This is a genomic window from Arthrobacter ruber, from assembly GCF_002954225.1.
GTDB classification, from domain to species: Bacteria; Actinomycetota; Actinomycetes; order Actinomycetales; family Micrococcaceae; genus Arthrobacter_D; species Arthrobacter_D ruber.
Genome location: NZ_PPTH01000011.1, coordinates 1 through 215445 on the forward strand (window position 1 = coordinate 1; position 215445 = coordinate 215445).

General features: G+C 70.2%; 189 protein-coding genes, 2 tRNA genes, 1 pseudogene and 1 riboswitch. Of the genes and pseudogenes, 65 read left to right on the forward strand and 127 right to left on the reverse strand.

Features of this window, described 5'->3' with window-relative positions; all coding sequences use genetic code 11:
* Together CI785_RS01915 and hisI are read right to left on the reverse strand one after the other, a co-directional pair.
* Positions 1–1592: anthranilate synthase component I (locus CI785_RS01915; RefSeq protein WP_105030418.1), on the reverse strand; the 1592-nt coding region annotated here is incomplete at its 3' end.
* 4 nt (positions 1593–1596) lie between these two features.
* Positions 1597–2034, reverse strand: coding sequence for a phosphoribosyl-AMP cyclohydrolase (hisI, locus tag CI785_RS01920; protein ID WP_105030419.1), 438 nt, complete (start codon positions 2032–2034; stop codon positions 1597–1599).
* Between the two features lie 80 nt (positions 2035–2114).
* On the opposite strand from hisI, the gene CI785_RS01925 reads away from it, so the two are divergent.
* Entirely contained in the window at positions 2115–2759 is a 645-nt protein-coding gene (locus CI785_RS01925) for a TIGR03085 family metal-binding protein (protein ID WP_105030420.1), read from the forward strand.
* An 89-nt stretch (positions 2760–2848) separates the two neighbouring features.
* On the opposite strand, the gene hisF is transcribed toward CI785_RS01925, so the two are convergent.
* From hisF to aspS, 5 genes are all read right to left on the reverse strand, one after another.
* Positions 2849–3619 (reverse strand): imidazole glycerol phosphate synthase subunit HisF, encoded by a 771-nt coding sequence (gene hisF, locus CI785_RS01930; RefSeq protein ID WP_105030421.1) that lies wholly within the window; start codon positions 3617–3619, stop codon positions 2849–2851.
* Positions 3620–3627: 8 nt separating this feature from the next.
* A complete protein-coding gene (hisG, locus tag CI785_RS01935) occupies positions 3628–4473 on the reverse strand; it encodes an ATP phosphoribosyltransferase (RefSeq protein WP_105030422.1) in 846 nt (281 codons plus the stop codon).
* Positions 4474–4536: 63 nt separating this feature from the next.
* Entirely contained in the window at positions 4537–4800 is a 264-nt protein-coding gene (locus CI785_RS01940) for a phosphoribosyl-ATP diphosphatase (RefSeq protein ID WP_105030423.1), read from the reverse strand.
* 163 nt (positions 4801–4963) lie between these two features.
* Positions 4964–5647, reverse strand: a complete 684-nt coding sequence (gene pnuC, locus CI785_RS01945) for a nicotinamide riboside transporter PnuC (protein ID WP_105030424.1) — start codon at positions 5645–5647, stop codon at positions 4964–4966.
* A 115-nt stretch (positions 5648–5762) separates the two neighbouring features.
* Positions 5763–5904: riboswitch (FMN riboswitch) on the reverse strand.
* 206 nt (positions 5905–6110) lie between these two features.
* On the reverse strand, positions 6111–7895 hold the full coding sequence (aspS, locus tag CI785_RS01950; RefSeq protein WP_105030425.1) for an aspartate--tRNA ligase: 1785 nt from the start codon (positions 7893–7895) through the stop codon (positions 6111–6113).
* Positions 7896–8088: 193 nt separating this feature from the next.
* Between aspS and CI785_RS01955 the strand changes: the two genes are divergently transcribed.
* Entirely contained in the window at positions 8089–9348 is a 1260-nt protein-coding gene (locus tag CI785_RS01955; protein WP_105030426.1) for an APC family permease, read from the forward strand.
* 14 nt (positions 9349–9362) lie between these two features.
* Here the strand turns inward: CI785_RS01955 and hisS are convergent, their stop codons facing one another.
* A complete protein-coding gene (hisS, locus tag CI785_RS01960; protein WP_105030575.1) occupies positions 9363–10691 on the reverse strand; it encodes a histidine--tRNA ligase in 1329 nt (442 codons plus the stop codon).
* Positions 10692–11265: 574 nt separating this feature from the next.
* Here hisS and CI785_RS01965 point away from each other — a divergent pair.
* Entirely contained in the window at positions 11266–12855 is a 1590-nt protein-coding gene (locus tag CI785_RS01965; RefSeq protein ID WP_105030576.1) for a DUF349 domain-containing protein, read from the forward strand.
* 273 nt (positions 12856–13128) lie between these two features.
* Here the strand turns inward: CI785_RS01965 and CI785_RS01970 are convergent, their stop codons facing one another.
* The gene (locus tag CI785_RS01970) at positions 13129–14634 is read right to left on the reverse strand and encodes a GntP family permease (RefSeq protein ID WP_240614949.1); all 1506 of its coding nucleotides are present in this window, start codon (positions 14632–14634) and stop codon (positions 13129–13131) included.
* Between the two features lie 143 nt (positions 14635–14777).
* Between CI785_RS01970 and CI785_RS01975 the strand changes: the two genes are divergently transcribed.
* The 5 genes from CI785_RS01975 to CI785_RS01995 all read left to right on the forward strand — a co-directional run bounded on the left by CI785_RS01975 (position 14778) and on the right by CI785_RS01995 (position 19454).
* Complete coding sequence (locus CI785_RS01975) at positions 14778–16256, forward strand: four-carbon acid sugar kinase family protein (protein ID WP_105030427.1); 1479 nt, start codon at positions 14778–14780, stop codon at positions 16254–16256.
* Entirely contained in the window at positions 16246–17214 is a 969-nt protein-coding gene (locus CI785_RS01980) for an NAD(P)-dependent oxidoreductase (RefSeq protein WP_276307997.1), read from the forward strand. Before CI785_RS01975 ends, CI785_RS01980 begins: the two co-directional genes overlap by 11 nt.
* A gap of 4 nt (positions 17215–17218) precedes the next feature.
* On the forward strand, positions 17219–17914 hold the full coding sequence (locus CI785_RS01985) for a FadR/GntR family transcriptional regulator (RefSeq protein ID WP_240614951.1): 696 nt from the start codon (positions 17219–17221) through the stop codon (positions 17912–17914).
* A complete protein-coding gene (locus CI785_RS01990) occupies positions 17911–18675 on the forward strand; it encodes an SDR family NAD(P)-dependent oxidoreductase (protein WP_105030430.1) in 765 nt (254 codons plus the stop codon). The genes CI785_RS01985 and CI785_RS01990 overlap by 4 nt, the downstream gene beginning before the upstream one ends.
* Positions 18676–18803: 128 nt before the next feature.
* Positions 18804–19454 (forward strand): hypothetical protein, encoded by a 651-nt coding sequence (locus CI785_RS01995; RefSeq protein WP_105030431.1) that lies wholly within the window; start codon positions 18804–18806, stop codon positions 19452–19454.
* Between the two features lie 10 nt (positions 19455–19464).
* Here the strand turns inward: CI785_RS01995 and CI785_RS02000 are convergent, their stop codons facing one another.
* The 9 genes from CI785_RS02000 to pdxT all read right to left on the reverse strand — a co-directional run bounded on the left by CI785_RS02000 (position 19465) and on the right by pdxT (position 29754).
* Entirely contained in the window at positions 19465–21870 is a 2406-nt protein-coding gene (locus tag CI785_RS02000) for a RelA/SpoT family protein (RefSeq protein ID WP_240614952.1), read from the reverse strand.
* Between the two features lie 155 nt (positions 21871–22025).
* The gene (gene secF / locus CI785_RS02005) at positions 22026–23024 is read right to left on the reverse strand and encodes a protein translocase subunit SecF (RefSeq protein WP_105030432.1); all 999 of its coding nucleotides are present in this window, start codon (positions 23022–23024) and stop codon (positions 22026–22028) included.
* The gene (secD, locus tag CI785_RS02010) at positions 23021–24886 is read right to left on the reverse strand and encodes a protein translocase subunit SecD (RefSeq protein ID WP_105030433.1); all 1866 of its coding nucleotides are present in this window, start codon (positions 24884–24886) and stop codon (positions 23021–23023) included. Before secD ends, secF begins: the two co-directional genes overlap by 4 nt.
* An 83-nt stretch (positions 24887–24969) precedes the next feature.
* A complete protein-coding gene (gene yajC / locus CI785_RS02015; RefSeq protein WP_205753543.1) occupies positions 24970–25527 on the reverse strand; it encodes a preprotein translocase subunit YajC in 558 nt (185 codons plus the stop codon).
* Positions 25528–25629: 102 nt separating this feature from the next.
* On the reverse strand, positions 25630–26745 hold the full coding sequence (gene ruvB / locus CI785_RS02020) for a Holliday junction branch migration DNA helicase RuvB (protein WP_105030434.1): 1116 nt from the start codon (positions 26743–26745) through the stop codon (positions 25630–25632).
* On the reverse strand, positions 26742–27371 hold the full coding sequence (gene ruvA, locus CI785_RS02025; RefSeq protein WP_105030435.1) for a Holliday junction branch migration protein RuvA: 630 nt from the start codon (positions 27369–27371) through the stop codon (positions 26742–26744). Before ruvA ends, ruvB begins: the two co-directional genes overlap by 4 nt.
* Before the next feature lie 197 nt (positions 27372–27568).
* Positions 27569–28138: a crossover junction endodeoxyribonuclease RuvC gene (ruvC, locus tag CI785_RS02030; protein WP_105030436.1), complete on the reverse strand. Its 570-nt coding sequence runs from the start codon at positions 28136–28138 to the stop codon at positions 27569–27571.
* A gap of 45 nt (positions 28139–28183) precedes the next feature.
* Positions 28184–28942, reverse strand: coding sequence for a YebC/PmpR family DNA-binding transcriptional regulator (locus CI785_RS02035; RefSeq protein ID WP_105030437.1), 759 nt, complete (start codon positions 28940–28942; stop codon positions 28184–28186).
* Positions 28943–28944: 2 nt separating this feature from the next.
* Complete coding sequence (pdxT, locus tag CI785_RS02040; protein ID WP_105030438.1) at positions 28945–29754, reverse strand: pyridoxal 5'-phosphate synthase glutaminase subunit PdxT; 810 nt, start codon at positions 29752–29754, stop codon at positions 28945–28947.
* Positions 29755–29866: 112 nt separating this feature from the next.
* On the opposite strand from pdxT, the gene CI785_RS02045 reads away from it, so the two are divergent.
* From CI785_RS02045 to CI785_RS02060, 4 genes are all read left to right on the forward strand, one after another.
* Entirely contained in the window at positions 29867–31138 is a 1272-nt protein-coding gene (locus CI785_RS02045) for a Mur ligase family protein (protein WP_105030439.1), read from the forward strand.
* Positions 31138–31908 carry a type 1 glutamine amidotransferase gene (locus tag CI785_RS02050; RefSeq protein ID WP_105030440.1) on the forward strand — a complete coding sequence of 257 codons (771 nt, stop codon included), beginning with the start codon at positions 31138–31140 and terminating at the stop codon, positions 31906–31908. The genes CI785_RS02045 and CI785_RS02050 overlap by 1 nt, the downstream gene beginning before the upstream one ends.
* Before the next feature lie 179 nt (positions 31909–32087).
* Entirely contained in the window at positions 32088–32450 is a 363-nt protein-coding gene (locus CI785_RS02055) for a VOC family protein (protein WP_105030441.1), read from the forward strand.
* A 104-nt stretch (positions 32451–32554) separates the two neighbouring features.
* Positions 32555–32794: a hypothetical protein gene (locus CI785_RS02060; protein WP_170068207.1), complete on the forward strand. Its 240-nt coding sequence runs from the start codon at positions 32555–32557 to the stop codon at positions 32792–32794.
* Positions 32795–32867: 73 nt separating this feature from the next.
* On the opposite strand, the gene CI785_RS02065 is transcribed toward CI785_RS02060, so the two are convergent.
* Both CI785_RS02065 and CI785_RS02070 read right to left on the reverse strand, forming a co-directional pair.
* Complete coding sequence (locus tag CI785_RS02065; protein ID WP_105030443.1) at positions 32868–33422, reverse strand: hypothetical protein; 555 nt, start codon at positions 33420–33422, stop codon at positions 32868–32870.
* Positions 33419–33646, reverse strand: coding sequence for a helix-turn-helix transcriptional regulator (locus CI785_RS02070; RefSeq protein ID WP_105030444.1), 228 nt, complete (start codon positions 33644–33646; stop codon positions 33419–33421). Before CI785_RS02070 ends, CI785_RS02065 begins: the two co-directional genes overlap by 4 nt.
* Positions 33647–33867: 221 nt before the next feature.
* Between CI785_RS02070 and CI785_RS02075 the strand changes: the two genes are divergently transcribed.
* Positions 33868–34347 (forward strand): hypothetical protein, encoded by a 480-nt coding sequence (locus CI785_RS02075; RefSeq protein ID WP_105030445.1) that lies wholly within the window; start codon positions 33868–33870, stop codon positions 34345–34347.
* A 151-nt stretch (positions 34348–34498) separates the two neighbouring features.
* Here the strand turns inward: CI785_RS02075 and CI785_RS02080 are convergent, their stop codons facing one another.
* Positions 34499–36061 carry an alpha/beta hydrolase domain-containing protein gene (locus CI785_RS02080; RefSeq protein ID WP_105030446.1) on the reverse strand — a complete coding sequence of 521 codons (1563 nt, stop codon included), beginning with the start codon at positions 36059–36061 and terminating at the stop codon, positions 34499–34501.
* Between the two features lie 205 nt (positions 36062–36266).
* Here CI785_RS02080 and CI785_RS02085 point away from each other — a divergent pair, with 205 nt between their 5' ends.
* The 4 genes from CI785_RS02085 (at position 36267) to CI785_RS02100 (ending at position 40452) form a co-directional block, all read left to right on the forward strand.
* Positions 36267–38276: a M3 family metallopeptidase gene (locus CI785_RS02085; RefSeq protein WP_105030447.1), complete on the forward strand. Its 2010-nt coding sequence runs from the start codon at positions 36267–36269 to the stop codon at positions 38274–38276.
* A gap of 25 nt (positions 38277–38301) precedes the next feature.
* Complete coding sequence (locus tag CI785_RS02090) at positions 38302–39018, forward strand: GNAT family N-acetyltransferase (protein WP_157940126.1); 717 nt, start codon at positions 38302–38304, stop codon at positions 39016–39018.
* Positions 39019–39045: 27 nt separating this feature from the next.
* A complete protein-coding gene (locus tag CI785_RS02095) occupies positions 39046–39546 on the forward strand; it encodes a DinB family protein (RefSeq protein WP_105030449.1) in 501 nt (166 codons plus the stop codon).
* Between the two features lie 96 nt (positions 39547–39642).
* Entirely contained in the window at positions 39643–40452 is an 810-nt protein-coding gene (locus CI785_RS02100) for a MerR family transcriptional regulator (RefSeq protein WP_157940127.1), read from the forward strand.
* Positions 40453–40564: 112 nt separating this feature from the next.
* On the opposite strand, the gene pdxS is transcribed toward CI785_RS02100, so the two are convergent.
* Positions 40565–41479 (reverse strand): pyridoxal 5'-phosphate synthase lyase subunit PdxS, encoded by a 915-nt coding sequence (gene pdxS / locus CI785_RS02105; RefSeq protein WP_105030451.1) that lies wholly within the window; start codon positions 41477–41479, stop codon positions 40565–40567.
* A gap of 160 nt (positions 41480–41639) precedes the next feature.
* Positions 41640–41873: a hypothetical protein gene (locus tag CI785_RS02110; RefSeq protein WP_105030452.1), complete on the reverse strand. Its 234-nt coding sequence runs from the start codon at positions 41871–41873 to the stop codon at positions 41640–41642.
* A 367-nt stretch (positions 41874–42240) separates the two neighbouring features.
* Between CI785_RS02110 and CI785_RS02115 the strand changes: the two genes are divergently transcribed.
* Entirely contained in the window at positions 42241–43068 is an 828-nt protein-coding gene (locus CI785_RS02115) for a sigma-70 family RNA polymerase sigma factor (RefSeq protein ID WP_105030453.1), read from the forward strand.
* Between the two features lie 130 nt (positions 43069–43198).
* Here the strand turns inward: CI785_RS02115 and pgsA are convergent, their stop codons facing one another.
* The 3 genes from pgsA to thrS are packed head-to-tail and all read right to left on the reverse strand — an operon-like array spanning position 43199 to position 46511.
* On the reverse strand, positions 43199–43882 hold the full coding sequence (gene pgsA / locus CI785_RS02120) for a phosphatidylinositol phosphate synthase (RefSeq protein WP_105030454.1): 684 nt from the start codon (positions 43880–43882) through the stop codon (positions 43199–43201).
* A complete protein-coding gene (locus CI785_RS02125; RefSeq protein WP_420808204.1) occupies positions 43882–44499 on the reverse strand; it encodes an HIT family protein in 618 nt (205 codons plus the stop codon). The genes pgsA and CI785_RS02125 overlap by 1 nt, the downstream gene beginning before the upstream one ends.
* Positions 44499–46511, reverse strand: coding sequence for a threonine--tRNA ligase (gene thrS, locus CI785_RS02130; RefSeq protein WP_105030455.1), 2013 nt, complete (start codon positions 46509–46511; stop codon positions 44499–44501). Before thrS ends, CI785_RS02125 begins: the two co-directional genes overlap by 1 nt.
* Positions 46512–46802: 291 nt before the next feature.
* Here thrS and CI785_RS02135 point away from each other — a divergent pair, with 291 nt between their 5' ends.
* The 3 genes from CI785_RS02135 (at position 46803) to CI785_RS02145 (ending at position 48899) form a co-directional block, all read left to right on the forward strand.
* A complete protein-coding gene (locus tag CI785_RS02135; RefSeq protein ID WP_105030456.1) occupies positions 46803–47060 on the forward strand; it encodes a mycoredoxin in 258 nt (85 codons plus the stop codon).
* Positions 47061–47184: 124 nt separating this feature from the next.
* Positions 47185–48270: an S-(hydroxymethyl)mycothiol dehydrogenase gene (locus CI785_RS02140; RefSeq protein WP_105030581.1), complete on the forward strand. Its 1086-nt coding sequence runs from the start codon at positions 47185–47187 to the stop codon at positions 48268–48270.
* Positions 48270–48899 (forward strand): MBL fold metallo-hydrolase, encoded by a 630-nt coding sequence (locus CI785_RS02145; RefSeq protein ID WP_105030457.1) that lies wholly within the window; start codon positions 48270–48272, stop codon positions 48897–48899. The genes CI785_RS02140 and CI785_RS02145 overlap by 1 nt, the downstream gene beginning before the upstream one ends.
* A 108-nt stretch (positions 48900–49007) precedes the next feature.
* Here the strand turns inward: CI785_RS02145 and CI785_RS02150 are convergent, their stop codons facing one another.
* The 4 genes from CI785_RS02150 to CI785_RS02165 form a co-directional block, all read right to left on the reverse strand.
* Complete coding sequence (locus CI785_RS02150) at positions 49008–49748, reverse strand: lipoate--protein ligase family protein (RefSeq protein WP_240614953.1); 741 nt, start codon at positions 49746–49748, stop codon at positions 49008–49010.
* A gap of 162 nt (positions 49749–49910) precedes the next feature.
* Complete coding sequence (locus CI785_RS02155) at positions 49911–50942, reverse strand: aldo/keto reductase (RefSeq protein ID WP_105030458.1); 1032 nt, start codon at positions 50940–50942, stop codon at positions 49911–49913.
* 110 nt (positions 50943–51052) lie between these two features.
* Complete coding sequence (locus CI785_RS02160; RefSeq protein WP_105030459.1) at positions 51053–51337, reverse strand: DUF427 domain-containing protein; 285 nt, start codon at positions 51335–51337, stop codon at positions 51053–51055.
* A 102-nt stretch (positions 51338–51439) separates the two neighbouring features.
* Positions 51440–52216, reverse strand: coding sequence for a thioesterase family protein (locus CI785_RS02165; protein ID WP_105030460.1), 777 nt, complete (start codon positions 52214–52216; stop codon positions 51440–51442).
* 403 nt (positions 52217–52619) lie between these two features.
* Between CI785_RS02165 and CI785_RS02170 the strand changes: the two genes are divergently transcribed.
* Entirely contained in the window at positions 52620–54113 is a 1494-nt protein-coding gene (locus CI785_RS02170; protein ID WP_105030583.1) for an MDR family MFS transporter, read from the forward strand.
* A gap of 42 nt (positions 54114–54155) precedes the next feature.
* Here CI785_RS02170 and CI785_RS02175 read toward each other — a convergent pair whose 3' ends face one another.
* Positions 54156–55013, reverse strand: a complete 858-nt coding sequence (locus CI785_RS02175) for a Rieske (2Fe-2S) protein (protein ID WP_105030461.1) — start codon at positions 55011–55013, stop codon at positions 54156–54158.
* Between the two features lie 263 nt (positions 55014–55276).
* On the opposite strand from CI785_RS02175, the gene CI785_RS02180 reads away from it, so the two are divergent.
* From CI785_RS02180 to CI785_RS02195, 4 genes are all read left to right on the forward strand, one after another.
* A complete protein-coding gene (locus CI785_RS02180) occupies positions 55277–56134 on the forward strand; it encodes a pentapeptide repeat-containing protein (protein WP_105030462.1) in 858 nt (285 codons plus the stop codon).
* A 190-nt stretch (positions 56135–56324) separates the two neighbouring features.
* The gene (locus CI785_RS02185; protein ID WP_240614955.1) at positions 56325–57212 is read left to right on the forward strand and encodes an SGNH/GDSL hydrolase family protein; all 888 of its coding nucleotides are present in this window, start codon (positions 56325–56327) and stop codon (positions 57210–57212) included.
* 57 nt (positions 57213–57269) lie between these two features.
* On the forward strand, positions 57270–58175 hold the full coding sequence (ypfJ, locus tag CI785_RS02190) for a KPN_02809 family neutral zinc metallopeptidase (RefSeq protein ID WP_105030463.1): 906 nt from the start codon (positions 57270–57272) through the stop codon (positions 58173–58175).
* Positions 58176–58186: 11 nt separating this feature from the next.
* The gene (locus CI785_RS02195) at positions 58187–58948 is read left to right on the forward strand and encodes a glycosyltransferase family 2 protein (RefSeq protein ID WP_157940128.1); all 762 of its coding nucleotides are present in this window, start codon (positions 58187–58189) and stop codon (positions 58946–58948) included.
* Positions 58949–59005: 57 nt separating this feature from the next.
* Here the strand turns inward: CI785_RS02195 and CI785_RS02200 are convergent, their stop codons facing one another.
* From CI785_RS02200 to CI785_RS02220, 5 genes are all read right to left on the reverse strand, one after another.
* Positions 59006–59626 carry a DNA alkylation repair protein gene (locus CI785_RS02200; RefSeq protein ID WP_105030465.1) on the reverse strand — a complete coding sequence of 207 codons (621 nt, stop codon included), beginning with the start codon at positions 59624–59626 and terminating at the stop codon, positions 59006–59008.
* Complete coding sequence (locus CI785_RS02205; protein ID WP_105030466.1) at positions 59626–60366, reverse strand: hypothetical protein; 741 nt, start codon at positions 60364–60366, stop codon at positions 59626–59628. The genes CI785_RS02200 and CI785_RS02205 overlap by 1 nt, the downstream gene beginning before the upstream one ends.
* Positions 60363–61283, reverse strand: a complete 921-nt coding sequence (locus CI785_RS02210; protein ID WP_105030467.1) for an ABC transporter ATP-binding protein — start codon at positions 61281–61283, stop codon at positions 60363–60365. Before CI785_RS02210 ends, CI785_RS02205 begins: the two co-directional genes overlap by 4 nt.
* A gap of 23 nt (positions 61284–61306) precedes the next feature.
* A complete protein-coding gene (locus tag CI785_RS02215; RefSeq protein ID WP_105030468.1) occupies positions 61307–61675 on the reverse strand; it encodes a GntR family transcriptional regulator in 369 nt (122 codons plus the stop codon).
* Positions 61676–61742: 67 nt separating this feature from the next.
* Positions 61743–62513 (reverse strand): CPBP family glutamic-type intramembrane protease, encoded by a 771-nt coding sequence (locus CI785_RS02220; protein ID WP_105030585.1) that lies wholly within the window; start codon positions 62511–62513, stop codon positions 61743–61745.
* A 218-nt stretch (positions 62514–62731) separates the two neighbouring features.
* Between CI785_RS02220 and CI785_RS02225 the strand changes: the two genes are divergently transcribed.
* Both CI785_RS02225 and CI785_RS02230 read left to right on the forward strand, forming a co-directional pair.
* Positions 62732–63661 (forward strand): ribonuclease Z, encoded by a 930-nt coding sequence (locus CI785_RS02225; protein ID WP_105030469.1) that lies wholly within the window; start codon positions 62732–62734, stop codon positions 63659–63661.
* Between the two features lie 128 nt (positions 63662–63789).
* On the forward strand, positions 63790–65304 hold the full coding sequence (locus CI785_RS02230; protein ID WP_105030586.1) for an MFS transporter: 1515 nt from the start codon (positions 63790–63792) through the stop codon (positions 65302–65304).
* A gap of 47 nt (positions 65305–65351) precedes the next feature.
* Here CI785_RS02230 and CI785_RS02235 read toward each other — a convergent pair whose 3' ends face one another.
* The gene (locus CI785_RS02235; RefSeq protein WP_105030470.1) at positions 65352–65558 is read right to left on the reverse strand and encodes a hypothetical protein; all 207 of its coding nucleotides are present in this window, start codon (positions 65556–65558) and stop codon (positions 65352–65354) included.
* A gap of 140 nt (positions 65559–65698) precedes the next feature.
* On the opposite strand from CI785_RS02235, the gene CI785_RS02240 reads away from it, so the two are divergent.
* Both CI785_RS02240 and CI785_RS02245 read left to right on the forward strand, forming a co-directional pair.
* Positions 65699–66166, forward strand: a complete 468-nt coding sequence (locus tag CI785_RS02240) for a GNAT family N-acetyltransferase (RefSeq protein WP_105030587.1) — start codon at positions 65699–65701, stop codon at positions 66164–66166.
* A gap of 170 nt (positions 66167–66336) precedes the next feature.
* The gene (locus CI785_RS02245; RefSeq protein ID WP_105030471.1) at positions 66337–67383 is read left to right on the forward strand and encodes an AAA family ATPase; all 1047 of its coding nucleotides are present in this window, start codon (positions 66337–66339) and stop codon (positions 67381–67383) included.
* Between the two features lie 149 nt (positions 67384–67532).
* Here the strand turns inward: CI785_RS02245 and CI785_RS02250 are convergent, their stop codons facing one another.
* A complete protein-coding gene (locus CI785_RS02250; protein WP_240614956.1) occupies positions 67533–68351 on the reverse strand; it encodes an alpha/beta fold hydrolase in 819 nt (272 codons plus the stop codon).
* A 126-nt stretch (positions 68352–68477) separates the two neighbouring features.
* Here CI785_RS02250 and CI785_RS02255 point away from each other — a divergent pair, with 126 nt between their 5' ends.
* A complete protein-coding gene (locus CI785_RS02255; protein ID WP_105030588.1) occupies positions 68478–69032 on the forward strand; it encodes a TetR/AcrR family transcriptional regulator in 555 nt (184 codons plus the stop codon).
* Positions 69033–69484: 452 nt separating this feature from the next.
* The gene (locus CI785_RS16935; protein WP_157940129.1) at positions 69485–69865 is read left to right on the forward strand and encodes a hypothetical protein; all 381 of its coding nucleotides are present in this window, start codon (positions 69485–69487) and stop codon (positions 69863–69865) included.
* A gap of 123 nt (positions 69866–69988) precedes the next feature.
* Here CI785_RS16935 and nrdF read toward each other — a convergent pair whose 3' ends face one another.
* The 4 genes from nrdF to nrdH form a co-directional block, all read right to left on the reverse strand.
* The gene (nrdF, locus tag CI785_RS02265) at positions 69989–70963 is read right to left on the reverse strand and encodes a class 1b ribonucleoside-diphosphate reductase subunit beta (protein ID WP_105030474.1); all 975 of its coding nucleotides are present in this window, start codon (positions 70961–70963) and stop codon (positions 69989–69991) included.
* A gap of 61 nt (positions 70964–71024) precedes the next feature.
* Positions 71025–73184 carry a class 1b ribonucleoside-diphosphate reductase subunit alpha gene (nrdE, locus tag CI785_RS02270; RefSeq protein WP_105030475.1) on the reverse strand — a complete coding sequence of 720 codons (2160 nt, stop codon included), beginning with the start codon at positions 73182–73184 and terminating at the stop codon, positions 71025–71027.
* The gene (gene nrdI / locus CI785_RS02275) at positions 73181–73648 is read right to left on the reverse strand and encodes a class Ib ribonucleoside-diphosphate reductase assembly flavoprotein NrdI (RefSeq protein WP_105030476.1); all 468 of its coding nucleotides are present in this window, start codon (positions 73646–73648) and stop codon (positions 73181–73183) included. The genes nrdE and nrdI overlap by 4 nt, the downstream gene beginning before the upstream one ends.
* Positions 73649–73685: 37 nt before the next feature.
* Positions 73686–73931, reverse strand: a complete 246-nt coding sequence (gene nrdH, locus CI785_RS02280) for a glutaredoxin-like protein NrdH (RefSeq protein ID WP_105030477.1) — start codon at positions 73929–73931, stop codon at positions 73686–73688.
* A gap of 458 nt (positions 73932–74389) precedes the next feature.
* On the opposite strand from nrdH, the gene CI785_RS02285 reads away from it, so the two are divergent.
* Positions 74390–75343: a LysR family transcriptional regulator gene (locus CI785_RS02285; RefSeq protein ID WP_105030478.1), complete on the forward strand. Its 954-nt coding sequence runs from the start codon at positions 74390–74392 to the stop codon at positions 75341–75343.
* A 94-nt stretch (positions 75344–75437) separates the two neighbouring features.
* A complete protein-coding gene (locus CI785_RS02290; protein ID WP_105030479.1) occupies positions 75438–76475 on the forward strand; it encodes an SDR family oxidoreductase in 1038 nt (345 codons plus the stop codon).
* A gap of 93 nt (positions 76476–76568) precedes the next feature.
* On the opposite strand, the gene CI785_RS02295 is transcribed toward CI785_RS02290, so the two are convergent.
* Positions 76569–77468, reverse strand: a complete 900-nt coding sequence (locus tag CI785_RS02295) for a methylenetetrahydrofolate reductase (RefSeq protein WP_105030480.1) — start codon at positions 77466–77468, stop codon at positions 76569–76571.
* Between the two features lie 239 nt (positions 77469–77707).
* Positions 77708–78754 (reverse strand): App1 family protein, encoded by a 1047-nt coding sequence (locus CI785_RS02300; RefSeq protein ID WP_240614968.1) that lies wholly within the window; start codon positions 78752–78754, stop codon positions 77708–77710.
* A 261-nt stretch (positions 78755–79015) separates the two neighbouring features.
* Here CI785_RS02300 and CI785_RS02305 point away from each other — a divergent pair, with 261 nt between their 5' ends.
* The 3 genes from CI785_RS02305 (at position 79016) to CI785_RS02315 (ending at position 80312) form a co-directional block, all read left to right on the forward strand.
* Positions 79016–79369 carry a hypothetical protein gene (locus tag CI785_RS02305; RefSeq protein WP_105030482.1) on the forward strand — a complete coding sequence of 118 codons (354 nt, stop codon included), beginning with the start codon at positions 79016–79018 and terminating at the stop codon, positions 79367–79369.
* A gap of 156 nt (positions 79370–79525) precedes the next feature.
* Positions 79526–79909, forward strand: a complete 384-nt coding sequence (locus CI785_RS02310) for a hypothetical protein (RefSeq protein ID WP_105030483.1) — start codon at positions 79526–79528, stop codon at positions 79907–79909.
* 127 nt (positions 79910–80036) lie between these two features.
* Entirely contained in the window at positions 80037–80312 is a 276-nt protein-coding gene (locus tag CI785_RS02315) for a hypothetical protein (protein ID WP_105030484.1), read from the forward strand.
* A gap of 273 nt (positions 80313–80585) precedes the next feature.
* Here CI785_RS02315 and CI785_RS02320 read toward each other — a convergent pair.
* From CI785_RS02320 to CI785_RS02390, 15 genes are all read right to left on the reverse strand, one after another.
* Positions 80586–80658: transfer RNA gene (locus tag CI785_RS02320), tRNA-Ala, on the reverse strand.
* Positions 80659–80754: 96 nt separating this feature from the next.
* Positions 80755–81435: a histidine phosphatase family protein gene (locus CI785_RS02325; protein ID WP_205753545.1), complete on the reverse strand. Its 681-nt coding sequence runs from the start codon at positions 81433–81435 to the stop codon at positions 80755–80757.
* Entirely contained in the window at positions 81432–81839 is a 408-nt protein-coding gene (rsfS, locus tag CI785_RS02330) for a ribosome silencing factor (RefSeq protein WP_105030485.1), read from the reverse strand. Before rsfS ends, CI785_RS02325 begins: the two co-directional genes overlap by 4 nt.
* A gap of 27 nt (positions 81840–81866) precedes the next feature.
* The gene (locus tag CI785_RS02335; protein ID WP_157940130.1) at positions 81867–82994 is read right to left on the reverse strand and encodes a hypothetical protein; all 1128 of its coding nucleotides are present in this window, start codon (positions 82992–82994) and stop codon (positions 81867–81869) included.
* A gap of 79 nt (positions 82995–83073) precedes the next feature.
* Positions 83074–83790, reverse strand: coding sequence for a nicotinate-nucleotide adenylyltransferase (gene nadD / locus CI785_RS02340; RefSeq protein ID WP_105030590.1), 717 nt, complete (start codon positions 83788–83790; stop codon positions 83074–83076).
* 38 nt (positions 83791–83828) lie between these two features.
* Positions 83829–84065, reverse strand: coding sequence for a hypothetical protein (locus CI785_RS02345; RefSeq protein ID WP_105030487.1), 237 nt, complete (start codon positions 84063–84065; stop codon positions 83829–83831).
* Positions 84066–84173: 108 nt separating this feature from the next.
* Entirely contained in the window at positions 84174–85493 is a 1320-nt protein-coding gene (locus CI785_RS02350; protein ID WP_105030488.1) for a glutamate-5-semialdehyde dehydrogenase, read from the reverse strand.
* A 47-nt stretch (positions 85494–85540) separates the two neighbouring features.
* The gene (gene proB / locus CI785_RS02355) at positions 85541–86698 is read right to left on the reverse strand and encodes a glutamate 5-kinase (RefSeq protein ID WP_105030489.1); all 1158 of its coding nucleotides are present in this window, start codon (positions 86696–86698) and stop codon (positions 85541–85543) included.
* Positions 86699–86702: 4 nt separating this feature from the next.
* Entirely contained in the window at positions 86703–88283 is a 1581-nt protein-coding gene (obgE, locus tag CI785_RS02360) for a GTPase ObgE (RefSeq protein WP_105030490.1), read from the reverse strand.
* A 117-nt stretch (positions 88284–88400) separates the two neighbouring features.
* Entirely contained in the window at positions 88401–88661 is a 261-nt protein-coding gene (gene rpmA / locus CI785_RS02365) for a 50S ribosomal protein L27 (protein ID WP_087073579.1), read from the reverse strand.
* Between the two features lie 56 nt (positions 88662–88717).
* Positions 88718–89026 (reverse strand): 50S ribosomal protein L21, encoded by a 309-nt coding sequence (rplU, locus tag CI785_RS02370; RefSeq protein ID WP_104179459.1) that lies wholly within the window; start codon positions 89024–89026, stop codon positions 88718–88720.
* A gap of 357 nt (positions 89027–89383) precedes the next feature.
* On the reverse strand, positions 89384–92683 hold the full coding sequence (locus tag CI785_RS02375; protein WP_105030491.1) for an Rne/Rng family ribonuclease: 3300 nt from the start codon (positions 92681–92683) through the stop codon (positions 89384–89386).
* 471 nt (positions 92684–93154) lie between these two features.
* Positions 93155–95128: a 1-deoxy-D-xylulose-5-phosphate synthase gene (dxs, locus tag CI785_RS02380; protein WP_105030492.1), complete on the reverse strand. Its 1974-nt coding sequence runs from the start codon at positions 95126–95128 to the stop codon at positions 93155–93157.
* Between the two features lie 108 nt (positions 95129–95236).
* Positions 95237–96586 (reverse strand): class I SAM-dependent RNA methyltransferase, encoded by a 1350-nt coding sequence (locus CI785_RS02385; protein ID WP_105030493.1) that lies wholly within the window; start codon positions 96584–96586, stop codon positions 95237–95239.
* 9 nt (positions 96587–96595) lie between these two features.
* A complete protein-coding gene (locus CI785_RS02390; protein ID WP_105030494.1) occupies positions 96596–98572 on the reverse strand; it encodes an APC family permease in 1977 nt (658 codons plus the stop codon).
* A gap of 112 nt (positions 98573–98684) precedes the next feature.
* Here CI785_RS02390 and CI785_RS02395 point away from each other — a divergent pair, with 112 nt between their 5' ends.
* Positions 98685–99356 carry a potassium channel family protein gene (locus tag CI785_RS02395; RefSeq protein WP_105030591.1) on the forward strand — a complete coding sequence of 224 codons (672 nt, stop codon included), beginning with the start codon at positions 98685–98687 and terminating at the stop codon, positions 99354–99356.
* The gene (locus tag CI785_RS02400) at positions 99356–100033 is read left to right on the forward strand and encodes a potassium channel family protein (RefSeq protein ID WP_105030495.1); all 678 of its coding nucleotides are present in this window, start codon (positions 99356–99358) and stop codon (positions 100031–100033) included. The genes CI785_RS02395 and CI785_RS02400 overlap by 1 nt, the downstream gene beginning before the upstream one ends.
* Before the next feature lie 55 nt (positions 100034–100088).
* On the opposite strand, the gene CI785_RS02405 is transcribed toward CI785_RS02400, so the two are convergent.
* The 4 genes from CI785_RS02405 to dut all read right to left on the reverse strand — a co-directional run bounded on the left by CI785_RS02405 (position 100089) and on the right by dut (position 102725).
* The gene (locus CI785_RS02405) at positions 100089–100880 is read right to left on the reverse strand and encodes a DUF3159 domain-containing protein (protein ID WP_105030496.1); all 792 of its coding nucleotides are present in this window, start codon (positions 100878–100880) and stop codon (positions 100089–100091) included.
* 14 nt (positions 100881–100894) lie between these two features.
* The gene (locus CI785_RS02410; RefSeq protein ID WP_240614957.1) at positions 100895–101314 is read right to left on the reverse strand and encodes a hypothetical protein; all 420 of its coding nucleotides are present in this window, start codon (positions 101312–101314) and stop codon (positions 100895–100897) included.
* A 5-nt stretch (positions 101315–101319) separates the two neighbouring features.
* Positions 101320–102150 (reverse strand): DUF3710 domain-containing protein, encoded by an 831-nt coding sequence (locus CI785_RS02415; RefSeq protein ID WP_105030497.1) that lies wholly within the window; start codon positions 102148–102150, stop codon positions 101320–101322.
* A gap of 74 nt (positions 102151–102224) precedes the next feature.
* Positions 102225–102725 (reverse strand): dUTP diphosphatase, encoded by a 501-nt coding sequence (gene dut / locus CI785_RS02420; protein WP_240614958.1) that lies wholly within the window; start codon positions 102723–102725, stop codon positions 102225–102227.
* A gap of 116 nt (positions 102726–102841) precedes the next feature.
* On the opposite strand from dut, the gene CI785_RS02425 reads away from it, so the two are divergent.
* Positions 102842–103318, forward strand: coding sequence for a DUF3093 domain-containing protein (locus CI785_RS02425; protein ID WP_105030499.1), 477 nt, complete (start codon positions 102842–102844; stop codon positions 103316–103318).
* 12 nt (positions 103319–103330) lie between these two features.
* On the opposite strand, the gene CI785_RS02430 is transcribed toward CI785_RS02425, so the two are convergent.
* Positions 103331–103675: a DUF4193 family protein gene (locus CI785_RS02430; protein ID WP_240614959.1), complete on the reverse strand. Its 345-nt coding sequence runs from the start codon at positions 103673–103675 to the stop codon at positions 103331–103333.
* Between the two features lie 188 nt (positions 103676–103863).
* Here CI785_RS02430 and sepH point away from each other — a divergent pair, with 188 nt between their 5' ends.
* Positions 103864–105177 (forward strand): septation protein SepH, encoded by a 1314-nt coding sequence (gene sepH, locus CI785_RS02435; RefSeq protein ID WP_105030500.1) that lies wholly within the window; start codon positions 103864–103866, stop codon positions 105175–105177.
* Here sepH and CI785_RS16940 read toward each other — a convergent pair.
* From CI785_RS16940 to CI785_RS02455, 5 genes are read right to left on the reverse strand one after another with little or no spacing between them, the layout of a single operon-like run.
* Entirely contained in the window at positions 105174–105368 is a 195-nt protein-coding gene (locus CI785_RS16940; protein ID WP_157940131.1) for a hypothetical protein, read from the reverse strand. The genes sepH and CI785_RS16940 overlap by 4 nt on opposite strands.
* Positions 105365–106192, reverse strand: a complete 828-nt coding sequence (locus CI785_RS02440; RefSeq protein WP_105030501.1) for a thymidine kinase — start codon at positions 106190–106192, stop codon at positions 105365–105367. Before CI785_RS02440 ends, CI785_RS16940 begins: the two co-directional genes overlap by 4 nt.
* A complete protein-coding gene (locus tag CI785_RS02445; protein ID WP_420808205.1) occupies positions 106185–107384 on the reverse strand; it encodes an alkaline phosphatase family protein in 1200 nt (399 codons plus the stop codon). The genes CI785_RS02440 and CI785_RS02445 overlap by 8 nt, the downstream gene beginning before the upstream one ends.
* Before the next feature lie 2 nt (positions 107385–107386).
* The gene (locus tag CI785_RS02450) at positions 107387–108064 is read right to left on the reverse strand and encodes a DUF5998 family protein (protein WP_105030502.1); all 678 of its coding nucleotides are present in this window, start codon (positions 108062–108064) and stop codon (positions 107387–107389) included.
* Between the two features lie 48 nt (positions 108065–108112).
* The gene (locus tag CI785_RS02455) at positions 108113–110938 is read right to left on the reverse strand and encodes a bifunctional acetate--CoA ligase family protein/GNAT family N-acetyltransferase (protein ID WP_105030503.1); all 2826 of its coding nucleotides are present in this window, start codon (positions 110936–110938) and stop codon (positions 108113–108115) included.
* Positions 110939–111051: 113 nt separating this feature from the next.
* Here CI785_RS02455 and CI785_RS02460 point away from each other — a divergent pair, with 113 nt between their 5' ends.
* Positions 111052–113682, forward strand: coding sequence for a DNA gyrase/topoisomerase IV subunit A (locus CI785_RS02460; protein WP_105030504.1), 2631 nt, complete (start codon positions 111052–111054; stop codon positions 113680–113682).
* A 44-nt stretch (positions 113683–113726) separates the two neighbouring features.
* Here CI785_RS02460 and CI785_RS02465 read toward each other — a convergent pair whose 3' ends face one another.
* From CI785_RS02465 to CI785_RS02480, 4 genes are all read right to left on the reverse strand, one after another.
* On the reverse strand, positions 113727–114779 hold the full coding sequence (locus CI785_RS02465) for a GNAT family N-acetyltransferase (RefSeq protein ID WP_240614960.1): 1053 nt from the start codon (positions 114777–114779) through the stop codon (positions 113727–113729).
* Between the two features lie 41 nt (positions 114780–114820).
* Positions 114821–118453 (reverse strand): thiol reductant ABC exporter subunit CydC, encoded by a 3633-nt coding sequence (gene cydC / locus CI785_RS02470; protein ID WP_105030505.1) that lies wholly within the window; start codon positions 118451–118453, stop codon positions 114821–114823.
* Positions 118450–119472 (reverse strand): cytochrome d ubiquinol oxidase subunit II, encoded by a 1023-nt coding sequence (gene cydB / locus CI785_RS02475; RefSeq protein WP_105030506.1) that lies wholly within the window; start codon positions 119470–119472, stop codon positions 118450–118452. The genes cydC and cydB overlap by 4 nt, the downstream gene beginning before the upstream one ends.
* A gap of 147 nt (positions 119473–119619) precedes the next feature.
* Positions 119620–121194, reverse strand: a complete 1575-nt coding sequence (locus CI785_RS02480) for a cytochrome ubiquinol oxidase subunit I (protein ID WP_105030507.1) — start codon at positions 121192–121194, stop codon at positions 119620–119622.
* Positions 121195–121416: 222 nt separating this feature from the next.
* Here CI785_RS02480 and CI785_RS02485 point away from each other — a divergent pair, with 222 nt between their 5' ends.
* Entirely contained in the window at positions 121417–121785 is a 369-nt protein-coding gene (locus tag CI785_RS02485; protein ID WP_105030508.1) for a BlaI/MecI/CopY family transcriptional regulator, read from the forward strand.
* Between the two features lie 7 nt (positions 121786–121792).
* Positions 121793–122788: a M56 family metallopeptidase gene (locus CI785_RS02490; protein WP_105030509.1), complete on the forward strand. Its 996-nt coding sequence runs from the start codon at positions 121793–121795 to the stop codon at positions 122786–122788.
* A gap of 107 nt (positions 122789–122895) precedes the next feature.
* On the opposite strand, the gene CI785_RS02495 is transcribed toward CI785_RS02490, so the two are convergent.
* Entirely contained in the window at positions 122896–125004 is a 2109-nt protein-coding gene (locus CI785_RS02495) for a DNA gyrase/topoisomerase IV subunit B (RefSeq protein WP_105030510.1), read from the reverse strand.
* 255 nt (positions 125005–125259) lie between these two features.
* Between CI785_RS02495 and CI785_RS02500 the strand changes: the two genes are divergently transcribed.
* A complete protein-coding gene (locus CI785_RS02500; protein ID WP_105030511.1) occupies positions 125260–125481 on the forward strand; it encodes a DUF7455 domain-containing protein in 222 nt (73 codons plus the stop codon).
* A 241-nt stretch (positions 125482–125722) separates the two neighbouring features.
* Here the strand turns inward: CI785_RS02500 and CI785_RS02505 are convergent, their stop codons facing one another.
* From CI785_RS02505 to CI785_RS02520, 4 genes and pseudogenes are all read right to left on the reverse strand, one after another.
* Positions 125723–126928 carry an RNA polymerase sigma factor gene (locus CI785_RS02505; RefSeq protein ID WP_105030512.1) on the reverse strand — a complete coding sequence of 402 codons (1206 nt, stop codon included), beginning with the start codon at positions 126926–126928 and terminating at the stop codon, positions 125723–125725.
* 309 nt (positions 126929–127237) lie between these two features.
* Positions 127238–128749 carry a DUF4192 family protein gene (locus CI785_RS02510; protein ID WP_105030513.1) on the reverse strand — a complete coding sequence of 504 codons (1512 nt, stop codon included), beginning with the start codon at positions 128747–128749 and terminating at the stop codon, positions 127238–127240.
* Positions 128750–128837: 88 nt separating this feature from the next.
* The gene (locus CI785_RS02515) at positions 128838–130181 is read right to left on the reverse strand and encodes an MFS transporter (RefSeq protein ID WP_105030514.1); all 1344 of its coding nucleotides are present in this window, start codon (positions 130179–130181) and stop codon (positions 128838–128840) included.
* A gap of 318 nt (positions 130182–130499) precedes the next feature.
* Positions 130500–131450, reverse strand: a pseudogene (locus CI785_RS02520) (proteasome assembly chaperone family protein); the annotation flags it as partial.
* Between the two features lie 173 nt (positions 131451–131623).
* On the opposite strand from CI785_RS02520, the gene CI785_RS02525 reads away from it, so the two are divergent.
* The 4 genes from CI785_RS02525 (at position 131624) to CI785_RS02540 (ending at position 137386) form a co-directional block, all read left to right on the forward strand.
* Positions 131624–133171 (forward strand): leucyl aminopeptidase, encoded by a 1548-nt coding sequence (locus CI785_RS02525; protein WP_105030516.1) that lies wholly within the window; start codon positions 131624–131626, stop codon positions 133169–133171.
* Between the two features lie 251 nt (positions 133172–133422).
* A complete protein-coding gene (gene lpdA / locus CI785_RS02530; RefSeq protein ID WP_105030517.1) occupies positions 133423–134805 on the forward strand; it encodes a dihydrolipoyl dehydrogenase in 1383 nt (460 codons plus the stop codon).
* A 151-nt stretch (positions 134806–134956) separates the two neighbouring features.
* A complete protein-coding gene (sucB, locus tag CI785_RS02535) occupies positions 134957–136789 on the forward strand; it encodes a 2-oxoglutarate dehydrogenase, E2 component, dihydrolipoamide succinyltransferase (RefSeq protein WP_105030518.1) in 1833 nt (610 codons plus the stop codon).
* A gap of 165 nt (positions 136790–136954) precedes the next feature.
* Positions 136955–137386, forward strand: a complete 432-nt coding sequence (locus tag CI785_RS02540) for an OsmC family protein (RefSeq protein WP_105030519.1) — start codon at positions 136955–136957, stop codon at positions 137384–137386.
* Between the two features lie 154 nt (positions 137387–137540).
* Here CI785_RS02540 and CI785_RS02545 read toward each other — a convergent pair whose 3' ends face one another.
* Entirely contained in the window at positions 137541–140987 is a 3447-nt protein-coding gene (locus CI785_RS02545; protein ID WP_105030520.1) for a S41 family peptidase, read from the reverse strand.
* A gap of 137 nt (positions 140988–141124) precedes the next feature.
* Here CI785_RS02545 and CI785_RS02550 point away from each other — a divergent pair, with 137 nt between their 5' ends.
* Positions 141125–142021, forward strand: coding sequence for a TIGR01777 family oxidoreductase (locus tag CI785_RS02550; RefSeq protein ID WP_105030596.1), 897 nt, complete (start codon positions 141125–141127; stop codon positions 142019–142021).
* Positions 142022–142094: 73 nt separating this feature from the next.
* On the opposite strand, the gene CI785_RS02555 is transcribed toward CI785_RS02550, so the two are convergent.
* Entirely contained in the window at positions 142095–144257 is a 2163-nt protein-coding gene (locus tag CI785_RS02555; protein ID WP_105030521.1) for a protein kinase domain-containing protein, read from the reverse strand.
* Between the two features lie 135 nt (positions 144258–144392).
* On the opposite strand from CI785_RS02555, the gene CI785_RS02560 reads away from it, so the two are divergent.
* The 4 genes from CI785_RS02560 to CI785_RS02575 all read left to right on the forward strand — a co-directional run bounded on the left by CI785_RS02560 (position 144393) and on the right by CI785_RS02575 (position 147372).
* The gene (locus CI785_RS02560; protein WP_105030522.1) at positions 144393–144740 is read left to right on the forward strand and encodes a hypothetical protein; all 348 of its coding nucleotides are present in this window, start codon (positions 144393–144395) and stop codon (positions 144738–144740) included.
* 75 nt (positions 144741–144815) lie between these two features.
* On the forward strand, positions 144816–145556 hold the full coding sequence (lipB, locus tag CI785_RS02565) for a lipoyl(octanoyl) transferase LipB (protein WP_105030523.1): 741 nt from the start codon (positions 144816–144818) through the stop codon (positions 145554–145556).
* Entirely contained in the window at positions 145553–146554 is a 1002-nt protein-coding gene (gene lipA, locus CI785_RS02570) for a lipoyl synthase (protein ID WP_105030524.1), read from the forward strand. Before lipB ends, lipA begins: the two co-directional genes overlap by 4 nt.
* A gap of 68 nt (positions 146555–146622) precedes the next feature.
* Positions 146623–147372, forward strand: coding sequence for a DUF4191 domain-containing protein (locus CI785_RS02575; RefSeq protein WP_105030525.1), 750 nt, complete (start codon positions 146623–146625; stop codon positions 147370–147372).
* Between the two features lie 93 nt (positions 147373–147465).
* On the opposite strand, the gene CI785_RS02580 is transcribed toward CI785_RS02575, so the two are convergent.
* Positions 147466–147903, reverse strand: coding sequence for an RDD family protein (locus CI785_RS02580; RefSeq protein ID WP_105030526.1), 438 nt, complete (start codon positions 147901–147903; stop codon positions 147466–147468).
* 255 nt (positions 147904–148158) lie between these two features.
* Here CI785_RS02580 and glnA point away from each other — a divergent pair, with 255 nt between their 5' ends.
* Entirely contained in the window at positions 148159–149583 is a 1425-nt protein-coding gene (gene glnA, locus CI785_RS02585) for a type I glutamate--ammonia ligase (protein ID WP_105030527.1), read from the forward strand.
* Between the two features lie 87 nt (positions 149584–149670).
* On the opposite strand, the gene CI785_RS02590 is transcribed toward glnA, so the two are convergent.
* Together CI785_RS02590 and CI785_RS02595 are read right to left on the reverse strand one after the other, a co-directional pair.
* Positions 149671–152679 (reverse strand): bifunctional [glutamine synthetase] adenylyltransferase/[glutamine synthetase]-adenylyl-L-tyrosine phosphorylase, encoded by a 3009-nt coding sequence (locus CI785_RS02590; protein WP_105030528.1) that lies wholly within the window; start codon positions 152677–152679, stop codon positions 149671–149673.
* 40 nt (positions 152680–152719) lie between these two features.
* A complete protein-coding gene (locus CI785_RS02595; protein WP_105030529.1) occupies positions 152720–154060 on the reverse strand; it encodes a glutamine synthetase family protein in 1341 nt (446 codons plus the stop codon).
* 210 nt (positions 154061–154270) lie between these two features.
* Here CI785_RS02595 and panB point away from each other — a divergent pair, with 210 nt between their 5' ends.
* Complete coding sequence (gene panB, locus CI785_RS02600; protein WP_105030530.1) at positions 154271–155155, forward strand: 3-methyl-2-oxobutanoate hydroxymethyltransferase; 885 nt, start codon at positions 154271–154273, stop codon at positions 155153–155155.
* A gap of 11 nt (positions 155156–155166) precedes the next feature.
* Here the strand turns inward: panB and CI785_RS16945 are convergent, their stop codons facing one another.
* The gene (locus CI785_RS16945) at positions 155167–155328 is read right to left on the reverse strand and encodes an SPOR domain-containing protein (RefSeq protein WP_126130568.1); all 162 of its coding nucleotides are present in this window, start codon (positions 155326–155328) and stop codon (positions 155167–155169) included.
* A gap of 99 nt (positions 155329–155427) precedes the next feature.
* Between CI785_RS16945 and map the strand changes: the two genes are divergently transcribed.
* Both map and ppgK read left to right on the forward strand, forming a co-directional pair.
* Entirely contained in the window at positions 155428–156306 is an 879-nt protein-coding gene (gene map, locus CI785_RS02605) for a type I methionyl aminopeptidase (protein ID WP_105030531.1), read from the forward strand.
* Positions 156307–156438: 132 nt separating this feature from the next.
* Positions 156439–157251: a polyphosphate--glucose phosphotransferase gene (gene ppgK / locus CI785_RS02610; protein WP_105030532.1), complete on the forward strand. Its 813-nt coding sequence runs from the start codon at positions 156439–156441 to the stop codon at positions 157249–157251.
* 150 nt (positions 157252–157401) lie between these two features.
* Here ppgK and nrdR read toward each other — a convergent pair whose 3' ends face one another.
* The 3 genes from nrdR to CI785_RS02625 form a co-directional block, all read right to left on the reverse strand.
* Positions 157402–157899 (reverse strand): transcriptional regulator NrdR, encoded by a 498-nt coding sequence (gene nrdR, locus CI785_RS02615; protein WP_105030533.1) that lies wholly within the window; start codon positions 157897–157899, stop codon positions 157402–157404.
* A 93-nt stretch (positions 157900–157992) separates the two neighbouring features.
* Positions 157993–159366: a histidinol dehydrogenase gene (hisD, locus tag CI785_RS02620; RefSeq protein WP_105030534.1), complete on the reverse strand. Its 1374-nt coding sequence runs from the start codon at positions 159364–159366 to the stop codon at positions 157993–157995.
* Between the two features lie 91 nt (positions 159367–159457).
* Positions 159458–159985: a hypothetical protein gene (locus CI785_RS02625; RefSeq protein WP_105030535.1), complete on the reverse strand. Its 528-nt coding sequence runs from the start codon at positions 159983–159985 to the stop codon at positions 159458–159460.
* Positions 159986–160114: 129 nt separating this feature from the next.
* On the opposite strand from CI785_RS02625, the gene CI785_RS02630 reads away from it, so the two are divergent.
* Entirely contained in the window at positions 160115–160645 is a 531-nt protein-coding gene (locus CI785_RS02630) for a flavin reductase family protein (RefSeq protein ID WP_240614961.1), read from the forward strand.
* Positions 160646–160672: 27 nt separating this feature from the next.
* On the opposite strand, the gene dnaE is transcribed toward CI785_RS02630, so the two are convergent.
* The 23 genes from dnaE to dinB all read right to left on the reverse strand — a co-directional run bounded on the left by dnaE (position 160673) and on the right by dinB (position 188015).
* Entirely contained in the window at positions 160673–164215 is a 3543-nt protein-coding gene (dnaE, locus tag CI785_RS02635; protein WP_276307998.1) for a DNA polymerase III subunit alpha, read from the reverse strand.
* Between the two features lie 115 nt (positions 164216–164330).
* Positions 164331–165266 carry an RluA family pseudouridine synthase gene (locus CI785_RS02640; RefSeq protein WP_240614962.1) on the reverse strand — a complete coding sequence of 312 codons (936 nt, stop codon included), beginning with the start codon at positions 165264–165266 and terminating at the stop codon, positions 164331–164333.
* Positions 165256–165813, reverse strand: coding sequence for a signal peptidase II (lspA, locus tag CI785_RS02645; RefSeq protein WP_240614970.1), 558 nt, complete (start codon positions 165811–165813; stop codon positions 165256–165258). Before lspA ends, CI785_RS02640 begins: the two co-directional genes overlap by 11 nt.
* Before the next feature lie 201 nt (positions 165814–166014).
* Complete coding sequence (locus tag CI785_RS02650; RefSeq protein ID WP_105030538.1) at positions 166015–166656, reverse strand: DivIVA domain-containing protein; 642 nt, start codon at positions 166654–166656, stop codon at positions 166015–166017.
* Positions 166657–166802: 146 nt separating this feature from the next.
* Positions 166803–167093, reverse strand: coding sequence for a YggT family protein (locus CI785_RS02655; protein WP_105030539.1), 291 nt, complete (start codon positions 167091–167093; stop codon positions 166803–166805).
* Positions 167094–167151: 58 nt separating this feature from the next.
* A complete protein-coding gene (locus CI785_RS02660; protein ID WP_105030540.1) occupies positions 167152–167673 on the reverse strand; it encodes a cell division protein SepF in 522 nt (173 codons plus the stop codon).
* 109 nt (positions 167674–167782) lie between these two features.
* Positions 167783–168541 (reverse strand): YggS family pyridoxal phosphate-dependent enzyme, encoded by a 759-nt coding sequence (locus tag CI785_RS02665; protein ID WP_420808207.1) that lies wholly within the window; start codon positions 168539–168541, stop codon positions 167783–167785.
* On the reverse strand, positions 168538–169314 hold the full coding sequence (locus CI785_RS02670; RefSeq protein ID WP_105030541.1) for a purine nucleoside phosphorylase YfiH/LACC1 family protein: 777 nt from the start codon (positions 169312–169314) through the stop codon (positions 168538–168540). Before CI785_RS02670 ends, CI785_RS02665 begins: the two co-directional genes overlap by 4 nt.
* 3 nt (positions 169315–169317) lie before the next feature.
* Positions 169318–170511: a cell division protein FtsZ gene (gene ftsZ, locus CI785_RS02675; RefSeq protein WP_105030542.1), complete on the reverse strand. Its 1194-nt coding sequence runs from the start codon at positions 170509–170511 to the stop codon at positions 169318–169320.
* A gap of 286 nt (positions 170512–170797) precedes the next feature.
* Entirely contained in the window at positions 170798–171622 is an 825-nt protein-coding gene (locus CI785_RS02680; RefSeq protein ID WP_105030543.1) for a cell division protein FtsQ/DivIB, read from the reverse strand.
* A complete protein-coding gene (gene murC / locus CI785_RS02685) occupies positions 171619–173115 on the reverse strand; it encodes a UDP-N-acetylmuramate--L-alanine ligase (protein ID WP_105030544.1) in 1497 nt (498 codons plus the stop codon). The genes CI785_RS02680 and murC overlap by 4 nt, the downstream gene beginning before the upstream one ends.
* On the reverse strand, positions 173112–174233 hold the full coding sequence (gene murG / locus CI785_RS02690; RefSeq protein WP_105030545.1) for an undecaprenyldiphospho-muramoylpentapeptide beta-N-acetylglucosaminyltransferase: 1122 nt from the start codon (positions 174231–174233) through the stop codon (positions 173112–173114). Before murG ends, murC begins: the two co-directional genes overlap by 4 nt.
* Complete coding sequence (ftsW, locus tag CI785_RS02695) at positions 174230–175642, reverse strand: putative lipid II flippase FtsW (RefSeq protein WP_105030546.1); 1413 nt, start codon at positions 175640–175642, stop codon at positions 174230–174232. Before ftsW ends, murG begins: the two co-directional genes overlap by 4 nt.
* Positions 175642–177207 (reverse strand): UDP-N-acetylmuramoyl-L-alanine--D-glutamate ligase, encoded by a 1566-nt coding sequence (gene murD, locus CI785_RS02700; protein WP_105030547.1) that lies wholly within the window; start codon positions 177205–177207, stop codon positions 175642–175644. Before murD ends, ftsW begins: the two co-directional genes overlap by 1 nt.
* Positions 177204–178304: a phospho-N-acetylmuramoyl-pentapeptide-transferase gene (gene mraY / locus CI785_RS02705; RefSeq protein WP_105030548.1), complete on the reverse strand. Its 1101-nt coding sequence runs from the start codon at positions 178302–178304 to the stop codon at positions 177204–177206. The genes murD and mraY overlap by 4 nt, the downstream gene beginning before the upstream one ends.
* A complete protein-coding gene (locus tag CI785_RS02710; RefSeq protein ID WP_105030549.1) occupies positions 178301–179815 on the reverse strand; it encodes a UDP-N-acetylmuramoyl-tripeptide--D-alanyl-D-alanine ligase in 1515 nt (504 codons plus the stop codon). Before CI785_RS02710 ends, mraY begins: the two co-directional genes overlap by 4 nt.
* A gap of 6 nt (positions 179816–179821) precedes the next feature.
* The gene (locus CI785_RS02715; RefSeq protein ID WP_105030550.1) at positions 179822–181432 is read right to left on the reverse strand and encodes a UDP-N-acetylmuramoyl-L-alanyl-D-glutamate--2,6-diaminopimelate ligase; all 1611 of its coding nucleotides are present in this window, start codon (positions 181430–181432) and stop codon (positions 179822–179824) included.
* Positions 181433–181489: 57 nt separating this feature from the next.
* A complete protein-coding gene (locus CI785_RS02720; protein ID WP_240614964.1) occupies positions 181490–183295 on the reverse strand; it encodes a peptidoglycan D,D-transpeptidase FtsI family protein in 1806 nt (601 codons plus the stop codon).
* Between the two features lie 64 nt (positions 183296–183359).
* Positions 183360–184046 carry a cell division protein FtsL gene (gene ftsL / locus CI785_RS02725; protein WP_105030551.1) on the reverse strand — a complete coding sequence of 229 codons (687 nt, stop codon included), beginning with the start codon at positions 184044–184046 and terminating at the stop codon, positions 183360–183362.
* Entirely contained in the window at positions 184043–185044 is a 1002-nt protein-coding gene (gene rsmH, locus CI785_RS02730) for a 16S rRNA (cytosine(1402)-N(4))-methyltransferase RsmH (protein WP_105030552.1), read from the reverse strand. Before rsmH ends, ftsL begins: the two co-directional genes overlap by 4 nt.
* Before the next feature lie 250 nt (positions 185045–185294).
* The gene (mraZ, locus tag CI785_RS02735) at positions 185295–185726 is read right to left on the reverse strand and encodes a division/cell wall cluster transcriptional repressor MraZ (protein ID WP_105030553.1); all 432 of its coding nucleotides are present in this window, start codon (positions 185724–185726) and stop codon (positions 185295–185297) included.
* 321 nt (positions 185727–186047) lie between these two features.
* The gene (locus CI785_RS02740) at positions 186048–186425 is read right to left on the reverse strand and encodes a DUF3040 domain-containing protein (protein WP_105030554.1); all 378 of its coding nucleotides are present in this window, start codon (positions 186423–186425) and stop codon (positions 186048–186050) included.
* 231 nt (positions 186426–186656) lie between these two features.
* On the reverse strand, positions 186657–188015 hold the full coding sequence (gene dinB / locus CI785_RS02745) for a DNA polymerase IV (RefSeq protein WP_276307999.1): 1359 nt from the start codon (positions 188013–188015) through the stop codon (positions 186657–186659).
* Between the two features lie 177 nt (positions 188016–188192).
* On the opposite strand from dinB, the gene CI785_RS02750 reads away from it, so the two are divergent.
* Positions 188193–189317, forward strand: coding sequence for a polyprenyl synthetase family protein (locus CI785_RS02750; RefSeq protein ID WP_105030555.1), 1125 nt, complete (start codon positions 188193–188195; stop codon positions 189315–189317).
* Positions 189318–189386: 69 nt separating this feature from the next.
* Here CI785_RS02750 and CI785_RS02755 read toward each other — a convergent pair whose 3' ends face one another.
* Positions 189387–189740 (reverse strand): Rv2175c family DNA-binding protein, encoded by a 354-nt coding sequence (locus tag CI785_RS02755; protein WP_205753546.1) that lies wholly within the window; start codon positions 189738–189740, stop codon positions 189387–189389.
* 369 nt (positions 189741–190109) lie between these two features.
* Here CI785_RS02755 and CI785_RS02760 point away from each other — a divergent pair, with 369 nt between their 5' ends.
* Positions 190110–191522 carry a lytic transglycosylase domain-containing protein gene (locus tag CI785_RS02760; RefSeq protein ID WP_105030557.1) on the forward strand — a complete coding sequence of 471 codons (1413 nt, stop codon included), beginning with the start codon at positions 190110–190112 and terminating at the stop codon, positions 191520–191522.
* 91 nt (positions 191523–191613) lie between these two features.
* Positions 191614–193677, forward strand: coding sequence for a protein kinase domain-containing protein (locus CI785_RS02765; protein WP_157940132.1), 2064 nt, complete (start codon positions 191614–191616; stop codon positions 193675–193677).
* Between the two features lie 85 nt (positions 193678–193762).
* Here CI785_RS02765 and CI785_RS02770 read toward each other — a convergent pair whose 3' ends face one another.
* Positions 193763–195145 carry a class II 3-deoxy-7-phosphoheptulonate synthase gene (locus CI785_RS02770; RefSeq protein WP_105030559.1) on the reverse strand — a complete coding sequence of 461 codons (1383 nt, stop codon included), beginning with the start codon at positions 195143–195145 and terminating at the stop codon, positions 193763–193765.
* 166 nt (positions 195146–195311) lie between these two features.
* Positions 195312–196184 carry a lysophospholipid acyltransferase family protein gene (locus CI785_RS02775; protein WP_105030560.1) on the reverse strand — a complete coding sequence of 291 codons (873 nt, stop codon included), beginning with the start codon at positions 196182–196184 and terminating at the stop codon, positions 195312–195314.
* A gap of 290 nt (positions 196185–196474) precedes the next feature.
* On the opposite strand from CI785_RS02775, the gene CI785_RS02780 reads away from it, so the two are divergent.
* A complete protein-coding gene (locus CI785_RS02780; RefSeq protein WP_105030561.1) occupies positions 196475–197026 on the forward strand; it encodes a hypothetical protein in 552 nt (183 codons plus the stop codon).
* A gap of 21 nt (positions 197027–197047) precedes the next feature.
* Here the strand turns inward: CI785_RS02780 and CI785_RS02785 are convergent, their stop codons facing one another.
* Positions 197048–198133 (reverse strand): ROK family protein, encoded by a 1086-nt coding sequence (locus tag CI785_RS02785; RefSeq protein WP_105030562.1) that lies wholly within the window; start codon positions 198131–198133, stop codon positions 197048–197050.
* Between the two features lie 139 nt (positions 198134–198272).
* On the opposite strand from CI785_RS02785, the gene CI785_RS02790 reads away from it, so the two are divergent.
* Positions 198273–200081, forward strand: coding sequence for an AMP-dependent synthetase/ligase (locus tag CI785_RS02790; RefSeq protein WP_105030563.1), 1809 nt, complete (start codon positions 198273–198275; stop codon positions 200079–200081).
* A 42-nt stretch (positions 200082–200123) separates the two neighbouring features.
* Here CI785_RS02790 and CI785_RS02795 read toward each other — a convergent pair whose 3' ends face one another.
* From CI785_RS02795 to CI785_RS02805, 3 genes are all read right to left on the reverse strand, one after another.
* Positions 200124–201527: a mycothione reductase gene (locus CI785_RS02795; protein ID WP_105030564.1), complete on the reverse strand. Its 1404-nt coding sequence runs from the start codon at positions 201525–201527 to the stop codon at positions 200124–200126.
* Between the two features lie 19 nt (positions 201528–201546).
* Entirely contained in the window at positions 201547–203007 is a 1461-nt protein-coding gene (locus CI785_RS02800; RefSeq protein ID WP_240614965.1) for a MinD/ParA family ATP-binding protein, read from the reverse strand.
* 109 nt (positions 203008–203116) lie between these two features.
* On the reverse strand, positions 203117–206530 hold the full coding sequence (locus CI785_RS02805) for a pyruvate carboxylase (RefSeq protein ID WP_105030565.1): 3414 nt from the start codon (positions 206528–206530) through the stop codon (positions 203117–203119).
* A gap of 222 nt (positions 206531–206752) precedes the next feature.
* Here CI785_RS02805 and CI785_RS02810 point away from each other — a divergent pair, with 222 nt between their 5' ends.
* Positions 206753–207577: a ParA family protein gene (locus CI785_RS02810; protein WP_105030566.1), complete on the forward strand. Its 825-nt coding sequence runs from the start codon at positions 206753–206755 to the stop codon at positions 207575–207577.
* A 56-nt stretch (positions 207578–207633) separates the two neighbouring features.
* On the opposite strand, the gene CI785_RS02815 is transcribed toward CI785_RS02810, so the two are convergent.
* From CI785_RS02815 to CI785_RS02860, 10 genes are all read right to left on the reverse strand, one after another.
* Positions 207634–208221: a MerR family transcriptional regulator gene (locus CI785_RS02815; RefSeq protein ID WP_105030567.1), complete on the reverse strand. Its 588-nt coding sequence runs from the start codon at positions 208219–208221 to the stop codon at positions 207634–207636.
* Positions 208222–208393: 172 nt separating this feature from the next.
* Positions 208394–208891, reverse strand: coding sequence for a bifunctional nuclease family protein (locus CI785_RS02820; RefSeq protein WP_105030568.1), 498 nt, complete (start codon positions 208889–208891; stop codon positions 208394–208396).
* Between the two features lie 11 nt (positions 208892–208902).
* The gene (gene ftsR, locus CI785_RS02825) at positions 208903–209652 is read right to left on the reverse strand and encodes a transcriptional regulator FtsR (RefSeq protein WP_105030569.1); all 750 of its coding nucleotides are present in this window, start codon (positions 209650–209652) and stop codon (positions 208903–208905) included.
* Between the two features lie 8 nt (positions 209653–209660).
* Positions 209661–210152 carry an FHA domain-containing protein gene (locus CI785_RS02830; protein ID WP_105030570.1) on the reverse strand — a complete coding sequence of 164 codons (492 nt, stop codon included), beginning with the start codon at positions 210150–210152 and terminating at the stop codon, positions 209661–209663.
* Positions 210153–210222: 70 nt separating this feature from the next.
* Entirely contained in the window at positions 210223–210609 is a 387-nt protein-coding gene (gene gcvH, locus CI785_RS02835; RefSeq protein ID WP_105030571.1) for a glycine cleavage system protein GcvH, read from the reverse strand.
* Positions 210610–210804: 195 nt separating this feature from the next.
* A tRNA-Pro gene (locus CI785_RS02840) sits at positions 210805–210878 on the reverse strand.
* 79 nt (positions 210879–210957) lie between these two features.
* Positions 210958–212514, reverse strand: a complete 1557-nt coding sequence (der, locus tag CI785_RS02845; protein ID WP_105030572.1) for a ribosome biogenesis GTPase Der — start codon at positions 212512–212514, stop codon at positions 210958–210960.
* Positions 212515–212604: 90 nt separating this feature from the next.
* A complete protein-coding gene (cmk, locus tag CI785_RS02850; RefSeq protein WP_240614971.1) occupies positions 212605–213258 on the reverse strand; it encodes a (d)CMP kinase in 654 nt (217 codons plus the stop codon).
* Positions 213259–213359: 101 nt separating this feature from the next.
* The gene (locus tag CI785_RS02855; protein ID WP_105030573.1) at positions 213360–214487 is read right to left on the reverse strand and encodes a prephenate dehydrogenase; all 1128 of its coding nucleotides are present in this window, start codon (positions 214485–214487) and stop codon (positions 213360–213362) included.
* Positions 214488–214490: 3 nt separating this feature from the next.
* Positions 214491–215445 (reverse strand): pseudouridine synthase (locus CI785_RS02860; protein WP_105030574.1); only part of this gene is annotated, 955 nt, incomplete at its 5' end.

Genomic DNA, 215445 nt, shown 5'->3' on the forward strand with positions numbered 1-215445 from the left:
GGTGCGGCTCCGTCCAGCGGGGCGTCCGCCGCCGTGACGCCGACGCCGTCCGCCGTCGCCGGCCGCAGCCCGGCCGCCGTCAGCGCGGCGCGCAGGGGCGCTGCGGCCTTGTTGACCGTCTCGATGGCCTCCGCTTCCAGCACGGAGTCGGCGACGATACCACCGCCGGACTGCACGTAGGCCTTGCCGTCCCGCAGCAGGGCCGAGCGGATGGCGATGGCCATGTCCATGTCGCCGGCGAAGTCGAGGTAGCCGACCACGCCGCCGTAGATCCCGCGCCGGTGCGGTTCCACCTCGTCGATGAGGCGCAGGGCCCGGGGCTTGGGGGCACCGGAGAGGGTCCCCGCGGGGAAGGTCGCGGCGAGGACGTCGTACGCGCTCTTCACCGGCGAGAGCCGCCCGACCACGGTCGACACCAGGTGCATGATGTGGCTGAACTTCTCCACCTCCATGAACTGGGTGACGTCCACGCTGCCGGGCAGGCAGACCTTGGAGAGGTCGTTGCGGGCCAGGTCGACGAGCATCAGGTGCTCCGCCTTCTCCTTCGTGTCCGCGCGGAGCTCGACGGCGAGGTCGCGGTCCTCCTCGGTGGTCCTCCCCCGGGGCCGCGAACCGGCGATGGGATGCGTGATGACCTCGTCGCCCGTGACCGTCACAAGGGCTTCCGGCGAGCTGCCCACGATCGAGTAGCCCTGACCGTCGGCGTCCTCGAGGCTGAAGAGATACATGTAGGGGCTCGGGTTGGTGGTGCGCAGGATCCGGTACACGTCCAGGGCGGAGGCATCGCACTCGATCTCGAAGCGTCGGCTGATCACCACCTGGAAGACGTCGCCGTCGACGATCGCCCGCTTGCCGCGCTCGATGGCCCTCAGGTAGTCGGGCTCGAACCAGGACTCGCGGACGCGGTCCGTCGACTGGTCGGCCGTCGGGGCGTCCCCGGCCATCACCGACACGGCGAGCTCGGCGGGCGCCACGAGCTTGGCGAGCATCGCACGGACACGCGCGACGGCGTCGTGCCACGCCTCGTCGACGCGCTCGTCGGTGCCGTCGAAGTTGATGGCGTTGGCGACCAGCGTGAGCGAACCCTCCGAATTGTCGTGGATGGCGAGGTCCGAGACGAGGCACATCGCGAGCTCGGGCAGCAGGAGGTCGTCCTCGGGCGGGCTCGTGAGCCGCTCCCAGTGCCGGACGGCCTCCCAGCCGACGAAACCGACCATGCCGGAGGTGAAGGGGGGAAGGTCCCGGAACCGTTCGGTGCGCAGCGCCTCCACCGTGAGGCGCAGGGCCTCCACCGGGTCGCCGCCCACGGGCACGCCGGCGGGCGGTTCGCCCAGCCAGTGGGCCTGGCCGTCGCGCGTGGTGAGGGTGGCGCGGGACTGCGACCCGATGAAGGAGTAACGCGACCAGACGCCGCCGACCGCCGCCGATTCCATGAGGAACGTGCCCGGCTGCCCGGCCGCGAGCTTGCGATAGATGCCGATCGGCGTGTGCGCGTCCGCCAGGACCTTCAGGTGCACGGGCACCACGCGGCGCGCCTCGGCCAGCGCGCGGAACTCCTCGAGGGTGGGGCTGATGGTACCCAGCTGCTGCATCGGGTCAGGATCCTTCCGGGGCGGGACGGTCGGCGGTCACGGCGGGCAGGTCGCGCCCGTCGAAGCAGGTCCTGGTGCCGGTGTGGCACGCCGCGCCTTCCTGGTCGACGGTGACCAGCAGGGCGTCGCCGTCGCAGTCCAGGGCCACGCTCCGGACCCACTGCCGGTGACCGGAGGTGTCTCCCTTGCGCCAGTACTCCGCGCGGGACCGTGAATAGAAGGTGACACGGCCGCTGGTGAGGGTGCGCCGGAGGGCCTCCTCGTCCATCCAGCCGAGCATGAGCACCTCCAGCGTGTCGTACTGCTGGACGACGGCGGCGACGAGGCCGGCGTCGTCCTTCTTGAGGGCTTCGGCGATCGCCGGATCGAGAGCGGCACGCTCCTCGCCGGGCAGCCGGGCAGCGGTTTCGGACTCGTGCGGGGACGTTGTGGAGGAAGGCATCACCTCGATTCTAGTGCGGTCGCGCCGACTCGCGTCCGGACCTGCCGCCGCCTGCGCGCAGCATGCTATTTTCAGCAGTGATGCACTACGTGACCCCGTCCCGCGAAGTCCTGGCCGAGACGCTCCTGGCGGCCGGCCCAGACGCCCCTACGCTGTGCGAGGGGTGGCAGACCCGCGATCTCGCCGCGCACCTCTACCTGCGGGAGCACAAGCCGACGCTCGGCGTGGGGATGGTCGTGCGGAGGTTCGCGTCCGTGACCGAGCGTGCCATCCGGGAGACCGCCGAGCGTGCGGCATCTCCCGCCGGGTTCGAGGCGCTGGTGAACCGCTTCCTGGCCGGACCGCCCGCGCTCTCGCCGATGCGCATCAACTCGATCGACAGGAGCGCCAACCTCATCGAGTACTTCGTGCACACCGAGGACGTCCGCCGCGCCACCACCCGATGGGCGCCCCGGGCACTCGACGAGGACTACGCCGACGCCCTGTGGGAGGAACTCGTCAAGCGCGCAGCCATCCTCTACCGCGGGGTGGATCTCGGCGTCGTGCTGGTGCGGCCGGAGGGGCCGCGGCACGTCGCCAAGCGCGCACCGGTCTCCGTGGCGATCGTCGGCGATCCCGGCGAGCTGCTGATGCACGCCCACGGTCGGCGTCGGCAGGCCCTGGTCACCTTCGAGGGCCAGCCCGACGCCGTCGCCCTGCTCGAGAGCGCCGACATCGGCCTCTGAGGTCCTTCTCGATCCGCACGGAATGACCGGTGGGAATGCCGCAGCGGCTCTGAGCTGCTGCGCCGGGCGCCCCAGCCGGCCGGAGGGCCCTACCGGACGGGGAACCCTGCGTCGCGGATGGCGGCTTTGACCTGGGCGATGGCGTCCGTAGGACCGAAGTGGAACACCGACGCGGCGAGCACGGCATCGGCGCCGGCCTGCACCGCGGGAGGGAAGTGCTCCGGCTTGCCCGCTCCCCCGGAGGCGATCAGCGGCACGCCCACGGCAGCACGGACGGCCCGGATGAGCTCGAGGTCGAAGCCCTCCTTGGTGCCGTCTGCGTCGATCGAGTTGAGCAGGATCTCCCCCACGCCCCGGTCCGCGGCCTCCTTCGCCCAGGCCACCGCGTCGATCCCCGTCCCCTTGCGTCCCCCGTACGTGGTGACCTCGAACCCCGACGGCGTGCTGTCATCCCGCGTACGGCGCGCGTCGAGGGAGAGCACGAGCACCTGGGCCCCGAAGTGCCCGGTGATCTCGTCGATGACGGACGGCCGCGCCACGGCGGCGGTGTTGATGGACGCCTTGTCCGCGCCGTAGCGCAGAAGACGGTCGACGTCGGAGATCTCGCGCACTCCCCCGCCCACCGTCAGCGGGATGAAGACCTCCTCAGCGGTGCGAGCGACGACGTCGAAGGTGGTCTCGCGGTTGCCGGAGGACGCGGTGACGTCGAGGAAGGTCAGTTCGTCGGCGCCGGCACGGTCGTAGCGGTGCGCGAGCTCCACCGGATCGCCGGCGTCGCGCAGGTCGGCGAAGTTGACGCCCTTGACGACGCGCCCGGCGTCGACGTCCAGGCACGGGATGACGCGGATCGCGACGGTCATGGCCGGTCCTAGATCCTGCAGGCGTGGATGGTGCTGACGAGGATGGCGCGCGCGCCGAGCTCGTACAGCTCGTCCATGATGCGATTGGTCTTGGTGCGCTTGACCATCACGCGGACCGCGACCCACTCGGAGTCGCGCAGCGGGGAGATCGTCGGCGACTCGAGCCCCGGCGTCAGGGCCGCGGCCTCGTCGACGAGGTTCGTGCGGATGTCGTAGTCCATCATCACGTACTGGCGTGCCACGAGGACGCCCTGCAGGCGGCGCAGCAGCACGTCGAGGCCGGCGGGAGCCGCGACGCCGGCCCGGCCGATCAGCACGGCCTCGCTCTGGAGGATCGGCTCACCGAAGATCTCCATGCCCGCGGCGCGCAGGGTGCTGCCGGTCTCGACGACGTCGGCGATCGCGTCGGCGACGCCGAGTCGCACCGAGGACTCGACGGCGCCGTCGAGCCGGACGACGTCGGCGCTGATGCCACGCTCGGCGAGGTAGTCCCTGAGGAGTCCCTCGTAGCTGGTCGCGAGGCGCCTGCCCTCGAGCTGCTCGACGGCGGTGAAGTCGCCCACGGGTCCGGCGAAGCGGAACGTGGAGGCGCCGAACCCGAGCTGCAGGAGCTCCTCGGCCTTCACCTGCGCATCGAGGAAGAGGTCACGGCCGGTGATGCCGACGTCGAGCGTGCCCGATCCGACGTACACCGCGATGTCGCGGGGACGGAGGAAGAAGAACTCGATCTCGTTCTCGGGATCGACGAGCACGAGTTCGCGGGAGTCGCGGCGCTGGCGGTAGCCGGCTTCGGCGAGCATGGACGAGGCGGCCTCGGAGAGGGCGCCCTTATTGGGGACTGCTACACGGAGCATGGGAGTCTTTCGGTGGAGGAGGAGGTGGCGGGCTGGAGCCGCGGGCGGGATGCGCCGGCGCGGCTACAGATGCTTGTAGACGTCCTCCAGCGTGAGACCCTTCGCGAGCATGAGCACCTGCAGGTGGTAGAGCAGCTGGGAGATCTCCTCCGCGGCGTCCTCGGTGGATTCGTACTCGGCGGCCATCCAGACCTCGGCGGCCTCCTCGACGACCTTCTTGCCGATGCCGTGCACGCCGGAGTCGAGCTCGGCGACGGTCCGCGAGCCGGCAGGGCGTTCGGCGGCCTTCGCGCTGAGTTCCTCGAACAGGGATTCAAAGGTTTTCACGCTCCCTAGGCTATCGGCTCGGCGGAGCCGTACGGTCACGCGGATCCGACGGTGTGACGGACGCCTCCGGCTGCCGCCGTCCTCGGGCGCTGAGGGGTGCTGCGTCCGCGGCCGCGGGGTCCGGGCGCCGGGCAGTGGACGACGGCGGCTGCCGATCGGACGGTCAGCGCAGCGTCGGATCCGGCAGCAGCGTCTCGATGCTGGGCTTCGCGGTGCGCTGGGCGCGCGCCCAGACGAAGAAGCCGACGAGCGTGAACCCCCCGTAGAACACGTACATGAAGGCGCTGGCGTAGTAACCGGCGCTGAAGAGCAGCGGCACGCCCACGACGTCGACGGCGACCCAGACGAGCCAGAACTCCACCCAGCCCTTCGCCATGCCGTAGGTTGCGAGCAGCGACCCGACGAAGGTCCAGGCATCGGCCCACACCGGCTCGTAGGAGCCGAGTACGCGGAACAGCGGGGTCAGTGCCAGGGTGCCGATGACCATGAACCCGACCATGCCGATCCGCGCCCGCACGCCGGCCCACTGCGGCGTCACGGCCTGTCCGCCCTGCCGGCGGCTCGCCCGCCACTGCTGCCACCCGTAGACGGAGACGGCGATGAACATGACCTGGCGCCCGGCCTGCCCCAGCAGGTTGGCGGCGCTCGCGGCGCCGAACAGGGACCCGAGGAACACGGTCAGGAGCAGGAGGTTGCCGATGATGCCGACCGGCCAGGCCCAGACGCGGCGGCGCATGCCGCCCAGGGCGCTGAGCAGGCCGAAGACGTTGCCCACCACTTCGCGGAGCAGGAGGGAGCCGTTGCCAACGGGGATGCGGGCCTCGAAGAGCCACTGCAGAAAGTCCATGCCGTTCCTTTGCCGATACGACGGCTCCGGGAAATGGCAGGAGGAGGGATGCCCTGCCGCTGTGGTACCACGACGGGACCGCAGCCCGACGGAGGGCAGCGGCGGACCCCTGCTGTTCGTGCTTCTCCCATCCAGACTTTGACTGTCGGTCCCGGAATTCCACCGGCTCAACCGCCCCTGCTCCGCGGGTGCGGAACATCAGGCGGGTCGCGGACTATCACCGCCGGTTCGGACTTACACCGACCCCGGAGCACGTACTGGGCCGATTATTTCACAGGGCACAGGNGGCCGATTATTTCACAGGGCACAGGCACACGCCGCCCGGAGGTCACAATTCGTCCGAGAGCGATACGCGCCGGACGACGCCCGAAGGGCGGGACACCCTGGGGTGTCCCGCCCTTCGTGGGCGGGCGCGGTTGCTCCACGCCCGCCGTCCCTGCGTACTGCCGGGTGGAAGGGCCGGTCAGCCCTCGGTCCTCGGGGCGCCGTCGGCCTTCGGCTTCGCGTCGACGCCGGCCTCCTTGCGCTGCTGGGGTGTGATGGGCGCGGGCGCGGCCGTCAGCGGGTCGTAGCCGCCGCCGGACTTCGGGAAGGCGATGACGTCGCGGATCGAGTCCGTCCCCGCGAGCAGGGAGACCACGCGGTCCCAGCCGAGCGCGATCCCGCCGTGGGGAGGCGCCCCGTACTTGAAGCCCTCGAGCAGGAAGCCGAACTTCTCCTGGGCCTCCTCGGCGCCGAGGCCCATGACGGCGAAGACGCGCTCCTGGACGTCCCGCTGATGGATGCGGATGGATCCACCACCGAGCTCGTTGCCGTTGCAGACGATGTCGTAGGCGTAGGCCAGGGCGTTCTCGGGGTCGGTGTCGAAGCTGTCGAGGAACTCGGGCTTCGGGGACGTGAAGGCGTGGTGCACGGCCGTCCACGCGCCACCGCCGACCGCGACGTCGCCGGCCGCCACCGCGGCGGACGCCGGCTCGAACATGGGAGCATCGACCACCCATACGAAGGCCCAGTCGCCCTCCTTGACGAGGCCCGTGCGCCGTCCGATCTCCACGCGGGCCGCGCCGAGGATGGCGCGTGAGGACGCGTGGTCACCCGCCGCGAAGAAGATGCAGTCGCCCGGGTTCGCACCGGTCGCGGCGGCCAGGCCCTCCCGCTCGGTGTCCGTCAGGTTCTTGGCCACGGGTCCGCGCAGGCTGCCGTCGTCGTCGATCAGGACGTAGGCGAGGCCCTTGGCTCCGCGCTGCTTGGCCCATTCCTGCCAGGCGTCGAGCTGGCGGCGCGGCTGCGAGGCGCCGCCCGGCATGACGACGGCGCCGACGTAGGGCGCCTTGAAGACGCCGAACCCGGTGTCCTTGAAGAACTCGGTGAGCTCGGTGAGCTCGAGCCCGAAGCGGAGGTCGGGCTTGTCCGAGCCGTACTTCGCCATGGCGTCCGCGTAGGTCATGCGGCGGATGGGCAGGGGGATCTCGACGTCGATGAGCTTCCACAGCGCGGAGACCAGCTGCTCGCCGAGGGCGATGATGTCGTCCTCCTCCACGAAGCTCGCCTCGATGTCGAGCTGCGTGAACTCGGGCTGCCGGTCGGCGCGGAAGTCCTCGTCGCGGTAGCAGCGGGCGAGCTGGTAGTACTTCTCGAAGCCGCCCACCTGCAGGAGCTGCTTGAAGAGCTGCGGCGACTGCGGCAGGGCGTACCAGGAGCCCGGGGCGAGCCGCGCCGGGACCAGGAAGTCGCGGGCACCCTCGGGTGTGGAGCGCGTCAGGGTGGGCGTCTCGATCTCCACGAAGCCGTCCTTGTGGAGCAGCTCGCGTGCCACCCGGCTCGCTTCGGAGCGCAGGCGCAGGTTGGCCTGAGGGCCGGGACGGCGGAGGTCGAGGTACCGGTGGCGCAGGCGCGCCTCCTCGCCGACCTCGACGTGCTCGTCGATCTGGAACGGCAGCGGGTCCGCGGTGTTGAGGATCGTGACGGTATCGGCGATGACCTCGATGGCACCCGTGGCGAGGGCGGGGTTCTCGTTGCCCTCGGGGCGCTGGTGCACGGCGCCCACGATCTGCAGGACGTACTCGTTGCGCAGGCTGGAGAACACGTCCTCCTCCCGCACCACCACCTGGGCGACGCCGGACGCGTCACGGAGGTCGAGGAACGCCACCCCGCCGTGGTCGCGGCGGCGGGCCACCCACCCTGCCAGCGTGACCGTTTGTCCTACGTGCTCGGGCCGAAGGGAGCCGAGTTCATGCGTGCGGAGCACAGCATTCCTTCCCACAGATGTGTCAGATGAGTCGCAGGCTCCGGAAGCACCTGCCTAGAGTTGGCTTGAACGCCATCAACATTACCGGTCCCGGTTCGACCGCCCGGACAGGCGACCAGCCGCCTGCCGCGCTCGCCCGGTCCTGTCCCGATTCCGACCTCAGCCCCATCCGGGCCCTACCTCGAGGAGCGCCATGGCGCAGCAACCGGCACTGCGGCGAGCGATGGGCGGCTTCGACGCCACGACCGTCGGGGTCGGCGCCATGATCGGCGCGGGCGCGTTCGTGGTCTTCGCCCCGGCCGCCGCCGCCGCCGGTGGGCTGCTGCCCCTCGCCGTCGTGATCGCCGGTTTCGTCGCCTACTGCAACGCGGCGGCGACGGCGTCCCTCGCCGTCCGGTATCCCTCCAGCGGCGGCACCTACGTGTACGGACGCGAGCAGCTCGGTCACTGGCCCGGGTTCCTCGCCGGCTGGGGGTTCGTCACCGGCAAGCTGGCGTCCTGCGCGGCCATGGCCCTCACGTTCGGGGTCTACGCCGCGCCCGGTGCCGCGAAGGCCGCCGCGGTGGCCGCCGTCGTCGGGTTGACGGTCGTCAACCTCTTCGGGGTGACCCGCACCGCTCTCGGGACGCGCGTGATCGTCTCGATCGTGGTGCCCGTCCTCGCGTTCGTGATCGTCGTGGCGTTCGACTCCCCCACGGTCGCGGACCAGGGTGCGTCCGGGCCCGAGGGCGTCGGGGGCGTCCTGCAGGCCGCAGCCCTGCTGTTCTTCGCGTTCGCCGGGTACGCGCGCATCGCCACCATGGGCGAGGAGGTCCGGAACCCGGGCCGGAACATCCCTGCGGCGATCTTCGGCGCCCTCGGGTTCACGCTCGTGCTCTACGTGCTGCTGGCGCTGTCCCTCCTGCATGCGTTGGGGCCCGCCGGTCTGGCCGGGACCACGGCACCGCTACGCGAGGTCATCGATGCTGCCGTGCCGGGAGAGGGCTCGACCGGTCGCGCCGGTGCCGTCGTCACCATCACCGCGGCGCTGGCCAGCCTCGGTGCGCTGCTCGCCCTCATCGCGGGCGTGGGCCGCACGAGCCTGGCCATGGCCCGCGGCGGCGACCTGCCCCGGGTGCTGGCGAGGGTCTCCTCACGCCATGCCGTCCCCTGGGTCGCGGACATCGCGACGGCCGGTGTCGTGGTGGTCCTGCTGCTCGCGACCGACGTGCTCACCGTCGTCGGGTTCTCCAGTTTCGGCGTGCTGGTGTACTACGCTGTCGCGAACATCGCGGCCTTCACGCTGACCGACCGGCAGTGGTACGCACCGCGCTGGCTCAACCTGGTGGGCGCGGCCGCGTGCCTCCTGCTCGCCTTCACCCTCCCTGGGATGTCGGTCCTCACGATGCTGGCCGTGCTGGCGGTCGGACTCGTCGCCCGCGCCGTCGTGCTGAGGCGTCGCCGACGGGCCTGACGGTCGCTGCCGGATCAGGCCGTGGCGACCACTGGGCGGAGGTCTGTCTCGGGCGGCGCCCAGGAGGCCGGATCGGCGGCGGTCTGCTCACCGGACCGGATGTCCTTGACCTCGTGCGCGCCCTCCGACGACGTGAACCACACGAAGGGGATGCCGCGGCGGTCGGCGAACTTGATCTGCTTGCCGAACTTCTCGGCGCTCGCCGCCACTTCCGCGGGGATGCCGCGGCTCCGCAGCGCCGCGGCGACGTCCTGCGCCTCGGACCAGGCGTCGTCGTCGGCGAGCGTCACGAGCACGGCGGTGGGGACGGACCGGGAGACCGTCGCGAACCCCTGGCTGAGGATGCGCGAGACGATCCTCGTGACCCCGATGGACAGCCCGACGCCGGGGAAGGTGCGGCTTCCCTTGCGGGCGAGGGCGTCGTAGCGGCCGCCGGAGCAGATGGACCCGAGTGCCTCGTGGCCGTTGAGGACCGTCTCGTAGACGGTCCCGGTGTAGTAGTCGAGCCCGCGGGCGATGCTGAGGTCCGCGACCACGCGGCCCGGTGCCCGCCGTGACGCCTCTCCGACCACCTGGCGCAGCTCCTCCAGTCCCTCCTCGAGGAGCTCGTTCGTCACTCCCAGCGCGCGGACCTGCTCCACGAAGGACGTGTCGGCGGTGCGGATGCCGGCGAGGTCGAGGGCGAGGCGCACCTGCTCCTCGTCCGCTCCCACCTCGTCACGGAGCAGCGCTCCCACCTTCCCGGGACCGATCTTCTCGAGCTTGTCGATGCTCCGCAGGACCGCCGCGGTGTCCTCGAGACCGATCGCCCGGTAGAAGCCCTCCGCGAGCTTCCGGTTGTTGACGCGCAGGGTGAAGTCCGGGATCGGCAGGGCGCCGAGGGCTTCCACGACGGCGAGGGCCAGTTCGACGTCGTACCGGAACGGCAGGACGCCGTCGCCCACGACGTCGATGTCCGCCTGCGTGAACTCGCGGGCGCGGCCCTCCTGCGGGCGCTCCCCGCGCCAACACTTCTGGATCTGGAACCTGCGGAACGGGAAGGCGAGGTGCCCGGCGTTCTCCACGACGTAGCGCGCGAACGGGACGGTGAGGTCGTAGTGGAGTGCGAGCCCGCTCTCGGAGGCAGTGGCCTCATCGGCCTGCAGGCGGGAGACCGCGTAGACCTCCTTGTCGATCTCGCCCTTGCGCAGCAGGTGCTCCACGGTCTCGACCGCGCGGGTCTCGATGCTGGAGAAACCGTGCAGTTCGAACGTCCGCTGCAGCACGCCGAGCACGTGGAGCTCGATCAGGCGCTCCTCCGGGAGCCATTCGGGAAAGCCGGACAGTGAAGCCTTGCGGGCCATGGGATGGGTCTCCTCCTGCTGGGGGCCGGTCTCCGCCGTCACGGGCGGCGCGGCGGACCGGTTCTGCGGCCTCAATCCTAGGTCCCGCCGGGGGTCCGCGGAAAAAGCGGGTCCATGGGGTGCGGGTACGGCCGCTCGACGGAATGCGGCGTTCCGCGCCATGACGCGGATCGGGACCCAGTGGGTAAAGTAACCTCAGGGCAGGTTCCGCGTTGCTCCGGCGATCGGTGGATGCAGAGGAAACTCGTTGGACGGGCTTCCCCGTCCCCCGACCGGCCGGGCCGATGGGCTCCCCCCTGAATGAAATGGCCCCGGCGTTGCTCACGGCCATCCGACGAGCGAAAGACTTCTAGCGGTGACAGACAGTCAGCAATCCGACGAAACGACCATCGGCCAGGACACGCAGCAGGACGCCGAGGCCGGCGATGGCACCTTCACGCCCGCAGCCGGTGCCCCGGGTGTGACCGGAGCCCAGCACACGGAACTGCCCCCTGCGGAGGTCGATGCAGCCCAGGCGGACGCCGCCGGAACCGCGGAGGCGGAGGCATCGGCTGTGCCGGACACGTCGGAACCCATGGGCGGAGCATCGGAGGCACCGGCAGACGCCGACTCCCCCGACCAGGACGAACCCGACGAGCGGTCGGACGGTACCACCCCGACGACATCCCCGGCCTCCTCACCGGCCGACGCGCCGGCTGCCGCCGCCGCACCAGCAGGCACTGACGCCGACGAGCGCTCGACGGACACCCCCGCAGCCGAGCCGTCGGTTCCGCTCGCGCCCGAGCCAGCTCCGCTGAGCACGCCCTCGCCCCGCCTTGCCGCATCCCGTGCGCCGCTGCCCACGGCCATGGCGCCCCGACCGTTGAAGAAGGCCGCCCAGCCCCTGGCGGCACCCCCCGCCCACAGCACCTCCCTCGAGGAGGCCGGGAAGTTCGCGCGTGTCGAGGAGGACGGCCACGTCTTCCTCGTGGTCGACGGCGTCGAGCACCCCGTGGGCCAGTACCCCGATGCGACCCGCGAGGAAGCACTGTCCTACTTCGTGCGCAAGTACGACGACGTCGTGAGCCAGGTGGCGCTGCTGGAGCAGCGCGTCCAGGTCAAGGCGCCGTCGTCGGACATGGCGAAGACCGCCAAGCACCTGCGCGCGCAGGTCGGTGAACGGAAGATGGTCGGCGACGTGGTCGCGCTGGAGGCGCGGATCGACGCCCTGCTCGAAGCCGTCGGCGGCCTGGAGAAGGCGGAGCGGGCAGCGCAGGACGCCCTGAAGGCGAAGGAGCTCGCCGCCCGCGAGTCGATCGTCGCCGAGGCGGAGGAGCTCGCCGGCCGCGACCCCTCCACGGTGCAGTGGAAAGCCAGCAGCACGCGCATGAACGAGCTCTTCGAGCTGTGGAAGGCCGCGCAGAAGAACGGACCCCGGCTCGGACGCGGCACGGAGGACGCGCTCTGGAAGCGGTTCCGATCCGCACGGACGGTCTTCGACCGCCACCGCCGCGCCTACTTCTCCCAGCTCGACAGCGACAACGCGGAGGCGAAGCAGGCGAAGGAAGCGCTCATCACCCGCGCCGAGCAGCTCTCGACCTCCACGGAGTGGGGCCAGACCGCCGCCGAGTACCGCCACCTGATGGACGAGTGGAAGGCGTCGAAGCGCGCCAGCCGCAAGGACGACGACGCCCTGTGGGCCCGGTTCCGTGCAGCCCAGGACCGCTTCTTCGAGGCCCGTAAGTCCGCGAACGAAGCCGTGGACGAGGAGTACGCCGGCAACCTCACGATCAAGGAGGCCCTGCTCAAGGAGGCCCAGCAGATCCTGCCGATCAGGGATGTCGCCGCGGCCAAGAAGGCGCTGCAGTCCGTCCGTGACCGCTGGGACGAGGCCGGCAAGGTGCCGCGTGCCGACATGGGCCGGATGGATGCCGGACTCCGGCAGGTCGAGGATGCCGTGAAGGCGGCCGATGATGAGCACTGGACGAGGACGAATCCCGAGACGAAGGCACGCACCAACAGTGCGCTCAGCCAGCTCGAGGCGACCATCGCACAGCTCAGGGACGACCTCGCGGACGCGGAACGGGCGGGGAACGCGAAGAAGATCGCCTCCGCCCGGGAGGCGCTGGCCGCACGGGAACAGTGGCTCGAGATGCTGCAGAGGTCTGCGCGCGACTTCTCCTAGCCTTCGGCGTAGCGGAGCGGACCCCTCAGGGGGTCCGCTCTTGCGTTCGCAGGGGCTCCTTACCCTCGGGGACGAAACCGAGGTGGGCGCGGGGACGACGCGCCACAGGACAGAAGTGCGCTCGACCGTGCCGCACTCCTGAGACCACCTGCGGGTGCACCGGCGACGCACGACGGACCGGTTCGCGCCGAGCCTCTTCGCCGAACGACGGTAGCCGGGGGCTCGGATACAACACACCCGAGCCGCCCGGCAATCGTGGAAGGATCCCGCGAATCAGCCGAGGACCGCGTTGGCGATGAACAGCAGCGGGATCGAACCGGCCCATACCGCCGTCGTGATGCCCGACCAGCCCTTGAGAGCTGCGACGCCGTCAAGACCGGCGAAGCGGGTCACGACCCAGAAGTAGGAGTCGTTGAAGTAGCTGAAGACCATCGAACCGGCTGTGCAGGCGAGTGCCGCGACGATGGGGTCGATACCCAGGGAGCCCACCAGCGGCGCCGTCACGGATGCGGCGGTGATCATCGCGACTGTGCCCGAGCCCTGGGCGATACGAACCAGTGTGGCGATGAGGAACGGCACCAGGAACGCCGGCAACGGAGTGCCGGCAATAGCCTCGGCGAGGGCATCGCCAACACCCGAGCTTCGCAGCACCTGTCCCAGTGCTCCACCGGCACCGGTGATGAGAAGGATCAAGCCGGCCGAGGCCGCGGCCTCACCGAACCAGCCCTGAACCTTGGAACGCGGGGTCCAGCGGGGCAGTAGCACGTAGACCGCGAGGATGACGCCGATGACCAGTGCAACAACGGGATTGCCGATGAACGCCAACGGCACGGCCCACGACGACGGCGTGTACTCCCCGGTGCCGACGACGCCCTGGTTGTTCTGGTCGATCGCGCCACTGACGGTGTTGAGGATGATCAGGAGCAGCGGCACCAGCAGTGGCAGCGACGCAACGAAGGCGCCGACCCGGTGAGGCTTGGCGCCTGCAGGAGGTGTGCCGAGACCAGTGTCGTCGATCTCCATCGACGGGGTATCGTCACCTTCTCCGGCGCCGCCGTCGTGATCCGCGACAGCAGTACTGCCGCGACGTCCGCTCACGGCGTGTGCCGTGCCGTAGACGGCCTCCCGGACGGATGCGTTCATGGAAGGCTCGATCTTCGGGCCCATCCACTGGGCGTAGAGGACGACGATCGGCAGCAGCAGGATGGTGAACACGAGACCCGCAAGGATCAGCGCCCCGAGATCGGCGCCGAGGATGCCGGCAACAGCCAGCGGACCGGGCGTCGGAGGCACCAGATGGTGCGTCAGCGTCATACCGCAACCGAGGGCCAGTGCAAGGGTGATGTACCCGGCGCGCTTGACCCGGGCAATCGAACGGGCCAACGGGTTCATGATGACGTAACCGGAGTCGCAGAACACCGGAATGGAGACCAGTGCGCCCACACTGCCCAGGGCCCACGGCTCACGGCCCTTGCCGAAGAGCTTGAGGAAGGCCATGGCCAAGGAATTGGCGGCGCCCGAGACCTCGAGGATCTTGCCGATCCCGACGCCCAGACCGATCACGATGCCGATCGACGCCAGGGTGTTGCCGAAGCCCGTCGTGATCGACGAGACGATATCGAGCGGCGCCTGGCCGGCGACGATCCCGGTCACCAGCGCAGCGATCAGGAGTGCTACGAACGCATCGAGCCGTGTCCTCAGCACCAGGACGATGATGGTGGCGATACCCAGGACGAGCGCTAGAAGAAGTTGTATATCCACGTACTGCTCCTCGGTCACTGAGCAGGCCTCGTTGCCGTCTCAGGTGGTCACACCGGCCGGGTCGATTCTTTTGACGGGCACTGTGCTGCCTGTCACACTAACACCGGACATAAGACATCTGACAAGTGCCGGTAGACACCGAGTTACGAAAGCGCGGATCAGTGATACTCGAAGAAGAGTTGCTCAGAGGTTACCCACCCGTCCGGGCCATCGACCCGGAAGTCATCGCTGCCGCCGTCAAGGCCTCCGGACGGATTTTGGTAGTCCTCGATGACGATCCCACCGGCACCCAGTCAGTTGCCGACCTTCCGGTCCTCACCTCCTGGGAGTCGGACGATTTCGCATGGGCGTTCGCCCAGCGCATCGACGGTACACCGGCACCGGCGGTCTACGTCCTGACCAACACTCGCAGCCTCGACCCGGGGACCACAGCGTCGCGCAACCGGGAGATTGTCACCAATTCGCTTCATGCCGCCGAGACTGCGGGGATCACCGTCGGCTTCGTCAGCCGCAGCGACTCGACCCTCCGCGGTCACTTCCCGCTCGAGACCGACGTCATCGGCGCAACCCTGCTGTCACGCACGGGCATCGGGACCGACGGCGTCGTCCTGGTGCCGGCCTTTCCCGACGCCGGCCGCATCACAATCGGTGGCACTCACTACTTGCGTGGCGATGACGGTGCGGTCACTCCGGTCGCCGACACCGAATTCGCCCTGGACGCCACCTTTGGATTCACGTCATCGGACCTCGGTGACTATGTGGCTGAGAAGACTGGCGGGTCGGCCGGTGCCGTCATCCGGCTCGACCTCTCGACCATCCGCTCCGGCGCGGAGGGCATCGCCGACGCTCTGGAGGCGGCGGCCGATGCCATCCCTGTCGTGGTCGACGCCGTCACCGAGGACGATCTCCGGGCACTCGCCCTGGGCCTTGAGGAATCCGAACGACGCGGCAAGAAGCTGCTGTACCGGGTGGGTCCACCGTTCGTCCGTGCCCGGATAGGCCAGGGCGAGCGCACGCCGCTGACGGCAGAAGACGTGTTCATGGGCCTGGACGCTCCCGCCTCGGGTGGGCTGGTCGTGGTGGGCTCGCATGTGGGGCTGACCACCCGGCAGCTGGACGCCCTGGTCGCACGGCGGCCCGAGGCCCGGCTCGTCGAGCTCGACGTCCAAGCCGTCCTCGATCCCGAACGGCGGCATACCGGTGTGGCGGAAGCCGTCCGGGCCGTCGTCGACGGCCTCCCATCCGGCGAGGTCATCCTGCATACCAGCCGCCGCCTGATCCGGTCCGACGATCCGGAGCAGAGCCTGGAGTTCGCCCGTACCGTCTCGCGGGCAGTGGTCGACGTCGTCCGGTCCACGATCGCCGAGACTCCGGTGCGCTTCGTCATTGCCAAGGGTGGCATCACGTCCTCCGACGTCGCCGCACACGGGCTCTCGATCCGCCGTGCGCTGGTGCGCGGACCGATGCTGCCGGGCATTGTGTCCCTCTGGCAGCCGGCCGACGGCCCGGCCGGTTCCATCCCGTTCGTGGTGTTCGCCGGCAACGTCGGAACCGACACATCCCTTGCTGACGTGGTCGATGTCCTCCGCGTCCCCGCGACGGGTTCCGCCGCTACCACGGGCGCCACTCTTGAAGTATGACCCTGAGCGCGCGACGGTCGCCGTCCTCGGCCTCGGTGCCATGGGCCTGCCGATGGCAACCCGGCTGGCCGGCAGGTTCGCGGTGACCGGGTACGACTCCATGGGGGCCTCACGGGAGAGGGCCGAGAAGGCAGGACTCCCGTGTGCAGCGACGGCCACCGACGCGGTGACCGATGCCGGGATCGTGCTGCTCGCAGTCCGAGACGCCGCTCAGGTGGAGGATGTCCTCTTCGGCGACGACGGGGTTGCGGCTGCTCTCATGACAGGCGCCACCGTCGTGATGACCAGCACCGTGGGGATGGACGCAGTCGCTTCCTGGGCCGAGCGGCTCGGCGACCTGGGTGTGGCGCTGGTCGACGCACCGTTGTCCGGCGGGCCGGTGCGAGCCGGCGAGGGTGATCTGCTGATCGTGGTGGGCGCTGATCCATCGGCCCTGGACACCGCTCGGCCCGTCCTGGAGCGGCTCGCGTCGACGCTGACCGTCGTCGGGAACAAGGCCGGTGACGGCCAGGCGATGAAGACGGTGAACCAGCTGCTCTGCGGCGTACACATCGCTGCGGCTGCGGAGGCTCTCGCGCTCGCCGATGCGCTCGGGCTGGACCAGCCGCTGGTTCTTGCTGCGCTCGAGACCGGGGCGGCGTCGTCGTTCATGCTGTCCAACCGGGGGCCCCGCATGGTGCAGGGGTACGACGACCCTGCCGACGTGCTCAGCAGGCTGGACATCTTCGTCAAGGACCTCGGCATTGTGGGAAAGGCAGCGCGGACGGCAGGACTTGCGGCGCCGGTCGCTGCGGCCGCCGAGCAGCTGTTCCTGCTGGGCCAGACCCAAGGCCTGGGCACTGCCGACGATTCGTCGGTGATCAAGGTGGTCGCACCGCAGCGGCGCGCCGCTGCGATGGACGCCACCGCTATGAACACCGCGGGAGGGGAGGCCGATGGCACGGAGACCGCTTGTTGAATCGGTGTTCGACGACATCCTCGAACGGATCATCGACGGCACGTACCAGCCCGGCGCGGCACTTCCCTCGGAGAACGACCTGGCGGCTTCCCTGGACGTCAGCCGGTTGACGGTCCGTGAGGCGCTCAAGCAGCTCCAGGCGCAGCACGTGGTGCAGATCAAGCGTGGCTTGGGGACCTACGTCAATCCGGCCGCCCAGTGGACCGATCTGCAGGCCATCCTCAGGCACGCATCGACCACCGCCGACTCTCCCGACGTGTCGTTGCGGCTGCTGGAGGTCCGGCGGATGGTGGAAACCGGTGCCGCTGAGCTGGCCGCGCTTCATGCCACCGACGAGGACCTGGCCAGGATGGCGACGGCGAATGCCGCGCTGCAGACGGCCCACGAGGCGCGCGACCTCGACGCTGTCACTGCGGCGGACATCGCGTTCCATGACGCGATCTTCAGGGCCTCGGCCAACCCGTTCCTGCCGGTCGTTCTCGGACCGCTTAGCAGGTTGCTGTACACGATGCGGCGGGAGACGTCGTCTTTCCACGAGGTACAGCAGCACGCCATCGCCCACCACACGTCGGTGCTGGAGGCCATCCGTACCCGGAACCCGGAGATGGCCCGCCAGGCGATGCAAGCCCACATCAACCAGACGTACGACGACTACGAACGTTTCATCCGCCCGCAAAGACAACACCAGGAGATCACGTGACTTTTCCGATCGAACGCACCGCAGTTCTCACCGGAGCAGCGTCGGCCCGCGGCATCGGCCGCGCGACCGCCGACAGGCTGGCCCGCGACGGCTGGTCGGTGGCGATCCTCGACATCGACGGCAGCGCAGCGGAAGAGGCCGCAGCGGACATTGCGCAGCGGCACGGTGTGCAGACAGTCGGCGTCGCCGCCGATGTCTCCGACGAGGCGTCCGTCGATGCCGCCCTGACCACCGTCGAAGCATCGGTGCCGCCGATCGTCGCACTGGTGAATCTCGCCGGAATCAGTTCCCCCACCGAGTTCATGCAGGAGACCAAGGAAGCCTGGGAGCGGGTGTTCGCGGTCAACATGACCGGCACGTTCCTGGTCACGCAGCGCGCCCTGCACGGGATGATCGAGCGCGGACTCGGCCGCGTGGTCAGCATCTCCTCCATCTCGGCACAGCGCGGCGGCGGCACCTACTCGAAGGTGGCCTATAGTGCATCCAAGGCCGGCATCATCGGCTTCACCCGCGCCCTGGCACGTGAGATGGGCGAGCACGGCATCACCGTCAACGCCGTCGCTCCCGGACCGGTGGACACCGACATCATGGGCGGCACCCTCACCGAGGAACGCAAGCAGGACATGTCCAGGGACATACTGATGGGGCGGGTCGGAACCGTCGACGATATCGCCGCCCTGATCTGCTTCCTGGTGGGACCTGACGCCGGTTACATCACCGCCGCCACCTACGACATCAATGGTGGTCTGCAGATCTCCTAGCCACCGGGAACGGGGCGGGTCCCTGTCGGGATCCGCCCTATCAGCTCTCCGATGGTCTTCCGGTACGGGTTGTCCACATCGGCTTCGGAGGGCTTCTCCGTGCCCTCGGCGGTGGGGATGCTGGAGCAATGCCACCCCTGGACAGTTCCGACGCCGCAGCACCGCCCGAGAGGATCCTCGGTGCGGACGGGCGGCCCCTGACCTCCACCGGGGGCGCACTGCTCCATGCCGGGGAGGTCTTCACGTCGCCGGAGCTGCAGGCCATGCGGCTCGACGGACTCGTGCGCCTCGTCATCGGGGACACCTATCTCCGCAGCGACTTCAGGGAGGATCCCGCGTTGAGGGCGCAGGCCGCGGTCCGCTGCGTCCCCGCGCCGCTCCGGGCACGCGTGGCCCTGGGCCGTACCTGTGCCGCCTGGATCTACGGGTGCGCTCCCCTGCCCGCACTGATCAGCCTCGTCACGGACCATCGGCGTCGCACCACGGCTCTGCCGCCGTTCTCGCCCGCCGTGATGCATCAGGTGGCGCTCGGGCCCTTCGACGTCAACCTGGTGGGCGGGGTGTCCGTGACCACGCCCCTGCGGACCGCGCTGGACATCGCGGTGCACGGGGAGGACACCGACGCGGTGCCCATCCTCCGGGCCATCGGTAGCGCCGGGAACCTGGGCTGTCCCCTCCGGCTCGTCGAGGCGGCACTCGTCACCACTCCGCGCGTGCCGGGCAAGACCAAGGCGCTCACGCGGCTGCGCCTCGCGCGCCAGCATCGGTGCCGGGTGTGACCGCGAACCGTCAGGGGCGGCGCTGGGAGCCCGTGGTCCGGTACACGTCGAACACGCCGTCGATCCGGCGTACGGCGCTGAGGATGTGGCTCAGGTACTTCGGATCGCCCATCTCGAACGCGAAGCGCGACATCGCCACCCGGTCCGACGACGTGTTGACGTTCGCGGCAAGGATGTTGACGTGGTTCTCGGCGAGTACGCTCGTCACGTCGGACAGCAGGCTCTTGCGGTCCAGCGCCTCCACCTGGATCTCCACGAGGAACACGCTCGACTGCGTGGGCGCCCACTCCACGGGCACGATCCGGTCCGGCTGGTCGCGCAACTCCTGCACGTTGCGGCAGTCGCTGCGGTGCACGGAGACACCCGAACCGCGGGTGACGAACCCGATGATCGGATCCGGCGGCACAGGCGTGCAGCAGCGCGCGAGCTTGACCCACACATCGCCCACACCCCGGACCGTGACGCCCGAGTCGGAAAACTTGGGACGCCGCGGCTGCGTGGCGACCGCCGTCTCCGCGATCTTGTCCTCGGCGCCCTCGTGACCGCCCATGAGCGCCACGAGATGCTCGATGACGTTCTGCGCGGAGGTGTGGCCGTCCCCGACCGCGGCATAGAGGGCCGAGATGTCCTGGTGCTTGAGTTCCCCCGCGACCGTCATCAGGGCGCTGTGCGTCATCATGCGCTGCAGCGGGAGGTTCTGCTTGCGCATCGCGCGCGTCAGCAGCTCCTTGCCCTTGTCGATGGCCTCCTCGCGGCGCTCCTTGGTGAACCACTGCCGGATCTTGTTCCGGGCGCGCGGGCTCTTGACGAAACCCTGCCAGTCCTGGCTGGGACCCGCCCCCTCGGCCTTGGAGGTGAAGATCTCCACCCAGTCACCGTGGTTCAGCTCGCTGTTGAGGGGCACGAGCTTGCCGTTGACCCGGGCGCCGATGGTCCGGTGCCCCACCTCGGTGTGCACGGCGTACGCGAAGTCGACCGGCGTCGACCCCGCCGGCAGCGCCATGACCTCGCCCTTGGGCGTGAAGACGAAGACCTCGCGGGCGTTGATCTCGAACCGCAGTGAGTCGAGGAACTCGTCCGGGTCCGAGGTCTCCTGCTGCCAGTCCACAAGACTCCGCAGCCAGCCCATGTCGCCGTTGTCCGACGCCTCGAGCTGCCGGCCGCCGCTCTTGTACTTCCAGTGCGCGGCCACGCCGTACTCGGCGCGCCGGTGCATGTCGTGGGTACGGATCTGGATCTCCACGGGCTTCCCGCCCGGTCCGATCACCGTGGTGTGCAGCGACTGGTACATGTTGAACTTGGGCATCGCGATGTAGTCCTTGAACCGCCCGGGCAGGGGGTTCCAGCGGGAGTGCAGCGAGCCGAGGGTCGCATAGCAGTCGCGCACGCTGTCCACCAGCACGCGCACGCCCATGAGGTCATGGATGTCGTCGAAGTCCTTGCCCCGGACGATCATCTTCTGGTAGATCGAGTAGTAGTGCTTGGGGCGGCCCGTGATCGTCGCCTTGATCTTCACCGCTCGGAGATCCTCATCGATCTGGTTGCGGACGAGGCTGAGGTGCTTCTCCCGCTCGGGCGTCCGGTCCCCTACCATCCGGACGATCTCCTCGTACACCTTCGGGTGCAGGGCGGCGAACGAGAGATCCTCGAGCTCCCACTTGATGGTGTTCATGCCGAGGCGGTGCGCGAGCGGCGCGAAGATCTCGAGGGTCTCCCTCGCCTTCTTCGCCGACGACGCCGGCGAGACGAAACGCCAGGTACGGGCGTTGTGCAGCCGGTCGGCGAGCTTGATGACGAGGACCCGGATGTCCTTCGCCATGGCCACGACCATCTTGCGGACGGTCTCGGCCTGCGCGGCGTCGCCGAAGGACACCTTGTCGAGCTTGGTGACGCCGTCCACGAGCATCGCGACCTCGGGCCCGAAGTCGCGTTTGAGCTCCTCGAGGGTGTACGAGGTGTCCTCCACGGTGTCGTGCAGGAGCGCCGCCGCGAGGGTGGTGCCGGTCATGCCGAGTTCGGCAAGGATCGTGGCGACGGCCACGGGATGCGTGATGTAGGGATCGCCGCTCTTGCGCGTCTGGCCTTCGTGGCTCCGCTCGGCCACGAGGTAGGCCCGCTGGATGAGGTCCAGGTCCTCGCGCGGGTTGTTCGCCCGGACGGTGCGCAGCAGCGGCTCGAGCACCGGTGAGTAGCCGGAGGACCCGCGCCCGGTCAGCCGGGCGATGCGCGCCCGGGTCCGGCCGCGACGGCCCGGAGCCGCCTGGTCGGCGCTCGTCGCCGACGGCGCCGAGGTGGGCGAGGCCGGCTGCACGAGCCCCCGGCCGAGACCGGGGCGCGTGGCATCGGTGGCGACCGGTCCGGGGATGCCGGGTGCCACAGCACCCTGATCGCCTCCGGGGTTCACCGCTTCAGCCATGTCCAGTCCCTCGATCTCGATCCGGGATCCCGTGAGGATCGCCTGCGCCGCACGTCAGGCGGCATCTCCAAGTCTAGCCGGGCCGGAAGCGCCTCAGCCGCAGGGGCCCGTACGGGCCCCTGCGGCTGAGGACGGCTGGTTCGGGTCGGGCGCCGTCAGACGGCCGCCGCCTCGAGCGTGCGCCGCGCGAGGACCTTCTTCTCCTGCTTCTTCAGCTCCGGCTCGTTCAGCCGCAGCGCCGCGTACAGGGGGGCGGCGATGAAGATGGTGCCCAGCGTGCCCAGGATGATCCCGATGAACAGGGCCAGCGAGAGATCCTGGAGGGTGCCGGCACCCAGCAGGAACGCGCCGATGAACAGGATCGACGCGACGGGCAGGATGGCCACCACCGAGGTGTTGATCGACCGCACGAGCGTCTGGTTCACCGCGAGGTTCACCTGCTCGGCGAAGGTCCGCTTCGTCGAGATCGTGATGTCCGCGGTGTTCTCGCGGATCTTGTCGAACACCACCACTGTGTCGTACAGCGCGTAACTGAGGATGGTCAGGAAGCCGATGATCGCCGACGGCGTGACCTCGAAGTCGCTGAGCGAGTACAGGCCGGCGGTGACCACCATGACGACGACGAGCGCGGCCATCGCGGCCAGGGCCATCTTCCACGTACGGAAGTAGATGGCCATCAGGACCGCGGCCAGGAAGACGAAGACCCCGAAGCCGATCAGGGCCTGACGGCTGACGTCCTCGCCCCAGGTCGGGCCGACGAAGCTCGAGGTCACCTGGTCCTCGTCGACGCCGTACCCGCTGACGAGGTTGTCCCGGACGCTGAGCGTCTCGTCGTCGGACAGGCGCTCGGTCTGGATGCGCATGGTGTCCGCGGCGATGTTGGTCACGCGTGGGACGGCGTCGGTGACGACGTCGGTGACGGCGCGCTCACCGATGGCGACGTCCGTGTTCTCCGTCGCGGAGACGGTGAACTCCGAGCCGCCGCGGAAGTCGATGCCGAGGTTGAAGCCGCCCTTGACCACCGGGATGAGGATCGAGATCAGGAGCGCGATGCCTGCGATGAGGAACCAGAGGTTCCGCTTGGCGACGAAGGGGTAGGAGCGCTTTCCCGAGTACAGCTCGTTGCCGAACGTGGCGAAGCTTGTGCGGCTCATTCGTTGGTCTCTTTCTGGGAGGAACCGGTGCGCCCGGCGACGGAGGAGCCGGTACGAGCGGCACGGGAGCCGGTGCGCCCGGCGACGGCGGGTTCCGCGCGATCGATGGCGGGTTCCGCGTCCTGGGCGACGGAGGATCCGACGGCCGAGGACCCGGTACGCCCGGCGAGGGCTTTCTGCTGCTCCGCGCGACGGCGCTCGGCGATGGTCATGCGCCGCTCGGCCTCGGCCGTGGCTCCCTTGTTCTTGGCGCGGGCGACGACGACGGGCTTCTCGCCCGGCTCGCGCAGTCGGCCGGCGCCGCGGTAGAGCGGGATGCCACCGAGGCGGCTGGGGTCCAGCCCGGACCACGGGTGGCCCTCGCCGAAGAACTTCGTCCTGGCCAGCAGGCGCAGGACCGGGTGCGTGAACAGGAAGACGACCACGAGGTCGGCGATCGCCGTGAGGCCGAGCGTGAAGGCGAACCCGCGCACGTTGCCGACGGCCACGAAGTACAGCACGAGGGCTGCGAGGAGGTTCACGGCCTTGGACGCGAGCACGGTCCGCTTCGCGCGGCGCCAGCCGTTCTCCACGGCGGAGACGAGGCCGCGGCCGTCGCGCAGTTCGTCACGGATGCGCTCGAAGTAGACGATGAACGAGTCCGCGGTCTGCCCGATGGCGACGATGAGCCCGGCGACGCCCGCAAGGGACAGCCGGTAGTTCTCGGTCCAGCCGAGGATGCAGATGGCCAGGTAGGTGAGGATGCCCGCGACCACCAGCGAGGCGATGGTCACCAGGCCCAGCAGCCGGTACTGGAACATCGAGTAGACGGCGACGAGCAGGAGGCCGATGAGGCCGGCGATCAGGCCGAGGCGCAGCTGGTCGGCGCCGAGGGTCGCGGAGATCTGCTGTTCGCTCTGGATCTCGAAGCTGATGGGGAGCGCGCCGTACTTGAGCTGCTCCGCCAGGGCCGCGGCGGACTCCTCGGTGAAGTTGCCCGAGATCTGGGGATTGCCGTCGGGGATGACGGCGTTGGTGGTGGGCGCGGAGACGATCCGACCGTCGAGCACGATGGCGAACTGGTTGCGGGGGTCGCCCTGGCCGATCGCGTACAGGCGCTCGGTGACGGTCCGGAAGGTGTCGGTTCCCTCGTCGTTGAAGTCGATGGTGACGGCCCAGGTGTTCAGGGACTGGCCCTGCGCGCCGCGCTGCAGGCCGTAGCTCGCGGTGGAGATGTCCGTGCCGGGGACCTCGACGGGTCCGAGGATGTACTTGCCCTGCGAGTCGGGCTCGCACGCGACCATGGGCTGGTCGGCGGGCGCGGGCTCCTCGGCGGGTTCCAGGGCTGCCGGGTCGAGGCAGTCGAGCGCCTCGAACTCCTTGTACAGCTCCGGTGTGATCCAGTTCGGATCGCTCGCGTTCTGCGGTTCGGCGGCCGGCTTGGGCAGCTGATCGTCCGGCGTCGGCGTCTCTGCAGCCGCGGCCTGACCCGGCCCTCCGGCGAGGACGGGGCGGAACTCCATCTGCGCCGAGGCCTGGATGAGGTCGCGCGTCTGCGCGTCCGGCGTGCCGGGAAGGGACACGATGACGTTCTGGCCCGACTGCGTGTTGATCTCGGCCTCCGCGACACCGGAGCCGTCCACACGCTGGCGGATGATCTCCACGGCCTGGTCGAGCTGTTCGGGCGTGATCTCACTGCCGTCCTGGACCCGGGGCGCGAGGATCATCTGCGTTCCACCCTCGAGGTCGAGGGCGAGGCGGGGGCTCCAGCTCGCGGTGCTCCAGTAGGAACCCGCTCCCAGCAGGATCGCGAGCAGTGCTGTCAATGCGCCCAGCCAGACAAGTGTCCGCTTGGCTGCCGTCCCGGGACCGGTACGAGGCATGATGGATGTCCTTATTCAGTGGCGCGGCTGCTGCGCCGGATTGGTTCTGACGGGCGCGGCGTGAGGACCGGCCCTACGGAATGCTAGTTGTCGGGGGTCGCTTTGGGGTCGCGGGGGTCCCGCGCGTCGCGGTTCTCCTGAACGGCCTCACGGTCGAGGCGCCGGAGGGCCTCCTCCGGGGTCTCCGTGCCGCCCGCCGTGGGTGCCGACGCCGCGGTGGACCCGGTCGACGGCGTGCGGTCGGTGCGGTCGTCGCTGATCGAGGACGCGTCGTCGGGCACGGAGACACCGTCGACGGCGGGCTCGACGGCCGGGTCGACGACGGCCGCGGTGTCCTGCTGGACCACCTTGGACAGGGCCTGCGTGTGGACCGTCGCCAGGTTGCCCGGAGAGAGCTCGAGGACGGCCTTGTTGTTCTCCTGGTCGATCGAGACGATCGTGCCGTAGAGCCCGAACTGCGTCATGACCTCCGTGCCGGGTTCCATCTGCGTGCGCATCTCCTTCACCTGCTGCTGCGTCTTGCGCTGCCTGCGGAACATGGTGAAGATCAGGAACGCCAGTGCCAGCGGCAGCAGGAGGGAGAAGATGTCGAAGGGAGGGGCATCTCCGGTGGCTGTCTGGGCGACTACGTGTGCAAGCACTGGGAATCCGTTCCTGGGACTGGGTGTGGTGGGGGGCACGCCTGTGCCCTGGCCCACTTCTGTCCACACCAGTGTAGGGGGGAATGCTGGACGTTCCGCGCGTCAGGAGTCGGTCTGCGCCCAGCTGTCAAGGCCTGATTCGGCGTCGAGCAGCGGTTCCGGCGCCACCGAGAACAGGTCCTCCGGCATCGCCGCGGCGACGTTCTGGGGCATCTCGAGGCCGAGGTGCTTCCAGGCGGCAGCCGTCGCGATCCTGCCGCGCGGCGTCCGTCCGAGCAGTCCCTCGCGGACCAGATAGGGCTCGGCGACGGTCTCGACGGTCTCCGGCTCCTCGCCGACGGCGATCGCCAGCGTCGAGAGTCCCACCGGCCCGCCGTTGAACTTCGTGATGAGCGCGGTGAGCACGGAACGGTCCAGGCGGTCGAGTCCGCGGGCGTCCACCTCGTACATGTCAAGCGCAGCACTCGCCGAGCGGGCATCGATGAGGTCCACTCCGTGCACGAGCGCCCAGTCCCGGACGCGGCGCAGCAGGCGGTTGGCGATACGCGGCGTTCCCCGGGACCGGCTCGCGATCTCGGCGAACGCCGCGGAGTTCACCTTCATGTCCATGAGCATCGCCGAGCGGCGGAGCACCAGTTCGAGTTCCTCCGTGGAGTAGAACTCGAGGTGCCCGGTGAAGCCGAAGCGGTCACGGAGGGGACCGGGCAGCAGCCCGGCGCGGGTGGTCGCGCCCACGAGGGTGAAAGGCGGCAGCTCGAGCGGGATCGCCGTGGCGCCGGGACCCTTGCCGACGATGATGTCGACACGGAAGTCCTCCATGGCCATGTAGAGCATCTCCTCGGCCGGCCGGGACATGCGGTGGATCTCGTCGAGGAAGAGCACCTCGCCGTCGGTCAGGGAGGAGAGGATGGCGGCGAGGTCGCCCGCGTGCTGGATCGCTGGTCCCGAGGAGATGCGCAGCGGAGCGTTCATCTCGGCTGCGATGATCATGGCGAGGGTGGTCTTGCCGAGGCCGGGAGGCCCGGAGAGCAGGACGTGGTCGGCGCTGCGGCCGCGGAGGCGCGAGGCCTCCAGGACGAGCGAGAGCTGCCTCCGGACCCTCTTCTGTCCCACGAAGTCGTCGAGGTTCTTCGGCCGGAGGGCGGCCTCGATGGCGCGGTCCTCGGGGTCGGCGGCCGGCGCGACGAGCGGTGCCTCCTGGGGTTGCTTGTCCGTCATGAGCCGACCCTCGTGCGTGCCGAGCTGCGGGCGCCGTCCTGACCGAGCCGGCGCAGCGTCAGCTTCAGGATCTGCCCGACGTCACCCGTCGCGGCCACGTCGGGCGCGTCGGCGACGGCGGCGTCGATCGCGGCGCCGGCATCCTTCTCGGACCAGCCGAGGCCCATCATGGCGGTGAGGACCTGCCCCTGCCAGGTCTGCGCGGGAACGCCGGGCTTCGACTCGAGCGGGACGAGCTTCCCGGCGAGCTCGAGCACGATCCGGCGGGCACCCTTCGGGCCGATGCCGGGCACCTTGCTGAAGGCCTTGTCATCGCCGGACGACGCCGCGATGCGGATGGCCTCCGGCGTGTGGACGGCGAGGACGGCGAGGGCCAGGCGGGGGCCGACGCCGCTGACGGCCAGGAGCGTCTCGAAGACCTCCCGCTGGTCCGCGTCCTCGAAGCCGAAGAGCGTCATGGAGTCCTCGCGGACGATCATCGCGGTGGCGATCGAGGCCTGCTCGCCGACGCGCAGCGCCGCGAGGGTCTGCGGTGTCGCCTGGACCTGCATACCGAAGCCGTTGACGTCGAGGACGGCGGAGTGCAGGCCCACGTGGGTCACTGTTCCGCGCAGGGAACTGATCATGAAGGGCTCCAGTGCAGGTGCTGACGGGGACGTCCGGGCGGTCACCGGCGTCGAACATACGTTCTAATCGTCAAAGATACCGGTGATCCGCCGATGGATCGAGTCGCCACACCGCCAGGTGCGCAGCGCGAGGCGGCAGCCGGGTGTCCGACGGAGCGGCACCGCCGGGCGTCAGGACGTCGGCCGACGGGCCCCGCTCAGCGGCGTCGCGCCCGCGCCTCGGCCTCGGCCCAGATGCGCTGCGCCGGGGTGACGGATCCCCCCGATGCCGCCGCGCCCTGCACTGCCACTCCCCTGCGCCACGCGTGCGTGATCGCGAGGGCCAGGGCGTCGGCGGCGTCGGCCGGCCGCGGGGCCGTCTCGAGCCGGAGGATCTTCGTGACCATCTTCGTGACGGCGACCTTGTCCGCCTGTCCGTTGCCGGTGACGGCGGCCTTCACCTCGGTGGGGGTGTGGAGGGCCACCGGGATGCCACGCCGCGCGGCGGAGACGATCACGACGCCGGAGGCCTGGGCGGTTCCCATGACGGTGCTGACGTTGAGCTGGCTGAAGACGCGTTCCACGGCGAGGACCTGCGGCTGGTGCAGGTCCAGCCACGAGTCCACGGCCTCGGAGATCACCAGGAGCCGTTCGTCGAGGCTCCGGCCCGCCTCCGTACCGACCACCCCCACCGCGACGAGCGTGGAGCGCCGGTTGGGTTCGATGTCGACGACGGCGAGCCCGCAGCGGGTCAGGCCGGGGTCCACCCCCATCACGCGGTAGGTCACGGCGTCACCGGGCGGGCGGGGTGGAGGGTAGGGAGGTGGGCGATGTCAGTCGTCGTTCTCGAGCTCGGCCAGGACCTCGTCCGGCAGGTGCGCGTTCGAGTAGACGTTCTGGACGTCATCGAGCTCCTCGAGGGCGTCCACGAGCTTGAGGAACTTCCGGGCGCCCTCGGCGTCCAGGTCCACCTGCATGGACGGCACGAACTCGACGTCGTCGGTCTCGTACTCGATGCTGCTCTCGTCGAGCGCGGCGACCACGGCCCGGAGGTCCTGCGGCTCGGAGACGATCTCGAACGTGTCCGACGATTCCTTGACCTCGTCCGCGCCGGCGTCGAGGACGGACATGAGCAGTTCGTCCTCGGTGAGGCCGTTCTTCGGGAGCGTCACGACGCCCTTGCGGGCGAACAGGTACGACACCGAGCCGGGATCGGCGATCGTGCCGCCGTTGCGGGAGATCCCGAGGCGCACCTCCGAGGCGGCACGGTTCTTGTTGTCCGTCAGGCACTCGATCAGCAGGGCCGAACCCTGGGGGCCCCGCGCCTCGTACATGATGGTCTGGTAGTCCACGGCCTCGCCGAGCAGGCCGGCGCCGCGCTTGACGGCGCGGTTGATGTTGTCGATGGGCACGGAGGTCTTCTTGGCCTTGGAGACGGCCAGCTCGAGTCCCGGGTTACCCGCGACGTCGGCGCCGCCGGCCCGTGCCGCGACCTCGATGTTCTTGATCAGCTTCGCGAAGGACTTCGCGCGCTTGGCGTCGATCGCAGCCTTCTTGTGCTTGGTTGTTGCCCACTTGGAGTGCCCCGACATGCTTACGCTTCTCCTCTGATCATCCGGATAAAGAGTTCGTGGACCCGCCGCTCCCCCGTCACTTCCGGGTGGAAACTCGTGGCCAGCAGGTTCCCTGAACGCACTGCGACAATTCTAGCGACCGGCTCCAAGTCGGCTCCCGGTGCGGCATCGGACGGGCCTGCCTGCGGCGTCTCGGCGGCGGGCACCTGCGCGAGCACCTCGACGTCGGCCCCCACCTTCTCCACCCATGGCGCGCGGATGAAGACGGCCCGCACGGGATCATCTCCTGCAGCGGGGCCGGTTGCTGCGAGGCCGGCGAACGCGAGATCCGCCTCGAAGGACTCGCGCTGGCGGCCGAAGGCGTTGCGCCGCACCACGATGTCGAGGCCGCCGAGCGTCTGCTGCGGATTGCCGTGCCGGTCGGTCGAGGGATCGGCGATCACGTCGGAGAGCAGGATCATGCCCGCGCAGGATCCGTAGACCGGCAGCCCCCCGTCGATCAAGCCGCGCAGCGGCCCCGCCAGCCCGAAGGTCCGCGTCAGCTTGTCCATCGTGGTCGATTCTCCGCCCGGGAGGATCAGACCGTCGATCGCTGCGAGCTCCGAGGCGCGCCGGACGGGCACGGCGCGCGCGCCGAGGGACTCGACGGTCGCGATGTGCTCCCGCACGTCGCCCTGCACCGCGAGTACGCCGACGACGACGTCGCGGCCTGTGCGGGGCGTGCGACCGGCGGATCCGGCGGCCTCCGGGGCGACGGTCGGAGCGGCGTCGGACAGGGCGACGGACAGGGCGCCGGGCACGGGGAACGGCGCCGAGGACGGGGAGGTCATGCCTCGATTCTAGGCCGTGGCAGCGCCGGAGCCGGCGTCGAACGGTCTCGCGTGAGCAGCGCCTCGCCGCCGCGTCCCGGGAACCCCGACGCGCCTGCGATAATTTGTTGGCATGAATTCCCTTCCAGTTCTCGTGGGCAAGGCCGTGCGCGTCGCCTCCCGCCTGCGCGGCGGCGGCTCCGCATTCCCGGGCCTCGTGGTCGAGCGCCTCGACCCCGGCTTCATGGGCCGCGCGCTGTCCACTCTCCCCCGCGGCGTCGTCGTCGTCAGCGGGACGAACGGCAAGACCACCACCACCAAGATGGTGGTGGAACTGCTCGAGGGCCAGGGCCTGACGGTGTTCACGAACCGCACCGGCAGCAACTTCACGCGCGGTGTCGCGGCAGCCCTCCTGGGCGAGGTCGACTGGCGCGGGCGGCTCGAAGCCGACGTCGCCGTCCTCGAGCTCGACGAGGCGCACGCCGTGCACTTCGTGAAGCTCGTGCCGCCGCGGTACTCCCTGCTCCTCAATGTCCTCCGCGACCAGCTCGACCGCTTCGGCGAGATCGACGCCACCACGCGCCTGCTCGAGCGCATCGCACTCGCCACCACGGGGACGGTCGTCCTGAACCGGGAGGACCCCCGCGTCGCGGGCCTGGCCGCGTCCATCACGACCGCAGACGTCGTCTACTTCGGCCTCGACGCCTCGCTGCGGAGCACGTTCCCGAACGACGACGAGCTGCGCGGCGCCGAGGGGATCGCCCCCGCGTCGGCGCTGCCAGCCGACGTCGTCCTCCGTTCCGTCGACGGCAACGCGGCCTCCTTCGCGGCGGACGGCACGACGACGCACACCGAGCTGCGCCTGCGCGGGGTCTACAACATCTTCAACGCCGCCGCCGCCCTCGCGGCCGCCCGCGCCGTCCTCGGCGGTACTGCCGACGACGCCCGGCTCTTCTCCTCTCTCGCCGCGGTGGAGCCCGCGTTCGGGCGCGGGGAGAGCCTCGTGGTCGACGGCCAGGCCCTCGAACTGGTGCTCGTCAAGAACCCCAGTGGATTCCGCCTCGGCCTGAAGTCCTTCGACCCCGCAGGCTGCGCGACCATGATCGCGATCAACGACAACTACGCGGACGGGCGCGACATGTCCTGGCTGTGGGACGTGGACTTCGATTCGCTCGGCCTCGGCGGCGTCGAGATGGTCAGCGGCGTACGCGCCTACGACATGGCGCTGCGGCTCAAGTACGACGACGTGCGGGTCGGCGCCGTCGACCCCGACATCACGGAGGCGCTGAAGCAGTTCGTCCGGGGGTCGGAGGGCCGCCCGAAGCGGATCTTCTGTACGTACACGGCCATGCTCGCGGTCCGCCGCGAGCTCTCCAAGATCACGAAGGTCGAGGTTGTCTCCTGATGAGCGACGCACCATCCGCCAGCGCCCTCACGGAGGCACCCGCCGATCCCTCGAAGGGCAGCCTGCGGATCCTGCAGCTGTACCCGCGCGAGATGAACATCTACGGCGACTACGGGAACGTCCTGGTCCTCAAGCAACGCCTCGCGTGGCGCGGCTACGGGGCGGAGATCCTCGAGCACAATGCCGGCGACGCGTTCCCCGACGACGTCGACATCATCATCGGCGGCGGCGGCCAGGACAGCGGGCAGGTGGTGATCCAGGACGACCTGCAGGCCATCGCCCCGACGCTCCGCGCCCTGGCGGAGGACGGCACGCCCATGCTGCTGATCTGCGGGCTGTACCAGCTCTTCGGCAAGGTCTTCCGTACGCACGACGGCACGGTGATCCCCGGCATCGGTGTGCTGGACCTCGAGACGCGGGGCGGGACGGAACGCCTGATCGGCAACGTCGTGGCCACCAGCGAGGAATTCGGCGAGATCCACGGCTACGAGAACCACAGCGGCCAGACCTTTCTGGGTGCAGGGCTGAAGCCCCTCGCGACCGTGGTCAAGGGCGCGGGCAACAACGCCGAGGACAAACACGAGGGGGCGCGCTACCGCAACATCGTGGCGAGCTACCTGCACGGTTCACTGCTGCCGAAGAACCCCGCGATCGCCGACTTCCTGCTGCGCACCGCGGCCGAACGGAAGTTCGGTGCGTTCGACGACGGCGGCGTGGACGACTCGCTCGCAGACCTCGCCCGGCAGCACGCGGGAGCAAGGCCGCGGTAGGTCCGCCCGGGGCGCCGTGTCCTTGCGGGCGCCCTGCGAGGGACAGCACCCCGGCTTCCGCGTCAAGGGGCGTGGACGCCGCGCCCTGCGGGCGAGCCCTGCCGGTAGCGTTCGTGGGGACGGGCCCGACTGGGCCTGCACCCCACTGGACCCCGATGCGGGTCCGCGGAAGGAGCGTCATGGCCAAGGGAGTAGCAACCGTCTGGGTACCCGTCGAGGACATGGATAGGGCCCTCGCGTTCTACCGGGACACCCTCGGACTGGACGTCACGATGGAGCAGGAGGACTGGTCCACGGTCGACGCCGGCGGGCTGACCATCGGACTGAACGCCCGCGAGAATACCCACGGTGGGCGGGGCGGCGGCGCCGTCATCAGTCTCCAGCCCGAAGGATCCATCGAGGACGAACTGGAGCGCATCTCGTCCCGCGGAGGTGCAGACGTCCGGGGCGAGATCAGCGAGTACCCCTGGGGCCGGATCCTGCCGTTCAAGGACAGCGAGGGCAACGACCTCCAGCTCTACTCTCCCCCGACCGAGGGCTGAGCGCCGCTCGATCGTGACTCCCGCCGGCGACAGGACGATTGGGGACGCGTAACAGTCGGCCGGCTTCCCTGTGGCCCGGCGCCGCGGAGTGGGAGAGTCGGCGCATGCCCGGTTCCGCTGCAGGTACCCGATCCCGCCCAGTGACTGCCGTCACTGCAGCGCTCGCGGCGATCCTGAGGGGATGTTCGCCGTTCGTCGCGCAGGCCTGCCCCGCCATCGGCTGGATCAACAGGATCGACATCAGGCTGGACGGCTCGGCGGAGGATGTGGAGCGGGTCGGCGGATCCGAGGCGTGTGGCGGACCGATGGCCACCGGGCCGGTGACCCTCACCGTAGGCGGCTAGCCGGACTGCTCGTCCGCATCCGTCCCGGTGGCCGGTGCCGCGCCGGTGCGGAGATCCCGGGGACGTGATCCGGTCACGGGTGGCGGAGACCGACGTCGTCCCGATGACGGCGTGCACGCCGGAAGCTGAGCATGCCTCCGACGATCGCCGCGAGTCCGCCGATGATGCCGCCCACGACGGCGCCCTGCGCCATCCCGCCGAGGAACCCCTCGCCCGGAGTGACGTCGAGTCGGGGTGCGGGAACCAGCGGAGCACCGGTGAGGACGGTGTACGTCATGGCCGCGAAGGTCAGCGCCATCACGGCGCCGAAGACCACGATGCCCACCATGGTGGACCGGGCACCGGCGTTCTCGGCGAGTTTCCGGGGATGGACGTCCCGTCGCTTGGCGTACCAGGTGGCAGCCGCGGACGGCAGGATCGTCACCGCCAGCAGGACCACGGGCAGCAGCACCGCCCCGAAGATGGACGCGACCAGGGCGCCGACGAGACCTGCATAGAGTCCCGTCGTCAACCCGAAGGAACTCGACTCCATGAAGACGGCCCGCTCACGTTCATCCCCGTAGGCCGGACTGTCCAGGTCCATGATGCGTTCCGCGACCCGATCCAGCAGGGTGGGCTTGTGCGTCATCGTTTTTCTCCCGGATCGTTGGTGAACAGTTCCTCGACGGTCCCGCCCAGGGCGCGGGCGATGCGGAGGGCGAGATAGACCGAGGGGGCATAGTCGCCCTGCTCGACGGCGATGATCGTCTGGCGGCTCACACTCACGAGGTCCGCCAGCTCCGCCTGCGTCATTCGCTGCTCCTTACGGCGATCCCGGATCGGATTCACCGTGCCAGTCTCCCTGGGAACCATGGAGAGATGTTAAGGATCATTGACATCAAAAGTCAAGGATCATAGACATCGTGGAGTCATCGACGGGACCAGGCAGCTCATGTCGGGGCTGGAAGAACCCAGGATGTCTCCTGAGTGCGACGTGGGAGCCTCGTTGCGGTCACGCATCGGAGGTTCCCCTGCCGCTCCCGCCCTGCCTACGGTCGAAGGACGGAAAACCACGACCAGCAGGAGGAACCGCGATGACCGGATACGCAGGAACCAGGCACGACGCCCGGACGCCCAAGGGATATCGAGTCGCCCGGAAGGGTGCGCTTCTCCTCCTGGGACTGGGCATGATCACCGGATGTGCGACCAGTGAGGAGGACTGGAATTCGACCGCGGTAGGAGACGACAAGAGCGTGGGCGATGTGGACCTGCGCAGTGTCCTGCTGGTCACGCATGAGGAGAATGAACCGGCCCGCCTCCTGGGTACGCTCGAGAACAACGGGGACGAGGCAGTGGATGTGAGCATCAGTGATGCCGACGAGACCACGACCCTCACGATCCCGGCGGAGGGAAGCATCCCGCTGGACACCGTCGCAACCCTGCTGCGCACAGCAGGGGACGCACCCGGCGCCCGCACGACGCTCACCGCTACGACCGAAGCCGGCCAGGTGGAGCTTCTCGTCCCCGTCGTCGATGGGACCCTCGATCCGTACAAGCCCTACCTGCCCGACTGAAGCGGCACCGTTGCCATCATGCGGGTGCAAGCTCGGACGGCGGGGCAGGGATCGGCCGTGCAGGGAAGCCCGAGCAGCAGAATGCCCGCACTTCCCTGCACGCCGGGTCATCGGCCAGGGCGACGGCGGAGTCCGACGGCCGACACCCTTGTCAGGGGATATCGCTCCTCAGCGCGTCCTTCCGCAGTTCGCGGGAGTCGTAGTCGGTGAGGAAGCCCTGGCGCTCCAGCGTCCGCGCGCTCTCCCGGACCGCTTGGACATAGGCCCCGTGGTTGCGATAGAGGCCGTTGATCACGTCCTGAGGCAGCGGCCGCTCGTATCCGGCGATGAAGCAGAACGACGCCCCGGTCGCCGCGCCGTACCAGGTGCTCGTCGGCACATCGAGGAACGGCGAGCGCAGGCCCCCCTGCACATTGCCGAACTCGTCCAGCACGGGAACGCCGTCGCGCACGAGGATCGGCTCCGCGCGCGGCGGTGCGACACCCTCGCGGACCCAGAGGTCCATATTGCGGAGCGCCGCGTTGAAGAAGATGGAGCTCGGGAACCTGCTGCGTGGACCCTCGTTGCACGATGCCGGCGGGACGCTGCGCCCGGCCGCGATGATGTCGGCGGAGGACGCCGAGAACGTCAGTTCGTCGGGCGTCGCGTGCCCGGCCCCGGCCATCTCGTAGTGGCGGTACTGGTCGCCGGGGGCGTCGCTGTCGGCCCGGCGGGAGCCGATGCCGAGCAGGTAGTCGGACTGCGACATGATCCGCATGATCGGTACGCCCACGTCCGTGAACTGGCGTCGCACGTCCGTGGCCGGGGGCGCAGGCTCGCACTGGTTCATGGGGTACGCCCCGGCGAACCCACCGCCGGCGACGGCGACGATGTACGCGTCGTAGATCGGTGCGCCGTCGGACTCGACCACGAGCGGATGCACGCCGTTGATGTAGTTGACCAGGTAACCGCCCGTCTGGGAGTAGCCGAACCCGTACGCGTATTCCACCTGCGTGCTCCGGGATCCGTAACGCAGCGGGTTCGCCGCGTCGTCGCTCTTCAGCCACGCCCCGACCTGGGAGTAGATGTCCCAGATGAGCCCGTTCTCGGTGGACCTCGAGGAGTCGGTCGCCACCGTGGCGCAGTTGGCCGGATCGCTCAGCGGGAGCGGATTGGCGAAGGAGAGGGACGCATAGCGCTCGGGGTCGAAGTTCTTGAGCGCCTCGACGGCGATGGGCTTGGCGGTGATGCCCACCCAGGCGTCACCGTTGGCCACGATCTGCTCCTGGGCGACGGCCCAGCCGATGTTGAGGTCGAACAGGTTGCTCGGGTTCAGCATCTCCACCACCACGTTGCCGCTGAAGTCCCTGCCCTTGGCCGGCTTCCGGACGAGGACGCGGGTCGTGTAGGGCGCATCGGGGGTGCGGATCTGCGCGGGTCCGGTGGTGGGCCAGGTGTAGACATTGGAGGCACCGCTGACCAGGTACTCCTCCTCCACGTAGCCGAGACTCCCGAGATCCTGCGGGACCTCCTGGTGGTTGGCCGCTCCGAACGGATAGGACTCGGCCGTCGTCGCGAGGGGACCCTGGACGGCGGGGATGGGGGTCGCGCGCTCGTCCGCGGCACCCGGCGTCGTGCGGGGCGGAGACGCCGTGGCCGGGACGGCCGAGAGGCCGACTCCGGTGAGGGCGAGGGACAGGGACAGCAGGATCGATAATCGGGAACGCGTTGACATGGGTGCTCCTTCTCGGGACCGGGCAGCGCTGCCCGGCATGCTCCGCGGCACACCGGCGTCGGTGCCGGGTACCCCTGCCACGCGTCGATGCCCCTGTCGGGCCCCCGGATCATCAGGTAGCGAAGCATTCCGACAGTAGGGAGCCCGTGCCCGCAGGGTCAAGGGTGATGCGGAGAAGTGCAACAACGTGCAAAAGTTGGTTCCCATGAGCAACCCTTTTCTCGAACACAGCACCCTCGACTACCAGCTGCCGCCGTTCGCCGCCATCCGGGACGAGCACTACCTGCCCGCCTTCGACGCCGGTTTCGCCGAGCACCTCGCCGAGATCGGGAGGATCACGGGCTCCGATGAGGCGCCTACCTTCGAGAACACGGTCGTCGCCCTCGAACGTGCGGGCAGCACGCTGGACCGCGTGGCACGCGTCTTCTTCAGCAACTCGGTCAGCCACGCCACCGCAGCCATCCAGGAGCTCGAGCAGCAGGTCGCTCCGCGCCTCGCCGAGCACGAGGACAACATCAGGCTCGACCGGGCCCTGTTCGAACGGATCCGCCAGGTACCCGTCGACGGGCTCGACGACGAGTCCGCGCGGCTCATCGAGGAACACCTCCGCAGCTTCGTCCGGGCCGGCGCCGAGCTCGACGACGACGCGCAGGCCACGCTCCGCCGCCTCAACGCGGAGCTCTCCGCGCTCAGCACCGAGTTCTCCCAGAAACTCATGAAGGACACGAACGAGTCCGCGCTCCTGCTCCAGACCGCCGAGGAACTCGACGGGCTCTCCGCCGATGCGATCTCGGCCGCAGCGACAGCGGCCACGGACGCCGGCCACGAGGGCAAGTACCTCCTGACGCTCATCCTCCCCACCGCGCAGCCCGCCCTGGAGTCGCTCACGAACCGGGACGTCCGCCGTCGCCTGCACGAGGCATCGGTGAGCCGCGGTGCACGCGGCAACGACGCCGACACGCTCTCGATCACCACCCGCATGGTGACCCTCCGTGCCGAGCGCGCTGCGCTGCTCGGCTTCGACTCGCATGCCGCCGCCGCGACCGACAGCCAGACAGCGCCCTCACTCGAGGCGATCCTGGACCGGATGCGGGAGCTCGCCGCTCCGGCCGTCCGCAACGCCCGCAGGGAGGCGGAGGAGCTAGAGGCCGAGGCGGGGCACGCCATCGAGCCCTGGGACTGGGCCTTCTACGCGTCGAAGGTCCGGAAGGCGAAGTTCGACGTCGACCTGGACGCCCTGCGCCCCTACTTCGAGCTCGAACGCGTCCTCCACGACGGCGTCTTCTACGCCGCCAACCGCCTCTACGGCCTGACCTTCACGGAACGTCCGGACCTCGTGGGCTACCACCCCGACGTCCGCGTGTGGGAGGTCTTCAACGAGGACGGCTCCGGACTCGGCCTGTTCCTCGGCGACTTCTACACCCGCGACACGAAGAGCGGCGGCGCGTGGATGAACTCCTTCGTGGACCAGTCCTCGCTCGAGGGCACGCACGCCGTCGTCATCAACAACCTGAACATCTCCAGGCCGGGAGCAGGTGAACCGACGCTGCTGTCCTACGACCAGGTGGTCACCACCTTCCACGAGTTCGGCCACGCCCTGCACGGACTCTTCTCGGACGTCACCTATCCGCTGTTCGCCGGCACGTCCGTGCCGCGCGACTTCGTCGAGTACCCGTCGCAGGTCAACGAGATGTGGATCCTCTGGCCCGAGATCGTCGCCAACTACGCCCGCCACCACGAGACCGGCGAGGCGCTCCCCCAGGACGTCATCGACCGCATCCATGCGGCAGGCGCGTGGGGCGAGGGCTTCGAGACGACGGCATACCTCGGCGCCACGCTGCTCGATCTCGCCTGGCACTCCATCCCCTCCGGCACCGTGATCGAGGACCCGCTGGCCTTCGAGGCCGCGGCGCTCGCCGACGCAGGGGTCGATTTCGCCCCCGTCCCGCCGCGGTACCGCACCTCCTACTTCAAGCACATCTTCGCGGGCGGCTACGCGGCCTCCTACTACGCCTACATCTGGAGCGAGATGCTGGACGCCGATACCGTCGAGTGGTTCAAGTCCTCGGGCGGACTCACGCGCGAGAACGGCGACCACTTCCGGCGAGAGCTGCTCTCCCGGGGTAACAGCATCGACCCGCTGGAGGCCTTCCGCCGATTCCGTGGACGCGACGCCGACCTCCATCCGCTGCTGGTACGCCGCGGCCTGGCGTGACGGGGATCCCTGGCGGGGTCGACGCATGGTGACGATCGCCCAGTGCCAGCGCCTCCAGGCCTCCTGGTTCGCCGCACTCGCCTCGGCCACCGGCGGGAAGACCTTCTCCACGCATGGCTGCACCTGGGTGTGGCTGCCCGCGCGTCGGGAGCTGATGATGATGTTCCCCGAGAGCGTCACGGCCTACGCGGTGCGGCCGGCACTGGCCGAGGGCAGCCGGCTCGGTGCCACATCCGCCCGGGTCTGGCTCAACGGCGCAGTGGACCCCGCCGAGCTCGGAGCGCTCGGATTCGCGCCGGGCTGGCAGCCGTGGTGGATGGCGGCTCCGGTGTCCGCCGTCGTGCGGTCGGGCGACGACGACGCCGTCCTCACCACCGAGGTGCCCGACTACTCGGGCCCCCTGGCGGAGGAGTTGCGGGTGGTCCGGACGCAGCCGCGGCAGGCATGGCACGCGGTGACACGGGACACCGACGGCGGCAACATCTCGGGTGCTGCGTACTCCTTCCGGCCGTCCGGCGTCGCAGGCCTTACCGGACTCGGCGGCATCCACCACCTCGAGGTCCTGCCCGCCTACCAGCGCCGGGGCCTGGCGACGGCCCTGCTGAGCACCACGGCACGGGCGGCGGGCGCGGCCGGGGCGGTGGATCTCGCGGTGAACGCCACACCCGAGGGCTACCGGTTCCTCTCACGGCGCGGGTTCACCCTGCTCGGCCGCGGCCGGACCTACGCCCTCGATCTCTGAGGGCGGACGCGTCGCTACTGTGGTGGCATGACGACCGACCCACGCACATCCCCTCCTCCGGCCGCCGACGAGGAGGGCACGCTCACCGGCTTCCTCGACCACCTGCGGGCAACGGTCGTCCTCAAGGCCAGGGGGCTGAGCGACATCGACGGCGCCCGCCACCTGGTTCCCTCCCCCACCTCGGTCTCCGGGATCGTCCGCCACCTCGCCCGGGTGGAACGCACCTGGTTCCACGATGACATCGACGGCGACGTGGACGGACCGTGGGCGCGGTCCCGACGGGACCGGGCGTGGGAGTTCGGAGTCACCGCCGAGGACGGCCTGGAGGACCTCCTGCGCGACTACGAGGCCGCTTGTGCTCAGTCGCGGGAGGTGCTGTCAAGGCATGGACTCGACGACCAGTGCCGCGGGACGTCCAAAGAGCACAACGTCCGCTGGGTCGTCGTCCACATGATCGAGGAGACAGCGCGGCACTGCGGCCACCTCGACATCCTCCGGGAACTGCTCGACGGCACGACGGGCCAGTGACCCGGCGTCTCTTGACCCTGCCCCCGGGGCCGGGTTGACGCTCGGGGTGTGGCTGGACAGCCACGACGACATCACAGGGAGGTACCGGTGCCGCTCATGAGCAGTGGGGCCTTCAGCCGCCGGACGCGACTGAGCAGCAAGGCGCTGCGCCTGTACGCCGAGAGCGGCCTGCTCCCACCCGCACGGGTCGATCCGCGCAACGGCTACAGGTACTACGGAGACCACCAGGTAGCCGACGCGCGCCTGATCATCCTGCTACGCGGGCTCGACATGCCGCTGGGCACGATCGCCGCCGTCCTGGCGCAGGACCCGAGCCGGCGCGCCGACCTGCTCGCCGCGTACTGGACCAGCGTCGAGGCGACCCGACTCGCGCAGCGGCATCTGGCCGCGTACGTGATGTCGCAATTCATCGAGGGGAAGGAGAAGCAGATGGATGTGAGGACGAGGGAATGCGATTCCATGACCTACGTGACGGAGAGGAGGCGGGTGCGGCCGGACGAGATCCCGGACTTCATCCGCCTGTCGTGCAACCGGCTCGCACCGGTGGCCGAGGGACTCGGTGGCTGGGCAGGACCGCTGACGACCATCTACCGGAGCCCCGTCAACGACGACACGGACGGTGTCGTGGAGAACGCGATCCCGGTACGCGGCGGGGTGCTGCCGACCGACGTCTCCGGCGAGACGAACGTGCTCGTCGAGCCGGCCGGAGAACTGGCCTACGTCCGTATCACGCAGGCCGAAGTGGTGTATCCGCAGATCCTCACGGCCTATGACGAGGTGTACGCATGGCTGTCCCGCGAGGGCCTCACGCCCTCGCTCCCCCCGCGTGAGATCTATTTCGCCCCGTTCGACGACGCCCACCCCGAGGCCGAGGTGTGCGACGTCGCTGTCCCCTTCCGCAGGTAGCGCGGGAGGGCCCCGATGCGGAGAGGACCGCAGCCGATACGGCTACGGTCCTCGCCGCTCCCGATGGGAGATCCTGCTCCGGTACTACCCGCCGAGCTCGTGCCGGGCTCTGCTACCAGCCGCGCTCTGCCAGGCGGTGGGGCTGGGGGATCTCCTCGACGTTGATACCGACCATGGCCTCGCCCAGACCGCGCGACACCTTGGCGATCGTGTCCGGGTCGTCGTGGAACGTGGTCGCCTGGACGATCGCGTTCGCACGCTCCGCGGGGTTGCCGGACTTGAAGATGCCCGAGCCCACGAACACGCCGTCCGCGCCGAGCTGCATCATCATGGCGGCGTCCGCCGGAGTGGCGATGCCGCCCGCGGTGAAGAGGACCACGGGCAGGCGGCCCGCGGAGGCCACCTCCTTGACGAGCTCGTACGGCGCCTGGAGTTCCTTGGCGGCCACGTAGAGTTCGTCCTCGGCCATCGAGGACAGCCGGTTGATCTCCGAGCGGATCTTGCGCATGTGCATCGTGGCGTTCGACACGTCGCCGGTGCCCGCTTCACCCTTCGAGCGGATCATCGCGGCGCCCTCGTTGATGCGGCGCAGGGCCTCTCCGAGGTTGGTGGCGCCGCAGACGAAGGGGATGGTGAACTTCCACTTGTCGATGTGGTTGGTGAAGTCCGCGGGCGTGAGCACCTCGGACTCGTCGATGTAGTCGACGCCGAGGGACTGCAGGACCTGCGCCTCCACGAAGTGGCCGATGCGCGCCTTCGCCATGACCGGGATGGACACGGCCTCGATGATGCTGTCGATCATGTCGGGGTCGCTCATGCGCGAGACGCCGCCCTGGGCGCGGATGTCGGCAGGAACCCGTTCGAGCGCCATCACGGCTACCGCACCGGCGTCCTCGGCGATGCGTGCCTGCTCGGCGGTGACGACATCCATGATGACGCCGCCCTTGAGCATCTCGGCCATCCCGCGCTTGACCCGGTTGCCGCCGGTCTGAGCTGTGGTTGCCGAACGGTCTTCAACGGTGGACACGATTTGCCCCTAAAGGTAGATAAAAGCTGACCCTTCATGATACGGCCCTGGGCATCACTCCCCCGATCGCCGGCCGGGTACCGTCACCGGCCGTCACGCTTCGCGGTCGCTCACCCCCGATCCGACCGTGCGCAGCGCCCCTGCGACGGCGACTGGGCTCTCACCGGCGCGTGGTCACGTCCCGGGGCGGGACCACGTCCCGTCGGTCGAGCTCGTCCAGCACCCTGTCCAGGCCCCCCGACCAGGGTGAAGGCCGCACCCGTCCCACAGATCCGGCAGGTCCGGCACGTCCGGCCGGCATGCAGGGCGGCACCGCAGCACGCTGCAGCAGACTCAGGTCCCACTCGGAGACGATGTGCAGATCGGCGGGCAGCCATTCATTCCCGTGTGTCATCAGTGTCCTTCCCGCAGTCGTCGTTCGCTGCTGGTTAGACGGACCGGGCCGGTCCGGTTCATCGGTCCGCCGTGCGGGACGGGGTTCGGGCTGCAGGCGAGCGCCGTCGGCCCCGGAACCGTCCGGGCCGACCTCCTCCCATGGCTCGGTCCCGGACGGGAGATCATCGTCCCGCGGCTTCCCTCACCCCGGACCCGTGACGTCCACCCGTAAGCTCCTCAACCTCAGCCTTTGAGCAGGATTGACTCAGCGCCGTCAACCGGCCGATGGCCGCTGATAGCTTCACGAATGACATCAGCCTCTCGTGCGGACCTACTCGGGGTCTGCGCGAGGGCGTATTGGCATCAAGCAGCTGGGGAGCTTGCTCATGCACTCACGCAACCGCGAAGAACTCATCGTCGACAACCTGCCACTCGTCGGGTATCTCGTCTCGAGCCTCTGCGCCCGCGCCACGCATCTCTCACGGGACGATCTCGCATCGGTGGGAGCCATCGCCCTCATCACCTCGGCGGACTCGTTCGATCCCACGCTCGGGGTGCCCTTCGGCGCCTACGCGCGCCGTCGGATCACGGGAGCGTTCGCCGACGAGATGCGGTCCAACGACTGGGCCCCGCGGTCCGTCCGACGGCGGATCGGCGACACCGTCGCGGCGCAGGACGCCCTGGCGGCCTCGCTAGGCCGGACGCCGACCGTCGAGGAGCTGGCCATGACCCTCGGCGTGAGCCGGCAGGAGGTCCACGCGGCGCTCGACGACGCCGCGCGCTCCGTGCAGACCCTCGACGAGACCGTGCTCGACATCGTTCCCGCGCTCGATCAGCTTCCCGAAGCATCCCTGCTCGCCGGCGAGCAGGTACGACACCTGCGCGCTGCTGTGACGCACCTGCCGGAGCGGATGCGCCACATCATCGAGCAGGTCTTCTTCGAGGGCAGGTCCGTCACCGAGGTCGCCGCAGAACTCGGCACCACCCACTCCGCGGTTTCGCAGCAGAAGTCCGAGGCACTGCGCCTGCTGCACGACGGACTCGCGACCCACTACTCCGATGCCTCCGCAACCCCGTCGGCGCCCGTTTCCCGGATCTCACCCAAGCGACGGGCCGAGTACCTCTCGGCCCTCGGCACCGCACTGTCTCCCCTGCGTGATGGTGCGACAGCGCTCGCAGGCGCCCGCTCCCCGGCTTTCGCCTCCGCCTCCTGACCTGAGCCCTCGAGGGCCGGTGTGGCCTGCCGGCATCCCCTCCGGCGTGAGCGCCTTCCGCACCGGACGCGGCAACCCGGATGTCGGCACGCCCGATCGGCGGAAGACCTTCCCGGCGGCTCTTCGGCAGCTATTCGGCGGATGCGTCGGTGGACGCGCCGCGCGCCCCCGGCCCCGACGCTCCCAGGGGGTTCGACGACGTCGGCCCGGTGTCCAGCGACTGACGCCGGACGGCCCTCACCCTCTGGAACACCGTGACCAGGCTCGCTGCGGCGAGGATGACAAGGACCGCCAGCAGGACACCCTCGGGCAGGCCCAGGCCCGTCAGTCCCGTGACCACGAGGACGGAGACGAGACGCTCGGCCCGCTCGGCGAGGCCGACGTTCGCCGTGAAGCCCAGCGATTCGGCCTTGGCACGCACGTAGGAAACGATCATTCCGAGCACGAGGCAGGCCAGGGCGGCGATCGCGATGGCCGGATTCCGTCCGCCGGTGAAGAACCAGATCGCGACGCCGGCGAAGAGCGCACCGTCGGCGAAGCGGTCCAGCGTCGAGTCCAGGAAGTTGCCCCAGGGGCCGCTGTGACCCCTCGTGCGCGCCATGATGCCGTCGAGCACGTCGGAGAACACGAAGAGCGTGATGAAGACCGTGCCCCAGAACAGCTGGCCGAGCGGGTAGAAGACGAGCGCGCCGCCGGCCACGCCGACGGTGCCCACGATCGTGACGGCGTCGGGTGTCACGCCCCATCGCAGCAGCAAGCGGGCCAGTGGCGTGAACAGTCTGGTGAAGAAGCCCCGTGCGTACCTGTTGAGCATCAGGCCACCGATTCCGGGACGTCCCCGGCCGAGGGCCAGGCCGCCGCTACCTGCTCACGGACCTCACCGAGCGTCTGCGTGATGGCTTTGGTCTGGGCGATGATCGGCAGGAAGTTGCCGTCCCCGCCCCAGCGGGGCACCACGTGCTGGTGGAGGTGGGCGGCGATGCCGGCACCGCCCGTGACGCCCTGGTTCATGCCGAGGTTGAAGCCCGACGGATTGGACACGCGCCGCAGCACGCGCATCGCGGTCTGGGTGAGGGCCGCGACCTCGGCCGTCTCCGCCTCGTCGATATCCGTGTAGTCGGGGACGTGCCGGTAGGGGCAGACGAGGAGGTGACCGGCGTTGTACGGGAACAGGTTGAGCAGCACGAAGGCGTACGTGCCGCGGTGGACGATCAGGGACTCCTCGTCGCTCAGCTGCGGCGCGTGGCAGAACGGGCAGGACGCCTCGGACGTCACCTGCTCCTGCCCTCCCTTGATGTACGCGAGGCGGTGGGGGGTCCACAGGCGCTGGAAGGCGTCGGGCACGCCCGCGAGCTCGAATCCGTCCGTCACCGTCGCGTCTCCCGGATATGCCGCCGTCGTGCCCTCCTCCAGGCTCCCCCCGCCTTCCATCAGAGTGTGGCCTCCCTGGTCCGGACCGCCTCCACGATCCGGCGGACGGCCTCGTCCACGGGGACCTGGTTGTCCTGACTGCCGTCACGGAAGCGGAAGGAGACGGCACCGGCCTCCTGGTCCTCGCCACCGGCGATGAGGACGAACGGGACCTTCTCCTTGCTCGCCGTCCGGATCTTCTTGGGGAAGCGGTCGGACCCGGCGTCGACCTGCGCGCGGATGCCCTCGGCCTTCAGCCTGTCGACGACGTCGAACATGTAGTCGTTGAACGCCTCCGCGACGGGGATCGCGAGCACCTGCACCGGCGCGAGCCAGGCCGGGAACGCCCCGGCGTAGTGCTCGGTCAGCACGCCCATGAAACGCTCGATCGACCCGAAGAGCGCACGGTGGATCATCACAGGACGCTGGCGCGACCCGTCGGCCGCCTGGTATTCGAGCTCGAAACGCTCGGGCAGGTTGAAGTCCAGCTGGATGGTGGACATCTGCCAGGTGCGCCCGATGGCGTCACGGGCCTGCACGGAGATCTTCGGTCCGTAGAACGCGGCTCCCCCGGGATCCGGGACGAGCTCCAGGCCGGAGGCCTCGGCGACCTCGGCGAGGGTGCGCGTGGCCTCCTCCCAGATGTCGTCCGAGCCGACGGACTTCTCCGGGTTGCGGGTGGAGAGTTCCAGGTAGAAGTCCTCGAGGCCGTAGTCCTTGAGGAGCCCGAGGACGAAGTTCAGCGTCCCCGTGAGCTCGTCCTTCATCTGCTCGCGGGTGCAGTAGATGTGGGCGTCGTCCTGGGTCATCCCCCGGACGCGCGTGAGGCCATGGACCACACCGGACTTCTCGTACCGGTACACGGACCCGAATTCGAACAGGCGCAGCGGCAGCTCGCGGTAGGAGCGCCCGCGGGACCGGAAGATCAGGTTGTGCATGGGGCAGTTCATGGGCTTGAGGTAGTAGTCCTGCCCGGGCTTGCGCACCGAGCCGTCCTCGTTGAGCTCCTCGTCGACGTGCATCGCCGGGAACATGCCGTCGCGGTACCAGTCGAGGTGGCCGGAGACCTCGTAGAGGTGCCCCTTGGTGATGTGCGGCGTGTAGACGAACTCGTAGCCGGCGTCGGTGTGGCGCTGCCGGGAGTAGTCCTCCATCGCCTTGCGGATGATCCCGCCCTTGGGATGGAACACCGGCAGGCCGGAGCCCAGCTCGTCGGGGAACGAGAACAGGTCCAGCTCCGTGCCGAGGCGGCGGTGGTCACGGCGCTCGGCCTCGGCCAGGCGCTCCTGGTACGCCTTCAGGGCGTCCTTGGTGGGCCAGGCGGTGCCATAGATGCGCTGCAGCTGCTTGTTCTTCTCGCTGCCGCGCCAGTAGGCCGCCGCTGAGCGCGTCAGCGCGTAGGCGTTGGAGATGAGCTTGGTGTTCGGCAGGTGCGGACCACGGCAGAGGTCCTTCCACACGACGTCGCCTGACTTCCGGTCCACGTTGTCGTAGATGGTCAGCTCGCCGGCGCCGACCTCCACGGACGCACCGTCGTCGTCCGTCGCCCCGCCCTTGAGGCCGATCAGCTCGAGCTTGTACGGCTCGTCCTGCATCGCCTCGCGCGCCTCGTCCTCGGAGACGACGCGGCGTACGAAGCGCTGGTTGGCGTTGACGATCTTCAGCATCATCTTCTCGAGCTGCTTGAGCTCGTCCGGCGTGAAGGGCTCCTCGACGTCGAAGTCGAAGTAGAAACCGTCGGTGATGTACGGGCCGATACCGAGCTTCGCGCCCGGGCGCAGCTGCTGCACGGCCTGCGCCATGACGTGCGCGGCGGAATGGCGCAGCACCTCGAGACCTGCAGGATCCTCCAGCGTGACGCCCTCCACGGACGCGCCGTCGGGCAGTTGCTGGTCGAGGTCCTTCAACTCGCCGTCCACGCGCATGACGACGACGTCGCGCCGCTCGCCGAACAGCTCCGTGCCGGTGGTGCCCGTGCTCGCCTGCTTCTCTTCGCCGTCGACGATGAGTTTGATGGGCTGCGGCGCTGACACGGGGAGTCTCCTTGATGCTGGGAAATAGATGCCCGAACGGGCGCGGCGGGCGCCGGTGAGGGCCGGGACCGCCGTGCTGATCGTATCGGGTGGTCGAAGAGCCGACCAACAAGCACGCCGCTGAGGACGCCGTCGGTATGACGCCGGACGGGCAGCGCGGGCGTGGCGTGACGGGATGCAGCGCGAGGAATGGCGCGACGCCGATCCGCGTTGACGAGGATGCGGGCGCATCGAGCGCCCCGCCTACCGACACAGGGCGCAGCAGACCCGCGCCCGGACCGAAGGAGCACCGTGGAGTACACGCCAGAAGCCGGATCCATCACCATGTTCTCCACCTCGTGGTGCGGATACTGCCGTCGCCTGAAGTCCCAGCTCGACGCCCAGGGCATCGGCTACAACGAGGTGAACATCGAGGAGGTCGAGGGGACGGCCGAACTCGTGGCCTCCCTCAACGGCGGCAACCAGACGGTGCCCACCGTGATCTTCCCGGACGGCACCACGGCGACCAACCCCTCCCTCGCGGACGTGAGGACCAGGCTCGCCGCCTAGCACCCACCCGCCCAGCACCCACCCCGCGCGAACACCTTCCCCGCACCCGGCGCGTCCCCCATATGCTGGAAGCGGTGTGCCCCTGAGCTGGGGCCACCGCTCCCAGCGGAAGGACAGCGAGAACATGGTGCACAGAGTTCAGGGCGTCGTGGTGCGGGCGAAGGATGCCCCCGCCGCCATCGAGACCATCCTGGTGCCGGATCCGGGACCCGGGGAGGCGCTGGTCGACATCCTCACCTGCGGCGTCTGCCACACCGACCTGCACTACAAGCAGGGCGGCATCAATGACGAGTTCCCGTTCCTCCTCGGTCACGAGGCCACCGGCGTGGTCAGCGCGGTGGGCGATGACGTCACCACCGTCGCACCGGGTGACCGCGTGATCCTCAACTGGCGGGCCGTCTGCGGCGAGTGCCGCGCGTGCCGCCGCGGCGAGCCCCAGTACTGCTTCGACACTCACAACGCCACCCAGAAGATGACGCTCGAGGACGGCACCGTCCTGTCCCCCGCGCTCGGCATCGGTGCCTTCGCCGAGAAGACCCTCGTGGCTGCCGGGCAGTGCACGAAGGTGGATCCCGCAGCGGACGCAGCGGCCGTAGGCCTGCTCGGCTGCGGCGTCATGGCCGGTATCGGTGCAGCCATCAACACGGGCAACGTCTCCCGGGGCGACTCGGTGGCCGTGATCGGGTGCGGCGGTGTCGGGATCGCCGCCGTCGCCGGTGCGAAGCTCGCCGGAGCCACCACGATCATCGCGGTCGACATCGACGACCGGAAGCTCGAGCTCGCGAAGGGCCTCGGCGCCACCCATGTCCTCAACTCGAAGGAGGAGGACCCGGTGGAGGCCGTTCGCGCCCTGACCGGCGGCAACGGCGCCGACGTGGTGATCGACGCCGTCGGCCGCCCCGAGACCTACAAGCAGGCCTTCTACGCACGCGACCTCGCCGGGACCGTGGTGCTCGTCGGTGTCCCCACGCCGGACATGACCATCGAGCTGCCGCTGCTCGACGTCTTCGGGCGCGGCGGCTCGCTGAAGTCCTCCTGGTACGGCGACTGCCTGCCCAGCCGCGACTTCCCCATGCTCGTGAGCCACTACCTGCAGGGCAACCTCGACCTCGACGCCTTCGTCACCGAGCGGATCCGGCTCGACCAGGTCGAGGAGGCCTTCGAGAAGATGCACGGCGGAGCCGTCCTCCGCTCGGTGGTGGAGCTCTGATGGTGGCGCGCGTGGAGCACCTCGTCACCTCCGGCACCTTCTCCCTCGACGGCGGCACCTGGGACGTGGACAACAACGTGTGGATCGTGGGCGACGACGACGAGTGCGTGGTCATCGACGCCCCGCACGACGCCGGCGCCATCCTCGAGCAGATCAACGGACGCACCGTCCGCGCGATCCTCCTGACGCACGCGCACGACGACCACATCCGGGCCGTCGGAGACCTCTTCGACGCCGTCCACGCGCCGATCCACCTGCACGACGGCGACCGCGAACTCTGGGACATGGTCTTCCCCGCGCTGAGCCCGGACCAGTCGATCAGCGACGGCGACACGATCGACGTCGCCGGCGTGACGATCACGGCCCTGCACACCCCAGGCCATTCCCCCGGCTCGGTCTGCTACTACCTCGAGGAGGCCGGCACGGTCTTCACCGGCGACACGCTCTTTCAGGGCGGCCCGGGAGCGACGGGGCGCTCCTACAGCGACTTCCCGACGATCATCGAGTCCATCCGCACGCGTCTGCTGACCCTGCCTCCGGAGACCATCGCCCGCACCGGCCATGGCGACAGCACCACGATCGGAGACGAGGCTCCGCACCTCGAGGAATGGATCCAGCGCGGGCACTGACGCCGGCAGGCGGAGGAGGTAGCAGGGCCGGGCGCTTCGGGGCCGCGCGCAGGTGTGCGGCCCTGAAGCACCCGGCGGACGCGCAGCCCGGCGACGCCGTCGACGTCCTCACACCGGACGCGGCGCATCCTGCACGTCGAGGTGGACGACGTCGGCGTAGGCGGCCAGCAGCGCGGTCTCGACGTCGTCGACCGTGACCCCGGGTGCCAGGTCCTGGGCCGCTCCGGCCGTGGCGGGCCGCCACACGAGGCCCAGGGCCGCGTAGACGTCGGTGAGCACGGCTCGCAGGGGCTCCGCGTCCTCCACGACGATCACGGACGAGAACAGCCACGCCCCGGCGACGACGCGCTGGGCGGTCCCGACGAGCTTGACTTCCGGCACACCGGCGCGCCGGCCGTGCACCGTGAACTCGCCGGGGCAGTACTCCCCCGCCACCTCGCCCACGTGCGCATCCAGACCCACGTCGGTGAGCACCCGCGCGAAGAAGTCGCCGAACGCGCCGAAGCGGGCACGCGTGCCCACGACGGCGTCGGCGGCCGGTTCGACATGGTCGACGATCAGGCACCCCCGGTGATACGCGGCGGCGCGGCCACCGGCCCGGCGGACGAGGGGCGCGAATCCGTGCGCGGACGAGGCGTCGGCGGCGTCGGGGAAGCCGGGCAGCCGGGCATCCCGCTGCCCGAAGGCGACGGTGGGGCTCGGCCGATAGAGGCGCACCGTAGCGGGACGGGTGCCGGCACCGACCTCGCGTAGGAACTCGATGCCCCGGTCGAGATCGTGGGCCGCGTCATCCGTCGCAGGGTCGACGACAAGTGCCAGCCCGGCTGCGCCCGTCCACGGAGTGCTCATCCCTCCATCGTAGGCAGTGGTGAGAACCCAAGGCGCCGCGGCGCGGCCCGGTACGGCGGACGGAGGACAGCGCCCGAGGGCGGGGACCACGCGCCTGCTCGTGGCGTGGACGGGCAGCACGGCGTCCTGCGTGCCGTGCGCGATGAACACCGCCGGCTGCCGCTAGCGTCCGCCGTCGATCCGTCGGCTGCGTTGCTCGATGCCGGGCGTGCCGTAGGGGTAGTCGCCGAAGGTAGGGGTGCTGACCTCGTCGAGACGGCCGAGCTCCTCCGGTGTCAGCTCCAGTCCCGCCGATGCGAGGTTGTCGGCGAGCTGGTCCTGTGTCCGCGCGCCGAGGATCACGGACGTGACGGCGGGTTGCGCCGCGACCCAGGCCAGGGCCACATGTGAGGCGCTCGCTCCGCGCTCGTCGGCGATGCCTGTCACGGTGTCGATGATCCGCCAGGTCCGCTCCTGCGCATTGCGCTTCTCCCAGGCCTCCATGCCGCGCTTCGGGTTCTCGCCGAGGCGCGTGGCGCCGGTCGGTTCGGTGTCCCGGGTGTACTTGCCGGTCAGCCAGCCGCCGCCCAGCGGGGACCACGGGAGCATGCCCATGCCGGCGTCGAGCACCGCCGGGACGATCTCCGCCTCGATCTCCCGCACGAGCAGGGAGTACTGCGGCTGCAGCGTCACCGGCAGCGAGTAGCCGCGCTGGCGGGCGATCTGGTACGCCTTCGTGAGCTGCCAGCCCGTGTAGTTGGAGAACCCGTAGTAGCCGATCTTGCCCTGGACCACGGCTTCGTCCAGGAAGCCGAGCGTCTCCTCGAGCGGCGTCAGCGGATCCCACGCGTGCACCTGGTACAGGTCCACGTGGTCGACGCCGAGCCGCGTCAGCGATGCCTCGAGCGCCCGCCGGAGGTGGCGGCGGGACAGACCCAGATCGTTGACGTCGTCGCCCATCGGGAACCGGCCCTTGGTCGCCAGGACCATCCGGTCCCGCTCCGCCGGGTTCTTCGCCAGCCACCGGCCGATGATCTGCTCGGAGGTGCCGGCGGTGTACACGTCCGCGGTGTCGATCAGATTGCCGCCGGCCGCTGCATAGTCGGAGAGGATGGCGTGCGACGCCGCCTCGTCGGACTCCGCGCCGAACGTCATGGTGCCGAGGGCGAGGTGTGACACCGAGGTGCCGCTGTTGCCGAGTTTCCGGTAGTCCATCGGGTACTCCTTCGTTCGGGCGCCGTGCGACGCCGTCGTCGGTGGATGGTGCTCGTGCCGGCGGCACGGAGAGGGGCGCCGTCGAAGGACGGCGCCCCTCGACGCAGCGATCAGTCGCTGACCGTGACGCCCTTCCAGAAAGCGTAGTGATCGCGGATGTTCTCCGCCGCTTCCTTCGGTTCGGGGTAGGTCCAGGCTGCATCGGCATTCCGATGGCCGTCGACCTCGAGACTGTAGTAGCTCGCCGTGCCCTTCCAATGGCAGACGGTGCGGGTCTCCGACGGGACGAAGTACTCCTGGGAGATCGACCCCGCCGGGAAGTAATGGTTCCCCTCGACCATCACGGTGTCGGTCGACTCCGCGATGACCCTGTCCATCCAGATCGCTTTCGGCATGCTTCCTCCTCCTCGGACCCCACGGACGTCCGGGCGCGGTGCGCCCCATCCTGGGGATAGCTGTCGCACGGCGCAACGACCGAGCGGCCCGGAGCATTCCGGTCAGAGCTTCCGGACCGTGAGGATCTGCTCGAGGCGGCCGAAAGGTCCGTCGACGTCGTGCACCACGCTGGAGGTGAGGCCCACACCGTGCTCACCGAAGGTGACGCGGGTGTCCAGGCCCAGCCACTCGCCCCGCGGGATGCGGTGCAGGTGGATCTGGAGGTCCACGTTGGGGAACATCCAGCTGTCACCCCCGGGCGCCACACGGGAGGCTATGCCGTTGGCGGCGTCCATCATGCCCACCAGCCGCACGACGTCGGGGGCCGTTGCGCTCTCCACCATCGCGTAGGGGTTGCGCAGCCACACCCGGCCCCGCCCCGGACGGTGTCCCGGGACGACGCGCACCTCGAGCGACCGGATGAAGCCGCCGGGCCACGCCGTCATGCCGTCGTAGGGCCCTGCCTCCTCCGGTCCGGGGATCCGCGGGTCCTCGACGGCGGCGACGGCGCCGGTGTCCTGCGTGCTCAGACGCCACGCTCTCGCCACGATGGCCGTGCGGCCCTCGGCCTCCATACGGGCCTCCAGCAGCTCGATGGTGCGCCCCGGCCGGACGACCGCGGTGGTCACCTCGAACTTGCCACCCGGGATCATGCCGAGGATGTCGAAGCTGAGGCGGCTCAGCTGCATGCCCTCGCGCGGCTCGCACTCCAGCAGGCACTGCGTGAGCAGGCCGGAGATGGGGGCCATGTGCTGTTCCTCGGGGTTCCACGCACCCTGCGCGTGGACCGTCGACTCGAAGGTCCCGCCGCCGAGGTCGCGGTAGAAAGAATCGGACACGGGAAAACTCCTTCGTCGGGGAAAGCCGGGGTCCTGCTCGTACGGATGGGCCGCTCGGACCGGCGTCCGGGCGGCGCACCCGCCCCATGCTAGTGGAGGAGCCCGGCGGCGGCGCTCCGCGGGACCCGACCGCCACGCTGCGGCTGTGACGGCTGATCCCGCGGCGGGAGGTCGGCGCGGGATGTCAGGGTGGAATAGAGTTCCGGCACCCGGGGTTCAGTTGATTGACCGGACCCGCGTTCCAGGGGCCCGGTCGTATCGACCACACAACCCCGGCCTGCGAGGAACTCCTTCATGCGCGGCCGGAGCAGATCGAACCGAGCGGATCATCATGACCCAGAGTCCCCCGTCCCGCGTCTCCGACGCGACACCGAACCCGGGTGCCGGTGTGCCTCCGGGCGCCATGGCCGGCCCCTCGCCGGAGGCTGCGCTCAGCCCGGCCGACGACGCAGTCCGCTCCCCGGCCACGCAGGACACCCTTCCGGCCCGCGACAAGCTGGTCATCACGCTGCTGCTCATCTCGGCGTTCGTGGTCATCCTCAACGAGACGATCATGGGCGTGGCCATCCCGCGCCTCGTCGAGGATCTGGGCATCACCGTGGGCGCGGGCCAGTGGCTGAGCACCGCGTTCATGCTCACCATGGCCGTCGTCATCCCCGTGACCGGGTTCCTGCTCCAGCGCTTCAACACGCGCCCGGTCTTCATGGCCGCCATGAGCCTGTTCAGCCTCGGCACGCTCATCGCGGCGCTGGCACCGGGCTTCGAGGTGCTGGTGGTCGGACGGGTGGTCCAGGCCAGCGGCACCGCGATCATGATGCCCCTGCTCATGACCACGGTGATGACGCTCGTACCGCCCGCCTCCCGCGGCAAGATCATGGGCAACATCTCGATCGTCATCTCCGTGGCACCTGCTCTCGGCCCCAGCATCTCCGGTGCCATCCTCAGCGTGCTCGACTGGCGCTGGATGTTCTGGCTCGTCCTGCCGATCTCGCTCGCAGCTCTCGGTTTCGGGACGGCCAAGATGCAGAACGTGACGACGCCGCGGAGATCCGCGATCGACGTCCTGTCCGTCGTCCTTTCCGCCGTCGCCTTCGGCGGGATCATCTACGGCCTCAGCCAGCTGGGTGAGGCCTCGACCGGCAGCCCGGTGCCGGCATGGGCGCCCTTGGTCGTCGGCCTCGTGGGCCTGGGCGCCTTCGTGGCCCGGCAGCTCCAGCTGCAGCGGAGGGACGCCGCCCTCCTGGACCTCCGGGTCTTCACCTCGCGGAACTTCACCATCTCCATCGTGGCGATCGCGGTGAGCATGATGGCGCTCTTCGGGACGATCATCCTCATCCCCATCTACGTGCAGACCGTCCTCGGCATGGACCCGCTGGTCTCCGGACTGCTGCTCCTGCCGGGAGGACTCGCCATGGGCCTGCTCGGCCCCGTGGTCGGCCGGATCTACGACCGGCGCGGGCCGCGCGTACTCCTCGTCCCCGGTGCGTTCCTGGTCGCCGCCGTCTTCTGGTCGATGACGCAGGTCACGGAAACCACCCCGGTCTGGCTGGTCCTCGTGGCGCACGTGCTGCTGAGTGTGGGCCTCGCGCTCATGTTCACGCCGCTCCTGACATCGGCCCTCGGGTCCGTCAAGCCCCGCCTGTACTCGCACGGGAGCGCCGTGTTCGGCACCGCGCAGCAGCTGGCCGGCGCCGCCGGCACCGCCCTGTTCATCTCGGTGATGACGCTGCGGAGCACGGCCCTCGCCTCCGAGGGCATCGGCGAGGCGGCTGCGCTGGCCGGCGGGATCCGGTCCGCGTTCCTCTACGGCGCGCTGATCTTCCTGCTCGCCGTCATCGCCTCGTTCTTCGTCCGCGCTCCGAAGGAGACCGGGGACTCCCCCGCTCCCCTGCACTAGGAGGAATCGGCCGGGGCGGTGACCGGCGCGGGGCGGGAAGCGTCAGGAGGAAGGCTGGCGCAGCTCGATGTAGCCGTCGCTGGTCACCCTGGTCTCGTAGACGGGCTGGGGCACGGCCGCGGGTCCGCGGTAGTTCTTGCCGTCGTCGAGCCTGAACATGCTCTGGTGCCACGGGCACGTGATGCAGCCGTCCTGGATGGTGCCGTCCTCCAGCGGCCCGCCGAGGTGGTTGCAGACGCTGTCCATCGCGGTCAGCTTCCCCTCGTGCCGCAGCAGCAGGATGGGCACGCCGTTCGTGCGCACGGTGTGCCTGCCGCCTTCGACGACGTCGGCCTCACTCGCCACGCGCGTCCACTCCGTGGGCGCCTCGTGCCATGCCGTCCGATTGACGTTGACGCCGTTGGCGTAGCTCAGGTGACCGCCGAGGTACGCGCTGAACAGCATGGAGCCGAGGCCGCCCAGCCCGAGCAGGACGCCGAGGGCACGCCTGTCCTTGGCCCGGGCGACGGCGGAGGCGGTGTACAGGCTGAGGGCGAGGGAGTTGCCGGCGGCGTGGACGATCCCGACGCGGCGCTCCTTCTCCTGCGTGTCCGACCAGTCGTGCAGGCCCGTGATGGCGGTCGGCACGGCTGAGAGGATCCCGACGGTCACGAGCAGATCGGCGGCTTTCTGCGTGTCCTTGCCCCCGGTGAGGTCGAGGAACGAGGCCATGCTCCAGGCGCCCGAGGGAATGACGATCATCATGGGGTGGAGGTGGTGGCCGATGGCCGTGCCGCTGAGGATGTTCCGGATGGTCCGGGGCTGGACGGCCTTGCCGACCACGGCGGCGACAGGATCGGCGATCCTGTCCAGGGCCTTGGCGTTCTCGAGTCCGTCCAGCATCACCTTGAGGATGTTCATCCGTTGCTCCTTCTGATCCGGGACGGCGGCTCGCCGGTCCAGCGGGTTGGCGCGGTGCCGCCCGAACCTACCGTTCCAGCAGGCAGCGGAGGGGACAACCCCGCGACGCCCGGGGAGGTTCCGCTTGGCGAGAACCAGAAACGGTGCGAGAATCCCGAAGGACCGGCGGACCGTGTCCCGCTGCGCCGATCGGGACGCCGGCAGGCCGCGTGCATACCCTGCTTCCGCCACCCTCCTTCAGCCCCCCACCGAGAGGACCCGCCGTGCCCGCCGTCCCGCTGCGCCTGTCCGGCCATCCGGAGGTCGCCCTGACGGCCGACTGCGGGAACTGCTTCGCCCTGTGCTGCTCGGCGCTGGGCTTCGAACGGTCCTCGGACTTCGGGCACCACAAGCCGGCCGGGACGGCGTGCCACAACCTCGCCGCCGACTTCTCCTGCACCATCCACGCGCGGCTCCGCGGCGAGGGGTACAGGGGCTGCACCGTGTTCGACTGCTTCGGCGCCGGCCAGCACGTGGCGCAGGACCTGTTCGGCGGGAAGAGCTGGACGGCGCACCCGGAGGTACGCGCACCGATGTTCGCGGTGTTCCCGATCGTCCGGCAGCTTCATGAGGTGCTGTGGTACCTCGACGAGGCCCAGCGCCTCGCGGCCCGGTCGACCGCCGTGCCCCGGGCGGTAGCCGCCGCCGTCGACGCGCTGGTCGAGGAGACCATCGGCCTGACACGCCTGCAGGCGGAGGATCTTCCCGCCGTCGACCTCGCCGAGCTCCGCCGACGGGTCGGTGACGCCCTCGGGGACGTCAGCACCGGTGTCCGGGCGGATGCAGGGGCGCAGCGCGTCGCCCGGCGCCCGATGGGCGCGGACCTCCTCGGCGCGGACCTGGCAGGGCGATCACTGCAGGGAACGAACCTCAGGGGCGCCTACCTCATCGCAGCGGACCTCACGGGTGCCGATCTCCGCTGGGTGGACCTGCTGGGAGCGGACCTCCGCGACGCCAGGCTGCACGGCGCCGACCTCTCGCGCGCCCTGTTTCTCACGCCCATGCAGGTCGCTGCTGCCGCGGGTGACCGGAGGACGCGCCTTCCCGAGCGGATCGAGCGCCCGTCGCACTGGGCGGACTGAGCGCGATCCGGCGCTTCCGTCGGAGTGTCGCGGCGGCGCGCACGCGCGCGTCCACCCGCCACTTGTAGCCTGAGGGAACGACGCCGGGCAGGGGTACCGAAGGCGGGAACGGATGGGGATGCACCACGGCACGGCAGATCGGTCCTCCACGTCTCCGACGTACCTCCGGAAGAATCTCCTGGGAGTCCTGGTGGCCCTCACCTCCGTCGGGGTGACCGTCGGGATCCTCGCCGGCGTGGTCCCGCCCGACACTTCAGGCAGCGACACGGCCGGGGCGGCCCGCACGTCCGACGAGCCGTCGAGCACCGCGTCCGAGGAAACGCCGACTGCCCCGCCCCCGGAACGCCCCGCGCCCACGAGGACCGAGCCGCCTGCGGACCCGCCTCAGCCCGCCGTCGGCAGCATCGCCCGGAACCCCGCCACGGGCAGGCAGGAGGTCGTGGTGCCCGACATCCGGGATACCGCAGTCCTCATCGGTGATTCGCAGTCCGCCGGGCCGGACACCTGGCCGCAGGCCGCGCTACGCACCCTCGGCTATTCCGTGAGCTTCGCCGGCGCGGGCGGCACCGGCTTCGTCGCGGCGAACAGGGTGGGCAATGCCAACTACTACGATTCCCTGATGCGCGGCGACTGGGTGCTGCCCCACGGCAGGCCCGGCCTCGTCGTCATCGAGGGTGGAGGCAACGACGCCGCACTGGGTGCCTCGGACGCGCAGATCCTCGCCGGTGCCGATGCCCTCGTGGCGGCACTGAGGAGTACATACCCGTCGTCGCGCCTGGTCATGATCGGCACCCTCAGTCGGGGGGCCGGTGACGGCGGGGGCCGCCGTGCACAGGTCGACGCCGTCCTCGGCGGCTTCGCCGCCCAGCGGGGCATCCCTTTCGTATCAGCCGGCGACTGGCTGACGCGCCACAGGCTGGCGGGCTTCCTCGCCGACGGCGTCCACCTCACCCCTCAGGGCCATCTGCTGGCGGCGCAGGTACTCGAACAGCACCTCACCGCACTGCAGCTCACCGCCGAGGAAACCTCCCCGGAACCCGTGCGGCGTCGGCCCCACGACCATCGGCCGACGGAGTAGCAGCGGACCCTGCGAGCCGTTTCCGCCGGCAACGCTAAGTCGGCTTATTGTTATGCCATGAGCTTCAACGACAACGCCCGGTTCGATCCCTCCCGCGTCAGTGACCGGCGGGGCCGCGGACGCGGTGCCGCCGTCGGAGGCGGAGTGGGCGGCGGGCTCCTGCTGATCCTCTCCCTGATCTTCGGACCCGGCGTGGTGGACGACCTCGGACTCGGCGACGGCAGCACCATCACGCAGGAGCAGGATCCCGCCGGCGAGCCGGCCATCAACGAGTGCCTCACCGGCGCCGATGCGAACGAGCAGCTCGACTGTCGCATCCTCGGCACCGCCGAGAGCCTCGACAGCTTCTGGTCCCCCTACCTCGACCAGTTCGGCGTCACCTACACCCAGCCCGGAGTCGTCCTCTTCACCGACCGGACGAACACGGGCTGCGGCACGGCCACCAGCGCCGTGGGCCCCTTCTACTGCCCGGTCGATGAGCAGACCTACTACGACACGGCGTTCTTCGACGAGCTCGTCACCCAGTTCGGCTCCTCCAGCGGCCCGCTCGCACAGGAGTACGTCGTCGCGCACGAGTTCGGCCACCATATCCAGAACCTGATCGGCACCCTCGGCGCCGCGCAGCAGGATCCGCAGGGCGAGGAGTCCGGAGGTGTGCGCGTCGAACTGCAGGCGGACTGCCTCGCCGGGATGTGGGCGGCCCACGCCACCTCCGTCCCCGATCCGGAGTCCGGCGAGCCCTTCCTCCGCTCCTTCTCGACCACCGACCTCGGGGATGCGCTGTCAGCTGCCGCCTCGGTGGGCGACGACCGCATCCAGGCGGCCGCGACCGGCCAGGTCAACCCCGAGGGCTGGACCCACGGCTCCAGCGCACAGCGCCAGGCCTGGTTCTCACAGGGCTTCGAGACCGGCGACCTCCGGTCCTGCGACACGTTCGCCGCACGCGATCTCGACAATCCCTGAAGGATCATCCCGTGACCGACCGACTCGCTGTCGTCGTCCCCGTCCTCAACGAACCCGGGATCGCTGACACCCTCGAGGCGCTCCGGCGGCAGCGGGACTGCCCGGACCTCCACGTGTACGTCGTGGACAACGGCTCCACCGACGGCACCGTGCAGCGCGTGCGGCGCTTCGCCGCCGCACATCCGACACCCCGCATCACGATCCTCCACGAGCCGCAGAAGGGCACCGGCGCAGCCTGCGACACCGGGTTCCGCAGGGCGATCGCGGACGGCCACGCGCTCGTCGCCCGCACCGACGGCGACAGTGCACCCACCGAGGACTGGGCCGCCCGGCTCCGCACGCTGTTCACCCTCCATCCGGACGTCGCGCTCGTCGGCGGCACGAGCATCCCGCTGCGCGACAGGTACTACCGCTGGGGCGATGCCCAGCTCATGCCGGGCGCACTGTGGCTCCTGCGGATGATGATGGCCGTGGGACATCTCGATGCCGCCTACCTGCGCTTCGTCGTGGGTCACAACATGGCGGTGCGTGCGACGGCGTACCTCGAGGTCGGCGGTCTCGGACGGACGTCGATCGACACTTCCGACGAGGACATCGACTTCTCCGTCCGGCTCTCGCACCGGCTCGGCCACCGCGCAATCCTGATCGACCCCCGCCTGCGCGTGGCGACGTCGATGCGCCGCGTGCGGCGCTACGGGCTCGGCCTGATGGGTCTCCACCATCTTGTGCCGGCACTGCGCGGGAAGCTCATCCGCACCATCGACGTCCGGTAGGCAGCACCCGCCCGACCGGCGCGACGGCGTCCGGCCCGTCGGGTGCGGGTCGGACCGTCAGCCTGCCCCGCTCGCCCGGACGAGGGCGACGGCGTCCTCCACCGTGCTCACCCGACCCTGGTGCGCCCCCGAGACGAGATGGACGATCCTGCGGAACGAGGCGCCGTCGCCTTCGCCCGTCCGGAACGCCGGGAGGTGGGCCAGGACCGCCGCGCGTCGCAGCCAGGGGTCGTCCGCTGCTGCCCACCGCTCGAGCACGGCGTGGGCGCGCACGGCGTCCTGTCCGCGCAGCCGGAGGAGCAGGGGCCCGACGACGTCGACGGCGAGGGGATCGACGAGGTCGGGCAGGTGGGCCGAGCGCAGGAAACCCTCGATCCGGGTGAGGTCGGAGGATCGCAGGAGTCGTACGGAGGACTGCAGCAGCACGGCGGCCGCCAGGCGCCGCTCGAAGACCGGGCGACTCCACAGCTCGGAGGCCAGGGCTGTGACGTCGTCGTGCCCGAGGCCCGGGTACCGGCGCTGCGCGTTGCGGAGGGTTCCACGTACCGCACCGACGGATGCGCCGTAGTACTCGAGGTGGTCGCCGTGACGCCGCTCGTAGTCCTCGGCCCGCTCCCAGGAGCTCTCGTACTGGAGCGCCTCGTCGATGAAACCGGCCGGGCCATCCGCGTCGGGCATCAGGCGGGCATCCGGCGCAGCGTGAGGTAGGACCCGGCGGCGAGCACCACGGACACCAGGATGGCCCACAGGGTCAGCCCGAGCGCTCCGGTGTCGAGGATCCACTGCCCCACCTCCGGCCAGGCCTGCTGCCACGTCACGAGGGCTACGAGACCCACGAGCGCGAGGCCGATACCGATCAGGACGGTCGTGAGCACCGCCGTGCCGTACCGCTTGTAGATGGTGGCGGACCAGAAACCGACGATGAAGAACAGCATGGTCAGCACGAAGTACGTCAGGCCCGCCGCGAGCGGTCCTCCCTGCCACAGCCAGTCCAGGTAGGCGAAGTAGCCGTTCATGCCGTAGCCCCCCGTCGCACGTTCGACCAGGCCGAGCAGCACGAACACCAGCGACATCCCGAGACCGCTCACCGCCGCCGCCGCGAGGGAGCCGACGTAGAACTCCCGCCGGGTCAGGCTCATCGCCTGCGAGAAGGGGAAGGTCATGGTCATGGCCTGGATGCCGACCACGAGGAAGTACCACAGCGGGGCCTGCGAACCCCCGCCGGTCTTGACCCCGGTCACTCCCGCGTTCTGCAGGATCCAGTAGATGAGCATCGTCAGGACCCAGGCACCGCCCAGGACGAGGGCAGGCACCCAGACGAACGTCTGCGTGTTGACGAACTGCAGGCGCACCACGTTGCGCGTGCGGTTGCGCACGACAGCAGGGCGCGTCGCGCTGCCGGACTCGATGGTGGTCATCGGAGGCTTCCTTCCTGCGCTTCGGCGGCGAATGCGTCGCGGCCCGGGGTTCTCTGCTGGGTGAGGCGGACGATGAGTTGCTGCAGCGAGACGGGCGCGAGGTCGAGCCCCGCTGCGGCGAGCGCGTCGCGCTCCGCGGCGTCGAGCCGTCCCACGAACGTCACGGAGGCCACGCGGCCGAGGCTCTCACGGTGGATGACCTCGCGGCCGCGGAGGGCCCTCTCGACGGCAGCGGTGTCGCCGACGACATTCGTGGCCTGTGCGCGGGCGTCCTCCGTGGACTCGTCCATGATGATGCGCCCTGCGTCGATCACGAGCACCCGTTCGATGAGGTTCGAGACCTCGTCGATGAGGTGGCTCGACAGGAGTACCGTCCGCGGATGCTCGGCGTAGTCGGTGAGCAGGCGGTCGTAGAAGATCTGGCGGGCGACGGCGTCGAGACCGAGGTACGGCTCGTCGAAGAAGGTGATCTCGGCGCGGGAAGCCAGCCCGATGATGACGCCGACGGCGGAGAGCTGCCCCCGCGAGAGCTTCTTGATGGTGCGTTTGAGCGGCAGCTGGAACTCCTCCACCAGGTCGTCTGCGAGCTCCTGGTCCCACTGCGGGAAGAACAGGCGCGCGGAGGCGAGGGCGTGGCGGGGTGTGGCGTCGTCCGGGTACTTCTGGCTCTCACGCACGAAGCACATGCGACTGAGCACCCGGGCGTTCTCGTAGGGATCCTCACCGAAGACGCGGACCTGTCCGCTCGTCGGGAGGTTCTGCGCCGTGAGGATCGACATCGCGGTGGTCTTGCCGGCACCGTTGCGACCCAGGAAGCCGTAGATGGTGTCCCTTTGGATGTCGAAGCCGACGTCGTCGAGGGCGAGGACGTCCTTGTAGCGTTTGGTGAGGTTCCGGACCTCGATGACAGAGTCCATGATGTCCTTCGATTCGATTGCCCTTACGGGGTCACCGGCTCCACGCCGGCTCGGATGAGGCTCGCGACGTCATCGGGTTCGAGCCCGATCCTGCGCGCCTCGGCAAGGAGGGGTTGCACGTACCGCAGGGCGAAGTCGTTGCGGCGCTCCTTGAGCAGCAGGTCGCGGGCACCGGCGGCGACGAACATGCCGATCCCCCGGCGCTTGTAGAGCACTCCCTTGTCCACGAGCATGTTCACCCCCTTCGCGGCGGTGGCCGGATTGATGCGGTAGAAGGCGGCGAGTTCGTTGGTCGACGGCGCCTGGGTCTCCTCGGCGACACTTCCGTCGACGATCGAGTCCTCGACCTGCTCGGCGATCTGCACGAACAGGGGCTTGCCTTCCTCGATCACCGCATTCTCCCTGTTCGATGGTTAGTTACTTGACTAGTGAACCCCTTCGGTGGCGCGGCGTCAAGCGTCAGTAGAGGAAGATGTCGATCCAGGCGCGATTGTGCGCGTGGATCAGGACGAGGAACAGGACGAGGTCGAACAGGAGGTGGACGCAGATGATGTAGGACAGGGACCGCGTCCGGGTGAAGATGAACGCCTGCAACAGCGCGAAGGGGAAGATGAACAGCGGCGCCCAGGCGTGGAACCCCAGCTCCCACAGGAAGGACGTGAACAGGACCGCCTGCAGCACGTTCGCCTGTGCCATCGGCAGGTGTCGGCGGAGCAGGGCGAACACCGTGCAGATGAAGAACAGCTCGTCCCAGATCCCGAGCCCGTTGGTGCCGACGAACAGCCGGACGATGTCCGCGGGCTCCGACGCCGCAGGCCAGTTGGTGTACACGCCCGTGCGGAGCATGTAGACGGGCAGCAGGGCGTAACCGAGGACGACGACGACGGGCAGGTACCACTTCTCCGTGCGCGTCCACCGCTCGCCCGTCCGCACGGGGAAGGTGATCGCGTGGTCCCGGTAGACGAAGCGTGAGACGGCGTAGGGCACGCCGACCGCGAGGATCATGGCGGTTCCCATGACGGCCATGTGCTCGGGGCTGATGTCCGTGGTGATCGGCACGAGCGTCATCACGGACAGGCCGAAGGCGATCAGCAGCAGGTCCCGGAAGAACGCCCTGCCGACGAACGCCGCCGTTCCGAGCGCCACCGCCAGCACGGCATAGCCGATCAGCGCCTGGTGCAGCACCAGCACGAGGAAGCCCGCGAGGGACACCAGCGCGGACGGGATCAGCTCGGGTGACGGCGTGGTCCACGGGCCCTGCTTCCAGGCCTGCTGGCGGGCCGCCTCCGGTAACGCCGGGGCTGGCTGTTCCACCCGATCACGCTCCTTCGTGAAGTGCTCCCCGAGTCACGCCGTCCTGCGCCGGCGCGGGACGCTACCATTCTTTCCCCTAGTGCCCGGCCGGTCCACTGGGGTTCCCCCGCTCGCGGGATGGAAGACTGAGGGCCATGCGTGAGCTCGTCATCCTCGGCACGGCGTCGCAGGTGCCCACCCGGACCCGCAACCACAACGGCTACTTCCTGCGCTGGGAACGCGAGGGCATCCTGTTCGATCCCGGTGAGGGCACGCAGCGCCAGATGCTCCTGGCCGGCGTCCCGGCGTCGAGGATCACGAGGATCTGCCTCACCCACGTCCACGGCGACCATTGCTTCGGTCTGCCCGGCGTACTCTCGCGTATGGTGCTCGACGGCGTCGCCCACCCCGTGCACCTCCACTACCCGGCGTCCGGCGAGGACGTGGTGCGCGCGCTGGTGTCGCTCGCGACGCCGGGACTGGACCTCCACCTGCGCCCCCACGGCGCGGCCGGCGGCATCGCGTCCGGAATCGGGGTCGAACCGCTGCGCCACCGGATCGAGGCCTACGGCTACCGGTTGACCGAACCGGACGGACGGACGTTCCTGCCCGGACTGCTCACTGCCGCAGGGATCACCGGACCCGACGTCGGACGCCTGCAGCGCGAGGGAGCACTCGGCGCCGTCCGGCTCCACGACGTCAGCGTGCACCGGCCCGGGCGCCGCTTCGCGTTCGTGATGGACACGGCGGAGTGCGACGGCGCGGCGGCGCTCGCGGACGGCGCCGACCTGCTGGTCGCCGAGAGCACCTTCAGCGACGACGACGCGACCCTCGCCGAGCGCTACCTGCACCTGACGGCGGGACAGGCGGGCGCGATCGCCGGCAGCGCCGGGGTGGGGACGCTCGTCCTCACGCACTTCTCGTCGCGGTACGACGACGTCGGCGTGCTTGCCGCGCAGGCCCGCGTGAGGGCAGGCTCCGCGGGGGTGGTCGCGGCGTCCGACCTCGACCGCATACCGTTCCCCCCGCGTCCGGAGGCGGGGGTTCCCGATGACCGCCGGGGCCCTCCCGCATCGGACGGCTGACGGGCCACGGGATGCCGTCCGTCCCGCACGTCCCCATCCCGTTCGAGGGCGGACTGCTGACCGGACCTGCACCCGAGCGGGAATCCGGGCCCTTCACGCGCCCGATCGATGTCACTAGACTGTGCCGCATGACCGGGCAGGAACCGTCCCCGCCGTCCCCCGCTGCGCCCCGAGGCAGCGGCTCACACCCCTCCGACGACGCCGCCTCCCTCCAGAGCGCTGAACACTCCGTCGACGACGCGGACTCCTCCGCCCAGGGCGGGGACGACGACGGCATCGACCGGTCGGTCCGCGACCCGAAGCAGCGCTCGCGCACCTTCGCCGGCATCCTCGTCAATACCGCGCTCGCGAACATCACCACGAGCTACCTGTGGTTCGCCCTGACGTTCTGGGTGTACCTCGAGACCCGCAACGTCATCGCCACGGGGGTGGTCGGTGGGGCGTACATGCTCCTGATCGCCCTCTCCAGCATCAGCTTCGGCACCTTCGTGGACCGCTTCCGCAAACTAACGGTGATGCGTTTCGCCGCCGGTTTCACCCTGGTGATGTTCCTGCTGGCCGGGGGCATGTTCCTGGTGACGCCCACCGCGTGGCTGCTGGACCTGGGGCAGCCGTGGTTCTGGGTGTTCATGCTCGTCATCCTCGTCGGTGCTGTGGTGGAGAACATGCGCAACATCGCGTTGTCCACCACCGTCACCATCCTGATCGAACCGGACCGGCGGGCCAATGCCAACGGGCTCGTGGGCATGGTGCAGGGGCTCATGTTCATCGTCACCTCGGTGCTCTCCGGGCTGTCGGTCGGGCTGCTGGGCATGGGCTGGACCATCGCCGTCGCCGTCGTCCTCACGGCCCTGACCGCCCTGCACCTGCTGACCCTGAGCATGCCCGAGGAGGTGCGGGTCGCCAGGACCGACGCCCACGGCGGCTTCGATCTGCGCGGTTCGTTCGCCGCCGTGCTGGCCATCCCCGGGCTGTTCGCGTTGATCCTGTTCTCGACGTTCAACAACTTCGTGGGTGGCGTCTACATGGCGCTCATGGACCCCTACGGCCTCGAACTGTTCTCCGTGGAGATGTGGGGCACGCTGTTCGCCGTCGGTGCGACGGGGTTCATCGTGGGTGGCGCGCTGATCGGCAAGTTCGGCCTCGGGTCCAACCCGCTGCGCACCATGCTCCTCGCGGTGATCGCCATGGGCGTGCTCGGTGCGGTGTTCACCCTCAGGGAGTGGGGATGGCTGTACATCGCGGGGATCTGGGCGTACCTGGTGCTGATCCCCTTCATCGAGGCCGCCGAGCAGACGGTCATCCAGCAGACGGTGCCGCTCGAGCGGCAGGGCCGCGTGTTCGGCTTCGCCATGGCCTTCGAATCCGCGGCGGCGCCGGTCACCGCGTTCGTCATCGCGCCGATCGCCCAGTTCTGGATCATCCCGTATGCACGCTCGGCCGAGGGCGCAGCCCGACTGGCTCCACTGCTGGGAGAGGGTACGTCCCGAGGGATCGCCCTGGTGTTCCTGATCGCCGGGATCATCATGGTCCTGGCCGCCGTCGCGGCGTTCTTCACGCCCGTGTACCGCCGGGTGTCGGCGTCGTACGCCGCGTCGACGGCGGGGACTCCCGAGAGTGCGTCGGCGCCGGTCGCGCGATAGGCGTCGTCCGCCGTCGCACGCATACCGCCCGTCTAGGCGTTGTCCCTCTAGGCGGTGTTCGGGAGAAGGGCGTCGAGTGCATCGAGGACGGCGAGGGTCGGCATGTCCGCGACCGCCGCGACGACGGCCAGTGGTTCTCCATGGCTCACAGCGGATGCGACCGCCTGCTGGAGCTCGGCGGGCGGTTCGGCATCCACGGTGAAGCCCGTGGAGTGTGCAATTGCAGCAACCTGTTCGAGGTGGTCCGAGCGCATTGGGTGTCCTGTCGAGTGGGTGTTTCGAGTGTGACCTGCACGCACTGCAGACAGGAAGCACCAGAGCGGATGGACCCGCGCTTGCCAATGCCTGAACCATCAGGATGCCGGCGCTGAGGCAGAGGAAGAAGGCGGACAGGATGACGCATCGGGTGAGGACGGCAGTACAGCTGGATGCTGCCACGGTGGGACAACTCCTGTACGACTTCAATACGGAGTTCGACGCTGTGACGCCGACGGCACGGGTGCTCGGTACCCGCTTCGATCGGCTCCTCGCCTCCAATGATGTCGTCGTGATCCTCGCGGAGGACGGCAGCGGTGAGGCGATCGGTTTCGCCTTCCTCACGCTGCGTCCCACCCCCTACTACGACGGTCCCGTCGCCCAGCTCGAGGAGCTCTATGTCCGCCCGACCCTCCGCGATGGAGGCATCGGCACCGCACTGCTCGGCGGGGCGATAAGCCTCGTGCGCGCCCGCGGTGCAGGGGAGATGCAGATCAATGTGGACGAGGTCGACGTCGACACCCGACGCTTCTACGAGCGCCATGGATTCGTCAATATCGAGCCCGGTTCCGACTACCGGATGCTGTGCTACATCCGTGATCTCTGACAGCCGAGGCCGGCGCCGTCGAATCCCCGCACAGAGTTTCCTCGCGCTGTCCTCGATTCCGCTGGAGAGCAACGATCCACAGCGATCCGACGGGAGCCCACCCCGACAGCTACCCTGAAGCAGACACCGCGATTCCTTCCCTCGCGGTCGAACCACCTCAGGAGAAATTCATGGCTGCCAGCCGTAACCCGCTCGACGAGCTGCGCGAGACGCTCGGTCATCTGGCCGATCAGCTCAAGCTCCCGAGTTCGGAGCGGATCGACGACCGCGTGAGCGAGCTCTTCAGTGCGCGCCCCGGGCCGGCGCGGCCGCTCTTCGAGGTGCAGGCCGAGCTCGACGCGCTGGTGGGGCTGGAGACCGTGAAGGAACAGGTGCGGGCGCTCGTCGCGCTGCTCCAGGTCCAGGCCCGCCGCAAGGCGCACGGCCTGCCGGAGGTGGCCACGTCGCAGCACCTCGTGTTCCTCGGTAATCCGGGCACCGGCAAGACCACCGTGGCCCGCCTCCTGGCCGAAATGTATCGCGCGGTCGGGCTGCTGCAGAAGGGCCATCTCGTCGAGGTGGACCGGTCGGGTCTGGTCGGCCAGTACGTCGGTGAGACCGCGGTCAAGACGGACCGGGTCATCCGGCGCGCCCTAGACGGGGTCCTGTTCATCGACGAGGCCTACGCGTTGACCCCGGAGGAGGGCCGGGTCGACTTCGGCCCGGAGGCGATCGAGGTTCTGCTCAAGCGGATGGAGGACCACCGCCACCGGCTGGTGGTGATCGTGGCAGGCTATCCCCGGCTGATGGAGTCGTTCCTGCTCTCCAATCCCGGCCTCCGGTCCCGGTTCGCGCGCGAGATCACCTTCCCCGACTACTCGGTCGACGCGCTCGAGACGATCTTCAACCAGATGCTGGTCCAGCACGAGTACATGCTCGAATCGGGCGCGGACCAGATGCTGCGCCGTATCCTCGCCAACCTCCACGCCGGAGAGGACTCGGGCAACGCGCGCTTCGCTCGTACGCTGTTCGAGCAGGCGCTCAACCGCCAGGCGCTGAGGCTGTCGCTCGACGCCGACCGTGAGCTCGACGCTCTCGATCGGGAGGAGGTCATGACGCTCACCACCGACGACCTCATCCGGGCCGCCCAGGCCCTCGGCGAGGAGCCGGAGCCGGTGCCCCAGCCGGAGCCCGAGCGGTCGTCATGGTGGCACTGGCTGACCTCGCCGACCGGTTGAGCGGACCGGCTCGGTGGCTGCGGTCATCCAGCAGGGCTACTGACCGGGGCCGCACCGGAGTCCGGCGGGTGGCTGCCGCAGAGCGAGCCCTTCACTCCGCCGGCGATTGCCGGAAGAACGCCGGAGCGCGGGGCGCTCGACGGCTGGAGTCACGCGGCGCGATCGAACCAACCGAGTGCGAGGTCGGCGACCTCGGCGGGGGCATCGTCGGTGATGAAGTGCGCCGCGCCCTCGACGTAGGCGAACTCCACGTGATCGGCGTATCGCTCCGGGTTGCGGCAGATGCGCTCCAGGACCGGCTCGGTCCACGGGTGGTCGCGGCGGCCGTAGACGATGAGCGTCGGCACCGTGAGCCGCCGACGGCGGTAGACGCCCACCATCATGCGCACGGCTTCGGGCAGAATCATGCCGCGGGTGAGCGGACGTACCGCCTGATCGATATCGGGCCGGCGCAGCGGGGCAAGGTTGGCGTCGACGGTCGCCTCCGACAGCGGGCGGGCCACATAGGCCTCGGAGAAGATCCCGCGTAGTGAGGCGTCCGGGCGGTGCCAGATGAACCGCGGCAGATGCCGGAAACCGGGGACGATCTTCGGGCTGAAGGCGAAGAAGGCCGGCGGCACGGCGAGTTGAACTGCCGTCCGAACCCGCTCGGGGTGGTCGTAGCAAAGCTGCATGGCGGTGATGACACCCATGTCGTGCGAGACGACGTCGGCACGCTCGATGCCGAGGATGTCGAGGAGAGCGAGCAGATCGCGAAGCCGGCTCTCACGATCGATCTGCGGATTGTCGGCCTCCGTCCACCCCGCACCGCGCAGATCGGGACAGATGACTCGGTAGCCGCGTGCGGCGATGATCGGAGCTATGGCGCGCCACTGCCACCAGTGCTCGGGAAATCCGTGCAGGAGCACCACCGGATCACCTTCCCCGATGGTGGCGATGTGCGTCCGCAGGCCGGGCGTCTCGACCACGAGGTGGTCGAAGCCTGCTGCATCCGGCAAAGGCGGGGACCAGATCGAGGTGGGCGTGGACATGGCGACCTCCTTCGTAGGGCGGGGATACTATGTTCATAGTAAACCTCGCGGAAGGGGGTGTCCATGCCAGCGTCCACACGCGAGCGGGGCCTGGAGGCGGCCGTGGAGTTGCTCGGTGCGGAGGGCGTGCGCGCGTTGAGTCACGCGCGGGTCGACGAACGGGCCGGCCTGCCGCCAGGGTCCACCTCGAACTGGTTCCGCACGCGCCGGGCGTTGCTGGGCGGGGTGGTCGACTGGATCGCAGAGCGCGAGCGGGCCGATTTCGACCCAGCCGCGATGCCGGCTATCACCGGCGCCGACGGACTGATCGAGGGTTTGTGTGCCATGGTCGAGCTGCAGGCCGGGCCGTTCGCTGTGCGGACCCGCGCGCGCTATGCCCTCTTCCTCGAACTCGCCGCCGATCCTGAGCTCGGCGAGCCGTTGCGGCAGCAGCGCCGCGAATTCGAGAAGTGGACCGAGTCAATCGTGACGGCCGTCGGAATCGCCGATCCTGAGCCAGCTACGCGGGCCCTCATGGCGCTCGCCGACGGACTGCTCCTGCACCGGTTGACCGTCGATCCCGAACTCGACATGCGTCCCGCCGTCGAACGCGCGGTGCACGCCCTCGCAGAATCATGACCGCTCCGACGCCGGATCCCGCTGCCACTGGCCGAACAGGGGTTTCGAGGCTCCCAGGACCTAGGTTGCCATGGCGCCATCCCGGCTTCGATAGCGCAGTCAAGGATTGCAGTGGGTAGCCACCGCTCATGATCGGGTTCAGAATTCCAGGGATTGTGGCCACTGTAGGGCGCTTCGCCCGGCTCACAGCCTTGCCTTGGAGAACCAGCGCTACGCACGAGGCAGAGAGGTGCGTTCCCCTGCCGAGCTCACCCGAGTGCCGGACTCCTGCACGGGACTTCGACGAAAGGGTCCCGTCAGACTTCGGGGACCATCTTTACAAGCGTCAGACCGCTCTCATTCGCCACGCGCAGAGGAATCGCGGGCAATGGAGCGTTGCGGTGGTTCACCGACGAGTGGACGCGCGGAATGGGAGCAGTGCTCGAACTGGTCCAACGTGCCCATACGTCAGCATGAAGGAGTTTCCCGTCCACCTCCTCGGCGACCCGGAAACCATCGAACTGAAGTCCGCAGAACTCGATGTCCTTCTCACGAAGGACGATGGTTTGAGTATGGAGAGCACCGGTGCGAAGGAGCTTCCGGGAACGAAAGGGCGAGAGGAACTTGAGCAGTATCATCATGGTCACCACATTGCTTCAGCCCTTGCTTGGGTTCTCTCTGAGGTACTCAGTTCGAGTAAACTTCGCGGCAACGCCGTCGAAAATCACGCTGGAACTACAATTACGATCGAAGAAAACAGTGAACTTTCCGTCGTCGCTCGGTTCCATGAATGGGCGCACTCTCTCGGATCCTGGATCTGGCCACCACAATATTGTGGATTAGGTGCTGCTTAGTGAATCGTCATGGCTTATGAGGATCGAGCTCGCACTGTAGGTATCGATGGCGAAAGCCCTGCGCGACGTCGCACAGGGCTTTCGGCGAAAATGCGCGTGTCGCGCATCATTGACTAGACGGGCCTAGAAGTCCCAGTCCTCGTCCTCGGTGTTCACGGCCTTGCCGATCACGTATGAGGAACCCGAGCCCGAGAAGAAGTCGTGGTTCTCGTCGGCATTCGGGGACAGCGCCGAGAGGATCGCCGGGTTCACATCGGTCACCGAGGACGGGAACATCGCCTCATAGCCCAGGTTCATCAGCGCCTTGTTAGCGTTGTAGTGCAGGAACTTCTTGACGTCCTCGGCCAGGCCCACGGAGTCGTAGAGATCGTGCGTGTACTGGACCTCGTTCTCGTACAGCTCGAAGAGCAGCTCGAAGGTGTAGTCCTTGAGCTCCTGGCGGCGCTCCGGCGTCGCGCTCTCCAGCCCGCGCTGGAACTTGTACCCGATGTAGTACCCGTGCACTGCCTCGTCACGGATGATCAGGCGCACGAGGTCCGCCGTGTTCGTGAGCTTGGCCCGCGAGGACCAGTACATCGGCAGGTAGAAGCCGGAGTAGAACAGGAACGATTCGAGCAGCGTCGAGGCGATCTTGCGCTTCAGGGGATCGTCGCCGCGGTAGTAGTCCGTGACGATGGTCGCCTTCTTCTGCAGGTTCACGTTCTCCGTGGACCAGCGGAACGCCTCGTCGATCTCCTTGGTGGAGGCCAGCGTGGAGAAGATCGACGAGTAGCTCTTGGCGTGCACCGACTCCATGAATGCGATGTTCGTGAGCACGGCCTCCTCGTGCGGGGTGAGCGCATCAGGGATGAGGCTCACGGCACCGACCGTGGCCTGCACCGTGTCGAGCAGCGTGAGCCCCGTGAAGACACGCATGGTGAGCTGCTGCTCCTCCGGCGTCAGCGTGGCCCACGACTGCACGTCATTGGACAGCGGCACCTTCTCGGGCAGCCAGAAGTTGTTCACCAGGCGGTTCCAGACATCCACGTCCTTGTCGTCCTGGATACGGTTCCAGTTGATGGCCTGGACCCGGTCGACGAGCTTCAGTTTCTCGCTCATGAGATGTTCCTTGCTTGGGGTGGGAATGGCGATGGGAAGAACTGCGGTCTGATTCAGTTGCCTACAGCATGCAGCTGACGCAACCCTCCACCTCGGTCCCTTCCAGCGCGAGCTGGCGGAGACGGATGTAGTAGACGGTCTTGATGCCCTTGCGCCAGGCGTAGATCTGGGACTTGTTGATCTCGCGCGTGGTGGCGGTGTCCTTGAAGAACAGCGTCAGGGACAGGCCCTGGTCCACGTGCTGCGTGGCAGCGGCGTAGGTGTCGATGATCTTCTCGTAGCCGATCTCGTACGCGTCCTGGTAGTACTCCAGGTTGTCGTTCGTGAGGTACGGCGCCGGGTAGTACACGCGGCCGAGCTTGCCTTCCTTGCGGATCTCGATCTTCGACGCCACCGGGTGGATGGAGGACGTCGAGTTGTTGATGTACGAGATCGACCCGGTCGGCGGGACGGCCTGCAGGTTCTGGTTGTAGATGCCGTGCTCCATGACCGACGCCTTCAGCGCACGCCAGTCCTCCTGCGTGGGGATGTGCACCTCGGTGAACAGCTCACGCACGCGCGGAGTCGTCGGCTCCCAGACCTGATCGGTGTACTTGTCGAAGAACTCGCCCGTGGCGTACTTGGACTTCTCGAAACCGGCGAACCGTCGACCGGTCTCGATGGACATGAGGTTCGACGCCCGGATGCAGTGGTACACCACGGAGTAGAAGTAGATGTTCGTGAAGTCCAGGCCCTCTTCGGACCCGTAGTGGACCCGCTCACGGGCGAGGTAACCGTGCAGGTTCATCTGGCCGAGGCCGATGGCGTGCGAGGCGTCGTTGCCCTTGGCGATCGAGGGCACCGAGCTGATGTGGCTCATGTCGGAGACGGCCGAGAGGGTGCGGATCGCGGTCTCGATGGTCCGGCCGAAGTCGGGCGAGTCCATGGTCTTCGCGATGTTCAGCGAGCCGAGGTTGCAGGAGATGTCCTTGCCCACGGAGTCATAGGACAGGTCCTCGTTGTACGTGGTGGGCTCGGAGACCTGGAGGATCTCGGAGCACAGGTTGGACATGATGATCTTGCCGTCGATCGGGTTGGCCCGGTTCACGGTGTCCTCGAACATGATGTACGGGTAGCCGGACTCGAACTGGATCTCCGCGAGGGTCTGGAAGAACTCGCGGGCCTTGATCTTGGTCTTCTTGATGCGGGCGTCGTCCACCATCTCGTAGTACTTCTCGGTGACCGAGATGTCGGAGAACGGCATGCCGTAGACGCGCTCGACGTCGTACGGCGAGAACAGGTACATGTCCTCGTCGCGCTTGGCGAGCTCGAAGGTGATGTCGGGGACGACGACGCCGAGGGACAGCGTCTTGATGCGGATCTTCTCGTCCGCGTTCTCGCGCTTGGTGTCGAGGAAGCGGTTGATGTCCGGGTGGTGCGCGTGCAGGTACACGGCTCCCGCACCCTGGCGGGCACCGAGCTGGTTCGCGTAGGAGAAGCTGTCCTCGAGGAGCTTCATCACGGGGATGACGCCGGAGGACTGGTTCTCGATCTGCTTGATCGGCGCGCCGACCTCGCGGATGTTGGTGAGGGCGAAGGCCACGCCGCCGCCGCGCTTGGAGAGCTGCAGGGCGGAGTTGATGGACCGCCCGATCGACTCCATGTTGTCCTCGATGCGGAGCAGGAAGCAGGAGACGAGCTCACCGCGCTGGCGCTTGCCGGCGTTGAGGAAGGTGGGGGTTGCGGGCTGGAACCGGCCGTCGATGATCTCGTCGACCATCTGCTCGGCGAGCTGCTCGTTGCCGCGGGCCAAGTGCAGGGCGACCATGCAGACGCGGTCCTCGTAGCGCTCGAGGTAGCGCTTGCCGTCGAACGTCTTCAGCGTGTACGAGGTGTAGTACTTGAAGGCGCCCAGGAAGGTCTCGAAGCGGAACTTCTTGGCGTACGCGCGCTTGTAGAGGTCGCGGATGAAGTTCATCGTGTACTGGTCGAGCGTCTCGCGCTCGTAGTACTCGTTCTTCACGAGGTACTCGAGCTTCTCCTCGAGGTCGTGGAAGAACACGGTGTTGTTGTTGACGTGCTGCAGGAAGTACTGGTGCGCGGCCTCGCGGTCGGCGTCGAACTGGATCTGCCCGTCGGGACCGTACAGGTTGAGCATGGCGTTCAGCTCGTGATATCCCATGTCCTTGAAGCGGTCCACCGCGGCTGCGGGTGCGCCCGTCTCCGTCTCTGCAACACTCATGTCCAAAACTCTTCCAATCCTGTGGTTACTCGGTCCACGTCCTCGGACGTGCCCATGACTTCGAATCTGTACAGCACGGGGACCCCGCACTTGGCCGCGACGATGTCGGCCGCAAGGCAGTAGGTCTCACCGAAATTTGTGTTGCCGGCTCCGATGACCCCCCGGAGGAGGACGCGGTTCTGCTCGTCGTTCAGGAACTTGACGACCTGGCGGGGCACCGCACCCTTCCCGGTGATGCCCCCGTAGGTCGGCAGGACCAGCACGTACGGCCGGGTGGCCCGCAGCGTCGGCTCCTTGGTGAGGAGCGGCATCCGGGCAGCCGGAACCCCCAGCTTCTGGACGAAGCGGTGGGTGTTGTCAGACACCGACGAGAAGTAGATCAGTGGAGCATCGGTGACCGGCCCCTCCGCGTCCCCGACCGGGGAGGCGGAGGTCACCTGGTCATCCACGATGAGGGTGCTCATCCCGATGCCGCGCCGAGCGGACCCCGAAGGGTTCCGTTCAGGCTACCGAGCTGACGGCGGAGTCCGCGAGGGCGCTGATCTTGTCGGGGCGGAAGCCGGACCAGTGGTCGTTGTCGGTGATGACGACGGGTGCCTGCATGTAGCCCATGGAGCGGACGCGCTCGAGCGCCGTCGGGTCCTGCGAGATGTCGACGCTCTGGTAGGCGATGCCCTTCTTGTCCAGAGCGCGGTAGGTGGCGTTGCACTGTACGCAAGCCGGCTTCGTGTAAACCGTGACGGTCATGTCCTAGTCCCCTTTTCCTCATACGGCTGCTGAATATCCATCAGCAGCGTGCTGTCGTGTCATGAGCGGCGCGGCCCCGGAAATGGGGAAGAAATCTGGGGTTTCTCGCACCTTGCGGCTCATGCTGTGCAGCGGCTGTTTCTGTCCCTCGATACTACATCTAGTGCGGGCCCTCGGGACAGACCCCAACATGATGTATTACAAGTATGTCATTCCGGCAGCGAGTAGTCCACACGATGTCCACAGATCAGCGCCCGGCGGAAGCCCGGAAACGCGCCGAATCCGGCCCTTTTCGAGGCTCCGGTCCACATGCTGTGGAGGACTTCCACACAGGCGCAAGAATTTTCGTGTCGCGCATTTTCTGGCGTGTCGCGCTGCGTGCCCGGCAGCCGCGAGGTGAGGATCCGGCGCCCCGGTAAGCTCGACGGACAGCCGCCGGACGAGAGGAAGGGTGGTCGATGGTCAACCCGATCCACCTGAGGACACTGCTCGAGGTGATCCGCCACGGGTCCTTCAGCGGGGCGGCGACCAGCCTGGGCTACACGGCGTCGGCCGTCTCCCAGCAGATGTCGGCGCTGGAACGCGACACGGGCGCCACCCTCTTCACCCGCTCCGCCCGCAGTGCGGTGCCCACGGACGCGGCTGTCGCCATGTCCCGCCATGCCGCGAAGGTGCTGACGGACATCGACGCCCTGCTCGCCTCGACGGCACGTGCCGGCTCGGGCCCGGCGCACGAACTCCGCATCGGGATCTTTCCCAGCCTCGCGACCTTCGCCCTGCCTCGTCTGCTCCGCATGCCTGAGTGGCAGCGGCTCGGCGTGTCGCTGCGCCTGTTCGTCGGGGAACCGGCGCACGCCATCCAGGGACTCCGCACCGGCGGCGACCTCGACCTCGCGCTCGTCTACCAGGTGGGACAGGCCGGCCTCGCCTGGCCCTCCACGCTCAGCCGCCAGTGGATCGGCGACGACGACTTCCGGGTCATCCTGCCTGCGAGCTGGGGCATCCGCAGCGGCTCGCGCGTCACGGCCGACCAGCTGGCGGACATGCCCTGGATCATGCACCACCCGGGCACGGCCGACGCCACGGTGATCGAGCGGCTCTTCGCGAGCTGCAACCTCCACCCCCGGATCGCGGCCTACTGCGACGACTTCAACGCCAGCCTGGAACTGACGGCCGCCGGCCTCGGCGCGGCACTGGTGCCCGAACTCGCCATGGTCAACCGGCCCGAGGGCATCGTGACGCTCGACGTCCCCGAGATCCGGCTCGCCCGCAGCATCTTCGCGCTGCGCACGGGCGACGCCGACGACGCCCGGGTGCGGCTCTTCATGGACCAGCTCGCCGAGATCCTCAGGAGTCAGAGCATCGGGCCGAAGCACACGACCCGGGGCTATGCACCCACGGCCGCTCGCTGATCCCCCGTTGCACGCGCGGCGACCGGACCGTACGTTCGGGGACAGGGCGGGCGCGGGTCCGCCGGCCATCGGACTCTCGTCAGGAGGAACCCCCATGCGCATCAGGAACAGCGTGGTCGTCATCACCGGTGCAGGAAGCGGGATCGGCCGAGCCACGGCCCTGCACTTCGCCCGCCGCCGCACCTGCCTGGTCCTCGCGAGCAGGCGGGAGGAAGCACTCGAGTCCCTCGTCGCGGAATGCATGGCCCTGGGCTCCCGGGCCATCGCCGTCCCCACCGACGTCTCGGAGCACGACGCCGTGCAGGAACTTGGCAGCCGGGCCGTGGAGGAGTTCGGCCGCATCGATGTGTGGGTCAACAACGCCTCCGTGGCCGTCTTCGCACCCTTCCTCGACATCCCTCTGCGCGATTTCGAGACCGTGATCGACGTCAACGTGATGGGGTACGTCTACGGCTCCCGCGCCGCGCTCGAACGCATGCAGGAGCAGGGCTCCGGCGTCCTCGTCAACGTGGCCTCCATCCTCGGAGCGGTTCCGCAGCCGTACAATTCCGCCTACTCCATGTCCAAGGCCGCCGTGCGGGCCCTCGGGGTGAGCCTCAGGTCCGAGCTGATGCTGGAGAAGAAGAAGCGCATCCACGTGTGCACCGTCCTTCCGCCCACCATCGACACGCCGTTCTTCCACCACGCCGCGAACTACACGGGCCGGCGCGTGATGGCCATGCCGCCGGTCTACCCCGCCGACCTCGTCGCCAGGGCGATTCTGGCCGTCGTCGAGAAGCCGGTGCGCGAGGTGGCCGTCGGTCGTCTCGGGCGTTCCGTGGTGCGCCAGCACCGCCTCATGCCGGGCCAGGTGGAAAAGGGTATGGCGGTGCAGGCGAAGCACGGTCAGCTCTCGACCGAGGAGCCGGCGCAGGACTCCACCGGCAACCTGTACGGCCCGTCCCTCGATCCCACCGACGCCGCAGTGAGCGGCGGCTGGAGCGGCAAGCGCCGCACCGCCCAGCGCGTGGTCATCGGCTCCGTTCTTGCGGGAGTCGGGGCCGTGGTCTTCAAGGACAAGCTCATGGCTGCCACTCCGACGGCGGTCACGGCGATCGCCGCCGCGGGAAGGGCCGTCGCGAAGAGTTTCTAGCCCGGCACGACTCCCGACGCCCGGACGGCTCACGCCGGGTACGCCGCCTGCTCGTCCTGCCGCAGGGGCAGCAGGGAGCTGCCGACCCCCGCGCTAGAGGGAGGCTGCGAGTCCCGCCTGCGGGGGCCGCGCGAGGTCCAGGGCGTCGAGGACGTCCAGGGCTGCGGCGTGCTGGTTGAAGGTGTAGAGGTGCAGGCCCGGGGCGCCGTCGTCGAGTGCCGCCCGGGCGAGGTCCACCGTGGCGGCGACACCCACGCGGCGGCGCTCGTCGTCGGTACGCGCACCCTCGAGTCGCGCCCACAGGGCGTCGTCGACGTCGATCCCCGCGAGGCTGCTCAGCTTCCGCAGCCGCCGGGTGCTCGTCAGGGGCATGACGCCGGGGATGATGGGCATCGTCACACCGGCGCGCCGGGCCCGTGTGACCAGGCGCGTGTAGTCGGAGGGCCGGAAGAACACCTGGGTGATGGCGAAATCGGCGCCGGCCTCCTCCTTGGCCAGGAGCACGTCGATGTCCTGGTCGAGGTTCGCCGAGTCGGGGTGACGTGTCGCGTACGCCGCCACACCGACCGACACCCTGCCGGCGGCCAGCTGGGCGGTCCGCTGCGCCTCGACCTCCCGGATGAGGCGGACGAGCTCGTCGGCGTGCTCGACGTCGCCCGCCCGCGTCCTGCCCTCCGGCGTGTCGCCCCGCAGCGCGAGGATGCCACGCACTCCCCCACCGATGAGGCGGTCGATGATCCCCGTCAGCTCCGTCCGGCTGCTGCCGACACAGGTGAGATGTGCCAGCGGCTTCAGCGTGGTCTCCGTCAGGAGCCGCCGCAACAGGCCGATGGCGGCTTCCCGATTGCTGCCGGCCGCGCCGTAGGTGACGGAGACGAAATCCGGGCGCGTCTCCTCCAGCCGGCGGACGGTGGTCCACAGGGACTGCTCGGACTCGGCACTCCGCGGCGGGTACAGCTCGTAGGAGAGAGCGGGGTAGGACGGTTGCGACATCGCGGGCCTCTTCGTACGTGCCGCGCACCGCTGGGCGCGGGGCCGGCTGGAGATTGTGCGGGCGACCGCGAACGATCCCCGCCGAGCATTTGTACGAATGTCAGGCCCGCACGGAGGCACCCACACTTCCCTGCGAAGGTCGCTGACCCGCTACCGGAGTAGCTAGGACCACACGCTACGACACGCCTGCGCGTGCATCAAGGACCATGGAAGAATGACGCACCGCGTGCAGGCGGGGATCAGCCGTTCTCCTCCGGCTCATCGGCCGAACGCACATCGTTGCGGATGATGCCCAGCTCCGCGAGCTGATCGGACATGCCCGCGCCGTCGGGTGCGTAGATCCAGGGGATGCCCGGCGTCGGGCGTACCCCGCTCTTCGAGCGCCCGCCGGCGAGGACGGCCTCCCCGGTGGACAGCTGGCGGATCGCGATGGCCCGGACGTTCTGCGGGTGGCGCTGCGCGAACTCGGAGTAGATCGCCTCGTCGTGCTGGCCGTCGTCGCCGACCAGCAGCCACTTCACGTCCGGGAACTCCTCTGCGAGGCGCTCCAGGGAGGTCCGCTTGTGGTCCTGGCCGCTGCGGAACCAGCGGTCGCGGGTGGGCCCCCAGTCGGTGAGCAGCTTCGGGCCCGCGGGGTAGAGGTTGCGGGAGAGGAAGCGGGACAGGGTCGGCGCCACGTTCCAGGCGCCGGTGGAGAGGTACAGCACGGGTGCGGAGGGGAGGGTCCGCACGATCCGCTCGTAGAGCACGGCCATCCCGGGCGTGGGGGTCCGCGCGTGCTCGTCGAGCACGAAGGTGTTCCAGGCCGCGAGGAACGGCCGCGGCAGGGCGGTCACCACCACGGTGTCGTCGATGTCGGAGACGACGCCGAACCCTGTGCCGTCCGCGACGATCCGCACGGGGGCTTCCACGGTCTTCGACTCACCCGACTGCAGGGCGATGGTGTGCCACCCGGCGTCGAGGGTCACGGGGATGCGGGCGTCCACCACGCCACCGCGGTCCGCCTCGACGTCGTGCACGGTGTCCCCGATGGTGACGTGGACGACGGCGTGTGCAACCGGGGCACTCGTGAAGTTGCGCCAACCGCGCATGCCCTCCTGCAGGGGCTTCAGCGGGCCGTCCGTCGACCCCTTCCCCGTATCACGCGGGTCGCTGAGGACCACGCGCGCGAGTACCCGCACCCACGACGTCGTGCCGTAGCCGGTGTACGGGATGACGGTCTCGACGCGGCCGCGGCGAACCGCGAGGCGCGTCTGGAACCGGAGCCAGGCGTCGTCGAGGCGCATGCCGAGGTGCCGGTCCCCCACCCCCGGCGCGACCGGCGGATTGCTGCTCGAGCTGGTGGTGCGTGCGTGCGACTTCGCGAAACGTGGACACATGCGTCCCAGTCTGGCACGGCGCGCCCCGGTGGACGACCCATCAACGCGGCCGTGCGCAGGTAACGGGCGGCTAACAACTTCCGCTTTCACCTCGCGGCGTCTTGTTGGCGGGAACCGGCGGCTGCGACGCTGGAGCCTCTATTCAGCGAGGGAGCATCGGGGGAAGCCATGGCATTCGACTCGGAAGTGGTCGGCGTACGTGTGAAGCAGGACGTGGTTCTGCGCACCTGGAACCGGGCGGCCGAGCAGGATCCGGCCACTGCGGCGGCCGACCTTGCACACGCCGTGCTCTTCGGCAGGGCGCAATCGGCCCTCGAAGCGGTGGCCGCGGGCGGCGTGGGCCTCACCGTCGACCACGCCCGTGCACTCCACTTCGCGAACGAGATGGCGGAGCTGCGGCACTACGCTCCGCTGATCGCCGTCGAGGACGGCCTGCCCACGCTCGCCCCGGGAGTCCGGGAGCTCATCGACACCATCAACCAGTGCGGCCTGTGGGACGGCCAGCCGGCTTGGCGCCTCTGACGATCAGCTGCTGTCGACCCATCCGCCCGCCTCTCCTGCTCCGAATGGATTCCGGTTCGCGCCCCTCCGCGCGGTCCGCCGCCGCAGGGCGGTTCATCGGATGTCCCGCCGGCACTGCGAAGCGCGGCCGGGACGCGTGGAAGGCGCTCGCTGGAAGTGGATACGGACGTACTGGATGCTCGCCCTGATCACGCGACGTCCGAGGACGAGGCCCGGTTCTCCCTGAGGGTCCTGCCCTTCGCGCTCCACTTGTGCTGGCAACCGCGCCTCGTCATCGACCGGGCGGATATCGCGCAGGTCGGTTCCGCTCTCACCTCCTCCGGCCGGCGGGGATTGCCGCTCCTGGTGGAGGTCACCGCCCTCGAGGACGTGACCCGTGAGGCACGTGAGGCGATCCACGCGTACGAGCACCCCGCGCGCATCGCGATCCTCGGGCGCGACGCCGTGGACCGCATGCTGGCCGCGTTCACCGTGAGGACCGCGACCGACGTCCGGTTCTTCACGGGCCGGGACCACGCCGTGCGCTGGCTGCTGCAGTAACCATCACCGGCGCGCGGGCGAACCTCGGAATCACAAGGCGCTGGGAGATCCGGGCCGGACCTCAACTGTGACCCAACCGAGACGTGTCGACAGTAGCCCTGCCACCTCGAAGCCGGACACTTGGAGCATGGCGCTCATGGGACTCGAATCGGCACGACCGACGCAGTGGTTGAAGGACAACGGAGGGGCCTTGCCGTCGATCGCGGCTCTGGTCGGCGTGGCCCTGTTCTGGGTCGTGGGAGCGGTCGGAGGGATCGGGTTCCTGCGGGACGCGAGTTCCCCCATGGCGATGCTGGCGGGGCTCTACGTGATGCTTGCCGCCGTCGCCGTCTCGATCATCATCGCCATCCTGGCACTGACCGACCTGACCCGCCGCTACTCCCGGCCGCGCACCCGCCGCTGAAGGCAGGCTCACCTGCAGGACGGCGCATCCCGGTCTGCACCGCGGCGACGCCCCGTGCGCGGAGCCCTGCGACCGACGTGGTGAACCAGCCGGCGACGACGGAGGAACCAGGACTGACGGCCCTGCCCTCGCGTCGGTTCTACGGCCGGGTCATTGGTCGCGCGTCGCCCGCCGCGCTGGCGGCGGACCGGCTGGGCCGTCGACATCTTTCTCGGCTGCACGACAAAAAACCGCCGGATCAGGGCTTTCACCCTGTGGTCCGGCGGTTCGTTGTGGAGCTAAGGGGATTCGAACCCCTGACCCCCTGCATGCCATGCAGGTGCGCTACCAGCTGCGCCATAGCCCCGTGCTTCGCTGCTCCCGGAGGTCTTCACCCCGCCGAAGCAACTTGTTCAGTGTAGTAAATTCTGGCCGCTTCGCCAAATCGACCACCCTGCCGGTCTCACCCTTCGAGCGGCTCCACCGGCAGCGAGCCGAGTCCCACGTTGTGCTCCGTCAGCTGCCACGAGAAAAGCGCATCGGCCCTGCCCACGACCTCGTGGACCTCGGACCAGTGACAGTTGGACAGGCCGGCAAGGGAACCCCAGCGCCTCGGCGGCAGCCCCATGAGTGCCGCCAGCGCAGCCCTGATCGCTCCACCGTGGCTGACCACCACGAGGGTCTCCGCGGGTTCGATGCGAGCGACGGCAGCCGTGACCGCCGCCAGCATGCGGTCACCGACATCGATCCGGTTCTCCGCGCCGCCGGCGCGCACCTCGGGGTCTCCCCCACGCCAGGCGGCGTTGTCCTCGGCGAACCTCTCGTCGATCTCGGCGAAGGACAGACCCTGCCACTGGCCGGCGTCCGTCTCGCGCAGGCGTTCGTCGAAGGACACCGGGACGCCGCTGAGCCCGGCGAGGGCGGCCGCCGTGTCGGCGGCCCGCCGGAGGTCGGACGAGACGATCATCGCCGGCTGCCGGGTGACGAGCACCTCGGCAGCACGAGCCGCCTGCTCACGGCCCGTCTCGTCCAGGTCGATGTCCTCCTGGCCCTGGAACAGGCCGGAGCGGTTCCACTCCGTACGGCCGTGGCGCCAGAAGATGACGCGGCGGGCTGCCGGATCCGCGTGGGGATATCGCGTCACTCGGCGGCGTCGGACGCTGCGGTCTGAGGTGAGCTCTGCAGCGCACCCTCGAGCTGGAGGTCGACGGACGGGCAGTCCTTCCAGAGGCGGTCGAGGGCGTAGAACACGCGGTCCTCCTCGTGCTGCACGTGGACGACCACCTGGGCGTAGTCGAGCAGGACCCAGCGGCCCTCGCTGCGCCCTTCCCGCCGTACGGGCTTGAGGCCCTGCTTCGAGAGTTCCTCCTCGATGCCGTCGACGATCGCGTTCACCTGGCGCTCGCTGGGTGCGGACGCGATCAGGAAGATATCCGTGATGGCGAGCCGGTCACTGACGTCGATGGCGATGATGTCCTGGGCAATCTTGTCCACGGCGGCGTGCGCCGCGGTGCGGGCGATGCTGATGGACTCTTCGGTAGCGCTCACTGATCTCCTTGTGTGGTGCCAGCGGTTTCACCCATTGAGGGAGCTGACTGTCAATACTATTCCGGTTGAGAGTGCCGCCGCGCCCGCACCGAGCAGCGAATACTGGATGAGGCGGATACGGCGCAGCCTGCCGAGGCCTGCGGTCATCGCGTCGAGGGGATCCAGGCCGAAGGCGCTTCGCGCCCCGACCGGTTCGGTCTCGTCGGGATCCACCCGGGCGGGTGTGCCGACGCCCCCTCCCTCGGCGCCCTCCGCGGACGGGGTGGGAGAAGACGGCGCGGGATGTAGGAACACCACCGGCACGGAGGAGGTGGCCGGCGCCCGCAGGACGGCCTGGGACCCGCCCGGGACCTGGACGAACTCGGGCGGTGCGACGATCGACAGGTTGTGTGCCGTCGTCGGGTCGTTCACCGCCACCGTGGGCTGCTCGTTCGGCCGCGAGGGCCGCTCCTCCGTCGCACGAGCCCGACTGTTCAGGAGCGCGGCCCGCTCGGCGAGCGCCTTCTGCTGCGCCAGCAGCCCGGCGTCCACGATGAACGGATCGTCGGTGCCGGCGGTCCGGAGCCCGGCGACGAGCTCCCTCGCCTCCTCGGCGATCGCGTGACGCGCGGCGAGGGCCTCCTCGACGCTTAACTCCTCGGTGCGCCTACCATCAACCGCATCGTCGACCGCCCTGTCGGATCCGCCGCCGGAGACACCCGCGGGCGTGTCCGGCGTCCCATCTGCTGGGCGATCGCTCCGCCGACGTCGATCCCGGCGCCCGCCGGGGACCGGCGTCGGTGCTGCCCCGGCAGCGGTCGCACCCGGTCGGTCAGCCATGGAGGCGGAATCCGTCGGGGTCACGGCGACCAGCCCTTCGGTCAGGGGCCGGGGCAACACTGCCCGACCCTGCGCCTGCTGCAGCCTCAACTGCCGCCGGGTAGGCATCTCGACGCGTACGCCGCTCTGCTCGGGGTCCTGCGCCTCGGCAAGGGTGTGGGACGCCCTCGGCGCCTCCCCGTAGCGGGCTCGTGTCTGCGACGCGCGCTCCACCGCAGCCTCCGGTACGGAGTCGGCCGACACCTCCGCTGCCATCCTGCTGCGACGCGCGGCGCTGTCCACGGTCGTCCGGTGCGCTCCGTCATCGACGGAGGCGGGGCCGGTGCTGCCTGTCATCCCGAGTCCCCCTGACTCGGCACGGTCCGCTCGGTCCCCGGTGACCCGTGCGTCGTCGCTCGCCTTGCCCATCGCCTCTTCACCCGGTCGGTTGGTGTACGGTGCTGGGGTTGCCCCCGTGCTTCCCCTCCGCCGGGAAGACTTCCTCGCCCTCGGGGCGCCGGGGCAGCCGGCCTCCGGACGGTGCCGCGCGCCGGTACAGGCGGTGCTTGGCGATGTACTGGACGACGCCGTCGGGCACCAGGTACCAGACCGGCTTGCCCTCGCCCACGCGGCGCCGGCAGTCGGTGCTCGAGATGGCCATGGCCGGGACCTCCAGCAGGCTGACGTCGCGTCCCCGCCCGTTCAGCTCGTGGCCGGGCCGCGTGACGCCGATGAAGTGCGCGAGGGACCACAGTTCCTCCGCGTCCTTCCACGTGAGGATCTGCGCCATCGCGTCGGCACCGGTGATGAAGAACAGCTGCGCGTCCGGCCGCTCCGCCTTCAGGTCGCGCAGCGTGTCGATCGTGAAGGTGGGACCCGGCCGGTCGATGTCCACGCGACTCACCGTGAAGCTGGGATTCGAGGCGGTGGCGATGACCGTCATCAGGTAGCGGTGCTCCGCCGCCTCGACGTCCTTGTCGGCCTTCTGCCACGGCTGCCCCGTGGGCACGAACACCACCTCGTCGAGGTCGAAGACCGTGGCGACCTCGCTGGCCGCGACGAGGTGGCCGTGGTGGATCGGGTCGAAGGTCCCGCCCATGACGCCGAGTCGCCAGCGCGATCCGTCCCGGTGCCGCTGCTGAGGGCCGCCCATGGCGTCCCGCTGGATGCTGTCCGCTACCACCTGGACCGCTAGAGCCGGTTCGCTTCGCCGTGGTCGTGGTTGTTGGCGTGCTGCTTGTGCGGGTCGATGTGCTCCTCGACGGCCTCGTGGCGATTCCGGACGTTGGAGAAGGACAGCGTGACGACCATCAGGGTGAGCAGGATGCCCATGGCGATCAGACCGTACGCGATGGCGGGCATCGGCAGTTCGGTGTGGTGTTCCATGGCTTCGGTCGCCAGCAGTGCGCTGCCGAGGGAGTAGAGCATCGTGATTCCCCTGTCGGGTCAGGTTCCGCCGGTCCGTCCGGGCCCGGCGCGGGCATTTGCTTCAATGGTACGCGCAACCGGACCGCGTCCTCCCCGCGGACGGGGGCCTCAGCGACGGACCTGCCCCTCCCCCTGCACGATCCACTTGGTCGTGGTCAGCTCCGCCAGGCCCATGGGACCGCGGGCGTGCATCTTCTGCGTGGAGATCCCCACCTCGGCGCCGAGACCGAGCTCACCGCCGTCGACGAAGCGGGTCGAGGCGTTGACCAGCACGGCGGCGGAGTCGACGCCGGCGATGAACTCCTCGGCCGACGCCAGGCTGTCGGTGATGATGGCCTCGCTGTGTCCTGTGCTCCACCGCCGGATGTGCTGCAGCGCCTCGTCGACGCTGTCGACCGTCCGCACGGCGAGATCGAGCTGCATGTACTCGCGCCCCCAGTCGTCCTCCGTCGCCGGCGGCGCGTCGGCCCCGGCGGGCAGCAGCGCGCGTGAGCGCTCGTCCACGTGCAGGACCACCCCGGCACGCACGAGGGCGGCGAGGACGGCGGCCGCGGCACGCGACCGGCTGTGGACGAGGAGCGTCTCCACGGTGTTGCAGACACTGGGACGCTGGGTCTTGGCGTTGAGCAGGATGTCGACCGCCATCTCCTCGTCCGCGCTCTCGTCGAGCAGGATGTGCACATTGCCCTCCCCCGTCTCGATGACGGGGACGCGCGCGGTGGTCACGACCGACTGGATCAGCTCGCGCCCGCCCCGCGGGATCAGGACGTCGATCCGCCCGCGGGCCTGCATCAGCACCTGGGCGCCCTCCCTGCCGAACTCGTCGACGGTGAGGACGGCGTCGTCGGGCAGGCCGTGGTCCTCGAGGGTGTCGCGGATGATCCCGACCAGCGCGGCATTCGTGGCCGCGGCCGCACTGCCTCCACGCAGGATCACGGCGTTGCCGCTCTTGAGGGCGAGACCTGCGATGTCCACCGTGACATTGGGGCGCGCCTCGTAGATGGCGGCGACGACGCCGAGCGGCACGCGGACCTGCCGCATCCTCAGCCCGTTCGGGAGTGTCTCGGCACGGACCGCGGTGCCGACGGGGTCCGGGAGCGCGGCGAGCTCCGTCAGGGCGTCGGCGAGCTTGTCGATCCGCGCCGGATCGAGGCTGAGCCGGTCCAGCAGGTAGGCGGAGGTACCGGAGGCACGGCCGCGCTCGACGTCGGTGCGGTTCGCGGCCAGGACGACGTCGCGTCGCGCGACGAGGGCGGCGGCGACGGCGAGGAGGACCCGGTCCTTGCGGGTCCGGTTGGCGCGCCCGAGGACACGCGAGGCGACGCGCGCCCGGTCCGCGATGGCGTGGACGGCCGTCGTGAGCTGTTCCGGGGACAGGGCCTCGGCGTCGTCGGTCCGGGGGGTGGTCTCGGCCTGCAGGTCGGTCATGCCAGCAGTCTAGCGAGGACCCTGTCCGCCGACCTCCCGGGGGTGCTTCATGACGCGGCAGCGGCCTGCAGCACCACGAGGTCGTTGACGTGCACGATCGAGCGCTCGTACTCGGCCCCGAGCTCGTCGGCGAGCTCGTGCGTGGACCGTCCCAGCATCCGCGGGAGCTCGGCGGAGCTGTAGTTCACGAGGCCGCGCGCCACCACCGTCCCGTCGCCGCTGACGAGCTGCACCGGATCCCCGGCCTCGAAGACGCCCGAGACGTCCACCACACCGGCCGGCAGCAGCGACCGGCGCCGCTCGCCCACCGCGCGCACGGCGCCGTCGTCGAGCACCAGGGTGCCGAGGACGCGGGCGAGGTGGGCCAGCCACAGCAGGCGGATGGGCTGGCGCTTGCCGGTCGGCGTGAACCACGTCCCGACGTCGTCGCCGCGCAGGGCCGCCGCGGCGTTCGCCGTGGACGTGACGAGGGCGGGGATGCCGGAGGACGCGGCGATGGTGGCGGCCTCGACCTTCGTGACCATGCCGCCCGTGCCCACACCGGCCCTGCCGGCCCGCCCGATCGTGACGCCGTCGAGGTCCGACGGTGAGGCGACGAGCGGGATGCGGCGCGCGCCGGCGGCGGGCGGCCCGTCGTACAGCGCGTCGACGTCGGACAGCAGCACGAGCGCCTCCGCCTTCACCAGGTGCGCGACCAGCGCAGCGAGGCGGTCGTTGTCGCCGAAGCGGATCTCGTGGCTGGCGACGGTGTCGTTCTCGTTGACGATGGGCACGACGCCGAAGTTCAGGAGCCGCTCCATCGCACGGTGCGCATTGGCGTAGTGGGAGCGCCGGATGAGGTCGTCGGCGGTGAGCAGGATCTGGCTCACCGTGACGCCGTGGGCAGCGAAGGCCTGCGAGTACTGCGCCATCAGCAGGCCCTGCCCCACGCTCGCGGCAGCCTGCTGGGTGTCCAGCTGGGACGGGCGCCGGGCGAGGCCGAGGGGCGCGAGGCCCGCGGCGATCGCCCCGGAGGACACCAGGATGATCTCCGTGCCGGCGACGCGCCGCTCCGCGAGGACGTCGGCGAGGCCCACGAGGGCCTGACCGGAGATGCCTCCCGAGACGGACGTCAGCGACGACGACCCGACCTTGACGATGATCCTGCCCGCGGCCGCCAGCCCCGCGCGGGACGGCAGGGGCCGGCGCGACTGCTCCGGTCCCACCGCGTCAGTCCCCCTCGCCGTCCGCTTCCTGCGGGGCAGGGGCGGTCTTCGAACGGTTCTGCACGGACTCGGTCCAGATCCCCGCCCTGCGGTCCGCCTCGAGGTCCGCGCGCGCGGCGGCCTTCGCCTCCTTGCGCTCCTGGTACTCCTCGCGCTTCTGCTCGCGCGTGGGCCGGACGTACTCGGCCAGGCGGAGGTCGGAGCCGCGCGGGCCGGCGAGCAGCTCGGCGCCGCCCATCATGGTGGGCTCCCAGTCGAAGACGACGCCGTCGCCCTCGCCGATCACCACGGTGTCGCCGGGCTTGGCCCCGGTCTTGAACAGCTGCTCCTCCACGCCGAGCTTGGCGAGGCGGTCCGCGAGGAAGCCGACGGCCTCGTCGTTGGTGAAGTCGGTCTGCTTCACCCAGCGCTCGGGCTTCTCCCCGAGCACGCGGAACAGCGGCAGCGCGTCCTTCTCCTCGTGCCGGATCCGGAACGAGGCCGCATTGACGCCGCGGGGGCGCAGGACGGGCGCTGCCACCTTCGGGGGCGCGGTCGCCACGGCCTTGCGGGCGTTCTCGACGATCTCCGCCATGGCGAAGCCGAGCCCGCGCAGCCCCTCGTGGCTGGAGGCGGACACCTCGAAGACGCGGTAGCCACGGGCCTCGAGGTCGGCACGGACGAAGTCCGCCATGTCGCGTCCGTCGGGGACGTCGACCTTGTTGAGCGCGATGAGCCGCGGGCGCTCGTTCAGGGGTACGACGTCGCCGTCGGGTCCCGCGAAGCTCATGTCCACCGAGTACTTGTCCAGTTCGCGTTCGATGATCGCGAGGTCGGCCAGCGGATCGCGGTCGGTCTCGAGTGCGGCGCAGTCCAGGACGTGCACGAGGGCCGCGCAGCGCTCCACGTGGCGCAGGAAGTGGTGGCCGAGGCCCTTGCCCTCGCTCGCACCCTCGATGAGGCCCGGGACGTCGGCGATGGTGAACCGCGTGGAGCCGGCCTCGACGACACCGAGATTGGGTACGAGGGTGGTGAAGGGGTAGTCGGCGATCTTCGGCCGTGCGGCCGACATGGCGGCGATCAGGCTCGACTTGCCGGCCGACGGGAAACCGACCAGCGCGATGTCCGCAATGGACTTCAGTTCGAGGACGACGTCCCGCTCGTCGCCCGGGATGCCGAGGAGGGCGAATCCGGGTGCCTTGCGCTTCTGGGAGGACAGGGCTGCGTTGCCGAGGCCGCCCTGTCCGCCGGCGGCGGCCACGAACTCCGTGCCCTCGCCGACGAGGTCGGCGAGGACCTCGCCGTCCTTCGTCTTGACGACCGTGCCGTCCGGGACGGGCAGGATCAGGGTCTCCCCGCTCTTGCCTCCGCGCCAGTCGCCCATGCCGTTGCCGCCGTTGGTGGCGTGGCGGTGCGGGGCGTGGTGGTAGTCGAGCAGGGTGGTGGTCTGGTGGTCGACGCGGAGGATCACGTTGCCGCCGTCGCCGCCGTTGCCGCCGTCGGGCCCGCCCAGGGGCTTGAACTTCTCGCGGTGGACGGAGACGCAGCCATGGCCACCGGTGCCTCCGGATACGTACAGGACTACGCGGTCAACGAAGCTCGCCACGGTGGTCTCCTTCTACAAATGTCTCGCTGTGCCGAGTCTAATCGGCTTAAAAGAAGGTGGGGCGAGCCGTAGAGGCTCACCCCACCCGAATGCTTCTCGCACCGTGTACAGGCAGAATTACTCTGCTGCTGCTCCGACGATGTTGACGACCTTGCGTCCGCGACGCGTGCCGAACTCGACGGCACCGGCCTCGAGGGCGAACAGGGTGTCGTCCCCGCCGCGTCCCACGTTGGCGCCCGGGTGGAAGTGGGTGCCGCGCTGGCGGACGATGATCTCGCCGGCCTTGACGACCTGACCGCCGAAGCGCTTCACGCCGAGGAACTGCGCGTTCGAGTCGCGGCCGTTGCGAGTGGAGCTTGCGCCCTTCTTATGTGCCATGAGTTATGCCTGCCTTCGCTGAAGTGTCTGCTTGACCGAACGATAGCCCGAAGGGACTACGCGATGCCTGTGATTTTGACGCGGGTCAGTTCCGAACGGTGACCCTGGCGCTTCTTGTAGCCGGTCTTGTTCTTGAACTTCTGAATGACGATCTTCGGTCCACGAAGATTCTCGATGATCTCGGCAGTGACGGTGACCTTCTCGAGGTCCTCCGCTGCGGAGGTGATCTTGGCGCCGTCTACCAGAAGGAGGGCGGGAAGCTTGAACGTGCTTCCGGCCTGACCGGTGACGCGGTCAAGGGTAACGAGGTCTCCTACAGAAACCTTTTCTTGGCGGCCGCCTGCGCGGACAATCGCGTACACCACTTGGGAACTCACTTCTCTCGACATTCTTGACTTCTGATGAAAAAACCTGGGTGCGCTTCGGCAGCGATCCTGGAGCTTGCTCCCCGTGCGGGATTCGCTGTGCGCGTCCCGGACACCGCAGCCTGGGCTGCCGAGATCCGAAGGACATCTGCGTGCGTGCATCCCCCACCGTTGCCGCCGGACATGCCGGTTGACAGGCAAGTGCACCGAGGGTCCAGATTACGGCAGTACGGCACCATCCCGCAAATCAGCGGGCGGGACGGCGCCCGCGCCGGCCGATTCCCGGACACAGGAACGCCGGAGTCCCCGTGGACCCCGGCGTTCCCTCTCCCTGGCCTCTACGGCCCCGTGCCGCCCCTACAGCTCCGAGGCGGGCACGCCGACACCGAAGATCAGCGGCTCGGCTGCCGATGCCTCGGGCTTCCGTGCCGCCACGGGCGCCTTGGCGACGTGCCGGGTGCCGGTGGGGTCACCGGCGGGCTCCGCGACCTGCGTCTCGATGGTGGTGTCCGCAGCGCCCTGGGCGCTGCGGGCGACCCTGCGGGGGCGCGTACGGCGGGCAGGCGCTTCCACCACCTCCGTGGGCGCTCCGGGCCGCGACGCAGCGCGAACCCGCGCCTCGTCGGCCACCGCTGCGGCCGGCGGGCCGGACACCGCCCGGACCGGGGCCACGGGATCCTCCTGCACGTCGTCCCCCGCGCTTTCCCCGGGCTCTGCTGCGGGTGCCGCTGCTGCGTCGTCGGCCGGCTTCCTGTTGAAGGCCTCGCTCAGGCTGTCCAGTGTCAGGCGGGTCGACGGCGGGACCTCCCGGTCCCGGCCGTCCTGGTTCCGGCCCTCCGCACGGGGCAGGGTCACCGTCTCGCCGTTGAAGGTGAGCACGGCCTCCGTCACCTGGACGGCGGCCTCGACAGCAGCCTCCGTGCCCTGTTCCTCCTGAGCGTGGTGCGTCGCGGCGGCGATGCTCGCCAGGGCGGCGCGCGCCGCCTCCGCCTTCGCAGCGCGGTCGGGGCTCTCGGCCACGGGTGCGACGGCGGCGGGCAGCACCAGGCCCTCGTCCTGCTGGCCTCCGCGTCCGCGGTTCCGCTTGCGCTCGCTCCGGGACACCCGGTCCTGGCGCACCTGCGGCGTGCTCTCGGGCGCGGGCGCGGTCCGGCGGTGCTCCACGGGCTCCATGTGGGTCACGACGCCTCGGCCCGCACAGTGCTCGCAGTCCTCACCGAAGACCTCGAGCAGGCCCGTGCCCATGCGCTTGCGCGTCATCTGGACGAGCCCGAGGGAGGTCACCTCGGCCACCTGGTGCTTGGTCCGGTCGCGGCCGAGGCACTCCACCAGCCGGCGCAGCACGAGGTCGCGGTTCGCCTCGAGCACCATGTCGATGAAGTCGATCACGATGATGCCGCCGATGTCGCGGAGGCGGAGCTGCCGGACCACTTCCTCCGCGGCCTCCAGGTTGTTCTTGGTGACGGTCTCCTCGAGGTTCCCGCCGCTGCCGGTGAACTTGCCGGTGTTGACGTCCACCACCGTCATGGCCTCGGTGCGGTCGATCACGAGGGATCCGCCCGAGGGCAGGAAGACCTTACGCTCGAGTGCCTTGGAGATCTGCTCGTCGATGCGCGACGCGGCGAAGATGTCCTCGTCGCCCGTCCACTTCTCGAGCCTGCCCACGAGGTCCGGGGCCACGTACATGACGTAGGCCTCGATGGTGTCCCAGGCCTCCTCGCCGGACACGACCAGCTTGGAGAAGTCCTCGTTGAAGACGTCGCGCACCACCTTGATGGTGAGGTCGGGCTCACCGTACAGCAGCTCGGGTGCCAGGGTCTTGGTGGAGCCGGCCTTGCGCTCGATCTCCTCCCACTGGGCGCGCAGGCGGTTGACGTCGTGCGTCAGCTCCTCCTCGCTCGCGCCCTCGGCCGCGGTGCGGACGATCACGCCGGCGTTCTCGGGCAGGCGGTCCTTCAGGATCCGCTTCAGGCGGTTGCGCTCGACGTCGGGCAGCTTGCGGGAGATACCCGTCATCGACCCGCCGGGCACGTACACGAGGTAGCGGCCGGGGAGCGAGATCTGGCTCGTGAGCCGGGCGCCCTTGTGACCCACCGGGTCCTTGGTGACCTGCACCAGCACGGGGTCGCCCGACTTCAGCGCGAGCTCGATGCGGCGCGGCTGGCCCTCGAGGCCCGCAGCGTCCCAGTTGACCTCACCGGCGTACAGGACGGCGTTGCGACCCCGTCCGATGTCCACGAACGCCGCTTCCATGCTCGGCAGGACGTTCTGCACCTTGCCGACGTAGACGTTGCCGATCAGCGAGTCCTGCTGCGTCCGGGAGACGAAGTGCTCGGCGAGGATGCCGTCCTCGAGGACGCCGATCTGGATCCTGTCGTCGCGCTGGCGAACGATCATCTGCCGGTCCACGGACTCGCGGCGGGCGAGGAACTCCGCCTCGGTGATGACCTGTCGGCGGCGGCCCGTGTCCCGGGACTCGCGGCGCCGCTGCTTCTTCGCCTCGAGCCGCGTGGAGCCGCGGACGCTGGTCACGCGATCGGACACGGGCTCGCTGGACTGGCGGGGGGCGCGGACACGCGTGACGGTGTTGGGCGGGTCGTCGTCGTCGCCGCCGGAGAGTTCGAGGTCCTGGTCGCCACGACGACGACGGCGGCGGCGGCGTGACGTGACGCCCGCGCCGTTCTCCGGGCCGTTCGATCCGGCCTGCTCGTCCGGTCCGTCCGCCTCGGCGTCCTCCGCGCCGGGCTCGGTCTGGCCGGCGTCGCCGCGGCCGCGGGTCCTGCTGCGGCGGCTCCTCCGCGACCGGCGTCCGGGGTCCTCGGCGTCCTCGTCGGCGTCCTCCTCGGCGGGAGGGGTGACCTTGACGGCCGGCACGGTGACAGTGCTGAGATCCGGTGCGTGGAACAGGAGCGAGAGCGGCGATTCCGGGACGGCGAAGGGGTCGGCTGCGGCCACCGGGGCCGGCTGGTCCACGGTGCTCCGGGAGTCCTGCGCGTCGTCGGGGTCCTGCGCGTCGTCCGCGGCGGGCGCTTCCGGGCCGGACGCCGTCGGGGCAGCGGCCGCGTCGGCGGCGGGCGAGGAGGCGTCGTCCTGCTGGACCGGTTCGGACGCGCGGCGGCTGCGGCTTCTGGTGGAGGTACGGCGCGCGCGTGCCGGCTTCTCCTCGGTGCCCTCGGCGTCCTCCACGGCGGTCCCGGGCTCGACGGCCGGTGCAGCCTCGACGACGGGCTCGGTGGGGGCCGCGGCGACGGGAGGCTGCTCGACGGGGCGGGCGGGGCCCGCCTCAGCCGTGGCGGCGCGACGACGCGTGCGGGTCGCGCGGGCCGGGGCCGCGGGTGCCTCGGGTGCTGCATCGGCGTCGGTGGTGCCTGCGGCCTCGACGACGGCGGCCTGCGCCGGTGCTGCGTCCGTGACTGTCTCGTCCGTCACGACGACGGGCTTGCGCGTCCGGGTAGCCCGCTTGCGGACCGGAGCGGCGGCTTCGACCTCGGCATCGGGCCCGGCGTCGGGCAGGGATCCCGTGAGGGCGGGTGGCGCCCCGGCTGGGGCGCTGGCGGTGCGTCGCTTCCGCGGGGCCTTCGCCGGCGCGGCCTGCTCGGGCGCTTCTGCCGTTGCGGCCGCGTTCTGTTCGTTCCCCAGCTGTTCTGACTGATCCATGGGTGCTCGCTCCAAGCCCCTGCGGCACCGGCCACATTCCGGCACCCTCCAGGGCGGTATGTCGGCCCGCCGCGGGCCCTTCGCCCGGCGGCTGACCGGAAGTCGTTGTCATGTCGCCCGAGGTCACACCGTCATGGGGGTGCGGAATCACTCGGAGACCAGTGGCGCTTTTCCACCTCAGCCGTCCGGGTGGACGGTGGGTCCCGACAGCGGATTCGGCCTACTTCCGCCGACGGGGCGGACTCGGTAGGACGGAAGCATCGCCGGCGGAACGGAAGCCTGTCACTGGACCGGCGCGGGAATGTGGTTCCCTCGTCGGCCTTCGCCATTATCTCACACCACCTCCCGCCTGCGGCTCCCGCGCATCGGCGAGCCCGCCCGGCCGGCCCGGCGGGGCGACGGTCGGGAACCGCGGCCGGGCACGGGTGTCCCGGCCGGGAGCACCGTGCCGGACACCGCCGGATCCCGCGGTCAGTGCTTGGGGAGCTGCCCGGTCACGGGTGTGGAATCCCCCGCGAGCGGACGCGCGACGGGCACCTTGGTGCCGAGGACCTGCGCGACGACGTCGTGCGTGATCTGCTGCGCCGTGAGGCCCACGCGCTCCAGGACCTGGTTGCGGGAGCCGTGGTCGAGGAACTCGACCGGCAGGCCCACCTCGTTGAGCGCGGTGTCCACGCCCGCCGAGCGCATCTCCTGGCGGATCCTCGAGCCGACGCCGCCGGCACGGACGCCGTCCTCGATGACGATCACGATGCGGTGCTCGGCCGCGAGGTCGATCACGGACCGACGGACGGGCAGGAGCCAGCGCGGATCGATGACGGTGGAGCTGATGCCCTGGGCGCCGAGCCGGTTCGACACGTCGAGGGCCAGCTCGCTCATGGCGCCGACGCTGACGATCAGGACGTCGTTGGTCCGGGAACCGGCGGGCCGGCGGGAGAGGACGTCCACGCCGTCGTCCAGGCGCTCGATCGCCTCGACCTCGGCTCCGACCGACCCCTTGGAGTAGCGCACCACGCTCGGGGCGTCGCCGATGGCGACGGCCTCGCGCAGCTCCTCCCGGAGCCGGGTGGCGTCGCGCGGGGCGGCGAGGTGCAGGCCGGGGACGGCCTGCAGCAGCGCGAGGTCCCACATGCCGTGGTGGCTCGCGCCGTCCGGCCCCGTGACACCGGAACGGTCCAGGACCACCGTGACGCCCGCCTTGTGCAGGGCCACGTCCATGAGCAGCTGGTCGAAGGCGCGGTTGAGGAAGGTCGCGTACAGGGCGATCACCGGGTGCAGCCCGCCGAACGCCATGCCGGCGGCGCTCGTGAGCGCGTGCTGCTCGGCGATGCCGACGTCGAACACGCGGTCCGGATGACGGGCCGCGAAGCGGTGGAGCCCCACGGGGATGAGCATGGCGCCGGTGATCCCGACGATGTCGGGGCGCTCGTCGGCGATGTCGGCGATCTCGTTCGCGAAGACGGAGGTCCAGGACTGCTGGCCCGCGACGTCCACGGGTTCGCCGGTCTCGGGGTCGATCACACCGACGGCGTGGAACTGGTCCGCCTCATGGGCGCGGGCCGGCGCGTAGCCGTGGCCCTTCTCGGTGATCGCGTGGACGATCACCGGCCCCTCGTAGTTCTTGGCGAGCTGCAGGGCCTGCTCGACGGCCGACTGGTCGTGGCCGTCCACCGGACCCACGTACTTCATCCCGAGGTCCTCGAACAGGCCCTGGGGCGCCCACCAGTCCTTGATGCCCTTCTTCATGGCGTGCAGGCTCTTGTAGCTGAACTCGCCCACCGTCCCGCCGTCGTGCATGCGCTGCTTGACCCAGTCGAGGGTGCGCTCGTAGACGCGGTGCGTGCGCACGGAGTCGAGGGTGGGGCGCAGGGACGCGAGGTAGTCGGCCACACCGCCGATGGTCGGTGCGTAGGAGCGGCCGTTGTCGTTGACCACGATCACCACGCGGCGCCGCTTGTCCGCGGCGATGTTGTTGAGGGCTTCCCAGGCCATGCCGCCCGTCAGGGCGCCGTCCCCCACGAGCACCACGGTGTAGCGGTCGCCCTCGCCGTTCAGGACGCGGGCGCGGGAGATGCCGTCGGCCCACGAGAGGGAGGACGAGGCGTGCGAGCTCTCGACGACGTCGTGCACCGACTCGGCGCGTGACGGGTAGCCGGACAGTCCGCCCTGCTGGCGCAGCGAGCTGAAGTCGTGGCGGCCCGTGACGAGCTTGTGCACGTAGGACTGGTGTCCGGTGTCGAAGATGATGCTGTCGCGGGGCGAGTCGAAGATGCGGTGGATGCCGAGGGTCAGTTCGACCACGCCCAGGTTGGGGCCCAGGTGACCGCCCGTCCGCGAGACATTGCTGACCAGGAAGGCGCGGATCTCTTTGGCGAGTGACGTCAGTTGCGCGTCGCTGAGCTTGCTCAGGTCCTGCGGGCCGTGGATAGTCTCCAGAAGTCCCATCGGCGCCTCCTCGGTTCGTTCGGCGTGGCGAAGGAATCGCCGTTGACTGTTCTTAACTCTAACGTTCGGGCTTCGGACGAGGTGCCATTGCCATCGTGTGGCGATACCTCAGGCGGACGGTGGCAGGAGCCGTGCGAAGGACTCCATGTGGTGGGTGTGGGGGTAGAGGTCGAAGACGCGCAGGGTGTCGAGCGACCAGCCGGCGGCGAGGAAGTAGCCGAGGTCGCGGGCGAACGACGCCGGGTCGCAGGACACGTAGCCGACGGCCCGCGGGTTGGCTGCGAGGATCTGCCGGACCACCTTCTTCCCCGCCCCGGCACGCGGCGGGTCGAGCAGGACGGCGTCGAGCGGCTCGGACCACCGGCCCAGGACGGCATCCACGCGGCCCTGCACGATCGACACGTGGTCCTGTCCGTGCAGGTTGCGCTTGGCGTCCCGGCTCGTCCCGGGCGATCCCTCGACCGACAGCACCGCACCCCCGGGCCCTACCGCGCGCGCCAGCGGGACGGTGAACAGTCCCGCACCGGCGTAGAGGTCGGCGACCCGCTCCCCCGTGGCGGGCCGGAGTCCGTCGAGCACAGCGGAGGCGAGGGCCTCCGGCGCGCCGCGGTGGATCTGCCAGAAGCCGGCCCCCGTGACGCGGTAGTCGAGGCCCAGCACGCTCTCCTGCAGCCAGGTCCGTCCCTTCAGGCGCTGCACCTGGCCGGACTCGGGATCCAGGACACCCACCGAGGCGCCGTCGATCGAGGCCGCCACGGCTGCGACGCGGCGCGGGGACGTACCGGCTGCGGGCACGAGGAGGACCAGCGGCTCTCCCCCGCCCGAGGGCGCGGCGACGTCGACGCGTCCGATGCCGGAGAAGTCGAGGGTCCAGAGCCGCAGCCCGTTGATCGCGGGGACGGCCAGGGGCATCTCCCGGATCGGGGCGACGGCGTGGGAGCGGTGCAGGTGCATCGCCAGACGGCCGGCGGTGTCCACGGCGAAGGCCGCGCGGGTGCGCCAGGCGAGTCCGTCCGCCGTCTCGCCGGGGGCGGGTTCCACCGTCACCGTGCGCTCGGTCCGCGCGAGCCGGGTGAGTTGCTCCTCGAAGATGGCGGCCTTCAGGCGCCGCTGCTCGTCGAGGGCGATGTGCCCGAACTCGGCGCCGCCCACGGCCGCGCGTCCGCGGGCGGCGGTGAAGAGGGCATCAGCGAGGGGCCAGGGGTGCACCACCCGGTGCGGGGAGGCCTCGAGTACCTCGACGACGTCGGCGCGCCAGAAGCTGGCGCCGTCGTCCGTCTCGGTGAAGCGCACCCGCACCCGCTCACCCGGCAGCGCGTGGCGGACGAAGACCACACGGCCCTCGTGCCGGGCGACGAAGTGCCCGCCGTGTGCGGGCCGCTCGACGGTGAGCTCCGCCGTCGCGGCCTGGGCGGTCCCGGGAGCGGCTGGTGCTGCGGGTGGTACGGCGTCTGTCATCGTGTGTTCCTACTTCAGGTCCTGGTAGATCCGACTCGCGTCGGAGGACGCGAGCTGCCACGGCACGCTGGCCACCATCACGCCGGGCACGAAGTGCAGGCGCGCCTTGATACGGAGGGCGGTCTGGTTGTGGACCAGCTGCTCCCACCACTTTCCCACCACGTACTCGGGGATGTAGACCACGACCAGGTCGCGCGGGGAATCCCTGCGCATGGTGGTGATGTAGTCGAGGATCGGGGTGATGGTGTCGCGGTACGGCGAGGCGAGGACCGTGATGGGCACGGGGATCTCGTATCGCTCCCAGTCGGCGAGGGTGCGGCGGGTCTGGGCGGGGTCGACGTCCACAGTGATGGCATCGAGCCGGGACGGCCGTGAGGCTCGTGCGAAGGCGAGCGCCCGCAGCACCGGCTTCCGGACGTGGGAGACGAGGATCACGGCGTGGACCCGGGAGGGAAGGGCCCGCAGGTGCACGGCGTCGTCGATCGCGAGTTCGGCGGCCACCACGTCGTAGTGCTTCTTGATGCTGCGCATGACGGCGAAGAGCATCGCCATGGCGAGCACCGCGATCCACGCCCCGTACTCGAACTTGGTGATGAGGACGACGACGAGCACGGCCGCGGTGAGGCCGAAGCCGAGCGCGTTGATGGCCAGCGACCGGCGGATAGACCAGCGCTCCTGAGCGCCGACGGTGCTGCGCAGGGTCCGGCTCCAGTGCCGGACCAGACCCAGCTGTCCCCCCGTGAAGGAGACGAACACGCCCACGATGTACAGCTGGACCAGCGCTGTCACGTCCGCACGGAAGACGAGGATCAGCACCACGGCGCCCAGCCCGAGCAGGAGGATGCCGTTGCTGAAGGTCAGCCGGTCCCCCCGGGTGCGCAGCTGCCGGGGCAGGTAGCCGTCCTTGGCGAGGATGGAGGCCAGCACGGGGAACGCGTTGAAGGCCGCGTGGCCGGCGAGCAGGAGGATCAGCGCCGTCGCCGCGACGACACCGTAGAAGGCCGGGGATCCGGCTCCGAAGACGGTCCGGGCCAGCTGGCTGATGACCGGCGCCTGGATGTAGTCGGCGGGGACGGGCTGTCCGTCGAGGAGCAGCTGCGCCGCGGGGTTCTGCACCACATGCACGCGCGTGGCGTTGGCGAGGTAGATGACGCCCGCGAGCATCGCGGAGGAGACGACGCCCACGAGCAGGAGGGTGGTCGCCGCGTTGCGGCTCTGCGGCGCCTGGAAGCGCTGCACGTTCGACGCCGGCCCTTCGAGTCCGGTCAGCGCCGCGGCGCCGGCCGAGAACGCCCGCAGGATCAGCAGGCCGCCGGCCAGGCCCACGAGGCCGGCGTCGAGGGCCGCCTCGGGCACGATCTCGAACCGGGCGCTCGGCGCCTGCCCGAGCGAGCCCGTGAGCGCCCGGACGATGCCCGTGGCGCACAGGGCGAGGATCCCGGCGAGGAAGGCATAGGTGACGACCGCGCGGGCACGGACGCCCCGCATGACGCCGCGCAGGTTCAGCAGCACCAGCACCGCGACGCCCGCGACGGCGAGGGTCACGCGGGCGCCCTCGAGCGCCGGGGCGAGCGAGACGACGTACTGCGCGGCCGCCGACACCGAGACGGCCACGGTGAGCAGGTAGTCGATCATGAGGGCCGACGCGACGGTGGTGCCGGCCCGGGGGCCGATGTTCCGCTTGGCGATCTCGTAGTCGCCACCACCGGACGGGTAGGCGTGGACGGCCTGGCGGTAGGAGGCGACGACCACGAGCAGCACCGCGATGACGGCCAGGCCTACCCAGGGCGAGATGGCGACCGAGGCCACTCCGGCGAGGGCGAGGGTCAGCAGGATCTCGTCGGGGGCGTACGCGACGGACGAGAGGGCGCTTGCGGAGTACACGGGCAGGGCGAGGCGTTTCGGCAGGCTCCTGGTCCTCAGCCTGTCGCTGGCGAAGGGCTTGCCCACCAGCACCCTCTTGACAGCCTCGAGAAAAGTCAGCACAGCCCAGACTAGCGCGTCCGTGCCTGCGCCCAGCCACTAGGCTTGGTGCTGGTACGGCACGGGACGGCAGGGTCGGCAGCAGGATCTACAGCAGGAATCAGGGGTGCCCTCGGTGGCTCATTTCGTGATCATGGGGTGCGGCAGGGTGGGCGTCAGCCTGGCGCACACGCTCGACGAGTCCGGGCACTCCGTGGCGATCATCGACCAGGACGACCGCGCGTTCCGCCGGCTGCGCTCCTCGTTCGGCGGGCGGAAGGTCACGGGTGTCGGCTTCGACCGGGAGACGCTCAAGCACGCCGAGATCGAGACCGCCTACGCCTTCGCCGCCGTCTCCAGCGGTGACAACTCGAACATCCTCGCCACGCGCGTGGCGAGGGAGACGTTCCACGTACCGCACGTCGTCGCCCGTATCTACGATCCGGGGCGCGCCGAGATCTACCAGCGCCTCGGTATCCCCACGGTGGCCGCGGTCCGCTGGAGCGCCGACCAGGTGCTGCGGCGGATCCTGCCCGAGCAGACCATCAACGGCGACTTCCGGGAGACCTCGGGCCGGCTGATCCTCGCCGAGCTCGCACTCGCCGACGCCTGGCTCGGCAGATCCCTGAGGAGCATCGAGGCCGCGAGCGGCGTGCGGATCGCCTACGTCACGCGCTTCGGCGAGGGCATCCTGCCCACGGCCGGCACGAGCTACCAGCAGGGTGACACCCTGCACGCCATGATGAGGACGACGGCGACGGACGAGATCACGCGCATCCTCGCCGCGGCGCCGAAGGAGGAGGACTGATGAGGGTCGTCATAGCCGGGGCAGGGAGCGTGGGATCCTCGATCGCGCGGGAACTGCTCGGCAACAAGCACGAGATCCTGCTGATCGACGAGAAGCCGGAGGCCATCGGCCGCAGCGGCCTCAAGGGCGCGAAGTGGCTGATCGGCGACGCCTGCGAGCTGACCACGCTCAAGGACGCCCGCCTCGACGAGGCCGACGTCGTGGTCTCGGCAACGGGCGACGACAAGGTGAACCTGGTGGTGTCGCTGCTCGCCAAGAGCGAGTTCGGGGTGGGGCGCACGGTGGGCCGGGTGAACAACCCGAAGAACGACTGGATGTTCGACGACTCCTGGGGCGTGGACGTGGCCGTCAACACCCCGCGCCTGATGACCGCCCTCGTCGAGGAAGCCGTGGAGGTGGGCGACCTCGTGCGCCTGCTGACGCTGCAGACCGGGGTGTCCTCGATCGTCGAGTTCACCGTGCCCGCGGACTCCCCCCTGGTCGGCAGTACGATCGGCTCCATCGCCCTTCCCCAGGACTGCGCCGTCGTGGCCGTGCTGCGCGACGACTCCCCCGTCACGCCGAGCCCTGACGACGTCGTCGAGGGCGGCGACGAGATGTTCTTCCTCGCGGCGATCGCCGCGGAGGACGACCTGCGGATCGCCCTCTCCGCCCGCAGCGACGGGTCCGAGGACTAGCCGCCGGGTCACCGGTCGGAAGCTTCGCGACGCCGACCCGACGCTCAGCGGCTCCCTAGTCCGCCGTCCCGGAACCGGAGGCTGCGCCTGCCGGCACGGCGGGCCGGGACACGACCCACGCGAGCCAGAGACCGAGCGCGTAGAGCGGCAGGCCCATCGCCACACGCGTGGAACCGAGGGCCGCGACGTTCTCCGCGAGGTACAGCGGCACCTGCACCACGAGGCGCAGCGCGAGGACCGTGACGATGATCCAGGTCGCCACGCCGTAGGCGCGGACGCGCGCAGGATCCTTGCGCCACTCGATGCCCTCGTTGCGGATGAAACCGAACAGGAGTCCGGCGAAGGGCCACCGGAACACCACCGAGGCCACCATCGCCACGATGTAGCCGGCGTTGATGAAGAACCCGGGGAGGAAGAAGTCCTCGGCGTTGCCGGTACGCAGCGCCACGAACGCGCAGACGGCGACCCCGATCAGCCCGGCCACGGCCTGGGTGACGGGTGTCCGCGAGACGAGCCGCACCACGGTGAAGACCGCCGAGACGGCCAGCGCCGCGATCAGCGAGACCTGGAGGTCCGTGGTGAAGGTGAAGAGCACCGTGAACACGAGCCCCGGGCCGATGCTCTCCGCCAGCCCCTGCACGCCGCCGATCGAGGACAGCACGTCGATCTGGCCGGAGTCGCCGCGACGCACCCCGGACTTCGCCGCGTACTGCGTCGCGAGGTCCGCCGCCGACGGGCCCGCCTGCTCGCCGGCCGGTGCAGCGGCCGAGGGACGGGCACCCGGGCCGGCGCCGCCCGCGGCGGGCACGGGCCGACCGGCCTCCGGCTCGTCGATGGGATAGCTCATGTCTGGTTGCTCATTCAGTACTCCTCGGGACGTCCGATGATCTCGTAGCGCGGGTTGTACACGGTGGGGGTGCCCCCGACGCGGCTCAACATCCCCTCGAACCGCAGCGCGACACCGGCCTCGATGCCGGGGACGCGCCGCTGACCCATCCACATGAGCCGCACGTCCTCCTGCGTGCCGTTCCACTCGATCCTCGCGAGGACGGCGAACGACGGCGGGGCCGTGACGGGGGCGATGGTGATCCTGGCGACGACACCGCGTGCCTTGATCCTGCCGCGCTGCGGCAGGGGTGCAGGAGCGCCGAACGCCGCCGGGCCCGCGGCGTCCTGCCCGGAGGTGGCCGCGCGGCGGGGGCTCGCCTGCGATGCGGGTACGGAGCGGCCCGCCGGGCCCTGGGGATCGGCGGGACCGGGGGCGTACTGCCGCGCGGTCATGGGCTCTAGCGGGTCTCGGTGATCTCGGGACCGCGCTCGAGAGGGTTCAGGTCCGGGCGCGCGGGGGCGGGGGCTGCGGGAGGGCCGGCTGCGGCGTCCTTCGGCAGCTTGAGCGGCAGCAGCTCGCGTGGCGGGAGGGGGTGCTCGCCGCGCACCACCACGACGCTGCGGAAGAGCGCCTCGATGGGCGCTGCGGCGTTCTGGTCGAGCGCTGCGGGACCGCCGAACACACCGCGGAGGAACCAGCGCGGACCGTTGACACCGACGAAGCGGGCCACGCGGTAGCCCGCCTGGCCGTCCGGGGTCTGCGCGGGAAGTTTCGCCAGCAGCTCGGTCCCGAGGCGTCCGGGCCGCTCCTCCACGGTGCCGCCCTGCGCGCCCACCGAGGCGCCGATCTGCTCCCGGATCTCGTCCCAGAGTCCTTCGGTCTTCGGGGCGGCGAAGGCCTGCAGCTGCAGCGTCGAGCCGCCGAGGTCCAGTGTCACGGCGATGACACGCTTGCTGCGCTCCTCGACTTCGAGGCGGAGCTGCAGGCCCTCGGCCGCGTTGATCCGCAGGGCGCCCAGGTCGATGTATCCGCTCGCCGTGTCCTGCTCCGCGGCGTCGAACGGTCCGAGCGTGCCCCGGGCGTAGTCGGCGCTGGAGACGTGGCCGGCGGGCACGCGGGGGACATCGGCGCCGGGCCGGCCCTCCGTGCTCCCGGTGGCGTCCCCGGCGCCCGCGGTCGCCGTCGTGTCCCCGGCATCCGGAGCCTCCGCGGCGTCGGCCGGCGCGTCCTGCATCGGGGACGCGTCGGCGTCGTCCTGCTTCTTCTTCCTGGGGCGCCCAAAAGCCATGTCCGGGGTCCTTTCCTGATTACGTGGTCGGGGAGGTGTGTCGTGGGGCGTGCTGCGTGGCCCGCAGGGCGGGTTCAGCCGCCCTCGGGGATGCCGACGGCCGTCAGCGTGGCGTCGGGTGTCGTGAATCCGCCGGTCGAGCCGAATCCACCCGTGCCGCGGACGCTCGCCGGCAGCTCGTGCACCACGGAGAAGCGGGCGTGTTCGACGCGCTGGATGACCAGCTGCGCGATGCGGTCGCCGCGCGTGAGGCGGACGGTCTCGCTGGGGTCGGTGTTGAGGAGGCAGACCTTGATCTCTCCGCGATAGCCGGCGTCGATGGTGCCGGGGGCGTTGACGATGGTCACTCCGTGTCGCGCGGCGAGACCGGAGCGCGGGTGGACGAGGCCCACGTAGCCGGTGGGCAGCGCCATCGCCACACCCGTGGGGACCAGCTCACGCGCGCCCGGCGCCAGCACGACGTCGACGGCGGTCCGGAGGTCCGCGCCCGCGTCGCCGTCCGTGGCATAAGCGGGGGGCTCCAAGCCGTCGTCGAGCATCAAGATCTGGACCGGGAGGTCCTGCTGTGTACCCATTGACCGCATCTCCCACGCAAGCTATCCGGTTACCAGCCCCCCACTTTAGCGCCTTTGCCTCGGCGTCGGCGGCGGCCCGGGATGAGTCAGCGGACAAATGGTGGAATGCTGGTGTCATGTCCAGCGCGCCAGGGGAAGCCCCCCGGAACACCCCCGACCAGGCCGTCCTCTACGAGGAGCGCCTGTGGCCGTCCCCGTGGATCTGGCTGATCGCCGCGGGCTTCTCCTCGGCCACGATCGTGATGTTCGCGCCCATCTCGGCGGAGGTCGGCTTCGGCGCCGCAGCCGTCACCGCGATCATCGTGTTCACGCTGCTCATCCTGTCGACACCGCGCATCACGGTCACCGCGACCACCCTGACCGTGGGCCGCGCGAGCATCGAGCGGGCCTATCTCGGGGCGGTGGACTGGTTCACCGGCGACGACGCCACCTACCAGCGCGGTCCGGGCCTGAACGGCCTCGCCTACCTCTGCATCCGGGGATGGATCTCCCCCGTGGTGCGTATCGAGGTCACGGACCCGGCGGACCGCACGCCCTACTGGCTCGCGTCCTCGCGCAACCCGGAGCGTCTCGTCGCCGCGCTCGCCCGCTGACGCACCTCGCGCTCAGCCCTCGCAGTCCATGCAGTAGAGCTTCCCGCCCCGGTCCAGGGCGATCTGCGAGCGGTGGCGCACGAGGAAGCACGATGCGCAGGTGAACTCGTCGGCCTGCGCTGCGAGGATCTGCACCGAGATCTCCTCGCTGGAGAGGTCGGCTCCGGGCAGGTCGAACGAGTCGGCGGCCTCGATCTCGTCCTCGTCGACCGGCGGCGTCATCAGCGCCGTCGCCGAAGCCGTCATCGGGCCGGACCCGGGCGCGGTCCGCCGGACCCCGTGCTGCCGGAGGTGCCCCGGGTCGCGGGATGCTCCGTCGTCGCCCGCTGCGTGCTGTGCCTGGTGTTCCATCGCCATACCTGCCTCTTTCCCCCGTCATCGACCCCCGCCCTCCGGACGGGTTCCATCGGAATCGCATAACGCGGAAACCGCCGGATTTGTGCCCGCCGCCGCTGCGACGTGCGCCACGCCTTCGCGCGTAGTAGGAATGGCCGCCATTCAATGGCACAGTTTCCCCTAGGAATTATTGTCGGCTGGAGGATTCGATGCAGGAGTTACGCCTGGTGGGTGTGGATGGCGAACATCTGCTGTTGAGCGGCGAGGAGGGCACGTCCTACCGGCTGCCCATCGACGACGCGCTGCGCACCGCGAGCACCTCCGGAGCCTCGCCGGCCCCCGCGCCGCCGCAGGCCGCTCCCCGCCAGAAGCCTGCCAAGGCCCCGGTCCCCCTGACGCCCCGCGACATCCAGGCGCGCATCCGCGCAGGTGCGACGGCGGAGCAGGTCGCCGCCGAGTCCGGGCTCGAACTGTCCCACGTGCAGCGGTACGAGGGCCCGGTCCGCGCCGAGCGCGACTACGTGGCGTACCTCGCGCAGCGCGTCGAGGTCGCGACCCCCCTGCCGAGCCACGACGGCTACCGCTCCGCCTTCGGCGACAACCCCGCCCTGCTCGGGGACATGGTGGCGTTCCGGGTGCGCAGCTACGGGATGGACCCGGCGTCGCTCGAGTGGGATTCCTGGCGGCGCCAGGACGGCTCGTGGCACGTCGAGGCGTCCTTCGACCTGCCCGACGGTTCGACGGTGGACCTCGGGGAGGAGCCCCCCGCGCAGTGGACGTACAACCCGACCCGGAAGACGGTCGCCAACGGCAACCGGTGGGCGCAGGTGCTCAGCGAACTGGAGCCGCTCGACGGCCCGCTGCCCTCCCGCCGGCTCAGCGCCGTCGCGGACCGCGTCTTCGACTTCGAGGCGGAGGCCGAGGAGGCCCCCGAGACCCTGCCGGCGGATCAGGACGGCCTGCTGGACGTGCTCCGCTCACGGCGCGGCCAGCGCCTCGGAGCCGACGAGGACGGCGATGACGCCCTCGCCGAGCTCCTGAGCCGTGGCGGTATCCCCGCCGCCCACCCCAGGAACGCCGAGGGTACCGACGACGAGCAGGAGGACGAGGACGTCCCCGTGCCCGGTCTCTCGCTGGCGCCCCGCACGGCGGACGGCGACGACGTCCTGGGCGCGGCGCAGGACGCCACGCTCCACGAGGACGGCACCCCGAGACTCTACGACGGCGTCAGCACCGAGACCCGGGAGATCAGCATCTTCGCGCAGCCCGCGCGCCGACTGCAGCCGCCCGCTCCGGAGACGCAGGACCCCGGCGCTCCGGCAGCGGGAAGGGCATCCGGTCGCGGCGCGGCCGCGGCGGCCTCCGACGACTCCGGGCAGGACACGGGCGGGGACGCGGCCAAGGAGGCGGCGAAGGACACGGCGAAGACCGGCACCGAGGCGCCGGCGGAGCGCCGGCCCAAGCCCAAGCGGTCGAGCGTCCCGAGCTGGGACGACATCGTCTTCGGACGCAAGGGCGACTAGCGGCGCCCGGTCCTGCGGGGAGGTCGGTGTCCGCCGTCGCGGCCACGGGCGACGGCGGCTCCCAGTGCCACCCCTGCTAGCGCCCAGAAGGCTCCGGCCCCCACACCCGCCAGGACGATCCAGAACGGAACCCTCAGGGGGTCTTGGTCGCTCCGCTCTGCGGCTTCGGCATCCATGTGCGTGTGCGTCATCGTCGGAGTCTGCCGGATCCCTGCTTCGATTCGAAGGGCAGCGGCATCTCGTTGGAGTAGAGCGACGGCGACGTCCTGGAGGTCTGCCGGCGCATGTGGTGCCGTCGGCACAGCGTCTCGTAACCGACCACCGGTTCGCGGCGGGTATCGGTGAGCGGTTCCCGGCGGTGGTCGGGCGCCCGGCCGGGTCCGGTGTCGGGCACCGGTTCGAGCACGGCGTCCAGGACCGGCTCCCGCACCCGCTCGGGCGCGGCATCGAGCGCGGACCCGAGCACCGCATCGGGGTCACCGGGCTGGTCGACGTCCCCGACCACCATCTGGTCGCCTTCGACGACCATGACGCCGTCCACCGTCCGGGCGTTGTGGGTGGCCCGCTTGCCGCACCAGCACAGGGCCTCGACCTGCAGGACCTGCACGCGGTCCGCGAGCTCGATGAGGCGCTGCGACCCGGGGAACAGCCTGGTGCGGAAGTCCGAGGTGATGCCGAAACTGAAGACGTCGATGTCCATCTCGTCCACGACGCGCGCCAGCTGGTCGATCTGGTCGGTCGTGTAGAACTGGGCCTCGTCGCAGATGATGTAGTCGATCCGGGCCCCCATGGTCTGCCGGACGATCAGTTCCACCCAGAAGTCGGTGTCCGGGAACACCTCGACGGCGGACACCTGCAGTCCCAGGCGGCTCGAGATCGTCGACTCCCCGGCGCGGTCGTGGGAGCTGAACAGCAGCCCCTTCCGCCCGCGGGCCTTGTGGTTGTGGTCCATCTGCAGGGCGAGGGTGGATTTCCCGCAGTCCATGGTGCCCGAGAAGAACAGGAGCTCAGCCACGTCCGGCCCCCCTGCCGCTCCGGCGCCTGGGACCGGCGGGCTTGTTCAGCGTCAGCAGCGGGATGTCGCGCTCGGCCCGGGTGAGGGAGCCGTGCTGCCCCACCATCTCGAACGCGCCGGCCTGGACGCGCCGTCCGTCGATGAGGGCGATCGGCTCGCGCGCCAGGACGAGGATGTCCCCGATGCGGGGCAGGACGGCGTCGTCCACGGTTCCGAAGTAACCCTGGGCCACGGCTTCCTCCCGCGTGAGGATCCAGGCACGGGAACCGAACGCCTCGTGCCAGCGCGCGGCCAGCGCGTCGCGGCCTTCCGCGGGGACACCGGGGTCGAGGTAGAGGTGGAGCATGCGCGGTTCGCCGGCCGTGTGGGCGACGCCCTCCAGCAGGTCCTCGCGTTCCGAGTAGTCGATGCGCCCCGACGGCGGGACGTCCACCATGCCGTGGTCCGCCGTCAGCAGCAGCAGGGTGTCCGGCGGCACCCTGCGGGCCAGGAGCTTCAGGGCGGCGTCGAGGTCCTCCAGGGCGCGCACCCACTCCGGGGAGTCGATCCCGTACCGGTGACCGGCCTTGTCGAGATCGTTGACGTAGAAGTACATGAGCATCATGGGCGTCTTCGCCAGGTGCTCCGCGGCGGCATCGATCCGCGCGTGGATGGTGCCTGCGCCGACGAAGGTGGCGCCGCGCAGGGCCGCCCGCGTCATCGGCGAGTCCTCGAAGCGCGGCTGGCTGACCGTGACCACCGGCAGGTGCGCGGACACCCGCTCGAAGACCGTGGGGTGCGGCTGCCACGTGAGGGGATCGACGCCGGCGTCCCAGTGGCCGAGCATGTTGACGACGCGGTCCTGAGCGGGATCGAGGACGTCGTACCCCACCATCCCGTGCTGTCCGGGCGCCAGTCCGGTGCCGACGCTGGCCAGCGATGCCGCCGTCGTGGAGGGGAACGCGGAGGAGAGGATGCGGGCGGAGTCGAGGCTCTCGCGCAGGAAGGGCGCGTGTGCCGCGTACTTCCGCAGCAGCGACATGCCGAGGCCGTCCACCATGACGATGGCGATCCGGCGGGAGGCCGGCAGCGCCAGGGCGTTGTGGAAGCCGTCGACGCCGAGCGCCGCGGCTGCGCTGGGCATCACCTCGGCGACCGTGGAGGCACCGTAGAGGGGCGGAGCCGGGAGGGGCTCCTTGTGCGGGAGGGCCACCGCTACTGCTGGTGGTGGGCCCGGTTGAACCGTCCGCCGAAGCCCGGCTGGCGCCGGGTCGTCGCCTCGGGTGCGCCGATGTACCCGCCGATCGCGGGGCTCGCCGTGTTGGCCTTGCGCAGCGCCCGGGCGAACGCCTTCGCGTTCTGCACCGCCTGCGCGCCGTCGGCCTCGGCGCTGACGCGGAGCACGATGTCCTCCTGCGCCACGGTGCCGGTAAGGCCGTGGTCGGCGTCGCACTGGGGGTCGCCGCAGCTGGCGGGGCCGATGTCGAGGCGCTGGCCGCCGGACCAGGCGATCGCGAGCGTCATCTCGCGGACGGGGTCGCTGGGCTTGTAGTCCTGCGGCTGGGCGTAGAGGTAGCTGAGCACCACCGAGCGGATCTGGCTGACGGGGACGGATTCGGTGGAGATCTGCGCCATGACCTGCTCGCCCGCGTCGTCGAGCTGCTGGTCGTCCACGTGCGTGATGACGAGCATGTCCTCCGTGAGCACGAGCACCGTGATGTGCCGGTGCACCTCGGTGCGCTCGAAGTGCGTCTCGAGATGCGCGACGTGGGACAGCGGCTCGCGCCCGTCGAGGGCGTCGTGGACGACGTCGGCCACGAGGCGTGGGTAGAAGCCGGCCCGCTCGAGCGATGCATCGAGGTCACGCCACTGGGCGGAAAGCGATGGGGTCATGCCCCCAGTTTCCCCCACCGGCCCGTGTTGCGCCTAACCCGCGACGCGTCAGTCGCGCATGGCGCGGCGGGCGCTGTCCGTTCGCCGCTGGGGGTTCCCGACGTCGATCACCGCGCTGAGCACGGTGAGGCCCGACGACGCGACGAGCACGGGGTTGAACTCGAGCCGCGCGATCTCGGGATGATGGTCCTTCAGCAGCGCCACGCGGGCCACGAGGTCCTCCACGGCCGCGACGTCCGCCGGCGGCAGGCCCTGGTAGCCGAAGAGCTTGCGGGACGCGCGTGGCGCCCGGACGAGGTCTGCGATGTCCCCCGTGCTCAGCGGCGGGACGGCGTGGGCCCAGTCGTCGAGGAGGTTGACGGAGTCTCCCGCGAGGCCGAAGGACAGCACCGGGCCGAGAAGCGGGTCCTCGATGGCCCGGATGCTGCACGCCTGGCCGGAGGGGGCCATCGACTGCACCTCCATGCCGAAGCTGCCGAAGGGCGCGAGCACCTTCTCCATCCGCGTGATGTTGCGCCGCAGGGACTCGGCGTCGTCGATGTTCAGTCGCACGCCGCCGAGATCGAGGCGGTGCCTCAGATGCTCGTCCATGGTCTTCAGTGCCACCGGCCAGCCCAGGCGGCCGGCCTGCACGACGGCGTCGTCGGCGGACGAGAAACGGGCCGAGGGCAGGAGCCGGATGCCGTAGGCACCCATCAGGGCGGTGCATTCGTCCGGCGTGAGCCGCGTGAGCTCGATGTCCGCGACACGCGTCCGGATCTCCGCCAGGATCCGGGAGGCCTCGTCGGCGTCGACGCCGTCGGGGTCAAGGAACTCGCCGTGATCCCGGGCGCGCCACTGCGCGTACCTGACGACGGCGCCCAGTGCCGCGAGCGCGGCTCCCGGGCTCGGGAAGCAGGGCAGGCCGCGCTGCAGGGGCAGGACGGCGGCGGTCTCGCGTTCGGCGGTACCCGCGCCCGCCGGCGCCGCGGGTGCGCCGGCGTCGAGCGGCCCCTGGACGGTATCAACGCCGTCCTGCTCCGCATCCTGCCCGGGGTGCTGCGCGTGGGCTCGGGACAGGGTCGGCGCCGACACGAGCCCGTCGAGCTGCAGGCGGACGTCCAGGATGCCCGTGAACGAGGCGACGACCGGCTTGCCCGCCCGCTCCGCGCACTCCTGCAGGCATGCTGCGATCGCCTCCGCCGTCAGGCCTCGGGCCGGCAGGGTGGTCACGACGGCGGCGTGGACCGACTCCTCGCCCAGCGCGTCCCCCACAGCCGCGGCGAGGGCGGGCAGGGCCACGGACTGCCCGGTGTCGAGCTGCAGGCCGGTCTCCAGCCGCGCGACCGTCATGCCCTGCGAGGCGACGCCGTCCGCCACCACCTTGCCGAGCGCCGACGAGTTGCTGAACACGGCCACGCCGGTACCCTGCGGCAGGGGCTGGCTCGCGACGATCTGCGCGATGTCCATGAGCTGCTCGGTCGTCTCGACCCTCATCACCCCGGACTGGCGGAGCATCGAGTCGAGGGCGCCGGGCGGCGCCTCGGTGGTCCGGACGGCGTGGCCGGGCGGCAGCTGCAGGCCGGTCACGTCGGATTTCGCGACGATGACGGGCTTCGTCCTGGCCAGTCGGCGGGCGATGCGCGAGAACTTCCTCGGGTTGCCGATCGATTCGAAGTACAGGCCGACGGCGCGGGTGCCCGCGTCGTCCTCCCAGAACTGCATGGCGTCGTTCCCCGAGACGTCCGCGCGGTTGCCCGCCGAGATCACCGAGGACACCCCGAGCCCGCGGCGGTGGGCGCTCGCGTACAGGAGCACGCCGAGGCCCGCCGACTGGCTGAAGAGCGACAGCGCCCCCCGGCGGGGCAGGTCCGGTGCCATCGAGGCGTTCAGGCGGACCGCCGGGTCCGTGTTGACGAGGCCCAGCGAGGCGGGCCCCACCACGCGCATGCCGTGCGCCCTGGCCTTGTGCACCAGGGCGCGCTGCCGGGCGAGCCCGTCGTCGCCGTCGTCGGCGTAGCCCGCCGTCGCCACCAGCAGTCCCTTGACCCCGGCCCGCGCGCAGTCGTCCACCACCGCGTCCACCTGGTCGTGCGGCACGGCCACGACGGCGAGATCCACGGGTTCGGGGACCTCGGCCAGCGAGGCGTGGGAGATCATGCCGTGCAGCTCGAAGGCCTCCGGGTTCACCGCGTACACGCGGCCCGTGAACCCGCCGTCGGTGAGGTGTTCGAGCAGGGCGTAGCCCACGGTGCCCCACTCCCGGCTCGCGCCGATCACGGCGACCGACGACGGCGTCAGCAGCTCCTTCATGCTCCTGGCCTCCGCGCGGTGCTCGCGCGCCTCCATCACGGCCTGCGACCTCCGCGTGGGGTCGATGTCGAAGCTCAGCATCACCACGCCGTCGTCGAAGTGCCGCTCCACCTCGTACCCGGCCTCGGCGAAGACCGTGATCATCTTGCGGTTCTCGGGCAGCACCTCGGCGGAGAAGCGCCGGATGCCGTTCTCGCGGGCGGCGGCGGCCAGGTGCTCGAGCAGGATGGAGCCGACGCCGCGGCCCTGGTGGTGGTCCGAGACGTTGAAGGCGACCTCGGCCTCGTGCGGGTCGTCGAGGCGGTCGTAGCGGCCGATGCCGATGATGTCCGCGCCGCGGGTGATGACGAAGGCCACGCGGTCGCGGTGGTCCACCTCGGTGAAGCGCTTGAGCTCCTTCGCGCTGAGCTTGGCCTTGTACGTGAAGAAGCGCAGGTAGATGGAGTTCTGCGACTGGCGGACGTGGAAGGCCTGGACCGCGTCCGCGTCCAGCGGTGAGATGGGGCGCAGGTGCCCGGTCCCGCCGTCCCGCAGGACGACATCAGCCTCCCAGTATTCCGGGTATTGTCCGTCCGTCGCCATAGACTCAGGGTAGTCGGCATCGCTTCGGGCCCGGGTCGGGCCGCCGCCGGACGCGCGGAGATGCGCCGACCACCCCATCCGATCACCTGAGTTGTTGAGGAACCGCGACGCACATGGCCAGGCGCCAGAACTCCGCACCGCCGGAGGATTTCACCGAGAAGATCATCGACATCGACGTCGAAGCAGAGATGGAGGAGTCCTTCCTGGAGTACGCGTACTCCGTGATCTACTCGCGCGCCCTCCCCGATGCGCGGGACGGCCTGAAGCCGGTGCAGCGGCGCATCCTGTACATGATGACGGACATGGGCCTGCGCCCGGACCGCGGTCACGTGAAGTCCGCGCGCGTGGTCGGCGAGGTCATGGGCAAGCTGCACCCGCACGGCGACACCGCCATCTACGACGCCATGGTGCGCATGGCCCAGGACTTCTCGCTCCGGCTCCCCCTGATCGACGGGCACGGCAACTTCGGCTCCCTCGACGACGGTCCCGCCGCGCCGCGCTACACCGAGGCCCGCCTCGCGCCGTCGGCACTGGCCATGACCAGCCACCTCGACGAGGACGTCGTCGATTTCATCCCGAGCTACGACAACGAGCACACCCAGCCCGAGGTGCTGCCGGCGGCCTTCCCGAACCTGCTCGTCAACGGCGCCAGCGGGATCGCGGTCGGCATGGCCACGAACATGCCGCCGCACAACCTCGGCGAGGTCGTCGCGGCGGCCCGCCACCTCATCGCGCACCCGGATGCCTCGCTCGAGGACCTGACGCGCTTCGTCCCCGGACCGGACCTGCCGAGCGGCGGCAAGATCGTGGGCCTCGACGGCGTGCGCGATGCCTACGCGACGGGCCGCGGCTCCTTCAAGACCCGCGCCACCGTGACGGTGGAGCAGCTGTCGGCGCGGCGCACGGGCCTCGTGGTCACCGAACTGCCGTACACGGTGGGACCGGAGAAGGTGATCGAGCGCATCAAGGACGCCGTCACCGCCAAGAAGCTGCAGGGCATCTCCGACATCGTGGACCTGACGGACCGAACCCACGGCCTCCGCCTGGTGATCGAGCTGAAGAACGGCTTCAACCCGAACGCCGTGCTCGCCCAGCTCTACCGCTTCACGCCCATGGAGGACTCGTTCGGGATCAACAACGTGGCGCTCGTGGACGGGCAGCCGCGCACGCTGGGGCTCCGGGAACTCCTGCAGGTCTACGTGTCCCACCGGATCCTCGTGGTCCGACGCCGCACCTCCTACCGGCTGCGGCGCAAGCGTGACCGCCTGCACCTGGTCGAGGGTCTGCTCGTCGCGATCGTGGACATCGACGAGGTCATCCAGATCATCCGGTCCTCGGACGAGTCGGCAGCCGCCCGCGAGCGGCTCATGGCGATCTACGACCTCACCGAGATCCAGGCGAACTACATCCTCGAACTCCGCCTGCGGCAGCTCACCCGGTACTCCCGGATCGAGCTGGAGAAGGAGCAGGAGCAGCTCCGCCGGGAGATCGCCGAGCTGGAGGCCATCCTCGGATCCGAGGAACGCCTGCGCACCCTCGTGTCCGACGAGCTCGCCGAACTGGCAGAGCAGTTCGCCACACCGCGCCGGACGGTCCTGCTGGAGTCCGAGGCCGCGGCCCCGCTGAAGGGGTCCACGCTGCCCGCCCCTGCCGGCAAGGGCACCAAGGCCGTGATGCCGCTCGAGATCGCCGACGACCCCTGCTGGGTGCTGCTCTCGGCGTCCGGGCAGCTCGCCCGCACCTCCGACCGCCAGCCCCTGGGTGACGGGCAGCGGATCAAGCACGACGCCTTCCGGTCCGTGCTGCCCTCGACGGCCCGAGGAGAGGTGGCGGCCGTGACCTCCGCCGGCCGGATGATCCGCCTCCAGGTCATGGACATGCCCGCCCTGCCCCCCACCGCCGGGGTGCCGAACCTCGCGGGCGGCGTGCCGTCGTCGGAGTTCATCACGCTCGAACGCGGCGAGAGCCTCGTGGGACTGGCCCTGCTGAACGGCGTGGTGGCCCTCGGGACGTCCCAGGGCGTCGTCAAGCGCGTCCAGGCGGACCACCCGCTGAACCGCGACGACTGGGAGGTCATCGCGCTCAAGCCCAAGGACAGGGTGGTGGGTGTCGCCTCCGCCTCGGATTCCGACGATCTCGTGTTCATCACGCGCCTCGCGCAACTGCTGCGCTTCCCGGCGTCGGCGGTGCGCCCGCAGGGCAGGACGGCGGGCGGCATGGCGGGCATCAAGCTCGCCGCCGGGGACGCCGTACTGCACTTCGGCGCGGTGGCGCCCGGCGACGAGCAGGGCGTGGTGGTGACGGTCGCCGCGGCCGGGAACGCCCTGCCCGGGACCGCCGCCGGATCGGCGAAGATCACCGAGTTCTCCGAGTACCCGGTCAAGGGCCGGGCCACCGCGGGCGTGCGGGCGCACCGGTTCCTGCGCGGCGAGGACGCGCTGTCGCTGGCCTGGGCCGGGCACGGTCCGGCGCGGGCGGCGTCGGCGAACGGCGTGGCACGGGCGCTGCCCACCGAGCACGGTCGCCGTGACGGCTCGGGTGTGCCGCTCACCCAGCAGATCGACGCCGTGGGTCCGAGCCTGGCCGGGCTCATCGAGGCGTCACGCCCGGTGGTGCCGGCCGGGTCGGCGGGCCCGGCGGCATCGGACGCCTCCGTCGCCGGGGTGCGGCTCGTGGACGGATCCGCATCGGATTCTTCCGTCTCTCAGGACGGGTCCGACGACGGTCAGGGCACGCTGCTCTAGCGTCCCCACCGGCAGGCACCCGCGCCGGGCGCCCGCCACGCCGGTCAGTCAGCCTCGGCGGTGAGGGGCAGGTCGAAGACGATCACGCGCTGCGTCGGCACGTAGCCCATGCGCTCGTACAGCCCGAGAGCTCCTGAAGGGTTCTCGGTGTCGACGCCCAGACCCGCGTTGTCCATCCCGGCGGCCCGGTAGCGCTTCATCGCCTCGGCCAGGAGCGCCGGGGCCAATCCGCGGCCGCGCCAGGTCCGGCGCACACCCAGCAGGTCCGTGTACCCCTCCGCGTGGCCCAGCAGTTCCGGGGAGTCGGGGTCGAAGCTGGCCAACTGGTAGGCCGCCACCTCGCCCGTCGCCGGGTCCAGGAGCGCCAGGCTCCAGTCGGCGCGGAATTCAGGATGGGTGACGGTGAACTGCCATGACTCCTGGTCGCGCGGCTCGCTCCCCCAGTGGTCCTGGAAGGCGTCGTTGTGGGCGAGGCGGACCAGTTCCGTGATGTTCCGGTGGGCACCCTCGGCGAAGCTCAGGAGCTCCAGCTCCGGCGGAAAGGGCAGGTCGGGGATCGGCTGGTCCAGCGGCCTCGTCATCTCGGTGAAGTACCGCACGATGGTGCTCCCGCTCGCCCTGAGCAGGGCCAAGTGCGACGGATTGCGTTCCTCGACGTAGTTCCTGAAGGTCCCCTCCGCCTGGCCGGTCTCGCGCAGACGCTCGCGTGCCCGCAGCACCTGCCAGGCGAGGACGGCCCGCCCGATGCCCCGTCCGCGCCACTCCGGGTCCACACCGCCGCCACCGTGGACGAGCGAGGACCCCGTGTTCATCGACAGGCGGCCGAAGGCGCGGGGCGTACCGTCCCCGTCGAACCCTGCGACGGTGTCGCGGCGCGGGTCGTTCTTGGAGGCCCGCAGTGCCTGCTCGAGGTCGGCGCGCTGCTCCACCCAGTCCGGCTCGTCGACGGCCGCGATGCGGCGGACCAGCGCGAGCCAGCCGTCGATGTCGGCGTAGGTGAGCGGACGCCACTGCAGCATCCCGGGCAGCGTCGGGGCCTCGGGTGCTGCAGCGCTCCCGGTGTCGGGATGCTGCCCGGGCGTGTCGGAGGTACTCATGATCCCAGCGTATGGCAGGGCGGGTCCGCCCGTGCGGAGCGTTACGCGCAGGAGGGGATGGCGGCCCGCAGCTCGACCACGTCGTCGCACAGCATCGCCTCATCGGCGTCGTGCGTCACTAGCAGGACCGCCGTGCCGGTCAGTCCGCGCCGCAGGTCCTCGAGCAGTGAGCGGGCGCCCTCGGCGTCGAGGTGCGCGGTGGGCTCGTCGAGGAGGAGGACGCCGGAGCGTGTCAGCAGTGCTCGCGCGACGGCGAGCCGCTGCCGCTGCCCGCCGGACAGCCGCGATCCCCCGGCACCGACCTGCGCGTCCAGGCCGTCCTCGAGACCGGACACCAGCGGCGTGAGTCCCACCGCGCGCAGGGCACCCTCGAGCTCGTCGTCGGTCGCAGCATCCCCGGCGGATCGCGCGAGCTGCAGGTTGGAACGCAGACTCGAGTTGAACAGGTGGCTCTCCTGCGGGCACCAGGCGACGAACGGCGCCGCCCCGTCGGGGACCTGCATGCCGTCCGCGAGCAGCCGTCCCTGCTCGAGCGGCAGGAACCCTGCCAGGGCTCCGATCAGGGTGGACTTCCCGCTGCCGGACGGGCCGGTGAGGGCCGTCCAGGTCCCCGGGGCGAGGTGCAGGTCCACGTCGGTGACCACCGGCCGGCCGGGTTCGTACCCTACTCCTGCGCCTTCCAGGTCCAGCCGCCTCACCGGTACCAGGGCCGGTCCGTCACCGTCGGCCACGGGGGCATCCCCGTCCTGCGGCGGCACGAGCACCGGGAGGATGCGGCGGGCGACGGCGGACAGCGGGCCCCAGTGCTGCACGGCCGATGCACCGGCGACGAAGGGCTCGACCAGCGCGAGCTGCATGAGCACGAGCACCGCCGTCGTGTCCACGGGCAGGGCGGCCGAGTGCACGAGGATGCCGAGCGACGCGGTGCAGCACGCGGCGATGATCAGCGCGGTCGCTGCTCCCGCGGCGGCTGCCGACCGGCGTGCGGCAGCCGATGCCGCACGGTCCAGGCGGCGCGTCGACTCCAGTGCGGCCCGGTGCGCTCCGTTCACCCGGAGGTCGGGCGCTGCCGCCAGCAGGCCGGTGACCCGCGCGAGGGCATCCGCGCGTACCTGCACGGCCGCGGCTCCCGCCGCCCGCTCGCGGAGCACGGCCACGACGGGAGCGACGACGACGGCCACGCCGACCGCCAGAGCCTGCCAGCCCAGGGATGCGGGGTGCAGGACGGCGGTCGTGACGAGTGCCGCGAGTCCGGTGAGCACCGCCGTGAGGAACGGCAGCAGGGCCCTGGACGAGAGGTCCCGCAGTTCGTCGATGTCGCCGACGAGCCGCTCGACGCCGCCGGACCCGCGGGCCAGGGTCCGCCACGAGGACCCCGATCGGAGGAGCCCGGTCCACAGGCGCAGGCGTGTGTCGTCGGCCCGGTGGAACACGGCGCGGTGCAGCCAGAGGCGTTCCTCGTAGCGCAGGAGGGACCGCCCGATCCCGAAGAACCGGACACCGACGATGGCGGTGAGCAGGTACAGGATCGGCGGCTGCTCGGCGGCGCGCACGATCAGCCAGCCGCTCAGGGCAGTGAGTGCGACGGCGAAGACCGAGGCGCCGAGACCGAGCGCCGCCGCGGCCGCGAAACGACGGTCCCAGGGCCGCACGAGGGCGAGGACGTCGCGCCCCGACCGGAGGAGGGAGACCTCCCGGGTCGGTCGTGCAGGGCTCTCCTTCCCCGGCGCGGTGTCACCGGGTACGGGAGCGGGCCGGGCGGCGGGCGGCGCGGTGCACGGCGCCACCTGTCGTCCGGCAGCGTGCCGTGCGGTGTCCGGTGCGCCGGTGTGCGGTCCGGTCGCGTCCGATGAGGCCGCGTGCGGTCCGGCGAGCACGCGGGCGTGCGTGAGAGCGCGCTGAGCACGGAGAGCCACTGATCGGTATCCCGCAGTGGGGACACCGACCGGGGCGAGCGCGTCGACCCGCTGCGCGTCGAGGCGTACCTCGACGGTCGCGATGGCTGCCGTCTCGTCGTCGTGCGCGATCAGCAGGACCGTGAGCCCCGGCCGGCGCGCCTCGATGGCCGAGCGGATGGCACGCGACGCGTCCGGGTCCACGTGGGCCGTCGGTTCGTCGAGCAGCAGCAGGCCGACCGACGGATCCTGCGCCCTCGACAGTGCGCGGGCGACGGCGACACGCCGCAGCTCCCCCGGGCTCAACTGCCCGGTGTGCCGGTCGGCCAGTCCTGCGGCGCCGACGGCGTCGAGCTGGTGGTCGATGGCAGGGGCGTCCTCGTCGAGTCCGCCGTACAGGGCCAGCTCCGCGCGGACCGTCTCCATCAGGAGCTCCGGATGCTGCGGCACCCACGCGACGCCCTCCGGCAGGCCCGTGATGCGTCCTTCCGTCCGGAGCCCGGCCGGGACCGCCGCTCCCCCGGCCAGCACGCGCATGAGCGTCGATTTGCCCGACCCGCTGGGGCCGCGGAGGGCCACGACCGAGCCCTGCTCGACGACGAACGAGACGTCCGCGAGGACCGGCTCGAGCAGGCCGTCGTAGCGCGCGGTCAGCCCCTCGATCCGGAGGTCGCCGCCCGCTCGGGCAGCGACCACCGCTCGGGCAGCCTCCGGGTCGGGAACGGCGCCGGCCGGATCCTCCATGGGCGGGACGAGGGCGGCCGGACCCGCCGCAGGAGCCTCGATGACCGCACGCACACGCGCTCCGGCTTCCTCGCCGTCCTCGCTGGCGTGGTGCGCGGCGCCGACGTCGCGGAGCGGGCCGTAGCACTCCGGTGCCAGGATCAGCGCGATCAGGGCCGTCTCCAGCCCCAGGTCGCCGTGGATCAGGCGGACCCCGGCGAACACCGCGACGACGGCCACCGAGATGGTACTGATGAGTTCGAGGGCGAGGGAGGAGAGGAACACCGTGCGCAGCGTCGTCATGGTGCGGGAGGTGTACGCACCGGCGATGTCACGCAGCGCCCGCGTCTGCTCCGCCGCACGCCCGAGGCCCACGAGGACCGGGAGCCCCCGGGCGAGCTCGAGGAGGTGGTCGGACAGGCGTCCCAGCGCCGCGGCCGCCTGCTGCGTGCGCTCCTGCGTGTGCAGGCCGATCAGGGCCATGAACACGGGCACCAGCGGCACCGTGAGGACGATGATGAGGGCGCTGACCCAATCGGCCGCGAGGACCCGCACGCCGACGAGCAGCGGCACCACGGCGCACGTGATCAGTGCGGGCAGATACTGCGTGTAGTACTTGTCGAGGCCGTCGATACCGCGGGTGAGCAGCACCGCGAGGGACCCCTGGCCGCTGCCGGGTGCGGCCGCGGACGTGGTGCCTCCGTCGTCGAGCACGCGCAGCAGCGCGGCCTCCCGCAGCCGCTCCTTCACGCCGACGGCGAGGCGCGCGGCGGTGGCGTCCTGACCCCAGCCGGCGACGGTACGCAGGACCGCGCCGAGGACGCCCTGGAGCAGGACCGCGCGGACGTCCAGCGACCCTGCCGCGAGAGAGGCGATACCCAGGGCGAGTGCCTGGGCCATGAGCACGAGTCCTCCGGCGCGGGCTGCGGCGAGCACCCCGAGGAGATACACGGCCGACGTCGACCCTGCGGCCCCGGCCGGTCCGCCCGATGTCAGCACGGCCAGGGGGCTGCGACGGGACGCCGCGGGGTCGGGTGTCCCGCCGGCGGCGCTCACAGGGCCACCACGGGGTGTGCCTTGGGGATGCTCGCCTCGGACACGCGCCGCCGGAAGACCCAGTACGTCCACGCCTGGTACGCGAGCACGAGCGGCAGGCCGAAGCACGCGACGATGCTCATCAGGCCGAGCGTGTAGGGCGAGGACGAGGCGTTCTGGACCGTCAGGTGGAAAGCGCCGTCCAGGGTCGAGGGCAGCACGACCGGGAACACCGCAGTGAAGATCGACCCGACGAGCGCGAGCATCCCGACGCCGAGGGCGGCGAACGCGCGGCCGTCCCGGCCGCCGGCTGCGGACCGGTAGGACGCCGCGAGTGCCGCGACGGCGAGGACCACGGCGAGCCAGGTGAGGGTCGATCCCGAGTCCACCTGCACGAGGAGCGCCCACCCCAGGAACGGGAGCATCGCGACGGGCAGGAGCCGGCGGAACAGGCGCTCCGCCTGGCCCCGCACACCGCCCTCGGTCTTCAGCGCGATGAACGCGGCGGCATGGACGAGGCAGAACAGCACGACGGCGGCGGCCCCGAGGAGCGCCGGTGCCGTGGCCCACGCGAGGGCGCCTCCCACGCGATTGCCGTCGGCGTCGAGCGGCAGTCCCGTCGTCGTCAGTGCCAGGGCCGCGCCGATCCCGGCCGCCGCGGTGAAGGACCCGACGGCGATGGCCCAGTCCCACCGGGTGCGCCATGCGTCGCTGTCGCGCTTGCCGCGCCACTCGAAGGCGACGGCGCGGAAGATCAGGCCGAGCAGCACGAGGAGGAAGGGCAGGTAGAGCGCCGACAGCAGTGAGGCGTACCAGTGCGGGAAGGCGGCGAACATGGCACCGACGGCCGTGACGAGCCACACCTCGTTGCCGTCCCAGACCGGGCCGACCGTGTTGAGCAGCACGCGCCGCTGGGTGTCGTTGCGGGCCATGAGCTTCATGAGCATGCCCACGCCCAGATCGAACCCCTCGAGGAAGAGGTAACCGGCCCACAGCACGGCGATCAGGACGAACCAGAGCGTAGGCAGGGCCTCGGTCATCGTGGAGCCTTCCAGTCGTTCGGGATCGGGGAATCAGGGCGTGACGGCGGCGCGGTCTTGCGGCCGATGGCCGGACCGGTGGCCAGGCCCGCCACCGGTCTGCCGGCCGGGTCCGCCGTGCCGCGTGCGCCGGGGCCGGCCGCCGGGTCAGTAGGCGAAGGCGAGGACATCGCCGTCGTCCTTCCCGCCGGCGCCAGGAGCGGAGTCGTCGTCGGAATGCGCCAGCTCCGGCATCGCGGAGGCGGTGCCACCGCGGACGTAGGTGAACAAGAGCTTCACCTCGACCACGAGCAGGACGGCGTACACGGTGGTCAGGGCCACGAGCGAGAGAATCAGCTCGGCGACGGTGACGCCGGGTGAGACGGCCGCGGCAGTGAACATGAAGACGCTGTCGACGCCCGAGAAATCGGGATTGGGTGCGACGACGAACGGCTGACGGCCCATCTCGGTGAAGATCCAGCCCGCCGCGTTGGCACCGAAGGGTGCGAGGATCCCGAACACCGCGAGGCGCATGAGCCAACGGGACTCCGGGACCGTCCCCCTGCGGAGGACCCAGAGGGCCGCCCCTGCCGCAGCCGCGGCGATCGCGCCGAAGCCGATCATGATGCGGAACCCCCAGTAGGTGACCTCCATGACGGGTAGGTAGTCGATCTCCGTGCCGGCGCGCTCGCCGTACATCGCATCATCCGGGAGCGTGGTGCCGTACTTCTCCTGGTACTCGGGTAGGAGGGTGTTCACGCCCTTGACCTCGGTGGTGAAGTCGCCGTTGGCGAGGAAGGAGAGCACGCCGGGGACCTCGATGACCGCTGTGATGTCGTCGCAGCTCTGCGCGCCGAGGTTGCCGACGGACAGGATGGAAAATCCGGTGCCGTCGTGGCAGGCGGCCTCGGCGGCCGCCATCTTCATGGGCTGCTGGTCGAACATCAGCTTGCCCTGCAGGTCACCCGTGATGCCCGTGCCGGCGAATGCGATCATGGCGACGACGGCGCCGGCCCGCGCGGAGCGGAGCCAGACCCGGTGGTCCACGGCGTCGCGGGCGCCGGCCGGATCACCGACGGTGAGGGTGCCGTCCGCTGCGAGGATGTCGAGGCCGTCGTGGCGCCGCCGCCACAGGTGGTACCAGCTGATACCGAGGAGGAACGCACCGGCCACCGCGAGGGCACCGAAGAGCGTGTGCGGGAAGGCGACGAGGGCGGTGTTGTTGGTGAAGACCGCCCAGGCGTCCACCATCACGGGCCTGCCGTCCACCATCTCGACGCCCACGGGGTGCTGCATCCAGGAGTTGGCGACGAGGATGAAGTAGGCGGAGAAGACCGAGGCGAGGACGGCGGCCCAGAGGGACAGCAGGTGGATCAGCCGAGGAAGGCGGTTCCAGCCGAAGATCCAGAGACCGAGGAAGGTCGACTCGACGAAGAAGGCCAGGAGTGCCTCCATCGCCAGGGGCGCCCCGAAGACGTCCCCGACGAAGCGGCTGTACTCGCTCCAGGCCATGCCGAACTGGAACTCCTGCACGAGGCCGGTGGCCACGCCCATGATGAAGTTGATGAGGAACAGCTTCCCCCAGAACTTCGTCATGCGGAGGTAGTGCTCCTTGCCCGTGCGGTGCCAGGCGGTCTGCATCAGCGCGACCAGGAGACCGAGCCCGATGGTGAGCGGAACCATGAGGAAGTGGTAGACGGTGGTGATCCCGAACTGCCACCTGGCAATCTCCAGAGCTTCCATCAGACCCTTTCAGCTGTGCCGTCCAGCGACGGGAGCAAACTTCTACAAGCGGTAGAAAACTTTCTTCTACACATCGTAGAATAAACGCAGGATCTTTTCTACGTGGAGTAGAAATGTTCGCCCAGAGGCGGTAGGTTGGATAAACCACCCTTGGTGGCTCCCTCCGGGGAGCGGGCCGGGATCCGCGGCGGATCGCGGTCGTGCATTGATCGAAGGAAGAACATGGCAACACTCGGAGACCTCGAACGCACAGTGATGGACCTGCTGTGGGCAACGCCGGAAGCGATGACCGCCAACCGGCTCCGGGACGCGATCGCCGAGGCGCCCTCGGGTGAAGTCGGCCGCGAGCTCGCCGTCACCACCGTCCTCACGGTGCTGTCACGCCTCGAGAAGAAGGGCCTGGTGGAGCGGGAGCGCGACAGCCGCCCGCACCGCTACAGGTCCGTCACGAGCCGCGAGGACCACACGGCGGAACTCATGCACGAAGTGCTCGTCACGGCACCCGACCGCGAAGCCGTCCTCGCGCGATTCATCGGCAGCGTCACCGCGTCCGAGGCCGAGACCCTCCGTAAGTTGCTCGGCGGCAGCTGACCCACCGGTGTTCTGGGCCTCCTACCTGCTCGCGGCACTCGCGATCATCCTCGCGTGGCCCGCTCCCATCGCGCTCTCCCGCGCCGCGTGGCCTGCCCGGGCGCCGTTCACCGCAATGGTGCTGTGGCAGTCGATCGCGCTCGCCGGCGGGCTGTCCATGATCGGGGCGATGCTCGTCTGGGGCCTCGAGCCGCTCGGTGACAACCTCGTCTCCGCCTCGGCCGGCTTCTTCAGCATCCTGTTCGACGACGACTCCGCCCAGACCCTCGGCGTGATCCACGTCTTCGCCATCAGTGCCGCGACCCTGCTGTTCGGCCACCTCGTCTTCACCCTGGCACTGACGTTCGTGCGCATCCGGCGGCAGCGCAGCCGTCACCGGGACATGCTCAACCTGCTGAGCTCCCCCGCCGCCGACCAGCCGGCAACACTGGTGATCAGCCACCCCGCGCCCGTCGCATACTGCCTGCCCGGCGGCGCGCGCTCCGTGACCGTCATGTCGGACGGACTCATGGACCTCCTGAGTCGCGCGGAGCTCGACGCCGTCCTGACCCACGAGAACGCACATCTCCATCAGCGCCACCACCTGCTGCTGTGGGCCTTCGCCGCATGGCGCGCGGCGCTGCCGTGGCTCCCCACCTCCCAGCTGGCCCAGCGTTCGGTCAGCGAACTGATCGAGATGCTGGCCGACGACGAGGCCCTGCGCCACGTGGACGAACCCACGCTCGTCCGTGCCATCGCCATCGTGGGGTCCGGCGCCCTCCCGTCACCGGCCGACGCACTGGACGACCCCCTGGGCGAGGAGGGCCGGAGTGGGCCGGTGCCCGGGGCGTCCGACGTCTCCGGCGGCGCCGCCGATGCCCGGTCCACGGCGCACAGGCTCCGACGGCTGCTCACTCCCCTGCCGCCGCTGAACCGGATCCAGCAGGGCCTGGCCCTGTCCACCGCCGGGATGCTGCTGGTGGTTCCGCCCGTGCTGCTGGTCGCCCCCGAGCTCCTGGGCTGAACGCAGCACCGGCGCTACCCATAGCACCCCGACGCTCCGGCGCTTCCGCCCCCATGGTGCCCGGTGCCGGCGGAGGATGCGTCGGCCGGCCGGCCTCGCCCGATCCGTCAGGCGTCGATGCGGTCGCGGTCCAGCGATGCTGCCCCGGCGACGATGAAGTCCTTCCGCGGCGCGACGTCGCTGCCCATCAGGAGGTTGAAGACGCGCTCGGCCGATTCGGCCTCCTGGATGCGGACGCGCCGCAGCGTCCTGTGCCGCGGATCCATGGTGGTCTCCGCCAGCTGGTCCGCGTCCATCTCACCGAGTCCCTTGTAGCGCTGGATCGGGGACTTGTGCCGTCTGCCCTTCTTCTCGAGGATCGAGAGCAGACGCGTCAGCTCCGCCTCGGAGTACGTGTACATCATCTCGTTGGCCTTCGAGCCGCCGTTGATGACCTCGACGCGATGCAGGGGTGGCACGGCGGCGTAGACCCTGCCGGCCTCGACCAGCGGGCGCATGTACCGAAAGAACAGCGTCAGGAGCAGCGTGCGGATGTGCGCACCGTCGACGTCGGCGTCGGTCATCAGGATGACCTTCCCGTACCGGCGCGCGTCCAGCTGGAAGCTCCGCCCCGAGCCGGCCCCGATGACCTGGATCAGGGCGGCGCACTCCGCGTTGGACAGCATGTCACCCACGGATGCCTTCTGCACGTTGAGGATCTTCCCCCGGATCGGCAGGAGTGCCTGGTAGTCGGAGGACCGCGCGTTCTTGGCGGTGCCCAGGGCGCTGTCGCCCTCGACGATGAACAGCTCGGAGCGCTCCGGGTCGTCGATGCGGCAGTCGGCGAGCTTGGCCGGCATGGTCGAGGTCTCGAGGGCGTTCTTGCGCCGCTGCGTCTCCTTGTGCACACGTGCCGAGATGCGGGACTTCATCTCGGCGACGACCTTCTCCAGCAGGAGTGCCGACTGGGCCTTGTCGTTGCGCGCCGAGGACGACAGGCGTGCCTGCAGCTCCTTCTCGACGACCCTCGCCACGATGGCCTTGACGGCGGAGGTGCCGAGGATCTCCTTGGTCTGTCCCTCGAACTGCGGCTCGGCGAGGCGCACCGTGAGCACGGCCGTCAGTCCCGCGAAGACGTCGTCCTTCTCGATCTTGTCGCTGCCCGCCTTCAGCTTGCGCGCATTCGCCTCGATCACCTTGCGGAAGGTCTTGAGCAGCGCCTGCTCGAACCCGCTCTGGTGCGTCCCGCCCTTCGGGGTCGCGATGATGTTGACGTAGCTGCGGACCGTCGTCTCGTAGCCGATCCCCCAGCGCAGGGCGATGTCGACGTCGCAGTCGCGCTCGACCTCCGCCATCCGGCTGTGGCCGCGCTCGTCCAGCACGGGCACCGACTCCTTGAAGCGGCCCGAGCCCTGGAAGCGCCATACGTCCGTGACGGCCGCATCCAGCGCGAGGAACTCGGCGTATTCCGAGATGCCGCCGTCGTGCTGGAAGACCTCCTCCACGGGCCCCGACTCGCCCGGCGTGCCGGGGAGCTTCCGTTCGTCGCGGAGCACGATGCGGAGGCCCGGGACGAGGAAGGAGGTCTGTCGCGCGCGGGTCTGCAGCTCCTCGTACGAGAAGGCGGCGTCGGGCGTGAAGATCTGGCGGTCCGCCCAGTAACGGATGCGCGTCCCGGTCACGCCCCGCTTGGTGGTGCCTGCGATCTCGAGGCGGGAACCGTCGAGGAAGGGCTCGAAGGACGAGGTGGGCGACGGCGTCCTGCCGTCGTCGAAGATGCCGGGTTCGCCGCGGCGGAACGACATGGCATAGGTCTTGCCGCCACGGTCCACGAAGACGTCGAGTCGGGACGACAGCGCGTTGACGACGCTCGCCCCCACGCCGTGGAGGCCGCCGGAGGCGGTGTAGGAGCCGCCGCCGAACTTGCCGCCGGCGTGCAGCTTGGTGAACACCACCTCCACCCCGGTCAGGCCCGTCTTGGGCTCGATGTCGACGGGGATACCGCGGCCGTCGTCGTGGATCTCCACCGAGCCGTCCGCGTGCAGGATCACGGTGATGCTCTGGCCGTGACCGGCAAGGGCTTCGTCCACCGAGTTGTCGATGATCTCCCAGAGGCAGTGCATGAGGCCGCGGGAGTCCGTGGACCCGATGTACATGCCGGGACGCTTGCGCACCGCCTCAAGGCCCTCGAGGACCGAGAGGTGCCGGGCGGTGTAGTCCGAGGTGGGGGGTGTCACGGTGGGGCTGTCTCCTTGGCGGAACGGGCGCGGTCCAGGACAGGCGTCAGGCGGGTGTCTTCCGGGGGGACCGTGTAGCTCCAGTTTATTACCCGGGACCGACACCGCCCGGCAGGCGCGTCCCGACGGGCTCGCCGCGGGCTCCGAGTGTGACCCATACCCCTGGTACGCCCGGAGCGAAAGGAGGCCCAGCCTGCGAAGGGGCTGCGACGAATAGTGGTTATATGAGTAGACGATCCACATGAGGAGACATTCATGACCACTGCAGTAGCAACTCGCGAACTCACTGCCCTGGACCGCTGTGACCGATGCGGCGCCCAGGCCTACGTGCGGGCCGTCCTCCAGTCCTCCGGTGGAGAGCTTCTTTTCTGCGGCCACCACGCGCGCGCCGTCGAAGCGAACCTGAAGCCGCTCACCTCGGAGTGGCAGGACGAGACGCAGCGGCTCCACGAGAAGCCGGCCGTCGCAGGCGACTGATTCCGCCAGGACTCGCACCACCCACAGACACAGGCGCCCCGTGTACAGGCGCTGACAGCACAAGGACGGGCCCCCTCCTCGGAGGGGGCCCTCCTGCGTTCCGGGACCGTCCGGGCTGCGGCGGCCCCGCGCTGCTCCCGAATCACGTTCCTCGCGGCAGCCCCGCCGTCCGGGAACGACACAGGGCCCCTCCCGAAGGAAGGGGCCCTGTGCGGGTAGCTGCTGGTCTCCGGAGTCCTGATCAGTCCAGGTAGTCGCGCAACACCTGGGAGCGCGAGGGGTGGCGCAGCTTGGACATGGTCTTCGATTCGATCTGACGGATCCTCTCGCGGGTCACGCCGTAGACCTTGCCGATCTCGTCCAGCGTCTTCGGCTGTCCGTCGGTCAGTCCGAAGCGCATGGCGACGACGCCCGCCTCGCGCTCCGACAGGGTGTCGAGCACCGAGTGGAGCTGCTCCTGCAGCAGCGTGAAGCTCACGGCGTCGGCGGGTACGACCGCCTCGGAGTCCTCGATCAGGTCACCGAACTCGGAGTCGCCGTCCTCACCCAGGGGCGTGTGCAGCGAGATGGGCTCGCGGCCGTACTTCTGGACCTCGACGACCTTCTCCGGCGTCATGTCGAGTTCGAGGGCGAGCTCCTCGGGGGTGGGCTCGCGGCCGAGGTCCTGCAGCATCTGGCGCTGCACGCGGGCGAGCTTGTTGATGACCTCCACCATGTGCACGGGGATGCGGATGGTGCGTGCCTGGTCCGCCATGGCGCGCGTGATGGCCTGGCGGATCCACCACGTGGCATAGGTGGAGAACTTGAAGCCCTTGGTGTAGTCGAACTTCTCGACCGCGCGGATGAGGCCGAGGTTGCCTTCCTGGATCAGGTCGAGGAAGAGCATGCCGCGCCCGGTGTAGCGCTTGGCGAGGGAGACCACGAGGCGGAGGTTCGCTTCGAGGAGGTGGTTCTTGGCCCGCTTGCCGTCGTGGATGACGAACTCGAGCTCGCGCTTGAGCTTCGGGTCCATGTCCGGGTCGGCGGCGATCTTCTCCTCGGCGAAGAGGCCGGCCTCGATGCGCAGGGCCAGGTCCACTTCCTGCTCGGCATTGAGGAGGGCGACCTTGCCGATCTGCTTGAGGTAGTCCTTGACGGGGTCGGCGGTGGCGCCCGCGGATACCACCTGCTGGGCGGGGGCGTCGTCGTCGTCGGCATCGGAGTAGACGAAGCCGGTGGTCGTGGCGACCTCGGCGGCCTCGGGCTTCAGGTCCTCGGGATCGACGTCGACGGCGGCATCCGTCACGTCAAGGGTGTCCACCGAACCCTGGGCATCGGAGGTCGAGGCCTTCGCGGCCGCAGCGGAGGAAGCAGCCTTCGTGGCGGGCTTCTTGGCCGCTACCCGGCGCTTGGTCGTGGTGGTACCGGCGTCTGTCGACGCCTGTGCTGCTGTCTTCTTGACCGGCACAGAAAACCTTTCATACGGCGGTGTGTGGTGCCATCAGAGGGACAACACCACTATGACCCTGTCAAGTCCGCGCTGGTTATCAGACAGTTCCGGCGAGGCCAGGTCCCATGGGAAACGGTCCCGCCGCCCTCGCTATTCCCGCGGAATCCGCTCTGGGGCGGGATCCGGAATGGAATGCTCGGTCTGTTCTGATGCACGGACCCAACCGGGTCTCAACTGTCATTGTCTCACGGTTGTCCGCCGGCCCGGAAATCATGTCGGTGCTTTTATGCCTGCTGTCGGCACCGGCGTCGCAGAGGTACGTGATGCTCACGTCGCCCCGCCCGATGACGATGCACCACCCGTGGTCCACGCGGTGGAGCGGCGCCTGGCCCAGGCCGGCAGCCCGCCGCGGCGCAGCAGTTCGGAGAGCAGGCGTGCGAGCCGGTATCCGGGAACGGCCTGCTCGGCCGCCCCGAGGAACACCGCTGCCCGTGAACCTCGACCGCGGGCGTACTCGAACCAGGCGGACATGGTGAGTGCGGCGGCCCTCGACTCCCCGTCCGACACCGCCGCGAGCCGCGCGAGTACCTCGCTCATCGCATCGACCCGCTCCCACGCGATGGGTCCCGGGAAGCGCCCCGCCAGGAGGTCCGCGTAGAGCAGGGCTGCATCGGCGCCGTGGCCCCGGCCACCCGATCGCTCCACGGTTGCGGTCGAAGCAGCCACCGCGGCAGCAGTCGGTTCCGCAGCGGCGGGAGCAGTCGTCGGGGCAGTGGCCGAGGCGGCCGTCGAAGCCGCCGTCGGAGCGGTCGGATCAGCAGCAGCGACAGCGGCGCGCGTCACCTCCAGGGCCTGACGCAGCGCCACGGGCGACACCGCTAGGCCGCGCACCGCCGGCACGGCCCAGGCGGCGGCACCGGGTTCCGGCCGATCGGGAGTCAAGCCGGGGTCGAGCGGGCCCGGCTCGGGGTCGGGCCCGAGGACGTCGCAGTCGAGCAGGCCACACGCCCGCGCGCCGTCGAGCGCCGCGGTCGACCCCAGGCATGCACTGGCGAGCAGGAAGTCGCGGACCGTGCGGCACTCGATGCTCGCCAGCAGGAAGCCCGCGACCTCGGGTTCGGCCTGCACATGGAACGTGCCCGGGTGTAGCAGGACGACGTCCCAGAGGGCGGACGTCGCGGTGAACTGCCCCTGGGAGATCCAGCGGCCGGCGCATCGCGCGGCGAAGTGGGCCTGGGCGTCCTCCACGGCACCGGGGTTCGCCGACCATCCATCGCGCGGGGCCACGGCCGGCGCGGCGCGGAGGACTGCTTCCGGTGCCGACGCGTCGAAGGCACTGCCGCCGAAGATCAGTTCCGCGTTCAGGGCACTGTGCACCACGGCGTCGAGCGGTGTGCCCGGCCAGGGACAGCACCGCTCGTCCCGGCAGAAGTAGTCCCGCCACCCGCTCCCCGACACGAGCCACCCCGCCCGGACGGGAAAGCCCTCGAGCTTCAGGGCCATCTCGAGGTCGTCCAGCAGATCCTCGTGCGGAGGAGGGCGGAGCCGGTGCCACTCCTCGCGCGTGTACACGACGACGAGTGTGCCGTCGGCCTCGGGATCCCCCCGCAGGAAGGACACCACCCCCTCGGCGAACGCCAGCGGATCCGCCCCCTGGGCGGGCAGGTCCACCCGCAGCATCGCCCCCAGCCTCGTGCCCGTGGTGGTCAGGACGACCAGGCTCTCCGCGGGCATGAAGCCGAGGGCGTGGGGTACGTAGGACAGGATGTCCGCAGGCGAGGTGATGGTGAAGGACGGGGACGCCGGACCGCCAGGAGCGGGGCTCGATGGAGATGACATGCAGATACCCTGCTCCTCGCGCGCCAGGCCCGCGTGACGGATACGCCCTATGTGGACAACCGGACCGGCCCGAAGGGAGGGATACCGCCTACCCGCCCTGGTTCCTCCGATCCATCTTCTGCTCCCGTCGACGGCGGTGTTCCCGCGCCAGGGCGTCGCGGAGGGGCGGGACCACCACGCCCTGCTCGGCCATACGACGCCGAACCCTGCGCCGCACGATGACGACGGCGATCGCCCCGGTCGCGAGGACGACGAGCTGGGCGGCCATCGCGAGGCGGAACGAGGGCAGGGCGTACAGCTCGCCCTGCGAGAAGCCGCTGCCGAGGAGGACGTCGAGGACCACCCCGATGATGAACATCGACAGCAGGGAGGCCGTGAACCCCCCGATGTTCACGATGCCGGTCGCCGTCCCGATCCGCGCGGCCGGATTGAAGGTGCGGGCGAAGTCGAAGGCGATCATCGAACCGGGGCCGCCGATCGCCAGGGCGACCACCAGCAGGATCAGCAGCGGCAGGGGCGCGGGCCCGGGGTACAGCAGGACCGCGAGCCAGGCGCCGGTTATCAGTGCGGCGATGGTGAGCACCATGGTGGACCGCCGCAGGGGGTGCAGCCCCACGTAGCGCCCGAGGAACGGCCCGCACGCGATACCCACCGCCACGAACAGGGTCATCAGCGCGGAGGCCGCGCCCTCCCCGACCTTCTCCGCGCGCACGAGGTAGGGGTAGCCCCACATGATCACGAACACCGTGCCCGGGAACTGGATGGTGAAGTGTGACCAGAGGCCCAGGCGCGTGCCCGGCTGCTTCCACGCTTCGGCGAGGGAACGGCCGGTCTGCCGGAGCGTCTGCGGGGTGCGCTCACCACCCGCCAGCGGCGAGTCCCGGATGACGGCCACGGAGAGCACGACGGCGATCGCGGAGAGGGACGCGGCCGAGAGGAAGGCCGGCTGCCACCCGAAGGTCGAGAGCAGCCCCACGAACGGGATGACCGAGACAACCTGCCCGAGCTGACCCACGATGCCGGTCCACTGCGTGAGGATCGGGATGCGTCGCGGCTCGAACCAGGCCGGGAGCAGCCGAAGGACGCTGATGAAGGTCATCGCGTCCCCCGCGCCCACGAGCAGGCGACCGACGATACCCTCCCCGACCGAGTCGGCGAAGGCGAGCTGCGCCTGGCCCAGCGCCATCAGCGCGCCGCCGGTCACGATGAGCGCCCGGGGACCCCAGCGGTCCACGAGCACGCCCACCGGCACCTGCAGGGCCGCATAGACGAGCAACTGCACCACCGTGAAGATCGACAGCTGCGAGGCCGAGGCGTCGAAGCGCTCCGTCGCCTCCAGACCCGCCACCCCGAAGGAGGTGCGCTGCGTCACCGCGACGAGATACGCCACGACACCGGCCGCCCAGACCAGGAGGGCCCTCGAGGAATTCACTCCCCCATTATGGCGTGGCCGGGAGAGCGCACGACGTCGGATGCGCCGGACCGCGCGAACCCGCGACCCGCAGCGTCACGGTCCCGCGCACAGCAGAGCCCGCCGGTGCTCACCGGCGGGCTCCGACGGGACAGCGGTCTATGCCAGGGGGCGGGGGTCGGGACCGGGGGTCTCGTCGTCGCCCTCGGACGTGGCACCCGGGCCCGACTCGGATGCCCGCGCGGACCGGACGCCGTGCTCACCCGCGTAGTCGATGGCGGTCGTGCCGAGGAACTCCGTGTCCCAGAGCAGTGTGGACTCCTCTTCCGCCTGCGGGCTCGCGAGGTACGCCTCGACGGCCGCGCCGAGCTCCTCGGCGCTGGCGAGTTCGCTGTTCTCCTTGACGAGCAGCGACTTACGAGCGACGCCGTCCGCGTACTCGTCGTACCGCTTCTCGAGCGAGGCCACCACGGACTGCACCTCGGCCGAGTTGCCGACCTGGCGTGCGATCTGCCGTTCGACGTCGCGCCCGGTCTCACGCAGACGGTCGGTGGGCAGCACCAGGCGGGCGGTGGCGCCCAGGTACTCGAGCCCGGCGACGGCGGCCGGCGGGTACTCGGCCTCGGCGAGGTAGTGCGGCACGTGGATGACGTGGCCGACGACGTCGTGCCCCGCCTCGATGAGCCGCAGTTCCAGGAGATGACCGATCGACGCCTGCAGCTCGGCGGTGGGACGCCAGGCGTTCATGCCGTCGATGATGTCCGTGCGGTTCCCGTGCAGCGTGACACCGATGGGACGCGTGTGCGGCACCGGCATGGGGATCGCGTGGATCCACGAGATGAGCGGGACGTCGAGGTCCTGCACGAGTCCGACGACGGCGCTCGCGAACCGCTCCCACTGCAGGTCGGGCTCCACGCCGGTGAGGAACAGGAAGGGCTCACCCAGCCCGTCGTACAGCCGGTGCAGTTCCAGGCGGTGCGGCTGGTAGTCCCTCAGGTGGTCCTCGGCGAACGTGACCTTCGGGCGCCGCCCGCGGTAGTCCATGAGCTGGTCGGCGTCGAACTCCACCACGGTGTCGTGGTCGAGGATCTCGAGCAGCTCCTCGCTGATCTGCGAGACCACATGTCCGGCGTCCATGAAGCCGGTGAGGCTCACGAGCAGCGGCAGGCCCCGGTTCGCGGGGTCGCCGAAGACCTCGGCGTCGGTGTTGTACAGGGTTCGTGGGTCCAGCATGGCTCTCTCCTGACGGTGGGCTCCTGCCGGTATCAACACCGTCGGCGCCACCTTCATTCCGGGACCGGCAGCCCGCGCCGCGCGGTCCGCAGCCGGCCCCGCCACGCCGTCCACCGGGTCGGCCACGGCGCAGAGACTAGGATCGTCAGGACGGTTCCCGGCCCACCAGATACCGGACCGCAAGTGAGCAGCATCTGGACAACCCATCCGGACACGAGGAGAGCGATTCCGTGATCAAGACGACCGAACTACACCTGACAGCATCCGCGAAGGACCTCAGGAAGATCCCGAGCGACGCACTCGTGATCGGGGTCGCCAAGGGGGCCGACGGGCCGGTGCTGCTCGGGAGCCCGCTGCCGGCGAAGGCCGCTCGCGCCCTCGGGGACAGCCTCCAGGTCCTCGGGATCACCGGCGCCGCCGACGAGGTCCGCCGCCTGCCCGGACTGCCCGAGACCGGCGCCGACTCGCTCGTGCTCACCGGCGTGGGACCGGTCGCCGCCGAGGAGGTGCTGGGGCACGAGACGCTGCGCCGTGCCGCCGGTGCCGCCGTCCGTCAGCTGACCGGCCTCGAGACCGTGGTCCTCGCCCTGCCCGCGGACACGGTGGACGCCGCGACCGCCGTCGCCGAAGGTGCGGCCTTCGGCGCGTACAGCTACGAGGGCCACAAGTCGGGCATCAAGCCGGACGGCACCGTGGCGCCCGCGAAGGACACGGCGGCGGTCCGCGACGTCGTCGTCCACACGGCCGTCGCCGAGGACGCCGACCTCGCACCGGCCCTCAGGCGCGCCGTCGTCCTCGGCAAGAACGTCAACGCCACGCGCTCGCTCGTGAACCAGCCGCCGAGCCACCTGTACCCGGAGACCTTCGCCCAGGCCGCGAAGGACCTCTCCCGCGGGCTCCCCGTGAAGATCACCGTGATGGACGAGAAGCGCCTCGAGCGTGACGGCTACGGGGGCATCCTCGGCGTCGGCAAGGGATCCACGCGCCCGCCGCGCATGGTCAAGGTCGAGTACTCCCCCGCGAAGTCCGCCGTGCACCTGGCCCTCGTCGGCAAGGGCATCACGTTCGACTCCGGCGGACTCTCGCTGAAGCCCGCCGCCGGCATGCAGACCATGAAGCTGGACATGGCCGGCGCCGCCGTCGTCCTCACCACCCTCCTCGCGGTCGCCGAACTGGGCCTGCCCGCGAAGGTCACGGCGTGGCTCTGCCTCGCCGAGAACATGCCCTCGGGGTCCGCCCAGCGCCCCGAGGACGTCCTGTCGATCTACGGCGGACGGACCGTGGAGGTCCTCAACACCGACGCCGAGGGCCGCCTCGTCATGGCCGACGGCCTCGCCGCCGCGAGCGAGGAGTCGCCCGACGCCATCATCGACATCGCGACCCTCACCGGCGCCCAGATGATCGCGCTCGGCACCCGCGTCTCCGGCGTCATGGGCGACGACGGTGTGCGTGACGCCGTCAAGGCCGCGGCCGACCGCGCCGGGGAGCAGTTCTGGCCCATGCCCCTGCCCGAGGAGCTGCGCCCGAGCCTCGAGTCCCAGGTCGCGGACATCGCCAACATCGGCGAGCGGAACGGCGGCATGATGACCGCCGCGGTGTTCCTGCGCGAATTCGTCGGGCAGGTCGACGGCGAGAAGATCCCGTGGGCGCACCTCGACATCGCCGGACCCGCGTTCAACGAGGGCGCACCCTACGGCTACACGCCGAAGGCCGGGACCGGCGTCGGCGTCCGCACGCTGCTCGCCTACGTCGAGGACGTCCTGGCCCGCGCCCTGTAGCGCCCGAAGCGGGTGCCGCCCGATCGGTGGCACCCGCCCGTCCCTGGAGCCATGGTGCCCGCGCGTGACACTGCGCACATGCGGGCACTATGGCGCACACGACATGCACTTCGGGTGGATGCCGGGTCCCGGTGGGGATAGGGTGAAAAACGAGCACAAAGCACCTGCGACCGCACCTGCGACCGCAACAGCCATCGACTTACCAATCGACGCGCCCTGCGCGTCGACAGACCACGCGAGGGAGCGTTCAAGTGGCCGGATCGGCAACTGCGCAAGAATTCGACATCCTGGTACTCGGCGGAGGCAGCGCCGGCTACGCCGCGGCACTCCGCGCGGTGCAGCTGGGCTTCACCGTGGGTCTCATCGAGAAGGCCAAGCTGGGCGGCACCTGCCTCCACAACGGCTGCATCCCCACCAAGGCACTCCTGCATTCCGCGGAGATCGCCGACGGCGCCCGCGACGCGGAGAAGTACGGCGTGAAGGCCAGCTTCGAGTCGATCGACATGACCGCCGTCAACGCGTACAAGGACGGCATCATCGCCGGCAAGTACCGCGGGCTGCAGGGATTGATCAAGTCCAAGGGCATCACGGTCATCGAGGGCTCGGGCAAGCTGGCGTCGCAGAACACCATCGACGTCGACGGCACCGTGTACACCGGCAAGCACGTCATCCTCGCCACCGGTTCCTTCTCCCGCAGCCTCCCCGGCCTGGAGATCGGCGGGAAGGTCATCACCTCGGACCAGGCCCTCACCATGGACTTCGTGCCCAAGAGCGTCGTGATCCTCGGCGGCGGCGTCATCGGGTGCGAGTTCGCCTCCGTCTGGAAGTCGTTCGGCGTCGACGTCACGATCGTCGAGGCCCTGCCCTCCCTCGTACCCAACGAGGACGCGACGATCGTCAAGAACTTCGAGCGGGCGTTCAAGAAGCGCGGCATCAAGTTCAACACCGGCACCCGGTTCCAGGCCGTGCAGCAGAACGACGACGGCGTCGTCGTCACCCTCGAGGACGGCAAGACCTTCGAGGCGGACCTCATGCTCGTCGCCGTGGGGCGCGGACCGGTCACGAAGGACCTCGGCTACGAGGACGCCGGTCTGACCATGGACCGCGGCTTCGTCATCGTCAACGAGCGCCTGCACACCGGCGTCGGCAATGTCTACGCGATCGGTGACATCGTCCCCGGCCTGCAGCTCGCCCACCGCGGCTTCCAGCAGGGCATCTTCGTCGCCGAGGAGATCGCCGGCCTGAAGCCTGTCGTCGTCGCCGACCTCAACATCCCCAAGGTCACCTACAGCGACCCCGAGATCGCGTCCGTCGGCTACACCGAGAAGGCGGCGCGCGAGAAGTTCGGTGACGACCGCGTCGAGACGCACGAGTACAACCTGGCCGGCAACGGCAAGAGCTCGATCATCGGCACCGGCGGCATCGTCAAGCTCGTCCGCGAGAAGGACGGCCCGATCGTGGGCGTCCACATGCTCGGCAGCCGCATGGGCGAGCAGATCGGCGAGGCGCAGCTGATCGTGAACTGGGAGGCCTACCCCGAGGACGTCGCCCCGCTCATCCACGCACACCCCACGCAGAACGAAGCGCTCGGAGAGGCCCACCTCGCCCTCGCCGGCAAGCCGCTGCACGGATGAGGCAAGGGACCGGGCCCTCTCCGGGCCCGGTCCACGCTCCGGGGGCTTGGACTAAGCTCGGGAGCAGGAAATCAACGCACGTCCAGCTGAGCGGGCCCCGCTCGTCGACCAGCTGCCAAGGAACGATCTACGAAGGAGAAACGGGCGCATTATGTCTGAATCCGTGAACTTGCCCGCTCTCGGTGAAAGCGTCACCGAAGGCACCGTCACCCGCTGGCTCAAGCAGGTCGGGGACCGTGTCGAGGTCGACGAGCCCCTCCTCGAGGTCTCCACCGACAAGGTCGACACCGAGATCCCCTCGCCCATCGCGGGCGTGATCGAGGAGATCCTCGTCGCCGAGGACGAGACCGCCGAGGTCGGCGCGCCCCTCGTACGGATCGGCGACGGTTCGGGCGGCGGGTCCGGCGACAGCGGCTCCGACAGCGCAGCCGCAGCCCCTGCCGAGACCCCGGCCGAGCCGGAGCAGCCCGCGGCCCAGGAGGCGCCGCAGCCCGACGCCGCGCCCGCCGGCAGTGATTCCGACGCCTCCGGTGGTTCCGGCGAGGGCACCGAGGTCACGCTGCCCGCCCTGGGCGAGAGCGTCACCGAAGGCACCGTCACCCGCTGGCTGAAGGAGGTCGGCGACGACGTCGAGGTCGACGAGCCCCTCCTCGAGGTCTCCACCGACAAGGTGGACACCGAGATCCCGTCCCCCGTCGCGGGCAAGCTGCAGGAGATCCGGGTCAACGAGGACGAGACCGCCGAGGTCGGCGCCGTCCTCGCCGTGATCGGTTCCGGTGCAAACGCCCCGAAGAAGGTGGAGGCCGCCTCGGGTGAGCCGCTCGTCGCAGCTCCCGCCGAGGAACGCGCCGACTCCCCCACCGAGAAGCCCGGCGCCGACAAGGAAGCCGGGCGCGCCTCGAAGACCTCCGAGACCGACGACGACGCGAGCGGCGCGCCCGCACCGCAGCCTGCCGCCGAGGAGAAGCCCGCGGCGCAGGAGAAGCCTGCCGTGCAGGAGTCCGCGCCGTCGGACTCCGCAGGGTCGGACGCCTCCTACGTCACGCCTCTCGTCCGCCGCCTGGCGAACCAGAACGACGTCGACCTCTCGACGGTCAAGGGCACCGGCGTCGGCGGCCGTATCCGGAAGCAGGACGTCCTGGAGGCCGCCGAGGCCCGCAAGGCCGAGCAGGCGGCACCCGTAGCCGCCCCGCAGGGTGCACCGTCCGCCGCGCCTGTCGCGCCGTCGAAGCCCACGGCTCCCGCCGTCGAGCCCTCCAAGCTCCGCGGGACCGTCGAGAAGGCCCCGCGCATCCGGCAGACCATCGCCAAGCGCATGCGCGAGTCACTGGAGGTCTCAGCGCAGCTCACGCAGGTCATCGAGGTCGACATGACCCGCATCGCCAAGCTGCGGACGGCGTCCAAGGACACCTTCCAGGCGCAGAACGGCGCCAAGCTCACCTTCCTCCCCTTCATCTCGAAGGCCGTCACCGAGGCGCTCAAGCAGCACCCGAAGCTGAACGCGTCCTTCGACGAGGAGAAGAAGGAGGTCACGTACCACGACGCCGAGCACCTCGCGATCGCGGTCGACACCGAGAAGGGGCTCCTGGTCCCCGTCATCAAGGACGCCGGCAACCTCAACCTCGGCGGCCTGGCGAAGAAGATCGCCGACGTGGGTGCACGCACCCGCAACGGCCAGATCGGCCCCGACGAGCTCTCGGGCGGCACCTTCACGATCACGAACATCGGCTCGGCCGGTGCCCTGTTCGACACGCCGATCATCAACCAGCCGCAGGTCGGCATCCTCGGGACCGGCATCATCGTCAAGCGCCCCGTAGTCATCACGGGCGTGGACGGCGACGACACCATCGCGATCCGCTCGATGATGTACCTCAGCCTCACGTACGACCACCGCCTGGTGGACGGCGCCGATGCGGGACGATTCCTGCAGACGCTCAAGGCACGCCTCGAGGGTGGCGCCTTCGAGTCCGACCTCGGACTGTAGGACCCGCCCGGCCGATTCAAGGAGCCGCCTCCCGCCCGGGAGGCGGCTCCTGTGCGTCCGGGGCAGGAGTTCCAGACCTGTCGTGGAAGTCCGTCGCGGCGCTCCCTAGGATGGGGGTGAAGTACCGGATGCGATCTCCGCGTCCGCCCGACAGCAAGGAGAACCATGGCTACCGTTCGTACAGCCCACACCGTCTGGAGTGGGGACCTCCCCACCGGCTCAGGCCAGGTCACGCTCGACTCGTCCGGCCTCGGCACCTACGACGTCACCTGGAAGGCACGCGCCGAGCAGTCGGGCGGCAAGACGAGCCCCGAGGAGCTCATCGCGGCGGCGCACTCAGCGTGCTTCTCGATGGCCTTCAGCCACGCCCTCGGCGAGGAAGGCAAGACTCCGGAGCGCGTGGAGACGAAGGCCGAGGTGGATTTCCAGCCGGGCACCGGCATCACGGCGATCCGCCTCACGCTCGACGCGACGGTGCCGGGCCTGTCCGAGGAGGACTTCCAGCGCGTGGCGCAGGCCGCCAAGGAGGGCTGCCCCGTGTCGCAGGCCCTCGCTGCCGTGAAGGACATCTCGCTCACGGCGACGCTGCAGGGCTGACCGGACTCGCCACAGGAACCAGGGAAGGCCCCGGACGGTGTCCGGGGCCTTCCCTCTGCCCGGCTGCTGCTCCGTCCTGACCGCGGTTCCGCCCGGGGTCTTCCGTCCGGGGTCTTCCGTCCGGGGTCTTCCGTCCTGGGTCAGCCGTCCGGGGTCAGCCGCGGGACTCCTGCGGGCGAGGCGGCAGCGGTCCCGGTCGGCGGGAGGGGTAGCCCTCCTTCGCGGGGGGCACATCCGTGGGGACCTCGGCGAGCATCTCACGGAGGACCGCCAGCCCGTGGTCGAGCTGCGGGTCCTCGCCCGCGGCGTACGCCTGCGGAGGGAACGGCACCTCGATGTCCGGGTCCACGCCGTGGTTCTCGATCCCCCAGCCCACGCCACCCGTCACATGGAAGCCGTACCGCGGCTGGTTGACACCCGTCCCGTCCGCCAGCGTGAACCGACCGTCGATGCCGATCACCCCGCCCCAGGTCCTGGTGCCGATCACCGGCCCGATCCCCCGCAGCTTCGCCACCTGCGTGATGATGTCGCCGTCGGACCCGGCGAACTCGTCCGTCAGGACGACGACCGGCCCGCGCGGCGCGTGCGCCGGGTAGGTGCCGGGCACCTCGCCGCGGGGCATCGACCACGCCGTGACGCGCCTGCCGATCAGCTCGGCGACGAGCTGGGAGGTGTGGCCTCCCCGGTTGCGCCGTACGTCGATCACCAGGGCGTCGCGGGCTGTCTCGCGGTCGAGGTCGCGGTGCAGCTGGCCCCATCCGTGGGCCACCATGTCGGGGATGTGCAGGTAGCCGAAGCGCCCGTCGGACGCCCGCTGGACGGCGGCCCGATTGGCCGCGACCCAGTTCTGGTACCGCAGGCGCTCCTCGCTGCGCAGGGGCACGACCGCGACGCGGCGGCGCGGACCCGGAGTCCCACCGGACCGGACCGTGAGCTCGACGGCGATGCCGGCCGCACCGGTCAGGAGGACGGACGGACCGAAGACCTCCGGCACGGGCACGCCGTCGACGGCCTCGATCACGTCGCCGGCCACCACGGCGACCCCGGGTGCGCTCAACGGCGAGACCGCCTGGGGGTCGGAGGACTCGGCGTCGAAGACCCGGGTCACGGCCCACCCGCCGTCCGCGGGCACGAGGTCCGCGCCGAGGAAGCCCTGGTGTCCCCCGGGCTCCGTCACGAGCTTCGGGGCCACGTAGGCGTGGGAGGTGCCGAGTTCACCGTGCAGCTCCCACAGCAGGTCCGCGAGGTCGTCGTGCGACCCGAGGCGGTCGACGAGAGGCAGGTACCGCTCCCGGACGCCGTCCCAGTCGACCCCCGCCATGTCCTCGGTCCAGTAGAAGTCACGCTGCAGGCGCCAGGCCTCGTCGAACGCCTGTTGCCACACGCTCACCGGATCGAGGGTCACCCGGATGCGTTTGAGGGCCACATCGACACGCTTCGGCGAGTCCGCGTCGGTCCTGCCGTCGGTGGGGATCGCGGTGACCTTCCCGTCCGCGGTGAATACCGCCGTCGCGCCGTCCCCGCTGACCTCGACGGCGTCGATCTCCGTCGCGAGGACCTCGACGGTCCTGCGGCTCATGTCGAAACGCTCGAGGCGCCGCGGCGGCTCCTCGGTCGAGGAGGATGCGCGCCCGTCGCCCGTGACTCCCCCGATGTCACCGGCCGTCCAGAGCAGGGCGCCGTCCACTGCCCGGAGGTCGTCGTAGGTGCCCTGAGCGACGGGGAGCGCGAGGGTGCGCGCCATCAGGAGGGCGGGGTCGACGACGACGGTGTTCTCCCCCTCGGCGACGCCGTCCGCTGCGGGAGCCTCACCGGCGGCGTCCCCGGTGCCCTCGGGCGCCGCGCTCGGCCCGAACGGCGACGGCGTCCCTGCGGCGAGGGCCACGAGGTAGGGCTTGGTCGAGGCGGGGAAGCTCAGGTCGAAGCGGTGGGTGTCGTACACGGGGTCGAAACTGCGGTCCGAGAGGAAGGCGAGGTACTTGCCGTCGCGCGTGAACACGGGAGACCAGTCACGGAAACGCCCGTCGGTCACGTCGATGATCCCGGCGGATCCGTGGACCGCGGCGTTCCCGGTGGTCCCTGTCCCCTCGGCCGGCGTCGACACCGCAGCCAGCCGGATGCGGCTCCGTGTACCCTCCTGCGCCATGGGTTCGGCCCAGGTGAGCCACGCCGAATCGTGGGAGAAGGCGAGCGACTCGATCACCCCGTGCCCGGTCGTGGCGATGCGCCGGTGCTCACCGGTCGTGAGCGTCACCATCTCGAGAACTCCCGTCTCGGAGGCGACGGCGATGCGGGAGCCGTCCGCGCTCACGGCGAGCGCGGACGCGCGGAAGCGTCCTTCGAACCCGAAGCGCTGCACACCGTCGAGGGCTCCCGCCGCCTGCGCCTCGAGCACCGCGGCGTCGCCGTCCGAGGGGTCACCGTCCGAGGGGGCGCCGGCTCCCTGCTGCGGCGTCGCTGAGGGAGGTCGGACGGCGTCCTCCCGTCCGGCCGGCTCCGGTCCCCCGTTGCGGGCGCCTGCGAACACGTCCCGGATGTAGAGCGCCTCCTCGCCGTCGGCGTCCGCGATGTAGGAGACACGGGAACCGTCCACCGGCCGGCCGAGGCGTGCGCGCACTCCGGGAGCAGCCTCGACGACGCGTGACGGACCGTCCCGGTGGGTGAGCCAGTGGAGCGTACCGTGCGCCTCGACGACCGACGCGGAGCCGTCCGTCGTCGGCACGGCCGCGGCAAGGTGCCGTTCCACCACGAGGGGCTGGGGCCGGCGGGCCGTGGATGCCGAGCCGAGCGTGATGGCCAGGGGCACGGCCTCCTGGTCGAGGGTCGGGAGGTGCCAGAGGCGGCCCGCCGACTCGTAGACGATCCCGGCGCCGTCGGTGCTCGCGTGGCGGACGTAGAACCGGTCGTGGTCCGTGTGCCTGCGCAGGTCCAGGCCCCGGCGGTCCACGGAGTACAGGTTGCCGTGACCCTCGTGGTCGGACAGGAAGGCCAGACGGTCAGAGACCCACATCGGGTCGCTGAGATTGCCGTCGAGCTCGCGCAGGAACCGCTCGAAGTGCCCGCTGCCGTCCGCGTCCATCCAGAACTTGCCGGCGGTGCCGCCCCGGTAGCGCTTCCACCACGCCGGTTCCCGGGTCAGGACGCTGCCGATGACCGTCGGCGTCCCGCCCGCGAGCGCGGGACCCTCCACGATCGTGTCCACGGGGCCGAACGGGAGGACGGACTGGGACGACCCGTCGAGCGGGACACGGTAGGCCCAGCCGAGGCGGGAGTCCTCGTGCCGGAAGGCGCTGGTCGCCAGGACCTCGCCCTCAGCGGTGAAGCCCTTGACGCGGGTGCTCTGGTGACCCCAGTAGGTGAGCCGGCGGAAGCTCCCGCCCTCGACGTCGGCCGCGACGACCTCCGGCGCCCCGCCCTGCACGACGGTCCACGCGATCGTCGTTCCGTCCGGCGAGAAGCGTGGCGTTCTGGCCGCGAGCTGCAGCGCGGAGATGCGCCAGGCGCGGCCCCCGGCCAGCGGAGCCACCCAGACATCGTTCTCTGCGACGAAGGTGACCCGGTTGCCGTGGAGGTGCGGGTAGCGGAGGTAGTCGGAGCCCATTGGTCGATCTTAGCCACGGCGGTGTGCCTCCTCGCAGGCCCGACGCGCCCGTACCCGCAGCACTCCGGGGCGGGACGGCAGGACCGCCGATGCCGCCGCCGGTACCCTTCGGGCGGCACAGATGGTTCGATGGTGCCATGCGCATCCTCCTCGCCGGCGCGTCCGGGACCATCGGCACAGCCCTCATCCGTCACCTCGAGACGAACCACGAGATCAGGCGTCTGGTGCGCAGGGCGGCCCGCGGCCCGCAGGAGGTCCGCTGGAATCCGTCCGCGGGCGAGCTCGACGCAGAGGCGGTCGAATGGGCCGACGCCGTCATCAACCTCTCCGGTGCGGGCATCGCCGGCGGGCTCTGGACGAGGAGTTACAAGGAGACGCTCTACGCGTCACGGATCACCGCGACCAGGACACTGGTGGAGGCCATACGGAGGGCCGCGAACCCGCCGGCGGTGTTCATCAGCCAGTCGGCGTCGGGCTACTACGGGGACCGCGGCGACGAGATCCTCACCGAGCACTCCTCCTCGGGCGGGACCCTCATGGCGGACATCTGCCGCCGCTGGGAAGCCGAAGCACTCCGGGCTCCCGACACTGTCCGGGTCGTGCTGGCCCGGACGGGCATCGTGATGGCGCACGAGGGCGGCGCCCTGCCCAATCTGCTCATCCCCATCCGCCTCTTCGCCGGCACGTCCATCGGCTCCGGCCGACAGTGGTGGCCCTGGATCAGCATCAACGACGAGGTGCGCGCCCTCGAGTTCCTCCTGACGGCGCCCGTCTCGGGTCCCGTCAACCTGAGCGCGCCGGCGCCGGCGACCATGGACGCGATCACGATCGGCCTGGGCAGGGCGTTCCACCGACCGGTCTGGTTCCGCGTGCCCGGTGCCATCCTGACCTTCGTGATCGGCCAGCTGGGCCAGGAGCTCCTGCTCACGAGCGCGCGGATGGAACCCCGAGCCCTGGTGGGCGCAGGATTCTCCTTCGACGAGCCCACGCCGGAGGCGCTCGCGGCATGGGTGCGCCGCACCGCCAAGCGCTAGGCTCCCACCCGGGCTCGGCGCCCGGTGGAGCGCCCGGATCCGGCACCCGTTCGGACAGGCGGCACCGAGTCCCTCACTCCGGCGCCGTCACCACGGTGTGGATCCGCCAGCCGGGCCCGGACTCCCAGAGGATGAAGATCAGCTCCTGCCGGCCCGCGGCCATGAGGGGGCCAGGGTGCTCATCGGGCGACGCCGTATCCGCGGTGACCATCGGTCCCGCCCCGCGATCCGCTTCCGCGTCGGTCTCGGTGTAGGAGGAGAGAGCAGCCGTCGCCCGGAGGACCGCGACGTCGGTGGCCGGAGGCGGCGAGGCGACCGCGGGGAGTGCTCGGACCGCCGGAAGGGCCTCGAGATCCGCCCCGGCGATCACCGCGGGATCCCGGATGGTGATCGAGAGGTCGCTGAGTCTCCTGCCCGTCCCGGCGAGCGCAGTGACGGCTTCCCTGTCGGCGGCCATCGCCGGTGACCCCTCCACATCGATATCGGCGAGGACGGCGGGATCCGCGGTGGTGAACGCCGTCGCGCGGAGGGCCGCGAGTCGCATCAGCGCCGCGGTCGGGTCGGGCGGACGCTGACCATCGTCAGGAGCCGACGTCCCGACGGGTCCCATGTCGGCGGGCGTCACCCGCACGCTTCCCTCACCGGTCCCGTCCCTGGGCGTCCCACCCGCCTCGGACGAGGACGGCGAGCTGTCGGGCGCACCTGCTCCGGCGCGCCCGGTCCCGACCGACACCGTGCCCGGTGCAGCGAAGCCACCCGAGGTCAGCGCGACGCCCGCGACCAGGAGCACGAGGGCGGCCAGGCCCGCCACGACACCGACGACGCGTATCCACCGTCCTGAGGATCCGTGTGGACCGTGCCCCGTCGCTCCGTGGCGCGTTGGTCGCCTCGACGGTCCGGCCGACCCGCGCCCCCACGCCTCACGAGGCTCCCGTGACGAGGGTCGGCCGGCATACGCGCGGCGACCGGCCGCGGACGGATCGGTGGGGAGCTGTGCAGCCGCCGGGCTGCGGAACCCGGTTCTCCCGGTGCCGCGACGGGCGAGGATCCGCCGCACCCCCGACCGAGGAGCGGCCGGAGTGGTATCGGTGCGGCGCGTCAGCAGTTCGGGCAGGACGCTGGCGTGCACCGCTCCCGCCAGGTCCACGGGCTCCGGACGGGCGCTCACCAGCAGGGTCCTCGCGAACCGGTCCGGTGTGGGTCGGCGCTCGCTGTCGGCATCGAGACCGTCCTCGATGAGCTGCATGAGCTGCGGTGGGACCTCCGGCACGATCAGGGCGAGCGGGGGTCGCTGCTCGGTGGGACCGGGGACGCGTCCCGTCAGCGCGAACCAGGCGACGGCGGCCAGCGCGAACACGTCCGCTCCTGCATCGAAGGACCCTCCCCGGGCCGGGTCGATGAAGCCCGCCGTGCCCATGACCGCGCCGTCGGCGGATCCGAGGAGCCGCGCGGTCCCGAAGTCCCCGAGCAGGGGTTTGCCCTCGTGCGTGAAGAGGATGTTGGCAGGCGTGACGTCGCCATGGAGGGCGCCGGCGCCGTGCAGATGATCGAGTACCTGCGCGACGGGCACGAGCGCCGTGACCACCTCCGAGACGGGAAGCGGCCCCCTGCTGGTCACCAGGCCCAGCAGTGATCCTCCCAGGGCCAGGTCCATGAGCAGACCCGGGCCGCGGTCCGTGTCGATCAGCCGGTGCACACCGACGAGGTGCTGGTGGGCGAACCGCTGCAGGAGGCAGAGTTCCTGCTCCAGGTCTCCCCGGTCCTCCACGCCGTCGGGGCCTTCGGAGAGCTCGGACGCGGCTCGACGGCCTGCGGTCCCGCTCGGATCGGTCTCCGGAGGGCGAGGACGGCCGACGGAGGACCAGGACGGCGGTGCAGGGACCGGATCGCGCGGCGCGGCTGCCCGCCGCCCATGCGACGCCGGCCCGGGCGACGCCGTGGGGCGACGGGCTGCAGCAGGCTCTGCGTGTCGCGTCAGGCGCACCTTGAGCGCGAACCGTCGTCCGCCGTCGTCCGTCACGAGCCAGACGGAGGACGTCCCCCCGCGTCCCAGCAGACGCCCGACGCGTAGCCCCTCTGCGCGGGGCCGCTCGGCATCCTCGTCGGGGTCCAGCGGCAGCAGCTCGTCCTCCGGCGCGTCCGACAGCGCGTCCGGTAGCGCATCCGGCCCGTTGTCCGAGCAACGCTCCAACCCGGCGTGCCGGTGTGCCTCGAACCGTCCCCTGGTGTCGCTCATGCATCAGTTGTAGGCGACCGGAGGATCCTCCGCGCCGTTGTCCACAGGCTGAGGACCATCGGGAGACGAACCGCTTGTCTCGATAGAACATATGTTCTATTTTTAATCTCCAGACTTCCGCGGAACAGGTGTGCCATGAATTCCAGTTCTCCCGATCCCGCCGGCGCGTGGCGGCCCTTCGACGAGGCCGTCGTCGTCACCTTCGACGACAGCAGGGGCATACGGCGGCCCCTCGCCCTGCGCTGGCGCGGATCGCTGTGGCGCGTCATCGGCGACAGCCGGCACTGGTCCATCTGGCGTGCCCTGCCCGTGGCCCCGAGGTTCCCCGACGACGAACCGGTGACGCGCGGGTACCGGGCGGACTTCTGGAGGCTCCAGGCGCAGTGCAACCCGGTGTCGCCGGTCCTCCACTTCGAGGTGCGGAGGGCAGGCAACGAGTGGCGCCTGGTGAGACTCGGCGCGACGTTCGAGCTGCCGGGCTGAGCGGCACGGAGGGCCCGGTTCGGCGAGCGGAGGATGTCTGCGGGAGGTGTCGGTGGACGGGACTAGGCTTGTCCCATGACTCTTGCACTGTCGCGCGTCGGCCTCGCCCCGGACTACGTCGAGTACACGCAGGGCTGGGACATGCAGAAGGCGCTGCACGAGCAGGTGGTCGCCGGTTCGGCGCCCAGCACGGTGCTCCTCCTCGAGCACACCGCCGTCTACACCGCCGGCAGACGAACCGAGGACCACGAGCGACCCTTCGACGGGACGCCGGTGGTGCCGGTCGATCGCGGCGGGAAGCTCACCTGGCACGGTCCCGGGCAACTGGTCGGGTACCCCGTTCTCGCGCTGCGCGATCCCGCCCGGGTCGCCGAGTACGTCTCCACCCTCGAGGAGGTCATCATCGCCTCCCTCGGGACGTTTGGCATCGACGGCATCAGGATCGACGGCCGGTCCGGCGTATGGCTGGCCGCGGCGGACGGGCGGCCGGCGCGCAAGATCGCGGCGATCGGCATCAGGGTCAAGGACCGCGTCACGATGCACGGCTTCGCCGTCAACTGCAGCAACGACCTCGCCCCCTTCCAGCAGATCGTCCCCTGCGGGATCAGCGACGCAGGCGTCACCTCCATCTCCGCCGAGTTGGGACGGACGGTCACCCCGGCGGAGGTCGTGTCGCTCATCGAAGCCGAACTGCGCAAGAATGAGGCGGTGCTGGTGGGCGAGGACGGCCCCGACACACCCCGAACGGACACCGCCGACACCGCCCCCGCGGACGGCACCGCCCGAGACACCCATCCAGAAGGAGCTTTCCTGTGAGTCTTGCCCCCGAGGGTCGCCGCCTGCTGCGCATCGAGGCGCGCAATGCCGAGACACCCGTCGAACGCAAGCCCGACTGGATCAAAGCGAAGGTCAACATCGGGCCGGAGTTCGTGTCGATGAAGAACCTCGTGAAGAAGGAGGGGCTGCACACCGTCTGCGAGGAGGCGGGGTGCCCGAACATCTTCGAGTGCTGGGAGGACCGCGAGGCCACCTTCCTGATCGGCGGTTCGGAGTGCACGAGGCGGTGCGACTTCTGCCAGATCGACACCGGCAAGCCGCAGCCGCTCGACCGCAGCGAGCCCTTCAAGGTGGCGCAGTCCGTCCGGTCCATGAACCTGCGCTACGCCACCGTGACGGGCGTGGCCCGCGACGACCTGCCCGACGAAGGCGTCTGGCTGTATGCCGAGACCATCCGGCAGATCCACAGCATGAACCCCGGCACGGGCGTGGAGATCCTCATCCCCGACTTCTCCGGCCGCCCCGAGCACATCGCGGCCATCTGCGACGCGGCACCGGAGGTCTTCGCGCACAACGTCGAGACGGTCCCCCGTATCTTCAAGCGCATCCGCCCGGCCTTCCGGTACGAGCGCTCACTCGACGTGATCACGCAGGGGCGCGACCGAGGCATGGTCACGAAGTCCAACCTGATCCTCGGGATGGGGGAGACGCGCGAGGAGATCTCCGCTGCGCTCCGGGATCTTCACGATGCGGGATGCGACCTCATCACGATCACGCAGTACCTGCGGCCGAGCGAGCGTCACCTTCCCGTGGACCGGTGGGTCAAGCCCGCCGAGTTCGTGGAGCTCAGCGAGGAGGCGGAGCAGATCGGCTTCCTCGGTGTCATGAGCGGGCCGCTCGTGCGCTCCTCGTACCGCGCCGGCCGCCTCTGGGCCCGCGCCATGAGGAAGAAGGGACTCGAACTTCCCCCGGAACTCGCCCACCTGGACGACTCCGGATCGGCCTCGCAGGAGGCGTCCTCGCTCCTGGCCGGCTAGTCACACGCAGGACGGCGGCCGCCCGCCGCCGCCGTCGTCGTCCCGGCATCCCGTAGAATCGAAGCACTATGTCACACGCGATCGATCCTTCAGGCCCCCCGCCCAGACGACGGCTGTTCTCCCGTAAGCCGAAAGCCGAGAAGGGGCCCAAGAAGACCGGGCGCATGAAGCAGGTGGCCGAGGTCTTCAAGATGACGCGGCGCAATGATCCCAGTGTGGTCTGGTTCATGCTGCTGGCCTTCGTCGGTATCATCGCCGTGGGGCTGCTCATCGGCCTCCTGATCAACAACGTCATCACCCTGATGATCATCGCGATCCCGCTGGCGTTCCTCGCGGCGATCTTCATCCTGTCGCGCAGGGCCGAGCGGGCGGCGTTCTCCCAGATCGAGGGGAGGCCCGGTGCCGCCGGTGCGGCCCTCAGCGTCCTGCGCCGCGGATGGATCCTGCAGGAGCAGCCGGTCGCCGTGAACCCGCGGACGCAGGACGCCGTGTTCCGCGTCATCGGACGACCCGGCGTCATCCTCGTCTCCGAGGGTCCGTCCACGCGGGTGAAGCAGCTGATCGACGGCGAGAAGCGCAAGATGGCGCGCATCATCCCCAACGTACCCGTGCACGTGATCGAGACGGGCCGCGACGAACGCCAGGTCCCGCTGGCGAAGGTCCCGAAGGCGGTGCAGAAACTGAAGAAGACCCTCACCAAGCAGGAGGTGCACGCGGTCGACAAGCGGCTGACGGCCCTCGGCACGAAGCTGCCGATCCCCAAGGGCGTGGACCCCATGCGCGCCCGCCCGGACCGCAAGGCCATGCGCGGTCGCTGACGAGCCGAACGAAGGGCCCCTCCCCACCGGGGAGGGGCCCTTCGTGTATCCGGAGGCGTACCGGGAGAGGCGCCGGAGACGCCGGGAGGCGTGTCAGATGCGGAACAGTCCGGTGTTCCGGACGCGGTCGTGGAGTCCCCGCTGGTCGGGATCGATGACGAGCGGCGGGATCACGAGGCACAGCAGCACGCTGCGGATGAGCGCCGTCAGGAAGCCGGCGGGCCTGCCGTCGAGTGTCTGCACCTGCATCCGCAGGATGCGGTGACCGATGCTGTAGCCGAAGAAGCCGACGAACAGGACCTGCTCCACGAGGAAGATGGCCAGCGTCGCGACGCCGTCGTAGCCGAAGAAGGCCGCCGAGAGCAGCGAGCAGATCAGCCAGTCGATCAGGAGTGCCGCCGCCCTGGGGCCGAAGCGGGCTATCGACCCGGGCCCCGATTCGGGACGCCCCAGCCTCTGCCCGGGCCACTGCTGATCGCCCGACGGCGGCGGGCCCTCCATCCACGAGCCCAGGTCCTGTCTGTTCACCACGCCCTCCAGCCTACCGGCAGCCGCCCGGCGCATTATGCCTCCGCCCATCCGAAGGCGCTAGGGTGGAGAGCGCAGTTCACGTCAAGTAACGTCCCGGAAACAACAACGACACCGGCGGGAAACTGCCCGCTCCTACAGTTGGGACGAGTCGGCGGCAGCGTTTTCCTCCTGCCAGAGCTCGTGACCACTGAGCGGAGCAGGGACACGCGCTGGCGCCGGGTCGTTCCCCCAGCCATGCGTTAGGAGCATGAATCGATGTTTAAAAATGCGGACGAGGTCCTCACATTCATCGCCGACGAGGACATCAGGTTCGTCGATGTCCGCTTCACCGATCTCCCGGGAGTGCAGCAGCACTTCAATGTCCCCGCGAAGTCGGTCGATGCGGACTTCTTCATCCACGGCCAGCTCTTCGACGGGTCCTCGATCCGCGGTTTCCAGGGCATCGCAGAGTCGGACATGCAGCTCATCCCGGACGTGACCACCGCGTTCATCGACCCCTTCCGCACCGAGAAGACCCTCGCGCTCAACTTCTCCATCGTGAACCCGCGGACCGGTGACCCCTACCACCGCGATCCGCGCAGCGTCGCCGAGCGGGCCGAGGCCTACCTGTCCTCGACCGGCATCGCGGACACCGCGTTCTTCGCTCCCGAAGCCGAGTTCTTCATCTTCGACAACGTGCAGTACGAGTCCTCCCCGCAGGGCAGCTTCTACAAGGTCGACTCCATCGAGGCACCCTGGAACAGCGGCCGCGAGGAGGCCGGCGGCAACCTCGGCAACAAGACGCCCTTCAAGGGCGGGTACTTCCCCGTGTCCCCCGTCGACAAGCAGGCCGACCTCCGCGACGCGATCTGCGTCGAACTGGACAAGGCCGGCCTCGAGGTCGAGCGTTCGCACCACGAGGTGGGCGGTGCAGGCCAGGCCGAGATCAACTACAAGTTCACCACCATGACGCACGCTGCGGACGACCTGCAGAAGTTCAAGTACATCGTGAAGAACGTCTCCGACGCGTGGGGCAAGACGGCCACGTTCATGCCGAAGCCCGTCTTCGGGGACAACGGCTCGGGCATGCACTGCCACCAGTCGCTGTGGAGCGGCGGCCAGCCGCTGTTCTACGACGAGCGCGGCTACGCCGGCCTGTCCGACATGGCCCGCTGGTACATCGGCGGACTGCTCAAGCACGCCTCGGCCGTCCTCGCCTTCACCAACCCGACGGTGAACTCCTACCGCCGCCTGGTGAAGGGCTTCGAGGCCCCGGTCAACATGGTCTACTCGCAGGGCAACCGCTCCGCCGGTATCCGTATCCCGATCACCGGCTCGAACCCGAAGGCCAAGCGCATCGAGTTCCGCGCGCCGGACCCCTCGTCGAACCCGTACCTGGCGTTCGCCGCGCAGCTCATGGCAGGCCTGGACGGCATCAAGAACCGCATCGAGCCCGCCGAGCCGATCGACAAGGACCTCTACGAGCTCCCCGCCGAGGAGGCCAAGGACATCCAGAAGGCGCCCGGCTCCCTGGAGGAGGCCCTGCTGGCCCTCGAGGCGGACAACGAGTTCCTGCAGGCCGGCGACGTGTTCACCCAGGACCTGATCGACACGTGGATCGACTACAAGCGTGAGATGGAGATCAAGCCGCTCTCGCTGCGCCCGAACCCCTACGAGTTCGAGCTCTACTACGGCGTCTAGCAGCACCTGGCACCACCAGCACGGAACGACGACGGCGGCCCTCCCTCCACGGGACGGCCGCCGTCGTCGTTCCCTCGACGGGAACGACTAGTACCCGTAGAAGTGCCGCTCGAAGACGGCCCTACTGCGCCGCGTCACGCGCAGGTAGTCCTCCTCGAGGTCCGCGCCGCTGCCGGGCCCGTATCCGCACCACCGCGCCACCGCCTCGAGGTCGCGGCGGGGGGACGGCAGCAGGTCGGAGCCGCGCCCCGTCCAGATGACGTTCGCGGCACGGATGCGCGTGGCCAGGCTCCAGGCGTCCCGGAGCGTGGCGACGTCCTCGGCGGGGAGCAGTCCCTCCGCCTCGATCACCTCGAGTGCGGCCAGCGTGGACTGCACGCGCAGCGCGGGGACCGCCCGGGCGTGCTGGAGCTGCAGCAGCTGCACGAGCCACTCCACGTCGCTCAGCGCGCCGCGCCCGAGCTTCAGGTGCCGCGACGGGTCGGCGCCGCGCGGGAGCCGCTCCGACTCCACCCTGGCCTTGATGCGACGGATCTCCCGCACGTCCGTCTCGCCGAGCTCCTTCGGGTACCGCACGGGGTCGATGACCTCGAGGAACTCGGCGGCCAGCCCGTCGTCGCCCGCGAGGGGCCGTGCCCGCAGCAGCGCCTGCGCCTCCCAGACGAGCGACCAGCGCCGGTAGTACTCGCGGTAGGACTCCAGGGACCGCACCATCGCACCCTGCTTGCCCTCCGGGCGGAGGGCGGCGTCGATCTCGAGGACGCGCTCGGCGAGCACCGGCGGCTTGCACGGCTGGGTGAGGAGGGCGGCGAGCCGGGACACGATCGCCTCCGCCTGCTTCTGCGCCGCCGCCTCGTCGGCGCCCGGGAACGGACGGTGGACGTAGATGACGTCGGCGTCCGAGCCGTAGGTGATCTCCCGGCCGCCCTGGCGTCCCATCGCCATGACGACGACGTCGGTGAGCTGCTCCTCGGTGGCGAACACCGCGGTCTCGGCCACGTGCAGGGCGCCGAGGATCGCGGCGCGGTCGGCGTCGGCAAGCGCCTCCCCCACCTGCATCTGCGACAGCAGGTTCGAGCTGTCGGCGACCGCGATGCGCAGCAGCTCCCGACGGCGGATCAACCGGATCAGCCGGATGGCCTCCCCCTGCTCCGGATGCCGCGACATCTTCGACCGGATCTCCTGCCACTGCGCGTCGAAGGTGTCCGGGACCAGTGCGGCGTCGGAGCCGAGCCACTGCGTCGACTCGGGTGAGACCTCCAGCAGGTCGGTGATGAAGCGGCTGCTGGAGAGGACGGCGCAGAGCCGCTCGGCGGCGGCGTTGGAGTCGCGCAGCATCCCGAGGTACCAGTGGCTCTCCCCCAGCGACTCGCTGAGGCGGCGGAACCCGAGCAGGCCGGCGTCGGGGTCCACGCCGTCGGCGAACCACCCCAGCAGGATGGGCAGCAGCTGCCGCTGCAGCATCGCGCGCCGCCGGAGACCGCCGGTGAGGGCCTCGATATGGCGCATGGCCCCCCTCGGGTCCAGGTAGCCCAGTGCGGCGAGGCGGGCCTGCGCTGCCTCGGCCGTCAGCTGGACGTCCTCCGGCCGCAGTGTCGCCGCATTGTTGAGCAGGGGCCGGTAGAAGATCGACTCGTGGAGCCGCCGGACGAGCTTCCGGGTCCGCTGCCACGTGTCGTGAAGGGTCTGGGGGCTCGGGCGCACGGTGACCAGGCAGCCCTGCGAGGACCGGGCGAGGGCCCGCAGCGCGGACTCGTCCTCGGGCATCAGGTGCGTGCGGCGCATCTGCATGAGCTGGATGCGGTGCTCGAGTACCCGCAGGTAGCGGTAGGCGTCGTCGAGGTCGAGGGCATCGGAGCGTCCGATGTACCCGGCGGAGCTGAGCGCGCCGATCGCGGTGACGGTGTCCCGGACGCGCAGCGACTCGTCCAGCCGCCCGTGCACGAGCTGCAGCAGCTGGACCGTGAACTCGACGTCGCGCAGGCCGCCCGGGCCGAGCTTGAGCTGGCGTCCCTCCTCCTCGCGCGGGATGTTGTCGGTGACCCGGCGTCGCATGGCCCGGACGGCCTCCACGAACCCCTCGCGCTGCGAGGACGCCCACACGAACGGGGCGATGGCCTCCTCGTAGCGGCGGCCCAGCTCCGGATCGCCGGCCGCGGCCCGGGCCTTCAGGAGCGCCTGGAACTCCCAGGTCTTCGCCCAGCGCTCGTAGTAGGAGATGTGGGACTGCAGCGTCCGGACCAGTTGCCCGTCCTTGCCTTCGGGGCGGAGGTTGGCGTCGACCTCCCAGAGCGCCGGCTCCGGCCCGGCCGAGTAGACGCCGCGGGACATGCCGGAGGCGAGTGCCGTGCCGATCCGGGTGACCGTGGTGTCGTCGACGTCGTCACCCTCCACCACGTACACGACGTCGACGTCGGAGATGTAGTTCAGCTCGCGCGCGCCGGTCTTGCCCATGGCGATCACCGCGAGGCGGACGCGCGCGACGACGTCGGCCCCGTACACCTCGCCGAGCTCCGCGCGGGCGACGGCCAGCGACGCCTCGAGCGCCGCGGTGGCGAGATCGGCGAGTTCGCGGCCGACGACGGGCAGGTAGTCGACCGGCACGCAATGACCGAGGTCCCGCACGGCGAGGTCCGTCAGGTGGCGCCGGTACGTCACCCGCAGCCGGCGATAGGCGTCAGGGCCGGTGATGCCCGCCACGGGGTTGTCCTGCGACGGGTCGGCGTCGACGGACAGCAGCAGCTCGGACCGCAGGCTCTCGGGCCCGACGACGGCCGGCGTCATCGGGCCCGGCTTCACCACGTCGAGGTGCTCGGGGCGGCGCATGAGGAACTCGCCGAGGGCCTCGGAGGCGCCCAGGAGCCGGAACAGCGGGCCGCGCCGCCCTTCCTCGGAGAACGCGGCCAGGGTGGCCTTCCGGCTACCCGCCAGCAGGCGGACGAAGGACTGCAGGGCGAGATCGGGGTCGGCGGCCGCGGCGAGACCGGCGAAGAGGTCGTCGTCGTTCAGGCCCTGCAGCTCGGGAGCGTCCAGGAACCGCCGGCTCTTGTCGAGGTCCGTGAAGCCGTAGCTGATCAGCTTGCGGTTGAGGCTCATCCCCCAACCCTAGCCATGTCTCCGCCGGCCCCGGCAGGCACTACAGGATGTTCAGGTTCCGGCGCAGCTCGTACGGCGTCACCTGGATGCGGTAGTCGCGCCACTCGGCGCGCTTGTTGCGCAGGAAGTTCTCGAAGACCTGCTCGCCCAGGATGTCCGCCACCAGCTCCGAGTCCTCCATGACGCGGATCGCGTCGTGCAGGCTCGCCGGCAGCGGGTCGTGGCCCATCGCGCGGCGCTCGGCCGCCGTCAGGCTCCAGACGTCGTCCTCGGCCGCCGCGGGGAGTTCGTAGCCCTCCTCGATGCCCTTGAGTCCTGCACCCAGGAGCACCGAGTAGGCGAGGTAGGGGTTGCTCGCGGAGTCGATGCCCCGGTACTCGATGCGTGCGGACTGGCCCTTGTTGGGCTTGTAGAGCGGTACGCGCACCAGTGCCGAGCGGTTGTTGTGGCCCCAGGAGAGGTAGCTGGGCGCCTCCCCTCCACCCCAGAGCCGCTTGTACGAGTTGACGAACTGGTTCGTCACCGCGGTGAACTCGGGCGCGTGCCGCAGGATGCCCGCGATGAACTGGCGCGCCGTCCTCGAGAGCTGGAACTCGGCACCGGCCTCGAAGAACGCGTTCGTGTCCCCCTCGAACAGTGAGAAGTGGGTGTGCATGCCGGAGCCGGGATGTTCGGAGAAGGGCTTGGGCATGAAGGTCGCATAGCTGCCGGAGGTCAGTGCCACCTCCTTGATGATGGTGCGGAACGTCATGATGTTGTCCGCGGTCTGCAGCGCGTCGGCGTAGCGCAGGTCGATCTCGTTCTGGCCGGGCCCTGCCTCGTGGTGGCTGAACTCCACGGAGATGCCGACCGACTCGAGCATCGCCACGGCGTTCCGCCGGAAGTCCTGGGCCACCCCGCCGGGGACGTGGTCGAAGTAGCCGGCGGAGTCCACGGGAACGGGCTGGCCGTCCACGCCCAGCTCGGCGGACTTCAGGAGATAGAACTCGATCTCGGGATGGGTGTAGCAGGTGAACCCCATGTCGGCGGCCTTCGCCAGCGTCTTCTTCAGGACCCCGCGGGGATCGGCTGCGGAGGGCTGGCCGTCAGGGGTGAGGACGTCGCAGAACATGCGCGACGTCTGCTCCTTCTCGCCCCTCCACGGGAGGATCTGGAAGGTCGCGGGGTCGGGCTGGGCGAGCATGTCCGATTCGTAGACGCGCGCCAGTCCCTCGATCGAGGAGCCGTCGAACCCGAGGCCCTCCTCGAAGGCGCCCTCCACCTCGGCCGGGGCGAGTGCGACCGACTTCAGGGATCCGACGACGTCTGTGAACCACAGGCGCACATAGCGGACGTCCCGCTCCTCGATGGTGCGCAGTACGAACTCCTGCTGCCGATCCATGGCAACCCCTCTTCCTGTCCTCGTCGCCCCCGCAGGGCGGGCGGTCCGCGCCCGTCGTGGGCATCCGGCGCCCTACCCGGCACGTGCCGCCGGATACGCCGGCGCCCGCCTCGAATACTCTACTGACCCGACTCTACTGACCTCCGGGGGTCCATCGGGTGCGCGGGTCTCCGCCCGGTCCGGCGTGCCGCCGTCCGATAGTCTCGTTGCATGACTTCCGCCGAACTGCCAGCACCCTACGGAGCGGGAGCGGGCAGCACCCCGGCTCCTGCCGCGGACGCACCAGCGGGCGCGACGCCGGCCGGCCGGGTCCGCATCCACCACCTGCAGCAGGCCAAGGACCAGGGCACGCGCTTCGCGATGCTGACGGCGTACGACCAGTACGCGGCCCAGGTGTTCGACGAGGCCGGCATCGAGGTGCTCCTCGTGGGCGATTCGGCCGCTAACAACGTGCTGGGGCACGCCACGACCCTGCCCATCACCCTCGACGAGATGATCCTGTTCAGCCGCGCGGTGAGCAGGGCGGCCAGCCGCGCCCTCGTGGTCGCGGACCTGCCCTTCGGCAGCTACGAGGTGTCGCCGGAGCAGGCCGTGGAGTCCTCCGTCCGGCTCCTCAAGGAGGGCCTGGTGCACGCGGTCAAGATGGAGGGCGGCGCCGCCTATGCGGACACCGTGCGTGCCCTCGTCCGCGCCGGCATCCCGGTCATGGCGCACGTGGGCTTCACCCCGCAGAGCGAGCACGCGCTCGGCGGCTACCGGGTGCAGGGCCGCGGGGAGGCGTCGCAGCGCATCGTGGACGACGCCGTCGCCCTCGCCGATGCCGGGGCTTTCTGCGTGCTGATGGAGATGGTGCCCGCGGCGACCGCGGACGCCGTCGATGCGGCCGTCCGGGTACCGACCATCGGGATCGGCGCCGGGCCGGGCACCACGGGGCAGGTGCTGGTCTGGCAGGACATGGCGGGGCTGCGCGGGGGCAGGCAGGCGAGGTTCGTCAAGCAGTACGCGGAGGTGCGGACGGTCCTCGCGGACGCCGCGCGGGCGTATGCGGACGATGTCCGCGCCGGGACCTTCCCCGGGCCGGAGCACACCTTCTAGGGCTGGCGCCGCTAGTCGTCCTCCCGGTCCCAGGCGTCGTTGCGCTGCTGGACCTTCTCCAGGGCCTTCTCCGCTTCTCCACGGGTGGCATAGGGTCCGATGAGCTGGGACCAGTCCGATTGCCGGTCCTCCTCGACCTCGTGCGTGCGCACGTTGAACCAGTACTCCGTCATGTCGACCTCCTAGATCCACGGAAAGCGTCGGGTCATCAACGGTCCCGGGGGACACCACCACTTCCGTGGCCTCCCCGCGCCCGCTATAGGATCAAGGGTATGCCCCTGTCTTCCGCCACCGCTCCCCTCGGGACACTGACACCCGGCACGGTCTCGCCGCAGCGACCGGTCCCGCCGGGCATCGCCCGGCCCGAATACGTGGGCCGCAAGGCTCCCGCGCCCTTCACGGGCTCGGAGGTGAAGACGCCGGAGACGATCGAGCGGATCAGGACCGCCGGCAGGATCGCGGCACAGGCGATCGTCGAGGTGGGCCGGCACGCGGTGCCCGGCATCACCACCGATTCCCTCGACAGGATCGGGCACGAGTTCCTGCTCGATCACGGCGCCTACCCCTCGACCCTCGGCTACCGCGGCTTCCCCAAGTCCCTGTGCTCGTCCCTCAACGAGGTCATCTGCCACGGCATCCCCGACACGACCGTCCTGCAGGACGGCGACATCCTGAACATCGACATCACCGCGTACAAGGACGGCGTGCACGGCGACACGAACTACACGTTCTGCATCGGTGAAGTCGACGAGGAGTCGCGCCTGCTCGTGGAACGCACCCAGGAGTCCCTGAACCGGGCCATCCGCGCGGTGGCGCCCGGCCGGGAGGTCAACGTCATCGGCCGCACCATCGAGTCCTACGCGAAGCGGTTCGGTTATGGTGTTGTCCGGGACTTCACCGGGCACGGCGTCGGCGAAGCGTTCCACACGGGCCTGATCATCCCGCACTACGACGCCGCCCCCGCCTACAACCGCGTCATCGAACCGGGCATGGTCTTCACCATCGAACCGATGCTCACGCTCGGCACCATCGACTGGACCATGTGGGCGGACGACTGGACCGTCGTCACGAAGGACCGCAAGAGGACAGCGCAGTTCGAGCACACGCTCGTTGTCACCGACCGCGGCGCGGAGATCCTGACCCTGCCCTAGCGCAGCCGCCCCGCGGATGCCTGCCCGACCACCGCTCGACACCGCTGGACACCGCTCGACACCGCCCAGCACTGCCCCACTGCCCCCTTCCGGCTCACGCCGGCCCCTCTCGACGGAGAATCACGGAGAATCATGGCCAAGGACACCGACAAGAAGAAATCGAAGAAGCTCCCCGCGACGGTCATCGGCGTCGACATCGGCGGCACCGGCATCAAGGGTGGCATCGTCGACCTTGCCAAGGGCGTGATCGTCGGTGAGCGCTACCGTATCCCGACGCCCCAGCCGGCCACGCCGGAGGCCGTGGCCGAGGTGGTCGGGCAGATCGTGGCCGAGCTGTCCTCACGCCCGGAGGGGCCGGCCGCGGACGTGCCGGTCGGTGTCACCTTCCCCGCCATCATCCAGCACGGCGTCGCGCGGTCGGCGGCGAACGTGGACAAGAGCTGGGTGGACACCGATGTCGACGCCCTGTTCACGGCCGTCCTCGGACGCGACGTCCACGTGATCAACGACGCCGACGCCGCCGGCCTCGCAGAGGTCCGCTACGGCGCGGGCAAGGGCAAGATGGGCACCGTCCTGGTGATCACCCTGGGCACCGGCATCGGGTCCGCCTTCATCTTCGACGGCAGGCTGGTGCCGAACGCCGAACTCGGACACCTCGAGATCGATGGGCACGACGCCGAGACGAAGGCCTCGGCAGTGGCCCGTGAACGGGACGGGATCGGTTGGGACGAGTACGCCGTACGCCTACAGCGCTACTTCTCGCACGTCGAGTTCCTCTTCTCGCCCGAGCTGTTCATCGTCGGCGGCGGCATCTCGAAGCGGAGCAGCGAATACCTGCCGGCCCTGAAGCTGCGCACGCCGATCATCCCGGCCGAGCTCCGCAATCATGCGGGCATCGTGGGCGGGGCGCTGCAGGCCGCGCTGCTCTTCACGCCGAAGGCCTGACCCGGGACGCCGCCCCTGCAGCGAGAAGCCCGGTCCGGATGTCCCGGACCGGGCTTCTCCCGTCTCCACGGTCCTGCCACGGGGGCGGAGGTGGAACCGGTGGTGGCGTCGGCTTCCCCTCCGCAGCCACCACCGGGGTCTTGTAGGGCGCTACCGCGCCGTCAGGGGCCGTTGCGCGCCGCTCGGCACGCGCTCGTTGTCCTGTGCCTGCCGGCGCAGGGTCTCGATGGCTTCCTCGAAGTCCTCGAGGGACTCGAAGCCCTGGTACACGCTCGCGAAGCGCAGGTACGCGATCTGGTCGAGCTTCCGCAGGGGTCCCAGGATCGCGAGGCCCACTTCGTGCGCGTCGATCTCGGCGACGCCGCTGGCGCGGACGTTCTCCTCGACCTCCTGGGCGAGCAGCGCGAGGTCGTCCTCCGTGACCGGACGGCCCTGGCAGGCCTTTCGCACGCCGTTGATGATCTTCGAACGGCTGAACGGCTCCCCGGCACCGGAGCGCTTGACCACGCTGAGGCTCGTCGTCTCCACGGTGCTGAAGCGTCGGCCGCACTCGGGACACTGGCGGCGGCGACGGATGGCCGAGCCGTCGTCGCCGAGGCGGCTGTCCACGACGCGGGAGTCCGGATTGCGGCAGTACGGGCAGTACATGCGCCCCCCTCTCCCGCTCTGGATCTACCGTTGCACCAAGTTTAGGACTACATGTGGTGAAAGAACAACACTGTAATTACCAGATGTAGTGGGTCACGGCGTGTCGTTCCCGAAACGCGCCGTGACCGCCTCCCCGTGCGCGGGGAGGTTCTCGGCACCGGACAGGGCCACGATCGACGACGCCACCTCGCGCAGCGCCTCGCGGTCGTAGTCCACGAGCTGGACCGCCCGCAGGAACGTGGTGACGTTCAGCCCGGAGGCGAAGGCCGCGGTGCCGCCGGTCGGCAGCACGTGGTTGGAGCCGGCGCAGTAGTCGCCGAGGCTGACGGGGCTGTGGGCGCCGACGAAGATGGCCCCGGCGTTGCGGATGCGGCCCGCCACGGCGGCGGCGTCCGCTGTGTGGATCTCGAGGTGCTCCGCCGCGTAGGCGTCGCACACCGCGATCCCGTGGTCGATGTCCTCGACGAGGATCACGCCGGACTGCGGACCGGAGAGCGCCGTCCGGACCCGGTCGGCGTGGCGTGTCGCCGCGGCACGTACCTGGAGCGCCTCGATGACGGCGGCGGCGAGTTCCTCGGAGTCGGTCACCAGGACGGACGCCGCCTGCGGGTCGTGCTCGGCCTGGCTCACGAGGTCGGCGGCCACGAGGTCGGCGTCGGCGGCGGCATCGGCGAGGACGGCGATCTCCGTGGTGCCCGCCTCCGAGTCGATGCCCACGCGTCCGCGGACGAGCCGCTTGGCCGTGGCCACGAAGACGTTGCCCGGTCCGGTGACCACGTTGACGGGGTCGATGGACAGCCCCGCCCTGGAGTCGGGGATGCCGTAGGCGAGGGCCGCCACGGCCTGCGCCCCGCCCATCGCGTACACCTCGGTGACCCCGAGCATCGACGCGGCCGCGAGGATCACGGGGTGCGGCCACCCGCCGAACTCCTTCTGCGGGGGCGATGCGAGGGCGATGGAACCGACGCCGGCGGCCTGCGCCGGCACGACGTTCATGACCACGGAGGACGGGTAGACGGCGAGCCCACCGGGGACGTAGAGGCCCACGCGCTCCACGGGGACCCACTTGTGCGTCAGGCGCGCACCGGGCGCGATCTCCACCCCGACGTCGGCGGGGACCTGGGCGCGGGCGAAGATCCGGGCGCGGCGGATGGCCTCCTCGAGGGCGCCGCGGACGTCGTCGTCGAGCCCGGACACCGCCGCCGCGATGACCTCGGCGGGCACGCGCGGGTGGTCCTGCTCGACGCCGTCGAACCGAAGGGCGAGGTCCCGGAGGGACGCGAGACCGCGGGCCCGGACGTCGTCGATGATCGCCTGCACGGCGGCCTCGGAGGACGTGGCACTGCCTGCGGCCCGCGGCATGGCGCTCCTCAGCTCACCGGCGGACAGGGTCCGGCCGCGCAGGTCGATGGTCCGGAAGCCGACGGGCCGGTCGGCAGGAGAGGGGGTGCTGGGCGCTGAAGTCACCGGACGAGTCTATCGGGAGGCGTACCCGGCGCGGCCCGTGCGGTCACCGGTACCGCCCGCATCGGCGTCAGGGCCGGCGTCGGGTCCGGCGTCAGGTCCGGCGGCGTGCGAGCCCGATCAGGACCGTGACGAAGATGACGACCGCCGCCGTGGCCGGCCAGATCGCGAGGGCGCCGTAGGACTGCAGCAGGAAGGAGGAGCCCGGCAGGTCGTCCGTCCCGTGGGGGCCGAGCAGGTGGGCGAGCCCTTCGCCCACCCCGAGGGCGAGGAGTGAACCGAGGATCGACCCTCCGACGGCGGCCAGGATGCGGGTGGGCGCCCCGGGGAGTTCCAGCCGGAGGGCGACGACGGCTCCCACCGCGATGCCGGCCACCAGTTCGAGGCCGGCGAGGGTGAGGTCGCGCAGCACCCAGTCGCCGGCGACCTCGGGGTCACCGAACAGGCGCCCGGTGGGAGCGAGGAGCCACCAGGCAGCACCCAGCAGGGCGCCGAGCAGGACCGTGGAGCCGAGCCACCAGAGGACACCGGCGGGGGGCACGGACCGCCGGTCCTCGGCGACGGCGTAGACCGGCGGCGGATAGGTGCTCGATCCGGTGTCCGGCTGCTGGCTGGCGCGCATGACTTCTACATTAACAAACCCTCCCGCGCCCGGGGACCGCGCCTAGGGTGGGAGGAGCGGCGCGAGCCGTGACCGGCACGGGTCCGTCCGCACACCGCGCTGCCCTGCCCCTACCTCCCGGAGGAACCCGTGAACAGTCCCAGCACCGCCCCGGCGGGCCAGCCGTCGGCCCTCGTTCCGCACGGCGAGTCCTTCCGCGAGGTGTTCCGCCGCCACGCCGCCGGCGTCGCGATCATCACCGCCACGTACGACGGCGTCCCCTACGGCTTCACCGCCACCTCCGTGGCGTCGCTGTCCGCGGAGCCTCCGCGGTTCTCCTTCAACATGGCGCGGACATCGTCCTCGTGGCCGGCGGTGGCGAACACGAACTTCGTGGGTGTGCACATGCTCAGCACCGAGAACGAGGGACTGGCGAACCGCTTCGCGCGCACGAAGGACCGCTTCACCGGGGACCACTGGGAGCCCGGGCCGGAGGGCGTGCCCGTCCTCAGGGACGTCGCCGGCTGGCTCGTGGGCCGGATCAGCATGCGCCTGTCCTTCGAGAACAACGCCGTGGTGGTCGCCGAGGTCGTCGCCGCGAGCATCGGCCCCGACGGCGCCCCCCTGCTGTACCACGGCGGGAGCTACGGCACCCCGACGGCCACCGACTACGTGATCTGAGCCCGCCGGTCCTCTGCCAGGTACCCGTCAGGCGTCGAGGCAGGCCGGCCCCAGCAGCACCTTCAGGTCACCGAAGAGCCCCGGCGTCGGGTTGACCCGCAGGTCCACGCCGAGCTTCATGACCTCGACCTTGCGGGAGCCGTTGAGCCGGATGAGGACCTCGCTGGTACCCGGGTGCGTCCGCAGGACGTCACCGAGCGCCGTCACGGCCGTCTCCGTGGCCTTGTGCTGCAGCATCGAGATCACCACCGGGCCCGAATGGCCCTCACTGAGGTCCGGCACCGTCAGTTCCTGCGCGTTGAGCATCACGGCGCCGTCGTCCCTGCGCTGCAGGCGCCCCCGGACCACCACGATGAGGTCCTCCGCGAGGACGGCCGAGATGGGTCCGTACACCTGTCCGAAGAACATCACCTCCATGGACCCCGAGAGGTCCTCCACCTCGGCCCGGGCGTAGGCGTTGCCGCTGTTCTTGGCGATCCTGCGCTGCAGGGAGGTGATCATCCCCGCGATCGTCACGATCGCGCCGTCCGCCGGCCCCTCCTCGCCGATGATCGACGGGATCGAGGCGTCCGCGTGCTGGCCGAGGATGCCCTCGAGTCCCTGCAGCGGGTGGTCGGAGACGTAGAGGCCGAGCATGTCGCGTTCGAAGGACAGCTTGTCCTTCTTGTCCCACTCCGGCAGGTCGGGCACCTCGACGGACAGCCCGCCCACGCTCCCGCCGTCCGGATCGTCGAACGCGCTGAAGAGGTCGAACTGGTTCGCCGCCTCGTTGCGCTTGAGGACGATCACGGAGTCCACGGCCTCCTCGTGGATCATCGCGAGGGCGCGGCGCGGATGCCGTAGCGAGTCGAAGGCGCCGGCCTTGATGAGCGACTCGATGGTGCGCTTGTTGCACACGACGGCGGGCACCTTCTGCAGGAAGTCGCTGAACGAGGCGAACGCGCCCTTCTCCTCGCGCGCGCCCACCATCGCGCCGACCACGTTCGCGCCGACGTTGCGGATGGCCCCCATGCCGAAGCGGATGTCCCTGCCCACGGGGGTGAAGTTGACGCTGGACTCGTTGACGTCCGGCGGCAGCACGGTGATGCCCATGCGGCGGCACTCGTTGAGGTAGATGGCCAGCTTGTCCTTGTCGTCGCCGACGCTGGTGAGCAGGGCCGCCATGTACTCGGCCGGGTAGTGCGCCTTCAAGTACGCCGTCCAGTAGGACACCAGACCGTAGGCGGCGGTGTGGGCCTTGTTGAACGCGTAGTCGGAGAAGGACTCCAGCACGGTCCACAGCTTGTCCATCGCGGCCTGGGAGTAGCCGTTGGCCTTCATGCCCGCGAAGAAGTCCGCCTGCTGCTTGTCCAGCTCCGACTTCTTCTTCTTGCCCATCGCTCGGCGGAGCATGTCCGCCTGGCCGAGGGTGAAGTTGGCCAGCTTCTGGGCGGCGCTCATCACCTGCTCCTGGTACACGATCAGGCCGTACGTGCCGCCGAGGATCTCCTCGAGGGGGCCCTCGAGCTCCGGGTGGATGGGCTCGATGTCCTGCAGGCCGTTCTTGCGCAGCGCGTAGTTCGTGTGCGAGTTCACGCCCATGGGACCCGGCCGGTACAGCGCCAGGACGGCGGAGATGTCCTCGAAGTTGTCGGGGCGCATGAGCTTCAGCAGGGACCGCATCGGCCCGCCGTCGAGCTGGAAGACACCCAGGGTGTCGCCGCGCGCGAGGAGTTCGTAGGACGCCTTGTCGTCGAGTTCGAGGTCCTCGAGGACCAGGTCGGTGTCCTTGTTGGCCTTGATGTTCTCGACGGCGTCCGTGATGATCGTCAGGTTCCTCAGGCCGAGGAAGTCCATCTTGATCAGCCCGAGGCCCTCGCAGGTGGGGTAGTCGAACTGCGTGATGATCTGGCCGTCCTGCTCACGGCGCATGATCGGGATGATGTCGATCAGCGGGTCGGAGGACATGATGACGCCGGCCGCGTGCACGCCCCACTGGCGCTTCAGCCCTTCGAGCCCGAGGGCCGTCTCGAACACCTTCTCGGAGTCGGCGTCGGTCTTCAGCAGCTCGCGCAGCTCCTCGGCCTCCGAGTAGCGCTTGGCGTTCTTGTTGTGCACGTCCGCCAGGGCCAGGCCCTTGCCCATGACGTCCGGCGGCATGGCCTTCGTGAGGCGCTCCCCCGTGGAGAACGGGTAGCCCATGACGCGGGAGGAGTCCTTGAGTGCCTGCTTGGCCTTGATGGTGCCGTACGTGACGATCATGGCAACGCGCTCGTCGCCGTACTTCTCCGTCACGTACCGGATGACCTCGGAGCGGCGGCGATCATCGAAGTCGACGTCGAAGTCGGGCATGGACACGCGCTCGGGGTTGAGGAAACGCTCGAAGATCAGGCCGTGCTTCAGGGGGTCGAGGTCGGTGATGCGCATGGCGTACGCCACCATGGACCCGGCGCCCGAGCCGCGGCCGGGGCCCACGCGGATACCGTTGTTCTTGGCCCAGTTGATGAAGTCGGCCACCACGAGGAAGTAGCCGGGGAAGCCCATCTGCGTGATGACGCCCACCTCGAACTCCGCCTGCTTGCGGACGTCGTCCGGGACGCCGGCGGGATAGCGGTACTGCAGCCCCGTCTCGACCTCCTTCACGAACCAGGACTGCTCGTTCTCCCCCTCCGGCACGGGGAAGCGCGGCATGTAGTTGGCCTTGGTGTTGAACGAGACGTCGCACCGCTCGGCGATGAGCAGCGTGTTGTCGCAGGCCTCGGGGTAGTCGCGGAAGATGGCGCGCATCTCGGCGGGCGACTTCAGGTAGAACTCGTCGGCGTCGAACTTGAAGCGCTTCGGGTCCGCGAGCGTGGACCCGGACTGCACGCAGAGCAGCGCCGCGTGCGCCTTCGAGTCCTCCGCGTGCGTGTAGTGCAGGTCGTTGGTGGCCACGAGCGGCAGGCCGAGCTCCTTCGCGAGCCGGATGAGATCCGCCTTCACGTTCCGCTCGATGTCGAGCCCGTGGTCCATGAGCTCGCAGAAGTAGTTCTCTGCGCCGAAGATGTCGCGGAAGTCCGACGCCGCCTGCCTTGCCTCGTCGTAGAGGCCGAGCCGGAGCTTGGTCTGGACCTCGCCGGAGGGGCAGCCCGTGGTGGCGATGAGTCCCTTGCCGTAGGTCTGGAGCAGGTCGCGGTCCATGCGCGGCTTGTACAGGTAGCCCTCGAGGGAGGCCAGCGAGGACATCCGGAAGAGGTTGTGCATCCCCTCGGTGGTCTCGGACCACAGGGTCATGTGGGTGTAGGCGCCGGCACCGGACACGTCGTCGCGCCCTCCGCCGCCCCACTGCACGCGGGTGCGGTCGCTGCGGGCGGTCCCGGGAGTGACGTAGGCCTCGACGCCGATGATCGGCTTGATGCCGGCGCTGGTGGCCTTGCTCCAGAAGTCGAAGGCCCCGAACACGAACCCGTGGTCGGTGGTCGCGAGGGCCTTCATCCCGAGTTCCTCGGTGTGGCTGAACAGGTCCGTCAGTCGGGCCGCGCCATCGAGCATCGAGTACTCGGTGTGGTTGTGGAGATGGACGAACGAGTCTTCGGATGCAGGAGTAGCCACCCCCCGAGTCTAGTGCTCCCCCACCCCCTCGGCGGCCGCCGAGACCGTCGTCCGACGTCGGTACGGCGTGTCCCGCGGGGCCGCTCGGGTGTGTCGGACGAGGCCCTCCGAAAGGTCAGACGAGGCCGTTGGTCAGGGCCATGAGAGCGTACGCGAGGTCCACCGGGTAGGGGCTCGTCACGCTGACCGGCTCCCCCGTCACCGGGTGGGCGAAACCCAGACGGTGCGCGTGGAGCCACTGCCGCGTGAGGCCGAGCTCGGCGGCCAGCCGCGGATCCGCCCCGTAGGTGAGGTCGCCCGCGCAGGGGTGGCGGAGGGCCGAGAAATGCACGCGGATCTGGTGCGTCCTGCCCGTCTCGAGGTGCACCTCCACGAGGCTCGCCCGGCCGAAGGCCTCCAGCACCTCGTAGTGGGTCACGGAGTCCCGGCCCCCGTCCATGACGGCGAAGCGCCACTCGTGGTGCGGGTGCCGGCCGATCGGTGCATCGATGGTGCCCTGCAGCGGTTCGGGCAGGCCCTGCACCACCGCGTGGTACACCTTGTCGACCGTGCGCTCCTTGAAGGCACGCTTCAGCGCCGTGTAGGCGGGCTCGGTCTTGGCGACCACCATCGCCCCCGAGGTCCCGACGTCGAGGCGGTGGACGATCCCGACGCGCTCGGGAGCGCCCGAGGTCGAGATGCGGTAGCCCGCTGCGGCCAGGGCTCCGACGACGGTGGGGCCCACCCAGCCCGGCGAGGGGTGGGCTGCGACGCCCACGGGCTTGTCGACGACCACGAAGTCCTCGTCGTCGAGCAGGATGCCCATGCCGTCGACCGCCTCCGGGATGACGCGGTGCCTGTCCTCGGGATCCGGGACGTCCACGTCGACGCGGTCCCCGGCGTGGACCCGGTCCGACTTCGCCAGCGGGAGGCCCCCGCGCCGCACCCGGCCGTCGGAGCACCACTGCGCCACGGCCGACCGTGAGACCTCCAGCAGCCGCGCCAGGGCCGCATCGACGCGGCTCCCGGCATCGGCCTCGGGGACGAGGATCTCCTGGTGGTCAGCGGTCACGGTCGTCCTGCTCCCCCCCGGCGGGTCCGGCATCGGCGCCGGTCTCCGCGGCGGGCTGCTCGTCCGTGCTGCGCGTGCCGTCCATGCCGATCCCCCGCAGCGTCAGGATGCAGATGAGCACCACCCCGCTGACGACGGCGGAGTCGGCGATGTTGAAGATGGCGAAGTTGGGCAGCGCGATGAAGTCCACCACGTGGCCCTGGCCGAACGACGGCTCCCGGAGGAGGCGGTCGGTGAGGTTGCCGAGGGCCCCGCCGAGCACGAGTCCGAGCGCGACGGCCCACCCCCAGGACGCGACGCGCCGGACCTGCAGCACGATGGCCGTGGCGACGACCACCATGATGATCGTGAACACCCAGGTGTAGTCCGTGCCGATGGAGAACGCTGCCCCGGGGTTGCGGATGAAGCGCCAGTCGAGCAGGGGCGGGAGCACGGGGATGACCTGTCCCTCGGTCATGGTCGTGACGACCCACCACTTGGTGAGCTGGTCGAAGGTGTAGGCGACCACGGTGCACAGCAGCATGAGGGCGCCGTACCGCGCGGGGATCCTCCGGGCGTGGGCCGGGTCCCCGGTGGGAAGGGGCTCGGCTGGCTGGTGCTCGTTCACGGTGCATCCAAGGTGTAGGCGCTGCGGGGGGCTGCCGCCGGGGCGGCTGGGACGGCGGAAGGGCCGGTGCCGGGGATCGCGCCCCCGGTCACCGGCCCTTCCACTGGAGGCCCGACACGCATCGGTCGGACCGGTTATCTGCTAGGAGGCCGACGCGTCGGACGCGAGCGAGCCGCGGGCGTCCAGATCGCGCAGCTGGCCCTCGATGTAGGCCTTGAGGCGCTGGCGGTAGTCGCGCTCGAAGCCGCGCAGCTGCTCCACCTTGCTCTCGAGCACGGTCTTCTGCTCCTCGAGGTCCCCGAGGGTCTTGCGGCTCTTCTCCTGGGCGTCGTCGACCAGGCCGGTGGCCTCGATCTGAGCCTCGGCGATGATCTTGTCGCGCTGCTCCACCCCGGCGTTGACGTACTCGTCGTGCAGGCGCTGGGCCATGGCGAGCACGCCTGCGGCGGACTCTGCCGAGCCGGTGGAAGCTGTGGCGGGGGTGGCGGGAACGGCGGCGGGCGACGGCGTCTCGACGTCGGCGACGATCCCGGTGGCGTCGTCCCCGCTGACGGCTTCCGTGCTCGTGCTGGCCGCGACGGGGGCCGGGATGGTCCCGGTCTGCGGGGCGTCGGACGGGCCGTCCGAGACCCGGCGGCGCAGTTCCTCGTTCTCGGAGTTCAGGCGGCGGAGTTCGACGACGATCTCGTCGAGGAAGTCGTCCACCTCGTCCTGGTCGTAGCCCTCGCGGAACTTGGTCGGCTGGAACCTCTTGTTGACAACGTCTTCTGGCGTCAAAGCCATCTGGTCACCTCATACTCATAGGAGCCGTCCGCCCCGGAGGGCAGGCAGGGCTGTGGTACCGATTCATGGACATGATCTCGTGACTCACGTCGGACTGTGCATCAGCGTATATCTTCTGGAACTTCATTCCGAAACGGACTCGGTGGCTATCGCGCGAGCCCTTCGGACACGGACATCAGGATGAGCACGACGATGAACAGCACCAAGAAGGCGAGATCGAGCTGCACGCCACCCAGTCGGAGCGGCGGGATCAGCCGGCGGAGGGCATTGATGGGCGGGTCGGTCACCGAGTAGACGCCGGAGGCGAGGACCAGCGCCGACTTCTGGGGACGCCAGTCCCGCGCGAAGCCCTGCACGGCGTCGTAGACGATCCGCAGGATCAGGGCGAGCTGGAACAGCATCAGTACCAGGTAGATCAGGGCGAATACCAAACTCACGGAGCAGTTCCAGTCCTTCGGGCCATCGGAGGGTCGGCGACCGTCGTGGCCGCGCCGGTCAGCTCTGGTTGAAGAAGCTGGTCTGCGCCTCGCTCGCCTTCAGGTCCTCGCCGAGGACTTCAATATACGACGGCGAGAGCAGGAACACCTTATTGGTGACCCGCTCGATGCTGCCGTGCAGACCGAAGACGAGGCCGGCCGAGAAGTCGACGAGCCGCTTCGCGTCGGCCTCGCCCATGTCGGTGACGTTCATGATCACGGGGATACCGTCCCGGAAGCTCTCACCGATGAGCTTGGCGTCGTTGTAGGAGCGTGGGTGGATCGTGGTGATCTGGCGCAGGGCCGCGGAGTCCTCACGCGACGACGGCGCACGCTTGATGGGTGTCACGGGTGCACGGTACTCCTCGGCGGGGGCCACCCGGGTCACGGCGGGGGCCGGCTCGAGGTGGCGTTCGTCGCGGTCGTAATCCACTGAATAGTCCTCGTTCCTGCTGTGCGCGCTCTTCGTTTCGGGCTCGTAGTGCTCATCACCATCGGCGAGCCCAAGGTAGATCATCGTCTTGCGCAGTGCGCCAGCCATGGTGACTCCTGTTCTGAGAGAGAGTGGATTGGGGGGTTCCGGGGGGTGGGCCGCACGAAGCGCACCCACCGGTCCGGCTGCCCGTGGTGCCGCCGTTCCAGCTCAGAGGCTACCCCACGGCCGGACGCGGACCGAGGACATCAGAACCGATCCGCAGGTGTGTCGCACCGGCGGCGACGGCGGCCTCGAGATCGCCGCTCATGCCGGCGGAGATGCCCGTCGCCGAGGGGTCCACGGCCTGCACGACGGCGGCGATCCGCAGCAGCTGCGCGAATGCGTCGGCCGGCTCCGCGCCGAGCGGTGCGACCGCCATGACGCCGGCGAGGCGCAGTCCGGTCGTTCCTGCGACGGCGGTGGCCAGCCCGGCCGCCTCCTCGGGGAGGGCACCGCCCCGGCCCGACGTGGCACCGGGATCGAGCGTGAACTGCAGGTAGCACGCGAGGTCCCCGCGCGGGGGCAGCCCCTCCGCCGTCCGCCGTGCCTGTTCTGTGCCCATCGCCTTCCCGAGCGCCGCGACGAGCGGAGCGCGGTCCACCGAGTGCACGCTGGAGGCGTACCTGACCACCGATCTGGCCTTGTTGGTCTGCAGCTGTCCGATGAAGTGCCACCGCACGTCCAGGTCCTCGAGCTCGGTGGCCTTCGCGGCGGCCTCCTGGTCCCGGTTCTCGCCCAGGTCGGTGACCCCGAGCCCGGCGAGGATCCGCGCATCGGACGCCGGGAAGTACTTGGTGACGACGATCAGCTCCGGTTCGCTCCGCCGGGCCGCCGCCGCGGCTGCGGTGATCCGGGCACGGACCGCATCGAGCCTGCCGGCGAGATCTCGGACCCGGTCCTGATCGGGTGCGGCGCCTCCCCCGTCGACACTCACGTCCGCCAGACCAGTCCGGCGATGCGGCCGGCTCCCGGGGCGCGACGGTGGGAGTAGAGTCCCGCGTTCTCCAGGGTGCAGGGCGCTCCGGCACCGGACAGCTGCCCCACCACCACGCCCGCGTCGTCGAGCTGACGTCGGACCGCCGCCGGCAGGTCCAGGGCAGGCCTCCCGCTGGGCGTCCGCGATGCGGCCTCGGGCAGGGACTGCGCCATGGCGAGCATCATGTCCTCGGGTACCTCGTAGCAGGATCCGCAGACCGACGGCCCGATCCACGCCGTGAGGTTCCCGGCGCCCTGGTTCCTGAGCGCGGTCGTCGCCTTGGTGACGATCCCGTTGCCGACGCCTGCGCGGCCGGCATGCACGACCGCCGTCGCGCCCGTCCCGCCGTCCGTGACCGACGCGTCGGCGAGGACGATCGGCACGCAGTCGGCCACCAGGACCGCGAGCGGGTGCGTCCCGGTGCGGGACACCATGCCGTCGGCGTCCGGCGGGCCGGGATGGTCCTCCACCGTGCCGGCGGTGGGAACGGTGGATCCGAGGACGGCCACGCGGTCGGAGTGCGTCTGGCTCATGAAGCGCAGCGATCCCGAGGGGATCCCCATGGACGCCTCGAGCCGCCGACGGTTGCCGCGGACCCCGTCCGCGTCGTCCCCGACGTGCAGCGCGAGGTTACCCGCGGCCGCCGAGGTGAAGGCGACCCGGAGCCCCGGACGGACCTCCTCGTTCCAGTAGAACGGGGAGTCCTGTCCGGGACCCGCGGCAGCGTGCACCGACTACTTCAGGAAGTCGGGTACGTCGAGGTCGTCCGAACGGCCGGCCGAGAGGTCGGGCTCCACGATCGCGGGGAGGTCGACGTCGAAGCCGGAGTCGGCGGGTACGGCCTGCATGTTCTGCGCGCGCTGCTGCGACCAGGCGCCGAGGCCGGCGGTCGCCGGTACACGCTGGTGGTCGCTGCCGACGCTCGGGGCCACGGCGGGACGCGATGCGGGTGCAGCGGCGGCGGCGGGCTGCGAGGTGGCGTCGACCTGGTCGAAACCGGCAGCGATGACCGTCACCCGTGCCTCGTCGCCGAGCGCATCGTCGATGACGGCACCGAAGATGATGTTCGCCTCCGGGTGCGCGACCTCCTGGACGAGGCGGGCGGCCTCGTTGATCTCGAAGAGGCCGAGGTCCGAGCCGCCCTGGATCGACAGCAGGACGCCGTGGGCGCCGTCGATCGACGCCTCGAGGAGCGGCGATGCGATGGCCAGTTCCGCCGCCTTGACGGCCCGGTCCTCGCCGCGGGCGGAGCCGATGCCCATGAGGGCCGAGCCGGCGCCCTGCATGACGGACTTCACGTCGGCGAAGTCGAGGTTGATCAGGCCCGGTGTGGTGATGAGGTCCGTGATGCCCTGGACACCGGAGAGCAGCACCTGGTCGGCCGAGCGGAACGCGTCGAGCATCGAGACGTTGCGGTCGCTGATGGACAGCAGGCGGTCGTTGGGGATGACGATGAGGGTGTCGACCTCCTCGCGCAGCGTGTCGATGCCGCTCTCGGCCTGGTTGGAGCGGCGCCGGCCCTCGAACGTGAAGGGGCGCGTGACCACGCCGATGGTCAGGGCGCCCAGGGAGCGTGCGATGCGCGCCACGACGGGTGCGCCGCCGGTCCCGGTCCCGCCACCCTCGCCGGCGGTCACGAAGACCATGTCGGCCCCGCGCAGGACCTCCTCGATCTCCTCCGAGTGGTCCTCGGCGGCGCGGCGACCGACCTCGGGGTCCGCTCCTGCGCCGAGGCCGCGCGTGAGCTCGCGTCCGACGTCGAGCTTGACGTCGGCGTCACTCATGAGCAGCGCCTGGGCGTCCGTGTTGATCGCGATGAACTCCACGCCGCGGAGCCCGACCTCGATCATCCGGTTGACGGCATTGACGCCGCCGCCGCCGATGCCGACGACCTTGATGACGGCCAAGTAATTCTGAGGTGCTGCCACGTCCTGTGTCCCTTGTTCGAATCTGTGTGCTGTACGGGGGCCGCCGAGGTTTCGGCGTGAACCTTCATGTGAAAAAACGTTAACGTTCAGGTTGAGAGTTAACGTTATGTCAGGTAACTTCTATGTTCGACGCTAGGTGTATATGTCCCGCGTTGCAAAGACCGGGCGTTGTGTGTCGGGCGTGTCGGCCGTGTCCTGCCCGTTCGCGCCGTCCTCGAGGGGTCATACTGCGCTCCCCCTCCGCGGCGTCCGCCCCGCTCGTGGGCCGTTCCTCCCGCCGCCTGCCTCACCGGGTGACCGGCCGGTCCGGGGTGCTGACATCGAACTCGCGCACGGGCGGATCACCGGCCGGCATGGCCAGCAGCGCTTCCAGGACCCGGGCCTTTTCCGCGCTGCGCTCGGAGCTGCCCCAGAAGATCCTCTGGTCCCCCGAGAGGGACAGGCGGATGGAGTCGACGCTCGACGCCGAGGCATGGTTCAGCCGCGACAGGACGCCGACGGGCAGCTCGGCCAGGACGGCGGTGATCGAGGAGAACACCTCCGAGTTGACGGCATTGGTCCCGCCGTCGATCAGCGGGAGCTTGACCTCGTCCCGCTGGGCCACGCTGGCGAGCTGCCGGCCCTCGGAATCGATCAGCACGAACTCCTGCCCGTTCTGCAGGACCGCGACGGGCACGCGTTCCCGGACCGTCACCACGAGCGTGGAGGGCGGCTCCGCCGCGATGTCGACGTCCTCGATAGGGGCCTTCGTCGCCAGCAGCCCGCGGACCTGTCCGGCCGAGATCCTGGTCAGCGACGTCCCGATCAACGGGGCGAGGGCGGTGTCCACCTCCTGCGTGGACACCAGTACGTTGCCCTCGACCACCACGGTCCGCAGGGCCAGGGCCGGCGAGAACACGGCGTAGGCCACCACGCCTCCGAGGACCAGCGCCAGCGCCACGAGCGCGAGGAGGGTGTTCCGCAGCCTGTGGGACTTCCGCGGCGTCGGGAACTCGAGGACCGTTCCCGCCGACGAGGCACCGGCCGCGCGCCGGTCCGGCGGCGAGGCCGTGCCACTCGGGACAGCGGAGGTCCGGACGGCCCGCGTGGCGGGCGGCTTCCTCGGCGTCATCCGCGGGCCTCCGACGGCCCCGCTCCCGAGGCGCGCTCCCGCAGCAGCGTGACGAGCCGGACGCCGTACTGCGTGACGTCGCCTGCCCCGATGGTGAGGATGATGTCCCCCGGTCGCGCCTGGGCCGTGACGGTGTGCAGCGCAGCGTCGGGGTCCTCGATGTACGAGCCTCCGGACATGAGGTCGGTGATCGTCCAGCCCCCGACGTCGTCGACGGGGTCCTCCCGAGCCGCGTAGACCGGCAGCACCGTCGCGGTGTCGGCGAGCGAGAGCGCGTCCGCGAAACCGGTGGCGAACTCGCGGGTGCGCGAGAAGAGGTGCGGCTGGAAGAGGACGTGCACGCGGTGCTCCCCTGCCACGGTCCGGGCTGCCGTCAGGGCGGCCTGTACCTCCGTGGGGTGGTGGGCGTAGTCGTCGAACACGCGGACGCCGTCGCCCTCGCCGCGTGCCTCGAACCGGCGTGCCGCACCGGAGAACAGCGCCAGCCCCGTGGCCGCGACCGCGGGATCGACGCCGAGTTCCAGTGCTACGGCGAAGGCCGCGGCGGCATTGAGGATGTTGTGGCGGCCGGGGACGCCCAGCTGCAGCTCCTGCTCGGCGTCCAGGCCGTCGACCAGAAAGGAGAGCACGCTGTTCGTGGTGCTGCCCACGGCCCTCGTGGCACTGATCCGGAGGTCGGCGGTCTCCGCGTAGCCGTAGGTGCGGACCCGGCGCGGCTCCCCGACACCTGCCGCCAGGGCCGCGGCACCCGGGTCGTCCGCGCAGGCCACGAGCAGGCCGTCCTCGGGCAGGCGCTGCGCGAAGGCGCGGAAGGCGGCGTGGACGGCGTCGGCGGTGCCGTAGTGGTCGAGGTGGTCCGCCTCGGCATTGGTGACCACGGCGATCCGCGGCGTGTAGTTGAGGAAGGAGCCGTCGGACTCGTCCGCCTCGGCGACGAAGACACCGCTGCCGGTCCATTCCGCGTTGACGCCGAGTGCCGCGACGTCACCACCGATCGCGAAGGACGGATCGAGCCCGGCCTCGCGGAGCAGGACCGTGATCATCGCCGTCGTCGTGGTCTTCCCGTGCGTCCCGGCGACCGCGATCGCCTGCTGTCCGTTCATCGCCGCCGCCAGCGCCTGTGAGCGGTGCAGGACGGGCAATCCGCGCCGCCGTGCCTCGGCGAGTTCGGGGTTAGCCTCGCGGATCGCCGAGGAGACGACGACGGTCCCGTCGTCGGGCACGGCCCCGGCCGTGTGGCCCACGTGCACCTCCGCGCCGAGGGCCGCCAGGGCGCGGAGACCCTTCGAGTCGGCGGCGTCGGACCCCGACACGCGCAGCCCCTGCCCGAGGAGGACCCGCGCGACGGCGGACATGCCCGCGCCGCCCAGGCCGATGAAGTGCACGGGTTCGCGCAGTACGGCGGGTTCCGCCGGAGCGCCGGGGTGGGTCCCCGGCGTGTGCTGCGCCGGCGGGGCCGGGTGGCCGCCCAGGGGCGCGCGTCCGGCGTTCATCGCGCTCCCTGCGCTGCGTCGAGGACCAGCTCGGCCATCCGCCGGTCCGCGTCGCGCACGCCCTGCGCGTAGGAGGCCGCGGACATGGCGTGCAGCCGTCCGGGGTCCGTGGCCAGCGCCAGGACGTTCTCGAGGATCCAGGCGGGAGTGAAGGCGGCGTCCTCGACCTGGAGGGCTCCGCCGGCGGCGACCAGGCCCACCGCGTTGTGCCGCTGCTCGCCGTTGCCGTGGGGCAGCGGGACGAGCACGGCGGGGAGGCCCACGGCGCTGATCTCGCTGACGGTGGCGGCACCGGCGCGGGCGATGAGGAGGTCGGCGGCGGCGTACACGCGCTCCATGCCGTCCACGAACTCGACCTGGTGGTAGCCGGCGACGGCGAGGGGTGCGCCGTCGCCCCCGGCCACCTGCTTGCCGCGTCCGGTGATGTGGAGGACCTGCACGCCTGCCGCGGTCAGGTCGGGGACGGCGGCGGCGACGGCGCGGTTCAGGCTCGCAGCACCGGAGGACCCGCCGGTCACGATGACCGTGGGGCGCTCCGGGTCGAGCCCGAGGGACGCCCTCGCGTCCGCGCGGGCGGCTGCGCGGTCGAGGCCCGCGATGCTCCTGCGCATGGGCATGCCCACCAGCACCGCGTCGGCCAGTCCCGTGCCCCCGAAGGCGACCGCGACGCGCGACGCGATGCGCGCACCCACCCTGTTTGCCATGCCGGGGTGGGCGTTCGCCTCGTGGATCACCACGGGCACGCGCTGCGTCCAGGCGGCGAGGTAGACGGGCGTGGAGACGTAGCCGCCCACCCCCACGACGACGTCGGCCGCGGCGTCCGCCACGATGGCGCGTGCCTGGCGGACAGCCCTGACGAGGCGCACCGGGAGCTTGACGAGGTCGATCGACGGGCGGCGCGGCATGGGTACGCGGTCGATGGTCCGGAGGTCGAAGCCGGCGGCCGGCACGAGGCGCGTCTCCATCCCGGCCTCGGTGCCGACGGCGGTGATGCGGGAGCCGGGTCGCTCCTCGAGGATCGCCCCGGCGATCGCGAGCAGGGGGCTGATGTGGCCGGCCGTGCCGCCACCGGCGAGGACGACCGACACGGGGCGTGCGGGTGGAGAGGGGTGCGTCATGAAGGGGTGGGTTCTCTTCTGGAGGTGGAGGACGTCGGAGTGGCCGCCGCATCCGCGTCGGGCGCGTGCGGCGTCTTGCGGGCGAAGGACAGCAGGACGCCCACGGCGGCGAGCGTGAAGGTGAGGGCGGACCCTCCGTAGGAGATGAAGGGCAGCGGCACCCCGATGACGGGGAGCAGCCCGGTGACCATGCCGACGTTGACGAAGGCCTGGCCGATGAGCCAGACGAGGATCGAGCCCATCAGGATCCGTACGAAGGGATCGGTGTAGCGCAGCGCCACCCGGATGGTGGCGACGGCCAGGATGCCGAAGAGCAGGACCACCACGAGGGTGCCGAGCAGCCCGAACTCCTCGCCGATGATCGCGAAGATGAAGTCGTTGTGCGCCTCGGGGATCCAGTTCCACTTCTGGCGGCTCTGGCCCACACCCACCCCGAACCAGCCTCCGGAGGCCATGGCGAACAGCCCGTTGTCGGACTGCAGGCACAGGTCGGCGCCGTCGTCGCAGTTCAGACGCAGCCAGGCACTGACGCGCCCGCCGCGGTTGGAGCTGGTGGCGACCATCAGGAGGGAGCCGGCCAGCGCCGCGAGGCCCGCGAGGGTGAACAGCTTCATCGGTGCCCCCGCGAAGAACAGCGCGGCTCCGGCGATCATCATCAGCACCAGGCCGGTGCCGAGGTCGCCGCCGATGAGCACGAGCCCGATCGGCAGGCCGCCGAACGGCAGGGCAGGGATCATCGCGTGCTTCCAGTCCCTGATCAAGGCCTTCTTGCGCTCGAGCACGGTGGCGAACCACAGGGCCAGCGCGAGCTTCGCCGGTTCGGAGGGCTGGAAGGACTGGCCGCCGATCATGATCCAGTTCTTGTTGCCGTTGATCTCCTCGCCGATCACGAGGACGAGGACCAGCAGCACGATCGCGATGACGAGGCCGGGCCAGGCCAGTGCCTTGTAGGCGCGGGGCCCGAGCCGGGAGAGGACGAACATCAGGACGATCCCGATGCCGGCCCAGACGGACTGCTTGAGGAAGAGGTCGAAGCGTTCCTTGCCCTCGGAGATCGCCTCCACGGAGGACGCGGAGAGGACCATCATGAGGCCGATGGCCGTGAGTGCCAGCGCGGCACCGAGGATGAGGTAGTAACTCGATCCCGAGGGCGTGCGGTCCGACCCCTCGAGGAGCATCCAGCCGCGCCGCAGCCGCGCTCGGAGACCCTTCGCAGGCTGCTCCTCGGGCTGGGCTACCGGCGCCGTCGCCGTCGTCGCACCGGCCCGGACGGTGTGCGCCTTGACTGCCGGACTGGCGGGTACGCGCGGGTGCACCGGACCGGACGGGCTCGCAGGCCGCGCCGCCTCCGTGCTCCGTGCCGGCCGGACGGAGGGCTTGCGTCCTCCTGGACGGGTTGGCGTGGCCATCACGACTCCTTCGCGGTTGTCCCCTGGCCGCGTGCCCCGACGGCGGCCATGAAGGCGGAGCCGCGGTGTGCATAGGAGGAGAACTGGTCCATCGATGCGGCGGCCGGTGCCATGAGCACGGTGTCGCCCTCACGGGCCAGACGTGCCGCCTCGGCGACGGCCCACTGCATCAGGGCCTCCCCGGTTGCCGGATCGGTCGATCCGCCGTCGTGCCCCCGACCAGTCTGGGGCTCGGGGTGGAGTGACACCGGGACATCGGGCGCGTGTCGGGCGAGCGCGTCCTGCAGCGGCGCCGGGTCGGCGCCGAGCAGGATCACGGCCCGGAGTCTCGCGGCGTGGTCCTTGACGATCTCGTCGTAGGACACGCCCTTGGACAGGCCTCCCGCGATCCAGACGACGGAGGAGAACGACGCGAGGGACGCCGAGGCCGCGTGGGGGTTGGTGGCCTTCGAGTCGTTGATCCACAGCACCCCCGCCTCGTTGGCGACCACCTGAATGCGGTGGTCCCCTGGCTGGAAGGCGCGGATGCCGTCACGGACCGCCGCCGCCGGGATGCCGGCGGCGCGCACGAGGGCCGCCGCCGCCAGCGCATTGGCGACCAGGTGACGAGGGACCACCTCGCCGAGTTCCCCGATGGAGGCGAGTTCGGCGGCGGAGTCCTTGCGCTGCTCGATGAAGGCGCGGTCCACGAGCAGGTCCTCGACCACGCCCACCATGCTGATCGACGGCATGCCGGTGGTGAAGCCCACAGCCCGGCAGCCCTCGATGACGTCGGCGTCCTCGACCATGGCCTCCGTCTCCCGCTGCTCCACGTTGTAGACGCAGGCGATCCTCGTCCGCTCGTAGACCGAAGCCTTGGCCGCGCGGTACGCCTCGTAGCTGCCGTGCCAGTCCACGTGGTCCTCGGCGATGTTGAGGCAGACGCTCGCCAGGGGCGAGATGGAGTGGGCCCAGTGCAGCTGGAAGCTGGACAGCTCGACCGCGAGGAAGTCGTAGCCCTGCGGGTCGCGGATGACGTCGAGGATCGGCGTCCCGACGTTGCCCGCCGCCACGGCCCGCTTGCCGGCGGCCAGGAGCATCGACTCGGTGAGGCCCACCGTCGTGGTCTTGCCGTTGGTCCCGGTGATGGTGAGCCACTCGGCCGTGGGACGTCCCCGGCGCTCGCGCACGCGCCAGGCCAGTTCGACGTCGCCCCAGATCGGCACGCCGGTGGCCGCGGCCTCCGCGAGCAGCGGCTGGGTGGGGCGCCAGCCGGGCGAGGTCACCACGAGCTCGGCCTGCCCGCCGTCGACGGGCGGGAGCGCGGCGGCGTGGTCGGCACCGAGCAGGACGTCGCGGGCACCGACGATCCGCAGGGTGTCCGCCTTCGCCCGGTTCTCCTCCGTGTCGCCGGCATCGACGACGACGACGACGGCGCCCAGCTCGATCAGCGTGTCCGCGGCGGAGAAGCCCGAGGCACCGATGCCGGCGACGACGACCCGCAGACCGGCCCAGTCGGCGTCCCACGTGGTGAGTCCGCTCAGGCGCGGGGTCTCGACAGGGGTGGTTCCGTCCGGTGCGCTCATCCCACGACCCATTCCGCGTAGAAGATCCCGAGGGCCACAGCGACGAAGAGCCCGGCGACGATCCAGAACCGGACCACCACCGTGACCTCGGCCCAGCCCTTGAGTTCGAAGTGGTGCTGCAGCGGCGCCATCTTGAAGACGCGCTTGCCGCCGGAGAGCTTGAAGTACCCGACCTGGATGATCACCGACAGCGTGATGACCACGAAGAGTCCGGCCAGGATCACCAGGAGCAGCTCCGTGCGGGACAGGATGGCGAACCCTGCGATGGCGCCGCCGATCGCCAGCGAGCCGGTGTCACCCATGAAGATCTTCGCGGGTGAGGTGTTCCACCACAGGAAGCCCACCAGCGCGCCGCACATGGATCCGGCGATCAGGGCCAGGTCCAGCGGATCGCGTACCTCGTAGCAGACGCTCCCGGCACCGGGTGAGCCGCAGCTCTGGTTGCTCTGCCAGATGCCGATGAGCATGTAGGCGCCGAACACCAGGATGGAGGCACCCGCCGCGAGGCCGTCCAGCCCGTCGGCGAGGTTCACTCCGTTGCTGGCGCCGGTGATGATGAGGTTCGACCAGATCACGAAGAGGATGGCACCGAGGACCGTCCCGGCGAATGCGAAGTCGATCGGCGTGTCACGGATGAAGGACACGGCCGTCGACGCCGGGGTCCGCCCCTCGGCGTTCGGGAACTGGAGGGCGAGGACGCCGAAGACCACGCCGACGGCGGTCTGCCCGATCATCTTGGCGGGGGCGCTGAGGCCGAGGCTGCGCTGCTTGGAGATCTTGATGTAGTCGTCCGCGAAGCCCACGAGCCCCATGCCCGCGGCCAGGAAGAGCAGCAGCAGGCCTGAGGCGCTGGGCCCGCCCACCGGGGAGCCGACGGCCATCATCAGCAGGTGCGTCAGGAAGTACGCGAGCAGCACCGACCCCACGATCACGGCCCCGCCCATGGTGGGCGTGCCGCGCTTGGTGTGGTGCGCCGTGGGTCCGTCGTCGCGGATGAACTGGCCGTACCCCTTGTTGACCAGGAGCCTGATGAACAGGGGCGTGCCGACGAAGGCGAAGAACAGTGCCGAGGCCGAGCCTATGAGGAGTGCTATCACGGCTGCTGGGCCTTTCCGGAGGCGTCGGGTCCGTCCGCCTCGATGAATACCGGGGAATCCTGCTCCTGCGGGGTACCGGACGGGTCGGGCCGGGCGATGCGGTCGCCGAGGAAGCGCAGTCCCGCGCCGTTGGAGGACTTGAGGAGCACGATGTCGCCGGGCGCGAGTTCGGCCGCGAGCATCCGCTCCGCCGCCGCGACGTCGTCCACGTGCACGGCCTCACTCCCCCACGAGCCCTCGAGCACGGCGCCGTTGAACAGGGCCCGCGTGTTCGGTCCCACGCAGACGAGCTTGGAGATGTTGAGCCGGACCGCGACGCGGCCGAGGAGGTCGTGCTCCTCGATGGAGCGGTCGCCCAGCTCCAGCATCTCGCCGAGCACCGCCCATGTCCGCCGGTGTCCGGAACGTCCGAGCTCGGCGAGGGTCCGGAGGGCAGCACGCATCGACTCGGGGTTGGCGTTGTAGGCGTCGTTGATGACGGTCACGCCGTCGGCCCGCTCGGTGCGTTCCATCCGCCAGCGACTCGCGGCCCCCTGGGTACGCAGGCTCGACGCGATGTCCGCGGGAGCGCAGCCGACCTCGTAGGCGACGGTCGCGGCGGCCAGCAGGTTCGTGGTGTGGTGGAGCCCGAGCAGCGGGGAGACGATGTCGTGCTCGCTGCCGTCGGGGAAGCGGAGGGTGAAGGACGGGTTGCCGTCGGCCGTCGTCGTGCTGTTCCGTGCCCGCACCACGGGCGCGCCGTCCGCCGTGAAGTCGTCCGACGCCGTGAAGAAGGCCACGCCTGCACGGGTGCGGCCCTGCATGGCGAGGACGCGTTCGTCGTCGGCGTTGGCCACTGCGGTGCCGCCGGGGGTGAGGGCCTCGAAGAGCTCGCCCTTGGCGCGGGCGATGTTCTCCACGCCGCCGAACTCACCGGCGTGGGCGGAGCCGACGCCGAGGACGACGCCGACGTCCGGCTGCACGAGCGAGGCGAGGTAGGCGATGTGGCCGGGCTTGGTGGCCCCCATCTCGATGACGAGGTACCGGGTGTCCCAGTCCGCCTCGAAGACGGTCAGGGGCACGCCGACCTCGCCGTTGTAGGAGCCGCGGGGCGCCACGGTGGGTCCCTTCGCCGCGAGGACGCCGGCCAGCAGGTCCTTCGTGGTGGTCTTGCCCGCGGAGCCGGTGATCCCGATGACCGTCAGCTCGCCGTTGGCCCGCAGGCGGCGGACGGTCTCGGCGGCCAGCGCGCCCATGGCGAGGACGGCGTCGGGTACGACGACGGACGCGAACGGCACGCCGTCGGGTCCGGTCACCTCACGCTCGGCCAGGGCGAGGACGGCGCCGCGCTCGAAGGCGGCGCCGACGAAGAGGTGCCCGTCGGACTCCTCGCCGGGCTTGGCGACGAAGAGCGAGCCGGGGCCGCTCTCCCGGGAATCGGTGGCTGCGGAGGTGACGGTGAGGGCGGGATCGGCCCCGATGAGGGCTCCGCCGGTGAGTGCCGCGATCTCGGCTGCGCTGAATTCAATCATGACGGTTCAGGACTCTATCCCGGCCGGGGAAAGCCCAGAGAATCCGTGCCTTGTCAACGCGGACCGTAGCTCCACGCGGTCGTCGAGGGACAGATTGACGCCCTTCACTTCCTGCCAGACCTCGTGTCCGCGGCCCGCGATGATGACGGTGTCCGCGGCACGGGCGAGGGCGACGGCGCGGTCGATCGCCTCGGCGCGCGGGAAGACCTCCAGCACCTCGCACGCGAGTCCCTCGTCCCGGACGGCCGCCTCTGCGCCCTCACGCACCGCGCGGCGGATGACGGCGTCGTCCTCGTCGTGGGGGTCGTCGTCGGTGACGATGAGGATGTCGGACAGGCGTGCGCCGACGGCGCCCATGACGGGGCGCTTCGACTCGTCCCGCTGTCCGGTGGCGCCGAACACCGCGATGACGCGGCCGCCGGGCCTGCGGACCGAGCCGAGCGTGCGCTCGAGGGCATCGGGGTTGTGGGCGAAGTCGACGATCGCGGCCGGCTCCTCGCCGACGAGCTGCATGCGGCCGGGGACCTCGGTGGTGAAGGGGTCGGCGGCGTCGAGGGCGCGCTGGAGATCCGCCAGCGGGACTCCCGAGGCCAGGACCATGACGGTCGCCAGGGCGGCGTTGGAGATGTTGAACGTCCCGGGCAGGCCGCTGCGGATCCGCAAGCGCTCCCCCGTCGGCGACCGCAGCACGAAACCGTGCCCGAGCCCGCTGGGCTCGACGTCCGTGACGGTCCAGTCGGCCGCCGTCCCGCCGTCGGGCGCGGGATCGGGCGCGGGGTCGGTGCGGAGTGTCAGGACGGGCACCTCCGCGGACGCGGCAAGCCTGCGTCCCCAGGGGTCGTCGACGATGACGACGGCCCGGCGGCAGCGCGCCGGCGTGAAGAGCGATGCCTTGACCGCGTAGTAGTCCTCCATGGTGCCGTGGAGGTCGAGATGGTCCTGGGTGAGGTTGGTGAAGCCCGCGACGTCGAAGCGTACGCCGTCCACCCGCCCGAACTCGAGCGCGTGGGAGGACACCTCCATGGAGGCCGCACCGAGGCCGCGCTCGCGCATCAGGGCGAGGAGACCGTGCACCTGCGGGGATTCGGGCGTGGTCAGCGCACTGGGGATGGCCTCGCGGCCCGCCCGGATCTCGATCGTGCCGATTAGTCCGGTGGAGTGCCCGAGCGCCTCCAGGAGGGCGTTGAGGAAGTAGGTCGAGGTCGTCTTGCCGTTCGTGCCCGTGATGCCGAAGAGCGTGGGTGCCGGAGCGTCGTCGGGCTGGCTGTCGAAGAGGACCCGGGCGAGGGGGCCCACGGCACGTCGGGGGTCCGGGACGACGACGACCGGGGGGAGGTCCGCGCCCGAGGCCGCGGCCCGGTCCTCGATGATGCGGGCGCCGGCGGCGTCCGTCAGGACGGCGAGTGCTCCGGCGCGGAGGGCCTGGTCGGCGAAGTCGGCGCCGTGCCGCGTGGCCCCCGGTAGCGCGGCGTACACGTCGCCGGGCAGGACCGCCCGCGAGTCGAGGGTGATGCCGGTGACGGTGGGGAGATCCACCGGGACGGTCGGACCGGCAGGTGCGCCGATGGCGGCGAGGGCCGCCGACAGGCTGACCGGGTGCGGGGCATGCGGCCGCATCAGGGCAGCGGCGCTCCCCTGCGGCGTGTTCGATTGCACGGTGTTCTGGCCTCCGGGTCAGTATTCGACCGGGTAGATGTCCGGTTTGGTGGTCGAGGCCGGGACGTTGTCGGCGTTCAGGACCTGCTTCATGACCTTCTGGAAGGACTCGCCGGGGATCAGGTAGTAGAGATCGCCCTTGGGCCTCTGCAGCGTGATGACGACGACGTACTTCGGGTCCTCGATCGGTGCGATCCCGGCGTAGGACAGAGTGTAGCCGTCGTAGCCTCCGGACGGGCTCGGCGCCTCGGCGGTTCCCGTCTTGGAGCCGACCCGGTACTGCTCGAGCTCCCCGGACTTGCCGGAGCCCTCCTGGGTCACGGTCTCGAGCATCTTGCGCATCTCGGCGGCGGTGCCCTCGGAGACCACCTCCGTGCCCTCGGCCTGCGGTACCACGTGCTCGGTGCCGTCGGGGTCGATGTAGGCGTCGATGAGCCGTGGCTGAAGGCGGACGCCGTCGTTCGCGATCGTCTGGTAGACCATGGCGGTGTGGAGGGCCGTCTGTGTGAGGCCCTGGCCGAACAGCACGGTGTACTGCTGGCGGTCGTCCCACTTGTCCGGCGTAGTGAGCAGCCCCTGGTTCTCCTCGTTCATGCCAGTCCCGAGGGGCTCCCCGATCCCGAACTTCTTCAGCCAGTCGTAGCGTTCCTGCTTGGTCAGCTTCTCGCCGATCTGGACGGTGCCCGTGTTCATGGATTTGGCCAGGATGCCCGCCGCGGTGCGGTGCTCGGTGCCGTGCTCGGAGGAGTCCTTGAAGGTCTGGTCGTCCACGGTGTAGCGGTTCTCGAGCGTGAACTTCGACGTGGGCTCGATCAGTCCCTCCTCCAGCGCGGCAGCCAGCGTGATGACCTTCGTCGTCGAGCCCGGCTCGAAGGACGCGCTCAGGGAGTTGGGGCGACGCTGCTCGGGAGGGGTCGCCGTCGGGTCGTTGGGGTCCGGCGTCGTGGACTCGGCCATGGCGCGGATCGCACCGGTCGCGGTCTCGACGACCACGATGTTGCCCCATTCCGCCTTGTAGTCCTTCACCTGGGAGGCGATGGTCTGCTGCGCGAACCACTGCAGGTCCTGGTCGATGGTGAGCCGGACGTCCTGTCCGTCCACCGCCGGGATGTCCTCGTTGGTGGCGTAGGGGATGCGGATGCCGTCCCCGCCGATCTCGAACGTCCGCCGGCCGGGCGTGCCCTCCAGAGCGTCATTGAGGGAGTACTCTAGGCCCTCCTGGGGCTCACCGTTGGCGGACACGAACCCGATCACCGATCCCGCCACGGGGCCTGCGGGGTAGGTCCGGACGCTCGTCTCGTCGGCGTAGACGCCGGGGAAGCCGACGGCCATGACGCGGTTCTTGACCTCGGGTGTGACGGACTTCGCGACGTAGTTGAAGGTCGCCTCACCCAGGATCGCTTCCTCGAGGGTAGCGGCGTCGATGCCGAGGATCGCCGACAGTTCGGTGAAGCCCTGCTCGATCGGCACGTCGGTCTCGCGCCGGACGCCGTTCTCCTCCTCCGGGTCCTCCACGGTGCGGCTGAACTGTTCGACGGCGCTGAGCCGCTGGTCCACCACGATGTCGTAGCGCTCGACGCTGCGGGCGAAGTACTTCCCGTTCTTGTCGACGAGCGAACCTCTGACGGGCTGCACCTCGGTGGAGGTGAGCCGCTTGGACAGTCCGGCCTGCGCCATCCCGTTGAGGTCGAGCGCCTGCAGCTGGAACAGGCGTACGCCGAGGACCAGCAGCAGGATCAGGACGAAGGCCAGCCCCACGCGGAGCCGGGTCGAGCCGAGGGCCAGGCGGAGGCTGTCTGGGCTGCCGGAGCGTGCAGGGGTCACGGAGGAATCCTTGTCGATCGTCAGGTGCTGTGCGGGATGCGGCAGTCGTCGGCGTGTCGCCCCGCTAGCGGTCGGATCCGAGCTGCTCGGGGGCCGGGATGGTGCCCGAGGCCGAGCTGTCCGTCCCGCCGCCTGCAGCAGCGGCACCGGTATCGCCGTCGGCCACGGAAGGGGCCTCGCCCGCGTCGGCCGCCGGCTCCTCGGCGACCGGAGGGGAAGCGACGGCGGCCGGCGCCGGCTGCACCGTGTCCAGTCGGGGGGCTGCGATGAGCGCCCCGGGCTTGGGCCCTTCCTTCGCGGGCTCCGGCGTGCCCGTCATCCTCTTCGTCTCCAGGTCGATGGTCCCGAATGTCGGGGAGGAGACCATGCCGAGCTTCGTCGCAGCGGCCGCGAGGTTCTGGGGGGCTTCCTTGCCCTCGATCTCGAGCACGAGGGCCTCGTTCTGCTGGCTCAGCGCCACCTGCTGGTTCCGGAGCTGGACGAGTTCGTACTGGGTGCCGGAGACGGAGATGTTGAGCATGAGCACGGCCGCAAGTGCCGCACCGAGCACGAGCAGGATGAAGACCGCGAAGGGCACGCGCCGCCGGGCCGGGCGCGCGGGCACCACGGAGAGCGGCGTGCGAGGTCTCGGCTGCGGGGCAACGGCACCCGGGGCGCTCCCGGTCAGCCGCTCCGGGGCGACGGCGAGAGCGCCGTGTCCGGCGTAGGCAGTGGCGCGGTGGCGCTTCTCAGCAGTCAATACCTGGCTCATCTGGTCTTCCTGTCGACGGGTGCTGCCTTGATGCGTTCGACCGCGCGCAGCTTGGCGGATGCCGCGCGTGGGTTCTCCTCGATCTCCGCTGCCGTCGGCGCTTCCGTGCCGCGCGTGAGCGAACGGAGGTACGCCTTGTGCTCCTCGAGCTCCACCGGGAAGCCGACGGGTGCCGAGGACCTCGTACCCGCGGTGAAGGCGCTCTTCACGATGCGGTCCTCGAGGGAGTGGTAGGACATCGCGACGACCCTGCCGCCCAGGACGACGGAGTCGACGGCCGCCGGGACCGCGCGCTCCAGCACGGACAGCTCCTGGTTGACCTCGATGCGCAGCGCCTGGAAGGTCCTCTTGGCGGGGTGTCCCCCCGTGCGGGCTGCGGAGGCCGGCACCACGCCGCGGATGACGTCGACGAGCTGAGAGGTCGTCCGGAGGGGCTCGGCCTCCCGTGCGGTCACGATCGCGGAGGCGATCCGCCCCGCGAACTTCTCCTCGCCCCAGGTGCGGATGATGCGCAGGAGGTCCTCGGAGGCGTAGGTGTTGACGACCTCGGCGGCCGTGATGCCGCTGCTCGTGTCCATGCGCATGTCCAGGGGCGCATCGTAGGAGTAGGCGAAGCCGCGATCGCGCTCGTCGAGCTGCAGGGAGGAGACGCCAAGGTCGAAGAGCACGCCGTCGACGTCCTCGATCCCGAGGTCGTCCAGCACCTCGGGCAGTTCGTCGTAGACGGCGTGGACCAGGTCGGTGCGGTCGGCGAAGGCCGCGAGGCGCTCCCCGGCCAGGCCGAGCGCCTCGGTGTCGCGGTCGATGCCCACCAGGTGGGCCGCGGGGAAGCGCTCCAGCATGGTCTGGGAGTGGCCGCCCATGCCCAGCGTCGCGTCGACGACGACGGGGCGGCGCCCTGCGGCCTCGGCGGAGGCTACGGCCGGGGCGAGGAGTGAGACACAGCGGTCGCGGAGGACGGGGACGTGCCGGTCACCCGTCGGCCGGTCTCCGCCCATGCGTCCACTCCCTCCTGCAGCTCGCCGTAGATCGTCCCAGTGTGTTGCTGCAGGCCGGCGGGAGGCGGTGTCCTTCTCTTGAATCAGACCCCCATCCGGCCGGAGGGTCATCGCCTGGCTCCGGGGAAGTGGAGCCAGGTGGTGGACCGTGTCCGGCGGCTGGAGATCTCATCCAAGAGGATTCGCCCATCCGCGAGTACTTGCTGCGTCGTCGTGCTCTTCGTGCCTGTCGTGCGTGTCCTGCCGTATTTCAGATGATGCCCGGGAAGGCGTTCTCATCCGTTTCGGAGAAGGCCGTCTCCTTCTCCGTCAGGTAGGTGTCCCAGGCATCCGCTGCCCAGATCTCGGCGCGGCTTCCCGCTCCGATCACCGCGAGCTCCCGGTCCAGTCCTGCATACGTCCTCAGAGCCGGCGGGATGGTGATCCTGCCCTGCTTGTCGGGGACCTCGTCCGAGGCTCCCGACAGGAAGATGCGGTTGTAGTCCCTCGCCTGGCGTGACGAGATCGGTGCCGCGCGCATCTGCTCGTGAACCCTCTCGAATTCACTCATGCTGAAGACGTAGATACAGCGTTCCTGGCCCCTGGTGAGGACCAGTCCCTCGCTCAACTCCTCACGGAATTTCGCAGGGAGAATCAGCCTGCCTTTTTCGTCGAGGCGGGGGGTGTGAGTTCCGAGGAACATCCCTGACCGCCTGTTCTGAGTCCGCCAAGCCCAGCTCGTTGCTGCCTTGCTCTTATATTCCCCACTTTACTCCACAACTCTCCACGGTCAATGCATCCGCGCCGTGGCGCGCCCATTCCTGTGCCTCTCCGGGACCCCCCGGCGCCTTGATCCCGGCAGCCCATCGGGTCACGGACTCCGGGGAGGGAAATGGAGGAGGAAGACATCGTTCGGGGCATGCGCGGACGCCTGGAAACGGTTCAACCGGTTAAAAGGGAAGAACCCGCCGCGGCGGGTTCTTCCAGGGGCTGTGCAGATCCGTCGGGATCGTGACGCAGCGGTCTAGCTCTGGTCGCGCTTGCGCTCGTCCCACTTGTCCTCGAGGCCGGACATGAAGCCGCTCTTCCCGCCGGTCGGGGTCTTCGCGGGCCTGCCGGGCGCTGTGCCCGCCTCCACCTGCCGGGACTTCGTGGTCGCGAAGTAGACACCGGCCCCCATGATCAGGAAGCCGAGCACCCCGACGATGGTCAATGCGTAGACGATGCCCGCGAGGAGGACCAGGATGCCTGCGATGGTGATGAGTGACCCGATGACCAGGCGCCGGGTCGACATCGATTTCCGCGTGTCCGAAGCCATCGAGTGGGCGAATTTGGGATCGTCGGCGTGTAATTGCTGTTCGAGCTGATCAAGCAACCTCTGCTCGTGTTCCGAGAGTGCCATGACCGCCTCCTTGAAGTGGATACCAACGTTCCTTTACCCAGACAACGACCCGCACCCGGCTCCGGTTCCCGGCAGGAGTGCCGTGGACCGCTGGTTCCGGATGGCGGAAAGTAGTGCTGGACGGCAGGTGTCTGCCTGCTTAAAGAGTAGTTTGCTCCCTGATGGGTGCAAAGTCACAACGTGGTGTTGTTCATGCGCTCCGCGGGATGCTACCCGACCCCTGGGTACCGTTCATTCGCGCGCTGTCCGGGGGTCCGTGACGGCCCGGTCCGGAAGCGGCCCGGAGGGGTCGGCCGGGCGGCGGGAGTACCCGGCCGGCGGTGTCGCAGCCGGCGTCCCAGTGGACATCTCCTCGGCGCCCTGATGGGTCTCTCCGTCCACCCGCTGCCGGCCCTTGGGGCGGAGGAGGCCGGCGGGCATCACGCCCGCATCGCCGAACTTCCTGTTCACGTCGTCCAGTGCCCTCTCGGCGATCCGCCAGTTGTCGTCCCGCCGGTCGATGGTGAGCTGCGTGGACCCGTCCCCGCCCGTCTCGAGGGACTCCGCCCGCAGGCCGATCAGCCGGACGGCCATGGGCCGGTCCCCCAGCGCCGTGAGCAGCGCCGTCGCCGCTCCGTACAGTGCATTGGCACTGTCCACGGGCTCGTCGAGCTTCTTGGACCGCGTCAGAGTGGTGAAGTCGGCGTAGCGCAGCTTCAGCGCGACTCCCCCGGCACGGTGGCCCGAGGCACGGAGCCGGGTCGCCGTGCGGTGCGCGAGCCTCAGCAGCTCCCGCCGCAGGACGTCGGAGTCGTCGATGTCGCGGGAGAACGTCTCCTCGGCGCCGATACTCTTCTCAGGCCGGGCGACCACGACCCGCCTGGGGTCGCGACCCCAGGCGAGGTGATGGACGTGCTCCCCCGAGGACCCGAGCAGTTTCCTGAGCGTCGGGACCGGGGTGTGCGCGACGTCCTCGACGGTGCTGATGCCGATCCGCGCGAGGACCTCCTGCGTCTTGGCCCCGACACCCCAGAGCGCGGATACCGGCAGGGTGTGGAGGTAGGCGACGGTCTGATCCCCCGGGATGAGCAGCAGTCCGTCGGGCTTCGCACGCGTGGAAGCGATCTTGGCGACGAACTTCGTGGTCGCGGCTCCCACGCTCGCGGTGATGCCGAGCGTCGACTGGATCTCGGCGCGGATCTGCTCGCCGATCTCGCGCGGGCCGCCCAGCCGGCGCATGGAGCCGCCGATGTCGAGGAACGCCTCGTCCACGCTCAACTGCTCGACCTCGGGTGTCACCGAGCGGAAGATCCTCATCACCTCGCGGGAGACCTCCGAGTACCGCCGATGGTGGGGCGGCAGGATCACCGCGGTGGGGCACCGCCGCATCGCGATACTCATGGGCATCGCCGACCGCACGCCGAACCGGCGTGCCTCGTAGGAGGCGGAGAGCACCACGGACCGCCCGGACGGAGAGCCGACGACCACCGGGACGCCGCGCAGGTGGGGGTGGTCCAGGAGTTCGACGGAGACGTAGAACGCATCCATGTCGATGTGCAGGATGCGGCACTCCGCGTGCTCGACCCGCTGCGAGACCTGATCCCTGGACACGCATCAATCGTACGCAGCGCCACTGACGCCGGGACGGGCAGCCGGGGCGGGCAGCCGGGACGGCGCCCCCTCGACGACCGACTCCGGCCGTCGAGGCAGGCACGGGGCACGGCGGGCACGTCCGGACCGACGGATAGAGTGGGATCACCACGTCCAGCCGACCCGCCCGGGAGATCCATGCTGTCCGCACCCGCTACACCCGAGAAGGACGGATTCGTTCCCGATGCCATCTCCGAGGAGCAGGACCGGTTCCGCTCCTCGCTCACCAGGACCATCGAGGACTTCCTCGCCGAGCAGCGCGACGTGCTGGTGGGCATCTCGGGAGAAGCACTGCCCCTCCTCTCGAGCATCGCGACCCTGACGAGTGGCGGCAAGAGGATGCGGGCGCTGCTCTGCTACTGGGGATGGCGGGCTGCCGGCGGGTCGCCGACGGCGCCTGCCCCGGTGGTCGCGGGGACCGCGCTCGAGTTCTTCCAGGCTGCCGCCCTGATCCACGACGACATCATCGACCGGTCGGACACACGGCGCGGACGGCCCAGCGTCCACCGGCAGTTCACGGCGCGGCACACCGACGCCGGCTGGCACCTCGACCCCGAGCGGTTCGGGGTCTCGGCGGCCATCCTGGCGGGCGATCTCTGCCTCGCCTTCAGCGAGGAGCTCTTCACGGCGGCCTGCGCCGGCACCACGGGCGACGCCGCCCGCACGATCTTCAACCGCATGCGGACCGAGGTCATGGCCGGTCAGTACCTCGACCTCCTGGAGGAGGCCGTGGGGCCCGACCAGACGCCGGAGGTCGCGGCGGAACGCGCGCTGAACATCCTCCGGTTCAAGTCCGCCAAGTACTCGATGGAGCGTCCGCTCATGCTCGGCGGGGCCCTGGCGGGCGCTGACGACCGGCTACTGGCGGCCTACTCGGCGTTCGCCCTGCCGCTGGGCGAGGCGTTCCAGCTCCGCGACGACGTGCTGGGCGTCTTCGGCGATCCGGAGGTGACGGGCAAGCCGGCAGGGGACGATCTCCGGGAGGGCAAGCGCACCTTCCTGATCGCCCGCGCTCTTCAAGCGAGCTCCGGGGAGGCCCGCGCCAGGATCAATGCGATGCTCGGCGACACGTCCCTCGACGACGACGGCGTCGCCATGCTGCGCGGCCTGATCGTGGACAGCGGTGCCCTGGTGCACACGGAGCAGCTCATCGCGCAGAAATCCGGGGACGCCTTCGCGGCACTGGAGCGGCTCGGGATCGATACCGTCTCCCGGCGCGCCCTCCACCTGCTCGCGGAAGCGGCGGTCACGCGCAACGCCTGATGCCCCGGACGCCCCGGTTCCGCATCACGCGGTGACGGAGTCCACCCTGCCTCGGGCGGACACACGCTCCTACCAGGCGGCTGCCTGGGCACGGCGCCGGATCTCCGTCTTCCGCCCCTCACGCAGGGCGTCGATCGGACGACCCGGCAGGGATTCGTCCTCGGTGTAGAGCCAGCGGATGATGTCCTCGTCGCCGTACCCGGAGTCCGCGAGGACGAGCACCGTCCCCTTGAGGCTCTCCAGGACTGCTCCGTCGGCGAGGAAGTCGGCCGGGACGCTGCGGATGTTGCGTTCCCCGATCCGTACGCTGACGAGCGACCTCTCGCTGATGAGCGAGTGCACGCGCGTGATGGGGAGGCCGAGGGCCTCGGCGACCTCCGGGAGGTTCAGCCAGGCCGGTACGAGGTGTTCGAGTTCAGTCACCGTCCAAGGGTGCCACGCTCCCGCATCCATCTCCACTCGACGGCCCAGGGGCGCTCCGAGGCCCGGGAGACCGGCGCAGGACCGGCGCAGCTCCGGAGCAGGACCGACGCAGGATTCCCACAGGACTGGAGCAGCCCCCGGCAACACGGCCATGCCTCCGGCGCGACACGCCAGAGCGGAGGTTCAGGCCCTTTGGAGACCTCTTGTGCTACTCCCCTTTTCGTGTAAGTTCACAGGAGTCACAGAAGCAACAGTAACAACACGTGACACAACAGCATCACCAGCACTTGCATGTGCCCAGCCGGGAAGCACCATCTCGGGTACGTGCGTCCGCGCGGACTCAGCCGCCAACAGACGAGGAACGAAAACATGACTGCCCAGCGATCGAATGCACCGCTGAACGGCACCCGCAGGAAGGCCGCCGGCGCCAGCCGTCGCGGCCTGAACGTCGCCGTGACCACCGCCGCCCTGCCCGCGGTGCTTCTCTCTTCCGTCGCCTTCGCCCAACCGGCGACGGCAGCACCCGCTCCGCAGGCATCTGCGGCCCGCCACCTGGCCGCGGCCCCCACGCAGGTTCCCGCGCGGGCCGTCGTGCCCGCCGCCCTCGTAGCCGGTACCGTCCCCGCGCAGAAGACCGCGGTGACCGTGCAGACCGCCCCGACCGCGCCGACCGCGCCGAGCGAGTACACCATCAAGCCGGGAGACACCATCGGTGCCATCGCCAGGCTCCATGGCCTGTCGACGGAGGCCGTGCTCGAGCTGAACAAGCTGACCGCGCGCACCATCATCTACCCCGGACAGAAGATCAAGCTGACCGGCAGTGCCGCACCTGCCCCCGGAGCGGCCCCCGCCGCTCCTGCGCCCGCTCCCCAGCAGTCCGCCGGGACCTACGTGGTCAAGCCCGGTGACACCCTCGGCGCGATCGCCATCCGCAATGGGGTGGGCCTCCAGGACCTCCTGACCGCCAACAAGCTCTCCATGACCTCGGTCATCTTCCCCGGGCAGAAGATCACCCTGGGCGGTGGCGCACCGGCACCCGCCCCTGCACCCGCGCCCGCACCGAACAAGCCCGCAGCCGCACCTGCGCCGGCTCCCGCTCCCGCTCCCGCTCCCGCCGGCACGTACACCGTGAAGCCCGGTGACACCCTCGGCGCGATCGCCTCCCGCAACGGTGTGGGCCTGCAGGCCCTCCTGACTGCCAACAACTGCACGATGACGTCGGTCATCTACCCGGGACAGAAGCTCACCCTCACCGGCGGGGTCACCGCTCCGGCTCCCGCGCCGGCGCCGACGGGCCTCGTCCCCTCGACGTTCCTGGGCTACACCTACCCCGACAAGGTGGTCGCGGACGCAAACTCGAACAAGGCGCTGCTCAACTCGATGCCCGCGCCCTCGCCGGCCGAGATGCGGCAGATCGTCGCCGACTCGGCGCGTTCGATGGGCGTCGACCCGAGCCTCGCGCTCGCGTTCGCGCACCAGGAGTCGGGCTTCAACCAGCGCGCGGTGTCCCCGGCGAACGCCATCGGGACCATGCAGGTCATCCCGTCCTCGGGCCAGTGGGCGAGCGACCTCGTGGGCCGCAAGCTGAACCTGCTGGACCCGTACGACAACGCGACCGCCGGCGTCGCGATCATCCGCTCGCTCGTCCGCACGAGCCCATCGCTGGACATCGCGATCGCCTCCTACTACCAGGGTCAGTACTCGGTGCAGAACCGCGGGATGTTCGAGGACACGAAGCGGTACGTCGCGTCAATCAAGGCGCACCAGAAGAACTTCGCGTAGGCCGTCCCGGCCCGGGTGCCGGGCCGGGCGGAGGGGGTGGGATCGCGTGGTGGTCCTGCCCCCTTCGTCTGCACCCGATTAGTATCGGAGGGTGCACCAGCTACGGAAGGATCCGCTCGAGGGAGCCACGGTGGACGGGCGGTACGTCGTCCATTCACGGCTGGCCCGCGGCGGCATGTCCACCGTGTACCTGGCCACCGACCGCCGACTCGACCGACGGGTCGCGCTCAAGGTCCTCTACCCCCACCTCGCCGAGGAGCCCGGCTTCACCGAACGCTTCGAGCAGGAGGCGAAATCGGCCGCGCGCCTGTCGCACCCCCACGTGGTGGGCGTGCTCGACCAGGGCGTCGACGAGATCGGGGGGCAACCCGTCGCCTACCTCGTCATGGAGTTCGTCTCCGGCAGGACGCTGCGGGACGTGCTGCGCGATCACGGCCGGCTCACGCCGCGTCACGCGCTCACACTGCTCGACGCCGTCGTGGAGGGACTCGCGGCGGCCCATGAGGCGGGACTCATCCACCGCGACGTGAAACCCGAGAACGTCCTCCTCTCGGACGCGGGGGCCGTGAAGATCGCCGACTTCGGTCTCGCGCGCGCCGTCTCGGCGTCCACCGGGACCGCCACGCTCGTCGGGACCGTCGCCTATCTCTCCCCCGAGCTCGTGCTCGGCAGACCGGCGGAAGCCCAGAGCGACATCTACTCGACGGGTGTGATGCTCTTCGAGCTGCTGACCGGCAGGCAGCCCTTCACCGGGGAGACCCCCATCCAGGTGGCGCTGCAGCACGCGCAGTCGGACGTCCCCGCACCGTCCTCGCTCCTTCCCGGCCTCGCCCCCGACATCGACGAACTCGTACAGTGGTGCACCTCGCGGGACCCCGAGGACCGCCCGGTGGACGGCGCCGCGCTCCTCGGCGAACTCCGGCACATCCGGGCAACCCTCAGCGAGGAGGACCTGGACTTCGACCCGTCCGACGTGCCGGGTCCCGGTCCGGAGCAGGACCAGCTGACCGCCGCCGTCGTCCCTCGCCTCCCCGCCGGTGACGAGCGGACCGAGGCCCTGCCACGCGATGCGTTCCTCCCCCGCGCCGCAGGCGCACACACCGCGCAGCAGCGGTCCGGACGGACCGAGGTCCTGCCCGCGGCCGGACGCCGGGACGACCGTACCGGTGTCATCGATCGCAGCCACCATGCGACGAGGGTCATCGGCGCCATGCCGGCGACGCCCCCGTCCGGTGCGCCGTCGTCGATCGGCACGGCCCCCTCCGGACAGGCCGGCGGCCCCGGCACCGGCGAGGCATGGGCGCCCGACACGCACGACGGTCCGTCGCGGACCCTCCACAAGGCGGAGCCGGACGACGGCGCCCGACCGGCAGCCAGGCGCCCCGCCGGCAGTTCGGTCCGTCCGCCGTCCAGGAGGCAGCAGGCGCGCGAGGCACAGCGACCGCAGAAGACGCTGCAGGGCCGGGCGGCGCGCCGGTCCGTGCGGATCCTCGCGGTGCTGCTGGTCCTCCTCGCGGGCCTCGTGGCCGGTGCAAGCTGGCTCTTCGGTGCCGGCCCGGCGGGAACGGTGTCGCTACCCGACGTCGCCGACACTCCCCTCGCCGAGGCCCGTACCGTCCTCGAGGGGCAGGGGCTCGTGTCCCTGTCCACGGAGGAGGTCTTCGACGAGCAGGTCACCGCGGGGCTGGTCGTCGGCACCGACCCCGCCGCCGCGTCCCTGGTCCGCCGCTTCGAGCCCGTCGAACTACTCGTGTCGAAGGGCCCCGATCTGTCGACCGTCCCGGACGTCACGGGACTTCCCGCGGAGGAGGCCGTCGCGGCTCTCGAGCGTGCAGGGCTCGGGGTGACGGTGACCGATGCCCGGGAGTACAGCCAGACCGTGCCGGAGGGCGCCGTGGCCCGTCAGGACCCGTCCGGCACCGAGGTCCGACGCGGGACACGGGTCACGCTGACGCTGTCGCAGGGGCCCCGCATGGTGAGGGTCCCCACGGTGTTCTCGTTGCCGGAGGAGCGTGCCATCGCGACGCTCGAGGCCGCCGGTTTCGCGGTGCAGGTCGACTACACCTTCGGCAGCGCCGTCCTCGGTCTCGTGGTCGGCCAGAGCCCCGCGGGCGAGCAGCCCGAAGGCACCACGATCCGGATCACGGTCGCCTGACGCGCAGGCGGGCCGGACGCGACGGCGGCCACCGGTGGTGGCCGTCGTCGCGTCGTGTCCAGGGCAGGGTCACCCTGCCCTGGGGTCAGCTCTTCGAGAGGGCCCCGGCGACGAGGAAGGCCATCTCGAGCGACTGCATGTGGTTCAGGCGCGGGTCGCACACCGACTCGTAGCGTTCCAGGAAGGCGTCCTGATCGATCGGGTCGGCGCCGCCGAGGCACTCGGCGACGTCGTCGCCCGTCATCTCGACGTGCAGGCCGCCGGGGAACGTCCCCAGGGCGTTGTGCACCTCGAAGAAGCCGCGCACCTCGTCGATCACGTCGTCGAAGTTCCGCGTCTTGTACCCGTTCGGTGAGGTCACCGTGTTGCCGTGCATCGGATCGGTGACCCAGAGGACCTGTGCCCCGGAGGCGGTGACGCGCTCCACCAGGGACGGCAGCTTCTCCCTGATGTTCTTCGCCCCCATCCGGGTGATGAAGGTGAGTCTGCCCGGCTCGCGGTTCGGATCGAGCTTGTCGATCAGGGCGAGGGCGTCGTCAGCCGAGGTGGAGGGTCCGAGCTTGACGCCGATCGGGTTGCGTACGCGCGACAGGAAGTCCACGTGCGCGCCGTCGATGTCGCGGGTGCGCTCCCCGATCCACAGGAAGTGCGCCGAGGTGTCGTACGGCAGGGAGGTGCGCGAGTCGATGCGGGTCAGTGCACGCTCGTAGTCGAGGAGCAGCGCCTCGTGGCTGGCGAAGAACTCCACGCGCTTCAGCGCTTCGAAGTTTGTGCCGCAGGCGTCCATGAACCGCACGGCCCTGTCGATCTCGCGGGCCAGCGACTCGTAGCGCGAGTGCGCGGGGTTGGCCATGAACCCCTTGTTCCAGTGGTGGACCAGCCGCAGGTCCGCGAACCCGCCCTGGGTGAACGCCCGGATGAGGTTCAGCGTCGATGCGGAGGTGTGGTACGCCTTCACCATGCGCGAGGCGTCGTGCCCGCGGCTCTCGGGGGTGAAGTCGTACCCGTTGACCATGTCGCCCCGGTAGGCGGGCAGGGTGACGCCGTCGCGGGTCTCGTCGTTGGAGGATCGCGGCTTGGCGAACTGGCCGGCCATGCGCCCCATCTTGATGACGGGCAGCGACGCACCGTAGGTCAGGACGACGGCCATCTGCAGGATCGTGCGGACCCGCGCACTGATCTTGTCGGCCGTCGCGCCGTCGAAGGTCTCCGCGCAGTCACCGCCCTGGAGGAGGAAGGCCTTGCCCTGCGCCGCGGCCGCGAGCCGTTCGCGCAGTACGTCCACCTCACCGGCGAACACCAGCGGAGGAAGGGTCGAGAGTTCCTTGACCGACGCCGAATAGACCCCGGAGTCCTGCCAGGATGGCTGCTGGACCGCCGCCATCGAGCGCCAGGCATCGAGGCCGGCTGTACTGGAGGAGACGGGGTCCGCGGTACGCGGGAGTACGGGAGCTAGCGAATCAGTCACAGGGGAATTCTACGGGCTGGCCGTCGGAGGCCCGATTCGGCCCGTCATGGGATGCCGCTGCCGGGTCACACAGCCGGGTTTCGTGCCGGCGCCGGCGAACGGAGCGCGCGGCCGGAGGATGCAGCACTGCGGTCGGGTCGCACGGTGAGCGGACGAGCCCGTCCGCTCACCCGGCGTCGGACTGCTTCGTAGGCTCGTCGGCGGTGGTGCGGTGTGCGGAGGAAGGAGAATCGCCGACCGCCGGCGGGCGGCCGATCTCGGTGACCGCGCCCGGCACCGGAGCGGAGTCGGTCGAGATCCTCACCGCTGCCCTGCGTGTGTCGGCGCCGGGCTTCGGCGTCTTCCGTCCCGCTGCCTTCTCGGCGGCGAGGCGCTCCTTGACCGTGCTCGCGTAGGCGTCCACGTACTCCTGGCCGGACAGTCGCATCAGCTCGTACATGATCTCGTCGGTGACGGAGCGCTGCACGAAGCGATCGTACTCGAGCCCCTCGTAACGGCTGAAGTCGAGCGGCTCACCGATGATGATGCCCACCCGGCGGATGTTCGGGATGCGCCGGCCGATGGGCTGCACCTTGTCCGTGCCGATCATCGCCACGGGGATCACCGGCACGCCCGTCGCGAGGACGAGCTTCGCGACCCCGGTCTTGCCGCGGTACAGGCGTCCGTCCGGGCTCCGGGTCCCCTCGGGGTAGATGCCGAGGACGCCGCCCTCGTTGAGGATCTCCATGCCCGCGCTGAGGGAGGACGATGACGCCGCCCCGCCGGAACGGTCCATCGGCAGCTGGTTCGACAGCCGGAAGAAGAGGGCCGTCAGCCTTCCCTTGATCCCCTTGCCCGTGAAGTACTCGGACTTCGCGAGGAAGACGACGGTCCGGGGGACCACGATGGGCAGGAAGATCGAGTCGGAGAAGGACAGGTGGTTGCTGACGATCACCGCCGGTCCCGTCGCCGGGACGTTGTCGAGTCCCTTGACCCAGGGCCGGAAGAGGAGATTGAGGATCGGACCGACGACGATCCGCTTCATCACCCAATAGAACACGCTGCCAGCCTCCCTGCATGGACGGTGCGGCATGAGGCATGCTGCCCGCTTTTTCTTGTGGAAGCCTACTCTAAGGAAGCCGGGCACACGGGCGCCGTCCCGTGGACGCGTGGGCGGGGGACGCGGGAGTCACCGCGCCGCCTCACCGCGGGACGTATGCCCCGCCGACCGGAGCGGCAGGGCACCGGGTACGGCGCCCGACACGCACGGAATCGGTTGACGTGGCGGCGCACGGTGTCCACGATGGAACGAGCACGCCCTCTGATTCCCAGGAAGCCGGGTAGCAACGTATGGGCCCCCGAGGTCAGGAACCGAACGAATCCACCGACGACGCCGTCTGGCAGGACCTTGTCGCGCGCCTGGAGGGTACCGCCGCCGATCCCGGCTCCCCCGACGCCGGCCGCCTCCTTCCACCGGCCGCACCCGCGGATCCCCTCGGCACCCGGTCGGACGAACGCGGCGGCGCTGACGCGCCCGGCGCGCGCGGCGGCGAGGACCTGACGGACCGCGAGCGCGCGGATGCGATCTTCAGGGACCAGCCGTTCCGGCCCACGGGGCCCCGCGACTACTCCGCACCGCAGGGGGCGGACGAACCGGACGACGACGAGGGCTTCACCCCGGAGGAACCCCCGCCCCTCGGCTCCGGTGATCCCCTGACGGTCCTGGCCTGGGTCGGTGCCGCCGGCGGCCCGATCACGCTGCTGCTGTTCGCCATGTTCTGGCGGGACGCTCCCCTGGCCGCCACACTCGGCGTCCTCGCGCTGTTCCTGGCGGGTGCCGGCTATCTCGTGACACGGCTGCCGAAGCACCGCGACATCGGCGACGACGGCGCCGAGGTCTAGGCCGCCCGGGCGGGCCACGTCTCAGGTGCCGCTGCGGGAGAGCGTCCGTGACAGGTCGGCCGCTCCGATCAGACCGGCCTCGGGGCCCAGCGCCGCCCGCTCGATGCGCGCCGCCGGCCGGAAGCCGCGACCCGTCAGATTGCGTCCGAAGGCCCGTCGCGCGGGCTCCAGCAGGAGTTCGTCCGCGGCACTGAGCCCCCCGCCGATGACGAACGTCCCCGGATCGAGTGCAGCGGCCAGGTTGGCGAGGCCCAGCCCCAGCCACTGCCCGACGTCGTCGACCAGTTCGCGGGACGCGGGATCGCCCTCCATCGCGAGGCGGGTCGCGAGCGCACCGGTGATCGCCGAGCCGTCGCCGGGTGCCGCATCGATGATGGCCCTGGCCACCGGGGAGTTCGCGGCGGCGAGTTCCCGAGCCTCGCGACCCAGGGCGTTGCCGGAGGCGTACTGCTCCCAGCAGCCCCGGTTCCCGCACTCGCACCGGTGACCCTGCGGCACGATGATCTGGTGTCCGAACTCCCCGGCGACGCCGTGCCGTCCGCGTTCCACCCGTCCGCCCATGATCATGGCTCCCCCGATCCCGGTGCCGAGGGTGACGCAGACCAGGCGGGACTCACCGCGACCCGCACCGAAACGCCACTCCGCCCACGCGGCCGCGTCGGCGTCGTTGACCACCGTGACGCGGCGGTGCAGCAGTTTTTCCAGGTTCCTCCGCAGCGGCTCGTTGCGCCATGCCAGATGCGGGCTGAAGAGCACGGTGCTGTTGGACAGGTCCATCCAGCCCGCGGCGCCGATCCCGACCGAACGGATCCGGTACTCCCGCGACAGTTCGCGGACGAGTTCGGTGATGACAGCTTCGACGGCGCGTGGATCCTGCCCGGGAGTCGCCCTGCGCGCCTCGGCGAGGATCCTGCCCCGCACGTCGACGACGCCCGCCGCGACCTTCGTACCGCCGATGTCGACGCCGATCGAGAGCCCGCGACGCGCCGGGTCGGGGACGGTGGAGCGTGCCGCCCGCGCTGCCAGGAGCGCTCCGCGTCCCGCCGACCCCGCATCGGTGTGCGGCCGACGGCCGCGGAGCCCGGCCCGGTCAGGCAGCACCGGCATGCGTCCCCTCCCTCGTCCTGGCGGTATGGCGCTGACGCGCCACCGTTATCGACTTGTACATTACGGGACGGTCATTCGGCCACCTGAACCTATAGGCTGGAATCCGCCTCACCGTCGAGGCGATATCGAAGGAGCTATCGTGCGCGACATCAGCGTTCCCGTCCTCGTGGACGTCCCCCGCCAGACCAACACCACGGACCTGGTGGTACGGCAGGCGGCCAAGCCGTCCAACCCCGCGCTGTTCGCCGTCAAGGGCGCGTCGGGTGAGTGGGAGAACATCACGGCCACCGAGTTCCGGCGCCAGGTCGAGGACCTCGCGAAGGGCCTGATCGCCTCGGACGTGCAGCCCGGGGACAGGGTGGCCATCATGGCCCGCACGCGCTACGAGTGGTCGCTGGCCGATTTCGCCATCTGGTTCGCGGGCGCCGTCTCGGTGCCCGTGTACGAGACCTCCTCCCCCGCTCAGGTCGCCTGGATCTTGAGCGACTCGGGCGCCGTCGGGGCCTTCGTCGAGTCCGCCCGGCACGAGAGCGTGGTCCGCGAGGCCGTGGCCCTGGAGGGCATCGATTCCCTGCAGCACGTCTGGCAGTTCGACGGCGGCGGCCTCGACACCCTGCAGACCGCCGGCGCCGGCACCGACGAGCAGGTGCTGTCCGACCGCCGCTCCACGGCCGGCCTCGACGACGTCGCCACGATCATCTACACCTCGGGCACCACCGGCAAGCCCAAGGGCTGCGAGCTGACGCACGGCAACTTCGTGGAGCTGTCCGAGAACGCCGCGGCGGCCCTCCCCGAGGTGGCCCGCGAGGGCGGCCAGACGATCATGTTCCTCCCGCTCGCGCATGTCTTCGCGCGGTTCATCTCCGTACTGTGCGTGGCGGCGGGCGCCACGGTGGCCCACACCCCGGACGTGAAGAACCTCCTGCCGGACCTGCAGAGCTACAAGCCGACGTTCATCCTCGCCGTCCCGCGCGTCTTCGAGAAGGTGTACAACAACTCGATGCTGAAGGCCGAGGACGGCGGCAAGGGCAAGATCTTCCACGCCGGGGCGGACGTCGCCATCGCGTGGTCGAAGGCGGAGCAGGCCGGGAGGATCCCGCTGGGGCTCAAGGTCAAGCACGCCGTGTTCGACCGGCTGCTCTACGGCAAGATCCGTACCGCGATGGGAGGCCGCGTGCAGCACGCGGTCTCGGGCGGCGCGCCCCTCGGCGACCGCCTCGGCCACTTCTTCCACGGCATCGGCCTGATGGTGCTCGAGGGCTACGGCCTGACCGAGACCACGGCACCGATCACGGTGAACACGCCCAAGCGCATCAAGATCGGGACCGTCGGCGCGCCGCTGCCGGGCAACGCGGTGAAGATCGCCGACGACGGCGAGATCCTGGCCAAGGGCGTCTGCGTGATGAAGGGGTACTTCAACCGCCCCGACCTCACCGACGAGACGTTCGTGGACGGCTGGTTCCGCACGGGGGACATCGGCGAGCTCGACGACGACGGCTTCCTGCGCATCACGGGCCGCAAGAAGGAGATCATCGTCACCGCCAGCGGGAAGAACGTCATCCCGGCGATGCTCGAGGACACCATCCGCGCCAACGCGCTGGTCTCCCAGTGCGTGGTCGTCGGCGACCAGCGTCCCTTCATCTCGGCGCTCATCACACTCGACGAGGAGGCCCTGCCCGGCTGGCTCGAGCGGCACCAGCTGCCCGCCGAGACCACGATGGGGGAGGCCGCGGAGCACCCGAAGGTCCTTGCGGAGATCCAGGAGCTCGTGGACAACGCCAACACGACGGTGTCCCGTGCCGAGGCCATCAAGGTGTTCCGGATCGTCCCGACCGACTTCACCGAGACCACCGGCCACCTCACGCCGTCCCTCAAGATCAAGCGCGCGCAGGTCCTGAAGGACTACTCCGGGATCGTGGAGTCGATCTACTCCTCCGCGAAGGTCTAGACCGGGCGGTCCCCTCCGCCGCCCGGCCTGCGTGGGGACCGGTCAGTCGGCCTCGAGGCCGAGCAGCGCGTTCTCGAGGACCTCGGTGAGCGCCGGGTGGATCCAGTACTGTCCGCGGGCCATCGTCAGCGCATCGAGCCCGAAGGACATGGCCTGGACGACGGGCTGGATGATGATCGACGCCTCATGACCGAGGACGTGGGCACCGAGGAGACGCCCCGTGGAGCGCTCGGCGATGACCTTCACGAATCCCTGCGTGTCCTCCATGGCCCACCCGTATGCGGTCGAGCCGTAGTGCCGGACCGCCGTCACGATCGGGGTGCCGGTCTCCTCGGAGTGGTGGAGGGCCTGCTCCCCCGTCATGCCCACCGAGGCGATCTGCGGGGAGGAGAACACGGCGGCGGGCACGAAGCGGTGGTCGCTGGCGCGCAGCGCGTCCGGGTGCAGCAGGTTGTGCGCGACGACTTTCGCCTCATGGTTCGCCACGTGCTTGAGCTGGTAGTCGCTGCTGGCGTCGCCGAGTGACCAGAGACCGGCCACCGGTTCACCCCCGCGCAGGACCCGCTGGTATCCGTCCACCACGAGGCGGCCGTCGTCGTGCAGGTCGAGACCGGCGTCCACCGCGCCGAGGGCGTCGGTGTTCGGGGTCCGCCCCACGGCGACGAGCACGGCGTCGACCACGAGGTCCGCCGGCCCCGCCGGGCCGCTCAGGCGGGCGGTGACGCTGCCGTCGTCGTTGGCGGTGACCTGCGTGACGTCGGTGTCCCGCCGGAGGTCCCACTGACGCGCTGCGTGCTCGGTGAAGGCCTCGGAGACCGATGCGTCGAGGGTCCTCAGCATGCCGCCGGAGCGCACGGCGATGGTCACGCGGGCGCCGAAAGCCCCGAAGACGTGCGCGAATTCCGCCGCGATGTAACCGCCACCGATGATCAGCAGCCGCTGCGGGAACTCGTCGATGCGCATAATGGTGTCGGAGGTATGAACCTGGGGCAGCCCGATGCCGGGGATCTCCGGCAGGACGGCACGGGAGCCGGTTGCGATGACCACCTGGTCCGCGGTGATCTCCTCGCCGGACGCCGTCTCGAAGGCCTTCTCCCCTGTGAGCCTCACGAATTCCTCGACCAGGGTCACGTTCGCGAGCTCGTCGGCGCGATAGGTCCGACCACTGCTCGAGATGGCGTCGATCCGGGTGAAGATCCGGTCGCGGATGTCCCTCCAGCGCACCCGTTCCAGGGCGAGGTTCACCCCGAGCCGCGCTGAGCGCGCGGGCGCGGATGCCAGATCGGCGGGATGCACGAACATCTTCGTCGGGATGCACCCCACGTTGAGGCAGGTGCCGCCGAACGTGCCTCCTTCGACGAGGACCACCTTGCGGTCGTCCCACTCCGGCGAGATGAGCGTGTTGCCGGAGCCTGAGCCGATGATCGCGAGGTCGTAGTGGGTCACACCCGCAGTGTAGCCGCGGTCAGGACGCCAGCTGGTCCACCACGAGCGCCGCCAACTCCATGACGGCCCTGCGCGTCGCGGGGTTCAGCCGGGCCAGCTCGATCCGCGAGCCCTCGGCCAGGTGCCGGTCGTACGGGATACGGACCACGGTGTTCACGCGGGAGCGGAAGTGCTGCTCGATCTGCTCGACGTCCACCTGCGTGCCGTTCCCGGAGGACAGGTTGATCACCACGATCGCCCGGGCCACGAGGTCGTGCCGGTCGTGGGCCTCCAGCCAGCTGAGGGTCTCGGACGCGAGCCTCGCCTCGTCCACGCTCCCCCCGGACACGAGCACCACCGCGTCCGCCTTCTCGAGCGTGCCCCGCATGACCGAATGGACCATGCCGGTCCCCGAATCGGTCAGGACGATCGAGTAGTAGCGGCTGAGGAGGTCGGTGACCGCGCGGTAGTCCGAGTCGTCGAAGGCCTGGGCCACGGTCGGGTCCGTGTCGGAGGCGAGGACGTGCAGACGGGAGCCGTCGCGCGTGACGAAGGCGGCGAGCTGGGAGAAGGACTCGATGACGTAGCGGTTCCGGACCAGCTGCCGGGCGGTGTGGTCGGCACGCCCGGGCGACCGGTCGGAGAGGGTGCCTCGGTCAGGGTTGGCGTCCATGGCGATGATGCGGTCCTCGCGGACGTCGGCCAGCGCCATGCCGAGGAGGGTGGTCACGGTCGTCTTCCCCACCCCGCCCTTGCGGGAGAGCACCGGCACGTAGCGGGTCCGGTCCCCCAGCCGCACCGCGATGCGGTGTTCGAGGGCGCGCTGGACGCGGACGGCGTCGGAGTCCCCGAGGTTCACCCGACCGAAGGTCGCCGTGTAGACGAAGCGGCGCCACCCTGAGACGGGCGGGCGGCGCACCCCGGCCAGCAGGCGATCAGCGGTGAGTGACGACGCCGGTTCCGGCCCGCTGTCCTTCCCGCGCCGGCCCGTCCGCTCGGCTCCGATCGGCACCGCCACCGCAACGCCCGGGCCGGTGCCCCCGGACTGCGTGCCGGGGTTCGAGGACGCCCTCGACGAGGACCCCGACGGCTGCCAGCCGGTCTGCGCCGCGCCGTCCCCGAGGCCGTCCGCGGGCGACGGGTCGGTGGAGGAGGAGGAAGCGGAAGCAGCGGGGAGTCCGGCTGTGATGTCACCGGAGGACGGGGCCGGGATGCTGAGCGTGGGCCCCCGGAGTAGCGGGACTCCCGGCACGATGGGGACGCCCTGCGTCGGGTCCGGGGAGACGGAGTTCGGGGACTCGGTGCCCTGCGCCGAGCCATCCACGCCGGCGTGCTCGACGACGTCCTGCGGCTCGACCCCGGTTAGGGGGTCGCCCGGGGCGGAATCCTCGGGCACGGGGTCCTGATCGGCGCCCTGCGGCGCGGCGCCCGTCAGGGCCTCCGGGTCCGCCGCAGTGCCCCCGGTGCCGGGTGTCGGGGAATCGGTCGGGTCGCTTGGCATGGTGACTTCCGTTCGGTCGATCCGGCCGCTCCGGGCGGAGCCGCGGTACTGATGCTTCCGGCATCCCACTCTAGCCCGACGGCCGGGCAGCCGGTCCGGAGGGAGGTCCTCAGGACGGGGCGATCACGAGGAGGAGGTCACCGCCCTGTGCAGGGCCGGGACCGGCGAAGGCGACGCGCTGCACGGTGCCGGCGATCGGCGTCGTGATGCTCGCCTCCATCTTCATGGCCTCGATGGTCGCGACGGTGTCGCCGGCCGCGACGGCGTCGCCCTCGGCCCGGGACACGGTGACGGACCCGGCGAAGGGCGCGGCGATCTGGCCCGGGCTGCCCGGGTCCGCCTTCTCGGCGGCCCGGACGTCGCTGTCGATGCTCGTGTCGCGGACGCTCACCGGCCGCATCTGGCCGTTGAGGGTGCACATGACCGTCCGCATGCCCTTCTCGTCCGGTTCGGACACGGCCTCGAGGGTCGCGATGAGCCGGACGCCCTTCTCGAGCTCGATCACGTGCTCCGTCCCCGGCTGCAGTCCGTAGAGGTAGTCGGCGGTCCCGAGGAGGGACACGTCCCCGTAGGTGTCGCGGGTGGCGCGGAACTCCCGCGTGGGCGCCGCGAACAGCAGGGTGTTCAGGGCGTTCCGGCGCTCGCCGGAGGTCCCGGCCAGCTTCGCCTCGTCCGCGGCGGTGAGCTCGGCGTCGCGCGGCTTGAGCTCGCGGCCCTGCAGGGCCTTCGTGCGGAAGGGCTCGGGCCATCCGCCGGGCGGGTTGCCCAGTTCCCCGTTGAGGAATCCGATGACGGAGTCGGGGATGTCGAAATCCTGCGGATTCTGCTCGAACTCCGCCGGGTCGGCATTCCTGCCCACGAGGGCCAGGGCGAGATCGCCCACGACCTTCGAGGACGGGGTGACCTTCACGAGGCGGCCGAGGATCCGGTCCGCGGCGGTGTACATGTCCTCGATGGCCTCGAAGCGTTCCCCCAGTCCGAGCGCGATGGCCTGCTGGCGGAGGTTGGACAGCTGGCCTCCGGGGATCTCGTGCCGGTACACCCGCCCCGTGGGGCCCGGCAGGCCCGATTCGAACGGCGCGTACATGCGCCGCACGGCCTCCCAGTAGGGTTCGAGCGCGCACACGCTGCCGAGGTCCAGCTCCGTGTCGCGAGGCGTGTGGGCCAGGGCGGCGACGAGCGCGGACGCCGAGGGCTGGCTCGTGGTGCCGGCGAGCGCGGCGCTGGCGACGTCGACGGCGTCGACCCCGGCGTCCACGGCTGCGAGCAGGGTGGCGAGCTGTCCGCCGGCGGTGTCGTGGGTGTGCAGGTGCACGGGCAGGTCGAAGCGTTCGCGCAGGGCGGTCACGAGTTTCGCGGCGGCGGCCGGGCGGAGCAGGCCCGCCATGTCCTTGATGGCCAGGATGTGCGCTCCGGCGTCGACGATCCGCTGGGCGAGCTCGAGGTAGTAGTCGAGGGTGTAGAACGTCTCGGCCGGGTCGAGCATGTCGGCGGTGTAGCACAGGGCCACCTCGGCGACGGCGGTCTCCGTCTCACGGACCGCCCGGATGGCCGGTTCCATCTGGGTGACGTCGTTCAGAGCGTCGAAGATGCGGAAGATGTCGATACCGGACGCCGCGGCCTCCTGCACGAACGCGGTGGTGACCGCCTCCGGGTAGGGCGTGTACCCGACCGTGTTCCGTCCACGCAGCAGCATCTGCAGGCAGATGTTCGGCACCTCGCGGCGCAGCGCGTCCAGACGCTCCCACGGGTCCTCCCCCAGGAACCGGAGTGCGACGTCGTACGTCGCCCCGCCCCACGCCTCGACGGACAGCAGGCCGGGGGTTAGCCGGGACACACTCGCACCGGCGGCGACGAGGTCGCGGGTCCGCACCCGGGTGGCCAGCAGCGACTGGTGCGCGTCGCGGAAGGTCGTGTCCGTCACCGCGACGGCCGTCTGCTCCCGCAGCGCCTTCGCGAAGCCCTCGGGCCCGAGCTCGAGCAGCCGCTGCCGGCTCCCCTCGGGGGGCGGGGCCTTCCGCTGAGCCTCCTCGAGCTCTGGCAGCTTCTCCCGCGGATCCAGGTGTGCGGGGCGTGCCCCGTGGGGCTGGTTCACGGTCACGTCGGCGAGCCAGGTCAGCAGCTTGGTGCCGCGGTCCGCCGGCACGCGGGCCGTGAGGAGCTCCGGGCGCTCGTCGATGAACGAGGTCGCGACATTCCCGGCGATGAAGTCCGGGTCGTCGAGGACGGCCTGGAGGAAGGAGATGTTGGTGGAGACGCCGCGGACCCGGAACTCGGCCAGGGCACGGCGGGCCCGGGTCACCGCGGACGGGTAGTCCCGACCCCGGCAGGTGAGCTTCACCAGCATCGAGTCGAAGTGCGGACTGATCTCCGCCCCCGCATACACCGTCCCGCCATCCAGGCGCACCCCGGCGCCGCCTGCGGACCGGTAGGCCGAGATACGGCCCACGTCCGGGCGGAACCCGTTGGCCGGGTCCTCCGTGGTGATCCTCGACTGCAGCGCCGCGCCGCGCAGGGTCACCGTCTCCTGGCTCAGCCCGAGATCCGCCAGCGTCTCGCCCGCCGCGATGCGCAGCTGCGACTGGACGAGGTCCACGTCGGTCACCTCCTCGGTCACCGTGTGCTCCACCTGGATCCGCGGGTTCATCTCGATGAACACGTGCTGGCCGGCGCGTTCGCCGACCGTGTCCACGAGGAACTCGACGGTCCCGGCATTCACGTAGCCCAGGGCGGTCGCGAACTTCACCGCATCACGGTGCAGGGCCTGCCTGATGCCCTCGTCCAGGTTCGGGGCAGGGGCGATCTCGATGACCTTCTGGTGCCTGCGCTGCAGCGAGCAGTCCCGCTCGAACAGGTGCATCACATTGCCCTCGGCGTCGGCGAGGATCTGCACCTCGATGTGGCGAGGACGCAGGACCGCCTGCTCCAGGAACATCGTGGGATCGCCGAAGGCGGACTCGGCCTCCCGCATCGCCGCCTCCAGCGCCTCCGGCAGCGCCTCCCGCGTATCGACCCGGCGCATCCCACGACCGCCGCCGCCGGCCACCGCCTTCGCGAACACCGGGAACCCGATCTCGTCCGCCGCAGCGATCAGCTCGGCCACGTCCGCGCTCGGACGCGACGAGGCGAGCACGGGGATCCCCGCGGCCCGTGCGGCGTCCAGTGCCTTGACCTTGTTGCCCGCCAGTTCCAGGACATCGGCCGGCGGTCCCACGAACGTGATCCCTGCCTCGGCCGCGGCCCGCGCCAGGCCTGGGTTCTCGGACAGGAACCCGTAGCCCGGGTAGATCGCGTCGCAGCCCGCTTCGAGGGCCACGCGGATGATCTCGTCGATGTCCAGGTAGGCACGCACCGGGTGGCCCTCGGTCCCGATCAGGTACGCCTCGTCCGCCTTCTGGCGGTGGATGGAGTTGCGGTCCTCGTGGGGGAAGACGGCCACCGTCTTCGCTCCCGCCTCGTATCCGGCCCGAAGGGCCCGGATGGCGATCTCACCGCGGTTGGCTACCAGAATCTTCGAGAACATCGCACTCCTGAATCCTTGCGGGTCGGGTCCTGCACGCTGGACTGATAGTACCCGGCAGGCCCCGTCAGTCCATGGCATCGGCCGCATCGTGGGACGCCCTGCCCGGCGGGTCGGCTCGCACCCGACGGCCAGAGGCCCTGCCGCGTCACCCTATGATTGATCGGTGATCATTCAGGACAGCCGAGTCCCGGCGGCGCCTACCGATAGGTACAGGTTCAACACGTGCAGGTAGTGAGCATCAGCAGCCTCAAAGGCGGCGTGGGCAAGACGTCGGTCACCCTGGGGCTGGCCTCCGCCGCACTGGCAGCGGGCATCCCCACGCTCGTCGTCGACCTGGATCCACATGCCGACGCCACGACCGGTCTCGGGGTGCGCCCGTTGGGGCAGATCGACATCGGGCGTCTGCTGAAGAACGCGCGGCGCGGAGATCTCGCTGCCAACCTCGTGCCGAGCGGCTGGGTGGCGACCGCCTCCGGGTCGGCTGGGACGGTATCCCGACGGCTCGACGTCGCCATGGGCTCGGCCTACTCGGGCATCTACGACCGTCCGGACCTCGCGCGCCGCGACCAGCGACGGCTCTCCACTCTCCTGTCCCGTGTGCAGGGGTACAGCCTCGTCCTCATCGACTGCCCGCCCTCCCTCAACGGCCTCACCCGGATGGCCTGGACCGCGAGCCACAAGGTCCTCCTCGTCGCAGAGCCCGCCCTGTTCTCCGTCGCGGGGACGGAGCGGACCATGCGGGCGCTCGACCTGTTCCGGCGCGAGTTCGCACCGCACCTGCACACCGCAGGCATCGTAGCCAACCGTGTGCGACGTACGTCCACCGAGCACGCGTTCCGGCTCGATGAGATGCGGCAGCTGTTCGGCGACCTGCTGCTGAGCCCTGCCATCCCCGAACAACCCGACTGGCAGCAGATCCAGGGTGCCGCCCACTCCGTGCACCACTGGCCGGGCGAAGGGGCGCAGCAGGCTGCAGGGCATTTCGACGAACTGCTGAGGGGTGTCACGGACTCCGGCAGGATGCGCAGCCGCACCGGACGACGATGATGGCTCGCTGATGCACTGCGGGTCGGCGCGAGGCGCGGGTGTACCGAGAAGGGCTGCTAGCTGATCTTGCGGGTGGCGCGGCGCTTGCTGAGCTCGTCGCCCGGGAAGTCCTGGTCGGTCGCGTGCTCGCTGGGCAGCGCTGCGAGGCTGCCCTCCACCTCGCGCCAGACCCGGCCGACGGCGATGCCGAAGACTCCCTGCCCGCCCTGCACGAGGTCGATGACCTCGTCCGCCGACGTGCACTCGTACACGCTGGCGCCGTCGCTCATGAGCGTGATCTGCGCGAGGTCCTCGACGCCGCGCTCGCGGAGGTGCTCGACGGCGGTGCGGATCTGCTGGAGGGAGACGCCGGTGTCCAGGAGGCGCTTGACGACCTTGAGGACCAGGATGTCCCGGAAGCCGTAGAGGCGGTGCGTGCCGGAGCCGGAGGCTCCACGGACGGCCGGCTCCACGAGGCCCGTCCGGGCCCAGTAGTCGAGCTGGCGGTAGGTGATGCCGGCGGCCTTGCAGGCCGTGGGCCCGCGATATCCGGCGTCCTCGTCGAGGACGGGGAGGTCTTCGGTGAACAGTAAGCCCTGGGCGCTCGCTGGGACACCAGCGCCTGCCGGGCTGGTTGCCTTGCCGGCGTCACCCTTCGGACTCACGTGCTGCCTCCTGGTCGGGTTCCCGGGGAAGTTTGCTCATCCGTCGGAACCTCAGGATGTGCACTCAAGTGTGCCCCGAGCCCCCCACACACGCAATGGGAACTGTATTCTTCGACGTTAGATCGCGGGAGGGGCGAGGTCAAAGACGCTGCCCCGCTAGGTTTGCGTGTCGTCAGCGCTCGAAGTCCTCGGGCTCCACATCGGCGAGGAACTCGCGGAACTGGAGGACCTCCTTCTCCGCGGTCTCCTCCGTGTCGCCCTCCTCCGCGTCCTCGGCGTCGGCGATCTCGACGCCGGCAACGGCCAGGACCTCGTCGGCACAGTAGATGGGGCAGGGCACGCGCAGGGCCACGGCCAGGGCGTCGGACGCCCGCGAACTCACCGTCACGCCGTCGGTGAACACGAGCTGGGCATGGTAGACGGTGTCCTCCACGGAGGTGATGCGCACTTCGCGGATCTCCTTGCCGGCCGCCGCCACCACGTCGACCAGGAGGTCGTGGGTCATGGGACGAGGCGGCACGATACCCTGCTGGACGAAGGCGATGGCGCTCGCCTCGGGGGCACCGATCCAGATGGGCAGGTGCCGCTCCCCTGCGGTCTCCCGCAGCAGGACCAACGGCTGGTTGGACGGCAGTTCGATGCGAACGCCCACCACTTCTACTTCGATCACGGGGAAGCCGCCTAACTGTCCATTCGGGCTATGGAACTGTGCACGAGGGCACTGTGCAGTCCCAGGCACAGCTCGCTGATCTCCCGTGCGGTCTCCGCCGCACGTGCCTTCGAGGCGACATCCTTGCGGGAGGCCACCGGGGCCACCACGCGCTCGACCAGACCCAGTTCGCGGTCCGCTGCGGCACGGAAGGGGCGCAGGTGCCGCGGTTCGATCCCGTGGCGCTCCAGCTGCACACAGGCCCGGGTGATCTTCAGCGCGTGCTCGTCGAACCGGTTCTCGACGGCGGTGATGAGTCCGAAGCTCACGAGGTCGTCCACGAGTCGGCGGGGCGCTCCCGCCTCGGCGGCCAGCGTCTCGGCGGTGAGCCGCCGCGCGTGCGCGCTCAGCTCCTGCGAGAGCTGGTCGGAGACGACCCGCGGCGCGAGGGTCATGCCGCCGGGCAGCGACTCGGGCCGCTCGCCGCGGTCGATCGCCTCGACGTAGTCCTTGATGACCTTGAGCGGCAGGTACTGGTCGCGCTGCAGTGCCAGCACGAAGCGCAGGCGCTCGACGTCGTGCGCTCCGTACTTCCGGTACCCGGCGCGTGTGCGCTGCGGCGTGATGAGGCCCTTCTCCTCCAGGAACCGGATCTTGGAAGCCGTGACCTGGGGGAACTCCGCTGCCAGCTCACGCAGGACCTCGCCGATGGTGAGGACACCGGCGATCGGATGACCGGGAGCGACACCGGCCGGACGGCGGGCGGGGTGGGAGGCAGGCATGGAGCGGGCTAGGCCTGTGCTGTCGTGTGCTGCGCGGACTGGCCGGGGACCGTGCGGGCCGCGTAGAAGGTGAGGCGGAACTTGCCGATCTGGACCTCGTTGCCGTTGCGGAGGGTGACGCTGTCCACGCGGTCGTTGTTCACGTAGGTTCCGTTGAGGCTGCGGGTGTCCACGACCGTGAAGCCGTTCTGCGTGCGCCGGAACTCCGCATGCTGGCGGGACACCGTCACGTCATCGAGGAAGATGTCGGCGTTCGGGTGCCGTCCGGCCTTCGTGACGTCCTCGTCCAGGAGGAACCGGGCGCCGGCGTTCGGGCCCGAGTGGGCGATCAGCAGCGCCGAGCCTGCGGGAAGAGCGGCCACGGACGCCTGCTCCTCGCGCGTCAGGTGCCGTTCGTACTCTCCCATGGCGATCTGCGGCGGCAGCCCGATCGAGGTTGTCTCGGGAGACGTCATATTCGGCTCTTCTCCATTTCCGCCAGGATTCCTGTGGTGCACCATCGGTTTTCCTCCCCCTACTGCATGGCGCGGCGGGCTGCTCCGGACTGCGCCACCCCTGCTTCCGGTAGGACTAGCCTACCTGCTGGGAGTAGTCGGCTGAACTCAGCAGGTCCTGTACGACGGACGGATCGGACACCTTGATCTCGAGCAGCCAGCCCTCGCCGTAGGGGTCGGAGTTGATGAGCGAGGGATCGTCGTCGAGCGCCTCGTTGCGGGCGACGACCTGCCCGCTGACGGGGGCGTAGATGTCGCTGACGCTCTTGGTGGACTCGACCTCGCCGATCACGTCCGACCCCGTGACGCCGGTACCCTCCTCGGGCATCTGGACATAGACGACGTCGCCGAGCGCGTCCTGGGCGAAGTCGGTGATACCCACGCGCACGGTGCCATCCACCGCGGGCTCGCTGACCCACTCGTGTTCAGCGGTGTAGTAGAGGCCTTCGGGGATGTTGCTCATGGCTGCCTTTCGGACGCGCGGTCATCGGAGGCGCCTGGGTGCCGTCCGGTACGGATACTGGTCGAGTATAGGCACAACTCCGGGTCCACGTGACGCGCCTCTCACCCCGCCGGGCATGCAGCGGCTCCTCTCCCCCGGGCATGCAAAAAGCCCGTCCCCGCCGGCTGTTCACCGGTGGAAACGGGCCCTGCAGTGTCGGGATGACAGGATTTGAACCTGCGACCCCTTGACCCCCAGTCAAGTGCGCTACCAAGCTGCGCCACATCCCGATCTGCTCGGCCCAGCGGGCCAAACCACTCGGATAACTGTACAGCATTTCCCGGGGCGGGCGGCACACCGGGAAAGGGGTCAGCGGTTCCGGCTGCGCTTCTCGCGGACGCGCATGTTGACCTCGATGGGCGTGCCCTCGAAGCCGAACGTCTCGCGCAGGCGGCGAGTGATGAAGCGGCGGTAGCCGGGATCCAGGAAGCCGGTGGTGAACAGGACGAACTTCGGCGGGCGGCTCGAGGCCTGCGTGCCGAAGAGGATGCGCGGCTGCTTGCCGCCGCGGACCGGGTGCGGGTGGGCGGCCACGAGCTCGCCGAGGAACGCGTTCAGGCGGCCCGTCGGGATACGCCGGTCCCAGGACTCGAGGGCGACGTCGAGCGCCGGCACCAGGCGGTCCCTGTGCCAGCCGGTCAGCGCCGAGATGTTCACGCGCGGCGCCCACTCCACGTGCGCCAGGTCCTGCTCGATCTCGCGTTCGAGGTACCGGCGGCGCTCGTCGTCGAGGAGGTCCCACTTGTTGAAGGCCAGGACGATCGCCCGGCCGGACTCGATGGCCATGTTCAGGATGCGGATGTCCTGCTCGCTCAGGACCTCGTCGACGGCGAGGAGCACCACGGCCACCTCGGCCTTCTCCAGCGCCGCCTGCGTGCGCAGCGACGCGTAGTAGTCGGCACCCTGCTGCATGTGCACGCGGCGGCGGATACCGGCGGTGTCGACGAAGCGCCACGTGCGCCCCCCGAGCTCGATCATCTCGTCCACGGGGTCGCGCGTGGTGCCGGCGAGCGGGTCCACGACCACGCGGTCGGAACCGGCCAGCTTGTTGAGCAGGGAGGACTTGCCCACGTTCGGCCGTCCGATCAGGGCGATGCGCCGGGGTCCGCCGGAGCGCTCGATCCCGCCGTGCTCCGAGAACTCCGGGAGGATCCCGTTGACGTGGTCCAGCATGTCGGCGGTGCCGCGCCCGTGCAGGGCGGACACGGGCCACGGCTGCCCGAAGCCGAGCCCCCACAGGGCGGAGGCGTCGGCCTCGTTCTGGATGTCGTCCACCTTGTTGGCCACGAGGATGACGGGCTTGTTCTTGCGGCGCAGCATCCGCACCACGGCCTCGTCGGTCGCGGTGGCGCCGACCGTCGCGTCGACCACGAGCAGGACGGCGTCGGCCATGTCGACGGCGATCTCCGCCTGGCCGGCGACCCGCGCGGCGATGCCCTTGGCGTCGTGCTCCCAGCCGCCGGTGTCCACGAGCGTGAAGTTGCGGCCCGACCACTGCGCCGGGTAGGACACGCGGTCGCGGGTGACGCCGGGGGTGTCCTCGACGACGGCCTCGCGGCGGCCGAGGATCCGGTTCACCAGGGTGGACTTGCCGACGTTCGGGCGGCCCACGATGGCGAGGACGGGGTTGAGGCGGCCCTCCGCCTCGTCGTCGAAGTCCTCGTCCTGACGGGCGAGGAGCGCGGCGTCCTCCTCGTCGAGCTCGTAGTCCTCGAGGCCGGCGCGCAGGGAGGCCGCGCGCTGCTCGGCGTCTGCGTCATCGAGCGTCTCGAGCAGCTCACCGACCTGGTCCTCGCCGGTCGGCTCGTAGTCCTCGTCGGCTCCGGAGGCCTGGTCCGTCGCATCCGGCGAAAGGTTCTCGCTCATTGTTCTGTCCTTCGGTTGGTGGTCGCCGTCTCCCGACGGCAATACTGTCGGGCGGCCGGCGGGCTCGCCCGTGAAACGTGGAGGTGCCGGCTAGTGCGCCACGGTGCGCACGATGCCGAGGACCGCCGTGACGGTCTGCTCGAAGTCGAGGTCGGACGAGTCCAGCGTGACCACGCCGTCCGCCGCCTGCTGGAAGTCCACCACGGTGGAGTCCTTGGCGTCGCGCTCGGTGACCTGCTGCCGCAGCTGGGCATCGGACTGGGTCCCGCCGAGCTGGTCGCCGCGGCGACGCAGCCGGGCCTCCTCGCTGGCCGTGAGCAGGATGCGCACCTCGGCGTCGGGGGCGACGACGGTGGTTATGTCGCGCCCCTCCGCGACGATCCGGTGACCGGCGCCGGCGATCAGGGCGCGCTGGCGGCGGATGAGTTCCGCGCGGGCGCCCATCGTGGTCGCGACGGCGCTCACGGCGGAGGACACCTCGGGCTCGCGGATGGCGGCGGTGACGTCGTCGCCCGCGATGGTCACCGACTCGTGGTCGGGGCTGGTGCTGATGAACAACTCGATGTCGCGTGCGGCGGCCTCGACCGCGGCGCCGTCCTGCAGGTCCACTCCCGTGGCGACGCAGTGCAGCGTCACCGCCCGGTACATGGCGCCGGTGTCCAGGTACGCGGCGCGGAGGCGGCGTGCCACCTCGCGGCTGACGCTGGACTTGCCGGATCCGGACGGGCCGTCGATGGCGACCACGAGGGACTTGCCGAGGCGGAACCCCGAGTAGGGGCTCGAGGACGCCGTGTGCGCCGCCGGTCCCGGGGCGGCGGTCTGCGTGGTGTCTGCTGATACCTGGATCACTGCACTACCTTCCAGCCCCGCTGTGTCAGGGACTCCGTCAATTCGTGGCGCCGTCCGGGCAGGACCGAGAGCTCCGCGAGTCCTACCTCGCGCCCGGGCGAGTGTTCGAGCCGGAAGTCCTCGACGTTGATGCCGATCTGCCCGATCTCGGTGAGGAGCTTCGCGATCTGCCCCGGCACGTCGTCGACGAGCACGGTCAGGCGCGCGAAGGAGTTCGGCGGGGTGCCGTGCTTGCCGGGGACCCGGGCCTGCCCGGCGTTCCCCTCGGACATCAGCTGCGCCATGTCGAGGCGTGCTCCCCCGGCCGTCGGGTCCTCGAGGGTGCCGATCAGCCGGTTCAGGTCCTCGCGCACCCCGTACAGGATGTCGACGAGCCGGCCCGCGTTGGCGGAGAGGATCTGCACCCACAGGCGGGGGTCGCTCGCCGCGATGCGCGTGACGTCCCGCAATCCGTTGCCCGCGAGCGAGAGTGCATGCGCCGGTGAGTCCTGCAGCCTGCTCGCGACGAGCGAGGAGACGACCTGCGGCAGGTGGGAGATGAGGGCGACGGCCTCGTCGTGCTCCTCGACCGACATGCGCGCGGGCACGGCGCCGAGATCCACGGCGAGGGACTCCGCACACAGGACGGCCTCGGGGGCGCTGCCGCTGTGGGCGCACAGCACCCACGGTGCACCGCTGAACAGCTCGGCGCGCGCCGCGACGGGACCGGACTTCTCGCGGCCTGCCATGGGGTGCGTGCCGATGTACCGGGACACGTGCGCGGCCACCCCGGGGGTCGCGAGGAGCTCGCGCAGGATGGCCTCCTTCACGCTGCAGATGTCCGCGACCACGGCCTCGGGGTAGGCCAGGAGCGCTTCGGCGGCCACCCGTGCCGTGACATCGGGGGGTGTCGCGACGACGACGAGTTCCGGGACCACGCGCTCCCCCGCGTCCTGTGCCTCGGAGAGGAGCCTGCCGGCCCCGATGTCGCGGGCCACGGCCTCGGTGGACGGTGAGCTGTCGGACAGGACGACGTCGATCCCGCGGGCGCGCAGGCCCAGCCCGATACTCGCCCCCAGCAGGCCTGCCCCCACGACGAGGACGGGACCTGCGAGGTGCGTCCCCTGTTCCGTGCGCGCGACCATCGGCTAGAGGCCCACCGATGCCAGCAGGTGCCCGACCTCCTGGCGTCCGAGCACGCGGATGCTGCCCTGGCGCTGGTCCCCGATGCGGATGGGGCCCACCTGGGTGCGCACCAGGCGCTCGACCGGATGGCCGACGGCGTCGAACAGGCGCCGGACCACGCGGTTGCGTCCGGAGTGCAGCACCACCTCGACGAGGATGTGCCCGGGCGTCGAGTCGACGAGCTTGAAGGAGTCCACCTGGGCGAGGCCGTCCTCGAGCTCGATGCCCTCCTTCATCTGGGCGCCGACGCCCTGCGCCATGGGCCCGCGGACCTGCACGAGGTAGGTCTTCGGCACCTCGTAGGACGGGTGCGTGAGCCGGTTGGTCAGTTCACCGTCGTTCGTGAGCAGGAGCAGGCCCTCCGTCTCGGCGTCGAGCCGTCCCACGTGGAAGAGCCGCTCACTCTTGTCCTTGTTCTTGAGGAAGTCGCTGATGCACCGCCGCCCCTCCGGGTCCTCCATCGTGGAGACGACGCCGCGCGGCTTGTTGAAGACGTAGTACTTCAGGTGCTCGTTGAGCTGGAGCCGGATGCCGTCCACATGGATGGCCACCTGCTCGGGGTCCACCCGGACGCCGAGTTCGGTGACGATGTTCCCGTCCACCTCCACGCGTCCGTCGAGGATCATCTCCTCGCACACGCGGCGGGAGGCGACACCGGCGAGCGCCATGATCTTCTGCAGGCGCACGCCCTCGGGGTTGTGGACGTCGATCTCGTCGGCCGGGCGGCCGGCACGCTTGGGCTTCGGTGCGCGCACCGGGCCGAGGTCCTGGCCGAACCGCTCACGCCCGAAGGCCTTGGCACCCGGCGGCTTCGGGCGTCCGCCCTGCCCGCCGGAGCGCGCTCCCGGCGCTGCACCGGGCCGGCCGGGCTTGCTGCCGGCGCGCCCGCCGGTCTTGGCACCGAACCGGCCGGCCGGT

What these genes read in the sequence shown, in the direction of transcription:
- hisI (WP_105030419.1), bottom strand. Translation starts at nt 2,034, where the DNA reads ATGCCTTCCTCCACAACGTCCCCGCACGAGTCCGAAACCGCTGCCCGG.
- CI785_RS01925 (WP_105030420.1), top strand. Translation starts at nt 2,115, where the DNA reads ATGCACTACGTGACCCCGTCCCGCGAAGTCCTGGCCGAGACGCTCCTG.
- hisF (WP_105030421.1), bottom strand. Translation starts at nt 3,619, where the DNA reads ATGACCGTCGCGATCCGCGTCATCCCGTGCCTGGACGTCGACGCCGGG.
- hisG (WP_105030422.1), bottom strand. Translation starts at nt 4,473, where the DNA reads ATGCTCCGTGTAGCAGTCCCCAATAAGGGCGCCCTCTCCGAGGCCGCC.
- pnuC (WP_105030424.1), bottom strand. Translation starts at nt 5,647, where the DNA reads ATGGACTTTCTGCAGTGGCTCTTCGAGGCCCGCATCCCCGTTGGCAAC.
- CI785_RS01955 (WP_105030426.1), top strand. Translation starts at nt 8,089, where the DNA reads ATGGCGCAGCAACCGGCACTGCGGCGAGCGATGGGCGGCTTCGACGCC.
- hisS (WP_105030575.1), bottom strand. Translation starts at nt 10,691, where the DNA reads ATGGCCCGCAAGGCTTCACTGTCCGGCTTTCCCGAATGGCTCCCGGAG.
- CI785_RS01965 (WP_105030576.1), top strand. Translation starts at nt 11,266, where the DNA reads ATGGGCGGAGCATCGGAGGCACCGGCAGACGCCGACTCCCCCGACCAG.
- CI785_RS01995 (WP_105030431.1), top strand. Translation starts at nt 18,804, where the DNA reads ATGCCACCCCTGGACAGTTCCGACGCCGCAGCACCGCCCGAGAGGATC.
- CI785_RS02000 (WP_240614952.1), bottom strand. Translation starts at nt 21,870, where the DNA reads ATGGCTGAAGCGGTGAACCCCGGAGGCGATCAGGGTGCTGTGGCACCC.
- secF (WP_105030432.1), bottom strand. Translation starts at nt 23,024, where the DNA reads ATGAGCCGCACAAGCTTCGCCACGTTCGGCAACGAGCTGTACTCGGGA.
- secD (WP_105030433.1), bottom strand. Translation starts at nt 24,886, where the DNA reads ATGCCTCGTACCGGTCCCGGGACGGCAGCCAAGCGGACACTTGTCTGG.
- ruvB (WP_105030434.1), bottom strand. Translation starts at nt 26,745, where the DNA reads ATGACGGACAAGCAACCCCAGGAGGCACCGCTCGTCGCGCCGGCCGCC.
- ruvA (WP_105030435.1), bottom strand. Translation starts at nt 27,371, where the DNA reads ATGATCAGTTCCCTGCGCGGAACAGTGACCCACGTGGGCCTGCACTCC.
- CI785_RS02035 (WP_105030437.1), bottom strand. Translation starts at nt 28,942, where the DNA reads ATGTCGGGGCACTCCAAGTGGGCAACAACCAAGCACAAGAAGGCTGCG.
- pdxT (WP_105030438.1), bottom strand. Translation starts at nt 29,754, where the DNA reads ATGACCTCCCCGTCCTCGGCGCCGTTCCCCGTGCCCGGCGCCCTGTCC.
- CI785_RS02045 (WP_105030439.1), top strand. Translation starts at nt 29,867, where the DNA reads ATGAATTCCCTTCCAGTTCTCGTGGGCAAGGCCGTGCGCGTCGCCTCC.
- CI785_RS02050 (WP_105030440.1), top strand. Translation starts at nt 31,138, where the DNA reads ATGAGCGACGCACCATCCGCCAGCGCCCTCACGGAGGCACCCGCCGAT.
- CI785_RS02055 (WP_105030441.1), top strand. Translation starts at nt 32,088, where the DNA reads ATGGCCAAGGGAGTAGCAACCGTCTGGGTACCCGTCGAGGACATGGAT.
- CI785_RS02060 (WP_170068207.1), top strand. Translation starts at nt 32,555, where the DNA reads ATGCCCGGTTCCGCTGCAGGTACCCGATCCCGCCCAGTGACTGCCGTC.
- CI785_RS02065 (WP_105030443.1), bottom strand. Translation starts at nt 33,422, where the DNA reads ATGACGCACAAGCCCACCCTGCTGGATCGGGTCGCGGAACGCATCATG.
- CI785_RS02070 (WP_105030444.1), bottom strand. Translation starts at nt 33,646, where the DNA reads ATGGTTCCCAGGGAGACTGGCACGGTGAATCCGATCCGGGATCGCCGT.
- CI785_RS02075 (WP_105030445.1), top strand. Translation starts at nt 33,868, where the DNA reads ATGACCGGATACGCAGGAACCAGGCACGACGCCCGGACGCCCAAGGGA.
- CI785_RS02080 (WP_105030446.1), bottom strand. Translation starts at nt 36,061, where the DNA reads ATGTCAACGCGTTCCCGATTATCGATCCTGCTGTCCCTGTCCCTCGCC.
- CI785_RS02085 (WP_105030447.1), top strand. Translation starts at nt 36,267, where the DNA reads ATGAGCAACCCTTTTCTCGAACACAGCACCCTCGACTACCAGCTGCCG.
- CI785_RS02090 (WP_157940126.1), top strand. Translation starts at nt 38,302, where the DNA reads ATGGTGACGATCGCCCAGTGCCAGCGCCTCCAGGCCTCCTGGTTCGCC.
- CI785_RS02095 (WP_105030449.1), top strand. Translation starts at nt 39,046, where the DNA reads ATGACGACCGACCCACGCACATCCCCTCCTCCGGCCGCCGACGAGGAG.
- CI785_RS02100 (WP_157940127.1), top strand. Translation starts at nt 39,643, where the DNA reads ATGAGCAGTGGGGCCTTCAGCCGCCGGACGCGACTGAGCAGCAAGGCG.
- CI785_RS02110 (WP_105030452.1), bottom strand. Translation starts at nt 41,873, where the DNA reads ATGACACACGGGAATGAATGGCTGCCCGCCGATCTGCACATCGTCTCC.
- CI785_RS02115 (WP_105030453.1), top strand. Translation starts at nt 42,241, where the DNA reads ATGCACTCACGCAACCGCGAAGAACTCATCGTCGACAACCTGCCACTC.
- pgsA (WP_105030454.1), bottom strand. Translation starts at nt 43,882, where the DNA reads ATGCTCAACAGGTACGCACGGGGCTTCTTCACCAGACTGTTCACGCCA.
- CI785_RS02125 (WP_420808204.1), bottom strand. Translation starts at nt 44,499, where the DNA reads ATGGAAGGCGGGGGGAGCCTGGAGGAGGGCACGACGGCGGCATATCCG.
- CI785_RS02140 (WP_105030581.1), top strand. Translation starts at nt 47,185, where the DNA reads ATGGTGCACAGAGTTCAGGGCGTCGTGGTGCGGGCGAAGGATGCCCCC.
- CI785_RS02145 (WP_105030457.1), top strand. Translation starts at nt 48,270, where the DNA reads ATGGTGGCGCGCGTGGAGCACCTCGTCACCTCCGGCACCTTCTCCCTC.
- CI785_RS02150 (WP_240614953.1), bottom strand. Translation starts at nt 49,748, where the DNA reads ATGAGCACTCCGTGGACGGGCGCAGCCGGGCTGGCACTTGTCGTCGAC.
- CI785_RS02155 (WP_105030458.1), bottom strand. Translation starts at nt 50,942, where the DNA reads ATGGACTACCGGAAACTCGGCAACAGCGGCACCTCGGTGTCACACCTC.
- CI785_RS02160 (WP_105030459.1), bottom strand. Translation starts at nt 51,337, where the DNA reads ATGCCGAAAGCGATCTGGATGGACAGGGTCATCGCGGAGTCGACCGAC.
- CI785_RS02170 (WP_105030583.1), top strand. Translation starts at nt 52,620, where the DNA reads ATGGCCGGCCCCTCGCCGGAGGCTGCGCTCAGCCCGGCCGACGACGCA.
- CI785_RS02175 (WP_105030461.1), bottom strand. Translation starts at nt 55,013, where the DNA reads ATGAACATCCTCAAGGTGATGCTGGACGGACTCGAGAACGCCAAGGCC.
- ypfJ (WP_105030463.1), top strand. Translation starts at nt 57,270, where the DNA reads ATGAGCTTCAACGACAACGCCCGGTTCGATCCCTCCCGCGTCAGTGAC.
- CI785_RS02200 (WP_105030465.1), bottom strand. Translation starts at nt 59,626, where the DNA reads ATGCCCGACGCGGATGGCCCGGCCGGTTTCATCGACGAGGCGCTCCAG.
- CI785_RS02205 (WP_105030466.1), bottom strand. Translation starts at nt 60,366, where the DNA reads ATGACCACCATCGAGTCCGGCAGCGCGACGCGCCCTGCTGTCGTGCGC.
- CI785_RS02210 (WP_105030467.1), bottom strand. Translation starts at nt 61,283, where the DNA reads ATGGACTCTGTCATCGAGGTCCGGAACCTCACCAAACGCTACAAGGAC.
- CI785_RS02225 (WP_105030469.1), top strand. Translation starts at nt 62,732, where the DNA reads ATGCGTGAGCTCGTCATCCTCGGCACGGCGTCGCAGGTGCCCACCCGG.
- CI785_RS02230 (WP_105030586.1), top strand. Translation starts at nt 63,790, where the DNA reads ATGACCGGGCAGGAACCGTCCCCGCCGTCCCCCGCTGCGCCCCGAGGC.
- CI785_RS02235 (WP_105030470.1), bottom strand. Translation starts at nt 65,558, where the DNA reads ATGCGCTCGGACCACCTCGAACAGGTTGCTGCAATTGCACACTCCACG.
- CI785_RS02240 (WP_105030587.1), top strand. Translation starts at nt 65,699, where the DNA reads ATGACGCATCGGGTGAGGACGGCAGTACAGCTGGATGCTGCCACGGTG.
- CI785_RS02245 (WP_105030471.1), top strand. Translation starts at nt 66,337, where the DNA reads ATGGCTGCCAGCCGTAACCCGCTCGACGAGCTGCGCGAGACGCTCGGT.
- CI785_RS02255 (WP_105030588.1), top strand. Translation starts at nt 68,478, where the DNA reads ATGCCAGCGTCCACACGCGAGCGGGGCCTGGAGGCGGCCGTGGAGTTG.
- CI785_RS16935 (WP_157940129.1), top strand. Translation starts at nt 69,485, where the DNA reads ATGAAGGAGTTTCCCGTCCACCTCCTCGGCGACCCGGAAACCATCGAA.
- nrdF (WP_105030474.1), bottom strand. Translation starts at nt 70,963, where the DNA reads ATGAGCGAGAAACTGAAGCTCGTCGACCGGGTCCAGGCCATCAACTGG.
- nrdE (WP_105030475.1), bottom strand. Translation starts at nt 73,184, where the DNA reads ATGAGTGTTGCAGAGACGGAGACGGGCGCACCCGCAGCCGCGGTGGAC.
- nrdI (WP_105030476.1), bottom strand. Translation starts at nt 73,648, where the DNA reads ATGAGCACCCTCATCGTGGATGACCAGGTGACCTCCGCCTCCCCGGTC.
- nrdH (WP_105030477.1), bottom strand. Translation starts at nt 73,931, where the DNA reads ATGACCGTCACGGTTTACACGAAGCCGGCTTGCGTACAGTGCAACGCC.
- CI785_RS02285 (WP_105030478.1), top strand. Translation starts at nt 74,390, where the DNA reads ATGGTCAACCCGATCCACCTGAGGACACTGCTCGAGGTGATCCGCCAC.
- CI785_RS02290 (WP_105030479.1), top strand. Translation starts at nt 75,438, where the DNA reads ATGCGCATCAGGAACAGCGTGGTCGTCATCACCGGTGCAGGAAGCGGG.
- CI785_RS02295 (WP_105030480.1), bottom strand. Translation starts at nt 77,468, where the DNA reads ATGTCGCAACCGTCCTACCCCGCTCTCTCCTACGAGCTGTACCCGCCG.
- CI785_RS02300 (WP_240614968.1), bottom strand. Translation starts at nt 78,754, where the DNA reads ATGCGCCTCGACGACGCCTGGCTCCGGTTCCAGACGCGCCTCGCGGTT.
- CI785_RS02305 (WP_105030482.1), top strand. Translation starts at nt 79,016, where the DNA reads ATGGCATTCGACTCGGAAGTGGTCGGCGTACGTGTGAAGCAGGACGTG.
- CI785_RS02315 (WP_105030484.1), top strand. Translation starts at nt 80,037, where the DNA reads ATGGCGCTCATGGGACTCGAATCGGCACGACCGACGCAGTGGTTGAAG.
- CI785_RS02335 (WP_157940130.1), bottom strand. Translation starts at nt 82,994, where the DNA reads ATGACAGGCAGCACCGGCCCCGCCTCCGTCGATGACGGAGCGCACCGG.
- nadD (WP_105030590.1), bottom strand. Translation starts at nt 83,790, where the DNA reads ATGGGCGGCCCTCAGCAGCGGCACCGGGACGGATCGCGCTGGCGACTC.
- CI785_RS02345 (WP_105030487.1), bottom strand. Translation starts at nt 84,065, where the DNA reads ATGCTCTACTCCCTCGGCAGCGCACTGCTGGCGACCGAAGCCATGGAA.
- CI785_RS02350 (WP_105030488.1), bottom strand. Translation starts at nt 85,493, where the DNA reads ATGACCGACCTGCAGGCCGAGACCACCCCCCGGACCGACGACGCCGAG.
- rpmA (WP_087073579.1), bottom strand. Translation starts at nt 88,661, where the DNA reads ATGGCACATAAGAAGGGCGCAAGCTCCACTCGCAACGGCCGCGACTCG.
- CI785_RS02375 (WP_105030491.1), bottom strand. Translation starts at nt 92,683, where the DNA reads ATGGATCAGTCAGAACAGCTGGGGAACGAACAGAACGCGGCCGCAACG.
- dxs (WP_105030492.1), bottom strand. Translation starts at nt 95,128, where the DNA reads ATGGGACTTCTGGAGACTATCCACGGCCCGCAGGACCTGAGCAAGCTC.
- CI785_RS02385 (WP_105030493.1), bottom strand. Translation starts at nt 96,586, where the DNA reads ATGACAGACGCCGTACCACCCGCAGCACCAGCCGCTCCCGGGACCGCC.
- CI785_RS02400 (WP_105030495.1), top strand. Translation starts at nt 99,356, where the DNA reads ATGAGGGTCGTCATAGCCGGGGCAGGGAGCGTGGGATCCTCGATCGCG.
- CI785_RS02405 (WP_105030496.1), bottom strand. Translation starts at nt 100,880, where the DNA reads ATGAGCTATCCCATCGACGAGCCGGAGGCCGGTCGGCCCGTGCCCGCC.
- CI785_RS02410 (WP_240614957.1), bottom strand. Translation starts at nt 101,314, where the DNA reads ATGACCGCGCGGCAGTACGCCCCCGGTCCCGCCGATCCCCAGGGCCCG.
- CI785_RS02415 (WP_105030497.1), bottom strand. Translation starts at nt 102,150, where the DNA reads ATGGCTTTTGGGCGCCCCAGGAAGAAGAAGCAGGACGACGCCGACGCG.
- dut (WP_240614958.1), bottom strand. Translation starts at nt 102,725, where the DNA reads ATGGGTACACAGCAGGACCTCCCGGTCCAGATCTTGATGCTCGACGAC.
- CI785_RS02425 (WP_105030499.1), top strand. Translation starts at nt 102,842, where the DNA reads ATGTCCAGCGCGCCAGGGGAAGCCCCCCGGAACACCCCCGACCAGGCC.
- CI785_RS02430 (WP_240614959.1), bottom strand. Translation starts at nt 103,675, where the DNA reads ATGGCGATGGAACACCAGGCACAGCACGCAGCGGGCGACGACGGAGCA.
- sepH (WP_105030500.1), top strand. Translation starts at nt 103,864, where the DNA reads ATGCAGGAGTTACGCCTGGTGGGTGTGGATGGCGAACATCTGCTGTTG.
- CI785_RS16940 (WP_157940131.1), bottom strand. Translation starts at nt 105,368, where the DNA reads ATGACGCACACGCACATGGATGCCGAAGCCGCAGAGCGGAGCGACCAA.
- CI785_RS02450 (WP_105030502.1), bottom strand. Translation starts at nt 108,064, where the DNA reads ATGACCCCATCGCTTTCCGCCCAGTGGCGTGACCTCGATGCATCGCTC.
- CI785_RS02455 (WP_105030503.1), bottom strand. Translation starts at nt 110,938, where the DNA reads ATGGCGACGGACGGACAATACCCGGAATACTGGGAGGCTGATGTCGTC.
- CI785_RS02460 (WP_105030504.1), top strand. Translation starts at nt 111,052, where the DNA reads ATGGCCAGGCGCCAGAACTCCGCACCGCCGGAGGATTTCACCGAGAAG.
- CI785_RS02465 (WP_240614960.1), bottom strand. Translation starts at nt 114,779, where the DNA reads ATGAGTACCTCCGACACGCCCGGGCAGCATCCCGACACCGGGAGCGCT.
- cydB (WP_105030506.1), bottom strand. Translation starts at nt 119,472, where the DNA reads ATGACCGAGGCCCTGCCTACGCTCTGGTTCGTCCTGATCGCCGTGCTG.
- CI785_RS02480 (WP_105030507.1), bottom strand. Translation starts at nt 121,194, where the DNA reads ATGGAAGCTCTGGAGATTGCCAGGTGGCAGTTCGGGATCACCACCGTC.
- CI785_RS02485 (WP_105030508.1), top strand. Translation starts at nt 121,417, where the DNA reads ATGGCAACACTCGGAGACCTCGAACGCACAGTGATGGACCTGCTGTGG.
- CI785_RS02500 (WP_105030511.1), top strand. Translation starts at nt 125,260, where the DNA reads ATGACCACTGCAGTAGCAACTCGCGAACTCACTGCCCTGGACCGCTGT.
- CI785_RS02510 (WP_105030513.1), bottom strand. Translation starts at nt 128,749, where the DNA reads ATGTCATCTCCATCGAGCCCCGCTCCTGGCGGTCCGGCGTCCCCGTCC.
- sucB (WP_105030518.1), top strand. Translation starts at nt 134,957, where the DNA reads ATGTCTGAATCCGTGAACTTGCCCGCTCTCGGTGAAAGCGTCACCGAA.
- CI785_RS02540 (WP_105030519.1), top strand. Translation starts at nt 136,955, where the DNA reads ATGGCTACCGTTCGTACAGCCCACACCGTCTGGAGTGGGGACCTCCCC.
- CI785_RS02545 (WP_105030520.1), bottom strand. Translation starts at nt 140,987, where the DNA reads ATGGGCTCCGACTACCTCCGCTACCCGCACCTCCACGGCAACCGGGTC.
- CI785_RS02550 (WP_105030596.1), top strand. Translation starts at nt 141,125, where the DNA reads ATGCGCATCCTCCTCGCCGGCGCGTCCGGGACCATCGGCACAGCCCTC.
- CI785_RS02555 (WP_105030521.1), bottom strand. Translation starts at nt 144,257, where the DNA reads ATGAGCGACACCAGGGGACGGTTCGAGGCACACCGGCACGCCGGGTTG.
- CI785_RS02560 (WP_105030522.1), top strand. Translation starts at nt 144,393, where the DNA reads ATGAATTCCAGTTCTCCCGATCCCGCCGGCGCGTGGCGGCCCTTCGAC.
- lipB (WP_105030523.1), top strand. Translation starts at nt 144,816, where the DNA reads ATGACTCTTGCACTGTCGCGCGTCGGCCTCGCCCCGGACTACGTCGAG.
- CI785_RS02575 (WP_105030525.1), top strand. Translation starts at nt 146,623, where the DNA reads ATGTCACACGCGATCGATCCTTCAGGCCCCCCGCCCAGACGACGGCTG.
- glnA (WP_105030527.1), top strand. Translation starts at nt 148,159, where the DNA reads ATGTTTAAAAATGCGGACGAGGTCCTCACATTCATCGCCGACGAGGAC.
- CI785_RS02590 (WP_105030528.1), bottom strand. Translation starts at nt 152,679, where the DNA reads ATGAGCCTCAACCGCAAGCTGATCAGCTACGGCTTCACGGACCTCGAC.
- CI785_RS02595 (WP_105030529.1), bottom strand. Translation starts at nt 154,060, where the DNA reads ATGGATCGGCAGCAGGAGTTCGTACTGCGCACCATCGAGGAGCGGGAC.
- panB (WP_105030530.1), top strand. Translation starts at nt 154,271, where the DNA reads ATGACTTCCGCCGAACTGCCAGCACCCTACGGAGCGGGAGCGGGCAGC.
- CI785_RS16945 (WP_126130568.1), bottom strand. Translation starts at nt 155,328, where the DNA reads ATGACGGAGTACTGGTTCAACGTGCGCACGCACGAGGTCGAGGAGGAC.
- map (WP_105030531.1), top strand. Translation starts at nt 155,428, where the DNA reads ATGCCCCTGTCTTCCGCCACCGCTCCCCTCGGGACACTGACACCCGGC.
- ppgK (WP_105030532.1), top strand. Translation starts at nt 156,439, where the DNA reads ATGGCCAAGGACACCGACAAGAAGAAATCGAAGAAGCTCCCCGCGACG.
- nrdR (WP_105030533.1), bottom strand. Translation starts at nt 157,899, where the DNA reads ATGTACTGCCCGTACTGCCGCAATCCGGACTCCCGCGTCGTGGACAGC.
- CI785_RS02625 (WP_105030535.1), bottom strand. Translation starts at nt 159,985, where the DNA reads ATGCGCGCCAGCCAGCAGCCGGACACCGGATCGAGCACCTATCCGCCG.
- CI785_RS02650 (WP_105030538.1), bottom strand. Translation starts at nt 166,656, where the DNA reads ATGGCTTTGACGCCAGAAGACGTTGTCAACAAGAGGTTCCAGCCGACC.
- CI785_RS02660 (WP_105030540.1), bottom strand. Translation starts at nt 167,673, where the DNA reads ATGGCTGGCGCACTGCGCAAGACGATGATCTACCTTGGGCTCGCCGAT.
- CI785_RS02680 (WP_105030543.1), bottom strand. Translation starts at nt 171,622, where the DNA reads ATGACGCCGAGGAAGCCGCCCGCCACGCGGGCCGTCCGGACCTCCGCT.
- murC (WP_105030544.1), bottom strand. Translation starts at nt 173,115, where the DNA reads ATGAACGCCGGACGCGCGCCCCTGGGCGGCCACCCGGCCCCGCCGGCG.
- murG (WP_105030545.1), bottom strand. Translation starts at nt 174,233, where the DNA reads ATGACGCACCCCTCTCCACCCGCACGCCCCGTGTCGGTCGTCCTCGCC.
- ftsW (WP_105030546.1), bottom strand. Translation starts at nt 175,642, where the DNA reads ATGGCCACGCCAACCCGTCCAGGAGGACGCAAGCCCTCCGTCCGGCCG.
- murD (WP_105030547.1), bottom strand. Translation starts at nt 177,207, where the DNA reads ATGAGCGCACCGGACGGAACCACCCCTGTCGAGACCCCGCGCCTGAGC.
- CI785_RS02710 (WP_105030549.1), bottom strand. Translation starts at nt 179,815, where the DNA reads ATGATTGAATTCAGCGCAGCCGAGATCGCGGCACTCACCGGCGGAGCC.
- CI785_RS02715 (WP_105030550.1), bottom strand. Translation starts at nt 181,432, where the DNA reads ATGCGGCCGCATGCCCCGCACCCGGTCAGCCTGTCGGCGGCCCTCGCC.
- ftsL (WP_105030551.1), bottom strand. Translation starts at nt 184,046, where the DNA reads ATGAGCCAGGTATTGACTGCTGAGAAGCGCCACCGCGCCACTGCCTAC.
- rsmH (WP_105030552.1), bottom strand. Translation starts at nt 185,044, where the DNA reads ATGGGCGGAGACCGGCCGACGGGTGACCGGCACGTCCCCGTCCTCCGC.
- mraZ (WP_105030553.1), bottom strand. Translation starts at nt 185,726, where the DNA reads ATGTTCCTCGGAACTCACACCCCCCGCCTCGACGAAAAAGGCAGGCTG.
- CI785_RS02740 (WP_105030554.1), bottom strand. Translation starts at nt 186,425, where the DNA reads ATGGCACTCTCGGAACACGAGCAGAGGTTGCTTGATCAGCTCGAACAG.
- CI785_RS02750 (WP_105030555.1), top strand. Translation starts at nt 188,193, where the DNA reads ATGCTGTCCGCACCCGCTACACCCGAGAAGGACGGATTCGTTCCCGAT.
- CI785_RS02760 (WP_105030557.1), top strand. Translation starts at nt 190,110, where the DNA reads ATGACTGCCCAGCGATCGAATGCACCGCTGAACGGCACCCGCAGGAAG.
- CI785_RS02780 (WP_105030561.1), top strand. Translation starts at nt 196,475, where the DNA reads ATGGGCCCCCGAGGTCAGGAACCGAACGAATCCACCGACGACGCCGTC.
- CI785_RS02785 (WP_105030562.1), bottom strand. Translation starts at nt 198,133, where the DNA reads ATGCCGGTGCTGCCTGACCGGGCCGGGCTCCGCGGCCGTCGGCCGCAC.
- CI785_RS02800 (WP_240614965.1), bottom strand. Translation starts at nt 203,007, where the DNA reads ATGCCAAGCGACCCGACCGATTCCCCGACACCCGGCACCGGGGGCACT.
- CI785_RS02805 (WP_105030565.1), bottom strand. Translation starts at nt 206,530, where the DNA reads ATGTTCTCGAAGATTCTGGTAGCCAACCGCGGTGAGATCGCCATCCGG.
- ftsR (WP_105030569.1), bottom strand. Translation starts at nt 209,652, where the DNA reads ATGCCTGCCTCCCACCCCGCCCGCCGTCCGGCCGGTGTCGCTCCCGGT.
- CI785_RS02830 (WP_105030570.1), bottom strand. Translation starts at nt 210,152, where the DNA reads ATGGTGCACCACAGGAATCCTGGCGGAAATGGAGAAGAGCCGAATATG.
- gcvH (WP_105030571.1), bottom strand. Translation starts at nt 210,609, where the DNA reads ATGAGCAACATCCCCGAAGGCCTCTACTACACCGCTGAACACGAGTGG.
- der (WP_105030572.1), bottom strand. Translation starts at nt 212,514, where the DNA reads ATGAGCGAGAACCTTTCGCCGGATGCGACGGACCAGGCCTCCGGAGCC.
- CI785_RS02855 (WP_105030573.1), bottom strand. Translation starts at nt 214,487, where the DNA reads ATGGTCGCGCGCACGGAACAGGGGACGCACCTCGCAGGTCCCGTCCTC.